This is a genomic window from Rossellomorea aquimaris (genome assembly GCF_008180865.1).
Taxonomy (GTDB): domain Bacteria; phylum Bacillota; class Bacilli; order Bacillales; family Bacillaceae_B; genus Rossellomorea; species Rossellomorea yichunensis.
In genome coordinates this window covers 170,765-401,450 of the sequence record NZ_VTEX01000002.1, presented here as the reverse complement: position 1 = coordinate 401,450, position 230,686 = coordinate 170,765, and the positions used below count along the sequence as shown (strand labels likewise).

Here is a 230,686-nt window from a genome sequence, read left to right as displayed (position 1 = left end):
ATTCGTAGGAGATGACTTAGAAAAAGATATTAGAGGCTGTCAACATGCACATATTAAGGGCATATGGTTCAATCCTAAAAGGATTAAGAATGATACCGATATCAAACCATATGCCGAGATCGATTCTTTTGATAGATTAATAAGCTATATTACTTAATGCCAACACGCCAGAGGTGAAAAAAGATGATTTTTGTATTCGATTTAGATGGGACGATTTGTTTTAAAGGAAAACCCTTAACCCAAGAGATTTGTGATGCGTTAAACGTTTGTAAGCAACAGGGGCACGAAATTGTATTTGCTTCAGCCAGGCCTATTCGCGATTTATTACCCGTTCTGCCTGAAGATTTCCGGCATTATCGGATGGTTGGTGGGAATGGTGCCTTTACGTATGCAGATCAGGAGATTAAGACCCGTACTTTCACAGCAGAAGCAGTAAATCATATAAAACAGATCATAGAAACCAACCAGCTGACTTATCTGATAGACAGTGATTGGGATTACAGCTACACAGGAAATCGTCATCATCCTATATTCCGTAATCTTGATCCTGAAAAGAGTGCTGTAAATCAGCCATTGGCTCAATTATCAAAGATCACGAAAATCGTATTATTTACTAGAGACCAAGCAATCAAACAACAGCTCGAGAAGCTATCTGTACAAGTATACGAACATGGGGATGAAGAACTCATGGATATAAGCCCAATAGGAATACAAAAGGTGGAGGGTTTGAGACAATTAGGCATACTACCAGGCGAGTTCATTGCATTCGGAAATGACCAGAATGATTTAGAACTGTTTCAAAACGCAAAGTACAGCGTCTGTGTTGGAGAGCATCCAATAAAAGAACATGCATCTACTTCCATAAGGATTGAGAATGTTCCTTTCAAAATAAAAGAAATCAGTGAATTATATCAACAAAGAGGACTCATTCTTGAAAGCTGATTTATTCAGCTTGAGCATAATCAATTATCATATGAAGATCTTCATTTAACGTGAGCTTATCCAAATCAGGATAGGCTTATTTTTTTATGAAAACTGTCGTGCCTGGCCCCGTTAACAGTATTCTGGATGCCCATGGATTTATGGAAACGACAAGTTTTTTATACTAATTTTGACACACATATTAGATATTGGTAATATGTTAGTAATGAAGACGTATTAGAAATATCTAATATGAGTGGAAGGGGTTTATAGTGTTGAAAGAGATTGATATGGATACAAAAATAAAGTTTCTGCAAGGCTTTGCCCATAAATTAAGAATACAAATTCTGGAGTGTATAAAAGAAGAAGAAAAAACGGTATCGCAGATTGTTAAAGACTTGGATGGCAGTCAGTCAAGTATTTCTCAACATATTTCCTGTTTAAAGGGATGCGGGCTCATTGTGGGCAGACAGGAAGGGAAGTATATCTATTATAGTTTAAGCAATCAAAAAGTCCGCGATTTGTTAACGATGTTTGATGTAGTGCTGGAGGAAGTACAAAACGATGTAGCTCGTTGTCATAATCATATCATTTAGGGGGTGAAGAAGTGGCCGATAAATGTTGCAGTTCTGAAGCTGCGGAAGATCTTAAAGAAAAAAGCTGTTGCAGCAGTGAAGAAGTAATTGAGAAGAAACAGTCATGTTGCAGAAGCGAGGCGGTCGCAGTAGGAGCTGCTGGCATTGCAAGTGCTGAGATGGTTGAATACAGAGTATTCGGGATGGATTGTCCTTCTTGCGCCGCATCCATTGAAAAAGGATTAGGAAAATTAAAAAACATAGAAGATATAAAAGTAAATTATAATACAGGTAAACTTCGGTTCATGGGGAATAAAGAAACGAATCTTGAACATGTGGAAGATGTGGTGCAAAAGCTTGGATTTAAGGTTGAGCCCTTAGAACAAAATAAAAACGTGAGGATTTACCATGTAGAAGGCATGGATTGCAGCAGCTGTGCCAAAAGTATTGAAAACCACTTAAACACTATCCCCGGTGTAAACAGTGTAAGTGTCCACTTTTCAACGGGCAAATTGAAAGCTGAGCATGAAAACAGTGTGGAAGAAATCATTTCTGAAGTGTCTAAAATCGGCTTTAGGGCGTCATTGTCCTCAAAGAACAATGGTGCTGAACCAGCTAAGCACAATGAAGGTAAAGGGTTGATCATTACATCAGGGATATTGATTGCACTAGGTTTTATCGGATCCTTTACCGGTGTTTCCCCATTCATAACCACCCTTATGTACGCGATGGCGATGGTAATCAGCGGTTATAAGCCGGTGAAAAGTGCCTTTTATTCTATTAAAAGCCGGTCATTGGATATGAATGTCCTCATGTCAGCTGCGGCCATTGGTGCTGCCTTCATCGGGGAGTGGCTGGAAGGTGCAACAGTGGTTTGGTTATTCGCTCTCGGCACGACTCTTCAAAATATGTCACTTGAAAAAACAAGGGACTCTATACGGAATTTAATGAACCTGGCTCCGTCGGAAGCGTGGATTAAAGTGGGCTCTCAATTGATGAAGAAACCTGTTGAAGAAGTGTCCGTCGGTGATATTCTGGTTGTTAAACCCGGTGATAGAATCCCATTAGACGGAGAGATTGTGACCGGTGAATCCAGTGTCAATCAAGCTCCGATAACCGGAGAATCCATACCCGTCGATAAACAAGCCGGTGATACCGTATACGCAGGAACCATCAATGAAAACGGGTCTCTTGAAGTGAAAGTCACCAAGTTAGTGGAGGACACCACTATCTCCAAGATCATTCACCTCGTTGAAGAAGCCCAGGAACAGAAGGCTCCCACCCAGGCGTTTATAGATAAGTTTGCGGGGATCTATACACCGATTGTATTCGTCCTGGCACTAGTCGTCATGGTGATCCCTCCTTTATTAAATTTTGGATCATGGGGAGAATGGTTCTATAAAGGACTTGAATTATTAGTCGTTGCCTGCCCATGTGCCTTGGTTATTTCTACCCCTGTCGCAATTGTTTCTGCCATTGGAAACGCTGCAAAGAACGGTGTGTTAATCAAAGGGGGAACATTCCTGGAAAAGGCAGGGGCCATTAATGCCATCGCCTTTGATAAAACGGGTACCTTGACTGAAGGAAAACCGAACGTTTCTCAAATCAACGCTTTACGTACATCGGAAGACGAGTTGCTGTCTATCGCCTTGACGCTGGAAGAATATTCAACTCATCCGATTGCACGAACCATTGTTCGATACGCGAATGACAAGGGGATTCAAGCTAAACAAGGCGAGTTGTTCAAAAGTATAGTGGGTAAAGGTGTTCAAGCCACCGTTGGCGGGGAAGTATATTATGCCGGAAATGCAAGGCTTTTTGATGAAATGGAGATTCCTCTCGGGGAAGCGAAAGCAAGTGTTGAAGATCTGCATAGTAAAGGAAAAACCGTTGTCATTATCGGTACAAGGAAAGAAATCATCGGCGTCATTTCTGTTGCTGATACCATCAGGACAACAACCGTTAATGCCTTGAACGGATTAAAGAAAGCAGGAGTCAATCAAGTTGTCATGCTGACAGGCGATAATGAAGGCACAGCTAAGATGATTTCAAAGGAAACAAGCGTCAACCGCTATTTTGCTGAACTGTTACCGGAAGATAAAGTGGAAGCGATCAAACAATTACAAAGAGAAGGCCATAACGTAGCAATGGTCGGAGACGGCATTAACGACGCTCCTGCACTTGCAACCGCGGATCTGGGGATTGCCATGGGCGGTGCAGGAACAGACACAGCGATGGAAACGGCCGACATTGTCCTAATGGCGGATAACCTTGAAAAACTGCCGCATACGATAAACTTGAGCAGAAAAGCGCTGAGTATCATCAAGCAGAACATCTGGTTCTCTTTAATCGTAAAATTTGTGGCCCTTGCTTTGATCTTCCCAGGATGGTTAACACTATGGTTAGCGGTGCTAAGTGATACAGGAGCAGCAATCATCGTCATTTTGAATGCGTTGCGCCTAGTAAAAGTCAAATAAACTATTCATAAAAGCTGTTCAGTATTTTCTGCTGAGCGGCTTTTTTTGTGTGAATTCCACCATGAGGTCTTTAAAGAGTAGAAGGCTTATTCAAAACTGGATAGCCTTTTTTTTATGAAAAATCTTCTTGAGTAAGAAGTATTAATTTGAAATAATTGGTATTAAAAGCAACAAAGGTACGGTAATGCCGTCTGAAAAATAGAAAAAGGTGATTGCATACATGTAATAGGATAAGTTATTTCCTTATCGTCAAAAGCACGGTGAAGTTTTAACCTGCCTGGGTTCAGGCCATGTTATTGCAACAATGTTATCAATCGAACCTTAGTGGAGGTAAATACACGATGAGTACGTTTGTTTATATGGTGAGACACGGTGAGTCACCAAAGGAAGGAAATGAACGAACAAGAGGGTTAACTCCAAAAGGTCACTTGGATGCTAAGCGGGTAACTGACCTATTGAAAGATGAGAAGATTGACGCAGTTGTTTCAAGCCCATACATACGTTCCATCTTAACGGTCGAAAAGGTAGCTGAACAAATAGGGCAGGAAGTTATTGTGTATGAAGATTTAAAAGAGAGAATCTTTTCTTCTGATGATAAACGAGTTTCTGATAAGGAATTGGTTCCACTTTTGGAGAAGTCGTTCGGGGAATCAAGTTTCGCTTTAGAAGGAGGAGAATCAAATGCTGATTGTCAACAAAGGGCTGTTAACGTTTTAAAAGAACTATTAGAAACCTTTAGAGATAAACATATTGTAATAGGATCTCACGGGGCTGTTATGACCTTGATGATGGGATATTTCGATAGTACGTATGACTTGGATTTTTTACATAGCACGTCCAAACCTGATATTTATAGGATGAAATTTATAGAAAAGGAGTTGGTGAATGTTCAAAGGCTGTGGGGTGGAAATGAAGGCATTAATCCATTATAGATCATTATATAAAAGGCTCATTATTCAAATAAAGGGGCAAAAGCTGGAGATCAGCCAATTGATCTTCAGCTTTTGCCTTTTTCAACTATTAAACAGCTAAGAATAATTCGAAACTTAAATGACTAGGTTTCCATATTATTGAAGGACGTATGTGTAAGGAGTATCAAGGAGGAAACAAATGCTAATGTTAAACTTTGGACAAGAAATAGGTAAAAAAATAAGTAATTATAATTCTCTATTAGCGAATGTAGATCTATACATTTCCTTCGTATTTCAAACGTATACTCTCTACACTGTTTGTACATGTTAAGAGTAAATCAGGAGGGATTTTAGTTGGAGTGGATTTTTTATCTATATCAATTTAATGCACTCTTTATGTTATTTTTTTAATTGTATAATAATCGTCCTTTTTTACCTGTCATTGGCTTCTGGCTATATCTTAGTAGCATATCAAATCCTAAGCTTATTCAGAAGGTTCACCAATAAAGGCGTATGTGAGTGCCATAGTGATTTGTGCGATTATAAAAAATTTCCATGTTCTAAAATATTGATAAATTGGAACTCGTGCTTACTAAAACTAGCCTCATATATCTAAACTTCAAGATCTTACAACTAAGTAAATTTTAAATTGGAGGAAAAAAATTTTGGAAGAAGTTAATTTTGGTTTACTGACGCTCAAAGTCATAGTAGGTTTTGTCACCTTATTTTTTATTATTATCATAACAGGCAGAACATCCATCTCTCAGTTAACTCCGTTTCACTTAGTTTTTGTATTAGTACTTGGAGATTTTTTAGGAAATACCATTTATGAAGATAATGTAAGGACTTTTCACTTTTTATATGCCATCGGATTGTGGACGCTTCTCATGTTGGGGATAGAGTTTATGACTCTAAAAAATAAATCGACACGTTCTCTCTTATTAGGCGATCCCAATATCATCATTCGGGATGGTGTCATGGATCGAAAGTTACTTAAAAAGAACAAATTGGATGTAAATCAAGTTTTGAGTATACTTCGACAAAATAATGTTTTTTCAGTTCGCGAAGTTAAATACGGCATATTGGAAACTAATGGGCAAATAAGTATATTATTAAAATCGAAGTATCAAAAACCAGACAAGCAAGATCTCAATCTTCCAGAAAGTCCAGTATACCTCCCAACATCGTTAATTCTAGATGGGGAAATTTTATGGGATAATTTACATGAACTTGGATTTGATCAACAGTGGTTAGGTAACCAATTAACCACCAACGGATATGACAATGAAAAGCTTATATACTACGCAGATTGGCGAGAGAGTGAAGGCATACATATAAGTCCCAAATAATATTTGTTAGGATAGGAGCGTGAAGCTATAGAAGAACCTTATAGCAACTTGATTAAAAAATAAATGAGTAAATGGTTAACAATTTTACTAACTCACGAAAAGCTGTTATTCCAGAAAAGGGGCTTATCTGCAATATGATAAGCTTCTTTTTTATGGAAATTAGTTATTGAGTTTAGATCATTCATTTGAAATAATTGGAATACAGTAATATCGTCGACAACCATTATAGTTCCTGAGGGTGAAAACAGTGATAGAGAAAATAAATGACACTGATTATTTTAGTTTATATGTCTTATGTGACGGAGTCTATGCAGCCATTGCAACGCCGGGCCAAGGCGCATGGAGTAATGCTGGTATCGTTGACTTGGGTGAGGAATTACTGATTTTCGATTCATTTGCCACTCCTTCTGCAGGTTATGAGTTGAGGAAGCAGGCTGAAGAGATGACTGGGAAACCAGTGAAGTACCTGATCAACAGTCATTATCACGGAGATCATGTATTTGGAAATCAAGCATTTGCTGATACAACGATTATTTCCACTTCTCTAACAAGGAAATGGTTTGAAGAGAAAAATAAAATAGTAGATTTAAAGACAGAAATAGAAGAAATGGAAGGCTATTTGAATAAGCTGGAAAAACAAATCGAGTTAACTGCAGACAGAGTCATGAAAGCCAGTCAAATCAATCAATACAAGGAAATGGAAGCCATCCTAAAAGACTTACCTACTATTAAGCTCGTGCTCCCAACCTATCTTTTTGAAGAAAAGATGGTGATTGAAGGCTCAAAAAGAAAGGTTGAACTGCACTGTTTTGGAGGAGGCCATACCCCAAGTGACACATTTCTGTACTTACCCCAAGAGAAGATTGGGTTTATGGGTGATTTGGTCACCGTTGATTTACATGTACCCATCTATGATCCTGAAGAATTTTGTGCCATTCTAAAAAAGGTGAAGCTACTGGATATTGAAACTGTCGTGCCTGGTCACGGCTCTCCAGGGGGGAATGAATTGGTGTGTACTCTAGAGAAGTATCTGTCCTTTTTGATTGAAAAAACTAAAGAAGCAGTGAAAAATGGTGTGCCATTGGAAGTCTTTGTTTCTAACTTAGAAATACCTGACGAATATGGCGAATGGAAAGGGGTTAACGGGATTAGAGGTAATCTATCTAAAGTGTATGCGTTTTATGCGGGAGAAAAAGTGATGAAATGAAAATGATCCTGGTTATCCAGGAAGTGGCGGTGCGGATCTATCCCATGCTACTTTTTTCATCACCTTGGAAGCCTCAGAACCTTCACTGGACATCCAGTAAATAGAAAGGAAGTCTATAAATGAGTGAGATTAAACTGCTTATTACTTTCAAAGGTGACCTTTATAATTATTCAATAGAACAGCTAAGGTATATTTCGGAAAAAGGGGTATGGTCGATTGGCCAGATGTATGACCATTTAATTGTTGTTGCCCATGAGTATCTTGATAGTATGGAAGAATGTGCTACATTGAATGAGGAACAACCCTTTGGGAAAACCCAGTTTGGTGAGCAATTATTTGAGAACGGAGGGTTTCCACCTATTAAAATAAGGTTACCAGATGAACTAAATGCTCCACCAAATAATTCAGACAGTAAGGAAGAACTCATTAGCAGGATGGAACAATTAATTCAACGAGTGACTCATTGGGAAACAAAAGTGGATAATATTAACCCAGATAATAAAGTTGAACATGGAGGATTCGGCTGGCTGAATGCAAAGGAATGGTATGATTTGGTCGGAATGCATTTTCGTCATCATATACGTCAAAAAGATGAGCTGGAAAGTTACTTAGTATAGGTGGAAATTACATAGCGCTGCTGAAGATCGGACAACTGATTTATCTTTTCGTTTTTCTACAAACGGGGCAGGTTTGAGGGAGAAGGTTAGAAGGAATATCCTTTGAATTTATAGAATATTTAAAAGGATAGATCTTAAAGATACCGGTTCGTTCTATTAATAAATAGTCGCCTCTATAAAAGAAGGAGGAAATATTCATGCTGTTTATGATGATTGTCAAAGCCTCGAAGAATTAAGAAGCAGGAAATCTTCCGAGCCCTGAGCTCATGGAAGCAATGACAAAGTACAATGAGGAATTAGTGAAGGCAGGCGTACGGGTTATGGCTAAAGGACTTCATCCAAGTTCAAATGGGATTCGCCTTTCGTATCCGGAAGTTGAGGGAAAGCCGGTGGTTACGGAAGGACCATTTACGGATTCGAACGATTTAGTTGCCGGGTTCTTTCTGATTGATGTGAAGTCGAGGGAAGAAGCCATCGAGTGGGCCATGCGGATGCCGGACCCACAAGGACATGGCGAAGGTCAGATTGAATTGCGTCAAGTATTTGAGGCGTAGGAACAAACGAACAAACAGTAAAGAATGTATTTTAATCAAATGAGCAATCTCATTTTTATAACTAACAGAGGCTTATCGCAATAAGGTAAGCTTCTTTTTTATGGAAATTAGCTATTGAGTTTCTATCATTGATTTGAAATAATTGGAATTAAGTGTTAGCTGGTTAATTCAATAATCGGAAGGAAAAAGGTAGGTAGAAAGGCAACTATTTGATAAACCAAATGAAATAAAGGAGAGAAGAGTATGAGTAAATCATTTATTGAACAAGTACACTATATTAGAATTCCTGTAAAAGATTTAGAACTGTCTGCCCAATGGTATAGAGATGTATTAGGGCTCCAGTTAGTAAACATTACTGAGGAACTTGCGGTTATAAAAGTAAATGAAGGACCTTTCTTACTGATCTTAGTTCCTACCGAAGATGAAACATTTGCACATTTTACAATAGATAATAAACAAGAATTTAGCATTGGCTTTACAAGCCCGGAATTATCTAAATTTCATCAACACTTAATGGATAATCAGGTTAAGGTCGAGGATATAAAAGAAGATAATGGTCATGCCTTTTTCCACTTTTATGACCCAAATGGTAATAAACTTCAAGCACACTGGTAAGTTTAGACCTGCTTCATGATTTTGGCCGATTGTGTAGAATACTCATGTGCAACAACTGCATAGTGGAGTGACGTTTGAATCCATTGATGAAAAAGTAAAGGGAGAATAAATTCTATCTAATCAGATAAGTCTCTCGCTTCTTTATTAACTCTGTCAACAAGATACCAATATCTGTAGGGGATCCCTATTCTCGGAAGCAGATTATAGGTAAAAGGAAGCGTGAGACACATGCATCTCCTTTTAAAAAACAAGTAAAAGGAGCAAAAAACAATGAATTTAGGAACTCCTATTGCAATCGGAAATACAGCAAAAGTGTATCTATATAAAAACAAAGTCTTCAAAGTTTTTAATGACTCATTACCTGATAAGGAATCTACTAATGAAGCATATAAGCAGAATTATGCTTATTCGTGTGGACTCTCTGTGCCAGAAATAGTTGATGTAACCAAAATAGATGGTAAACAGGTAATCATAATGGAGCACATAAAAGGGAGAACTATAGGAAATCTTCTAACCGATAACATGGAAAAAGCGGAATATTATATGAACATTTCTGTTGATATACAAATGGAAATTCATAAGGTCAAAGCTGATTCTATTGAACCAATGTATGAAAAGTTAAGTAGACAAATAGAGTCTTCACCACAGCTGGATAATGAACGGAAGTCTGCTTTGAAAAAGAAATTAGATTCAATGACTTTCGAAAATAAACTTTGTCATGGGGATTTTCATTTATTCAACTTAATCCTATCAGATCATAACGTCACCATTATCGACTGGGTTGATTCCAGCACGGGGGATATACGTGCTGACGTTTATCGAACGTATCTTTTGTATTCCCAGTTTTCAGTGGAATTGGCTGATATGTATATGTGTCTTTATTGTGAGAAAAGCGGTTTGTCTAAAGATGAAATTTTTCAATGGGCGCCAATTATAGCTGCTGCAAGATTGTCTGAGAGTGTTTTATCAGAAAAGCCAGAGCGTCTTTTGGAGATTGTTAATCAGTATTGTCCTATTTGACAAACTCTGGATTTTATTTGAGAGCAAATTTCATTATGTTATGACTGCTGAGGGGATCAATAAAAATATATATTCCAGTGCAAGTAAATCGCTGCATTTTGATCTAATGGATATTAAGATCATTCTTATAAGGGGGATTGTTTTATGTTTGTTGTAAATGTAGAGGGTGCTATTCACCGCGATGGCAAATGGCTTCTAATCCTGAGAAGCGAGAAGGAGGAACATGCAGGAGGCTCTCTTTCGCTCGTTGGCGGCAAGTGTGAAATTGAAGGGGTTTCATCCGATATATTAGAAAGGACTTTACAAAGAGAAATATTCGAGGAAGTGGGAAGCGAGGTTACAGGTATTGAATATGTGAACAGCTCTTCCTTTGTTACTGATTCGGGCATCAATGTAGTTGATATTGTTTTTCTGTGTCATCATAAATCGGGTGAACCTTTCGCAAAAAGCACTGAAGAAGTTGATGGTGTATTATGGATGACTACTTCAGAGATTCTTGCCCATCCGGAAATACCGGATTATTTAAAGAAAAACATAAAATTGGCAGAGGAAAAGATATAAGATAGTTATGCATATTCTTCAGAAGGAAGCAACTACGATGAATCGCGTGCTTCTTTTGCTTTCCAGAACCGTCCAGATGCTTCTGGAAAAATAAATACATAAGGACTGAATACTATGATTCAACAATCACTAATTTTATCTGGAAAGCAAAAATTAGAGTGGAAAAGAAATGAAATAAGGGAATTGGAATCCGATGAAATATTAATTCGGACCATTTCTGGAGCAATCAGTATCGGGGCTGAATTGCCCCAATATAACGAATCTGATGTTACTGACCCCCATCCTCATTACCCAAGAGAAACTGGCTATGAAAGCTATGGTCAAGTAATGAAAGCAGGGGATGATGTTACGGATATTAAAATAGGAGATCATGTACTCGCATTCTATGGTCATGCGGATGTAGGTATAGTAAAAGCAAATAAAGTAGTCAAGGTGCCGGATTCTGTTGAATATAGGTATGCTCTGCTTAATACGTTATCTTGTGATGCCGGAAAAGGAGTATTGAAGCTCAAACCCGGATTGAAAGATAAGGTTCTTATCACGGGCGCAGGAACAATGGGGCTATTGACCATCCACTTCTTGAAAAACTATATGAAAATAAAACATATTGATGTGTTGGAACCAGATGAATCGAGAAGAGAACTTGCACATACTTTGGGTGCATCTAATACTTATTCTGCTAAAGAACAAGTTCCCTCTGTCTTTTATGATTTCGGACTGGAATGTTCTGCGAGTATAGATGCGTTTCATACCCAGTTGAAATCATTGAAGTACCAGAAAGAACTTTGTATATTATCAGATGGTAATAAGGATCTTTTTTACCTAAATGAAGATTTTTACGAAAAAGAATTGAAAATTGTTGGTTCAAGTGATGGATGGGATTATCAGCAACACTCGATTTGGTTCTTTAATGAGAGTGTTAAAACCCAACATTTATCAAAGATATTTAACTATGAGATTCATTCAGACCAGTTGATAGATTGTTTTGCGGAGCTCAGTAAGCAAAAGAAAAGACCAATAAAGGTATTAGTGAAATATCTCTAAGCACGAAGCAATTATCTTTAACATTATCGGACGGGATAGTGGGTAAATGGGGTGGGGGTGGGGTGTTAGTTACCTTATAGTGAATCTTAAGTTCCAAGGAGTAATACATTGAAAAACAGGGTGAATGTATTCATTACAATAAGTTTAATAGGACTATCTTTACTAATACTCTTTTTTAATAAGCCGACTAACACTGCTTTTGATGGATAGTTGGCCAGCGAATTCGATATTGAATGTAAAGTTCAAAGGTGTGTACTAAACTCTCAAGAGTTTACGATAGTGAACAGGGAACATACAGACTACATATTTTTCAATCAGAAAAGCATTCAATTAGAAAGAAATGACGGTACATTTATGTTTGTTGAAAGTGTGGGTATATTAGATAATTTTATTCTCCATACATTTAAACCTCTTTATTAAGATCATGGGGCTTATCTGCAATAAGATAAGCTTCTTTTTTATGGAATATAGTTATTGTGTTTATATCACCAATTTGAAATAATTGGTATAAAGGTAAATGCAGGGATTTTAAATAAGTATGTTTTTACAAGGAGAAGGGTCATGAAACATAAACCATCAAATGGATTATTCAGAATCGATTGCTCAGATATATACCTTCAAGAGTTCTCCATTGAAGATGCAGAAGATATATACAAGATATCCAATCAACCAGAAATAGCTCAATATCTGCCAGACTGGAAATCTACAAAGAAACAAAGGATGGACTGGGTTACCAATTACGAAATACCAGGAAATAAAGCATTTCTTGATGCTGCTGATAAAAAAATCAACATCGAAGATCAAACGTTAAAACTCGGGGTATTTAGTAAGCAAACGGAAGAATTGATTGGTTGGTGCAGTACGGGTATTAAGAATGAGCTTCCGGCGCCGAATAGAGAGATTATGTATGCAATTTCAAATGAATATCAAGGGAAGGGCTACGCGACTTTAGCATCTACAGGGCTGATTAACTACTTATTTATCCATACAAATGTAGAAATCTTGAATGCAGTTGCTTTGATTGACAACGTTTCATCAAATAAAGTGATTAAGAAGTGTGAGTTTACCTACCAGGGTCAACAGGCGATTGGAAATGAACTTTACCATCATTATAGATTGAGTAAGTCAGAGTGGAAGAGAAACGTGAAGTAAGGTGCGATGAAAGTTTATGGTTAAGGTGGTGCAAGAACGATGAGTGATCAATGGTTAGAATGGGCAAAAAGGATCCAAGCATTATCTCAATCAGGGCTGGCCTTTTCAAGAGATGTCTACGATATTGAGAGATATGAAGAATTACGAACGATCAGTGCGGAGATCATGGAGGAATATACGGACCTAGAGATGATGAAAATAAGGGGATTATTTACGAACGAAACAGGTTATCAGACACCAAAAGTAGATGTGCGCGGTGTCGTATTCAAGGAAAACAAAATTCTTATGGTAAGAGAGAAGATTGATGATAAGTGGTCTCTGCCAGGTGGATTTTGTGATGTAGGTCTGTCTCCAAGTGAAAACATCGTCAAAGAAATAAGGGAAGAATCCGGATATGATGTAACCCCTGTAAAATTACTCGCACTGCTCGATATGAACAAGCATCCCCACCCCTCGCAACCGTACCATTACTATAAAATATTTATTCAATGCGAGGTGACTGGTGGAGAAGCAAGAAGAGGGATCGAAACAAAAGGAGTCCATTTTTTTGAAGAGGAGAATTTACCGGAGCTATCAATCGGAAGGAATACAGGAACTCAGATTAACATGCTGTTTGAATTTTTGAGAGATCCTTATAAAGAGAGTGTATATGATTAATGGCTATGGAGCTTAAGGAACGTATTATATGAAATCTGGAGCGTATCTTTCGTAGGAGAATGATTTTATTTAGTTTAGGAGATGGATTAGTTGAAAGATGCACAAAAGGGAGTTGGCAAAGGAGACACATTTTTCAAGACAATGGTCATAATATCATTATTTATATCAACAATCGAAATGTTTTTTGCCAATGTCATATCTGAAACAGTAGAAAATGTAATTTGGATATTATTGGTGTTAACCTTAACAATCTACCTCTTTGTAAACAAAAACTACATATATTTTAGTATCATTCTTGTCATTTTTGTTATTGGCTCAGTTATTTTGATTGTCTAAGCTGGTTTGATATAGAGGGAATAGGTTAGCGAACTATATACTTTTTGGGGGTACTAAATGGAAATTTATCAATTTACAAAAGAAACAGGAAAGAAAATTACGAAATTTAATTCCGATTTTATTTTGTCTCGTATTACCAAAATTCAAAAATTAGCTCATATAGGATGTATGCACTTAGATGAAAATGGAATTATTGGGTATCACCAAGCAGTAGTTCCTCAACTTCTGTTAATCGTACAGGGAGAAGGATTTGTTAGAGGTGAATCAGGTGAATTCATTAAAGTTCATAGCGGTGAAGCCGTATTTTGGGAGAAAGACGAGTGGCACGAAACCAAAACCGATACTGGGTTAACGGCCATTGTTATAGAGTGTGAAGAGTTAACCACGTCAGCATTAATGCCTTTATAGAAATGTATATGGAAATAAAACTGTGGCGTTTGATGAAGATCGGACTGCTAATCTCAAGCTTTTTCTTTATTGCATAGAGGAGCAATTATGAAAGACTTATACGATAGACTTAAAACTCAAAGCATAAAGATAATACCAGAAATCTATTTATCTTTATAGTCTTGGTGTTTGTTGTGGTTTTCTTTATTAGTTGAAGAATCTTTTAGCGAAAGGGTTATGAATATGAATGTTCTTTTAACTGTACTTGGAGATATATTCGCTGCTATTGCAGGATCATTTCTGAAGAAAAAAGAAGAGAAAACTAAGAAATGAACATATAGTGGTGAACCATATAAGGTAATAATAACTAAGCTTCACCCAACAACATGTAGTATGTTGAAGATTCTTTGAAAGCATATAGAGATTGATGGGAGGATTATAATAGTGAACAATTACGGGCCAGACCTATTTAAAGGCACTGCAGGATATTATTCAAAATACAGACCGATGTATCCTTCTTCTTTGACACGATTCCTGGTTGAAGCGTTCTCTTTAAATGGAGAGCAGAACCTCCTTGATCTAGGCTGCGGCACAGGCCAGCTCACCATAAGGTTTTCTGATTGGTGTCATAAAATAGTCGGTATAGATGTTGAACCGGAAATGATTGAAGAAGCTGCGCGTATCCATCAGGAAGTAAGGATGGGTCAGATTCAGTGGTTCAATGGAACCTTGGAACAGTACACCCTTGAGAATCATGAGCATTTTTCTCTCGTGACGATAGCCAAGGCTTTTCATTGGATGGACAGACCAAAGGTATTAGAGGAATTATTTGATATGATTTCTCCTGGTGGCGGGGTAGCGATCATTGATAATTATGATCCCAATCAAACGTTGAAACCTTGGCAAGTAAGGTTTAATGAAGTGATCGAAAAATGGTATGGAAAAGATCGAAAGGCTGGAAATTCAACCTATACTCATCCCGTTACCAGTCATGAAGAAGTCATATCCCATTCTCAATTTGACCTTGAAGTTCATACCTTACCAACATACGAAATCACTTGGACCATTGAGTCGTTACTAGGGAATCTGTATTCTACATCCTATGGATCCAAGCGTTTTCTTGGAAGTGACATCTCGCTATTTGAACGTGATGTGAGGGAGGCCATGCTCGATATTGGTGAATCTGGAGAATATAAAGAAGAATCAACGCTATCAGTGAAGATCGGGAGAAAAGGGTTATGAAAAATATGGAAGTTACAGCAGGGGAAACCCATGTGAAAAGAGAATGTTTACTATATCTGATTGCGGGAGGGAATTATTAATGAACGAAAAATTATTAAGGGTTGGTACAACCTATATTCCAGTAACAAATGTGGATCTTTCATCTGAATGGTACATACATAAATTAGATGCAGAATTAAGCTATAAAGATGAAGATAAAGCCATCTTGAATCTTGCAAACCAAAGTATTTTTCTTGTTAAATCAAAAGAAAATCAAAGTGCTAATTTCATAGATGTTTATGGTGAAGAACGATTTTCATTAACTTTTGAAGTGAATGGTTTAGAAGCGTTGGAAACACTGCATAAGGATTTTATAGACAATGGGATTCGGGTTGGCACTATTGAAAACAGAGGCCACTCTGGAAGGAATTTTGTTTTTTATGATTTAGATGGAAATAAGTTTGATGTGTGGAGTGAGCTTAGTCCGGTTTTCCGGGAGAAATATTTCATTTCACAGTGATCAATGTAGATACACGATGCGAATAATTATTAATGCGCAAAAAGGAGCTTAGGCAGCCCCCAGGTAAATTAAATAATCAAGTGTAAAACATATTGAGGCCCTTTAGGTCCCTCATACATTTGTTTTTCATCTACGAAACCACATTTCAGGTAGAGATTTATGGCTGCCCTGTTCCTTTTGTTAACCCCAAGAACCACTTCATTGATATCAGGCAGAACGTTTTTCACAAAAGAAGGAAGTAGTTTTAGACCTTGTTTTGCCAGTCCTTTTCCTTGAAACTTTGAATCGATTGAAAAAGATGTTAAGATTCTGGCTTTTGGATTGTCACTATACTTATGAACCTTTTCCCCATCTTCTAATGCAAAATATCCCACTGGTTCATTATTACTCATGACTAATACATGAATAGAAGTTTTGGAGACTTTGGGGTGATTGATTTTTTCTAAAGGAAGGCTAGTAAACTCTAGTTGATCTTCAGGCAAGGAAAAGTTGGACAATTGATGTGTGTATTGTTCATGAAACTCAACTAGTTTAACTGTAGGGCTTTTAGTATTTGACGTCATAATGATCATCTCCACATAATGTAATATTTTCCATTATAGGATATCTTGAAAGTGTAGACAAGCTATATACTGCGTGCCGCATCACTTCATAAGGGGGAATTACGGAGAATGTTTAAATCTGAGATTACAAATAGAATCATATCGTTAATAGTTTTATAGTAGGGGTTGGAAGTAGAGTCAGCAATGTCTAGTGCTCTCTCAATTGAGGATGAGGTGTTTAATTGAAAAAGCAGATTGTAATTATATTAGGAGTATCAGTACTGTTGATCTCGTTACTGTTCTATATAGGCCCATTTGAACAATCCTTAATGATGCAGATGATATTTTTATTCTCCACAACTGTCATGTCTTATGCGTCGTACAAAAACGGACATGCAAAGCCTTTCGTCGTTTTGTCCATTTGTTCCCTGGTTTCTCTTAGCTCGATATTGTTGATGATCGTTTAGAAGTTACGGAAAAATCCCCTACGTTTACCGGAGGAATTATCGAAAAACTTCGACATTTACTGTATTTAGTTGGCAATATTTGTTATTATATAATGTAGAGATGTAAAGAAAGGGGAATCTATAGTACACATGTGGAATACCTCGAAATGATTAGTTAATTGGATAGAGACAGCGGCGGTCCTTGATCCTTAAGGATGCGTTTATTTGTCTATCTGAAATCATTCAAGGGATACATGGTGTGGACAATTATATTCCCATTGCCAAGCAGATACCTTTGTATATCTGCTATTATTTATGGGCAAAAATACATCTCGATTGACACAATCACAGCGTCCCTAAATTGGGGGAATTTCAATGAAAAGTCAGAATGAAAACGAAGAAATGCTAACAGGAGGGAATGTCTCGGGCGTATATCGTTCGGGAGATACGGTCCGGCGGGAATTGAAGCCTGATAGTGGTAAAATTCATACGTTATTGCAGCATTTGGAGAGTAAAGGTTTTGATTATGCACCGAAGTTTTTGGGAATTGATGAAAAAGATAGAGAGATATTATCATTTATAGCAGGAGAAGCCGGCAATTATCCTTTAAAAGAATACATGTGGTCTAATGATGCTTTAAAAGACATAGCGAAGATGCTCCGGCATTACCATGATGCAGTGAGTGACTTCCCATTAACGGATGAATGGCAGCCCATGGACAATACACCAGCTAACATGGAGGTTGTATGTCACAATGATTTTGCCATATACAATATTATTTTTAACAAGGAAAAACCAGTAGGTATCATTGATTTTGATGTTGCCGGCCCCGGTCCGAGACTTTGGGATATCGCTTATACTCTGTACACCTGCGTTCCTTTAAGCAGACATTATCATACCGAAGCGGGTGAAGCTGTTCACTACGATCCAAAACGTGATGCCGGCCGTATAAAACAAAGAGTAAAATTGTTCTTTGAATCCTACGGTATGGAGGGAATGGAAGAAGATTATTTGGAAATGGTATTGCTGCGCTTGGAAGGATTGTGTATCTACATGAAAAGAAAAGCCGGTGAAGGTGACCTTGCTTTTCAAAAGATGATCGATGAAGGGCACCATGAGCATTATCAAAATGATATAAAGTTTATTCGTGAACATGGTGAAGAGTGGGTTTAAGAGGCAGGTCAGTAAAAAAGTTCTTTTTTGCTGGATGGATTCATTGCTAATTGGTATGTAGTTTAGGCAGGATTCGACCAAAGTTGTACCGAATATATAGGTAAAAAGTGGAATATAGGTGAAAACATGAGTAAGATCATTCAGTATTACAATCAGTTCGATGAGTGGGGAAGACTTGAACGTGAACCAGTTGAATTCCAGGTGAATTGGCATTATATAAGAAAATATATGTCTCAAACAGGCTATGTACTTGATAATGGTGCTGGACCGGGGAAATATTCAATGGAACTTGCCAAAGCTGGTTATAGGGTAATGCTGACCGATTTGACCCCAAGATTAGTTGATATTGCAAAAGACAAAGCAAAAGAACTGGATTTAGCTGAACAATTTGAAGGGTTTTATGCAGCAGATGCCAGAGACCTAAATCTGTTTGAAGATGAACAGTTCGACTCCTCATTAATGCTCGGACCCATGTACCATTTGCAGGAAGAAAATGACCGTGTACTGGCAGTGAAAGAATTAAACAGAGTGACTAAAAAGGGTGGGCTGGTCTTTGTTGCCTTTATGCCTAGAATTAGACACATCCTTACATCGCTCTTATCTCCTGACAATTGGAAACCAAACAATGATATGGATACCATCTTACAATTTTCCCAATCAGGCTGCTTTAATCACGCAGATGAAGGACGTTTTACAGGCGCCTATTATTTTAATATAGAAGACATTAATCCTTTTATGGAAGCAAACGGATTTGAAACAATCGAGTTAATAGGATCCAATGCAGGAGCGGTTTTGAATAATGGCAATTGGGATTACTGGAGAGAAAAAGGTGACGAAGAAGTAAGGAAAATAATCGATTTAATTATAGAAAGTGCAACAGATCCTTATATTCTTGGTATTTCCTCTCACTTGCTTTATATTGGCAGGAAAAAGTAAACTGCTAATCTATTTTTATTATTAAATGGCGTCCGATCTCGTACTTCTTTTTGCATTACATTAGAATCATTGAAACCGTCCCGTCACATACAAAGAAAACCCACCTCTAAAACAGAGGTGGGTTTTCTTATTGAAACTTGAGGTCAATTTCAAGATGCTTTATATAATATCACAGTCAACCCGTTAACACAAAGGATAACGGTAAAGTGAGGATAATTTCCTATTAAAGGAATAAGGATTGTTAAAACATAAATGGTTTGAAATAATTGGAATGTGAACATTGTTCGTATCACAAGGAACTGAAATAACGATCGTGATGTTTTGTTAGGAGGAGTCAACATGTTGATGAAGATTTTCTTTATACTTGCAGCGTTATCCATGCCTGTTTCTATGTTATTTAACCAAGAAGCAATCGGGATGCTTTCGGCGATGTTATTAATGTTACTAGGGGCTTTCTTTAGTAAACCAAGATTCAGTAAATAAGGGGCTCCTAATCCAGTATTTTTGAATAAACCCAATGGAGGAATAGAATGTGAACCAACACCCATACAGGATCATCCCGTATGACTCAAAATATGCACCAGAGACCGTGAAAATGTGGAGGGAAAGCAAGGAGCAGGCTATCGGACAAAAAGAAATCCACAGCTTTGAAGATCATGTTGATTTTATTAATCATAGATTACCCGGGCAGTTCCGAATCGATATAGCGATATTGGATGAAAAAGTAGTTGGCATGATTGCCTATAATAAAAACGAAATCAGCCAACTGTATATTCATGTTGGATATCAGGGGATTGGTATAGGAGAAGCACTGCTTAATAAAGCAAAAGAACATTCAAGTGAAAGGCTGACCCTCTATACATTCGATATAAATCAAAAGGCGCAGCGATTTTATGAAAAGCATGGATTTATCATCATTGGCAGGGGAAATGAGAATGAAGAAAATTTACCGGATATTCAGTATGAGTGGACAACAAAAAAATAAACAACTTGGGTTCGAGTTGAAATATTGGCGTAGTGTCATTAAATGACTAGGGGTGTCTCAATTATATGCGTTGTTTTTGTGAGCAAAAAGAAACCTTTGACTTGAAAATGGAAGCGGATGTTGGAGCAGATCCTATCTGGTGTGTTGAGTGCGGTTGTAATTTGGATTTAGAGGAGACTCCGTTATCAAATGAGTTAAAGAAAGAATTGATAGATTGGGCGAGTATGTACGGGAAATGGATTGACTGGGATTTAGATAAAATCATTTCAAATGGAATCCAAATGGAAGAGGAACATAATAGGCAAGGGGTAATACTAACGGAACAAACCAAGCAGGAGCTTGGTGGTAAATACAGAATTACATTTTCTCCTTCTACAAGGGGACGAAGTTACAATACATTATAAGTTTTATATAATGAGAGGATGAAATAGACTTGGAAATTATAAATGGTAATAAAAGCTTTGATCTGGATGAATTTCTTGAAAAACCTCTATTTGCGCACCTTTCTACATTATCCATGGAAGGTCCGAGAGAGTCACCTGTTTGGTTTTACTGGGAAAATGAACATATCTATATCATCGGCACACCATCTTCAGATAGTTTCCCCGGGAGAATCAAAGAACACCCGGAGTGCGCCATTGGTATCGTAGATCTCGATCATACAACAGGAATAGTATTACATGCAGGGTTCAGAGGAAAAGCTACGGTTGAGCCTTTTGATAAGACGATTGCAACACGGTTACTCGAGCGTTATCTTGGACCAGAAGAAGAGAAGTGGGATCCAAGATTTCAGGGGTTAGGCGATAGCAATATTTTAATAAAGTTTGTACCTGAAACAGTGGTGGTAAGGGATCAATCTTTTGTACCTAGCATTTAGTTAATAAGAGGTTATCTATTTGTTTTTCAAAGCGCCGGAAAGGTTCTATTAAATATCTCGTCAGGTGTGTATCATTGATGACTTCATTCCTTTTAAATATGGTTATGGGGGAATGAAGAGAGTCAAGCCAAGGGCATAAGAACAGGTTTCTTGGCATGATTTAGAAAAAGCCACGGTACCTGTCCCCATGGCTTTTTGGGATTATTGTATAATGTTTTTTTCAATGACAAGTGATAGACTGTCAGCTATTTGCTGATAAGTAGCATCATTAGGGTGGAAGTTGTCACTTGAAAGATCGCGTTTGGCATCCGTTACCAAATTGAAGGTATCCACAACGTGAACTTCGTATTTTAAGCCTAATGTGCGGGCGGATTCATTCCATTTTTGGATGACAGAATCAAAGGAATCCCCGTCCGGCAATTCCTTAAAGGGATTATATAGTCCCATGTAGAGGATGACTGCATCCTTATTTATTTCACGAATGGTTTGAAACGCTTTTTCCAAGTTAGGAATTTCGGTTTCCAGAATGCCAAGAGCTGCAGTTTCCGAATAATTGTTTAAAATCTCACCGGAATTAAAGAGATTGTTTCCCCCAATCGTGATGGAAATGATCTTGGCGTCCTTAAGAGATCTCTTGACATCCTTTTGTTCTAACTGTGCCAGTAAATCTTCAATCCTTGCACCCCGTATGCCTAAGTTTTGGTACCGCTCCACAGTATTAGTTTCTTTAAGTGGATTTCCAACCAGCGGGACAAAACCTTCTCCCTTTGATGATCCTACCCCCCTTGTCAATGAATCGCCAAGTGCAATATACGTTTCTCCAGGAGTGACAGGAGCTTCTTCTGATTCTGCTAATATCTTCTCTTGGGGAGGGTTGGCGACATCCCAATAGGCTCTCACAAATCCATATCCAAATAGGACTGTCAGTGCAAGGGAAAGGGTGATAAATAGTTGCCACATCCATTTTTTCATCTCTTGATCTCTCCTTCTATTATGATTGTACCAACTTTTACTCATGCTGAGTATTTAAAAGAGCAATTGAGAAAAAAGTTCGTTAGAATAGATATAGGGTGATGATATGAGCATAAAGCCAACAGTTCAATTGAAAAATGTAACGAAAGTAATAGGGAAAAAGACGATTATAGATAATATATCATTTGAAATATATCCAGGAGAAGTATTTGGATTCCTTGGTCCAAATGGTGCTGGAAAAACGACTACTATTCGAATGCTCGTTGGTCTAATCAAGCCAACGTCAGGGAAAATTCAAATCTGTGATTTTGATGTAAGAAAGCAATTTGTACAGGCCATGCAGCGCCTTGGTTCTATCGTTGAAAACCCAGAGTTATATAAGTATTTAAGCGGTCGGGAAAATCTGCAAATATTTGCACGGATGCTGCCTAAGGTGGATAGTGAACGAATACAAGAGGTAATTGATCTGGTTGATCTGACTGCACGAATAGATGACCAAGTACAGACCTATTCACTGGGAATGCGTCAGAGGCTCGGGATTGCACAAGCATTGTTAGGCCGGCCGGATGTGCTTATATTGGATGAACCTACGAATGGATTGGATCCAATGGGAATAAAGGATCTTCGTACATTTATCAGGAAACTGGTCGACGAAACGGGTCTTTCAGTTCTTGTATCCAGTCATATATTAAGTGAAATCGAGTTGCTGGCCAATCGAGTGGCTATAATGAGCCATGGGAGAATCGTGAAGGTAGGCACGGTAAGTGATTTAGTGGATGCATTGTCATCAGGTGTGGACTGGAGAGTCAATGATGCTTTTCGTGCACTTGATATCTTTAAAGCATCTCCCTATGTACAAGCTGCAGAACTGTACGATGATCATACTGTCCATACTCTTATGGATGAAAGCAAAACTTCGATCCTGAATGAATCTTTACTAAAGGCGGGAATTGAGGTATGGACAATCGAAAGGAAGGTCCAGACATTGGAGGACTTATTTATTAGTTTGACAGGGGGCGATCATATTGTCTAACCCAAATATGATTGGTCTGATTCATAATGAAGTAATGAAAATTGCTTCAAAAAAACGCTTTGCGGTTGTTATCGCCATATTAATCATTCTAGTCTCCATGTTTACATATGCACAATACCGGGAGATACAAGAGAAGATGGAAAAGCAGGGTACTCTGGACTGGCGAGTGGAGCTGCAGCAGGAGATAGTCGATCGTCAAAACCGGCTTGCATCAAGTGGGATCCAAGATGAGGTCAGACAATTCCTTGAATTTGATTTGAAGCAAAAGCAGTATTACTTGGACAACGACATCAACCCGAACTATCCGGGAGCACCAACATTCATCCGCATCTTCTTCTCACAGGGACTCACACTAGTCCTGCCTTTACTCATCATTATTATTATGGCTGATGTTGTGAGTGGGGAATACAATGATGGGACCATCAAGACATTATTGTCCCGACCGGTAAAACGATGGAAAATCCTGATGGCCAAATGGCTGACGGTTTTGCTGTATACATCGATGCTGATGGCAGCTACGGTGATTGTCTGCTATGGGATTTCAGGGATTGTACTTGGATATGATGGCTGGACGGCACCTATTCTGACGGGCTTTCAAGCTTCTCCATCAGGTGAGTTTTCGACGACATATATCCATACCCTTCCGATGTGGGAATACTTGCTGATGTCAGCGGGTCTTGCCTGGGTAGTTACAGCGACTGTTGGAACTATAAGCCTGATGATTTCAGTACTTGTGAAAAATACAGCTACTGGTATCGGGGCGATGATGGCTGTGTTGATTGCAGGCACCCTCTTATCTTCTATCGGTTCAAGCTGGACGAGCTCAAAGTATTTGGTGAACTTGAATTTTGATCTCATCAACTACATAGAAGGTCAAGCTCCTCCAATCGAAGGGATGTCACTGCCGTTTTCATTAACAGTGCTTGGAGTATGGACTGTCGCTTGCCTTGCAATTGCGTTTTGGAATTTCACTCAGAAGGATATGTATTAAGTGCATCATTTAGCAAAGCTCCTATTCATGTTGATCCTGATTCCTGTCCACATCTGCTTAATAAGGGCCCTGTCTTTATGTAAATCTAGGAAACACTATTATCTTGCCATAGGATTTTTCCATCCATTAAAAGATTTGGTGGGGACATGACCATTTTTCTTAAAGAAAAGCAGCTACATTCATTTCTTGTAGCTGCTCTCTGAATTCATCATTTCAATCATCAACTTTTCTCAGAACATAAACCTATCATTCTTCTAATGAAAGCTATTCGGATTAATGGATATTTAACGCTAGTTAAAGGATTTAATTTCATCAATTAATCTCTTCATTTTACTGCTCGGACCACTGTCCGATAAAGAATTCCTAAATTCAACATAAAATTCCCCTTCAGCCAATAAGTTATCCACCAATTTTTTTTTGGGAAGACAAACGGTGATCATTTCATAAACGGTATTCCAACCTGCATCCCAATGATTCCAAGTGAATAATATAGAGTCGTTACTATCTTCTTTCATTAATTTCATTTCCCAATCCAAGGTCCGCATCGAGAAGCCGCTAATACCATGACCATATTTCAAGCAGTGTTTCAAAGATTCTAGAAGTGAAAGCCATAATTCATCAACATCATCCCAATCATTAAAGGTAGAAAGAGGTTTTTGATAGATGGAAATCTCAACAGCACCAAAGATTGAAATTCCATCTGATTTGATTAATTGATTATTACCATACTCTCTTGACAAAGGTTCGCCAAGAGGTGAAAAATCATGATAGATAGCACCCTTTAAGGTCATCTCTTTGCAGTCTTTTTTTGAAATGTATGTCTGAATTGTAATCATTCAAAAATCACCTTTTATAAAGTATTTAGATTTCTAGAATATATTTAAGGATATCAAATTGGTAATTATTATCATTTTAAACTCGTGTTTTCTTAGGGGGAGTCTTTTGTAATGTTTATACTCTGGAAGATTGCCGTACCGAGTAAGGAGGTTATAAGACCTAGTTCAAAGAAATTTGTGATGGCTCCGCTATCAATCGGTAAACTTACAGCACTTCCGATGATCATTGCAAGGGAACCGGCAAAAAACCACTTCCATTTTTGTTTACTCCAGATGATGATTGAAGCCACAAGCAATACAAGTGATACTATTAGTACCATAACGGGCGGGCCACTTGAAGGTTCGTCAGAGCTATAGCTTAGGACGCCATTTTCCATATTCGCCACTAAATGAAGTCCTGATACCTCAGTAAAAAGTTCAAATAATACCAATGAAAAAGTCAATGCATAGGCAGAAAACTTACTTAAAGGTTTCTTAGCCCACAATACTTCTCCTTGCTCCAATGTTTTCCAAGAAAATAACACGAGAAGAGGCGTGAAAAATGCATGTATCCAGAATCGTGCCAGGTTTAATCGTTTTAATATTTCCCCTTCCCCTATTAACTGACCTATTGCTATGATTCCGTTGTCATAAATAAGGCCGACAATAACTGGCAATAGAAAAACTATACTTTTTAATTTGTAAGTTCTAAGGCAGATTACTCCAATGATCAAAACCCCTATGTAAGCAATTGAGAAGAAGCTAAAAAGAAATGTATCGATTTTGATTCCCTCCGTTCTAGTATTCTTTTAAATAATACGAATTGTTTCTTATAAATTAATCAATGTTAAAGGTAAAAGGCTAACTCACACCACCGTTTAATGTCAGGTTATCTCTGAGCAGGATTAATACTTTAGTTTCTATTGTGATCGTCCTTACTTTATACTTAGTGTCAGCATCACAAACGTAATCGTTTCAGTCGGGTTGAAAATGATCCAATCTTTCTCATAGTTGATTTCATCTTTATTTATGAGGGTGTAGAGTATCTGAGACGGTTCATACGTCTGTTGTGACCATGTATAAAAGGTTTATTTCTACATTTGTTTTTTTTACTAAATTTATTACAATAGATTCAGTCAGTATATCTTCATTAATTATATATACTCGAAGGTTAATTAATCAAATGATTAATAATATATTTTTTTTGAATATCAAGGAGGTACCCATGGATAGCGAGTTTCCTAAAAAACCAGGAAGACCAAAAATAAAAATTGAGAACAATCTAACGAGGGAGAAAATCTTAAAGACATCTGCCCATCTATTTTTAACATATGGATATGAGGGTGTTTCCATGGAGCAAGTGGCTGAGGCGTGTAGTGTGACCAAAGCCAGCGTTTACTATTATTTTAAAAACAAAGCAAACTTATTCGCAGTCGCTGTGTCCAGTATGTTCCTACGAATCACAGTACAAACAGAGAAACTTTTACATAGTTCTAATGGCTTGAAGCACAAATTATATGAAGTCACACTGGATCATTTAATGAGACCCCACATTGATTTTGAAACGTTATTAAAAGAAGCTGCTTTCTCACTAACAGAGAATCATATTCAGGACATTCGAGGTGCCGAGAGGGAAGTTCATAAAGCGCTGGAAGATATATTCAAGCAAGCTATGGAAAAAGGTGAAATAGTGGTAACAAACCCATTATTGCTTGCACATGCATTTTCTACGGTGGCAATGATTCGCAACAAAAAAGATCTAATAGAGGAACTAGGTGGTCCCCAAAAAACAGCACAAGCTTTGGTTGATCTTTTTTGGAGGGGTATTGGTCCAAAGTAATTAATAATATTTAAGTTAGTGATGGGTTTACGTGCGTCCGATTAAATGTGTTGGCTAAAGAGGCTGTATGAGTTTTTGAAAGTGAAACAATGGCAGCAGCTTTGTATTGGTGTGCTAACTTGAAGAAGCTCTAAGCTGAAATTATATCTTTTATTTCTTCATTAAATGGGATGAAGAAATGTAAATTAAATGTCATTATTAAGATAAAAGATTTCTCGGATAATAAGAGTTGGTATATTTGCATTGAAAAATCGTCAGGCAGGGATGGTGTACCGATGATAGATTTATTCGCAAGTATGAAAAAGGGGACGGACAGGCAACAAGAGGCATATGCAGTCATCATGGAACTGGATATTTTGAAAGACATGAATACCTATAATCCTGTTCTATGCGGAACGCTGCCCATTGGTATAGACATTACGGGTTCAGACCTGGACATCATTATGGAAGTACAGGAATTAGACCCATTTGAAGAATTGATCCAAACGTTATACAACAAAAAAGATGGCTTTACAATCAAAAGGAAAACGATTAATGGGAAAGAAGTCGTGAAGGCGAATTTTACCTTTAGTGGTTTTGAGTTTGAGCTATTTGGACAAGCCCAACCGGTACATAAGCAACATGCGTATCTCCATATGATGATTGAACATGAACTGTTGCAAAGATATCCTGGTCTCAAACAGAAAGTGATACATCTCAAAAACCAAGGATATAAGACAGAGCCCGCGTTTTGTAAGCTTTTTGATATTACGGGAGATCCTTATGAAGGTCTGATTCGGTTTGGGGTTGGAGAAGGGATTATCACGGAGTAGGTTTTTTGAGAAGTTTTCATGTGTTTAAAGGCTACAGTTTTATTATAAAGGTTAAAGGAATGAAAAATGGGGTGCATTCGGAAGCAAGGTAGCCGTCCTGGTATTTCCTGTTTATATGGTAAAACACTCGCTTCCTGAAATAAGGAAGCGAGTGTTTTAATTTATCTATGCAACTTCTGTCTCTTCCTTCTCCCCAGTCCCCTTTGACTTAAAGCTGATGAAGAAGAGGATGGCAAGAAGGACGATGATTGACGCGAAAACAATCATATTCGATTCAATCAAGGTGACAAGATTTCCAAGCACGATGCCGACCAATCCAAAGTCCGCATCTCCAAATGTTGTCCCCTGGAATCCTAAATTGCCTAAAACCGGCAATAAGAGGGCTGGCAGGAAGCTGATCATGACGCCGTTCGCCATGGAGCCGATGACTGCACCTCTTCGACCGCCGGTTGCATTACCGAAGACTCCGGCAGCTGCACCTGTGAAGAAGTGGGGGACAAGACCTGGAACGATTACTTTCAATCCTAGTAAAGGCAAGAAAAGCATGCTGACGAGACCGGCAATGAAGCTGAACAAGAAACCGATGATGACGGCATTTCCTGCAAATGGGAAGATGGCCGGGCAATCAAGAGCGGGTTTCGCATTCGGGACGATTTTGTCTGCGATCCCTTTGAAGGCTGGAACGATTTCACCAAGGAGCATACGTACCCCGGCTAAAATGATATACACACCAACGGCAAAGGTGATCCCCTGCATAAAGGCAAACACAAGGAAGTTCTGTCCGCCGCTCAATTCTCCTTCAACGAAAGCCGGACCTGCTGCACCTGCAACGATAAAGAACAGGATGACCATCGTCAGAGATACTGAGACGGAAGTGTCCCGGAGAAAGCCGAGTGACTTTGGAACTTTGATTTCTTCTGTCGATTTAGAACCTTTACCGACTGCTTTACCGACTGTGGCGGACACCAAATACCCGATCGATCCGAAGTGGCCGACGGCAAAGTCATCAGACCCGGTAACTTTGCGTGTGAATGGCTGAAGCATCGCAGGTGACAGGACCATCAATGCACCAAGGATGATCGAGCCTAGAATGATCAATGATACTCCGGTAAATCCACCAGTGGTTAAGATGACAGCGATCAAGCAGGCCATGAACATGGTATGATGTCCGGTTAAGAAGATGTATTTAAAAGGACTGAAACGTGCAATAACAATATTGACAACCATACCGAACAGCATGATCATCGCTGTCTCCGTACCGAAGCTTTCCTGTGCAAGGGCGACGACGGCTTCATTGTTCGGGATCACCCCGTCGACTTCAAAGGCATGATTGAACATGCTGCTAAATTGCCCCAGGGACTGGACGAGTACATTCGCACCAGCCCCGAGAATGACGAAGCCCATGACTGTTTTAAGGGTTCCGGACACGACATCCCCTGAATTCTTGCGCTGGATCAGGAGTCCGATTAAGGCGAATAGACCGACAAGGATCGCGGGTGTACCTAGTATATCCTTCATAATGATATCAACCATTTGTATCGCTCCTTCCTTTTAAAAGTGGACTAAATATTTGCTTCTAATGCTGCGCGGAGTTCGTTTTTATCCATCAAATTCTTTAACTTTACGACATTCTTGCGGCCGTCTTCAAGGCTTTCGACGATATCTTCAGAACCTAGGAAAAGATCCGCCTGTTCCGTTTTGGCTGTTGTCAGGTCCGTGTGGGACACCTCAGCTTCTTTTCCCATATCTTTCAGTGCCGCTTTCACATTCATTTCTACGATCATGCTGCTTCCTAATCCATTTCCACATACGACTAATACTTTTTTCATTTTATTTCCTCCTCTGATTTATACTTCAATTGTTTGTTTGATTAATTCAATTACGGTTTGACGATCACTTGCTGAGATTAATTGTTCCACATTGTCTTCATTGGATAGCAGTTCTGTAAGCTGTGCCAATGCTTTTAAATGGGTTTGATTATCGATTGCTGCCAGCACGATGACCAGCTGAGCGCGATGTTTTTCTTTTTCGGAAAAATGGACGGGTTCCTTGAGTCGCAGGAAACTCATTCCGAGCTGTTCGACACCCGTCTCAGGACGTGCATGGGGGATGGCGATATTAGGTGCGATGACAATATAAGGACCCAACTCTTTCACGCTCATTATCATGGCGTCTACATAATCCGGGCGAATCGATTGCAGGTCGATCAGTGGTTGACTGGCCACCCTGATGGCTTCCTCCCAACTGCTTACCCGGTCTTTGAGTTGTATCGTTTGTTCTGTCAATAATTCATTGAGCATAGGCTTTCTGATCTCCTTTATTCTGGGAGTATTTTGTTCTAAAAGGTGGACCAATTCCTTTTTCAGGTCGTCCTCTTGATGGATGGTTGCATGACGTTTGATGACATCCATCAGGTGATCGGTCACATTCTTTTCCGGTGGCTTCGAATCGAAAAGCTCATTCATCCGTTGTATGACCCGTTCTTTTTCGAGATTCGTCAAGATAGCCGGAAGATGGATGACGGGGATGTCCTTCTCCTTGATATAATTGGTGGAAAAGATGACGTCCGCCTCGTACTCGTTCGTTCGATATTCCCTCATCGAGATCGTGGTGATGACATTCAGCCCGGCAATCAAGTTCTCTAGTTGGGTGCGGAGCATATTGGAAGTCCCAATCCCATTTTCACAAACGATGAGTGCTTTAAATTTCGTCTCGACCTTCTTTTTCTCTTTCGTCAACCAGCCTCCGAAGTGCAGGGTAATGTAGGCCACTTCCTCGTCCGGGACGATCTTCCCGACATACCGTTCCAGGTGCCTCATTACCCGTTTAGTCAAATGAAAGATGTCCTGGTAAGTCTTTTGAATGCTGTCAGCCAGATCATTCGCGATCGAGAGCCCGTACTTAAGCCGGTAATACGTCGGCTTAATATGGGAAATCAGATTCTCTTCCAGTCCATTTTTATCATCGAACACCACACAGGAGTAAAGCTGAAAATCATCAATCATCTGTTGCACGACTTCCTTCAGGCCTGATAATTCCTGTTCCGTATAACGGTTGAAGTTATCATGCTGGACTTTGGATCCCAACAGATTCATCGTAATGAAACAAACCTCATCATCTGGAAAAGAGACTTCCTTTACGTTTCCAAGTTTATTCGTAATATGGAGGGCTGCCTTGTAAGCTTCTGTTTGCTGCAGGACCTGCTTTTCTGCTTCTGGAACAAGAATATACTCTTCCAGCTCGATTCTCTTCATGATCATCAAGATCTGCAGGGAAAGGATCTCCACCATCTCATCTGTCAGCGTCAATCCCAATTCTTTCTCAGCTTCATAAAGTATCTCTCTCACCAGGCGCCTTTGATCCGTTTCATGGGACCACGTGGCAGCTTCCGGCTGAATCATCTTATGGACCTCGTTCCTGACGTTCTGCCAATCCGGGTGTGAGAAGATAGTCGCCAGTATATTCGAAAGCATCGTTCTTTTAGCATCCTCAGGGCCACTCAATCGGTATCCTGAACCTTTCTTGTAATACAACCGCAAACCGGCTTTGCTGAACTCTTGCTTGATCTCTTTAATTTCCTTGGCGATCGTCCCCCGGCTCATGCTTGTCAGGTCCATAAACCGCTGCATCGAGGCATCTTGTTCTTCTAATAATATTTTGGCTTTAATCAGGACTTCGCGTTCCTGCCTCGACAATTGATACTGCCAATCTTCGAAACTTTGATCCTTAGAAACCATCAACTTCGATTTCGATGCAGGAGGCAAAAACAACCCCTTGCCATGCTGGCTTTCAATGGGTTCCAACCCTTGAGTCCGTAACCAACTATTAATCTGATCGAGGTCGTAATAAATGGTCCGTTGAGACAAATTCGTCCTCGCCACCAGATCTTTCGTCGGAATCGGATCAGTAGAATGTTGAATGATGGATAATAAGTGTGCACGCCTTTTATCCAATACCATGAGGATCCCCCTCTGTTATCGTTTTTGCATATTTATATTGTTAGTTAATTAGATGATCATCTTATGAATCTAGTATAGGGGCTATTTAGAGGTTTTGAAAGGGGTTTCAGTGTGCAGAGTTTGTACCGGTTAATTTTGCAAAAATGAACAGATAGGCGAAACGGGCATCAGAGTGGGAAGCTGGGATTGTCAAAGGGGTGGGGGTTTGAAATAATTGGAATTGAAGGATGCTAAATTAGAAAGGGGAAAGTTTTATGAGCTATGAAGAAAATTGTCCATTCTGCAATCCAAAAAAGGACAAAGACCAAAACATCGTATTTGAAAACGAATCCTGCTATTTCCTGCAGCATAACAAGCACCAGGATGTATTAGAAGGATCCGGGGTCATTGTTCCAAAAAACCATCATGCGGACGCATTTGAATTAACGGAAATAGAGTGGAAAGATACATACGAACTATTACAAAAAGCGAAGAAGTACTTAAACGAAGCGTTTTCCCCGGATGGCTTTACACTTGGGTGGAATGTCGGAGAGGTGTCCAATCAGTTTATCTTCCATTGTCATTTACACGTCATCCCGAGATACAATGATGAACCCTTGGCTGGAAAAGGAATCCGTTATTGGTTAAAGCAGCCTGAGAATAAAAGAAAGAGATTAAAATCAAGTAAATAGTTCTGTCCTTCTTTGATGGGGGATATGGATGCAACCGCCACCTTTCGCTCTTCAAGTAATATCTTACATACAATACTTTTTGAATTTTTTAAAGCACTTTCTTTCTTCTCCCATAAACTTTAGAAAGGAGTGATTTTTCATATGCAGTGGTTGAATAATGACCGATTTAGTAAAACCGTCAATATCCCTAACCCTTTGTATCAATCCTTAGAGGGAAGATATTTTCTTGGGCAAACGGAACACATTTGTTTCGGTAAAGGAAAAAATGCGTGGGGAGGCTTGATGAATCCGGGTAAATCCGATGTCAATTTATTTGTCAATGCCTTTACTATCACGAATCATTCCGACCAACCGTTTGAAGCTGAAATTTGGTTTAATCCCATTCCTCCTGGTAAGCCAATGATTTCGAGTAATGTGACGCCCGCAAATACGGCACTTTCTCCACTTCCAAAGCCCAAAGTCAAAATCGCATATGCTGATGAAGTAGAAGGGTTTCCAAGAAAGGGGGTTATGGCCTTTAGGCGGATTGTCTCCCCACAAAGTACGTTAGCCAGTGATGAAGATGGGAAATTCATTTTTCCTCCGGGCGGGTCATTTATCCTTTTCTTAGTAGCACCAGACCATGAGATCATTCAGGCGGAAGTGGCATTTGGCTGGTTTGAAAAAGCTGATTTGGATAGCTGTAAATAAACTGAAGAAAAAGGACGATCCTTCTGCTTTTCCTAGTAAGCAGGAGGGTCGTCCTCTCATGATTTATGTGCAGTATGGCTTACATTCACAGAAGGGAAAGCCTGATTGCAATTACCAATTCTTTTTAAACGATTCCTTCATATCGCCGACTTTCTCTTGCATCTTTCCTTTATCCTTATCGCGTTCGCCTTCCGCAATTTTAGAATCGTCGTTTGTAAGCTTGCCTAATCCTTTCTTTAAATCTCCCTTTGTCTGTTTTCGCTTTCCTTTTATTTGATCATCATTTACTCGCATTTTCATTACCTCATTTCTATGATTTATTGTCTTATTATTCATTATCCAGATGGGAGTAAGATTAAACTAAAAGGTGGTCAAAAAGTAATAGCAATTTATGCTAATTCAGTAACAAGAAAGAAATATCCGGCTTACCTTTCATACGAACGGTGGTTTATCGTGTATTGGGTAAGCTTCTTTTTTTCGAAAATAATCATTGAGTTAAAAGGGGTAATTTGAAATAATTGGTAGTGTGGGATAGTTAAAAAATGGCGATTAGGGGGAAGGGATTCATGATTAACTTATTCCTATCTGGCGGTGGAGATAAGGAACAGACAGACATAATTGATAAGGAATTTGTTATGGCATTAGATCTTGATAAGCCGTTGCTATATATTCCAATCGCGATGCAAGGCGAAATTCCTTATGAAGACTGTTACAAATGGATACATAGTGTGTTTAACCCTCTAGGCATTACTGAAATAGACATGTGGACTGATTTAGAAGCTAAGTCTCCAGAGGATCTAAAGGAATTCTCATCCATTTACATCGGCGGAGGAAACACTTTTTATTTGTTAAACACCTTCCGTGCGACAGGCTTTGATGAAATTTTAAAAGAGTATATAGACAAAAAGGGGATTGTATATGGAGGGAGTGCCGGAGCTATTATTTTTGGCAGAGATGTTTTAACCTCCTCACATATGGATCCAAACCATACAAGTTTGAAGACCTTTGAAGGTTTTAACTACATAGATAACTATTCAGTTTGGTGTCACTATGAAACTAGTAATGATAGCTTAATCAAAGAATACGCAAACAAATATGGATTTTCTGTTCTTGCGTTACCAGAGGAAACGGGCATTGTTATAAGTGAGGGCAAACTTAGAGTAATAGGCTCGTCTCCTGCTCATATCTTTAAAAACGAAGATCAATATGGCGTTAAACCTAATGAGGACATTCAATAAGTGTTCTGTATCGATAAAAAAATAATCGACCAAAGGGGACCAATCATCATGTTAAAAGTTAGACCGCTAGAAGATAGAGACTATGAATTGATCAGGGAAGCAGAAAAGGTCATCGAAAAAAATTACCGATATGGACGACACCACATTGGTTCGGCAGTCAGGTCAGCATCCGGACAAGTATATTCAGCGGTGCACGTAGAAGCAAACGTCGGAAGAATCACAGTATGTGGGGAAGCGATGGCGATCGGGAAGTCCATTTCTGAAGGGGATCACGAATTTGAAACGATTGTAGCCGTGGCTCATCCTCATCCACACGAAGATATAGAGAAATGTTGGGTCGTTGCCCCCTGTGGAATGTGCCGTGAATTAATCAGTGACTATGGGGAAAATACCGATGTCATCATTCCTTATAATGGTGAACTCGTAAAGTGTCATGTGTTGGAGCTGTTGCCAGAGAAATATACGAGTAATATGGAAGGAAAATGATGAGGGTGAGCAAAGTGTCCATCGATGAAGTGATAGAACCATTGCTATCCCGTTATCAGGAAAAGTTCTCGGAAAATCGGCCCTTCATTTCAGGTATCGATGGCTTAGGAGGAGCAGGTAAGACTACAGTCGCAAAAGAGCTTCGACATGCATTGGAGCTTTCAAGTCATGAGGTTTTCATCGTTCATCTTGATGATCATATTGTTGAAGCACATAAGCGATATGGGACCGGGAATGATGAATGGTTCGAATATTATTTTCTCCAATGGGATATTGGATTAATTGAAACAGAGCTGTTCAGAAAGCTGCATGCTAGCGGCTCTATTACCCTCCCGTTCTATCATTCTTCAACGGATTCGGTCATTACGAAACCAATCCACATGCCCCCGTCTGCCATCATCCTTATTGAGGGTGTCTTCTTACAAAGGAAAGAATGGCGACGTTATGTTGATTTTATGATCTATATTGATTGCTCACATGAATTTAGAGCTGAAAGAGTATTGGACCGTGACACCTATCTCGGTGACCATCAAGCAAGGCTTGAAAAGTATAAAAGAAGATACTGGTTGGCTGAAGATTATTACGTTGATGAGGTAGATCCGATAGGGAGTGCGGATTATATATACAGAGTAATTAAATGAAAAGGGGATGCTAAGATGCTGGATATTCTGAGACAAAATAAAAAAAGCTGGGATAAAGTCGCCCGCCATTTTAACGGGAAGGATGCCTTGCCGAGTTACGGGCCGTTTACACAGACGGAAGACGAATTGAGGCTGTTTGATGACATTACCAGCAAAAAGGTGCTTGATATAGGGTGTGGCAGCGGGCACTCCTTACTTTATATGAAGGGAATGGGTGCCAGTGAATTATGGGGCGTTGACCTGTCAGAGACCCAAATCGAGACGGCAAAAGAAACGTTAAAGGGCTTGGATGCCAACTTATCCTGTTCACCTATGGAAGAAGACATCGGATTACAGAAGGATTATTTTGACATCGTATACTCTATCTATGCCATTGGCTGGACAACAGACCTGCCATCTACTTTAACGTTGATTCACTCTTATTTGAAAACAGGCGGTTCACTGATCTTTAGTTGGGATCATCCCTTATACCCCCATATGAAAAGTGAAGATGGTCAAATTTATATGGAAGGTTCTTACCAGAAAGAGGGAGTCACTACGTACCCCAACTTCAAAGGCGAAGATGCACCTGTCGTCATCCCGAAACGTAAATTTAGTACTTATTTAAATGAAGTCATCAAAGCAGGATTTACGATTGAATCGGTTATTGAAAGTGACGTATCAGCAGCTTTTGACTCAGTGGAAGAGGAAGTATCTGATCGCTATTACTCATTATATAAGGCGAGGAAATTTCCTACTACGATGGTGATCAAGGCAAGGAAAGGAGAACCATCATGTTCTATAGAAGAAAGTTCTATCTAGTCAAAAAAGAGTTCGTCGAAACGTTCAATGATCACTTCAATCACACCAATTTGCCGAACCAGCTTAAACACGGCTCGCGACTGGTTGGCCGCTGGATGAAGGATCATGATGAAGAGACCGTTGAGATCTTTGCTATTTGGGAATACGACAGTCAGGACGATTATATGAAGATTGAAACCAGCATCAGGAATGATGAAGATCATCTGAAACGGATCAGGGATTGGTACGAACAGCATGGCGGGAGGGAACATGTCGCTAAGGAATATATCAGAGAAATGAGGAATGAGGCGTTGGAGACGACGGTCCGGTGAATGAGGTGAGAGGTGATCAAGAGGTTTTGATTCACTTTTTTTTGCATGCCGGACGGTTCTACTGCTTTCAAAGCAATAGAACCGCAGCCTCATTCAAATATTACCGTAGTAAGGACCGGCACTCTCCTCCGCATTAATCGATTGTAACTGAGAGACGGTTACAAATTGATACCCTTCCTTTTCAAGTGTTGTTAGTAATGTCGGCAAAGCGTCAGCTGTAGTTGGATGAACATCGTGTAACAGGATGATGGATCCCGGGGTGATTGCATTTTGAACAACCCGGTTGATGCTATCGGCATTCTTGTTTTTCCAATCTAGTGAATCGACGGACCATAGGACGATTGGGGAGCCATAATTACCAGCCACCTCCACCACCTCATGATTGATCGCTCCATAAGGCGGTCGTAAACTTGAGGGGATTTGACCAGTCGCATCCTCGATTTTTCGGCTGGAAATTTGGATCTCTTGTGCCACTTGATTTCTTCCGATTTTCGTCAAATCTTGATGGTGATCTGTATGATTGCCGATTTCATGGCCGGCTTCGGCAACTCGTTTCGCAAGGGAAGGGTATTTTTCAGCCTGACTTCCCAGCATGAAAAAAGTTGCCTGTACGTCATGGGCTTTGAGTATCTTGAGAATTCGTGGCGTTACCTCAACGTTTGGGCCATCATCAAACGTAAGAGCCACATATTTCCCTTCAGGTTCGATGGATACATTTACTGGTGCTCCTTCTGATGTACCTAGTGCATCAGCCATTTTTTTATTGAGATAAGGGCGGATAAGTTTAATGGGAACCTCTACTTGGATTGGGCCAGCCCCTTTAGCAGCGATTTCCGACTCCTCAAAGTACAACGTGAGTGCTCTGGGGGATATGGACCAATTCCACGATGCAGGGTCACTTAATACCTTATCCATCTTGTCATCCACCAGATTGATAGATTCATTTTTTAGGATTTGGTTTCGGATTATATGGATTGGCTTGCCACTGGTTTGCATGATGTCAGATAGGTGTAAAATTCTCTTTTCAGAGGCATCAATAGTATAGATTTTCACCTGTTGTTGACCACGTATATCATTCACCAACTGATACGAGTTAAAGATTATACTATATGTATCATCTGTCGCTTTCTTTACATCGGCTTGGATGATTAAGTGAGCACGGTAACCATCTCCAAGCTCATCCTTGTTTTCCTTTACTGCTGCTAAAAATGCTTCTTTCTCTTGCTTGATCCATCCTTGTATGGGCTTATGAATGGTTGAGTCTCCGATAACCGGAGTCTTAATGGACATGGTATATGTATCCGTCTTCTCAGTTACCGTCTCAAAGTCTATACTCGATAGGGATGCCTGCCCGGAATCCTGGTCGAATCCGATTCCAACTACCAACTGGGCCATCCCATAAACCAAAGAAAATCCTATTACACACAACACAACCCACCCCGGCCAGCGTATCCGCCTAAAGGGTATCTTTTTCAGCATACGTTATCCTCTTTCCTGCAAAAGGCTATCTACCTCAAGTGCTATTAAATTAATTAATTCCAATTATTTCAAATAAATGGAATTAATTCAATGGTTTCGTTCCAGATTTATGAAGTTCTATCATCTTGTATTTCACAGAATTAATTGATCGGAGGTAAGAGTTGATGGAAATGAAATATGACGATAAATATCATCTGCATTTAGGTTATTACGAAAATAACTGTGATTATGAGTCTATTGCTTATAAAAGGTTATCGGAGGATGTGTGGGATATCTTCTTTGACTTTGAACAATATGGGCTTAAAAATACAATCGAAGAAAACGAGTTATCACTAGAGGGATTAGGAACTAGAATTTTTTCAATCATCGGAAACGATCTAACCTATGAAACTGGTGTGAAGAGATTTGAAGAATGGTTGGCGATGCAGAAAATCATCTGATCATTTCGGGGAGAAGGGGAGAAAAAGAAGAAGAGAATTATATTAAAATCAATAATACAGATATGAGTGCAGAAGAGGTAGCCAGGATGATTAAAAATGAATTTCATTTATAGCTTTTAAATTATGGCCTTCAAATGAAAGGAACTCCAAATGTCTGGAGTTCCCTTCTTGTTTATGTAGCCTAACCGAAATCACCGTGGAATCCAAAGCTTTGAAAAATCAAAATGACCGAATGAATGGAACATCACATCCTTGATCATCGGGTGAAACGTCCTCGTCTTAATCGGGTGATGTTGAAAGAGTAATAGATTGTTCTTCCTGATATGATCTTCGATTTCCATCATAATCCGTTCCCTGTTTTCAGCATCTTCCTGCTTAAAAAGCTCGAGTTTCCCATCGATCCATTGGAGGGAATCGACAGGGAACATCCTTCTGAATAGAAGCGTATCGTTGTAGAAGGCTGCGAGAAAGGACAGATGGGGATCCAATGAAGATACCTCGCCCATGAAGATTAAGTCTGCTTTCTCGTCGATGTCCCGTAGATAGAAGTCAGGAAAGGTAAAGGGATGCAGGACGAAGTTGAGTCCGTATTCTTCGCCCTGCTTTTTATACCAATCGGCAACCTCAAAGGCTTTTTGATAGTGCATGTGATAAATCGTAATCGGCTCTCCGGTATATCCCGCTTCTTTTAGAAGGGAGAGGATGGTTTCCGAATCCTTTTTTTGCGGCGAGGACCTGGAATTCACGAAGCTGCTTGCTTCAACCCAATGCTCCCATCCTAAGTCATCAGCCATGCGATTGATATCCATCAGCTGATACAGAGCTTTTCGGATGGACGCATGCTGGATCACGGTTTGCCTTCTCAAATTGCACATGAGAAATCGGAAGCCCGTTTCAATTTCATGCTTGCTCATGACTTCTTCTGTTGGTGGATGTTGTACGGTGAAGTCCACAATGTTTGCGGCATCCTGACTCACTTTGTAAAAATGGAGCTCATCCAGGAGGGGGCGTTCTAGGAAATAGTGGTCAAACGCCTCAAGCACCAATTTGTTTTCCGATCGTTCTTTTAATAAAAAGGGACCGGTGCCGATCCATTCCTCTTCATTGAAAGCCTGATTGGCCGGTAGGATACAAAAGTTAGATGAAGCGATATAGCGAAGGAAAAAGGGGTTTTCCTTCTTCAATGTGATGCTCACTTTATAAGGACCAGGGCATTCCACCGTCTCGATATCTTCTGCAAGCCATTGGTGAGAAGATTCTTCACTATCTTTGATTCGTTCAATGGTATAAGCGACATCCTTGCTTGTCAGTGTTTCCTGGTGATGAAAGAACACCCCTTTCCGCAAGTGGAATGTCCATTTTTTGTCTCCATCCGACTCGAAGTGGTGGGCAATATGGGGAAGGATCGTGTCTTTTTTTTCATCATATTTGACTAACGTATCTCCCAGGTATTCAATTAAGTGGGATTCAAAAGAGATGGATACCTTCAAGGGATCAAGTGTCGTAAAATCCCTTGTTATAAAGGCGTGAAGGACATCCTTAGATTCCGTTCCACGCTTAAGCCCGAACATGTCCCGGATGTCTGAGGTGGCCTTCGCAATCCATGACTTCGGAATCGGGAGTCTAAGAAGCTGGGCTGCTTGATCGAGTTTGCGGTTTTCCATACAGTCTTTCATGAAATCTTCTACTTCTTTCTGAAAAGGGTCTCTAAAGGTCAACTTCGAAGGATTCCCTCTCCCAGCACCGGGTACGTAGGTGAGCCTGCCCGACTCCTCGAACTGGTGAAGGATCCTCTTCACATTTTTTAGCGAACAAAACCATCGTTCTTCAAGCTCCTTTAATTTAAAAAAGCATTCTCCATTCACTTCCCGGTCGAGAAAATGGGCCCTCATGGCAAAATAGCGGTCTTTCATTTCCATTCTCCTCCTAAAAGGGGACATTATTTCTTTCATTGTACCCTTTTTACCCCTTTTCTTCTAGCACATAATGGAAGCATAGAGGAGATGATACGATGTTTTCAACTTTACACCCAAATATCAAAGTGCGAATTTATACGTCATTTTTAAGCCGGGTAGTGGGCTCAGCCGTTTTCCCATTCATGGCCATTTATTTTACTAGGGAGATCAATGCATCCGTTGCAGGGATTCTTCTGCTCATTCAAGTAGCGGTTCAGTTTATCGCTGGACTTTATGGAGGGTATCTCGCTGATATCATTGGCAGGAAACAGTTGATGGTTGCTGGTGAAGTCATGAAGGTCGGGGCATTTGCCGGATTGCTTGCGGTCAACTCACCTATCTTTACATCGCCTTGGATCACCTTTATCATGTTGCTCGTAATCGGCGTCTCAGGCGGGATGGTCAATCCTGCATCCGAAGCCATGCTGATCGATGTCAGCACGAAGGAAACAAGGGCATTTATGTACTCGGTCAATTATTGGGCTGTGAACTTATCCATCATGATCGGGCTGATGATCGGAGGCTGGTTCTTTGAACAGTATTTCTTCGAACTGATTGCGGTTCTTCTCCTGATGGGTATTGTGACCCTCTGGATGACGGCAGCATTAATCATTGATACGTATGAAATCAAGAGTGGAAAAGGACAAGGGACCTATGGAATCAAGCCTCTCTTAAAGAGCTACGGACTGGTCATGAAAGACTGGACGTTTATGGCTTTTACCTTTGGTGGAATCGCGATTCTATCGATTGAGTTTCAACGTAATAATTTCATTTCAGTGAGACTTGAGGAGGAAATCATCCCCCAAACCATACAACTATTCAACTTATTATCATTCGATATGGACGGAATACGATTATTGAGCTTACTGACCGTTGTCAACACACTGATGATCGTTTTATTCACGGCAGCTGCCGGTAAATGGATCACCGGAAAGAAAGAGGAACCTATCATGTACACGGGATTCATCCTCTTCGGAATGGGCTATTTCTTCATGGCCTTCAGTAATGATTTTCTCACCCTTTTCCTTTCTGTTGTCGTCTTGACCATCGGCGAATTGCTTTATGTCCCGACACGCCAGTCGCTCCTCGCCGATATCGTGGATGACAGCAGACGGGGAGCCTATATGGCCATGAATGGATTGGTGTTCCAAGTCGGAAAAATGATCGGCGCAGCAGGTTTGATTGTTGGGAACATCATTGGCGGACTGGCGATGGGAATCGGGTTTTTGGGGCTTGTCGTCCTGGGGATCTTCTTTTCAAAGGTGGCTTTGAGAAATGGAGGGAAGGAAGAGTCTGTCATAAAAAATAAGGTCTGTGATGGATAAATAAAGATTTTATTATATTGGGTCTGGTTCTTCGTACATGGAAGGGGAAGGCCTAGTAGTTGATTGAAAATTTGGTATTTCAAATCAAGAAAATTCGACAAGGAGGATCAATTATTTGAAATTAGGAGCGATATTTCTCAAACAGGATTGATTATTCCCATTCAGGATTTAAAGTGGTTCAAACAGGAGTAATTCTTAATAAGCTCAAATTATTCTGATCATTTCATTCCTGAACCTCGATCAATCCACTACTTTATAAGTAAAATGTCTCAATATCTCATCCCGGTTCAGTAGATTTGTAAAAAATCGTAAGAAAAAAGGTCGAATTTCGTTAACACAATCTATATTAAGCTGTATTGTTATCTACATATCAACTCAACATCCCTTTCCTAAAATAAAGTAGAAATACATATTCAGGATTGGAGATGAAGAAGTTGAATAAGAAATTACTAATCGGTACAGGGGTTGCATTTTCATTGTTATTCAGCCCGTTCAGTCAGGCGTTTGCAGAAGAACCAACAACAGGGGAAAGAAAGCAAGTGGATAATGTAGCACACCGGGGGGCAGCAGGTTATGCACCTGAAAATACGATCGCCGGTTTTGATTTGGCGGTTGATATGAAGGCGGATTACATTGAAATCGATGTACAGAGAAGCAAAGACGGTGAATTGGTCGTCATCCATGATACGACGGTGGATCGTACAACAGATGGAACAGGGAAAGTCGGGGACTTAACCCTTGAACAGCTTCGCATTCTTGATGCCGGTAGTTGGAAGGGAGAAGAGTTTGCAGGAGAACCGATTCCGACCTTTGAGGAGATTCTGGATCGTTACCATGGAAAAGTGGGAATCTTAATCGAATTAAAGGCTCCAGAGCTTTACCCTGGTATTGAGGAACAAGTGGCTGAAGCGTTAAGTGAACGAAATCTCGACAAGCCCCAAAATGAAAAAATCATTCTTCAATCGTTTAACTTTGACTCGATGAAAAAAATGGACGAGCTGCTTCCTCAGGTTCCGGTCGGAGTATTAACTTCTAACCGTGCCCTTACAACAGAGGCAGCGTTAAAAGAAATATCAACCTATGCGGAGTGGTTCAACCCAAGCTATGGAATCGTGACAGAAGATGTCGTGAATGAAGTCCACTCCCAGGGGATGCAGATCGGCTCATGGACGGTACGCAGTCGGGAAGCGGCAGACTTTCTTTTCGACATGAAGGTTGATGCGATCATTACGGATTATCCGGATTATGTAGATCCTGGAAACTAATAGTCTTGTGAAAAGGGAGTGGCTTCTGCTGCTCTTTTTTTAGTTTCCGGACTTACCCTCCACATGATACCCCTTTTTCACTCATTCATCCATTACAGTATAAAGTACTTAGTCCCATATTGCCTCATCAAGTCATCTAACTTGAAAGCCTTGATATAAAAACCGGTTCACTTTATGATGAATGGAGACTTTAGGAATAGAGTCGCAATCATAAGCATGCACTTTTAATGAAAATTATGTTGGAGTTGTACACGATGAAGTGGATCTATATCACATTAATGGTCGTGCTGATGTACTCGGTCTATTCCGTCATCAGCACGTTTTATATACGAAAAAAGAATGACCGTATTACGAGAAGGGTGAATGTTCCGGGTGCGATTGCATTGACGTTTGACGATGGACCGGATCCCCTGTATACCGGTCAACTACTCGATGTCCTCAATAAACACGGGGTTAAGGCTACTTTTTTCGTGGTCGGAAGCAAGGTGGAGAAATATCCTGAACTTTTGAAACGGATGAAAAGGGAGGGGCATACGATCGGGATTCATCATTATACCCATGTGTCCAGCTGGTTCTTAACCCCTTTTCATTTGAAAAAGCAGTTGGAGCAATCACGTATGGTGATCGAGAAGGTCACCCATGAGAAACCGATCTACTATCGTCCACCGTGGGGACATTTTAATCTATCCACCCTGTTTTTATCCAGGGACTATGAGGTGGTATTGTGGTCCCACATTTTTCAGGATTGGAAGGTGAAAAACGGTGGGGACTTACTTGAACGAATGAAAGAGGCGGATCATGACGGTTCCATTTTCGTTCTTCATGACAGTGGGACGACGTTCGGGGCGGATGAGAAAGCTCCCGGTTATATGATAGAGTCATTAGATGCATTCCTTGAAGATGCGTTAGAGAAACAGATCCGATTCGCATTGCTAACAAACACAGTATCGAAGGAGCAGGCAGTACATGGGCAGTGAAGAGATTATCCAGTACATTCAAAGCTACGGTTATTTCATCATTTTCCTGTTTCTATTCTTCGGGATCGTCGGCATACCTGCCCCGGAAGAGTCCCTTTTGTTCTTAGTGGGGCTCTTGGCAGCCAAAGGCCAGTTAATGCTTTCTTTGGCATTGGTCTGTTCATTCCTAGGTGTCTATTCAGGAATGATTACAGGGTTCTATGGTGGAAGATTCATTGGCCAGCCGCTTATTGATCGGTACGGAAGATGGATCGGGTTATCTAAGGAAAAGGTTCTTAAGTATGAACAGCTCTTTACCATGCACTCAACCAAGACTTTACTGTTTGGCCTGTTTATGCCGGGACTGCGACAATTGAGCCCGTACCTAGCAGGTATATTCGGTACACGCTACATGCCCTTTTTCTTCCTTACCATGGCGGGATCGGCGATTTGGACGATTTCGTATATTTTCCTTGGATACTGGCTTGGCAACACTCTTTCCATTAATCCAGCCTATGTTCCATACGTAGGGGTCGGATTACTATTAATTTTTATCCTCACAACGGTGTGGGGATCCGTTAAAAAGAAAAAAGAGAGGTATTTGGAATGAAGATTGTGATTCTATCGATGTTCAGTGTCCCAACCGGACATACGAAAGTAGCCGAGGTTCTACAAGACAGCATAAGACATGACTATCCGGACGCTGAAATCAAGATCATTGATTTCCTGTCTTTCTCGAATCCTCTTCTGGAAAAAATGATATCCGGCGTTTATTTTAAATGGATCAGAACTTCACCGGAAAGCTATAAAGGTTTTTACCAAAAGGTGATGATGAAAGAAAAAGAACAGAGCTTTTTTTTAAGAAGCATTTCCCGGTTTGCCACCTACTTTGAAAAGAAGGTGCTGAAGGTAGTGGAAGAGGAAAAACCTTCACTGGTGATTTGCACCCATTCCTTTCCATCGAGAATGATCGGAAGGCTGAAGTCACGGGAGGGGGACATTCCCTGTAAAACGATGAATGCTTATACCGATTTCTTTGTGAACGGTGTTTGGGAAACAGGCAAGATTGATTATCACCTTGTCCCGACTGCAGAGGTGAAGGAGACATTGATCATGCATCACAACGTTTCTGCGGATCGTGTCTATCAAACCGGGATCCCCGTTTCGGACGTATTTAAGAGTAAGGATTCGTCTCAAAGTCCCCGCTCCAAAAAGGGAAAACATATCCTTGTTGCGGGAGGGAATAGCGGACTATGTGTGTGGAAGAATGGCATTAAGGACTTTTCCCGATACCCGGATGTCCATTTCTCCGTATTATGCGGTCATAATCACAGGCTGTATCGTTCGCTTATCAATCAACCGAATATTACGCCCTACATGTACATTCAGGACCCGGAAGAACTGAATGCTCTATATGACGCAGTGGATGGTATCATTACCAAACCCGGTGGAGTCACGATCAGTGAGGTCCTTCATAAAAAAATACCTGTGTTCATCCTTGATTATCTTCCCGGGCAGGAAGAGTTTAATTTACATTATCTTGTAGAACATGATCTCGTCTTCTACATTAGAGACACAGAGGATTTCTCTTCTTTGAAGGAAATTCTTTATAATTACAAGGAAATTCAACAAAGAGTAGAAAATATGGAAGACTATTTATCCTCCCTTACCGGCGGCTTCTCCGATATTTTGCGAAAGATTCAGGAGGAGACGCGCCAGACGATCAAAGTGAAATCAGTCAAGGGAAAAGCGGATATCGGGGTCTTTCTTTCGAGCTGAAGGGAAGAGAGATTGATCAAAGGAAGTCCTGTTAATTCCGACGAAAGAGGACCTTCCCGGTGCATCCCTTGGTTAAAGTAATTGATTGTATAGTAATGGGATCTGATTTTTACACGTTCAAGTATCAACGTGTTAGGGATCAGGTCCTCTTTTTTTGTGGTATAATTATCCAAATGAATTTTTATGTCAGTAAGTTAATCTAACAGGACATCATTATCTATAAAAATAAGTGAGGTACTACTAAATGACTTCTAATAAAATAAAAATCGTAATCGGTGCAGGAGAGTATGTGAATAATCCTGGCTGGATCCATACACAGGAAGAGGATTTAAATTTATTAGACGAAAGTACATGGGAAAACAAGTTCCATGAAAGTTCTGTAGAGGCTCTTTTGGCTGAACACATCTGGGAACACCTTACATACGAAGAAGGACTAGAGGCTGCAAAATTATGTATGAAATACCTGAAGCCTGCCGGATATATTAGGTGCGCCGTCCCTGATGGCTACTTCCCCGATGAGTCTTATCAACGGGTTGTGCAGGTTGGAGGACCAGGCCCAAAAGATCATCCGGCAGCCAGTCATAAGATCGTTCACAATTATCATACGTTGACGAAAATGTTTGAAACGGTGGGATTTGAAGTGACATTATATGAGTATTTTGATGAAGAAGGAACGTTTCATCAAAATCATTGGGATGGATCTGACGGAGTGATTTTTCGTTCTAAGAAATTTGATCCTAGAAACCAGGGGGAGAGGCTGGCTTTTCCTTCTTTGATTATTGATGCTGTAAAGCTATAAAGCGAATGTCTGATACCGGATTAAGTAATCCGGGTATTTTCATTGAAACTTTACTCTGGGAATTTCGGTTACAGAAAAAGAAAATTCGACATGAAGGATTAATTATTTTAAATCAGGATTGATTTATTAAAAATAAGGATTAATAAGTCGGAAACAGGATTAATTATTCCAACTTCGGATTGAAAGTGGTTGTAAGAGGTCTAATTACTGAAGTTTCCTGATCAGTCAAAAGAAGTCAAGGGATAATAAATGAGGATTTTCCTCGTACTGGCGATGAATATGTTGGTTTTTTTCGTACTTGGCTAGGTTATCGGGGAAAGCCCTATTTTCAAACGAGAAGAGCTAAAAAAGGGTCGTCCCAGCATTCCCCCGGGACAACCTGTTTCTACCTTATTTCGAAAAAGCTTTCGAATATCGCACGACACCCTGTACATTCCTAAGGGAATGCTCCATCAATTCCAAAGCCATAAAAACTTCATCAGGCACTTCAAACGGGGGTTTGATATTCCAAAGTGCCGCTTGCTTAAAGCCAAACCTTGGATAATAGTCTTTGTGACCTAACACAATCACGGAATGATAACCGATCTCTTCAGCCTTTTGCAGGGCTGCACGGATCAATTGGCTTCCAATTCCCTTATTTTGAAAGGCGGGTGCTACAGACACGGGAGCGAGTGCCAGAGAATCTGCCACTTTATCATGTTCGACAATGGTGATTTTAGATAGTAGGATGTGACCGGCCACATCATGGTTTTGATTGATGGCAACCAACGAAAGCTCAGGAATAAATGCATCTGATTTTCTGATGTTATTCACTAGCAGATGCTCTTTCTTATCGCTGTACTCTTCATGTGAAAATGCTTCTTTAATCATTTCTTCCGTCGTGTTATATTCTTCAGGGCGTTCTTGTCTAATAAAGATATCCATTTATAGACTCCTATTCTTTAATAAAAGTTGTTGGGTTCAAATATAAATGGTACTTTCTTAATGAAAAGAGTCATTAAGAAAGTTTTCACCCCAGTAATAAACAATTGTTTAGCAAACAAAAACCTCCAGATTAGTATGTATTTATTTTATTCAGTAATGAATCCGTGGTCAACCTCGGTATAAGGATTGCTTGTCCAGAACCGGAAAGAACTATATAATAAAAAAGAATCTTAAACAATAAGGAGGGAAAATTCATGCATACGTTCACTGTAGACATCAAAGCTGAGAAAAAGTATCTTGTCTTCATGATGTCTATTTTTGGAATTTCAGCTGTCCTCGGGAGAAGTCTGTCCTTTTTTAGCTGACTTTCAATAATGTGAACGTATGTATGATTTCCTGAAAATAGCGAAAGCCACGGGGAATGATTCCCTGTGGTTTTTTTTGATCTAGCTGCGGCGGCTAGAGGCTCGAGGTCATAAGTTAAACATGCCAAAAAGGCAAAAAGCGCCTTTCCGGCATGTTCATCTTATGCTTGTCGCCTCTGAACGAGCCGCCTCCGCTTTTCTATTAACCTTATGTTTATGAGAGGACGAAATTAAATGATTAAGACAAGAAACAATATATATCTGCTTTATTTTTATCTCTTTTTTGCCCAGTTGTTCTTTGACCGGGCTTTGTGGGTCATCTACCTTGGAGATAAGGGGATGACCTTCGGTGAAATCGGCATATTGGAGGCGTTTCTCCATTTGGCCATCGTCCTGTTTGAGGTTCCGACAGGGATGATCGCAGATTTGTATGGGAGGAAGGTCAGCCTGGTGATCGGGAATGTGTTCAGTCTCCTTTATGCCTTTTTCATGCTGATGAGCGGGACGTTTTCGATGTTTACCCTGGCCTTTCTATCCATGGGTCTCATGGTGACCTTTCATTCCGGTGCCGAGCAGGCGTTTGCATATGACACGTTGAAGAATGAAAAGAGTGAGAAGGATTATACGAGGGTAATCGGAAGCATGACGGCCATTTCCCTCCTATCCTTGAGCCTTGCCAAATTCCTCGGGGGATTCATGGCAGAAATCAGCTGGGAATGGGTATATGGTGCAACCATCGTCACCTATGTCCTTGCTGTAATTCCACTGTTTTTCATGAAGGAACCGGAACGTGAAAAGACGGAGGATATCGGCGGACGATGGTATAACCAGTGGGTTCATCAATTTAAATTAGGGGTGGCAGTTTGGAGAAATAACACGGTCATTCACCAGCCTGTTGTGCTATTTATCTTAGCGAGTGCAGTCATGGTGATCATAGTGTTCTACGGACAGGAATACTTCATTCAATTAGGCTATTCGCCTGTCGTCGTGGGAGCTGTGTTTACAATTGAAGGGCTCCTTGGCGTCGTGATGGCGAAGATTGCTTACAGGGTGGAGGCGCGATTTAAGTTCTTCAATATTTTATATTATGGCTTAGGTCTTTTCCTCTTCTTTTTCATCCTGTTCATCTTCGCCACGGACTGGGCGATCCTGATATCGTTTCTGATCCTTGCACAGCTCTTGAGTCTGTTCGAACCAATCTTCAGCTCATTTGTGCAAAACTTTCTGCAGAGCAATATCAGGTCTACTTTCCTTTCGCTGATCGGATTAATGGAAAGCTTCGTCATCATGATCAGCTTTCCGTTATTCGGATTTGCCATTGAACGAACGGGGTTTACCGACGGATTCGCTGGCCTGCTTCTGATTTTCTTCGTGCTGGCAGGCGTGTATTTGGTTGGTCAGAGATTTATTCAACGGATCAGGTAAAGAATGAGCTTCTCACTTTTAGGTGGGGGGCTTTTTATATTATCGCATCAGGAAAATTATGTTAAAATATTGAGAGGTAAAACTATAATAGGGGGTCAAAATGAAATATCTTTTTGATTTTTTTCTGGCAGTATCTTTGAACGGTCTTTCTTATTACATCGCAAGTTTCGTTCTCAAAAATGGATTGCCCTTTTGGCAGGCATTGATCATCGGCTTTTCTGTCGTATCACTTGGGGCATTGACCGTAGCTTTGGGAAGCCCGATGTGGTTGATCGTACTGGTTCCATTTCCAGTGGGGATGTTCTTGCTTTACTCATTCCTACAAGTATCGGTTCCTCAATGGTTTTTGACGTATTTGCTCACTCTTGGCATATACACCGTCATCCATATACCGATGAGTTATTTCTTTGATTTCCATTCGTTAATTCCGGCATGGAAACTATCTTAATCAAAAGGAGAGATTGTTATGAATGCTGAAAAAATGAAAAAGACATTCCGAATAGTTGGGTTAAAAGGAGAAGGAGCCTTCACTGAATTTAACACAGAGGTACCAAAACGGGCCAAGCATTTTCTAGAGAGATTACATGAAATCGAATCCGATCATGGTCCTGAAATCGCCCTCTACGAACCTAAGAGGGATACGGATCATTTGGACGGGATCTATTATGTAGGGATTATGGTGGACGAAACCCTTACAAACGTTCCGGTCGGTATGGAATATATCGAACTGGACGAAGAGTATGTTACGACGAAAGGGAACGTTCGACATATTGGCAAGCTTCATAACGATCTTTTAAAGTGGATGGATGACCAGGGATATAAAAGGAAACCGGATTCTTATATTGTGGAGACCTATCATCCATTGGAAACTGGTGAGGAAGAAGTAGAGATTTACTTACCTATTTATGTATAGGACCCTTCCCATGATACAACTTTCGACAAACGGATTATAAAATGAAAAAAGTGGATCATATATCAAAATTCCGGTTCATAAATGGCTGAAACCGGATCATATATCTGAAAAGTGGATCATAAGTCGTGAAAACCGGTTCATATATAGAATGGGAGGATTCTCATGAAGGGTTTCAATCTCTAAAAACATATAGTTGGTCATAGAACGGAGTATTTTCATAGATTTTGATCAAAACAATTGAAGAGGTGTTAAGTTGAAAGATTTTAAGATTAGTACAGAAACTGAAAGATTGATCATACGACCATTGAAGGTTGCTGATTATCCTAACTGGCTTAAGGAATTCGAAAGTAGATCTGCTTCCTCCAGCAGGCATGATCTGGGGAAGATGGATATGAGTGAATGCACGGAAGAATGGTTCGTTCAGTTGGTGAGGAAGCATCAGGAACTGGCTAGTAATGATGTAGCCCACGTATTTGGCGTGTTTAGAAAAGCGGATCATAAGCACGTAGGGATGCTGGATTTCTCTACGTTATCTAGGAATGATTTTCAATGGGGACGGATCGGTTACACCATACATAACCAGCATTGGAAGAACGGGTACGGCAAAGAGGCAGTGAAAGCGGCATTGAATATAGCTTTTCATGAATTGAATTTTCACCGGATCGAAGCTCATATCAACCTCGATAATACCCCTTCCATAAAGCTTGCTGAAAGCGTCGGGATGGAATATGAATGCATCAGGAAAGGATTTATTCATGAGTTCGGTGAATGGACGGATAATATGATTTATTATTTGAATGCAGGGTAAGGACTTTTTCCACAATACAAATTAGTATAGGGAGGTGAATATTCATGGGAGAAGAAAAACTCATAACTAAAAATCAGATGGTTCATGACTTAGGGGAATTAGGAGTACACCAAGGAATGACCGTCATCGTCCATTCTTCCTTAAAATCACTGGGAAGAGTCATTGGTGGCCCAGTTTCTGTTATCCTGGCACTGGAAGAAACGGTCGGGGAAGAAGGAAACATCGTGATGCCGACACAGACCGAGCAGTTATGTGACCCGACTGAATATGGAAGCGGGCCTACAGACGAAGAGATGAAAATCATCAGAGAGAACTTGCCGACGTATCACCCCGATCTAACTCCTACATGCTATATGGGCTTTATACCTGAAACGTTCAGGAAGCAAAAAGGAGTGGTTCGAAGCGCCCATCCCCACACATCCTTTGCCGCCTGGGGTAAGCATGCTAAATACATAACGGAAGATCATGGTTTTGACTTTGCATTAAATGAAAACTCACCATTGGGAAAAATATACGAATTAAATGGCTACATTCTATTACTTGGAGCACCGACAGATTCCAATACCTCTTTGCATCTGGCTGAATACAGACAAAAAAACACTTTTGTAAAAGAGAAAATCTGGGACGTGAAAGTGGAAGAGAATCATGAAGAAGTATGGACGACGTATCAAGATATTAATAATGACTCGGATGATTTTGATAAGATATTTGCTGATTTTCATAAAGAAACAGACTATGTAAAAGAAGGCATGGTCGGTGAAGCAAGAAGTTATTTAATCCCCATGAGAGAGATGGTTGAGTATGCTGTCGGTTGGATGAATGAAAACAGGGAGGAGACATAAAATGCAATTATTTCATTATCACTGGTGGACGGACAATCCGGAAAAAATGGAAACGTTTTATCAGCAGTCAGGATTCGAAACCACGGTAAGAGTCGGTCGCCACAATGGGGAAATGCACACATTCAATCCTCCTTTGAATTGGGAAGATTTTAGAGGAAAAGACATACGATTTAGAATCATCGAGATGGTCAATGGTCAAACCAATCTAACATTTGGACACGGAAAAAAGGATATGTTCGACCATATCGGATTCTTGGTGACGGAGACTGAGTATTCAGAGGTCCTAGAGAGGGCGGGAGAACTTCAGTGGAATGTGAATGAAGGCGAAAGAAGAACGTTCATATCCACTCCCTGGAAGTTTCGGATCGAACTTCAAAAAAGCGGGGAAGTGGTCACTGAAGAAAAACGTCTATCTATCCAAGCGATGGAGATTCACATGCCCTTCCGTGAAGACCCTGCATTAGTAAGCAGCCTATTAGACTTTGAACTGACCGAACAAACTAGTAGAAAAGTGACAATAGAGAACGGTGAGTGCACCCTTATTTTTTGCAACAGTGAGGGAAAGGAAACGATTCTGTATTCAGTAATGTACCTTGCCGATCATCCTTTCAGTAACGTCGACCCTGTTCAAACGAAATTAATCGGCAGAACATAATCGTGGAGTAGGAATCAGTGAAGCGTAATCTTTTCATTATGGGTGTTTTATCGATGCTCCTTGCAGCTTGCAGCAATCAAGAAGAAATAACCGATCCTCACTTTATGTGGAGCGGTAACAAGTATATCACTACCTATGAACCAGTTGAGGAAGAGCGGTTAGCAGAACGGGTGGGTGTGATAAAGGCTGAGGTGGATGGTCCAATCGACGAGAATGGGGAAGCTATGGGTCTTCCGGAAGACACGCCACTTTATAATATTGACGATCAAAAAGAAAGTACCGCAGACTTGCTGGCTTATCAGGTCGGGAATCGTTTCTATACATCAAGGAAATTGGTGGTTCATCATTAATAACATGCTGGACAGCCTTTTTGAACAAGCGCCTCTCATTAATGACATCTCAATGAATATCCAGGAATATTCTGGAACCTTTTTTGCATGAATCCGTATATGTAGGAAAGGTCTTTTATTCCCATGAAGGAGGCGTCATGATGGATTACGGATTATTTGCCATAGGATTCGCTCTATTACTGATTTCGTATCTCGTCGGTGTGAAAAAACAAACGTGGCTGCTGGCCGGATTCAATGAAAAAATGATTAGAGATAAGTCGAAGTTAGGTACAATAACCGGCTTTCTTTTCTTTCTTCCGTTAGGGTTGCTTGTGATCGTTAACAGTCTGTTCGATTATGCCCATGAGGGAACCGCTTTTGTGGCAGTCATGTTGGTCTTACTTACCGTGGTGTATCTAATTATTAATCGAAAACTCCTGAACTGAAAGGTGCGCTTGTATGGAAGGAAAGCATATAACAATCAATGGGAAATCGATCTATGTTTGTGTAAAAGGGAAAGGGGAGCCGATCATCTTTCTCCACGGCGGTCCGGGCGGGAGTCATGAATATTTTCTTCCCCAAATGGAGCCTCTGGCTGAAGGCTTTCAGATCATTCTCTATGATCAAACGGGTTGTGGAAAATCGGGAGGCGATACCTATTCCATAGAAGAGGAAATCAGCACTCTTGAAGGCATAAGAAAGTCGCTGAAGCTGGAGAAAGTGACCCTGTTCGGCGAATCGTGGGGGAGTATCCTGGCTTTGTCTTATGCAGCAAGGTATCCATCCCATATCCACAAAATCATTCTAACAGCCGCAATCGGTTTATCCTCCAAAGGCTATGGGACCTTTAAAAAAATATTCCTTCAAAAATTGGGACCCTATAAAAAAATGCTGCTCGGTTACTACTCGCTATCTTCTATTTTCCGCGTGGATGCATCCCGCAAACTTAATAATCTGATCGACCCTTCTTATGTATATTCGGTCGATACTTTGAAAAAGAAAAAAGAGATTCGCTACAACAAAGAAGCCCTTGAGAACATAGGCAGAGATATTGAACAGAACTACAACCTATTCCCGTCTCTGTCTAAAATCGATGCTCTGCCTATTTTGATCGCTCAGGGATCGCATGATATTCTACCCCCGGCTTATATTAGGGAAAATGTACTCCCATACTTAAGAAACGCAGAACTCGTGGAAGTGAAGGAAAGCGGGCATTGGACGATCTTGGAACAGCCTGGACAGATTCTGAGATTGATACGATTGTTTATAGGAGGCCACGGGGACAGTGAACTTGACTCTTTTTGAAGGAGAAAACCAAGGGGATGTTCTCAGTGGACTTTTTTAGAATAGGCTGATGACCTATTTAGAAAGGGGGAATTTCGTGTTTTTATTTATCGCATTGGCGCTGCTTTCTCTAAATGTGGCCTTTTTTATATTAAAGCTGGTGGCTCCTTACTCGGAAATGATGAACTCTTTTAAGACAGTGAATGGATTTTGGAAAGCTCAAGGGGCTTGTTTGGCTTGTGTCTTGCTCTTCGTATTTCTGCATTATTCAGGGGAAGAGAGGGTTAAATGGCATACTAGCCCTGACTATGTTTCAGAAGGGAATTTGTATTTGGGTGATGAGAAGGGGAGCATCGAGTACAATTCATTTGTCGTGAAGGAAAAAAACTATGAGACGAATCTGATTCTACCTGATAAGGCCATAGGTGCAGATGAAGTGCGCCTTCTATTCACTCACGATGGAGACGGAAAAAAAGAACCGATAGCGTTACCCCATTCCCGGGAGAAGAAACAGCCAGTGACGCTGTGGTTTCCTGATAGTGGGCAATGGAGAATGGATATTGAAATAAACGGTTCCGTATATTCTTCAGTTGTGTTGCCTGTCAAAGAGAAATAACCAAACCTGTGTTGGCTATCTCTGTTTGTTAAAGACCATTCCTGATAAAAACAGCACGATCATTGTACATCCCCCAAACACCCCGGCATACAGATAAGGCATGACGATATCCCCCAGGTCCCTAATGGGTTCGGGTGGAACTAAACTAATTCCAAAGGAAGCGAATAGGAGATAGAAAAGAGCGGTACTGAGCGAAATCAAAATGATATCTCTCCTACTCCATTTCTTCTTTCTTCTATAGAAAAGAAAAACAGCGGTCGTGATAAAGAGTGACCATGCGAAAGAGGCCCATAACCCAGCTACCGTCCGAATTAGAATGAACGTGATCAACAATAGTAAACTAAGTAACATTCCTGAAAGAAAGTTTTTCATATTGCTCCCCTGTTTTCTTTAAATATGTTCACTACGAAACCGGAAAGAAAGGCTAAACAGGTATACACAAAAACCCATACCATAAAGGAATCATTGAATACAGTAAACGTAGCAACAAGCGTCACTAGGAAAACGACCAATGGGGAGATGATGATGTTTTTAAAGAGGTAATAACCAGCGATACCGACGATCATCGAAAGAAGCGGAAATCCTACTAAAACCATGAACACAATATTCAATGAGAAGTCACCATCCTTATAGTGTAATTTTACACAAAAAGGATATATTTATCAATCTCTTTATTTGAATTAATTTACACGTGAATATCATGAATAACCAACATTTCGACGACCCGGGGGCGATCATCGCATTCTTCCCTTGGACTCGTGATATCAAGGAAATAGGACGGTTTGCTTGCTGATGAGGCATGTAAACCGTCCTTTTGGTTGGTACCTCCAATTCACTTGTTATTCTTTTGGAGATAAAGTATACCTTTTTATGTTTTTGTAAAGAGCGGGGCATTTAGAAGACAGGGATCTGACAAAACAGAGCACAAAATGACAGGTGGGAATTTTTCAGAACGATTATGATGAAAGCGTAGTTCTGTGAGAAAGGCATACGTTATTAAGGAGGAATGGGTGTGTCTAACTTCAATGTAAGTATCTTTCAAATCAGAGGCAGCTCTTTTCAAATTGGCTTGAAAACAGGTGAAGAGCTCCGGAATACTTCAATACTAAAAATCTTTGAAACCATCACTAAGCAGGAGATTGATCTTCATAACATGAAGTCTATCTATTCTACCTATGCTCCACATTTATTGGAAGAGTTAGGGGGTCTGGCACAAGGGTTGGGAATTTCGCCGAACAGGGCAGCTGCTTTATTTAGCGGTTATGATGTTCCGCAGACAGAGGCAATGGGATGTTCGACACTGCTTACAAACGAATATTATGTGAGGAATTACGATTTTTCCCCTGCTCTTTATGATGGGATATTCAGTTTGGTTCAAGCGGATAAAGCTTTTGCTGCAGCTGGGTACAATCTTCAAATTCTGGGAAGGCACGATGGTGTGAACGAAAAAGGGCTTGTTGCAGGATTGCACTTCGTCAGTCATGATGGCTATGCGAAAGGAGTGTCTCCCTGGGCTTCCATAAGGATGGTTTTGGATGGCTGCTCATCTATTGACGACGCAGTTGCCATGCTGAAGGAAATCCCTCACTCTGCCTGTTATAATTTTTCCCTTGGTGATCAAAAAGGAAATATGGCAGAAGTCGAAGCAAGCTCAGAGAAAGTAATTGTCAGGTACGGGGAATCCGCTTTAGCATGCGTGAACCATTTTCAGGATGAACAGCTTACTAGTAAAAATCGGGACTCCATCGAAGGATCGATCCAACGTAATAAGCATCTGCTATGGTTAATGGATAAGAGACTTTCCCATCATTACATGTTCCACCATTTTAAAAGCGTAGAATCACCCATTTTTTTCACAGATTACGAGAATTTATTTGGAACCCTTCACACTTTTTCATATTCCTATCAACATTCAAGGATCCTCACAACCATTGCCCGAAGCGAACAAGTTCTGGACATAAACTTCCTGGATTGGGTGAATGGAGAAGACATTCTTGAGGGGAGTATAAGTGGTTTTATTCAAGAAGGGTAGTCTCTCGGCAAAGTGGCTATGCCAATTTCTCTGCAGAATTAATCAGGAAAAAAACAATGCCCCTGCCATCCTCAGCACGAGCATTGTCTCCTTATCAATTGAAACCAATGGCTCATTTATATCCATTCAATCGTTTATAATGTTACATCCTTTTCCTCGTGATCTTTACGGATCTGATTCAATTCCTCAGTCAACCGCAGGAATTCTTCTTTGTTTCGATCACGTAATGATTGGTCGATTTTCTGTTCGAGTTGCTCTTTCCGGAAAGTTAGAAGGGCCTTGTCCAAAATCATTTCTGCAAAAAGAGAGTCTATGCCTGGTACCTCGGACTGTGGTGAATTTAGCAAATACTTCTTCATGAAAAATCAACTCCTTGACCTTTTTTCTATTATACTAACCATTATCTCAATATTCAAACATTTTAAACGAAAAAGTTAAATTTGTTTAAGAAATGAAAAAACACTGACATTCTTTTTCCATTTCTTTTAACATAATAGATAGAACGTGGAAGGGGGATTTTTAATTGAAGAAGCCAGAGGTCATATTGAATATCTTTTCATCGATTGATGGGAAAATCACAACGGCTCCAAACCGAAATGTGATGGAATGGACAGCTGCAGGAGTGGACGGAGAGGCGAATGACGTCACGCATCAGCTGTATGATGAATTGGATTGTGATGGGTTGGTATCAGGAAGTGAAAGTCTGATTGTGTGGGGAAAAGATTGGGTGGAACTGGAGAAACCGATTTATGAGCCCCGGAAATCAAAGGCATATATTGTGTTTGACGGGAAGGGACGCATTGACTGGTTCCAGACGGAAGGACTATGGGTCGTCACCAGGGAGGATGTTTCGGGTGACTATATTGAACAATTAGAACGTAAGGGAATTACCTACCTGCAAGCGGGCAAAGGTGATTATATCGATCTACCCCTCGCATTACATAAACTCTATGAATCAGACTTCAGGCGATTGGGGCTTAGTGGAGGCGGGGGGATCAATGGGGCGTTTTTAAGACAGGGACTGATTGATGAAGTGAGCCTCGTCATTGCCCCTTTAGCTATAGGTGGAACGGCTACACCATCCCTTTTCGAATCACTGGATTTAACAGACTTGGGAGGCGCAACCCAGTTGGAATTGATAACGATGAATCCTGTCGGTGAGGGTTCTGTGTGGTTGCATTATAAAGTGAAGAAATAGAGGAAATAGTCAGGAGCATACCCCTCCCGGTGAAACGAGGTGAGGGGCATGCTCCAATTTTTATTTAAAGAACCTCATCAATAATCTCTTCAAACACATCACTCACACGGCTTCTCTTAAGCAGGATCTCCTGGTTATCGAGTGTCACGCTTCCTCTATGTTCATCCAGGTTGAACTTTTCTTTCAACACAGCCATCGATCCTTTGCTGCGTTTGTCGATTTCGAAATAGATGGTGGTTTCATGATCGCCCTGAAGAATATAGACTTCTAGTTCGTCGAGCTTCCGGCTATACTTGCCGAAGGATGGAGTGAATTCATATTGCTGCACGAAAGGACGATTCGTTTTCACCCATGCCGGGGTGTTCTGACTTTCCATCTGCTTGAATTTAAACCCGATGACCTTGATGGCATCTATAATATTTTCATGTACGGTTGTCGGGTCGACGGATACATAATCCCTGTCCTTTGGGTCAACAGCATTCTTGATATCGATACCCGTATCAATCCAGACCGGTGGAACATTTTTCTGCGTTTCAGGGTTTATCATCGTGATCGGCGTATCCAGAGGGACCTTGAATGAGAATGGAATGTGCTTCTTTTCCCCCTTGGAAATAGTGAAGGGCTCATTGAGCTGGTGGACTTCCACGACGACAGGTGACAGTCGATCTCCGCCTTCATGACCGAACATCGTCATCAGCTTCAAATCGATCGATTCGATTCGCTGATCCGTATTCCCGCCCTTCACCTCGACGACTCCCTCGAGCAGCTCACCCTGCTGAATATAGGCCCGCTTCACCTTTGTATCAACTGTGGCGGAACCAATCCCAATACTCGCAATCACTTTATTGAACATGGACATGTGCATTCATCCCCCTTCTTATTATCCCTATCGTAGCATAGATTGTCAGGTTGAGAGGAAGGGGAAGTGTTCAAGATATATGAACACTTCCGATAAGCATCTATGATTGTCACGCCGCAGGAATTGCGTTACGCCAATCAGATCCTCCTTTTTAGCCTAATGTATGAAACGCGTTTCATAGCAAGGGGGAAAATTAAATAATGAGTCAAGCAGCTGGGCTTGTCATGTAAACTCCAATCCTCTCATACTCATAAGAAAGGAGCATAAGGGGGTGTGACCATTTTGAATAATGTAATGATATCTGCTTTCATCGTGCTTATTATCCTTATTTTTATTATCTGTTTCTACTTTATGACCAGGTACAAGCAACAGGCTGTTCAAGTCCTTACATTAGAGAGTTTCCTTCATTCGTCTAAACTGGGTGAAGACGAGGGGAAAGATAATAGCTTAATAGAAAAGGTGAATGATTATTTTGATGATGGAGATAGCGATGGGGATGGAGATGGTGGGGATGACGGGGCGTGAAATTCCCCGTCTCTTTTTATTCACGGGAAGCGATTCAGCCACTTGCATGGGGCACCTGGATGGGCAAAGCATGTAAAGGTCTAACGGGAATTCGACACGGATGCTTAATTATTAGAAAAGCGGCACAATAAAACATCGAAAGCTGGATACGTTCTTTCTAACTAGCCAGGCTCATTATCTGCATCTTCTATTGCATTCTCTCCGCCATCTCTAACAACCTGTCCAAACTGGTTGGCATTTTGACCACCTTTATCTGCGATCTGTCCGCCTTGGCTTGCATTCTCCCCATCTTTTCCAGTCAGGTTCTGCGACCCTTCCGATGCGGTTTGTTCTACTCCGGCATTGCCGCCTTCATTTGCAAGATTGTTCGTATTATAAATATTAATATAAATTTTAATTCCGTCTTTATCGTGCTTGAAGGAAACTTCTGAATTTTTTGATCATCTTTCTGTTAACAGTACCTCTTGAGCACATGTAAGAGGTTTTTATATCTACTCTTCTTCCAGTTAATAGAGATAAAAAATAGCAGGATGTTTCACATAAATGTAGAAGCATAAACAAAGGAGTTTGCTGGATATACCAGTTAATAAAGAGACTGAAATAATTTTCGAAAGAGATGATCATGATGCTAAACTTCAACCGTCTTAATCACATAACAAACGCAGATGAATGGAAACAAGCCTATGACGAAGAAATCCATAAACTCGACGAACTTTATCAAGAGGGAGAACGCTTATATTATAAGATGTATGCGGAAGGGATAGAGAGTGGTCGAATCGCTGAAATCCAAAGAATCAAGCATGAGTTGATGACGGACCTGGCAATCATACAGACGTTGTCATCCTGGAAAGATTCGCTCCGTGAGGACCCTATATGGCACAGAAGACTCCATGTTTTCTTATTGAGGATGAGGCAGGAGGCACTTGAAAGCCATCCGGAGCTTACAAAGATTCAACAAAGGCTGCAAGCAAGCCTTATGGATAGTACGTTTATGGTTGATGGAAAAGAATATAATCTCGGCTCGGTCCATTCCAATATTCTGGAAAATCCTGACCGTGTGTTTCGCAGGAAGCTTTTTCTTGAAGCTCAGAAGAGTGGGGAAGAGAATGAGGATCTGTTTCGATCGTTAGTCATCAAACGGAACGAGCTTGCGGTAAGTCTCGGTTACTCCGACTATTATCACTTTAAATGCAGCCTGAAAGAAGTGGACATGGATTCTTATTTGGGAGAAATGAATGCACTGCTTGAAAGAACGAAAACAGTATCAACCCAATGGGAAAAGAGGATAAAAGAAAAATTCGGATGGGATACCCTCCATTATTACGACCAATATTTTTCAACATTCCATTTCCATCAGATCCAAAATGATTCTTTCCATTCAAACCGTATGAAGGAGGTATTGGGTGATGTTGTAGACAGTCTGGGAAAATCGATCGATGAAATGCCTATTTCCATCGAGAGCCTGGATATTCCATATGGTGGCTTTTGCCTCAATATCAATCCTAATGAACTGAAACTGGTCGTCAGTAAACGTAATTCCTATTCTGCTTTCCTGTCGGGCATCCATGAGCTGGGACATGCCATCGACGGCCATTATGCCTCCTACAAATATCCGGAGCTGTATCGATTCTATTCAAGTATCGCAGCCGAAGGGGTGGCAGAGCTTTTTCAAACGATCATCACAGATCAGGCCTTTCTTATGAAAAAATTTGATCTTTATGAAGTTGACTATGTACAAATGAATGAAATCCAACAACTCATGGACTTGAAGATGGTGAGGATCAATCACTATTTTAGTTTAGTGGAATATGAATTATATCAACGTCCTGATCGAAGCTTTCAAGAAATAGCAAATGACTGCTATACGTTTGTCTTTGGCTATGAGGGAGAAGCGGGTCATCCGGCGAACATGATGTTCTATGTGGAGAATCCTGCTTTTTTTCAGGATTATAACATTGCCTTAGCCATGAGGGACATGATTCGCCACAAGTTCAAGATCAAGAGCCCTTACGGAAATAAGGACGTTTTTCATGAGCTTCTGACGAAATTCATTGAGCCGAACCAGCTTTATTCCTGGAAGCAACGTGTAGAAGCGCTTTGCGGGGAATCTCATACCTTTGCATATTTGGCGGAAAGGTTATCGGAAGAATAGGTCATGGGACTGATTGCACGAGGACATAAATAGAAAAAGGTTTGAGGGATCATGATGCTTAAAAGAAAATATGGAAACCGTGCGGATTGGAAACGAGTGATCAAACGAAAATATGTACAGACGTATCTCGATAACGGGGAATATAAGGGCTATATCACTTTATTGAATACAATAAAAGTAACGGAACCATTATCTGTTCGTTATGGGGAAAAGAGTGTGTGTATTGTGGATGATGGTTATATGTGGTTGCAGCAATTTCCAAACAATAAAAATCATTCAGTAACGACGATGTTTGATGCAGGTGGTAATATCGTTCAATCGTATATCGATATTTGCCTTTGCAATGGAATAGATAATGATATTCCCTGGATGGACGATTTATTCCTAGATATTGTCTTATTACCAACGGGAGAAATCATTGAAAAGGATGCGGATGAGCTTGAAGATGCATTATTGAAAGGAAACATTGATAAGCCTCTTTACGATTTGGTATGGAATGAAGTGAAAACCATAAAAGGTCTCATAAGAAAGGGCAACTTTGACTTGATAAAATGGTCACATAGCCATAAGGAAATCTTATCTAACCGTTTGAAGTAGCTTGCATTAAAGCATTTTTTTCTCATAAGGAATGCTTTTTATATTGTCTAATACACTAATAGTAACTTAATATCGATAAGTTTTTATTGCGAAACGATAAATTATGTATTAAGATAAAATTGGATTTTAATAAGCGAGGTGCTTTTGATGAAACGAGAAACACTCTTTTTGAAAATAGCTGTTTTTCTTATAGGAACCCCGGTTCTTGCTTTATGTGTATTCGGGTTGCCCTGGTTAGCGAAGGATGCGGCTGGTTCGGAGCTGGCATATTTGATAAATGGTATCTTAGTTGTGATGTATGTATCTGCGATCCCGTTTTTCGCTGCCTTGTATCAGGCGATCAGGCTATTAAGCTATATTGACAAGAACAACGCGTTCTCGGAATTATCGGTCAAGGCTTTAAAGAATATAAAATATTGTGCAACCACCATCACAACCTTGTATGTGGCCGGGATGCCTCTCTTCTTTCTCATGGGAGAGATAGACGACGCCCCCGGGGTCATCGTGATTGGAATGATGTTTATTTTCGCCCCACTTGTGATTGCGGTGTTTGCGGCAGTTCTTCAAAAGCTATTAAAAAATGCCATTGATATAAAATCAGAAAATGACTTAACGGTCTGAGGTGAAAATATGGCGATTATTATTAATATTGATGTGATGTTGGCAAAAAGGAAAATGAGTGTGACAGAGCTATCGGAGAGGGTTGGAATCACGATGGCGAACCTTTCTATATTGAAAAATGGAAAGGCAAAAGCGGTTCGATTATCCACTTTAGAGGCGATCTGTAAGGCATTGCAGTGTCAGCCTGGAGATCTTTTAGAATACAAAAGTGAGGAAGACATTCAATAAACACAGGGTTTGGAGGCAAAATCATGAGAACATTAAAACAACTCGTTCGTTTTGGTTGGGAGCAGGCCCTGTCCTGTTTGTTCCCTGTCGTCATTTTTGCCTCTTTGGCTTTGACACAAATCATCCCGCTTCCACTACTACCGCGGTATGACTGGCTGCTCATCATCTGCCTCCTGATGCAGTGGGGAATGCTGCGTGCCGGGCTTGAAACACGGGATGAACTCAAGGTAATCACCTTGTTTCACCTGATCGGGCTTGCCCTGGAACTTTTCAAGGTCCATATGGGCTCGTGGTCTTATCCCGGGGAAGGGTATTCCAAAGTGTTCGGGGTGCCTTTGTACAGCGGATTCATGTACGCAAGTGTGGCGAGTTATCTTTGTCAGGCGTGGAGGAGGCTTAAAGTGGAACTGGTGAAGTGGCCACCGTTTTTGGTCGTTTTTCCACTTGCTGCTGCGATATATTTGAATTTTTTCACCCACCATTACTGGATCGATGTTCGCTGGTGGTTATCGGGACTCGTTCTGATCGTCTTTTGGCAAACCAGGGTCCTGTACGAAGTGGGAGGAATCCGTTACCGCATGCCACTTGCCCTTTCATTTGTTCTCATCGGATTTTTCATATGGATTGCCGAAAATATCGCCACGTTCTTTGGCGCCTGGGAATATCCAAATCAAACAGATGCCTGGAGCCTCGTTCATCTGGGCAAGGTGAGCTCCTGGCTCTTATTGGTGATTGTCAGCTTTCTGATCGTGGCGATGTTGAAGCGGGTAAAGGGGAACGGTTCGGTTCAAGTTGGATCGGATCAACTTACCACCGGACATTACGAACGAAGTTAGGAGAGATAGGTTTGAAAAAATCGTCATTCGTTATCATCCTGCTCCATATCATCATCTTTTTTCAGTGGATCATGAACTCAGGGTACTTGTTTTCAATGGTTGGAATGATACTCTGGATTGCGTCGGTAGCTTTAGGTTTTATCATTCAAAGACAGCTGGATAAAGCCACGATAATAAGAAGGGTATTGGTTATATCCAATTGGTGGATGGTGTTTTTAATGGTCATGACCGTGGGAATTTATTTTGCTGTGAGTTCAATGCCTTAACCTTAAAGGGAATTTCTCTAGAAGTGGGGAAGTTTCTTTGTTTTGATAAAAATGATAGTTGACAATTCAAACTGTAAATATTAATATTACAGTGTATCCAGATAAAAAGAATTTTTTTAAGGTAACTGTTACTTTTTTTATTACAATTAAGAAGGAGTGAGTAACTAAATGGTCAATCTATACCTGACACCAAGCTGCACATCCTGTCGTAAAGCAAGAGCATGGCTTGATGAACATTCAATCGAATATGTGGAACGCAATATGCTGACAGAACCGTTGACACCTGACGAGATCAAATCGATTCTTCGCCTGACGGAAAATGGAACAGAAGATATTATTTCCACTCAATCAAAGGCTTACCAGGAACTAAGCGTAGACATTGATTCCTTGCCGCTCCAGGATTTATATACATTAATCAGAGAGAATCCGCAAATGCTGAAGAGACCCATCATCCTGGATGAAAAGAGATTGCAGGTTGGTTATAACGATGAAGAAATCCGCAGCTTCCTTCCGAGAAAGGTTCGTACTTTTTCATACAAAGAATTGCAAAAAATGGCCAACTAGAAGGAAGTAACCTAAGCTGTGTTCTTGACTGCCTAAACTGTAATGTGTAAAATTACAGTAAGGATCACAACGCAGCTTTTGATTTAGGAGGCAGGCCATGAATAGTGACTTTACTTTAGCCATTCACAGTTTAACGTACCTCGCACTGAAGGCAGATCGCATGTCGACAAGCGATGCCATTTCAGAGAGTGCAGGGGTCCATCCAGTCCGCATTCGTAAAGTCCTGAGTTTGTTAAAAAAACAAGGGTTTATTACTTCAAAAGAAGGAACGGGCGGCGGATTTATCTTTGTCCGGGAGTTAAGCGAAATCAACCTTTGGGATATCTATAAAATCACCTCTGAAGGTTCACTTCAGCCGAAATGCACGGACTCTAACGAGGAGTGTGTAGTAGGGGCGAATATGAAGAGCGTTCTCTTTCACATTTTCCTGGGTGCGGAAGAACAACTGGGGGACTATTTAAAGCAATACACCATCAAAGATATTGTCGATATGATCAATAAAGAAAAATAGAGGAAGGCTGGAAAATAGCTTTCTTTTGATTTAAATGTAATAAATAACTTTACAGTTAAGCTGGAATTTTTTATAAGAAGGTGAATATGCATGATGTCAAACGATCAATCGATCTTAAAAACGGGAGATTGGATCAAGGGTAAATCCTATTCAGGTGAATTAGTCATCGGTTACATTGAAAACCTTGATATCCAAGGAGAAACCGTAAAAGCTAAAGTCGTGACAAGTGATAATAAAACCATTGAAGGCAAGAGTATCCCCCTATTGAGCAAACAGGTGAAAAAGATACCTGCTGCGAATGTGAAAAATAAGGAACAAATCCAGTACCTGATTGACCTGGCGCTTGCAACGGGTGATGAAGAGTGGTTCTTGGAACTGACTGCGAAGTTGAATTCCATGCGGGAGCTTGCAGAGGGGATAAAGTGAACATCATGAAAGGAGCTGAAGAGCGTGATTCTTCAGCTTTTTTTTATTGTTGATTGACCATTCAGGGGATTAACCCTCTCCTCCTAAAGTCGTAGAATACATTTGACCATTTGGTGGAAGAGAACTACTAGAAAATGGAATATAATGAAATCAGATAAAGAGACGACAAGAGGAGGAGATTTACGATGAACAAATATGTGTGTACAACATGTGGAACCCAATACCCTAAGAGTCATGAAGAACCTGAAAGATGCCCCATTTGTGAGGAAGAACGGCAGTATGTCAATCCGGATGGTCAAAGCTTTACGACTCTCGATGAAATGACAGAGAGCGGAGTCTATCAAAATACCATTCTGCAAGAAGAACCGGGACTTTACAGCATCACCACCACACCAAAGTTCGGCATCGGGCAGACGGCCTATTTGATTACAACTGGCGGCTATAATGTTTTATGGGACTGTGTGACGTATCTGGATGAGGAGACGATCCAAACCATTGAGGAGTTAGGCGGCATCGATGCGATCGCGGTTTCCCATCCGCATTATTACTCTGCCCAGCTGGAGTGGGCTGAACGGTTTGATGCGGAGGTTTATCTTCATGTGGATGACCAGACCTGGGTCATGGAACCCGGGGAGCGGATCCGGTTTTGGGACGGGGAAGAGTTGACCTTGAACGAAGGGATTTCACTGCACCGTCTTGGAGGGCATTTCAAAGGGGGAGCGGTCCTTCACTGGGGGCAGGGAGGGATTCTGTTGACGGGTGATATCATTCAGGTCGTGGCGGATACGGATTGGGTCAGCTTCATGTACAGCTATCCGAATCTCATTCCCCTGCCGGCAGGTAAAGTGAAGGAAATGGCAGAGAAAGTAAAGCCTTTATCTTTCCATAAGCTTTATAATGCCTTTCATCGCGTGATAGCAAAAGATGCCAATCAAGCGGTCCAACGATCTGCAGAACGATATATGAATGCTTTGGAAGGGAAACTGTTCTCTACATAATAATGGAAGGGTCCCCTCACTCTATTCGAATTATAGTGAATATTATAAAAAATTGGTATAAAATAAAATTTTGTGAGGGGGTCAATCATGAACTTATTAAAAACAACATTAAATCATTTTAAGCCTTATTGGCGGAAGCTATTAGTGGCTCTTGTGTTTGCCATCATAGGCGGTCTCTTTACGATCGTGCCATCGATTCTTGTGAAGCGGTTGGTGGATGATGTGATCGTGGGAGGGGACTTGGATTTCTTAGTCTGGGTCGTAGCCGGGATCCTCGGTGCGTACTTAGGAAAGTCCCTGTTTGAGACGATGCAGGAATATGTTCAGGTGAAGATCGGTCTCGATGTGATTACAGACATGCAGATCCGGGCCTTCAGAAAGTTGCACCGGACTCCGATGTCGTTCTTTTCAAAGACGCCGAGGGGAGATATGCTTTTCCGGCTGACTCATGATGTGGAGTCGATTCAGAATCTGAACAATACGGTTGTTCCACGTATCCTACAGCAGGTTGTAGGTGCAATTGCGGCTTTTTCCGCGGTGTTTGTTTTATTTTGGCCAGCTGCCATCGTGATGTTTGCCGTATTTGCGATATATATCGTTCCCTCTTTTACATTGGGGAAGAAGATGCGAAAGATGAGCGCGGTCCAGCGGGAGATGAGTGCGGATATGTATCAGCATCTGCAGGAAAGCATTGAGAGTGTGAGGTTGGTGCGGACTTACCAGACGCAGGATGTAGAAGTCGGTACCCAGGAGAAGAAGCTCTCTGATTGGAAGCAGTTCTCGATTCGGGCTGCCCTCATAGGGAAGGTGAATTGGCGACTGGGGAACCTGTTCAATATCGCGGCTCCCGGTGTCGTGATGCTGATCGGTGGGTGGGCGATCTGGGATGGGACGATCACGGTCGGAACCCTCGTTGCGTGCCTGAGCTTCATCCCCATCATGTTTCTGCCGGTCAGGTCCATGGCGGAGCATGCCTTGACGATTCAGCAGGCGATTCCTGCCCTGCAACGAATCTACGAATACTTTGATCTGCCAGAAGAACATGGGGAGAAGCTTCCTTCTTTTGGCCAGGTAAAAGGAAAGATTGACTTGGAGAATCTATGGTTCTCGTATCCTGGTAGTGATAAGCAGGTTTTGAAAGGAGTTTCATTGTCTCTGAGTCAGGGGAACCACATTGGAATCGTCGGAACGAGTGGAGGAGGAAAAAGTACTCTGGTCCAACTCTTACTTGGACTGTATGAACCTCAGCAGGGTTCCATACTAATTGATGATAAGAACTTATTTGAATACAACCGGAACAGTTTCAGACAGCAGGTCGGGGTAGTGTCTCAAGAAACGTTTCTTCTAAATAGCACACTCCGGCAAAATCTATTGTACGGAAAACCCGATGCAACCATGGAGGAATTGGAACAGGCTGTGGAAGCGGCGGGCTTGAAAGAATTGATTGATTCCCTCGAGGAGCGGTATGAAACGGTCGTCGGGGAGCGGGGCTTGAAGCTCTCAGGTGGTCAACGGCAGCGCGTTGCCCTTGCCCGGGCGATCTTGAGACAGCCGCCTGTGCTGATCTTCGATGAAGCGACTTCCTCCCTGGACGGGGAAACGGAAGAACGGGTGCAGGCATCCTTAGAGAAGCTGATCCCGGGCCGGACGACGATTACGATCGCCCACCGCCTCGTGACCGTAAGAAATGCCGATGTGATCATCCTCCTCGATCAGGGAGTGGTGGCGGAAAAAGGAACCCATGAAGAGCTGCTCCTCATGCGAGGAAAGTATTATGAATTATACAAAGCCCAATACAGCGAGCTGGAAAAGGAGATGATCGGATGACGGCCACCCAAGTGAAGAATCGTGACGGAAGAAGGGTGCTCAGCTTCCTTCGTCCCTATAAAAAGTGGGTCATCGCAGACTCCATCGTCATTGCGATCAGCCAGGTGTTTTCGGCCCTGATCCCGACCCTTGCCCTCAGCTGGCTGGTGGATACGATCATCCCCAATGAAAACTATAACTGGCTATGGGGGCTCATGTGGCTCTTGATTTTATCAGCCGTACTGGACCTAGTCATGATGGTGATCGACGAATATTTCTGTCATCAGACCGCGAAGACTGTGACGAATTGGCAGAAGCTCAGATTGTTCCGTCATCTGCAGATCGTCCCGTATTCGTTCTATCATCATAATCCCACGGGGGAAATGCTTGCGAGGGTGTCGGATGATCCGGATACGCTCCATAATTTCCTGGCTTGGGAAGGCTCGACGTTCATGGCGAGCGTGCAGGGGGTCTTCATTTACAGCCTGGTGCTGTTCTGGATTCATCCATACTTGATGATTACTAGTGTTGTCCTCGGCGTGATTTTCTATTGGACTTCTAATTATGTTGGGGCAAGGACCCGGTCTGCTTCTGCTGATGCAAGAAAAGAAGCGTCGAGATACCTGGAGAGATTAAGAGAATCGGTGACGGGGATTCACCTGTCACGTGTGATGGGTGTCTCTGAAAGTGAAGTGGACAGTGTCATTTCCATCCGGGACACCTTCGTGCAACACTCTGTAAAGGAACTGAAAGCAAGGATGCAGTCGGTGGTGGTGATTGCGAGCTATAACGGATTTGCTTTAGGTCTTGTGTATTTGATCAGTACGTTACTAATATGGAATCAGGGGCTGACGAGTGGACAGATGCTGACAGCCGGGGGACTCGTGACCATCGCGGCGAATGAAATGCAGAAACTGCTCCGGAACTGGCTTTCAGTCAGACGGACGGGGCCGGCACTGGATCGTTCTGACATCCTGCTTTCTGAGGAAGCTTCTGAAGCTGAAGTGTCAGAAGGCTTGCGTGGCGAACGGGCAGTCGGGAACATCCGCCTCCAGGACGTGGCTTTTGCTTACCCGGATAAAGAAGAAAATGTGTTAAAAGGTGTGTCATTTTCCATCAGTGCCGGGGAGAAATGGGCGTTGGTCGGTCCGAGTGGATCGGGGAAATCCACGATAGTCGATCTGCTATTTAAGCTCTACGATACGGGAGTCGGACGGATTGAAGTCGACGGCCGGGATATCCGGGAATGGGATACAGCATGGCTCCGTTCGCAAATGGCCATCGTGACCCAGGATGTGATGCTCAGAAGCGGGACACTTGCAGAAAACTTGCGCATAGGAAAGCGTGACGCAACGGATGAAGAGCTCTTGAAAGCATTGGAGGATAGCGGCTTGGGCGAGCTCATCGAAACCCTGCCTGAAGGACTCAATACCTCAGTCGGTGAGAGGGGAAGCCTGCTTTCAGGAGGGCAGAAACAGCGGTTATCTCTGGCTAGAGCACTCTTAAAAGACGCTCCGATCCTGATTCTTGACGAAGCGAGTTCGGCACTGGACCCGATCACAGAAATCAAGATCAATGAAGCAGTGATGAGAGCCGGGAAGAATCAAACAATCATCATCGTTTCCCATCGATTATCAACGGTTTTATCTGCTGATACTATTGTGGTGCTGGAGGATGGAAGGATTGTGGAACAAGGAAAACATGCGGATCTGCTTCTGAATCAAACGGGAGTGTATTCGAGACTGTTTGGCAGGGAAGCTGAAATGGGCGGGAAGACGATTGATTATGTGTCGTGAGGAAGTGAAGGGGTGGTTCTATTGTTTGGAACCGTCCCTTTTTATTATAAAAAAAATACCCTTGACCTAAACCAAGGTTTAGGGTGTACCCGATTTCTGGTTGAAGCAGAAGTCGGTTTTTTACTTTGAAAGCTCGAAAGAAGGGCCAACTGGATCACCCCTGGGAGGATTTTTGAGACGTTTTGTCGAACTATTAAACATCGAATAGTAAGAAATATCTATTATTGGAGGATCCCCATGAAACAGTATGAACTCATGCCCAATACAACCCCGACCCTGGAAGAATACGTAACCTTATGTTCAAGTGTCGGATGGGAAGAATATATGAATTTTGACGTTGCCGAGACCTCATTGGCTCATTCGGTGTACTCTGTCATGGTAAAGGATAGGAATGAAGTAATCGGGATGGGAAGGATCGTAGGGGACGGTGCGATATATTTCTACATTCAGGACGTGGTGGTCCATCCCGACTATCAATGTAAGGGAATCGGAAAGGAAATCATGGATGAATTAATGCGCTACATCAAAGAAAAGGCCCCCAGTAAGGCTTTCGTGGGGCTGTTCGCTTCACAAGGAAAGGAAGCTTTCTATGAACAATATGATTTCAAGGATTACTCACCGAATATGACAGGGATGTTTAAAGTGAATCCATAAGAGGGACGGACCTCATCTGCATCCGATTAAAGACCTAAAATTATGAAGGCATACATGATGAACCATTCAGCTTTATTAAACGGATTACTGATCAACCTCCTTGTCATACTGATCACTGTCTCGCTAGTTGATTTTTACCATTTATCAAAACGAAGTATGAAAAAAACGCATACGGGGCCTTTTCAAATTCTTATGACCAATATGTTGCTGATTATACTAAGTGTGTTGCTTTCAATCCAATTGCATATGGGGTTCCTTTATGATTTGCGTTTCATTCCTTTTTTTAATAGGTGGTATACACGGGGGAAGAAAGGTCCTGCTGGGTTTGTCTATTACGATGATTGCCGTCATAATCCGGTTTATGGGAAACGGATTGGTTGTCACGATTATCTTAACCATCTTATCTAGTGTTGCCATATACTATCTGTCTCCAAAGCTATCTGAAATGACCTGGAGGTTTAGAGTATACTGTCTTACCCTCTTTTCTTTCTGCAATTCAATTCTGGGTCTTTTAATTCCTTCGATTTTCTTTGATGTCAAGGATTACCTGGCATTTGCGATTGATTAATTTGTTCTGACGGTATCCACATTCCTTGTTTTTTACCTTTGTGAGATGATCAGGCTCACTGTAATTCTTCAACTGGAATCTATGAAATATGAAAAGATGCAGGTCGTCAGCCACCTGGCAGCAAGCATCAGTCATGAAATTGAATTCCGCTGACAACAGTCAAAGGCTTTCTTCAATTAATTAATTAATTAATTAATGAAGATCAGTCAAATCCCTCGTTCAATACTGAATTATCGAAGGTTGCTGTAAGTGAAATCGACCGGGCCAGAGAGTGATTAAACATTACTTGTCCTTTGCCAAGCCTCATCCGGCGGAAGAAGTAGAACTGGATGTGAGAATGGAAATCTTGCGCACTAAGGATATCATTATGCCTCTTGCCCTCCAAAAAGGGGTGACGATGGATGTTGAATTAATTCATATTCACTCCATCAAGGGAGACTCTAATAAGCTTCAACAAGTTCTGATTAATGTGATGAAAAATGGCATAGAAGCAATAGAATCAGGAGGTTCATTAAGTGTCATCAGCTATGATGAAAAGGAAAAATTGTTCATTGCTTTCCAAGATACGGGAATAGGCATGACCTACAAACAAGTAACGCGACTTGGTGAACCGTACTTTTCCCTGAAAGGAACCAAAGGGACAGGTCTTGGTATGATGACAGTCTATCAAATGGTAGATGCGATGAGTGGTAAGGTTAACGTCCAAAGTAAGAAATGTCATGGCACGACCATCACTTTATCATTCCCTTCAGTAACAGGATGAGGGGCGGACCTCTTAGAGGTTTCCTCTCATCGTTACTCAAATATTTTTCTCATTGTAGATAATTCTTTTTAAGGTCTTATGGTAAAGGTCCATAGAGTGTGTGAAAAGGAAATAGCAGCCCTCATCAGGCTGCTATGTTCAGTTCTAAGGACACCCGATAATGAATGATGTTGGATCTGTAGCAGCGGTAAATGGACTGATGGTTTCGAACGTAGTGGTAGTATTATCAGTAGCGAAAATAGTCCAGGTGATGGTATTATTCATTCTATTAAGGATGGCTGTGATCTTAGCATCAAAAGTTCTGGCTGGACCGTTATTGATTCGTCCATGGATGGTCCCTTCAACTATGGCAGTCGTTAGGTTGTCCTCACAGAATATCTCCGTACGACGTCCTTGAGTAAATTGAAAGTTATCCCCATTCGAGGCGTTAAAGACAAAGTTGAAATTATCAACGGCAGGATTACATATTCCTTGAATACCTGACCCGCATTGCACGACCGTAATGTTTAATGTCCCTAAATAATCTTGAACATGACCGAATCTAACGACACGTATATTTGCACCGGGCTGTGCCCTTCCTTGGGTGTTAAGCCTAAAACGGCATGGGCATTCAGGAGGTGGGACAGGGCAGTTAAGATTGACAGGAAAAGGGCCGGCGGAGATGCCATTTCCACCAAGGGAAGTGGCTGCTGAGATTTCTACTGTCCCTATGGCTCCCTGGTTAGGACTTAGTACCGCTGAGTAGTTTCCATTTGAATCTGTAATGGCAGGGTTTGGTGAGATGAAGGCTATATTTGGATCAACATTGAAGAAAACAGCAATTTTTTGGGCAGGTGTATTTCCACATAAGACCCTGCCTGATATAGGTGCACCATCACAGCCGACTGTTCCTTCAGGCGGGATCAGGGTAAGTGATTCCCCATCACATACAAGGCATTCCACCCTTACAAAGTTCGTGTTGAAGACGGGAATTCCAAAGACGACTGCCTCCGCAGTATAAGGGACACCTTCCTCTACCGGGGTGATAGGTTGAACGGTGGCAACACTAGAAAATGATCCATCTGGTTCTGTGATTGGATTCGGGGTTTCAAAATTTAATATTGGACTGCTTAGATTGACTGTAATACCCGGTACCGGAATGCCTTGGCAAAGGACTCTGCCCGTAATGACTGTACGGCAGCTGATTGGTCCCGGGTTGTCCAACTCGACTACTGGATTCTCGCATCGACAGTTCACTGCAACATTACGAGCCGGTGACCTTACTTCCTCTCCACCTATCATGGCTGAGGCAATGATTGTAATCGTTTCTATCACGTTAAGACCAGGCTTCAATGTAGCTGAATAGATGCCATCAGCATTGGTGATGGCGGGATTTGGATCCACGATTACTTCTCCTGAAGATATAAGAGTCAAGTTTACAGGGGCGTTTGATATCGGTTCTCCATTACAGGTGAACCTGCCTGTAATGGTTCCTCCATCGAATCCAATCTGTAATTCAGGTACATTCAATGTCAATTGTGGTGTTGTGCAACGTACACAATCTACAAACACATTCCCCGTAGCAGTAGTTTCCACTCCGTTAAAAGTGGCTTGGGCTGTATAGTCAGCCTCTTGGCTTGGAGTGTTGAAATTAATCGTTACTACTGAAGAAAATTCTCCATTCTCGTTCGTGACCGGATTAGGAGTGATAATATTCAATATTGGTGAACCTGATAAGGTAATCGGAATATTGGCCACTGGTTCATTGTCACATGTCAGTCGACCTGAAATGGTTCCATTACAGCTGATCTGATTTGGACCATCGAAAGTGATTTCCAGATTTTCGCACCCTGGGCATATGACTTCATAAGATTCCGGTTCTGAGCGAACAGTGGTTCCTCCAATTGTTGCTGTCGTGACAATCGTAACTATTTCACGAGCTCCTGGAAAAGCCAGTATCGTAGCTGAATAGACTCCTTCATTGTTAGAAAGAGTGGGGTTTGGTGTCACAATAACTTTTCCTGAAGCTGAGGTCACTTCAAAACTGACCTCCACGTTCGGAATCGGCAGACCTTCACAAGTTAATCTGCCAGATATCGGGGTCCCGGGACAAGTTACAGTTCTTAACTGACGAGGAGCAGCTTGTACTGCTTGGGTAGGGGTGATGATAGGATCTGGACAATTAATGCATTCCACTCTTGCAGTAATAGAGGATCTGATTGTTTCTTCTATAATGACAGCCGCAGCTGTGATGATGACATTTGGCGTAATGGGGGTGTTCCGGTCAACGATTGCAGTTGTTACGAACTCGCCCCTGCTATCAGTTACAGGATTAGGATTTTCAAAGGTGATGCCGTCAAAGGAAGAGGTCAAGTTCACCGTCACTCCCTTGAGTGGTCTGAGATCGCACCTCACCTTCCCACGGATCGTTCCGCTGCAACTGATGGTCCCCACCCTATTCAATGTTATTGATGGATTTGTACAAACACCGCGAGGGAAAAGACCTGGACAACCAGGCGGGAAAATATTCTTTGTGGAAGAATTAGGAGTGTAAGACTTTTTTTTCCGCAAATCTATCACAAACCTTTCAAAAAATTATATTATCCCTCTATTTTATGTCACTGAAAATTGACAGTTCTCTATAAATCTCCAAATTAAGTGAAAATGATTAAAGTGTCTATGAAATTAGTAGATAAGCAGAATTTTTTACGGGGTCTCTTACAATCTTGCTTGATATATGGAGGTACCTTATTCACCCATCGGAAGTATAATGATGGTAGTAACATTGAAAAAAAGTTTTCTTAACGAATGGAAATGTCCGTTTACGGACTCAATAATTCGAAAGAGAAGCTAACCCCAAGAAAATCCTTGGTTCCATTATAAATAGACGGGGACGGACTTCCTTCTTAACATTTAGAGGTCCGTCCCTCCATCATTTCTCTTCGTTTAAATATTCTTCATTCTTCCAATCCATCACGAACATATGACCAGGGGCATGGGTCATCATGAAGGGGATCTTTGCATGCAGGGCAACTGCTTGAGGCGTCACGCCGCAAGCCCAAAACATTGGGGTTTCTCCTTCCTTGATGCCGACAAAGTCACCAAAATCGGGGCGGGTGATGTCCCCGATGCCGATTTCAGTAGGGTCACCGATATGGACAGGAGCCCCGTGCATTTTAGGGAATAATGAGGTGATGTCGGCTGCTTTTTGTACCAGGTGATTCGGGACCGGTCTCATGGAGACGACCATTGGCCCTTGGAACACACCGGCTTTTTCCGTCTGTATATTCGTCTTATACATGGCAACATTCTTATTCTCCTCGATATGCCGCAAAGGGATCTCTCCCTTGATAAGCTGACTTTCAAATGTAAAGCTGCACCCGATGAGAAAAGTGACGAAATCATCTAGCCAAACATCATCAATCCGCGTTTTCTTTTCCGCCAATTGACCATGTTCATACACGTGATAGAGGGGGATATCGGTTCTGATGTCGGAGCCTTTCCCATATGTTGATTCGAATTCACCTGCTTCCAGCACTTCGACGATCGGGCAGGATTTGGGATTCCGGGTGGTAAATAATAAAAAGTCAAAGGCGTACTCCTTAGGCAGGACGACTAAATTGGTCTGTACATAATCCTGGCACACACCGGATGTATGGGATCGGTGTTCCCCGTTTCGGATGCGGTTTCTTAATTCTGACGGTAACATGGGTTCAGTCCTTTCATTCGGTTGATTGAATTTTCTCTATTTTAACACAGGAAGTCCATCGATAATGAATCCGTTTACTGTAATGGGCTAGTCCTTCCGCTTTCTCCTAAACAAATAAATCACCAAAAAGCCAAGAAATATCCCTGCACTATAGGTAAGGATAAACGATAAATCCTGCTTTCCGATCAGGATCAGTCCGATAAAGACGAAGATTCCGACCAGGAACGGAAAATACCAGCGTTGCATAAAGATCACCTCATTCACTCTTTTTCCAAATGCATCCATTTGTTTACTATACCCGGACGATAGAATGGTAATCTCTTGAACGTAAATCCGTTCGAATGGGTAAAAGCACATTTTTCTGGTACTGACATAAGATATCTTGGTAAAAATCTGAAGGGAATGAGCAGCATGTACAATGTTCCGATGACGTATCCGTATCAGCCTTATGCGAATCCAAACCCTATGGCAAGAACCGGGGAGGAAGCGAATCAGGCGATTGCTGAATTCCTTTTCGACGGGATCAGTAGAAAAGCGGCAACAGCCGATCTGTACAGCCGATTAGCCCATGCAGCCCCGAATCAATACCACCAGCACGAACTTCTTCAACTGATGGAAGACGAACAGCGTCACTGGTGGCAACTGACCAATCTATATACTTCGCTTACGGGAAGTCAGCCGGTTTATCAGGTAGAGAGTGTTCCATTCCATTCTTACCGGGATGGACTGCAGAGAGGATATGAAGCGGAGTTGGCGGATTACGAACAGTTCCGGATAGGATGCCTGAACGCGCAGCATCAGCCGGTGTATGAGGTGTTCGCGAATGCGTGTAAGGATGAATGGGAGCATGCGAGGCGGCTAAGTGTGCTGGGAGGGGATGAGGACAGTCGGATGGCATCGATGGATTATGGTCCTGCCCCTTTTGTCGTGAATATCGACGAGGCAACGGTTCAAAATGACACGTTCCGCACCGCCATTTGGACGGGGGGCCATCTTCAGGTGACCTTGATGAGTATTAATCCGGGAGAGGATATCGGGTTGGAAATCCACCCGGACCTTGATCAATTCCTTCGTCTTGAACAAGGGCAGGGAATCGTCCGGATGGGGGACCAGCAGGATAACTTAACTTTTGAGAGAGAAGTGAAGGAAGATTATGCGATCGTGATTCCGGCTGGGACGTGGCATAATTTGATTAATACGGGTGATACGCCGATTAAACTCTATTCTATTTATGCCCCGCCTCAGCATCCACGTGGGACGGTTCATGTGACGAAGGCGGATGCAGAGGCTGCTGAAGCTGCAGAAACAGGTCGTGGGTATTATTTTAGGGAATAGGGATTCATGTTGAGCAAAAATGGCCGTGCATGATTTGGCAACCAACAGTTCGTAAGACGGGAATATTACGAAAGAGTGGTCGTTGAGGGCACAAAAAACGCATTGAATTCAAGTTGAGTCCAATGCGTTTTTGTTTGGCTAGATTTTTTCTCCATCGGGATAATCACAGTACTCAATGATCGTGCCTTCCGTATCAGCAGGGTTCAAATAGATCAATCTTCTGCCATGCTTGTTGATGCGAAGGCTATCCTCCAATGTGCGGATCCCCTGATGCTTCAGTTCTTCCAGAGCGGCATCGAGGTCATCCACACGATAGGCGATGTGATGGACGCCCTTGCCTTTTTGCTTGATGAACCGTGCGATGGGTGATGTATCATTATTCGTCGGCGCAAGTAATTCTGTTCTGGCACCGTCCACCTCCATGATCGCAATTTCGCTTTCGACACCCTTGGCATCGCTTCGATAGCGGTCGATCAGCTTTGCCCCGAGAACATTCTCGTAAAAGCGGATGGTATCTTCTATGTTTCTGACAGCTACTCCAATATGGTCGATTGTTTTTTTCATGGTCATTCTCCTAAAGTCTGAATCAGTGTAGGTGCTATCTTACCATATCATTTTGATGACGTGAAAGAATCGGTTTGCCTCTGCTTTTTTGTAGAAGTTTCGATCCAGTAAAATTTTTTAACGTTCAATCCTGTCACTCGCCTCGCTTCTCCGACTCACTAAATAGTAAGCCGTGATCCAGGAAGTGACCGGAATCGCGAGGGCGACACCGATCCCTGCTGAACCGATGAAGATCATTTCGGAACTGAATACTTTGGAATTCACGATTTCCCCGATCGAGTAGGATAGGTCCTTGAACCAGATGAGCAGTCCCATATAGCCTCCGAAGAAAGCAAAGAATAGCGTATTCGTGCTGGTTCCAAGGATATCCCTGCCAATGCTCAGCCCCGAGGAGAATAGATCTTTTCTGCTGATAGCAGGATTGTGATAGGCGATTTCACGCATAGGCGAGGAAATCGAGATGGATAGGTCAATGATGGCACCGATCGTACTCATGATGATCATGGAAGCCCCGATTTTAACAAAGTCCACTCCGACAAATAAGGAAAACGCCCCGATTTCCTCGGTTTCCTCTTCACTGAATCCCTGGATCATCGCGTGATCGGTCAACATCAGGATGAAGAAGAGCAGTAAGCCGGTGGTGATGATCGTCGAAAGAAAGGCTGTTACCGTCTTGATGTTGATCTCACTGATGAAAAACAGGGATATGCAGCTGATCAGGGTGCAGGCAATCAGCGTCAGGATGATCGGATTCAGATTCGGATCATTCATTAAGATAATGGTGAAAAGAAGCACGCCGAAGTTAAGAAATAGAGCGACAAAGGACCGGGCACCTTTTTTTCCACCAATCGTGATCATTAAGATGAAAAGGATGGCTGCGAGATACAATTGTACAGTCATGCTCTAGCCTTCTTTCTGCTGACAAAAAAGATGGATATAAAGATGGCGATCGGGATCGCCAGTACAATGCCGATTCCCCCGGTCAGTGCCCTCGCCATTTCCAGTGAAAGATTCATGGAAAGGGTGAATCCAAGTGGGGAAGCATTTTTGAAAAACAAAATGAGCATGGGAATAGCTCCGCTTATATAGACGAAGAACAAAATATTCGTCATCGTTCCCATGATGTCCTGGCCGATATCAAATCCCGACTTCCTTAACGCTTTGATGGAGATGTCCGGATTCTTCTCATAAAGTCCGAAGATGGACGACGATAGAGTGATGGCGACATCCATCACCGCTCCTAAGCACCCCACAAGTATCCCTGCCATGAACACCATTTCATATGGGCGGGTCAGGAACTGCATCTCCTCATAACGAAGACCGTTTCCAGCGGTGAATCCGACCACAACATAGGCGATCAGGAGCGTCATGAACGTTCCAATCAAGGTCGCAACAACCGCTGCGTACGTTTTTTCATTAAAGCCATTGACGAATAAAAGGGATATGCCGGTAAACAAAATCACCCCGATGCTGCATACCACCAACAGGCTTATATCCTCTGAATTCAGGTAAATATCCAGGGCATAGGACAGGATGACGGCATTGACTCCAAGGGTGATCAGGGAGAACAGCCCCTGCTTCTTACCGACCACCAATAAGAGAAGGATAAAAACCCAGCCAATGATCATCATGTATGTATCCCGTTTGACGTCTTCTATGTTCCCTGTCAGCTCTATTTTTCCTGATGGAGATGAATCGATACTTACGAATAATTCATTCCCGGGACGATATTCCTGATCGGTTGCCCCGGAGGAAGAATACTCATTGGTTAGAGTGATCGTCTCACCCCTTTGATCCCCGTTCTTCAGCTCAGCTACGATCTGCTGGGAGTAGAGCTTATCCTTATTTCCGTTCATATCCTCCATCTCCGTCGTTTCCACAATCTTCGTACTGATCACTTCGGCAATCGGCCGATCATACCATTCATGATTGTGGTAGACGAAATAGAGGGAAGCGGCCACGCAAAGTGCGAGGATAAAGTAGATAAAAAGATGTTTGGAACTCATGTACTTGCGTTCAGTTATTTGTGCAAACATCCAATCATACCTCCAAGATTTAAATCAATACTAATATATATATGCGGTGAACTAAAAAAGCTCATCCATCCGGTATTCCATTGGTTACTTGCACTAATGGAACGAGCATTTATTCATTATTCCATAAAAGGTGAGGTTAATCAAAAGAAGGGACGGACCTTGTGCATCAATAAGAAAGCATGAGGTCCGTCCCTTTTTATACCTGCCTAGGCTTATATTATGGGCATGTTTCCAAGATGACCTTGTTTACCCTCTAATTGTGCAATAAATATGCAAATGAAACGAAACTTCTTTCTAATTAAATATATCCAACTTATCCGTTTATTACAGAATGAACGGGATATAGTAAACGTGTATTAAGTATATGAAATACACAATCTTAAAGGAGGAGTTCACATTGTCACACGAAAAATATCAATCGGTCATCAACGCATTACATGAATGTATGGTAGCTTGTAACCATTGTTACGATTCTTGTTTAAAGGAAGAAGATCTCAATATGATGAAAGAATGTATCCGGTACGATCGGGAATGTGCGGATATGTGTGCATACTTAGAACAATCCTTAGTAAGAGGGACACCATTTGCATCTGATCTCGCTGGAGTATGTGCTGCGATTTGTGAAGCATGTGGGGAAGAATGCAAGAAGCATGATCATGATCATTGTCAGGCATGTGCCGATGCTTGCTTCAAATGTGCAGAAGAATGTAAGAAAATCGCCTAATGGAGTGAACAAACAAAAGATCAAAGGATAGGGTTCCTTTGATCTTTTGTTATATTTTCCACTGGTAGCCAATGCCCCATATTGTTTTCAAATGAGGTTCAATGGGGAAACCTGCTTTCTTCAGCTTTTCCCTTAAATTCCTGATATGGGAATCCACAGTTCGGATATCGGTCGTGGAATGGATATCCCATACCATGAGAAGGAGCTGTTCACGGGTGTATACCCGTTCTGTGTTCTTCATCAAGGAGTGCAGGATTTTATATTCTTTTAACGTCAGAGAACTGATTTCATTCTCATATTTTAACGTGTAGGAGTCTCCATCCAACGTAAAAGCCCCTCTGGTCAAGCGTTGATCATCTACTTGGTCATACTGTTTGATCCTTCTGAACTGAGCATTCACGCGTGCGACCAGTTCCCCTTCATCAAAGGGCTTCGTGATATAGTCATCAGCCCCGGCGTTTAAGCCTTTTATGACGTCATCCTTATCCCCCCTGGCCGTTAACATGATGATGGGGACATTTGAAAACTCTCTGATTTTTTCACAGGTCTGAAAGCCACTAAGCTCAGGCATCATGATATCTAATATGACCAGGTCTACAGAATGTTTCTTAACCGCCTGAATCGCGTCATAGCCGTTATTTTTCTTTTTGCATATATACCCGTGAGGCTTCAGATAAAGTTCCAGCAGGTTCAGCATCCTTCTTTCATCATCGATTAATAAAATGGTATTCATCAGACTGACCTCCAAGCTTCACAGTATAATGTTGATCGATGTTCCCTTATTTCGTTCACTTTGGATGGAAATTTGACCGCCATGTGCTTCCACCAGTTCTTTCACAATGGATAGCCCGAGACCGGATCCGCCAAATTCCCTGGAACGTGATTTCTCCACCCGGTACATCCTGTTGAATACTTGTGGAAGTTCCTCCGGTGGGATGCCCATTCCCTGATCGTTAATCACGAGGCTCATATTTCCTGATTCGGTTGGCTCAACCGTCACCTCCGTTGTTGAATGAGGAGGCGAATGGTTTAGGGCGTTATCCAACAGGTTCAGAACGATTTGCTCGAGACGTATTGGATCGGCATGGAAAGGGAAATCCTCCTTCACAGTCAAAATGAGATCGATTCCCTTTCTTTTAAAAACAGGAGTTATCTTGTTGATGACTTTATGAAAAAAAGGGTCCGAATTGATGGCTTCAGTTTGAATGGAGAAATTGTTTTCATCAATTTTTGCCAGCTCAAATAAATTTTCTATTAACGTCAGGATGGTTTTGGATTCTTCCTGGATAATGTTCAGATATTCTTTTCGTTCAGATTCCGGGATGTCCTCTCGAAGAGTCACATTGGCATACCCTTGTACATAGGTCAGGGGGGTCCTGAGCTCATGGGAAATATTAGCTAAGAATTCAGTGCGCTCCCGTTGAATGGTTTCTAAATCTGACGCCAGCCTCTGAATGGAATCCGAGAGATCCCCAAGTTCATCCTGACCGAGTTCCGGAAGTTTCACCTCGAAATTCCCTTTGCTCAATTTTTCCGTCGCCTGCTTCATTTTTAATAAGGGGCGCGTGAGGATTTTCGATAGGAGAAAATGGATTCCGGTTAAGATGATGAGACTCAGTATTCCTGCGAGAAGGAAATGACTGTTCAATTGGCTGATCAGGTTCCGTAACGGTGCGGCGCTTTTGAACATATAGACATATCCTTCGTTCTGTTCACTTTCGAAGGATGTGACGGTAGCTAAATAATTCATATCCTTCCAATTTGATTCGATGACCATTCCTTCACGAGTCAGTGTTTCAGGGGTGACTTGGATTAGTTCACGCATCCCATCTGTTAATTCACTTGAACCAATGATGACGTTATGGCTTCGATCTGTGATCACGACTTCCGTTTCTGTTTTCGATTCCATGAGGGCAATGTGGTGGAGTGTCGTTTCTGAATAGTGATCCTCTAGCACATCACGGTGACTGTTTCCCCGGGATAGAATCGATTCAAACTCCTCATCGACCCGTGTATCAATGATATTGTCATGTAGATAGAGCATCAACAATCCTTCCATCACGAGAACCGCGATCGTAAAGTAGAGGGCTAACTTGGTTGAAATTTTATTCATGGTATAACCTCATTTTGTCATTTCCTTTATTTTAACGAAAAAATATGAAAAAACTATGCACAATGCCTGACATCCGGATAGCACTTGTCATAAATTCTTCATGATTCTATTTCCGTTCTCCATATAAATTGCAATTTTACTGGGTAAACTTGGTTGAGAAGATAAAAAGGAGGATGACCATGACTACAAATAGTAAAAATACGATCCTGTTACTCGTTACAGCACTGTTTCTCCTATTGGGAGCCTGCTCCAACAATGGAGAGGATACGGGACATGAAGGCGGAAATGATCAGGAGATGAAGGAAGAAATGGACGGAATGGATCATGATGACATGAACCACTCCAGTTCAGGAGAAGTACCGGAAGGCTTGAAGGAAGCTGCCAATCCGACATATCCAGTAGGAAGCAAAGCCATCATCCAAGATGACCATATGAAAGGAATGAAGGGAGCAGAAGCCTCGATCTCAGGTGCTTATGAGACCGTCGTCTATACCGTTACCTATACACCGACCACTGGTGGAGAAAAAGTGAAAGACCATAAATGGGTCATCCATGAAGAAATTGCCGGTCATGGGGAGGAACCTTATACCTCCGGTGATGAGGTCGTATTGGACGCAGATCATATGGAAGGGATGAAAGATGCGACTGCCACAGTGGAATCTGCTGAAGAAACTACGGTGTATATGGTGGATTTCACACCCGTGACAGGTGGAGAAGAAGTAAAGAATCATAAATGGGTGACAGAGAGCGAGTTGTCACCAGCTGAATAAAGGATAGTTTATGAAACCATTGACCAAGAGCTTATTCTAAAAGGATAGGCTCTTTTTTATATGAAAAATGAAAAGAACTTCATTCTGTAAAACTTTTGGTAATTTATGTTATTGTAGATGGTGTAAATTAAGAATTCTTGACTCCGGTGTGAGTAGATTCGGTGAAATGGGGATAACGAATATGACAAGCACGTCAGGCTGTTTTAGCGCAAGGATTATCCAATCTGGGATTTGCCTGGGGGAGCAGTGGAACAGGGTGAAAAGCTTATTAAAAGCGGTAAGAAAGATGGGAATCTAACGCAGGCATGTGAAAAGGAGGGTGGAAGAGTGGAGCCTTATGAGTTGAATAAACCTCTGAAAATCGCAATCAATGTTTTCCTGCTTTCCTTTATTATAGCGGCATGGATCATGATGTTTGATGACCAGCCTCAAAATGACTCCATCGGCTGGATGTCTCTAATCGCTTTTTGGGTGTTTAAGGGCTTATATGACGCAGTGATGAATCTGAAGAATGGAAGGAAAAGGACGCCTTTACTAGACTTGCTTTTAACCTTTGTTGCGCTTAGTGTTTTAATATGGGGAATTAAGAGATATTTCAATTGAAGGTGTTGGAAAAAAGGATGAATATCTTAACTTGAGGTATATGGAAAATGACATTTTAAAGAATGGGGTTCCATCGTTCTTCGATGACTGAATGTCCAGACGATGGAACCCTAGTTAATACGCTCAGATCCCGAAATGTCCTTCAAGGGCTTTTGTCACTTCAAACGGTCCCGATTCTCTATTGGACGGAATCGCCAGCTTCAAGTCAAGTTTAGGATAATAAGAGGCACGAAAGCTGACTCCGGGATCATATCCCATCACATGAAACTTGTAGATTTCATCATTCCTTTGGTTCATCCAGATTCCATAACCATAGTGCACTTCTCCGTTCACATGGACATGAGGGGTCAGCAGTTTCCCGGTCGTTTCTTCATTTACTAGTTTATAAGAAAATAAAGCTTCCCAAAGGTTCATCATATCTGATGCTGTAATAAACGCCCCGCCGTCAGCCCCGCCTTTTACAGGAATTGAATAGAGGTTGGTTCTCCATGTATTCTCTTCCTCTATATATCCCACTGCCGTATTTGGAGGAAGGCAGTCCAATGAAAAATAGCCTGAATGGACCATGCCTGCTTTATGGAAAATCTCAGATTCTATGTATTCTGTAAAAGACTGCCCTGTTTGCTGTTCAATGATCAATCCCAATAGGATGAACCCTGCATTATTATAATGAAATCGATCGCCGGGAGTGAATTTCATCTGACTTGATTGAAAGAATGGCAAAAAGTCCTGTAGTGATCTCATATGATATACAGGTGTTTCTTTCCACAGATCTTCAAAATCAGACATCACTTCCTCATCGAAATAATCCGGAATGCCTGATGTATGTGTCAAAAGATGATGGATGCTCACACGTTCATCATAATGAGGAAAGTCGATATCCAAACAATCCTTCAGACGAGTGTCAAAAGAGAGTAACCCTTTTTCAACCAATTGACCTATCCCTATGCTCGTGAATAACTTACTCCCAGAGGCAATCCCGAATCGTGTACCCGGGGTGTTAGGAATCTGGTCCGATCGATTCGCAAAGTCATGTGCGCTTTCTGATAATACTTCTGTCCCTTGTTTGACGAGGACGACACCTGAGAAGTCGAGTTCTTTGCAGCTTTCATGTATTAGATTATGCAGCTCTGTATGTTTGCTCATTGAATTTTCCTCCGTTATAGTCTATGACTTTACTAATTATATTAACATAAATTTCCTGTTCGGTGTGTGATCTATGGGACCAGCATAGATCACTTAGGAAACCCCTCCTTCCTACTGAAAATTTCTGCTATACTACATATAATTACAATTTTTACCTGTATCAAAACACTAAACGAACTGGAGGAATAAGGCATGGACAGCATCATTTTCGACTTGGACGGCACACTATGGGATCCCATTGAATCCGTTCTGGAAGCATGGAACAGCGTCATCAACGAGCATAACCAGTTAAAAGAAGGCATAACAAGGAAGCATCTTGAAGAAACCATGGGGCTTCAAATGAAGGAAATCGGGAAGAGATTGTTCCCTGAATTGAACGAAGAGGAGCGGGAAAAGCTTCTGAAAAATCTGTCCCGCCATGAAATCCCACACTTAAGTAAGCATGGAGGGAGTCTCTATCATCATGTGGAAGAGGTGATTGTAGAGCTGTCAAAGAAGTACAAGCTGTTTATCGTGAGCAACTGTCAGGACGGATACATTGAGGCCTTTTATGAATATCACGGACTGGATAAGCATTTCATCGATTACGAGAACCCTGGCAGGACAGGACTTTCAAAAGGGGAAAATATTAAGCTCATCATCGAGCGCAACCATTTAAATGACCCTGTATACGTTGGAGATACAGTAGGGGACCAAAAGGCGGCAAAGGAAGCGGGGATTCCATTTATCTATGCCCGCTATGGTTTTGGAGAAGCGGAAGAATATACGCAAGCCGTTGATTCATTTGATGAGCTGTTGAATATTTTCTAATCATATTGAAGAGGTATTGAGAAGGGACGGACCTTGTGAAGGTCCGTCCCTCCCATTTTAATTGATTTCCATTATTGACTATTCCCGGTTTTTGTAAGATAGTTACTATGTCCTGTCATAGAATGACAGAAATAGAGTTTTCTAGTGGGAGCATTTTTAATGAAGGAATTTCATGGTCGATTACATAAAAAATACTATTATATGATTGTTTCATTCATCATCGTCCTGATGATAGCGGGTCTACTGGTGGATAATCCGGTGAATTCACGATTTGCGGTGCATGGGGTAATGATCGTGATCATCTCTGGCTGTTTATTGATTTATCCTTGGTATGAGAATGCGTGGATGAGATATATGACGGTCATTTCCTCTACCGGTTATTTTTACGCGTTGTTTTACTTAAACCAACAGGAGTGATGGACTCATGAAAGAGTCGCGCTCCTGTTGGTTTTATTTTTGAGAAAAACGTATTTTATCAAAATCGGTGGAAAAAATAATGATGTAATCCATTTATGATAATTCTTATTAATTGATAATAATTATAAATAAGGATATAATACATTTATAACAAAGACAAAGGAGAGAACATACATGAATCAACAATTAGTCGTGGCACTTAACAAACAACTTGCAAATTGGAACGTCCTTTATACAAAATTACACAATTATCATTGGTATGTAACGGGTCCGGAATTCTTCACCCTGCATGAGAAATTTGAAGAATACTACAATGAAGCGGGTAATTATATTGATGAAGTGGCAGAAAGAATTCTGACGATTAAAGGGAAGCCGATCGCCACACTAAGAGAATACCTCGAAACGGCTACCATTGAAGAATCCAACGGAAAAGAATCGTCTACTGAAATGGTGGATGCCTTAGTGAACGATTTTGAACAAATCGTAAAGGATTCCAAGAAAATCATTGAGACAGCAGAGGATTCTCAAGACCAGCCTACAGCTGATTTATTTATCGGAATTAAAACATCCCTGGAGCAGCATATTTGGATGTTAAATGCGTTTAATAAGCGATAATCTTAAAGCATTGACCTGCGTGGGTCAATGCTTTTTTAATCAAGGACACTCATTCGCCAATTCCATCCTTTTCCTTTAAAATGAAATGTATCACGGTTGAAATGAAAGGATGATTGAAATGAATGGTAGACTCACCATTAAAGAAAGAGCAGTCTCATTCCTGGAACTTGTCGCATCAGGAAACGTCCGGGAAGCATACGAGAGTCACGCAGGTCCTGACTTTCGCCACCACAATCCGTATTTTCCAGGAGATGCAGATTCGCTTATGTCTGCCATGGAGGAGAATGCAGCCGGGAACCCGGACAAGATACTCGATGTCAAACGTGCCATCCAGGACGGTGACACGGTTGCGGTCCATTCACATGTGAGACAGAATCCAGAGGACCTGGGAGGGGCTGTCGTTCATATCTTCCGTTTCGAGGATGAGCGGATCGTTGAATTGTGGGATGTTGGGCAAGCCATTCCGGAGGATTCACCCAATGAGAATGGGGTTTTTTAATTTCTTTAAGTCGATTCCTATGGAGTCGACTTTTTTAAAGGTAGGAGAGGAAAAACGTCGAGATGCTTCATATTTGCTGCCACCCTTGTGCACTATATAAATACAACCAAAAGGGTGGTGAAAGAATGTCTAAACAGAAGAATAAGGACCTTAAAAATAATAAAGCGATGCCGAAGTCAGATGTGGAATTTGCACAAAATGGACTTGAGAAGGTGGCCATTAAAGCGCAGGAAAGAAAGAATAAGTAAATAGAAATCAAAAATGAGAAGTTAGGCAACTTCTCATTTTTGATCTTACTAAATCGTTTAGTGAAATATTATTGAATGCTAATATCATTGATTTCCAAATAACCGGCAGGACTGATTGAAAAATCTTTTACGTTGTTTCGAATCGCCGCCATGTTTTCAATCACCCGAACCGGGATGTAGACCGCGTCTTTCATTTCCAGCTCCTGAGATTTTGCATAAAGCTCCAATCGTTTCTCTTGATCCATTTCAGAACGTGCCTGTTCGATCAATTGATCTACCTCATCATTACTATAGAAAAATGTATTTCCGGCAGGTCCATGGGAATTGCTGTGGAATAGATTGTATTGATTATAATCCGCATCGCCTGTGGCATTTCTCCAACTGATGATGAACATTTCCGAATTTCCACTTGTGGCTTGCTCTACAAAGCTTCCATACTCCTGAATCTGTATTTCTAAGTCGATTCCAATTCCTTTGAGCTGGGATTGCATGACTTCAGCCAGGCTGATCCTTTCCTTACTGTCCATTGTAAGCAATGTGGTTTTGAATCCATCAGGATACCCTGCTTCGGCCAGTAACCTCTTGGCTTCGTTTACATTATATTCATATGATTTCATATCCGGATGATAGCCAAACACTTTAGATCCCAATAAGGAGTTCGCTTTTTTTCCTATATTATTGAATACACCTTTCATGATGGAGTCCATTTCAATCGCATGGGATATAGCTTTCCGGACACGGACATCGTTGAAAGGTTCTTTTTGCACATTGAAACCTACATACTCCGTACCAAAGCCTTCACTTCGGTAGACTTCAACATTATTGGATGCCTTCACTGAATCCATCATCGTGATAGAAAGGGGTTCTGCAATATGGGCTTCGCCCGTTTCAAGCATGGAAATTCTCGTTGTCTCTTCAGGTACGACTTTGAAAACCACTTGGTTTATAGTTGGTTGATCTCCCCAATACTTGTCGTTTCTATTAAACACAATCTCTTTTCCCGTTTCCCAGGACTTGAACACAAATGGACCTGTGCCGACCGGCTCTTGGATAATGTCTTTCCCGTATTTTTCAATGGTCTTTGGACTGATGATTCCGCCTTCATGGCTCGCCAGGATGGATAATAAGGGTGAAAAAGGCTCAGATAAAAGAAATTGAACGGTATGATCATCGACTACTTTTACTTCCTTGACCATTTTGAAAACAACAGCTCGAGGAGAAGCCACCTTTGGGTCTGTTAATCGATCGAACGTTTTCTTGACAGCCTCGGCGTTAAATGCTGACCCATCATGAAACGAGACATCATCTCTTAGCTTGAATTCCCACGTTGTTTCATCCAGCTGCTCCCATTCCTTTGCAAGTAATGGCTTAATTTTGGCGTTTTTATCTCTGCCGACAAGCCCCTCATATATTTTACCGTGTGTTACACTTGCCGCATTGATGGTTGACATAAAATGATGATCGAGATTCTCCACATCGGATAGACGGGCAATGACCAGGCTATTCTCCTTCTTGGAAGCCTGTCCATCAGCCTGATCACCTGAACTTGCCCCCATATTGGTGGAGCAACCGCTAATCGCTACCATCAGTACCATTATTGCAATCATGAAAAACCTGCTCCTGAAACAATTTACCTTCGTCTTCATCTAATCATCCTCCCCTCCGTATTTATTTAATTATAAGAATTTTCAGACATGTAAAATTAAGATATCTTTACTGCTTTTTTTGTTTTGTTGACCTTTTTGTATCGGGAGGATGAGTTTATTCTGAGGTTCATCATGGCAAATGGAGTGTGTTCCCAAGCATCGGGGGGCTCTTGAATAATATAGGTATAAAATGTTCAATTAATAATTGAAACCTTTGTTTTTGAAGGATTTTCATTCATAGAAACGAATAAGGAATATATCCGGAATAAAAAAGGAGCGTGTTACTATGAATAATACATTCCATAATAAAGAAGATATAGCGGATTTTCTTACGGCTAACAGAGAGGATTTTAAGCAAAAACTCTTATCTGAAGCTGTAAATGTTAGTAGCAAAATCAATGATATTCTAGAAAAGGGAAACATCGATCTGGTAAAGAATGCAGAAGTCTTAGCTCATTATATCGTTGAAAACAAAGAAGAAGAGCTGGTTAAATTTGCAAAAGTAGAAGGCATAGCATGGGCGCAGCATTCTCTCACACTTGCATTCAAACTGGAATGGGTACATGCAATTAGAAGAACTCTATGGTATTTCCTTTATCAATATGATAATCAAAATGAGGATAATGAATCTCCGCGAAAGAAATTCTTTGATTTGGAAAAAAGAATCAATGACAGTGTTGATCAGTTCCTGAATAATTTCTTTATCAGTTATTCTGATTACAAAGATGAACAGCTGTTGTCACAGAAAAAGCTGGTGGAAAATCTATCGGTACCTATCATTCCAATCAATAGCTCGATTGCGGTATTGCCTTTAATTGGAAGGATAGATACCTATCGGGTTCATACACTGGAAGAAAAAGTGTTGATGGGAATCAGTTCTATGAAAATTCAAACCCTTATTATAGATTTATCGGGTATTGCGGAAATGGAATTGGATGTCATTTTTCAATTTGGGAAGATCTTAAACGGAGTTAATATGATGGGATGCAAAGCCATCCTTACAGGACTGCGGGTAGAGCTTGTCAGAAAAATAGTTGATACAGGAGTCGCATTTGACGGTCAAATAGAGACAAAGGGGACATTACAGCAAACACTCAAAGAACATCTGGTGTTGGAATCGGGAGTGCAAATTTAATTTATAGAGGCAAAAAGCTGAAGATCAATCATCTGATCTTCAGCTTTGTCTTGATTCAATCATCATGCAGGTTTGTTCTAACTCGATCCAGCTCCAAAGGCAAAAAAGCATAATCTCCGTCATTCAAAATCTCACGTTTTAAAACGGGAACAGGATGTTTGAAAATCGGTCCATCCACTACTGTAGTATGGAATTCTCCACCTTCTCCGCAAGGATCGATCCCTCGGGCTTCTAGTTCCTTTATGTATTCATGGGTTAACGTGCGACCTAAATCTTCAGTGCGCATGCCCAGGGATAAATTAACCGTTACAACGATGGATACAAATCCCAGATTGATGAACTCTTCGACAGCTTCGCGGTGGTTCATTCCCCATAAAGGCATCCCAAGCTTCAGCCTTGCGTTCTTCGCTACTTTTTCATGCCAACAGCCGTGTTCAGGCATATCCAGGTCTCCCGTCACTAACACTTCGGCCCCTTGATCTTTTGCTTTTTCTAAAAGGGTCATGAAGACTTCTTCATAATCTGTCCAACTGGCGGCTGCAGTGAATACGGGCAAGCCGATCGCTTCTGCTTGTGCACGGATAAGCTCCGGAGGCATTCCGTGGGATCTGGACCGCTTTCCTTCTTCCTCCAGCATTACAATCAGCCCGAGCGCATCTCCATCCTTCGATGCTTTGTATAGAGCTAAAACACTATCTTTTCCTCCGCTAAACGAAGTAATGAATGAATGCCCGCGAGCACCATGTTTCCATTCCTTTGATTCTGTCATTCTTATCTTTCCTCCTTAATGGTTTTTCATATTTTCTAACTTGTTTCATCGTTTCTCTCATTCTATCACGATGAGGCTTTATAGATAACATCATACAAACCTGTGATTAGTAGATGTCTTAGTCCATTAAGACAAAAGAGTCGCCTATTTGATGACTCTCTTACTCGGACCATTACGAGTGTGGTCTCATTTTCTATGAATCCGAATCTCATTAACCACCAGGGATATCACCACTAACCCACTCGACACGAAAAAGCTGATCCAGGTCGATTGAATTGAATTATAGCTTAGTAGAGACAGCAACCCGGTCCCTAAACCTATCAATGAGCAATAAGGAAGGAGCATCGGGATCATTCTATTATAAAAGATGACCACTAGCATGGTCGGGATGATGGATGCATACACCTGGGCAAAAAAGAAGATGAGCTCCATCAGACTCGGTGACAGGATCGAGCTGATGAGAAAGAGTGAAAGGGAAAGCACACCGGAGACCAAATAGGTCTTTTTCAATTGCTGGTCTTCACTCCAATCGAACTTGTGGTTCAGCATATTCCGGATGACCATGATCGATGTGGCATGGAGCTCTGCCCCCACGGTGGAGGCGATGGCACTGAAGCAGCAGCCGATAAATAATAGAAGCAGAAACAATGAGTCGATTTTCTCCACCAGCTGACTCAATATGGAGTAAATGTTTTCAAAGCCCTGCCCATAAACCGCAATCAGTACAATCGCGGTGAAGGCAAGGGGAATGGTCGCCCATATGATCCCGGCCATCATAAAGGATGTTCGTACCTTGGATTTTTCAATGATATAAATCCGCTGCCAGCTCGCCCGGTCGATCAATACTTGTCCGAATCCAATCAGAAATGCGGTAAGAATGAACAAGGTGATTTCATTATGTTTCAGAAATAATAAGTAGGGATGATAAAGAAGCAATCCATCGTAAACGGGAAAAATACCTTTTTGGATAAAAAAATAAACGGGAATCAGGATGATGGCTGCGAAAATAAACGAGATATGAATCCCTTCAAATCGATGGATTTGCTTCATGCCTCCTATGGACAACAAGAAGCAATATAAAAAAAATACGAGTAATCCTACATAAATCGGTGTTTTCAATAGAAAGTGGAATAGCACACCTGCTCCCAGTGCTTGTATGAGCAGGGAGTCCAGGCTTGTCAGGAGTAATACCCACATGACGAACCAGTATGACCGGCCCCGGAGTCTTTCTTTCAATACATCCCCTAGAGTCATGGAGTTTGGGAATCGTTCCCTGATATAGGGGGTGATCCACCCGAATAGAAAGAGAGCGGTGGCTCCCATCATGGCGTAGCCAATTCCACCAAGCAGTCCATATTTCACGAGTGTTTCAGGAGAAGACAAAATCGTATTGCCGGTCACCCATCTTGCCAGGAGCGAAACGACTCCATACGCCACACCAAACGTGATGGTTCCTTGTATATATTCACGGTACGTTCGTGGCTTCATTGATTTATACCTTCTCTCTTATCCGATATTCCCTTGGAGTGTATCCTGTTTGCTTCTTGAATAATGAACTGAAATAGTGCTGGCTGCTGAATCCGCATTCTTCAGAAATAGAAGAGATGGACTTTTCGGTGTCCTGCCGAAGTAATCTCTGTGCGGCCTGGACTCTGAAATCATTCAGATATTCAGAGAAGCTGATCCCCATTTCTTCATGAAACTTCCTGCTAAGATACGTACCGTTGATATGGATCTGGCTCGCCAATGATGAAAGGGAGAGCTTATCGCTGTATTGTTCATGGATGATCGTTAATGCTTCCTGGACGATATGGGATTGGATGGATGCGTATTTATATTGGTTGAGAACTTGAAATAATTCTTCTTCAATAATCGGTTTAGTTAAATAATCCTTTGCGCCGAGTCGCAGGGAGGCCTGTGCATAATCGAATGATTGGTAGGCGGTGACCATAATGATGTCGATATGATCATATTTCTTCATTTCAATCCCGAGTTCGATCCCTGATTTACCAGGCAGTTGAATGTCGAGCAGCGTAAGGCGAATCGGATGTTCCGTCAGAATCTTTAAAGCCTGTGACGCATCCGCGGCAGTATGAATCGTCCAATAAGGATATTTTTCGTGAATCATGTAGTTGAGCTGCTCCAGTTCAAGGGGCTCATCGTCAACGAGTAAAATATGCATTACGCTTCCTCCTTCATCAAGTAATGTTGTCTTCTCTGGTCATACGTGGCCAAAAGATTTGGACGCTTGTTCCTTTGGCTTCTTCATTCAGCTGAATGAGGATTTCTTCCTTTGGAAAGAGCATCTGTAATCGCTTCTGGATATTATGTAATCCAATTCCACGGTCTTCCTTTTGAGAATCAAGCGTGTCCAAAGAAGATGATGAGCTGTTCCATACTTCTAAGTACACTTTTTTCCTTTGTTCATTCAGGATGATGATCAGCTTGCCTTGCCCAGGATGCTTTTCAAGACCATGCTTAAATGCGTTTTCAACAAGGGTCTGCAGGAGGTAAGGAGGGACTAGTGAAGACTTGCAGCTCTCTTCCACGTTCCATACTATTTGGAGACGATCTCTGAATCTCAGCCTTTGAATGTCGAGATAATATTGGGTGTATTGAATCTCCTCCTCCATGGTGATCAAAGGGTCAGTCTGTTTGTATTTGAATTTAAAGTATTTGGAAAGGACCTCGATGGCAGAAACCAGTTCTTCCTTGCGATTCAAACGTGCCAGGCTCAGGATGACATTAAGCGTATTGAAAAAAAAGTGGGGCTGGATCTGCTGATTCAGTTGGTTGTATTTAGCTTCCTGAAGTTCCTGTTTCAGAAGCAGTTGGTTCTTTTCTTTCTCCAGTTGATCCAGACGTTTTTCAAATAGGAAGAGAAATAATAAGCTAAAAGCCCCAATGATTGGGGCTAATACGGACAGCATGATATAAAATGAAAAGGATTCTTGTGTAATCATGTGAAGAACTCCTAAAGTGGTGAGTCATACTTTCTATTTTATAAGAAAACTAAGATTCTGAAAATATGTTTAGACATAATGGCACCGTGTGAAATGCTCCCCATGTCCGGTCATAGGAGGCAGTTCTGCTTTACACAAATCCGTTGCCAGAGGGCAGCGGGTGTGAAACTTACATCCTGATGGCGGATTCAATGGGGAAGGTACATCCCCTTTTAAAAGGATTCTTTCTCTTTTCTGAGAAAAATCAGGTACGGGGATGGCTGAAAGCAAGGCTTTGGTATAAGGGTGGGTAGGATTGTCAAACAGCTCATGCTTTGTCCCGATCTCGACCACCTTCCCCAGATACATCACGATCACCCGATCTGATATATGACGTACAACGCTTAAATCATGGGAAATGAAGAGGTACGTTAATTTCAATTCCTTCTGAAGTTTCTTTAACAGGTTCAAGATTTGTGCCTGAATGGATACATCGAGTGCCGATACGGCTTCATCACAAATGATTACTTTGGGATTGACAGCCAACGCCCGTGCGATTCCGATCCTTTGTCGCTGACCACCGCTGAACTCGTGTGGGAGACGGTCCAGTGACGTAATCGGAAGGCCCACATAGTCCAATAATTCCTTCATACGATCTTCGTGTTTGGAAGGAGGCAGTACTTTTTGTATGGTCATGGCTTCTTTCAGGATCTTGCGGACGGTTTGTCTCGGATTCAACGAGGCAAACGGATCCTGGAAGATGACCTGGATATCGCCCCTCATATTTCTTAATCCCTTTTTGGATAGACTGTTCAATTCGATTCCATTGTATTGGATACTGCCTTCCGTCGGCTTATCCAGCTGAAGGATGGCACGGCCGGTTGTCGATTTACCGCAGCCGGACTCACCTACAATACTGAGGGTTTCCCCTTCGTACAGCGTGAAAGTGATATCATCCACGGCTTTCACCACTTGTTTCGGCTGGAACAAGGACTCCCTTTTGATAGGGAAGTACTGTTTCAGGCCCTTCACTTCCAAAATAGGTTTTTTTTCAGTCATCACAGCGGTCATGTCATCTGCACCTCTTTCTCGGCATTATATAGAAAACATCTGATTTGACTGCCATCCTTCGAAGAATTGAGCTGTGGCTCTTCCTCGTGACATCGTGCGGTTGCCAATGCGCAACGGGGAGAAAAACGGCAGCCTTTTGGCATGTCATAGGGGGAAGGGACGCTTCCCGGCATCGTTTCCAGCTCTGCCTGGTCTTCATGCAATTTTGGTAATGAAGACAGCAGCCCATTTGTGTATGGATGCTTCGGATTGGAGAATAATTGTTCCGTCGAACTATATTCCACCACCTGTCCCGCATACATAACCGCAACTTTGTCACATAGCTCGGCTACCACTCCTAAATCGTGTGTGATGAAGATGATTCCCATATTCAGCTTTTTCTGAAGGTCCTTCATCAGCTCAAGGATTTGTGCCTGGATCGTTACATCAAGTGCCGTAGTCGGTTCATCTGCAATCAGGACCTCCGGGTTGCAGGCAAGAGCCATCGCAATCATGACACGTTGCCTCATTCCGCCGCTCAGCTGAAAAGGCTCTTGTTTCGCCCTATGTTCAGGAGAAGGGATGCCTACTAATTCGAGCATTTCGACCGCTTTTTTCCATGCATCCTTTTTACCGAGCTTTTGGTGGATGCGAACAGCTTCTGCAATCTGCTCCCCGACGGGTATGACAGGATTCAATGACGTCATAGGCTCTTGGAATATCATAGAAATTTGGTTTCCGCGCACTTTTCTAAGCTCGGATTCGGACATTTTAAGGATGTCCTTCCCTTTCAATTCAATGGTTCCGTCCACAATCTTTCCGGGAGGGGAGGGGACAAGACGAAGAATCGAAAGGGAGGTCATGCTTTTTCCACAGCCCGATTCTCCTACGATCCCAAGCGTCTCTCCTTCGTGAAGGACAAAATCGATTCCATCCACGGCTTTCGTCACTCCTTTTTTCGAAGTGAAATGGGTTTTTAAGTTTTTTACTTCCAAGACCACATTTTTACTCATTACAACCACTCCTAGTTAAGTTCAATTCGTTTGTTAAAGAATCGGTATAAAACATCTACGAATAGATTGACGATTACGAAGACCAAGGATGCGACCAGTACCCCGCCCTGAACCATCGGTAAGTCACGTGTGCGGATCGAGTCAACGATCATACGGCCGAGTCCATTGATGGCAAAGACGGATTCGATTAATACCGTCCCTCCGAGCAGTGCCCCAAACTGAAGGCCGACCACTGTGATGACGGGAATCAAAGCATTGCGAAGGGCATGCTTATAGATAATGGCAAAGCTTTTCAAACCTTTTGCCTGAGCAGTCCGGATATAATCCTGCCTCACGACCTCAAGCATGCTGGATCGGGTCATCCGGGCAACGATGGCAGCTCCTCCGACCCCGAGCGTAAAGGCCGGTAAAATGATGTGCAACATGCTGTCCCATCCTGCTACAGGTAAAAGCTGAAGTTTGACAGAGAATAAATAGATGGAAAGCAGGCCTAGAAAGAAGCTGGGCAGTGAAATTCCTAATAAAGCGACGATCATCACGGAAATATCGGTAGCAGAGTATGGTCTGACTGCCGATATGATTCCAGCGGTCATTCCAAGGACAATCGTAATGAGAATACTGTAGAAGGCCAGTTCAATCGTGATCGGTAAGCGGGTCATGATTTCCTGGATGACAGGCTGTTGACTCTTCAGAGATTGTCCAAGGTCACCCTGGAAGACATTCATGATGTATTCACCATATTGAACATACAAGGGGCGGTTCAAGCCGAGCTCTGTCCGTAATTGGTTGATCGCTTCTTTCGAGGCCCCTTCCCCTGCAAGAATGATAGCCGGGTCTCCGGGAACCATCTGCATGATGAGAAAGACAACCAGGGTCACACCGAATATGACGGGGATGATTTCTATTAATCTTCTGAAAATGTACAATATCATTTCATATTCCTCCTTATTATGATTTCAGTCTCGGATCAAGCGCGTCCCGAAGGCCGTCCCCGAACAAATTAAAGCCGAGTACGAGAATGGAAATCGCCAACCCCGGGAAGAGGGCGATGTAGGGAGCCGTGAATAAAAAGTCCCTTCCACTGGACAGCATCGTACCCCATTCAGGTGAAGGAGGCTGTGCGCCTAAACCAAGGAAGGATAATCCCGCTGCTGAAAGGATGGCGGTGGCAAGTCGCAAGGAACCTTGAATGATGATGGGAGATAAAATGTTCGGCAGGATGTGCCTGAAGATGATGATGAAATCATTGGCTCCAAGCGACCGAATGGCATCGATATATTCAAGCTTCTTCGTTTCGAGCGTCGATCCCCGGACAACCCTTGCAAATAATGGGATGGAGAACACCCCGACGGCGATCATGACATTCACAAGGCTCGGTCCCAGGGCAGAGATGATAGCAAGAGCCAATAGAATTCCAGGGAAAGCAAGCATGACATCCAGGATTCTGCTGATGAAGGTATCGATCCATCCTCCGTAAAACCCTGAAATCAACCCCATGATGATGCCAAAGAAAGCACCGAAGCCGACTGCGGCAAAACCTACCCCCATTGAAAGACGGGAGCCATAAAGGATCCTTGCAAGGATATCCCGTCCTTTATCATCTGTTCCCATCCAATGTTCTGTACTCGGTGGCTGGAGTTTATTGTCCAGTTGAATGTCATAAGGATCATAAACAGCAAGTAAAGGAGCAAATAGGGCAATGAGAATATAGAAGAGAATGATCCCTCCACCAACCACTGCTGCCTTGTTTTTCGAAAAGGTGTCCCAGAAGGGTTTGATCCTTTTTTCAAAAACGCTCGGTTTTGAATTGAGTATGGGTGATTGAATTTCTTGAACTTTAAGTTCTGTCGACATGACGTTTCCTCCTCATTGAAATGGTTTGTGTAATTCAAAGATAGAGGAAGAGGGGTGGAAAGGGAAGGTGATAAGTTTGAATTGTCAAAATAATTAAAAAGTTGGTAAAGATATTGAAAATCATTCACTGTTTTCTTTTTTATAATGCAGATAGGCACCAACAATACGGAAAAGGGAGAGTGGAGGAATTGAAAGAAAAGAAGAAGTATTTCAGGGGGATCGCAGGATTATTGATCGTGATGGTCATGCTCATCACCCAGGCGTGTTCGACTAGTAATGTAGAAAGTGAAACCGCAAGCAAACAAGGCGGTGAATCAGAAGGCGGAGTACTGAAGGTCGTACGATTATCCGATGCAACCAATTTGGACCCACACTTCATTACAGATATTCCGTCTGCTAATGTCCTTTATCAAAAAGTGTACGAGAGCCTTGTGACGTTTGATAAAGAAATGAACATAGTTCCGTCACTCGCGAAGAGCTGGGAGCAGCCGGACGATACGACATGGGAATTCACATTAAATGAGGGAATCACGTTCCATGACGGTTCTGAATTTAACGCTGAGGCTGTCAAAGTAACGTTCGACCGCTTACTGGACCCTAACACCGGGTCTCCTCAAAAGGATAAGCTCGGGATGATCAAAGAAATAAACGTACTGGATGAATATAAAGTGCAATTCAAGCTGGATGCTCCTTATGCACCTCTCTTATCGATCCTTGCAAGTAACGAAGGAAGCATCATGAGCCCTAAAGCTGTGAAAGAAAATCCTGATAGTCTTGCTAAGCACCCGATCGGAACCGGGCCATTTGCCTTCGAATCCTGGAAGTCAGGTCAGTCCATCAACCTTGAAAAAAATGAAGAGTATTGGGGAGAACTTCCGAATATTGATGGAATCGAGTTTCAGGTTGTACCAGAGGACGCGACACGATTAGCGATGATTGAAACGGGTGAAGCCCATATCAGTGATCAAGTGCCCGTTACTGAAATCGAGCGTATTGAAAGCTCTGACACATTGAATCTGTATCGAACAGAAGGATTAGCCGTCGAGTATGTCGGATTCAATACACAAAAAGAGCCCTTCGATAATGTAAAGGTAAGACAGGCCATTTCCATGGCCATTGAAAGAGAAGCAATCATTAAAGGTGTGTATAACGGAGTGGGAACGTTAGCAAATGCTGCCATGAGTCCACAAGTATTCGGTCATAGTGAAAATGTGAAGCCGTATGAGTATGATCCGAATTCTGCCAAGGAGCTTTTGAAAGAAGCAGGGTTTGAAAAAGGTCTCGAATTAACATTGATTACGAGTGACCGTAAAGAACGGATCAATATGGCAGAAGTCATTCAGTCCCAGTTGAAAGGAATCGGGATCAAAGTGAATATTCAGGTGCTTGAATATGGTGCATATATTGAAGCTGTAGACACAGGAGAACAAGATATGTTCATCGGTGGATGGGGAAATGCAACCGGTGACGGTGACTACAACCAATACAACTTGTTCCACTCTGCTTCACACGGTTCACCAGGAAACCATTTCTATTATACAAATGAAAAAGTTGATGATCTCATCGAGCAGGCAAGAAAAGAAGTGGACCCTGAAGTAAGAAAGACATTATATGAAGAAGCGATGACCATTGAAATGGAAGAAGCGGTATACATTCCAATTCGAAACTACGAGCATTTAGCAGTGTACAACAATGAAGTGAAAGATTTCTGGTTGAGTGCCGCCAACTACTTAATGGTGAATGACGCAACGATCGAATAGGGGATGGCACCATCCGAAATCCCTGTAAATAAAAAGTGGAGGTTGATTTGATGAAAACAGTATGGATGAAAAATGTGAGAATGGAAACGGGATTTGAGAAAGAGAATGAAGTTGTGACAGGAACCCTTACGGAATATGCCCATGTGAAAATAGAAGGGGGAAAGATCACGGCCATCTCAAATGACGAGTCAGAGATTGAAACGGGAGCGGCCGTGTTGGATGCAAAAGGGAAGCTGATCCTGCCTTCCTTACGTGAAATGCATATCCATATCGATAAAACCTACTATAGCGGTCCTTGGAAGGCATGCCGTCCGATCACAAAAGGTATTTTTACAAGAATAGAAGAAGAACAGGAGTTGCTGCCTAAGCAATTGCCATACGCCCAGGAGAGAGCTGAAAAGATGATCGAGCTACTGCTTCAAAATGGCCACACTCACATCCGGACGCATTGCAACATAGAACCGACTTCCGGTTTAAAGCACTTGGAAGTAACCGTTAAAGCATTAGAGAAATATAAACATCACCTCACTTATGACATTGTAGCGTTTCCTCAGCATGGGCTCCTGCGCAGCAATTCAGTGGAACTGATGCGGGAAGCTATGAAAAGTGGTGCCACCCTTGTTGGGGGAGTCGATCCGGCGACAGTGGACCGACATATCGATCAATCGCTCTATACGACGTTTGACATTGCCACTGAGCATAATGCCGGTGTCGACATTCACCTTCATGACCCGGATACACTTGGGGCTTTCACCTTTGAACGTCTTGCTGATTTTACAAGAGAGGCGAACTTGAAGGGGCGTGTCACGATCAGTCATGCCATTGCACTTGGAGATCTTGAGGGGCAATCTCTTACAGACATGATGGCCATTCTGAAAGATCAAGAGATTGATATTACCACGACGATCCCGATTAACCGCCCAACCATTCCGGTTCCGACTCTGGATCAATACGGTTTACAGGTATCCGTCGGTCATGACAGCTTAACCGATCACTGGTCACCTTTTGGAACCGGGGATACGATCGAGAAGCTGAATATCCTTGCTGAACGATTCCGATTGATCGATGAGTACTCCATCAACCGTACATGGAAATATGCTTCTGGCGGAATCACGCCGCTGGATGATGCAGGGAAACAGGTTTGGCCTCAAGTAGGGGACGCAGCAGACTTTGTCCTGGTCGAAGCAAGCTGTTCAGCGGAAGCAGTGGCAAGGAGAGCAAAAATTGATTCTGTTTATAAAAACGGGGAAAAAGTGGTGCTGCCACAATCTGAATCCGTACTGATCAATAAATAATAGATGGGAGACGTTTCGATGATCTGGCTGAAAAATGTGAAGCTTGAAGTAGGAAACATGGAAAATGGAGGAATGACCGAAACGAAAACAGAGCTTTTTCATCTCGGGGTCAAGGAAGGGAAAATTGTTCAACAGCTGTCTCATACACAGTCCATACCCGAGACTGCTGATGTGATCTATGATGTAAAAGGTCAATTGGCCATTCCAACCTTTAAAGAAATGCATAACCATTTGGACAAAACGTATCTAACCCTTGGATGGAAAGCAACGAAGCCCGTTAAAAACCTGAAAGAAAGACTGCAGTTTGAAGCAGAGGAGCTGACAGAACTCGCACCAACCACCAAACAAAGAGCGAAACGGATGATCGACGAAATCCTTTCAAACGGATCAACGCATATCCGCACTCACGTAAACATTGATCCATACATTGGGTTGAAGAACCTTGAAGGTGTCACCGAGGCACTGGACGACTATAAACATGCTGTCACCGCAGATATCATTGCCTTCCCTCAGCATGGATTATTAAGAGATTCCGTACCGACATTGATGAGAGAAGCGATGAGAAATGGTGCCACCATGGTAGGAGGCCTTGACCCTGCAGGAATCGATCGGTCTATTGAAAAATCACTCTATGAAACGATGAATATCGCAACGGAGTTTAATGTGGATGTAGACATCCATCTACACGATAGCGGGCATGTGGGAACCTACACGATCGATAAGTGGATGGATATGGTGGAAGAGTCCAACTGGCAGAACCGGACAGCTATCAGCCATGCCTTCTGTATCGGGGAGGTCCCGGAAGTGAAACAAATTGAATTGGCAGAGCGTTTGAGGGGAAATGGCGTTTCGATTATGTCGACCATTCCTTTGACAAAGTCCCTTCCGCCAATACAGCTCTTGGATGATCATGGCGTGAAAGTCCATCTTGGGTGTGATGGATTCTATGACTCCTGGAGTCCACTGGGGCACGGTGACGTGTTAGAGAAAGTGTATAAATACGGTCAGGTGACAAGAAGAAGTGATGAAGTATCCTTAAGGGACAGTCTGAAGTGGATAACTGGAGGAACAACAGCATTGACGAAAACAGGTGAATACAAGTGGCCGAAAGTGGAAGATGATGCAAGCTTTATCTTCGTCGACGCCGCTTCATCAGCAGAGGTCGTTGCCCGAAGACCGAAACGACTGGCGGTGATGAACAAAGGGAAAGTGGTATATGGGTCTCTCTGGAGTACTCATGAGCTGGTAAAATGAAAGAAAAGGTAAATGGAAAGCCCGTGTATCTCTACATGGGCCTCCTTTTTTGTGTGATATGCTGGGGAAGTAATTTTATATTCGGTGCGATTTTAGTGCAATATTTCAAGCCGATGGAAATCGCTTTTCTACGGCTTATTTTTATTACTCTGTTCCTGCTTATGGTGTTCTTCAAGCCAATTCGTCAATTTCGTTCGTTGAAATCCTTGATCATCCCACTGCTCTTCATCGGTTTCATTGGCGTGACTTTGAATCACTGGAGCTTCTATGCCAGCTTGACCACGGCATCACCCGTAACGGCTGCCTTGATCCTGGCTACGGCACCCATTTGTACATCCCTTATCAATTCGGTTGTATTTAAGGAACGTAAAAGCCCGTTTTTCTGGATGTGGAGCCTCCTCAGCTTTTTCGGCGTGCTTCTGGTCATCATGAAGAAAGGGGCCATCGTGATCGGTATGGGAGAAGGATATATCTTCCTCACGATGCTTACATTTTCTGTCTTCATGGTCCTTGTGGAACGATATGCAAGGCACCTTTCTTCTATTCTATTGACCTTTTATTCGACCATGGTAGGGTTGATCTTCATGACCGTGTTTTTACCATTCTCAGAAGTCTCCATTCTGAAGGCCGTTCCGTTCAGCATATGGATGCTGCTTTTTCTCACAGCGATCATCATGCATGGGATATGCCCGCTAATCTGGAATCACTGCATAACAGAAATCGGCTCTACGAATACATCCCTGCTCCTGAATATAGAACCATTTGTGGCAATGGTGGTCGGATACATTATATTGAAAGAATCGGTAAGCCCTATGCAAATGATTGGGGCAATCACTATACTATTAAGCGTCGCAATGGCTCTCCATTCCAATCGAATGGGACAGGGGGACAGGTACCTTGTACCAACAAATTCAAAAACACTATGATATATTCTTATGGGACGAGGGAGCAGTTGCCTTGTCCTCCAAATTTCTACAACTATTTCCCCGGAAATTGCTGAAAAATAATAGAATTCTACAAACAGTGTCATGCTGTTCCAACACCTCGAAGAAATAGTCAACATTAAACTTCTAAAGGATCCGAAACTTCTGTAAAATGATACGTAAATTAAGGGGGGATGAATGATGGAACAAACATACGGCTTGAAACCGGCATTGCTTTCCGATCTAAAAGCAATGAAAGAGACCTTCTGGTCAAACTCATCACTAAAATCCTGCGGACATTCTGAAACAAACACTGTCGACGGAACTGATATCTTTGACGCAGAAAAGAGGCTTTTGCGATTTGCGCCATACATAAAACAAGCTTTTCCCGAAACAGTAGAGAAGAATGGAATCATTGAGTCACCTATCCAAAGGCTCCCGGTTATGCAGCGAGAATTGGAAACGTATTATCAATCCACTATACCGGGAAAGCTACTGTTGAAATGTGACAATGAGCTGCCCATTGCCGGTTCCATAAAAGCAAGGGGAGGCATCTACGAAGTTCTGAAACTTGCAGAAACACTCTTGCTAAAACACGATATGATTCAATTGACGGATGACTATTCCGTGTTAGCCGATCCCTCGTTTAAGGAGTTCTTTTCACAGTACTCCATTGCTGTAGGCTCGACGGGAAACCTGGCCTTAAGTATCGGAACCATGGGTGCAGCTCTTGGTTTCAATGTGACGGTTCATATGTCCCGTGAAGCGAAAGAGTGGAAAAAGGAGCTTCTCAGAGAAAAAGGTGTGATGGTGATTGAGCATCAGAATGATTTCTCCTATGCCGTTGAAGAGGGGCGAAAGCAATGCTTGAAGGACTCGAATTGTTTGTTCATAGATGATGAAAATTCGAAGGATCTTTTCATGGGCTATGCAGTCGCTGCGCTGCGGTTGCGTCAGCAGTTTGAAGAAAAAGGGGTTGTTGTCGACAATCCATTGATCGTGTATTTGCCATGCGGCGTTGGGGGTGGACCTGGAGGGGTGACGTACGGATTGAAGCATGTTTTTGGTGATCATGTTCATTGTTACTTTGCTGAACCAAACAATTCTCCATGTATGCTTCTTGGACTATCGACTGGAAAACACGAAAATATTTCTGTCCGGGATATAGGATTAAGCAATCGGACAGAAGCCGATGGACTCGCAGTCGGGCGCCCTTCGGCATTAGCAGGAAGGATGGTGCAGGAAATCGTGAACGGTGTGTACACAGTGAGCGATGAGAACTTATTTAAAATGCTTGCTCTTTTACATGAATCAGAGTCCATTTCATTAGAACCTTCCGCGCTTGCAGGGATGTTAGGTCCAACCTTGCCGCCAATACGTAAGCATCTTGAATCACTTTCGTTAACCAGTAATCAATTAAATCATGCGACTCATCTAGTGTGGGCGACAGGTGGGAATTTAGTGCCTTCATCGATTATGGAAAGTTATGTTGCTAAGGGAAATGGTTTACTATAATGCAGAGGGACGGACCTTGTGCTTTCAAATAAAGGCATAAGGTCCGTCCCTCTTTTTCTCACACAAAAAAGACTGCCGAACGAAAATCGATCGTTCAACAGTCTTCATATTTATATTGATTAGAATAGATATTTGTGATAAATTAGAACAGAAACACTTAAATTGAGTAAATAAAAACATATTATCTCAATAATAATTATATAACATAATTTACTCTTTCGTCAACCCTCAATTTTTTAAGGAAAAGGAGTGCTTGGATGAATCTTGAAATTAGGCAGGAGCAGAAACGTGTGGAACGTGTCATTGAGACAATTGTGGAGCAAATCGGACGCCTGGAGGATGAAACCGGACGGCGACAGGATGAAGTGGTGGAGATCCGCAAACACTTCTGGGATGAGGTCAAGGTGAATACGGATACGTTCGATGACTTTCTGGAAACCGTCCTCAGTTTGAGGCAGCAGGCACAAGTGTTGACCGTCAGTCAAAGCACTCACAGGCAGGCAGTAAAAAAATTATCCGCTCTTCAACGCATGAAGGGCAAGCCTTATTTCGGACGCATTGATTTTACCGAAGAAGGAGGAGCGGCGCCTGAAAAGGTCTATATCGGAATTGCCACTCTCACGGATGAAAGTGGTGAGGACTTCCTGATCTATGATTGGCGTGCTCCGATTTCAAGCGTTTACTATGATTATCCGCCAGGTCCCGCAGAATACACCACACCCGGTGGGACAATCGAAGGGACGTTGGAGAAAAAGTGGCAGTATCTCATCCGGGACGGCGTCATCGACTCCATGTTCGATACCAGCCTGACGATCGGGGATGAAATTTTGCAGGAGGTGCTTGGGAAGCGGACCGATACCCATATGAACAGCATCGTGGCGACCATCCAGCAGAAGCAGAATCAAATCATCAGGCACGATCACGGCCGGCTGCTCATTGTTCAAGGTGCAGCGGGAAGCGGGAAAACATCGGCCGCCCTTCAGCGAATTGCGTATTTACTTTATAAATATCGGGGCAGCCTCAAGGCTGATCAAATCATTCTGTTCTCCCCGAACGCCATGTTCAACAGCTACGTATCGAACGTATTACCTGAGCTTGGTGAAGAGAATATGGAACAGGTGACCTTTCAGGAATATTTGGACCATCGATTGAGTGCGGAGTTCGAGTTGGAGGGTCCATACAGTCAATTGGAATATGTCCTGACTGAAACAGGTGCCCCATCGTACCAGACCAGGACAGCGAGTATCTCCTTCAAGGCATCGACGAATTTCTTTGACATCATTAAATTATACAGAACATCACTGGAGGACTCCGGTATGCGATTCAAAGGAATTAAGTTTCGTGGAAAGCCGATCGTCACAGCCAGGCAAATCAATGAACGATTTTATACCAGTGATACGTCACTGCGTTTTCATAACAGGCTGGAAAAATTGACCGAGTGGATCCATAAACAGATCGATGAAGCAGAAAAGCTTGAGCGGAGCAAGCCTTGGGTCGAAGAAGAAATAGAACTGATGAGTAATGAGGACTATCACAAAGCGCATCAGCACCTGCAGAAGAAAAATCCTTCGAATGATTATGAGATTGAGTATGAGGCGCTGGCCCGATTGATCGTTCGCAGGAGATTCAAGGGACTGCGTAAAGTGATCGGGAGATTTCAATATGTGGACGTGAAGGGAATGTATCATCAGCTCTTTGCAGATCCGGCGGACATTTCTACATTATGGGGTGGGGAGATCCCTGAAGAGTGGGAGGATATTTGCCGTTCTACAGTGAACATGCTCGAGGAAGGGGAACTGTCCTACGAGGATGCGACTCCTTTTTTATTGTTAAAAGAGCTGATTCTCGGCTTTCAGACCAATACGTCGATTAAGCATGTGCTCATCGACGAAGCTCAGGACTACTCACCTTTTCAATTCGAGTTCATCAAGCGTCTGTTTCCTTCAGCCAAAATGACCGTCCTCGGAGACTTTAATCAGGCGATTTTTGCCCATGCCCGTAAGCACGTGGATTTCAGCACACTGACAGGACTTTACGGACAGGATGAAACCAACGTGATCAACCTGACTCAGAGCTACCGGTCCACCAAACCGATCATCGAGTTCACACGCCGGCTTGTGCCTGGTGGCGAGCAGATATCCCCATTTGACCGGGACGGAGATAAACCGGTGCTTACCAAGGTCGCTGATCAGGATGAACTTCACTGCCGTATTGCAGCGAAAATTGAAGAATGGCAGGACCGGGACTATCATTCTATTGCCGTCATTTGTAAATCTGCGAAAGAAAGTGAAGCCGCATACGCCTCCTTAACCGGTGTGGAAGGCATCAAGCTAATGAAAAGCGCTTCGCTTGAATACGAACAGGGCGTGATCGTCATCCCGGCCTACCTGGCAAAAGGCATCGAATTTGACGCCGTCATCCTCTATGACGCATCCGCCCAATCATATGGTGACGAAAGCCTCAGCCGTTTGTTCTACACAGCCTGCACAAGAGCCATGCACGAGCTGCAGTTGTTCAGCGTAGGCGAACCGAGTCCGTTCTTTGAACAAATAGATGCAGACCTATATAGTAGCGGACCGGCTTAAATGTTAATACAAAGGGACGGACCTTGTACTTCAAATCTGAAGTTCAAGGTCCGTCCCTCTTTTCTATACAACGTTTCTTTTTTTATAAAAGTCATTGAGTTTGGAGGAGTGTTTTGAAATAATTGGAAGAAATGGATAGTATAGGGTGATTTTTAATGAGGAGGAGTCTGAGTGAAAGAAAATATGAAACTGGCATGGATTGCTTCCTGGTTTGCACTGGTTGGTCAACTGGCATTTTTCATCTGTGTGGCGCTGTTCACAGGGGATTGGCGCTATGTCATGTGGAGTTTTATGGTCAGCATGGCAGCTGGCGTTCCAAGCATGATACGTACCTGGCTGACGCAGAAAAAAATAAATGATCAAAAAGCGAATTCCGTCCAATAAATACGGCTTCCGCTTTTTCAGGATAAAATGTGTTACTCAGAGCAGGAGGCTGAAGGTATTGGGAAATTGAAACAGGATTTACGTTTCCTTTAGATAAGACTGATGATTGATCAAATCATTTTAGGGGGTATTTTATGAGCGACGAGACGTTCAGACCGTTTATTGATGCTTTTTTGGATGCTTGGAATCGGTCATCTTTAATGGAGCTGGCATATTTCATTTCAAAGGAGTATCAAGCAAGAGAAGTGACGGGAGGAGAAATCGCAGACTTTGGTTATGAAGAATCGATTGAAGGGTGGAAGCAAGGGTTTCATTTTGTGAAGGTCAACGATGCAAAGTGGGATGTAAATGAAATGTCCATCATTCCGTTAAGGGAAGATGAAATCATGGCCATCCTATCAGCAACCATCCATATCCAAGGGAAATCAATGGAGACAGCCAATATCTTTTTTAATACATTTAAGAAGAACAAACATAGCGAGTGGAGGCTGGTAAGGAGCTACATTGAGGCAGGGGTTTCGATTGAGAAACTAAAGGATCAATATGAGCAGCAGGTGGAATGAATGGGTATATATTCTGGTCCTATTCAAATGAAAAGCTAGAAAACGTGTATGCTGTCTAAAAAGTGGCTGGCCGAAAAGTTGCATTAACGACTATTTGGCCAACCCTTTATTTATGAATTTCCAACGATTCCATTCTGACCACTGGAACCTTAAAAATTTTTATCCTTCTCTGATTTTCTTTTGAAAAAGAGGATCGTAGCTATAATAAGGACCAAGATAATGGCCATCGGTATGATGACAAATAACGCAACTCCAGATTCTCCAAAGATGGGAATTCCTCCTCTCAGGTGATTGATCATAGCTTCTCTTTTCCCTTTTATTATTTCGGTAAAACTTTATGGAATACATTGAGATGCATCGAGGGACGCACCTTGATCGAATTAAAAAGAAAAGATGCTATTATTAATCAGTTTTTGCTATATTTTTTGGAAAATGAAACTTTTTCCAGTGGTTTACGTATAGAAAAAGTAAAATGGGGTTTTATCCCTTTCCAAACAAGGGGATGAGCATGTTAAGCAGGAAGGTGGGAGAACATGAGCAGGAAATCATTGCTGGAAGTGATTATGTGGAAATTACATCGCACGAAGAATAACCAGAAGGTACAAATAATGGAGGATAAACAATGGATAATACCGACAAAAGAAACCGTTTAGATGAAGCTCCTTTTCGGTATCGGGTCAACAAAGATCAATCCGTCTTTATCGAATATGAAGGGAAACAGGTGAAAATTTTAAAAGGAAAGGACGCCGAAAAGTTTATCAGGAATGTGAACGCGGCTGAAAATGACAAAGCCGTACAACTCATCATGGCGAAGATAACAGGTAATTTTAAAAGGGGAAATGAACGGAAGAAGAGGTGAATTATAGGGGGATGGCATCAGTATCCATCCTGAACAACGTACACTTTACAACTTCAAATACAAACTTTCCTTGGAGGAGGTTAAGATGAATCCCTATTGTAAATCAGCATTACATCAAATTCAGGTTTGTATCGAAACCCTGGTGAAAATGATCGACCAATTGGAAGAGAAAGACTTACATGTAAGACCTGCTCCAGACAAGCTTTCCGTCGGAGAACTTTTAGAGCATATTGCACTCATTTGTGAAGCGGATTGGCGCATATCCAATGAAGCTTCTCAAGACGATATGGAAGCTTATTATTTATCGGTTTCATATCAAGATTTAACCTCGATACGAGAAGGATTGCTGGAACATTTTGAATCACTTTGTTCTAACTATCAAACTTTATCAGAAAAAGCTCTTCTCACGGAAACAACCTCCCATTGGGGAGTGACATACACAAGATATGAATGGCTTTTAGAAATAGTCGCTCATATGTATCATCATAGAGGACAACTACACTCCATGCTGGTGCAATGTGGCAAGGATCCAGGGCTTTTATTGTTTGAATAGAGAGAGGTACTTAAAAACTAACCGCTCCTATTTTATAAATAATGACATCAATGTGGGCTTTTTTCATAAAATGTTTCTGAGGTGAAAAAAATGCCAAGAGTCAAATACACAGATGCAGATGTTGCTTTAATGGCGAGGATGATGCGTGCGGAAGCCGAGGGTGAAGGGAAACAAGGTATGTTATACGTCGGAAACGTCATCGTGAATCGTGCGAAAGCGGATTGTTTAGACTTTAAAAAAGTGAGAAGTATCCGACAAGTCATATTTCACGTACAGGGAGGAAATTATTCCTTTGAAGCCGTCCAAAAGGGGAACCTCTTTTATAACAGGGCGAGGTCGGTTGAAAAAAAATTAGCCAAAAAGAATTTGGATTATTGGGCTCAGCACCCGGCGAAATATGCTCTTTGGTATTTCAACCCCTATGCCCCATGTCCTCCAACCTGGTACGATCAACCTTTTTCCGGTCAATTTAAAAATCATTGTTATTATGAACCGGCAGCGGGATCTTGTGCAAGTGTTTATACGGGTGGGTAAGCATCCTTTTTCCATCTGGCAAATTCTGAAGGGAGCTTCCTGGTTAGCAGGTGTTCCCTTTTTTAATTGAGATATTATGGTAAAATCAGGTTGTGATTTCAATAAGAAAGGAGCATCACATGAACTTTTATGTTGCATCAAGCTTTCATAACATTAAGCAAGTACGTGAAGTAAGTGACCGTTTAAAAAGAAAAGGGTATATCCATACATATGACTGGACTCAGAATAGCAGGGCTTTCACGGTTGAGGAGCTGAAAAAGATTGGTGAAAAGGAAAAACAGGCCATCATCGAATCCGATGTGGTCCTCGTATTATTGCCAGGGGGGAAAGGAAGTCATGTTGAACTTGGGATAGCACTTGGCCTCGATAAACGAGTTATTTTATACTCCCCTCATGACGAAGTAAGTGACTTTGCTCAGACAACGACATTCTATCATTTGCCAGAGGTTGAAGTATGTACCGGAAGCGTTGAGGAATTAGTGGACTATGTGACTGCAGGTAACGTTCTATGAGAAAAGTGCTCCTAGCATTTTTACTTGTGGGTTATCCCGTCATCGGGTGTTCTAATCAAGAAAAGCACATCAATTATACTTCTCCTTCCAGGCAGGAAGTGGACGACTTTATCAGCGAACATAACATCCATCCCTTAACTATCGAAGAAACAGAGGACGTCACCATCCTATTACTTCAAAATGGAATCTATTATCTTTCCAAAAACAACGAGAGTGATAAGTTGGTAGAAGGCTATGTCGGATGGAGTGAGAACGACAATCAAAAAGTGAACCTGGGATTGAGCAATACCGGAATGCCTCATGCCCATGTGATCATAAACGATGAGCGCCTCCTCGACGAAGCGAAGGAAGTGAAGGTTGAGTTTCATGACGGCACAACGGTCATTCAGCCATTAGACGGTAAACGAGGAATGATCTTGTTTTATGATAAAAACAAAAGGGATCTCACCATCCACAACGAACTTCATCTAACGATCTACAATCAAGATGGCACAGTGATATATGAAGACAGCTTTTAATAATAGAGGGACGGACCTTGAATCTGGATAGTGAATATTCGACAAGATGTTCATATATTAAAAATGTGGAACATAAACATTGAAAACCGGTTCATAAATCCTGATTCCGGACCATAAATCTCGAATCCGGATCAAAAGTTGCTCAAACTGGATCATAACTATACTCAAACGACCTACAAACTTCTTTCCGCTCACTCATACATCCCTCTAAGTCCGCTTTTTTGTTATGAGAGGCCATTTCATGTATAAATTGGGGTTTTATGAGCGAAGCCATTGATGCGACATTGCATAGAGACGGATTCTAAAAAAAAGGAGAACATAATGAAAATCCAACTTGATATAAAGGAACTCCTGGCTACCATTCAATCTGATGACAGAACCATCTTAGGAATAGACGGCCTGAGCCGTTCCGGAAAAACAACGTTTGTGGAGCAACTGAGGGAAAGCCTGAAAAAAGAAAAGATTGATCATCATATCTTTCATATCGATGACCACATCGTTGAACGCAACCGACGATATCATACTGGATTTGAAGAGTGGTATGAATATTTTCACCTGCAATGGGACGTTGTTTGGTTAAGAGAAAACTTTTTTAGCAAGCTGTTGCAAGACAATCAAATCACCCTTCCGTTTTATGATCCACATACGGATACCCGTGACAGTAGAACGATTACGCTTCCACAGTCAGGTCTCATCATCGTGGAAGGTGTCTTCCTCCAAAGGAAGGAATGGGCAGACTTCTATCACCACCTCATCTTTTTGGATTGTCCCCGGGAAAAGAGATTTATGCGGGAAGCAGAAACTGCTAAACAGAAACGGGACAAGTTTGAGAATAGATATTGGAAGGCGGAAGATTATTATTTGAATACCTTTCATCCATGGGAAAGTGCTGATATTGTTTTGAAGACTTGATAACGGTTGGATAGCTTAACTAAGTTAAGCTGTACCTTGTACCTTATAAAATAAAACTGGGAATCAGTATTTTGATTTTCCAGTTTTTATTAAAACAACGATTGAGTTCCTTATTGTTTTTTGAAATAATTGGTAGTGGTAAGGAAGAGGAGGAGAAGTTTTTTGATTCCAAATGATCAACGTACACAAACGATTTACTCACCACCCAAACATATCATCTCAGCAGCAACGATCGTACAGAATGAAAAAGGAGAAATCCTGTTAATCAAAGGTCCCAGAAGAGGATGGGAAATGCCGGGGGGACAAGTGGAAGAAGGAGAGTCCCTGAAGGAAGCGGCCATCCGGGAAACGAAGGAAGAATCAGGGATAGATATCGAAGTAGTCAAATTTTGCGGGGTGTTTCAGAATGTAAGCCGTTCGATCTGTAACACACTGTTTTTAGCCAGGGCGATAGGAGGGATGCCAACCACTTCCTCGGAAAGTCTGGAAGTCGGGTTCTTTCCGGTTGAGGAAGCCTTGGATATGGTCAATTGGAAGAACTTCAGGGAAAGAATCGAATACTGTTTGGATGAAACGAAACACCCGTTTTATATCGATTTTTGATACGGGGATGTACCATTAATTTGATATTGATATAAAGGATAAATTCAATGTGCCTTCATACTCTGTATAAGGGGTGATGAATGATGTGGTGGTTTGTGATCCTGATAGCGGGAACTTTACTATTTGCTTTACTCATCGATATCAGGCGAAAGAGAAGGGGAAACGACCGGCATGTACAGGGGATTCACCCTTCTGCTAAACCTGGTGAAGATCGGAATTACACCATGGGAGGTGGCCGTGACTCCGGTGGCGGCTCGGGGCATTGATCTGAAGGCTCAGAAGTATAGGAAGCAAAGGAAGCTTTTTCAAAAACCATAGATTGTCTATTGAAAAAAATTCCATTATACTTCTTAGTGAGAGATGTAGACGAAAGGGGACTTCAATCAGACATGTGGACAATCTTGTAATGATGAACGAGATCAATAGACTATGAACCTATCATTCTGACGGGAGAAGTGTGTCTATTTGACCATCATATACAAGGAGCACCTGGTGTGATTGAATACCCGACACCCTGAGTGGATACTTGTGTATCCGCTTTTTTGTGTGCAGGGATATATACATCTCTTAGTGACATCTATTAGCTTCCTGTAAAAATTGGAGGAATATGAAATGACCAATCTAAAAGATAAAGTGGCAATCGTGACAGGAGCAAGCCGTTCAAAAGGAATAGGAGCAGCGATTTGCCGTTCGCTTGCTGGTGCCGGGGCAGATATCTTTTTTACCCATTGGACCGCGTTTGATGAGGCGAGTGGAAATGGAGTAGAGAATGAGTTTCCGGAAACCTTTTGTGAAGAATTAAAACAAATGGGCGTACGTGCTTTTCATATAGAGGTTGACCTGAGCGAAGAGGGATCGCCTCGTCGAATAATGGATCGGGTAGAGGAAACTCTGGGAACACCAAGCATACTAGTAAACAATGCCACATTCGAGTCACCGGCTAATTTCAGGACTTTGAACAAAGACATTCTGGATAAACATTATCAAGTGAACAATAGCGGTACCCTCATGCTGACGATGGAGTTTGCGAAGAGATATGGAATAGCCTTTCCTGAAAGAAAAGACGGGCGGATCATCAACATGGTGTCAAAGGGTCCGGATCCCAATAACCTGGCCTACATTGCATCAAAAGGCATGTTGATTGCCATCACGGAGCCATTATCCGTCGGCCTCGCACCAATTGGCATCACCGTCAATTCGATTGATCCGGGTCCGACCGATTCAGGGTGGATCAATGAAGAGTTAAGGAATCACTTACTTCCGATGTTTCCAATGGGTCGTCTGGGTCAACCCGAGGATGCAGCAAAGTTGATCCGATTTTTAGCCAGTGATGATTCCGGATGGATTACCGGACAGCTGATCAAATCAGAGGGTGGTTTTTTGGGTAAGTAATTAAGAGGGACGGACCTCCGGCTTACCGGAGGTCCGTCCCTCTTATTGGTAAAAAAATCCTTGACATCAACTTCGTAAGCCAAGTATTATTTAATTAAACACTGGTCAATAAAAGGATGGGAATTGTATGTCACCGAGAAAAGCAGTAGCACAGGAGCTAACGAAAGAAATGGTGATGGCGGCGGCACGGGAGCTTTTTCTAAAGAAGGGCTATCAGCAGGTGTCCATGAGGCAGATTGCGTCTGAGCTTGGATACAGTCACGGCTCCATCTACTACCATTTCAAAAATAAAGCAGAATTGTTCTATGCCATGATTGAAACCGATTTTAAGCTGTTGGATCAGTGGCTGGATGATGTGTTGGATCAGGATATGGATAACGAAGGGAAATTGAGGGGGATTCTTCTCGCCTTCATTCGATTCGGCCTGAGTCATAAAAGCCAGTATGAAATGATGTTTCTGCTTGCTGATGAGGAAGTCAAAAGCTACGTGAACAAAGGACCGAACGAATCCTATGAAAAATTCGCGCAAGCCCTTATCCAGCTAAGCGACCATGAGATCACTATCCAGCAGACATGGTCGATATTCCTGGCACTACACGGGTTTGTCAGTCATTACTGCCGTTGTGATGAAACATATGAAGAAGTGGAGAACCTAGCAAAATCGCACGTGAATTTTGTCCTTAAATCAATAGGATAAAATTTTTTGGATGTATTTGACCAGTGGTTAATTAAAAGGGGGACTTTTAATGAAAAAGGCAATGGTGGTAGGTGCTTCTGGAGGAATGGGGTATGCCCTTGTAATGGAATTGATCAGCAGGGGTGTCGAGGTCGTTGCATTTACCAGAGGAAAAGAGAAGTTGACCAGGTTATTCGGAGGTATGGAACGTGTCACCATCAACCCTGGGGACGCAGAAAATCAAGACCAGCTTATTCATGCGTCAAAGGGCAGAGATATTATCTTTCATGCCATGAACCTGCCTTATGAAGAGTGGAAACAAACATTAATGACCATTACAGGAAATATCATCCTTGCAGCGGAACAAAACAACGCCAGGTTGGCCGTTGTAGACAATATCTATGCCTACGGACGAAGCGGGGGTGAAAAGCTGACAGAAGAAAGTGAAAAACACCCTCATACACGTAAAGGAAAACTGCGCTTACAAATGGAACAGATGATCAAGCAATCTTCTGTTCCGGCACTTATCTGCCATGTCCCCGACTTTTATGGACCCAACGCGACCAACACTTATATTCACTTTACACTAGAGCAATTGTTGACAAAGAAGAAAGCAGGGTTCGTAGGTCCCCGGAATGTCGCCCGGGAATTCATATATACCAAGGATGGGGCTAAAGCGATGGTGGAGCTTGCGCGCCATGAGGAAGCATTCGGGCATAATTGGAATATACCTGGGGTAGCATCGATTAAAGGAAACGAGGTAGAGCAGATTCTAAAAAGGCAGCTTGGGAAAGATAAGGGGCTTTATTATATCTCGAAATCAATGTTTGCTGTGTACGCTCTGTTCGCAGGTAAGGGAATGCGTGAGGCGTTGGAGATGCAGTATATTAACTCGGAACCTACCATTCTATCTGGAGAAAAGATGGATGGATTGTTGGGCAAGCGGCAGCACACATCCTATGAACAGGGGATTGCAGAAACAATTGCCTATATGAGAATGTAATCAGACACCGGACGGACCCCAGCCTGCCTATTTACAAATTTACCAAAAAGTGCAATAATTAAGAAAATGTCGGAGGAGGGAAAGTAAGTTTATGGAACCAACTAATTGCTAATTAATTTATTTTTTAAATTAATACGGATTTTTGTATTGAGTGTGAACAGGTCTACGAAAGATAGGCTTATTTGTTATGCTCTTTATGGAATCAGGGCAATTAGAAGGAAACTTACTTTACTGATATCAGGATGATCATGTTTCGTGAAGCATTCAACTTAGGCTTGCTGTGCCAGGCATTTTTTTGCATATGCCTGATTGGGCAGCTTTATGAACATGATGATACATGGATGCTACAGGACTGTAAGAAGAAACCCTCTTCTTACGGTCTTTTTTATTATACAAATGAATAGAAGTGAAGGTCTTTCTTAACGCCATCCATTAAAAGTGTAACGTCAAATATGGATGAGAGAAGGAACGTGTATGTTGGAACTAAAATTAAATGGGATTAGAAAATATATGGAAGCGACGCTGGTGGTGAAGGATGTAACGTTGGAAGTGTATGAAGGGGATAAGGTCGGAATCGTTGGGGCAAATGGAAGCGGTAAGAGCACAATCTTGAAGTTGATTGCAGGAATCGAGCCGATGAATTACTATCCTGGTTATCCCCAGACATCGAGTCATGGATATGACGAAGGTCTCATTCATATATCGAGGGGAGCGACAACAGCGTATCTGGAACAGTCTCCTTTGTACCCAAAAGGTGTGAAAGTCAGTGATGTTCTGAATCTGGCCTTTAAAGAGATTGACAGAGTGGAGAAACAGATGCGTGAACTGGAAGAGCAGTTGACCTTTTTACAGGAGGATGAGCTCCAGCGGGCACTTACTAAATACAGTGATCTCACTCAGCTGTTTGAAGTAAAGGGAGGGTATGAACGAGAGGAAAAAATGAGCAGGGTTTGCACAGGGCTGCAGCTGACGGAGAGCTTCTTGGAAAGGGAATTCGACTTATTGAGCGGAGGGGAGAAGACAACGGTCATCCTCGGAAAGCTCCTGATTCACGAGCCGGATATCCTGCTTCTTGATGAGCCGACCAATCACCTTGATATGGAATCGATTGAATGGCTGGAGGGGTATCTGAAGAGCTACAAAGGAATGGTTATCATTGTATCCCATGACCGCTATTTTCTGGATAACGTCGTGACAAAGATCATGGAAATCGAGGATATGAGTTCGATTAGCTACAAGGGAAACTACTCGGCTTTTATCAGCCAGAAAGAAGAAAATATGCGCATTCAATACGAGCATTTCAGGGAACAGCAAAAGAAAATCCACCGCATGGAAAAGACCGTATTGAGTCTGCGTGACTGGGCGATGAGGGCTGATAATACCAAGTTCTTTAAAAGAGCCGCAAGCGTTCAAAAGAAGCTGGATAAGATGGATCGCATCGATAAGCCAGTGTTTGATCGAAGGAATATGAGGCTGGATGTGCGAGCTGCAGAGAGATCCGGTAATGAAACCATTAAGGCGGTGGGGCTTTCTAAACGCTATGAGAATAAAAAGATTTTTAACAACACAGACGTCATGATTCGTTTTGGAGAAAGGGTAGGCTTGCTGGGTCCGAATGGAAGCGGGAAAACCACTTTCTTAAAAATGCTTATGGGAGAAGAGCGTCCGGATGAAGGGGTGTTAGAATTTGGTGCCAATGTAAAGGCAGCCTATTTGCCACAAAATATTGCCTTTAATAATGAGGAAGTCACCGTGCTGGACTGTTTCCGGGAGGATCTTTCCATACATGAAGGAAAAGCTCGGGAATACCTGGCGAAGTTCATGTTCTACAAAGGCACCGTCTTCAAGAAAGTGAAGCATCTGTCAGGTGGGGAAAGAATCAGGTTGAAGCTTGCCATGCTGTTATTTCAGGATACCAATTTACTGATACTCGATGAGCCGACGAATCATCTGGATATTGATTCAATCGAAACCCTTGAGGAAGCCCTAGAAGACTTTGGGGGTACGATTTTCTTCATTTCCCACGATCGCTATTTTATCAACCGGATGGCGGAGAGAATCATTGCTGTAGAGGATTATTCTTTGAGAAGCTATCATGGGAATTACGATGAGTATAAGAGTGAAATAGAAAGGATACGGAGCCTGAAGGAGAGGAAAGGGTCTGTGGATGAAAAGAGCAAGAATCCATTGCGAAAATCTGAAGTTATTAATGAGGAAATGATACTGGCCAAAGTGTTGAAGAAAATCGGGAGTCTAGAAAACGAGTTAAGAGAAATTGATCTAGCCATGGAGACAGGTCATATTGAATACGATGAACTGAATAACCTGTATAGCAGGAAGCTTGATGTCGTGAAAGAACTGGATGCTGAGATGGAACTGTGGCTTCGTTATAGTGAGTGATAGTTTAGAGGGACGGACCTTTGCTTCGTGTGGAAGCTAAGGTCCGTCCCTCTTTTCAAAATTATTTAGGGATTTTATCTTGAATGAATTTCTGGTCAATATAGGGCATGATCGGAATGATTTCACTTATTCCCTTTTCAGATATGGCGTCTAAGGTAAGTTCATTCAGGTACTCTTTCTTCAGAAATGGGGCGATTGCGACAATGGATTTAAGTCCGTTATGCTTATACCCTTCTTTTACACAATGAATGAGCATTTCCTCACTGATAAAGGGTGCCATGGAAGACAAAGCTTCCAGCCCCGTCGACTCAAATTCCCTGGCTGCGCAATCATCTATGACTTCTTTGCTGATAAAGGGTGCCATGGAAGTTAAACCTTTCAGGCCATTTGATTCAAGTTCCAATTTGGCACATGAATTTATGATATCCTGACTGATGAAAGGTGCCAAGGGAGTCAAGGCTCCCAACCCATAGGACTCACATTCCCTCTTTGCACATTCGTCAATGATATCCTGGCTGATGTACGTTGCTATTGACGATAGTCCCTCGAGACGCCTTGATTCAAATTCCTTTTTAGCCAATGCATCAATCGAATCTTGATTAATATAAGGTGCTATTAAAAAGAGTTCCTCTGGAGATAATTCACCCTGCACGTTTTGATAGACCATGTCTGCCTGGTCTAATGTAAGAATGGGTGCCGCGTTTATAAATTCTTCCTTTTGGATGGGCCTGGAATCAGCCAGTGTCTCGTTCTCAACCAGTTCTTTGACTAATTGTGTGCCTTTAGTATTCGTTAAAATATCGTCTATGCTGACTTGAAATATCTTTGCAAGTTCAGGCAGTTTAGAGATATCGGGCATTGTCTGCCCCCGCTCCCAGTTACTTACCGCTTGGAAACTGGTCCCTAACAGATCTGCAAGCGCCATCTGTGTAATGTTTTTTTCCTTCCTTAACTGTGCGATTTGTTTCCCTACTTTTTTCATATCAAACAAAACAACCACCTCATTTAATAGTATAAATTAAGTGTAGCTTTAATTATGGAGAAAACCTATCAAGCATTGCTTGAGTTCCCAAAACCAACGGATTCAAGCGTGAGTTGAAAGGGATGTGACAGGTGAAAAAGAGGGACGGACCTTCAGCTTAGCGAAGGTCCGTCCCTATGTTAAGAAGGACTCTCAATCAACCCGACTAATTCCCTTACGATTGAGCCGGATTTTGTATTTTCGGGATATACGGCATAAAATGGCCGGTAAATCACATAAGGATCAATTGGAACAAGCTTTCCTTGAAAAACTTCATCTTTGACCATTGAGGTTGATAGAAATGCAATCCCCAGTCCCCTTACTGCGAGCTGCTTGATTAAGTAATGACTGCTTGCTTCAAGGATTTCTATGGGCACGATTCGTTCGGATCTCAGAAAATCGTCGGCATATTCCCTTGTTCCAGATCCGATTTCCCTGAGTATGAGGGGAGAAGTGTGCAGTTTCATGCGGATACTAGCGAAGAAACGCAGTTCGTCCCGGCTGATTACTTCCAATTGAAAGGGTTCCAGTCCACGCGTTCCCTCCACAAGGGCGAGATCAAGGTCATGGTGATTCAGTGCCTCCACAATGGTTTCATGATTGTGGATCATCAGCTGAAGGCGGACGTGTGGATAAAGGACCTTTATTTTCTTGACAAAGTCGGGAAGAAGTACGTCACTGACGGTGTGAGTGGCCCCTATACGTAATAGAATTTTCTCAGTCTTTTGTGTGACCTGTTCCATCTCCCTCCACAGTTCCAACATCTTTTTTCCTTGTTCAAACACCTCAAGCCCTGCAGGTGTTAATTGAAAAGACTGATTGGTAGAGGAGCGGTAGATGAGTTCAACTCCTAATGAATGTTCCAATTTCTTGATATGGACACTGACGGTCGGTTGGGACATATTCAGGAATTCACTTGTTTTCGTAAAATGCTGAAGCTGGGCGAGAGTGACAAAAGTTCGAATCCAGTCTAATTGCATACGGTCCCTCCATTACAAAACGTAATAGTCTACATTATTATAATTCATTTCTATTATAGCTTAAGGAAATGTATAATGTTAGACGAAGGAAGTGACCAACAAAATGGAATGGTTTTTATTTATCATAGGTGGTGCAGTCATCGGTATCATTTCCGGTTTCTTTGGTATTGGAGGCGGGATTGTCCTGACGCCAACCTTACTTGTACTTGGCTACGAACCGAGCCAGGCGATCGTTCTATCCTTAATGCTGACATTGGGATCGACTGTGACTGGGACAATGTCACACATTCGGTTAAAAAATGTAAATGGGAAATTAGCGGTTATCCTCGGGATGTTCGGGGTGATAGGGTCAGTCATCACCGTGCCATTTGTAAAATGGCTCGATCCAATCAATGGAGCTTCTACTGTCATCTCCATTGTCTATATTGGAATATTAAGCTGGTTTTCTTATCAGTTTTTAAGCAAACGACAAAAGGAAGCGAAAGCGAAAGGAGTATCTGCGGCTCCATTGATCGGACTTTTCACTGGTGTCATCTCGTCTCTTATGGGAGTCAGCGGTGGATTTGTCATGACCCCGCTCCTCTCGAAATGGCTGAAGCTTGATCTCAACAAAGCGATCGGAACCAGCATATCGGCAGCATCCATCATCGTGTTATCGGGAATCGGCTCGTACCTGTATGCGGGGGAAGCACTCGATTTTCGTCACGGAATCATGTTGATCATCGGAGCCTTGATCGGAACCCCGATAGGCTCAATTCAGCTGAAACGATTTTCAGGTGTGTCTGTAAAAAAGATGCTGGCTGTTTTGTACATGGTGGTCGCGGTCAGCGTGATTTTCAAGATGTTATCCATTTCCTCTGTCTCACTCGGACTGATCTTGACATCCGTGCTCGTTTTCTTTGGAATACTGATTTATTCACAGCAGCGAACCAAGAGAGCAGTGAATCAGTGATCTGGTTGAAAGCTGAAAGTCGGTTGAGCAAGTGGTTGAAGCATGTTCGTAGGTTTGACGATGAGATGCATATCGAAGTAGAGAGATCATTCGCATAGCGAGTGGCCTCTCTATTTTTTTGTGCGGTTAATGATGTGTTTTGCAATTTATGTAAATTGGCCGGGTTTTTTTCAAAAACGGCCGGATTTATCAGGATTTTGGCTGGATTAATGCGTATTTCGGCCGGATTATGTTCTCCTTCGCAAGTAATTGACAGCAGGAAAGGGAACTTGTCTTCAAAAGGGAAGCTGTTTTTTTGAAAACCACTGAGTCAATCGCTTCATTTTCAAAAGACTGGCAGGATTAAGTGAAAATGTTCTAGAAACTAGTCTAAATAGGGGAGTGGGTGTCGAAGGGGGGAGAGTGTCCGGTATTCAGGGAATAGAAGTCTCTGATTATTTTTCTGAAATTTCATTCTATTTGACATTCTGTACAAATCGCAAGTTCTTTTATAGACATCGTGTCTAATGATAAACAAGCCTTTTCAAAATAAACTTAAAATAAGCAAATAAAAAATGAAATAAAGGGTGATTCTATGTCAATTAATCGAGAAAGATTAAAGCGTCATCTAGAGGAGTTAGCAGAAATCGGGAAGATCGGGGAGACAGGCGTTTGCCGTTTGGCCCATTCCAAGGAGGATCGCATGGCGGTGGAAGTGGTGAAAGGCTGGATGGAAGAAGCAGGTTTAACGACAAAGATTGACGGCTTCGGGAATTTGATTGGAAGGATAGAAGGTGCCGACAAGGATAAGCCGATTCTTATGCTGGGCTCACACATTGATTCCCAGCCATATGGAGGAAGATTCGACGGGACAGCCGGGGCACTGGGAGCGGTCGAAGTGGTTCACTCAATGAAGGACAATGGAATCGTCCCGGACCGGACCATTGAAGTGATTTGTTTTTCCGATGAAGAGGGCTGCAGGTTTAACAAAGGAGTATTTGGAGTGCGGGCTATAGCCGGGATGCTGGAGGAAGGTGAACTGGACCGCAAAGACAAGCAGGGCGTTACGAGAAGAGAGGCGTTGAAGGAATTCGGTGTAGAGCCGGATGTAACTGCAAGTCCTGTATACCAAAAAGGTGATATCGCAGCGTTTCTGGAGTTACATATTGAACAGGGGCCGGTCCTTGAGGAAAAGGGAAAACCAGTCGGAATTGTTTCAGGCATCTCCGGACCGATCTGGCTGACGGTTACACTCGAAGGATTCGCAGGTCATGCGGGTTCCGTGCCGATGACGATGAGGCAGGATGCCCTTGTCGGGGCGTCGGAAACCATTCGGAAATTCGATGAACTGGTTAAAAAAGAAGGTACCGAAACAACGGTCGGAACGGTTGGCAGCATGCAGGTGTTCCCGAACTCAAGAAATATCATTGCCGAAAAGGTGGAGTTCACCGTAGACCTTCGAGATATAGACGTAGAAGCGCGCACGAAACTCGAGGAAAAACTCTATCAAATCATTGAAGAGACGGCAATCGGTTACAACCTTAAATATGAGATCAAAGAAGATACCCGGAGCGAGCCAAGATATTGTGCAGACTGGATCAAGAACATTATGAGAGAGGAAGATGAAAAGCTTGGACTTGATTCACCGACCTTGATGAGCGGGCCTTTCCATGATGCCTTATTCATGTCTTATATCAGCGATTACGGGATGATCTTCGTCCGCTGCGAAAAAGGTATCAGCCACAATCCCCTGGAGTTTGCGGAAATGGATGATATTGAAAAAGGAGTCGAGCTCCTATATGCAACGGCATTGAGGGTTTGTCAAGGAGATGGGGACAGGCACCTTACCCCAAAAGACGGCTCTGCTGCTGTTCATGAAAAGTAAGAGAATACCGGGACGAGGGACCTGTCCCTCTGTCCCGTTTGGGAGGTGATCGTTTGAGAGCGACGATGCTCTTCATAAACGGAGAAGTGGTCACTGTGAATTCTGAATTTTCCGTGAAAGAAGCGGTTGCCATTCAGGATAATAAAATACTCGCAGTCGGCACGAATGAAGAAATTTTGCGATATGCAGGTGAAGGAACGACGATTGTGAACTTGGAGGGAAGAAGTCTCCTGCCCGGCTTTATTGACGCCCATGCCCACCTCGAACTTTACGGAACCAATAAGCTCGGGGTGAACGGTAAGGAGGCAGGGAGTATAAAAGAACTCCTCGGGAAGTTGAAGGAGAAAGCACGATTGACTCCAAAAGGGGAATGGATACGGGGCTGGGGTTATAACCAAAACACCCTTAAAGAGGGAAGGCACATAACTCGGTGGGATCTAGATCAGGTTTCCACCGAGCACCCGATCATTGTGGTTCGGACATGCGGGCACATATCCTGCGTGAATTCGAAAGCGCTGGAGCTTGCGGGTATTTATCCTGAAACAGAAGATCCGAATGGAGGGAAATACGGCCGTGAAAACGGCAAATTAACCGGACTGCTGTTAGAAGCCGCACATATGAACATGTTTCTTACAGCCAATTATTCTGAAGAGGAAGTGGAGCAGGGATTGACCCTCGCTTCCCAGGATTATTTGGAAAATGGAATTACGAGTGTCCATGATGCCGGGGGATATGGGCCAGAACATATTCGATTCCTTCAAAAAGCAGTAGGAGCAAAGAGAGTAAAGCAGAGGGTCTATGCACTATACGGCTCGCTGCATGATTCTGTAGAAATGGTGGAGAAAGGTCTGGAAAGCGGAATCGGGACAGGCCTTGGGGATGAGTGGATGAAAATCGGGCCTGCCAAAGTGTTTATCGATGGAAGCAGCAGTGGTCCGACAGCCAAGACGAGGGAGGTCTACACGAGCAATCCGGATGACTCAGGCATTTTATATTTGAACCAGGAAGAAATAAATGAGTGCCTCGGAAAAGCGCATGAATCGGGATGGCAAATCACCGCGCATGCCATCGGGGACAAAGCGGTTGAAATGATGATCGGAGCCATTCGTCATGCTCTTGAGCGACATTCCCGTGAAAATCATCGTCACCGCATTGAACATTCCGGCATGACCCCGCCGGACCTCATTCAACAGATAAAAGAGTTGGAGATTGTTCCGATACCAAATCCAGCCTTCATCTATGAATTCGGTGACGGATACTTGAAGGATTATGGAGAACGGGTCGACGTCATGTTCCCCTTAACGAGCTTTTCAGAAGCACAGATTCCTTTTGCCATCGGCTCTGACAGTCCCATCACCATCGTGGATCCGCTCCACGGGATTTACTCAGCTGTCACTCGCATGAGTAAATCAGGTGAAGTGATAGGTGGCCGGCAACGAATCACTATAGAGGAAGCAATTAGGGCCTATACTTGGAATGGTGCATATGCGAGCTTTGAAGAGACCATTAAAGGCAGTATTGAAGCTGGGAAGCTTGCCGATCTGGTTGTGTTGAATGAATCGATTTTACACTGTGAACCTGAAAGATTAAGAGAGTTAAAAGTAGAGTTAACGATCCTTGATGGAAAAGTGGAATATGCAGCAAAAAAGGAGGGTGTCATATGAGTAAAAGCAAGTTTACGAAAATCTATTGCCTGTCTCTGATTTTACCGTTTCTTCTATTGATTTTCCCTTTGTTTTCAATTGGAAACAGGGCAACTCCGATCATCATGGGGATGCCGTTTTCGATATTCTGGGTGATTTTATGGATTATCATTACCTTTTTAATCGTTCTTATACTCTATCGAATAGATCCAGATAAAGATGAAGAGGAGGTCCATTAATGGCAGATTGGCAGATTGCAATGATCATGATGATCGGCTACCTTGTGATTGCACTTGTAGTTGGTGTGATGGCAGGAAGAGGTCATGATAAACATTCATTAGATGAGTTTACCGTTGCTGGCGGAGGTCTCGGTCTGGTTGTAATGTGGTTCCTGATGGGAGGGGCTGTGTTCAGTGCCTTTTCATTTCTTGGCGCACCGGGGTGGGCTTATTCCAAAGGAGCACCCGCACTTTATATTTTAACGTATACCGCTTTTGCGATCCTCCCATGGTACATCATCGGTCCGAAAATCGGGAAAATCGGCCGTAAATTCAATATTTACACGGTTTCCGGCTTTATGAAAAAACGGTACGGAGGAAAGACGCTGCCCATCTTAATCGGGGTGATTGCGTTACTCGCTTCGATTCAATACCTTGCCACGCAGATGAAAGGGATGGCCTACATCTTCAATATCATGACTGAAGGACGTATTCCTCTTTGGCTCGGAGCCCTGCTCGCGTATGGAATCGTAGTCATCTATGTTGCAACAGGTGGATTGAGGGCAGCGGCATGGTCTGACGTGTTCCAGGGGATCTTAATGATCGTCATCTCCTGGGTAGTCGGCCTTGCGATTGTAAATAAGCTCCACGACAGCGTGGGTGGGATGTTTACCAACCTCGTTCAGGACAATCCTGCCTTTTTTGAAATCGGGAATGAAGGGTCTGCCATGTCAGGGACAGCGTATACGACCACGATTCTCGTCTCTCTCATAGGGTTCTTAATGTGGCCACACCTATTTTCAAAGTCATATGCATCCAATGCACGAACGATTAAGAAAACCGTATTGGTGTATCCGATCTTTGCCCTGTTCCTTATCCCGCTATTATTTGTTGGCTTTTCTGCAGTGAATGTAGTCAATCCAGCTGACATTGGAGCACCGGATGAAATCCTTCCTTACCTGATAACCACCGTCCTTAGCCTTCCCGGCTGGGTTTACGGACTTGTAGGCGCAGGAGCGTTAGCGGCTGCCATGTCTACGGCAGATGCCATCACCCATAGTGCCTCGCTGGAATTTACGGACGGGGTCATTAAGAATGTAAAACCGGACATTTCTGATAAAACCACATTGCTACTGATGAGAATCGGTGTGTTTGTGGTCGGGGGACTTGCTTACTTTATCACCGTATTCGGGGGGCAGGGACTCATCGCCTTATTGCTCGGAGCCTATGGTTCCATCGTTCAATTCGCACCCGGGGTATACGGAGCTCTCTATTCGAAAAGAGTAACCGGACCGGCTGTCATCACTGGACTCGTCGTAGGTACATTCGTCAACTACTATTATCAATTAGTCGCAGAATCTACACCGTTCGACATCCATGCAGGTATTCTTGGATTGATCTGCAACATCGTCATCGTCATCGCGGTCAGTGTTTTCACTCAGCAAAAGAGTATCAGGATTGCTGAGGAGTATCGCAATATAGGATCCTAGTGGTACAGGCACCTAGTTCTTCTGGGAAAGATGACGTGCCTATTCTTTCCAAAGAGGGATACAACACAAAATCTTGGAAAAGAAAAGCCAAGGATGCTATTGGGTCAGCATTCTTGGCTTTTTGACTTTGATCATTTTTCAAATTATGCCTTATTAGACAACCTCTTCTTTTATTGCTCGATTTTATTTTTAATGGACTCAATCGATTGATTTAGCTTCGTTAAGTCAACCTCTCCCGTTTGGATATCCTCCAGCTTGTATGCTCTTTTCAATTCAATGATTCGGTTAACGCTGGCGTCAATTCGACCTTCGGATATTTCCCCGTTTTGGACTGCCTTTTTAAGTGCTTCAATTGCAGAGAGTGCTTTATTAAAGTCATGGGCGATTAGGATCAGGTCGCTGCCCGCTTTTACGGCTTGAACGGTCGCTTGGCCCATCCCGTAGTTGTTCGTAATGGCTTTCATGGTCATATCATCAGTGATCACGGTACCGTTGTAGTTCATCTTTTTGCGTAAGAGGTCTGTGATGATGCTCTTGGATAAAGACGATGGATATGTGTCATCGATCTTGGGGAGCAGGATATGAGCAACCATGACGAGATCAGCTCCACTGTTGATGGCTTCCCTGAATGGAATCAGTTCCAGGGATTCGAGTTCTTGAATGCTTTTGTTGACAACAGGAAGCTCCAGGTGTGAATCTACGGAAGTATCCCCGTGGCCAGGGAAGTGCTTGATGGTTGAAAGGATTCCCTCGGATTGAATACCTTTCATTGTTTGGATCCCTAATTCGCTGACGACATCAGGGTTATCACCAAAGGATCGATTGCCGATCACCGGGTTATCAGGGTTACTGTTAACGTCTAGAACGGGAGCAAAGTTCAGGTTGAACCCATACTCTTTTAATTCCTTTCCGAGTATCGTCCCCACTTCAAATGAAATATTCGGATCGTTTAAGGCTCCTATCTTTTTATTTGTAGGAAGGTTCACAAGCCCTCCTGGCAATCTTGTGACCTTACCGCCTTCCTGGTCGACACTTAAGAGGAGTGGTAATGGATTATTGACGTTGTCTGCTTTCATTTTATTAAGGAATTGGACCGTTTGACGGGGTCCTGACAAATTATCTGAGAAGAAGATAAATCCCCCTACTTTGTGCTGCTGGATTAGGGTTTTCGTATTTTCACCATCCTGAGTCCCATTCACACCGGCTATGATCATTTGGCCGACCTTTTCCTCCAGGCTCATAGTAGAAAGGATATCTGAATCTCCAGTATCCCCTTTCTCTTGAGCGATAACCGAAATGTGATCTACTTTGGGATTCTTATTTTCAATCGATGGTTTCGGCAATATCCATTTTAATTGGTAAAAGGAATTCACATCATAGATGAAAATGATCTGATCATGTGAAGCATCCTGGTAATATTTCGTCGCATTGGGATTGCCACTGACTTCTTTAATGTCATTGAGTCGAATCTGCTGCAGGACAGGGTCAAAGGAACGTACATCAAAAATTACGTTATCTTTCGATCCGACTGTCGTAGAATGATTGGAGAAATCTTGGTAAATCCCGGCTTCTGTTTGAACGGAATTGTCTGGTTTCCCCCATTTATCTGTTATTTCATCCATCTGTGTCATCCCTGCTGTGATGGGGATATTCGGCACTTTTCCCTCTTTAGCAGCGGATAGGACTTCTTTTATTGAAGACCCAGATGAAGACTCATCTTCTTCGGTGTGAGCGGAATCTTCTTGGGATGAATGATTCGGATCCATATTTTTTTCGATAAAAAAATAGTTTAGAGTAATCAAAATGAAAGTTAGAGATAAAAGGAGATATATTATTTTTTTATAGGACATAAGATTCTTCCTTTCTTTATGAAAGGTAACTTAACGGTACCAGTACTAAGGAATGATATTTTTTCCCGTTTTCTTCTCCATCCTGTATCTTGTTCTATTTCTGATAATCATAAACGTATATAAATCGTCAATTAATCGGTTGTACAGGCATTCCTTACATAATACTAACCTCCCTTTACATATTCACCTTTGATTCGGGGATAGTATTCAAGAGATATGTATAGAAGGAGCCTATTATTATGGATTCTTTTTTAGTGGAAATCGATGCAGCGATAGGGGACAATGATGATTTTTTTCAAGTTCATCAAGATTTTGGCGGATTCCCCTTTTTATTGATGGGGCTTAAAAGTCTTATAGATGTGCAGAAAACGATCCAAGCGATCGAGGACCAAGTCATTTCAGGGACGATGGGGGAGCTGCTTCATGATGGAGAGGAAGTCATTGAAGCGATTTTGAAAGGGAAGCTGATCATCTCCAGTGTCGGGGAAAATGGGTCTTTCTTCAGTATGGACGCAGTGGCAAAGACGCTGAATCGTTCAATTGAACCTCCTACCAATGAAAATACCCTTCAAGGACCTTTGAGTTCTTTCAATGAGGACATCGATACAAACATTGGGATTATACGCAAAGAGATTGTTTCAAAAGACTTGAATGTGAGATCCTTTTCAGGAGGGAGCGGCCAGAAAAGAACACTTTCAATAGTGTACCGGAAAGAAAGCGCAGATAGGGAATATGTTAGCCGGGTCATCCACCAAATTGAGTCCAATATGGATCAACCACTTCATAATATTCAAGATGTGACGAAGATGTTAGGATTGTCGACCCGCACCCTGATTTCTCCTTTCAACACAACAGAGGCACCACAAGAAGTATACAGGAGCCTGCAAAAAGGAAAACTTGTATTATTTCTGGATCGAATACCTTTTGCTCTTATTCTTCCAAGTGATTTCTGGGATATGTTCTTCCTTGAGAATGATCGGAACTTCTCTTTCCCGATCATGGTATCAATGAGGCTGCTCAGGATTTTAGGTACATTGCTTGCCCTTGTCTTACCAGGACTGTATGTAGCGTTAGTCGCTGTCAATCCTGAGATGCTCCGTATTGAATTAGCATTATCCGTTGCTCAGACCCGTGAAGGTGTCCCTTACCCGGCATTTGTTGAGACCATTTTCATGCTTCTTATTCTTGAATTAATATTGGAGGCGAGTATCAGGCTTCCGAAAAGCATCGGTCCTACCATTACGATGGTAGGAGGGATCATTCTGGGTCAGGCCGTTGTCGAGGCGAGATTAGTAAGTAATCTACTGATCATCATACTAGCGGCCACTACGATCGCCAACTCTACCATAATCGGATTTCAAAATTCCATCTCCATCCGAATCTTTAAATATCTGATCTTGATTCTTTCTTCGATTTTTGGGGTATTCGGCATATTGGCAGGATTATTCGCAGTTTGTGCATACGTAGCTGGGATAAGCACTTTCGGGGTGCCTTATCTCAAGATTAAAGGAGTTAGTAAAAGTGGATAAAAGCTTGTATGTTGTCATCATGTACATTTTAACCCACATTGGCCTAATTTTATTTCTGTATCCTGGCAATATTATTGACAGTTCATCTCAAGGACAATGGATTCCGATCATTATCGGGGTCATCGTACATTTCATCATTTTATTCTTGCTTTTGACTGGACTTGATCGATTCCCGCACCAAGATATCATTACCATTTATTTACGTGCAGGCAAGTTGGTGACATTCATTTTTCTACTTCCCACTTTCCTCTATTTTTTTATGGCTAACATCATAACGGTCCGGGCGTATTCAGAAGTTGTTACCATTGTATTTCTATCAAACACCCCCCTATGGGCAATCATGGCATTGCTGCTTATATTATCAAGTTATTTAGCAATTAAGGGAGTGGAAGCCATTTTTCGTACAGGCATTCTTCTCTTCTTATTTTTATTCCCTTTGATTTGCTTTATATTGGTGGTTGCGTTTCAGAATGTTGATTGGCATTATGTATACCCATTATGGAATGATGACTTCTCTTTTTTGACTGACTCTTCTTATCTCAGAAGCTTCTTCGCCATTGGTGGTGTATTCCTGTTTATAGGGTTTGTAAGACCGGTCATTCCATATAAGAAGAAAAAAGTTTTGCTTGCTGCCGTTGCACTCATTCCCATTTTTATCATATCCGTATATATTCCTGTCCTTACATTTGGTCAGGCAACAGCATCTACATTTTTGTTACCTTTCGTCATGACAGTCGATGCCATCAATTTGACATGGCTTATGTTCGATCGACTGACCATGTTTTTCTTACTAAGTATAGTCATTTTTATATTGTTGTTTATCTCACTCGTATTATGGATGAGTGTAAGGATCATAAATAAATGTTTGCTGCCAACCATGAACCCATCCTATTTAATAATGGCTGTATCATTCATCATCTACTTCATTTGTTTGTGGATTCCGAATTGGAGTGACGTTGAACAGCTCTTTAAATGGAATACTTCCCTAAGATTCTATGTCATCTTTGGAGTCCCCATTTCAATTTGGATTCTTGGTGTCAAAGCAAGGAAGGAGGGTGAAAGTTGAGGTGTAAAAAAGCGGTCATCTGGCTTTTTCTCTTATTATTAGTTTTCATGATGAGCGGCTGTTGGGATACCAGGGATATTAATCATCGGGTCATGCCGGTTGTTTTAGGCATCTCCAAGGATAGTGATCAGTATAAAGTCTTTCTGCAGATACCCCACCCCCAACAGGATGTCATACAAACGAAGGTGGTCATTGGTTTTGGTGAAACGATTAATGAAGTTGTAGATAATATTAGTGCTGACATGGAAAGCAGTGTCGATTTGCTTCACGTAAAGGTAATTGTCATCGATCGGCATCTTGCAGAAGAAGGGGTGAAAGACCTAATATCAGGCATTATGAGGTCGAGGGATGTATCTTCAAAAGCGCTGGTTGCCATTTGTAACGACGATATTAATCAATTTTTCAAAAGTATGGAAAAAAACACCTCGCCAGGTGGGACGACTCTCTTGGATTTCTTCGAAAAGAATGCCGGATGGGACCCTCAGATTGCATTGACCAGAGTCTGGGAGGTATATAGAAGTATCCACTCTTATACCCGGGACGTGGCCATTCCGATGCTCCGTCTTGGAGAGACGACGTTAGTTGACCATGTGGGTTCAGCAGTGATAAAGAACGGAAGAATGGTTGAAGAAATCAATGCTAATGAGACTCTTCTTTACAACGCATTTAACGGAGAAAGCACTCAAGGGAAAATAGAGGTGCTGAATGAAGGGAGTGTCCTGATTTTAGGAAATACGATTGAACATACAAGTGAGGTGCAGAAAGAACCATTTTTATATACCAAAATTAAGTTAGATGTCATGATACTGGAAACAAAAGGGGATCCTACAGAGAAAATGATTGAAAAGGGATTGGAAAAGCTTCTAACAGACCGTTTGAATAAGATGTTCTCGAAGCTCCAGAAAAGCGAGGCGGATATTTTAGGACTTGGCCAATTTTTCAGAAAAGAAATACCGAGGATGGACTTAAAGGAATGGAGATCGAAGTATTATCAAAACTTGTCCACAGACTTTGTAGTTGATGTCGATATCCGGAATTCCGGGAATTTAAAGAACCCCGGTTAAGCACATAATTTTCTTGTGTTTCAGCAAAATAAGGAGACGTATTCTTTTTAACCGATAAAGGGGTTGTTTCAGCTTGATGTTAGTATGGGGACTCATTCTCTTTTTAGTAGTTGCTCTGTTGGTCATGCCAAAGAGGTTGACCGTTAAGGAAAATCTTATCATGTTTCCGTTCGTCGGATATTTTGCAGCAGTGGCACATATTCTGGTAGGCATCATGGTGGATCTTGTAGATTTTGGACCGACCAAAAGTGTGGAATTTACTGATTTTGTACTGGTTGCCTTTGCTCCCTCGTTCATTGCACTTTTATTCTTGAATTTTATGAAACCGGATAAGCCCTTGTTCTATACAATGATCTGGACCGTTTTCTCATTTTTATTAGAAGTATTACTAAGTTTTAACGGTTATATGGAACATTTAGAGTGGAAAATATGGTACTCGATCCCCGTTTATATAGTGGCATTCCTAACACTACATTGGTTTTTTCAATATGTAGTCCGAAATGGTTCTAAGAGTTCAGAAATATTCAAGAAATGATAAAGTAAATAACTTATTAATAAAGAGGAAAGATTGGGATGTTTATTCTATAGCATACATTCTTCTCTCTTTTTTTTTGGCAAATATGCAATCTTTAAAGGACCAATCAATCATTCTTTTGGTGAAATATAGAAATCAAAATGGTCCATGTACACCATTTGTGCAACTTTTTCTTTCTTTTTGTGCAAGGACATAGTACATTACTCTTATAAGCATATGAATAAGTCATTTAGGGTTTAAACCAATTGGGATAGTCTTATACACTCCTGCGGTCATGGCTTATGAACTGATCACAATATCTTGTCTTATAGAAAGTAGGTCGAATATGCACGTATCGGAAAAATTTTATGAATTTATGAATGAACGTACATGGCAACTGACAGACAATTGGTATGAGTCACTTGATAAAAATGATCTGTCAGGTGTGTATGCGTCAACAGATCCTCAGGTCATCCAGACGTTGAAGCGTCAAAATCACGAATTCCATGAACGGTTTTGTGTCCTATTTAAGGATGTAGGACAGGATGCACTATGTAATTTCGCCGAATGGATCGAGGAAATTGCAAAAGATGAAGAGCACTTAAAAACCCCAACTCACTATATACTGAGGGAATTTTTCAGAACCCAGGATCAGTACCTGGAGATCTTGCAGGAATTTTACCGCCTGCATGGAAGTGAGTTTCCATCGGAAAGAATTGAGTCATTTAGGGAATTGATCATTAAAACCTTTGGTCTTGTCATTTCCAAGTTTGCCGAAGAGAATTACGAATATGCCCAGAGACGCTTGAAGGCACAGCAGGAAATGATCAGGGAATTGAGTTCACCTGTCATATTAATTGAAAAGAAGACAGGGGTGCTGCCTCTTGTCGGTGATATCGATACAGGAAGGGCGAGGTATATCTTAGAGAATACACTGGCCGAATGCGTCGATAAAAATGTTGAGCACTTATTCATTGATTTATCCGGTGTCATCATGGTGGATACGATGGTCGCCCATCAATTATTCCAGATCATCGAAAGCCTGAACTTGATTGGTGTGAAGAGTTCGATTTCAGGCATTCGTCCGGAAATTGCCCAAACAGCCATTCAACTTGGTATATCATTTGAAAATATTTCTGTCACTTCGACTCTTGAACGAGCATTGAGTCAGCAACGGTAGAAAGAAGTCATTCAACGAGCGGTTACTCTGTAATCGCTCGTTTCTTTTTACCCTATGGAAACTAATTGTTTAACACCAATCTATATAGGGAATTACCCCCATTATAGAGTGAATTTGGTATGGTATGCCCTTGTGAAATTCACGATAGAAGGAGGGGCAACATGCAATTAGTCAAAATGATCCGATTCGACCGAAATGGATTTACCTGCGGTCCACCTCAAACTGAATCTATCTATAAAAGGAGAGAGCCGATTTTTATCAATCGGGAGATCGACAATCTTTTTCATACAGGTCAATCGATTTATACGTCCGAAATGATCCTGCCGCGATCCACTGATCGCCAATGGTCCGGATGTTTCTGTTATTTAGAGGAGTTCACTCAGGTGGCTACTGAAACTCGTCATATAGGCTTCCTCCCCAGAGAAAGTGTAATTTGGGTGAGAAATAAGAGCCATCTCGGCGGCGGGATTCCCTACTTCAATCGCTTCGTTCATCCATTGGTGGAAGAAGGGACAAATGATGATAATATGATCAAGGATACATGGGTGAAAATGAGCATAGAGGATGCACTGGAACGAACGTATCTGTGGAAAAAAGAGTATGGTTCCCTCCCTGAGTGGATCACGGAATGCTACCTGATGGAGGAACAAGTGAAACGTCTGATCTATCCTTCTACTAATGAAAAGATCTTGGAATTTTGGTTGAGTAAAAATTAAAACATACTGAAAGTCATGAATGTCCCGTCTTTTTGTTATAATACATAGTAATTGATCTTACAATCTAATGAAGGTTGAAGTGTAACGAATTTCGTTCACTTTCTATGTAAAAGGGGAATTCACTTGAAATTTGAAGAGATTAATCCAGAATTAGTGACATTATGCCGGACGGCAGATCCATTTCTTATGGCAGAATCTGTGATTGGAGACCGATTAAGAGGATTGGATACTTTGTCGTTAAAGGGAATCGAGCGAAAAAAGGCCCTTCCGGGAGACGTGGTCAACCTGTTGATCATCTATTTCTTCTCAGAGGTCAAAGGCACGGTCTATCACAGGAACGCACTTTCAAAGTTATATAATCATTGGGTCTCTAACGAAGTATTTACCTTCTCCAAGGCAAAAAAGATGATCGAGCTGGACATGCACGAGCAGCTTGGTGAAATCGACCGTTTATAGATATGCGAAAGGTCTGGATCTATTGGGATTCAGGCCTTTTTTTGCTTTAATAGCTAGATGTGATACTCACACTTAGGCAGGGTATCAGTAAAGAATAAACATATTCCAGATAGGCACACTAACAATATATATCATTTTTTGTAAAGGTGACCTGACCTCCTCATGGACAATCATACAAGCGACAACACAGCTAGGCGTTACACAGCGCATGTCAGTATTCTTGGCACCACCCAGATCCACGTGCGGAATCCGTATATCATCGCATGGTGGAGTGCAGCTTTTCCCGGATTTGGCCATTTACTATTATCGAAATATTTGCGTGGTTTTGTCCTCTTCATATGGGAAGTCATAGTGAATCTGCAAGCGAATGTCAATCTGGCCATGATTTATTCGTTTCAAGGTGAGATCGAGATGGCGAAGGAGATTTTAGATACGAGATGGCTTTTGATTTATATTCCTGTTTATATTTTTGGGATATGGGACAGTTATAGGACCACGGTTGACATGAATAAAGTATACATATTAGCCGACCGGGAAGCCCACCCTTTTAATTCATTCAGCATAGGAGCACTTGAAATCAATTATTTGGATAAACGAAATCCGGTTATGTCCGTATTGTGGTCCTTATTTATCCCTGGTCTCGGACAACTATATGTCCATAGGATTGTAACAGCATTTTTCGTGATCATTTGGACTGTTGTCTTTTTCTACTATTCACACGGTCTTGAGGCCATTTCTCTATTATTCTTAGGAGAAATAAAGGAGGCAACCAGTGTCATCAATCCTGAATGGCTCTTATTTTTCCCTTCACTATATGGTTTTTCCATTTTTGATTCCTATATGAATACGGTGGAGAATAATAAGTTGTTTGAAAAGGAACAGCGGGCGTTTCTTAAGAAAAATTATCAATCACCCACTTTTCAACCTATGAAAAGTAAAAAAAGCGAAGTGATCGAATGAAGATATTCTCAACGTTTGAACATAATGCGTATTTAGAAATGGCCATTGCCATGGTGGAGGAACAAGGGATAAAGAAAGAAGATATATTTGCGATGCCGTTGGATAAGCGAACGGAAAAGCGAAAAGTATTTGATTCCATTCATCGTTCGGATGGAACGTCTCTCATTGATATCGGCATGGCTCTTGCAACAGCCTTATCTGTCATTGGTGCGAGTATCGGTTTTGATCTGGCGTGGGGTCCCATTTACTGGGGTCTGATTGGTGCGGCGGCGGGGTTTATGATAGGATTCATGATTCGGATATTGACAGAAGTGGTATTGAAACCGAGAAGGAGATCGTTAAAAGGGAAATCCTCAGAAGTAATCTTGATTATCGCATGCGAAGAAAATCAGGGTGAAATGATAGAAGGTATTCTTTGGGAACATTATGCCCTGGGAGTAGCGAGATATAGAGGATAGCATACGGAATTCAAAGGGACAAGATATCAGTGGAATGCACTTCCTAAACTGTATAAACACTGGGTGTCTCAGCGAAAAGTTGATCGTGCTGGATATTCATGAACTGCTTGGTGTAATTGACTGGATTTAATCGACTCAAGTTAAAGGTCTGAATCTCAATTCCTGTATGGAATAGGGTTCAGACCTTTTTTTATGCCCTCATATAGAATCCCAAATACACCCTTAATATGGTAAAATTAAATCACATGTTATATTTTTTGAATATTTCGTTTTAAAGGAGGGGAATACAAATATGGTCACACCGCAAACAGCTCCCTTTTTGGTCAGTGGGATGAGGGAAAAGGACCAGCAATCGGTCATGGATTGGTTTGTGCAGCGTAAACAATCGTTCTATGCCCTGGGACGGATTTATGTAAGTAAGCAAGAGGATCTGGAAGAGATATTTTATCGATCGATCATCGTGGTACATAATGAATTACATCGTTTGAAAAAAGAAACTTCTTTTGAATCGTGGGCTGTTTCTCATTTTATACATATTGGCCGGGATCTTTCTAAAAATAAGAGTTTCCTGGATTCAGAGGGTAAGAAATCTGTTCAAACGCTCTTTCATGCCTTATATCAATTAGAGGATCATGAAAAAGAGGCGATTGCTTTAAAGTATTTCAACGAATGCTCTTTTGCAGAAGTTGGACGTATTCTTGATAATTCAATAGAGAAGGTTAAATCCTGGCTATTTTCAGGTGTACGAAAACTTAGGGAAGAGTTGGGTCACGGTTCTTTCGAGGGCTGTCGGGAATTTCATGGGCATTATCTTGAGTACTTAGGTAGAACGATGGATCGGCCTGAAAAGGTAAAGTTTGAGATGCATATCTACCATTGTCAGGGCTGTCAGGAGGATTTGGCTTCTTTTCAGGAAGTGGTTCTGACCTTAGCAGGAATGACAGATTCCATAGAGATCCCTGCTGAATTCATGGAGAGGATCAAGAGCAAGGTGGAGGAAAGAGAAGCGCGCAGGCAAAGGAAGAAAAAGAAACGGAAATCGATCTGGCTTGCCTTCGCAGGTGTTTTGGCGATGGTACTATCGATCGGATTCGTGACAGGTGGATTCTCCAGTTTATACTATGCATGGACGGAAGAGGATGAACAATTGCGTGCGATCCTCCAGCATAACCTGGGGGAACGGCTGAATCTCGAATCGGAAAGCAATGGGGTGAAGATCACCATCAAGAGTGTCGTTGCCGATGATGTACAGACTCTTGTCTTTTATGAAATAGAAGATACCGAGAAAGACAATCGATATATGATGAATGCTCATGAAGGCGTCCATATTGAAAATGAATATGACGTCATGAGACGTGATCGGCAAAACATGTTCTATTCTCCTCCTGTCGATCAGGACGAAATACAAAATGAAGAGAAGAATGTGTATAAAGGTACCATGAGTCTCCTGCCGGTTTCAATGGACAGCGGAACCATTAAATTGAATGTGGCAAGACTCATGCAAGTAGATCAGGACACTCAAAAAGGTGAGTATTTCAGTAGGGAGCTGACATTTGCAGAAGGAGACTGGAGCTTTGACATTCCGTTTACAAAGCAGTCATCCCGGGTGCATGAGCTGGAAAAGGAAATCGCCATTGACGGGATTAAGGTCCGCCTGGATAAGCTCACGATTGCGCCGACCACGACGCTCCTCCAGTACAGCTTTCAGAATCAGGGTGGGGATAGAAGGATCGATGTCATTACCTTTGATTCCCTGGGAACGGACAAGAAGAATGTAAAGGCAGACCTCTTTGGAGGAAATATGTACGTGGAATCCTTTGACCAGGAAGGATGGAGTGCCTTTACATCAAGCTTTGACACCTTATATTTTGAAGATCCAAAAGAAGTTGATATACTGTTTGATTCCATCCATTTATCAGTAGACGATAGGAAAACCATCCCACTTGACGATCTCAAGAACCTGCCCCGGAAATTTGAGTATCAAGGGAATACCATCACCATTGATGAAGTCCAGGCAGGAAATCCGGCGAAGGTGTTTGTTACGCATGAAGTAACGAAGGATCGTGCCTATGAAAGAGTGAACTACGGGTTCTCCAGCGATTATTTGATGAATGAAAATACTTCAATCGGAGTAAGTGATGGCGATGGGGTATTGATGGACAAAAACGGCAAGATCCATGAAATCGATGTATATGAGTATGATAAATTGGATCAACCCCGCTACTTCGAGACGGAGCAAACCATTGAATTTTATAACGATTCGTCCAGGGAAGATGTAAACTTGACCAAGCTTGAAATAGGGGGATACAGCACAACGAAATATGTGGATGACCGGGTGAAGGTGAACTTGGATTAAGAATATAGAAGAGGGACGGACCTCCTGCTCTAAAAGCAGGAGGTCCGTCCCTCTTAAGTGAGAATAACTTCCCACACCAGAGAAACAATAGGTTTGTCGTGACAAGGGTGACAAAGTTAGTTTTCATCGTTGTTGAAACCGTCACCATCCGGAGCCTATGATGAATATAGGAGAAATTATTATTCAATCATGAAAGGATGAGAGAAGTGGCTCAATCAAATATGAAAGTCGCGGTACAAAAGTTTGGTAACTTCCTCAGTTCAATGGTTCTGCCGAATATTGGCGCATTTATCGCTTGGGGTTTAATTACAGCGTTGTTCATACCAACTGGGTTCTTTCCAAATGAAAGCCTTGCCAAACTGGTAGGGCCGATGGTTACGTACCTGTTACCGCTCTTAATCGGGTATACAGGAGGTAAGCTCGTACACGACCAGCGAGGTGGGGTCGTGGGTGCAATCGCGACAATGGGTGTCATTGTCGGTGCACCGGATACACCGATGTTCCTGGGTGCCATGATCATGGGGCCATTGGGTGCTTACGTCATCAAGAAGTTTGACCAGATGATCGAAGGGAAAATCAGAGCAGGATTTGAAATGCTCGTCAATAACTTCTCCGCAGGTATTCTTGGTGGAATCCTTGCAATTCTGGCATTCCTCGGTGTAGGACCTGCCGTGGATGCATTTACGAATCTACTGGTATCAGGTGTTGACTGGCTTGTGGCAGCAGGACTGCTTCCATTAACAAGTATCCTGATCGAACCTGCAAAGATTCTATTCTTAAATAATGCCATCAACCACGGTGTACTATCACCGATCGGATTGGAGCAAGTTCAACAGGGTGGTAAATCGATCCTGTTCCTCTTAGAAGCAAACCCGGGACCGGGTCTTGGAATTCTACTGGCGTTCATGTTCTTTGGAAAAGGAACAGCGAAGCAATCGGCCTCAGGAGCAGGAATCATTCACTTTTTCGGTGGGATTCATGAGATTTACTTCCCGTACGTATTAATGAAACCGATGCTGTTCGTTTCCGTCATCCTTGGTGGAATGAGCGGAGTGTTTACCCTTGTTCTATTAGGGGGAGGATTGGTATCACCGGCATCACCTGGTAGTATCCTTGCGATTACCGCGGTTACCCCTCCAGAAGGATTGGCGTATCTCGCAAACTTTGCAGCCGTCCTTGTGGCAGCAGCCGTTTCCTTCATCGTGTCTGCCATCGTCTTGAAATCAAGCAAGACCACAGATGAAGACATCGAAGGCGCAACGAAGAAAATGCAGGAAATGAAAGGCAAGAAGAGTTCTGTAGCAGGCCAAGTGAGCCAAGGAACAATGCCTGAAGAAGTAAACAAAATCGTCTTTGCCTGTGATGCAGGCATGGGCTCAAGTGCCATGGGGGCTTCACTACTCCGTAAGAAAGTAAAAGCGGCAAGTCTGGATGTCAGCGTGACGAACACGTCCATCAGTAACCTTCCTTCTGACGCTCAAGTCGTCATCACACAGGAAGAACTGACGCCGCGGGCTAAAAATAAACTTCCGAATGCCTATCACATTTCCGTGGATAATTTCCTATCCAGTCCAGAGTACGACAAGCTGATCGCGAGTCTTCAGGACGGGATCACGGATGAGCAGGCAGAGGTTGTGGAGGATGCAGAGGAAGAAGCGGTAAACACTGAACCGAATGCAGATCATGATGATGATCTTCTCCTGGAAGAGAACATCTTCATGAACCAGGAATTTGCCACAAAAGAAGAGGCGATCCGGTTCGCAGGAGAATCCCTCGTCAAAGCAGGATACGTGGAAGAAAGCTATGTAGATGCTATGATTGACAGAGAAGGAATCACATCTACGTATATGGGTAATAATGTAGCCATTCCACACGGTACGGAAGATGCGAAGAAAGCCGTCATCAAGTCCGGATTCACGGTCGTTCAAGTTCCGAAAGGCGTCGACTTCAACGGAGAGAAGGCGAAGATGATCTTCGGTATCGCAGGTAAGGATGGCACACATCTGGAAATCCTATCAGGCATCGCCGTTGTCTGCTCCGAACAGGAAAACGTCAACAAGATGGTTCAGGCCAAGTCAGCCAAAGAACTGAAAGACATCATTAACAGCAACTAGAAAATTCATTCAGAAAGGCGGGGTCCCTGCCTTTCTGTTCTCATTTGTATCGATAAAAGCTAATTCAGGGAAAGAGGGGAAAGCATGTTTATTACATCAAGGGAAAAATCCATCATCGAATTGATCGTAAAAACATCGGGGAAACATACCGTGTACTCTCTTTCTGCATTTCTGAATGTGAGCGGGAGAACCGTTCAGCGCAACCTGAAATCCATCGAAAGCATTTTAAAACAGTATCATTTAGAACTGAAGCGAACGGCCAATGAAGGCCTGTTCATCGACGGGAAGAATGAACACATCTATCGCTTGATCCAGAATCTTGCGGAAGTAAATCCCACCGACGAAACACCAGAAGAGCGAAAGCTGAATTTACTGATCATCCTTCTCCAAGAAGGACCTTCCTTTAAAAAACAGGTACTTGCACAGCAGCTGGGGATCAGCGTCACGACCCTCACTTCGTATCTCGATGAGCTCGCCGATTGGCTTCATAAATACGGCATCACCCTGACAAGGAAACGAGGGGTGGGGGTGGAGCTTGCCGCAGATGAAGCCGACAAGCGTCATGCCCTGGCAAGCTTCTTCCTCGTCTACTTTTATGAAGACATCATCGAGACCTTGTACGGGATGCAAAAGGGGAATCACCTAGATGTGCCGGTGCTGGGGTATTTCAAACCAGACTATTTACTAGCTGTCGACCGGGTGGTGAACCAATACTTGGCAGAAGGTCAGATCACCTTGACGGACAGTGATTATATCGGTCTCGTTGTGTATACATGCCTGACGATACAACGAACCGAAAAGGGCTTCGAAATACAGAAATATGAGCAAGCAGAGGATCATGATTCTACTGAATATCAGCTGATGGACATGATTTACAGGGAACTGAAAGATAAGCTTTCAATTCCGATGACCAAGCGGGACGTCCAATTTTTGACGGTCATTTTAAAAGGATCCAAAGTTCAGGATCCCGACGTCGTTTACTATGACAGTATCCTCCTCGGGCATCTCATCAAGAATGTCATCAAGGATGTATCGGCAGACCTCCATGTGGATCTGTCTGATGACTTTTCCCTTTTCCAGGGCCTGCTTGCCCATATGGGACCGTCCATCTTCCGCCTGCAGCAGGAGCTGGATCTTTTCAATCCATTGACGGATGAAATCAAGAAGAAGTATCCCGTGTTATTTTTAGCGGTGAAAAAGAGCCTTGAAACGGAATTCACGGATATTGCTTTCCCCGATGACGAGGTGGCGTTCATCGTCCTTCATTTCGGATCGGCCATGCTGATGAATGAAGAGAAGGTCAGTATCCATGCCGTGGTCGTCTGTCCCACGGGGATCGGTACGTCCAAGATGCTCGCCAGCAGCATTCAGCGGGAGTTGACGATGATCAATAAGGTGGAAATCCTGTCAATCAAGGATTTTCAGACGGCAAACCTGGATGAATACGATATCGTCATTTCCACAGTAAGGCTCCCCTTTACGGAAGTGGAGTATATTCTGGTAAGCCCGTTATTGAGCGAGAAGGACATCGGATTCATCCAAAGCTATCTGCAGAATAATGTCGAAAAGCTGACCAGAAAGAAATATTTGAAGGCAGCACCGCGATCGGGTGAGAAAACCGAAGTCAGGATGCTCCTCAAGGAAATCAAGGATGTCCATTCCAGCATGGAAGCTATACTCACCAATTTCCGGGTGTACCGAAAGCATTCGGCGGGGAGTCATCTCAGTATTTTGAATGAAATGGTGGAACAAGCGGAACGGGAAGAACTTCTTCATCAGCCGCATGTGGTTATGCATCAGCTGATGGAAAGGGAGAAAAAAGGAGGACTAGGGATTCCGAAAACGATTATGGGTCTCTTCCATTGCCGGGACCGTAACGTGAAGAGGCTGATCTTCCAGGTAGCCCATCTGGATGAACCGTGCAGAATCAAGGGAATGGACGGCGTGGATATGGAGATGAAAAGTCTCCTCCTCATGCTTGCCCCTGAAGAGTTGAGCAGGCGGGAACAGGAAATCCTCAGCCTGATCAGTACAAGCTTAATCGAAGATCATATAAGCATGATGATTTATTCGTCCACGAACGAAGCGATCATCCTGAAAAAATTAGAAGATATATTTCTGGACTACTTACAAACTAATTTGATAAAGGAATGATGATGTTGAAACAAACCGTACATTTTGGAGCAGGAAACATAGGCAGAGGGTTTATCGGAGCATTATTTTCCCAATCAGGTTACCACGTGACCTTTATGGACATCGCCGAGCAGGTGATCAACAAGCTGAATGAAGAAGGTCGCTACCAGGTGAAGCTTGCAACGGAAACGAAGGAAACGGAAACGATCGAGAATGTGTCCGGCCTGAACAACCTTCATCAAGAAGGGGAAGTAATCGACACGATCGGCCAGTCCACCTACCTGACGACGGCGATCGGACCGAATATCCTTCCGAGAATCGCACCCCTGATTGCAAAGGGGATTACTAAGCGTATGGCGTCTACAGATGAGCCGTTATATGTGATCGCGTGTGAAAATCAGATCGGTGCGACGGACATTTTGAAAAAACATATTTTAGAAAATCTTGATGAAGAAACGGTAAGTAAGCTTGAAGGCAAGGTTTTCTTCTTTAATTCAGCGGTGGATCGCATTGTTCCTATGCAGGATCAGAGTTCATTGGATGTCCTTGTTGAACCATACTATGAGTGGGTGGTGGAAACGAAGGAAGCGATCCCACCTGTTGAAGGGATGACGATTGTAGACGACCTTGCACCATTCATCGAGCGTAAGCTGTTCACGGTTAATACAGGACATGCGGTCATTGCTTACCTTGGTTACCTGCAAGGGAAAACAACGATCGATCAAACATTGGCGGATGATGCCATTGCCGATCAGGTCAAAGAGACGTTGAAAGAAACCGGTGCTTATCTAGTAAAACAATACGGACTTGATGAAAAAGAGCATCTTGCTTATATTGAAAAGAACATTGAGCGATTCAAAAATGCCTATCTGAATGATGATGTGACCCGTGTGGGACGCGCACCAATCCGCAAGCTTGGTCCCGAGGACCGTTTGATCCGTCCTACAACAGAGGCTCAAAAAGCGGGGCTCTCTTATTCTTATCTAGCCAAGGCGATTGCAGCAGCGCTATTGTTTGACAATCCTGAGGATGAACAAGCTATCGAAATTCAAGGTATGATCAAAGAGCACGGTCCGGCTCATGTGTTGAAAGAAGTGAGCGGACTGGATGAAGATAGTGAGATTACGAAGGAAGTATTGGTGCAGTATGAAGGGTTGAAGAAATAAAATTCAGGGGCTGTCGAATTCGATTCGGCAGTCTTTTTTCTGAGTTTGACGCATAAAACCTATCCATGTCTTTTCTGTGACGCCCCCGCGCCCCTGCCAATCCTTCAATCAACCTGAATCCCATCATCTCCCTTATTTTTTATCAAAAAAAAGATAGATTTCCCCTCATACCGGGTGTAAAATATATGAAAATACACATGCAGGAGGAAACAGCCAAATACAATCTACAGCTATGCCTATTGTTGCGGTCGTTTTTGCAGATTGGAAGAATACAAGAATGCTTCCACTAACATAAAAATTCAGAATGTTAAAAATACGATAAGAGGTTGATGAAAGTTGACAATGGATACTACTGAAATAGCTGTAAAGGAACAAACGATTTTTCACCATACAGGGAATAAGATCAAGACGGAAGACCGGGATATTCAGATTATCGCAAAAATGGAAGAGCCACTGGTCGTGGTTCTTGGCAATGTGCTGAGCCATGAAGAATGTGATGAACTCATCCAGCTTTCAAAGGATCGGGTGCAGCGTTCGAAGATAGGGAATACCCGTACTGTCGATGAACTTAGAACGAGCAGCAGCGTTTTCCTTCAAGAAGGCGAACATGACGTTGTGACTAGAGTGGAAAAGAGAGTCTCTCAAATTATGAATATACCTGTGGAGCACGGGGAAGGTCTTCAAATCCTTAACTATAAACCGGGTCAGGAATACAAGGCCCACTTCGATTTCTTCTCGGCATCATCGCGGCCGGTGAAGAATCCGAGAATCAGCACCCTTGTCATGTACTTGAATGACGTTGAAGAAGGAGGGGAAACGTACTTCCCTAAATTGAATTTCTCTGTCTCTCCGCAAAAGGGGATGGCCGTCTATTTCGAATATTTCTATGATAACCAGGAGCTGAACGACTTGACGCTTCATGGTGGGGCACCGGTTGTCATCGGAGATAAATGGGCTGCGACCCAGTGGATGAGAAGAAAGGTATTTAAATAAAGTAAAAGAGGAGCATCCCAGATGCCCCTCTTTTTTAACTTGCCGATTTAATTGGTTTAATAATTCCTGAGTTCATTTTTTTTATGTTCAGCGTGTGGATGATCATGCCTGTGATGATCAGAAGGATGCCGATCAGGGCGGATCCTGATGGGAATGGAACGGACAGGATCGCCGCTTCCCCCATGATGACGAACAGGATCTGGGTGGACTGGGTCGCTTCCACTGCCGCAAGCTTCCCAGGATGATGGCGGGACTGATTTGTCGCAATGAAGAATAGGGATGTCGCAATCACTCCTGAGCAGATGGCGACGATAAAAGATTGTGTCACTTGCGACGTGCTTGGTGCCCCCACCTTGAAAAACGCATAGCACCCCAGGACCAACCAGAAGGGAGTACTTGTAATCGTCATCCCCAGCACACGTTGGAAGGTATCAAGCTTCCCGCCGCACACCTCCATCATCTTACGGTTCCCTAGTGGATAAGCAAAGGCTGCGATGATCACAGGTAAGACACCTACGACCATTTCTGAAGGTGACAATCCACTGGCATTTTCCTGCTGGATGAAAAGAACCCCTATTAAAATGACCGAGGAAATGGCCAGTGCTCTTATTTGAATGGAGTGCCTGCGCTTCACCGGTCCCGAAGTATAAAACAAGGGAGCAAGCAAGATGCCCGCGACGATGGTAAACTGCCACGTGCCCGCGACGAGCCAGCCCGGTCCGTACGCAGCCGCATAAGTGATAGGGCCATAAAAGAGCACAAACCCGACAAAACTCCATGTCAGCCACTCAAATGGTCGCTTCCTTATTTCAATCCACACTTGATTTACATTCTTCCTTAAACCTACAATAAGGAATAGGAAGGGGAGCATGAGCAGGAATCGCAGGGATGAACTCCACATCCAGCTTCCACCAGCTAGCTCCATTGAACGGTTCAGAATAAAGGTGACGGCAAAGAACATAGATGAAATGATACCGAGAGCAAGCTCTTTGATGATGAACACTCCTTTCCGTTTTGTATACTATAGTTTATTTTATATATATTATAATATACTTACATACATTGTCTATAGAAAGAGGTAGGAATATGAACAATGACGGTTTGACTTGGCAGGACCCGGAAAAATTGGCGCAACACGTCGGGATGACACTGAGACATATACGACATGAGCGCGGGCTCAACCTGCAGGAGCTCGCCGCCATGACCGAAGTCAGTACTTTGACACTTAGCAAGATCGAAAGGGGAGAAGCGAATCCGTCTTTGACGATCATCTGGAAAATAGCGAATGGTTTAGCTATCCCGATATCCGCCCTCCTCGTGGAAAAACAGGAAGTCCAGATCTCCCGGAAAAATGAAGGGAGCAAAGTGATCAGTGCCAATGAGTCCTTGACCTTGGAACCGATGTTTACTTCCTCTGGCTATGGCTCATTGGAAACCCACAGGGCCTTCCTGAAACCGGACAGTGAGTACAGTGCCGATGCCCACCAGCCCGGGGTGATTGAATTTGTCACGGTCATGGAAGGAAGAGTGCGTGTGAAGTTGCAGGATGAGGAATTCGACCTAGGTCAGTATGACTCGATCAAGTTCCATGGTGATAAAGTACACAGCTACATCAATATGGAATCAACGGAAGCAGTCCTGCATTTTGTGATGATTTACACGGGACGGACAGATTGAAGCTTATCGATGGGATAAGCTTCTTTTTTTAGCAAAAAGCCTAACGGTGGAGGTTAAAAAAGGTTGATTTAATCTTTATTTGACTTTGGGATCATTTTTATTCAAACTTCTTGGCGGCTGACCACATCCGATTTACTTAATTGCGTCGAAATCGGCCATGATTGCGTCATTTTCGAGGGGAATTGCATCATTATCAAAGATAATTGCGTCAATTTTATATTAAATGCGTCTCATTACATCATTTATGCGTATTTTTGAAATATATGGTAGACGCCCCCTTTTTCACCACACAAAAAATTCCTTGAAACTTTTCCCCCCCACCGGACTCTAATGAATGACAGGAGGTTAATCAATGGATGTAAAACTTGTAAAAAAAGCAATAAAGGGGAATGAACAGGCATTCGAAAGGCTGATCCACTCAGAAAGTGAGAAGTTATACCGGACGGCATTTCTATATGTAAGAAATAAAGAGGATGCTCTGGATGTTGTGCAGGAAACGGTTTGTAAAGCATTCACCTCGATATCCCGGTTGAAGAATCCGGAGTATTTCAGCACCTGGCTAATCAAGATCCTGATACATACAGCATACAGCATCCTAAAGAAACAAAACCGGCTCGTGCTGACAGGGGATGAGTTTCTCGATACCGCCATCGTCTCAGAAGAACAGGATGTAGAAGGGCGGATTGACTTGATTACAGCTATGGCGTCTTTGAATCAAAACTATCAAACGGTTATTATCTTATTCTATTTCCAGGGTCAGTCGATCAAGATGATTGCCGATACGATGGGTACGCCTGAAGGGACGGTCAAGACGTATCTTCACCGGGCAAAGCTGGAATTGAGAATGCTATTGGAAGGAGTGAATCAGTATGGACAAAAAATGGTTTGAGGAAGAAATGAACAGCATCGAGGTACCAAAAGAAGAGGTTTTTGAGGCAATCTCAACAGGAATACAAAAAGGTAGAAAACAAAAAGTCCGGAAAAAAACGGCCAAAATAAGTGCCGCCTTTACCACCGCTGCTGCCGCCACGGTACTCGTATCGGGCTTCCTAATCGCACCTGTGAACAATGCACTGGCCAAACTGCCTGTACTGGGCGGCATTTACGAAAAAGTAGGTTCCCAGGTCGGGAAAGAACTCTATTTCAGCGATAAAGTGACGGAAGTTAATCAGGCCGCCACTTCCAACGGTGTCGATGTAACGATTACAAGCACGTATTATGACGGGAACATCATCGGGGTCACCTTCAAGGCGAAGGGTGATGACCTTTCCATTGAACATATGGACGATGGGAATCGTCCGGTGAGCGGTTACAGCTATCACCTCTTCGACGGGAAGGATCAGAATCAATGGGGGTCGGGAAGTTCGGGTCTTAAAAAAGACGGGGATGAGTTCATAGGCTCGATCGAATTTTACCGGGACGGGAAAGAACCGCCGGAAAACTTCACCCTTCCGTTAACTTTCACCCATATGGCAGATGTGAACGGGACTTGGACCTTTGATGTACCGGTTGAGAGGATTCCATCTGAAACGATCCACACAGATGTAAGGACAGAATCGCCCCATGGTGAATTTGAGCTGCAAGTGAAATCCATCACTAAAGGAAAAGCTACGACTACACTGGAGTATACATATTCGGTGAAGTCTGAGAAGGATACGTTAAATCTGGTCGTGTTTGATGACTTAGGGAACCGGTTATCAAAGTCCAGTGCAGAGACACTGAATATCAAAGTAGTTGACGGTGATTATCAAAAGACTGTCAGGGAGCTGTTCACTAGTAAACTCAGTGATAAGGCACAGTCGCTGAAAGTCCAAGCTGATATGGAGCGAGTAGATGAAGACGGCATCATCTCACTGAAGGATTCACCTCCATTCCAGGTGAAGAGCCCTCGTTTTGGCTATCAGGTCACGATACAAGATATCCAAAACGTAAAAGGGAAGGTGACACTGGACTTCACCATCGATGCCATCAAAGAAAAACAATTCAATTATGATATTTTAGAGAATTTTGCTCAATTCGTTCAGGTGATCCCATCAAAAGATATTAAAAGAAATGCCAAGGATGAACTAGATTATAATGAGATGCTGAATCATATGATCAGAAGTGCTACAACGAAAACAGTGGATAAGGATACTCTCCGTTATCAATCCACGTTTACATTGCCTCAGGATGCCAACCTTGAGGACTACTCTCTAATTGTTCCATTCGAGTCATTGAGCAGAAATGATAAGCCCGTCAAAATGAAACCGTTCGAAATCAATCTGAAATAAAATGATCCACGAAATCCCCGGGCTCCATTCCGGGGATTTTGCCTATTTCTCTCTCAAAAACCAATTGACAACTATTTCAAGAGAATGGTATAGTAATTCAAACAAAATAATACGTCACTCTCTGATAATAGAGGCGCGAGTATGATGAGTACCTTCTTTGAGAATAATGGATTCTGAGAAAAGAAGGAAAAGGCAGATCGCCGAAGCAGAAAATAGCCAATTCTATTTTTTGTTGGGCCAGCATTGAAGAAATGCTGGACTGTCACAATGAAGAAGTTGTGGAGAACTATTGAAGAGATGTTAATACATAGTCTTCATCATGTTTCCAAAACTTTTGATGATAAACCGTATGAGCATCGCTTCATACGGTTTTTTTGTGTTTTTTTAGAGAGAGTCAAAAGGAGTATAGGATATGAGTACAGTTGATGTGAATGTTCGTGGAGATCTTGAAATCGGGGGAATGAGCACGGGTGAGTTGGTGGAGACCTATGGGACGCCTTTAATGGTCTACGATGAAAGGATGATCCGTGAAAATGCACGATTGTTCCGAAATGCATTCCTGGAAAGTGGTTTGCAGTACCAGGTGGCTTATGCGAGTAAAGCGTTTCTATGTAAAGAGATGGTGCGCCTGGCAGAGCAGGAGGAACTATCCTTGGATGTCGTGTCCGGAGGGGAATTGTATACGGCATTGGAGGCGGGATTTCCCGCTGAACGCATTCATTTCCACGGGAACAACAAGTCGGAAGAGGAGCTCATCATGGCTCTTGAAGCTGAGATCGGCTGCTTTGTCGTCGATAGTTTCCTTGAACTTGAACTGCTGCACGACCTGGCAAAGGAGCGTGAGCAAAAGGTTCAGATCCTGATCAGGGTCACGCCAGGTGTGGAAGCCCACACCCATGAGTACATCACGACGGGACAGGAGGATTCGAAATTCGGATTCAGCATTTCCAACGGACAGGCGAATACGGCGATTCAGTTAGCTCTCCGCAAGCCGTACTTCTCATTACTCGGGCTGCATTCACATATTGGATCCCAGATTTTCGAACGGGAAGGTTTTGATCAGGCGATTCAAGTACTGGCTGATTTCCTGCAAAAAATCCGGATCGAGTATGATGTGACGATGCCGGTCCTGAATATCGGCGGAGGATTTGGTGTCCGGTATACGGAAGAAGACCAGCCCTTGCCGATTCCAATTTATGTGAAATCTATTACCGATAGTGTGAAGAACTATTTTGCAAAGAATGAATATCCTCTTCCTGAAGTATGGGTGGAGCCGGGCCGAAGTATGGTTGCAGAAGCGGGTACGACGTTGTACAAAGTGGGATCAAAGAAAATCATCCCGGATGTGCGTACGTATGTCGCGATTGACGGAGGGATGACGGATAATATCCGCCCCGCCCTATATCAGGCGAAATACCATGCGGTCCTGGCCAACCGTCCACAAGAGGAATGCACCGAGCTTGTGAGTATTGCAGGGAAATGTTGCGAATCCGGTGACATGCTGATTTGGGACCTGATGCTTCCTCCGACGAATTACGGTGATATACTGGCGGTGTTCAGTACAGGGGCTTACGGGTATTCGATGGCGAGTAATTATAACCGGATCCCCCGCCCTGCCGTTGTGTTTGTGCATGATGGGGAATCACGGGTCGTGATTGAGCGGGAGACATATGCGGATCTCCTACGGAAAGATAGGTAAGAAAAAAGGGTGGAATCCAATGAGGTTCCACTTTTTTAATGGGATTTTATGGTTCTGTTAGTGGATATTTATGGTAAAATAAGGGGGCATGTTATATCGTCTATTCGGAGGAAGGGTCTATGTATATCAAAACAATCGGTTCCATGGCTTTGAAATTTGTATTCGTTGTATTCGGAATCATTCTTCTCACGGGTCTTATCGGGCTTTTTAATGAAGGGATAGACCCGAGCCTGAGACTATATATGGTTAACATTGTGGATATCTCATCGTCACTGTTCCATACCGCTTCATTGACCATCACCAATGAGGCAAACAATACTTATCCGATGTTCCCTGCTTTTTGGGAGCCTTATTTTTACTCCATTTCGATCTTTTTATCTGCTTTTCTTCTATCTGTACTATTGGGCATTCTCCTTGCGTATCTCACACACTTGCTTCCCGCCCGGTGGTCGAAGTTCATCATCAGGGCAACCAATTTGCTGGAGTCCACACCCGATATCTTCATCTTGATCGTTATTCAATACAGCGTCATCTTTATCCTGAAAGAGACTGGTGTGTTATTGTTTCCCATAGTCGGATCGCAGGAAAAGGTGTACTTCCTTCCAATTGTGACGCTGTCCATCTTACCGACGATCATGTTGTTCAGGATCATTTACCTACTGGTGAACGATGAATACAGCAAGCCGTATGTGGAGCTGATCAAAAGCAGAGGGATGACCAAGCACTCAATATTTTTTATCCATATCCTGCGAAATATCTCATTCAGTTTGTTGAATCATGCCAAATCTATCATTCTCTTTCTCTTATCATCTCTTATCGTGTTTGAGAGGTTGTTCAATATTTATGGAATCACACATTTTATCTTGTCTTTCTCTCAAATGGATGTGATTTGTTTCAGTTTAATCATGTTCTATCTTCCGGCCTTCCTTTTACTTATCTTGATCAGGCTCCTCATTGAAAGAAAAACCGGACAGAAGGTGGTGATTTGATGCTGAGAAAATTGATGAAGAATCCGGCATTTTTAATGGGGTTTATTTTTCTGTTCGGTATGTTTGCCTCAAGTCTTGTATATTATGTTGGGTGGGGGGATGAGGTGCCGAAGCTTGACCTTATGAAAAATGAAGAAGGGGATTTTCTAAGCCCACCATACTCTCCAGTAGAGTATCCACCCCTTGGCACCGACAATTTTAATCGGAATATTCTCCTTCTTATCATCGTTGGGGCGAAATATACAATAGGGGCAGCAATGGTCATCACTCTATGCAGGGTATTGCCTTCGGTTTTGCTTGGGTTGGTGCTTCATTTTTATTTGAAACCGTTCAGAAGAATCATTGATAACATTGTGGATGCTGCCAACTATTTTCCTCCGACTTTATTATCGTTTTTATTGTTAAATTGGATGATGCTTGACGGGCCGTTATATGATCCAGAGGGATTCCCTTATGATTTTACGGATAAAACGATTTTTTACCTGGTCATTCTTATCGTTATTTCACTTCCGAGTCTGACTCTGCTGTTTTCGAATGAATATGACCGGATCATGAGTCAGGAGTTTGTTGATAGTGCCAAAGTACTGGGTGCAACGAAGCGTAATTATATCTTGAATCATATTCGTCCTTTTATTCTTCCGCAGATTTTTCTAGTGTCGATTCGGGAATTTATGATTATCATGCTGTTGATTGCGCATCTTGGGGTTTTAAACATTTATATCGGGGGATCATCATTGGAGGTAGACCTTTTTGACAATCCGTTCTTGGTTTCCCTTTCTCATGAATGGTCCGGCCTTCTTGGCAGCTGGTGGCAATTTCTGTGGACGACCTATCCTTGGATTTCATTTATCCCTGTCTTTTTCTTTACCCTGACGATTCTTTCGGCAAAGTTGATGTTGATAGGGGCAACACACGTGATGGAAACCATGGGTTATGACAATCGCCATGCTACTGTTCAAGAAGAAGTGATCAATTCCTTTCAGGGAAAAGAGACATTTGAATTCGTCCATAAAGAATAACAATAGCAAATTATATAACGAAGCTGCCCCGGACCTCCGGGGCAGCTTTTTGGCATGTGACGTATAACTTATCATTATATCTCCATTCCTTCTATGTCATAGGCAGAGAAGACATCAACTTTTGCACTTTACATAAGTAAGCTTTGCTTTAAGATGTCAAGACTATGTTGATCCAGTGTAAATAAATACATTTCCCTTTTTAATAGAGTATCTTGAAGAAGGAGATTATGCTTGTAGTCCTGGTGCTAAAGTTTTGGGTTCAATCGGGCGGGTCCTCTGTCCGGTCTGAAAGTTATAATGAAAGCTGCATTGAAGCATGCAAGCCTCTTTGTTTTGTCAATCTTCCTCTTTTGAGAGCTGCACCAGAAATTGATGAACCTCATTCGGTGTCATCAAACTCGAATCCTCTCCATCCTCTTTTTTTAATATATTGATTTCATGATTGAGCTGTTCCATCTTGCGATCAAGTAAAGCCGCCTGTGTAGCGGCTTCCTTCAACCCATCCTGGATATGGGAGGGAATCTGCTTGTTATATTTGTAGTAAATTTTATGCTCGAGACTTGCCCAGAAATCCATGGCGATTGTGCGGATCTGAATCTCCACATACACGACTTCCACGCGATCTGTCAAAAAAATAGGAATTTGCACGATGAGGTGAAGGCTTTGATACCCATTGGGCTTCGGAGTCTTGATATAGTCCTTCACTTCCACCACTGTAATGTCATGTTGGGATTGAATCAAGTCCGACACCTTATAGATATCCTCGATGAACGAGCAGGTGATGCGTACGCCTGCAATATCCCGGATTTGTTCTTTCATCTGATCAAAGGAAGGTTTCATGTCCTTCTTTGACATTTTCTTCAGGATACTTTCGGGGGACTTTAGGCGGGTCGAAATGTGTTCGATCGGATTGTATTCATGGATGACCTGGAATTCTTCCCTTAAGATATTGATCTTTGTCCGGACTTCTTCAAGGGCGAATTTATATGAAAGCATGAACCGGTTCAGGTTCGTTCTCAGTTCTTTAAGGTTAATCTCATTCACGTTGACTGCTCCCTTAGATTGTAATGGTATCAGTATATCCAATTTGCCCCCTCGACATCTAGTCTGGAAACGTGACAATTTTGTATCTATTTTCATATAAAAGTTGAATGGAATCCAGTGTTCACATGGAGACTAGTTCTCTACTCCCGAAAAATAACCCCAATTGAGTATTGCCTGTGCTGAGACTTACAATTTAATTAACCACAGACATACAAAATGACTCCTAGAGAAACAAGCCTGCATCCCCGTATTAGCATACGACCATGTAAACTGGGAGGTGATCACTGACGAATTCATCCTGGTAGTCTACTTAAATATTTTTAGGACTACATACCTTCTTTATTTTTCCCTCAGCAAGAGTCTACTCATATGAATCAATCAACTGACGAAATGAATAGAATAGGAGAATGTTCATGAAAAAGCTTAACGTGAAACCACTTCTTGTTGGATCGATTGCTGCGACGATGATTTCAGGTTCGATGTTCCAGGTAGATGCACTCGGTATCTCTTCCAAGGGGAAGGAACTCGAGGAGTCTAAGATTGATAAGAATGAAGCAATTAAAGGGGAACATACTATCACCCTCATCACTGGTGATGTGGTAAAGGTGTCGACCCTCCAAAATGGCAAACAGATCATTAATGTGGAGCCTGCTGATAAGAATGGTGAAGGTGTCCGTGTCATGACCATTAAAGAGGAAACATTCGTATTCCCTAACTCCGCCATGCCTTATATGGCCGCAGGAAAAATGGATGAAGACTTATTTAATATTACAAAATTGATCGAGTATGGGTATGATGACAAGAATCAAGCGTCTGTACCTGTCATCGTAGAATACAAAGAAACCAAGGCTAAGACTTTCTCAGCAGCTCCGGCCCCAAAAGGATCGAAGAAAGTGAGAGACTTGGAAAGCATTAATGGAGCGGCCCTTTCTGCAGAGAAAAAGCAGGCAGATACGTTCTGGAAAGACGTCACCGTTCAAAGTGAAAAGAATGAAACGGAAAAAGTACCCCAATTTGAATACGGCGTCGATAAAATATGGCTGGATGGCCGCGTAGAAGCAGCCCTTGATCAAAGTGTGCCGCAAATTGAAGCGGATTCCGCATGGGAGCAAGGTTATACAGGAGAGGGAGTCAAGGTTGCCGTACTTGATACTGGAATCGACTCGGAGCATCCTGATATAGCAGGTCAGATTGATGATGCTGTAAGCTTCGTACCTGGTGAAGAAGTGAAGGACGTCAATGGTCACGGAACCCATGTTGCCTCTACCGTTCTTGGAACCGGTGCAGGCGATGGAAAACATAAAGGTGTCGCTCCCGATGCCCGATTATTAGTTGGAAAGGTATTGAGTGATCAAGGATACGGGCAGGATTCCTGGATCATCGACGGAATGGAGTGGGCCTCAGAAAATGCCAAAATCGTCAATATGAGTCTTGGAAGCGATATGCCAAGTGATGGGACAGACCCAATGGCAGAAGCGGTGAATCGATTGACAGATGAAAATGGAACTTTATTCGTCATCGCTGCCGGTAACAGAGGCGGGGAAGGTACGATCGGATCCCCTGGTGCAGCTGATGCAGCCTTGACTGTTGGAGCAGTGGATAAAGCGGATGAACTGGCGTATTTCTCTTCCAAAGGTCCTCGCTATGGGGATATGGGACTTAAACCGGATCTTTCAGCTCCAGGTGTGGGAATCGTTGCGGCTCGTTCCCAATACTCCAGTGGGACAGGATATTACAAAAGTTTAGATGGTACATCAATGGCGACTCCTCATGTTGCGGGTGCAGCTGCCATTTTAGCAGAAAAATATCCTGAATGGGATGGAACGACATTGAAACAAGCTCTGATGAATACGACAAAGAAGCTTGATGGTTACCAGCCATATCATGTCGGAACAGGACGGGTGGACGTAGCTGCTGCCCTCGATGCACAGGTTAGGGCAACAGGGTCGGTCTCATTCGGATTCTTTAAATGGCCACATGATCAAGCAGCTCCAGTAGAAAAGGTAGTGACCTATACAAATGATAGTGAGGAAGAAATCACTCTTGAACTGGAGTCAACCTTTACAAATGCAGAGGGAGAAGAGGCACCAACAGGTATGCTGACGGTCTCTGATCAAACCGTTACGGTACCGGCAAGAGGAACGGTGGACGTGAATGTAACACTCGATTCCACACTTGGTGAAACAGGGTCCCGCTACCAAGGATTCCTGACAGCCAAAAAGGATGGAACAGAACTCGTACGCACGACGATGGCAATGGTCAAGGAAGAGGAAAGATATCCTCTTACATTGAATGCAACTGATCGTGACGGATCGAAAGGACAGGCTTATGTCGTACTGTTCAGTGAAAAAATGGAGCCTGAAGTTTTCGCTGTCGATGGTTCATTAGAGCTTCGTCTGCCGCCTGGAACCTATTCCGCCATGTCACTTATGGATGTCGATGTGGACACGGATCACGCAGGTGTAGCCCTTGTTGGAAATCCGGAAGTGAAGCTGAACGGTCCAAAAACCGTCGAGTTGGATGCACGAAAAGCGAAGGAAATCAAAGTAGAGGTACCGAAGAAAACAGAAGCGAATTATCAACGGATGGAGTACCATCAAACAATCGGTGATATGCCAATGACAAGTTTATACTTAATGCCGGTGTGGATCGATAAACTATATGCCGTACCAACCAAGGAAGTGAAAAGTGGATACTTCGAGCAGCTGACACGCTGGCGCCTGACCAAGCCACTATTGACGATCAATTTTAACGGAAAAGAATTGGATGATATCCCGTTAGCCGGAAGCACCTTATTGGATGGAAAATATAATCTATCCACCGTGTATGCCGGAAAAGGAAGTGCTGCAGACTTTGATCGATTGAAGGCAAAAGGAAAGGCTGTCGTAGTGGATCGAAATGCAGAGGTGAGCGTTTCACAACAAGCAACAAATGCCGCAGCTGCAGGAGCGAAGCTGGTTATCGTTGTGAATAATGAAGATAAAGAATTCAGCGTATATGCAGGAACTCCGGAATATACAGACAATCCACTAGCTGTTGCTGCCATCAGCAAAAAAGAAGGGGATAAGCTTGTAAAGGCGGTCCGTTCAGGGAATATAAAGCTGAAGGTGGAAGGGAACACTGATTCTCCGTACGTGTATGACCTGATGGATGTCCATGAAGGATCCATCCCGAAGGACTTGACTTATGCACCAAAAGGCAAGGATTTAGCGAAAATAGATACGCGCTACAATTCACATATTGAAACGGATGGGGGAGAATTCAGATATGACCTTCGCCCACATACAATGGGTGCCGTAGGTTTCCTTCAAAAGCTTTCAATGCCGAGTGCCCGTACTGAATATGTATCAGCTGTAGAAGGTACAGGCTGGTATCACCAGGCAAATGTGCTTGATGCAACGTGGGAAATCCGTCAACCACTCGTTACGTATACAAAAGGACAAAAAATCACAGAGAACTGGTTCTCACCGGTCGTCCGACCAAGTCTTGGACAAGGCTACTGGGGTCCTAAAAGACAAGGGGATTCTCTCCAAATCAATGTCCCTGCATGGGCTGACGCAGGTAAAGGGAACACCGGCGGTACGGAATATAATGTATCTGTCCAAAATCAGACATCCCGATTGTACCAGGGGGATACATTAGTGAAAGAAGGAAAAGGCCAGGCGATTTACGCTTTCGGAATCGCTCCGGCGGAACGCACCCAGTTCAGATTCGTTACAGAAGCCAAACGTGATGAAGAACGCTGGAATACATCTACCCGCACGCATACAGAATGGACTTTCTGGACAGAAGCATCAGAAGAATGGCAATATAACCTTCCATTCCTGACACTTGACTACAAAGTGGATACAGACGTCAACGGAGATGCTTTAGCCAACCGTCCGACTAACCTTGAATTATCAGTGGGTAAAGTAGAAAATGCGATCGGCTACGGAAACGTGGAAGGTGCTACCTTAGAGGTGTCATTCAACGAAGGGAAGTCATGGAAGAAAGTGAAGATTAACCGTGACGGAGACACATTCAACGCCACAATCCAGAACCCTAAGAACGCAACGAATGTTTCATTGAAGGCGAGTGCTTGGGATGATGAGGGGAATAAGATCACGCAGGAAATTATTAAGGCTTATGGGTTGAGATAATTAAGAAGGAGAGATGCCTCGATATAGTGGAGGCATCTTTTTTTTATGTCGCAATAGGAGAGGAATAGTCAATGAAAAAGCAGCCTTCATCGATTTAGAAGAACGCGCGGAAATGCAGTGGAAAAGAGGATCCCTTAGGACGGTCATTGAAACTTTTTGAGAATATAAACGTATAGTATAATGATAGATTTTGATGTAATTCGTAACAGGAGGTGTCTCTTTGAAAATAACTACCTTTAGAAGCATGACAGAATCAGGTTTGAATAAAAAAGTGAATAACTTCTTGGAAGATCAGACCATTGAAATAATAGATGTTAAATTTTCAATGACCATATTTGATTACGGAGTTATGATACTGTACAAAAAGAAGGAGCAATAAATGAACAGAGAATTAGAAAGCATTTTCTTCCTGCCCATTTGGATTGGAACATGGATTCAGAAAAGGGTTGGACAAGGAGTAAAAGGGGTCATCAGTTACGTGGTCATTTACTTCATTGTTACAACATTCCTATTCATCATCATGAATGGGATAGAAGTATGGTTCTTTGATCAAATGTTTTCCTTTTTCAATACATATCTTTTGTTAGGAATGCTGTATGTGATTTTTAATTACTGGAAGAGATCAAAGTAGAAGTCCTAACTGAAAAGATATCTCGATTTTCATCAAGAGGGACGGACCTTCATTTGCAAAAATGAAGGTCCGTCCCTCTATAATATTAAGATAATGCATCTGTCACATACTTCTTCGTCGCAGCCTGATAAAACCCTGCCTGAACTGTCAGTACGGATACGATCAGGACATTCAGGACAATGTTGAGGTTTTCTTCCTTGATCCCGTCAAAGGTCGATAACATGGTTTTGCATTCTTCCTTGATGAATCCATCGATATGCTCGTTGACTGAACCATCCGCCTTCTTTATGGAAGGAAGGGTTTGATGATGGATCTGGTCAAAGACCGTCGCATAGGCAAGGTAAAGATCTGTGGGGTTGACGATGTCATCCGTGCGGTCTTCTATGTTGTTGAACACCAGGGTCAAGATCTTCCGGATGGATTCGAAATCCAGGGTAGCTTTGAGGTCTTCGACGATGAATAGCATGGCTGCTTGTTCGATGGTATATTTTTTTCCGAGCTGCGGGGAACCGATCAACCCTTTTACATCCCGCTTCACCCAGTTCTGGACAGTGCTTTGGGGGAAGTTGGTAAATTCAATCAGGTTTCCCAGGGAGACGATCTCATTGAGTGAGAAACCGGTTTCTCCCTTGGCCGGCTTGAGGAGTTTTTGAATGATGGGAGGAAGGTTTTTTTCTTTATGTAAACCCGTCCACGAATCCTGAAGCACCTTAATTGGGGACCTGCTGTTTATGCCGCTCAGAGATAGCAGCAGGTCGGCCATATTTTTACGTGTCAGTATAAACGTTTTCATCATGATTACCCCGTCTCTTTTACAATATCTTCTTCTATACTACTGGTTCGGTCGGGTCTCGTCAATTTCACCTTTTACTTGTATTTTTCCTGAAAAGGACGTATAATCAATTCAGATACAGGTTCTTATGAACTTGAAATAGGAGTGAGGAGACAAGATGGGGAAACGTATATTTTATTTCCTTTTAACAAACGTTTTAGTATTACTGACGATTAGTATCATTTTTTCCGTTACGGGAGCAGGGAACTACATCACTGCCTCAGGCGGAATTGATTTCGGTGCATTATTGATATTCAGTGCGATCATCGGTTTTTCGGGATCATTCATTTCATTGGCCATGTCACGTTGGATGGCGAAGAGAATGATGGGCGTTCAAGTATTGAATCCGAATGGAGCCTTATCTTCTGAGGAACGGGCAGTTGTAGAGAAAGTCCATCGTTTATCAAGAGCGGCTGGATTAGTTCACATGCCTGAAGTGGGAATCTACCATTCGCCTGAAGTGAATGCCTTCGCGACGGGTCCTTCGAAGAAACGCTCACTCGTTGCCGTTTCGACAGGATTACTTCGTGAGATGGATGATGACGCGGTTGAAGGTGTCATTGCCCATGAGGTGGCCCACGTTGCGAATGGGGATATGGTGACGATGACCTTACTGCAAGGTGTGGTCAACACCTTTGTTGTCTTCTTGGCACGAATCGCCGCATGGATTGCATCACGATTTGCAAGGGAAGAGATGGCACCAATCGTGCATTTCATTGCCGTGATTGTATTCCAGATCGTATTCTCTATCTTGGGAAGTTTAGTTGTCTTTGCTTATTCCCGTCACCGTGAGTATCACGCTGACCGTGGTGGAGCGGACCTTGCCGGTAAGGATAAAATGGTCCACGCCCTTCAAATGTTAAAAGCATACTCAAGTCGTATGAAGGGTGAAGATGACACAGCCATCTCCACATTAAAAATCAACGGAAGACGAAAATCAGCAATCTTCTCGACTCACCCTGATCTGGATGATCGGATCAGTCGACTGGAAGCGAAGTAAGTAGGACTGGGACAGTTTAGAAGTCCCTTTTCGTTTTAAATGAAAAAAGGTGCCTGATTCCATCATTGGAGTCAGCGCACCTTTTTTGTTGTATCCGGAATGAAGGAATTCCAGGTTTCTAGCATAAACAGCTATATGATGCTAGAAACATCTCCCTTTCGATCAAGTGAATATCGACAATTTGCCTTCTGGAGTCAGGTACTGGTGCTTTTTTTATCCGGCCGTGCCCATTTGTACAAGCTGTGAATATTTTACTAGTAGAAGGGGTGATAGATTAAATGGTAAAAGCTAGTGATTATTTGATAGCTTTAGATGATGGTCATGGGATCGGGACAGCCGGGAAACGTACGCCTTATATCCAGTCGCTTGGCAGACAGATCCGTGAAAATGAGTTTAATGAGAAAGTGACTTTCTTTTTGAAAGTTGAATTAGAGAGATGTGGATTCAGGACTATACTGACAGCTCCGACTGATGAGGATACCCCATTAAAGTCCCGTACAGACTTAGCCAATTCTATGAGGGCCAATGCCTTGGTTTCCAACCACTTTAATGCCTTTGATGGAAAGTTCGATGGTTCAGGAAAAGATGCTGAAGGACATTCCCTTCATATATATTTCAATGATGTACAGGATAGAAGGCTCGCTGAAAGCATTGCGAAGTACTTGAAACAGGGTACCAGGCAGGTATATCGCGGGATCATCGAGCAGAATCTTCATATTACAAGGGAGTTCAATGGGCCTGCGGTGCTTGTGGAGAACGGATTTATGGACAATGAGAGAGAAGCCTTGCTCATGATCAATGAAGGATTTCAAAGGGAATCGGCAAGGGAGCAGGCTCGTGGGATATGTGATTTTTTCGGCGTTCCATACGTGGCTGCAGGAAACGTTGTTGTACCTCCTGAAGCTGGGACAAGCAAGGATGTTATCGGGAAACGGGTAGAGAGCATATATAGAGGTGTTGAAGGACTGGACTTTTACAGTAAGCCAACCTTCCGGGATAGCTACCGTGCAGGCACTCTGAAGTACGGATATGGGTTTCCAGAGATTATACGGAAGCTTAAGGTGGTAGGTGCTTATATGTATGAGGTCAAAAACTCAAGGGGACACGTGTATTATGTAACAGCAGCCCCGAAGTTTGTGAAGGTGGAAGGGATCGCTCAATCTACCGGAGGATCACCACCGCCGACTTCATCAGGACCTGTCGCCATCGGGGAAATCACAGTCGTGGGGGTGGCGAATGCCGCCATCATCCAGGACCGCCCTGACCGGTTGACATCAAAGGACTTAGGTACCATCGCAAAGGGCAGGACGATTCCAGTCACAGGATCCCTTAAAGGGAGAAATAGCGGCTCCGGCTACTGGGAAGTTATCTACAACGGCAGGAGAGCTTATATAACCGGAGAATTCGGACGTTATAAAGCATATTAATATGTCTGCGATAATGAGGTCCGTCCTTTAGAGCGTTAACGCGTTCGGGGACGGACCTTTATTTGACGATGGGAAGTCAGGTGAGGAGCCCATATCCCTGTTGCATTCCTACACTTTTTTTAATAAAGTATAAAGTTAGACACAAGTTTTCAAGGAGGACCAGAAATTGACGAATATTAAACCAGAAACCATGGTTGTTACAATAGAAGATTTGGATCAAAAGGGTTCAGGGCAGGCTGTGGTCTGGCGGGAGAATGAGCTCGGCAATCCGAAGAAGTTAAGGCTGACGATTCCTCAGACCCTGCCTGGGGAAAAGGTGGAGGTGACGGTGGATCAGCCCGATCGCCGTAGACGAAAAGCAATGCCGGATGAAATCCTCGAAGCCCACTCTGAGAGAATCCCTGCACCTTGTCCGCACTTTGAACGCTGCGGCGGATGTGTGTGGCAGCATTGGGATTATGACGGTCAGTTAAAGCAGAAGACGGATCATGTGAAGCATGCTTTGGAAGAGCAAGGCTTTAATCCTGACCTGGTACGGGATACGATGGGGATGAATAATCCGTGGCGTTACCGCAATAAAATGGAATTTACGTTTTCTCCTGAAGGTGCCCTTGGACTGCATGAGCAAGGGAATTTCCGTAAGGTCATTTCCCTTGAAACCTGTTTGATCGCAAGTGAAGAAATGGTGGAAGCGACGATGGAAGTCGCCGATTGGGTGAAGGACCATGGATTAAAAGGATATAACAAGGACGAGCACGAAGGGTTACTTCGTCACTTAATGGTCCGTCAATCGTTTGTAACGGGTGAACTGATGCTTGGTCTGTTTGCAACGGAGGCGCCTGAAAATCATCAGGAGGCAGTGGACGACTTAGTTGCCCGTGTAGGTGAAAAATTCCCTAAAGTCAAAAGCCTATTATGGCTTGAAAATACAGCATGGGCGGATCGGACGCAAGCAGAAGAAATTCATCTATTAGCTGGTCGTGACTTTATTTATGATGAAATGGATGGATACCGTTTCCGTCTTTGGTTCGATACGTTTTTCCAGACAAATCCGACACAAGCTCAAAAGCTAGTAGATCTGGCAATTGAAATGGGACAACCGAAGAAAACAGAGAAGATGATAGACCTTTTCTGTGGAGTAGGGACATTTTCTCTTCCATTTGCAAGCAGAGTCGGAGAACTTGCCGGCATTGAAATCGTAGAAAGTTCGATTGAGTCGGCGAAACGTAATGCTGCAGATAATGGCATCTCGAACACGACATTCCTTGCCAAGGATGCTCGAAAAGGAATTGACCAAATGCTGGAGAGCTTCGGTCATCCACAGCTATTGATGTTAGACCCTCCACGCTCTGGTGCAGGCGGGAAAGTCATGAGACGAATCGGACGCGCCAAACCGGAACGTATTGTGTACGTATCATGCAATCCGGATACATTCGCTACGGATATCAAGGAGCTTGAACCATTCGGATACACTCTGGATGGTGTTCAACCTGTTGACTTATTCCCTCAAACGGTGCATGTGGAATGTGTCGCGACACTGACATTGAATTCATAATCGTGACGGAGAAATTCTTGTCCGTAAGAAAGGAAATACCTGACCTTGATGAGGGTCAGGTATTTTTTCGTTTATGATTAAGAGGGACGGACCTCTCCTCAGCCTCACTACGCAAAATTCAATTGAGGAATAGAGGTCCGTCCCTCATTTCACTACCCTGGATTTTTTTGGAATGTTCGTCAGGTTCCATTTAGCGGCATCTCCGTTTGGGTCAGAGATGCTCACGATCGGGGCGACTTTGATCATCCCGGAGATGGTGTTTTCGTTGTACTCGAAATCGAAGTAGCCGATGTTCGGGGCTATGTCCTCCCCCTGGAGCCCATAGATTTCCTGAACCTTGGGTTTTTGGATGGCAGGGTTAAAGATGACCTCCAGCTTGTAGCGCGATTCCGGATTGACCCGTTCCACCTTGATCTGGAAATTCCCGTCTTCGTCCACCACCCCGGTACTTTCCGTGACGTATTCCTCACTTTCTTCTCCCTGCCAGTTTATGACCCTTGCGTAGGATTCGAACTCACCGTAATCCTTGAGCCCGGCAAACATGATGCTATCCTCAGGAAGGTTGGATTGGCCTTCTACAATGAGTTCTTTTCCTTGAAGCAGGACCGTTCCGGTTATATCGATTCTGACTCCGGACGGTGCCGCCTGCTTTTGAGGAAGTTCGGTTGCCATTTCAACCCTGCATCCTGTCAGTAAAAACAGACTGACAGCCAGAATATACTTCAGCCAATTCCTCAATGGAATTCCTCCTTTGAGCGGTTTTTGAACGTAAAGGGATCTTCCAGTCGTGACGAGGGTACCGGCTTGTTGGAAGGGGTCTCGTCTTTCCCGACAGGAAGCGTATCCTCAAGAAGAACCTCTTTTAAAAACCTGCTTATCTCATTGATGCAAAAGATCGAAATCGCAAAAAAAGCAAGTGGTGTCAGTACCAGCCACGTATGCAGAAAGACCATTTGAATATTGATGCTCATCGTGGCCGCCCATTCATTGGTATAGGAAAAATATTCAGGTATGTGCTCCATGATCCCGAACTCCTCTGTTTTCAGACCCCCCAAACAGATATGGAGAACCCCAAGTTGAATGAGAAGGTACAGGGTCTGGGAGATTTGCTCAGAAAACATGACAAGGGCATGGCGGCTGAACTGGGGGCGTAAATGGCGTTTGATGATATAAAATCTGGTTGCCCCGATTTGTTTGGATACGGTAACGAAATCATTTTTTAGATACTCCTTCATCTCTTCCCCGATATACATCCCAAGTGAGGGAATCACAATGATGGCGATCACCACTATTTCGATCATCAGAAATCGAAATGAATACATCGCCCCTGCCTCGAAGGCAAGCTGGAGTGGGGTGAGAAGAACAAAGGCAATGATTGCAAGTGGGATGAAGTTGAACGTATCCCCGACCCCCTTGATCATCTGTCTCGCCCAATCAGGAAGAAAAGCATACACAATACCGAACGCGAACCCGCCGACCATGCGGAGCAGCGCAATGACGATAGCCGATAACAGCGTATATTTCGCACCGGAAAGGAGCAAATAGAATAAATTCCGTCCAAGTTTATCACTGCCCAAAGGGGGCATTTCCTCCATTGTATATGGAGGATCCGCGATTACTCTTCCAGAATCATCCTTTAAATACGGCGGCCCAGGTTCAAGCAGCTCTGGATATATGGCCGGTATGATGAAGCTCGCTGAAAGCATGACAAAGAGAAAACCAACGGGCAGCCAGAACCGGAATGATTTCAGAATCCTCATGAACTGACCTCCTCTCCGGACAGCCATTTTTTAAGTGAAATAGCACCTAATGTAAACACGATGAAGAATGGTATGTAAATCATCAGCATCCCGATGAAAAAGGCACTTGGCGTATTGCTGGACACATCGAGGAGCACATTCATAAATCCGTTGATATTAAAAAGAATCTCAATGATCAACAGGTTTGAAAGCATAAGCAGAAAAATCGGTTTGATATGGTAGTAAAAGTGAATCCACACATTTCGGAATAGGTGAACCCATACTGTATAGGCTTTTGAGAAACCCTTCGAATAGGAATATTCGACATATGGTTTTTCCTCTTCTTCCCGAAGCTGGAACAAGAAATGCTTCGTTAAAAAAGCAATCGGCATGATTGCAAGACAAATGATCGGGAGCAGATAGATTTTTTCATCCCCAAGGGTGTAGATGTCAAACAGCAAAATATCCGTTTTTTTGAAAAACCAGACAATGAAAAGTTGGATAAATACGATAATCAGAACATCCGGAAGGGAATCCAGTGAATCCAGCAAGCGGAAGCAGATCTGATATATTTTCTTAGGCAGAAACATAAATAAGTAGCTAACAAGGGAAGACGTGGCGGCAGCGAGAAAAAAGGCCAGGAGCAAGAGCGAGAACGAATAGCCGAACAGCTGAAAAAACAACGGATAAATCGGGTAGCTTTTGTAGTCCATTGGATCCCCGATTTTGATGATGATGGAGCCTGGTTGAAGCATTTCACGTCCCATCTCCTGCAATGTTTGAAGATATTTCCCCAGCATGATGACCAATTCCGTATCATACGCAAGCAGAGAACCGGCACCGCTGAAAAGGAATAATCCGATACATGTGAGCAAGAATTGAATGGGAAGACCGATGATATTGAACTTTCTCAGTAAAAACACCCCCTAAGTCTTTTAGAAACATTATATCTTTAGATTACAAAAATTTCAAAATAATTTTAATTTTTACAATAATGTTAATTTGCTGGATATTATTCTTAGTATAGGAATTCATGCCGATGAAAATCCTATCAGTAGTGATACATACGCAGGTGCCATAAAGGACATTAGCCGAGAAGAACGTTATAATGATGGTGACATAAAAGGGAACTACACAAAAATCATAGACGGTCTATGGTTTTTTGTTTTATTTATGAAAAGGAGGAGATGACGAAAATGGGAAATCAAGCAGGTTGGAATCTCGAGAACAGCTATACAACACTTCCAAGTTCTTTTTTTACTAGACAGGATCCGACTCCTGTTCAAGCACCAAAGTTGATCGTAATGAATGAACGAGTGGCTGAGTCGCTGGGGCTGGACGCGGAGAAACTTGGGGAAGAGGTCTTAGCGGGCAACGAAATCCCGGAAGGTGCCGAACCCCTTGCTCAAAGCTATGCCGGGCATCAGTTTGGCTATTTTAATATGCTGGGAGACGGTCGTGCAGTCCTGATCGGTGAACAGATCACCCCATCAGGTGAGCGTTTTGATATCCAGCTCAAAGGGGGAGGGAGAACCCCTTATTCCCGAGGTGGGGACGGTCGCGCAGGACTTGGACCGATGCTCAGGGAGCATATCATCAGTGAAGCTATGCACGGACTTAGGATACCGACTACCCGAAGCTTGGCAGTGGTGACAACGGGAGAGCCGATTTACCGGGAAACGGAACAGCAGGGTGCGATCCTGACCCGCGTAGCGGCTAGTCATCTTCGCGTCGGTACTTTTCAGTTCGCTTCCAAATTTGGAACGGTTGAAGATCTCCGCTCACTGGCTGATTATGCAGTGGAGCGTCACTACTCCGAAGGTATGAAAGCACCGAACCGTTATCTTTACCTGTTAGAAGAAGTCATCAAGCGTCAGGCTGCACTCATTGCCAAGTGGCAAATGGTTGGGTTCATTCATGGCGTGATGAACACAGATAACATGACGATCAGCGGAGAAACCATTGATTATGGACCATGTGCTTTTATGGATACGTATGACCCGGCAACGGTATTCAGCTCCATTGATACCGGGGGGCGTTACGCCTACGGAAATCAGCCTCAAATTGCCGGTTGGAACCTTGCCCGATTTGCTGAAAGCCTTTTGCCTATTCTTCACAATGAACAAGAAGAGTCGCTGAAGCTTGCCCAGGATGCTGTAATGGAATTTCCAAAGCTGTATGAAGCTCACTGGCTCGACGGAATGAGAGGGAAGCTCGGTATTTTCAATGAAGAAGATGGTGACGAATCCCTTGCACAAGATCTCTTAAGTTTAATGAAAAAGAATCGTACGGACTATACAAATACATTCCGTTCATTAACAAATGAAGAAGAGATCGATCTGTTTAAAAATCCGGAATTTGTTCAATGGAAAGAACGCTGGGAAGAAAGACTTAACAGGCAAGAAGAATCGAAAGAAGCAACTCATCAGTTAATGCGAAAGCACAATCCAGCGGTGATTCCCCGGAATCACCGTGTGGAGGAAGCGTTGGAAGCTGCAGTGGAAAGCAATGATTACAAGGTTATGGAGCGTTTACTTGAGGTTCTGGAAAAACCTTACCAATTATCGACAGAACAGTGCGAGTACACGAAACTCCCGGAACCATCTGCTCGTCCTTACCGAACGTATTGCGGTACATGAAGTATGAACCTGTAACAGGAAGCCAAACGGTTTCCTGTTTTTTTTGAGTATAAGAGGAGTTTCTCACTGATAAGTCGAACCTATTTAAAGATAGATGAGGAGAAAATGGGGATAAAGGGGTTTTTCTATTGAACCAAGCATTGCTCGTAATTGATGCCCAGCAGGAATTAATCGAAGGAAATGAAGGTGAACAAGCTGTATTCCAAAAGGAGGGGCTTATTGAAAACATTAATCGGGTCATCCAAAAGGCAACCGAAGCAGGTGCTCATCTCGTCTTTATACGGGATAAGGATGTCAGTGGCGGGGAAGGTGATGGATTTCAGGTTCACAGGGATATCCATGTTCCGGACAATAGCGCTGTGTATGATAAATTAGCAACCAATTCGTTTTATGGTACGCCATTACTAAGCTTTTTAAAAGACAAAAAGGTCGAACATGTCGTAATCATGGGATGTCAAACGGAATATTGTATCGACACCGCTGTTCGGTATGCAACGGTTAATGGATTTGACGTAACCCTGGTAGCAGATGGTCACTCGACAAAGGATTCACCCGTGTTAAAGGCTGAACAGATTATCAAGCATCACAACAAGGCTTTGAATGGTCATTATAATGTGGATCATTTCTCCGACGTCAGACAATCTGATGAAGAGGTGTTTCAGCCTAAGCATGATTTTTATCGGGAGAAATACGGAATGTAGAATAAGAAAAGCCCATTTTGTCTGGCAGAAAGCAGATGGAATGGGCTTTTTTTGTTCCCGAATTGAAGCGTTTTTCTCATTTGGATTCAACCCTGATATGCTATAGTTGTAGCATATCAGGGCAGGTCCCGTCTTTCTTTCATAATGACAAAGGAGGAACAATGAGAATGTATGATTTAGTTCAGAAAGTACGAGAAGAAAATCCATTAGTACATAATATAACGAACGTAGTGGTCACGAATTTTACGGCCAATGGTTTGCTGGCTATCGGGGCATCCCCGGTGATGGCCTATGCGAAAGAAGAAGTAGGGGATATGGCGAAGTTGGCAGGGGCCCTTGTCCTTAACATTGGGACCTTATCGACAGACATCATCGATAGCATGATCATCGCTGGAAAAGCGGCAAATCAAAAAGGGATACCTGTTATTTTGGACCCGGTTGGGGCAGGGGCAACTTTATTCCGCACCGAGATGGCAAGGAAAATCCTACATGAAGTAAACGTCTCCATCTTAAGAGGGAATGCAGCCGAAGTGGCTCATGTTGCAGGAGAACAATGGTCAATCAAAGGTGTAGACGCCGGTTCGGATGGGGGAGACACGGTGGAATTAGCCCAGAAGGTGGCGGCACAATTGGATTGTACCGTTGTCATAACCGGGAAAACAGATATCATCTCAAACCTGCAAGGGACCTATTCAGTAGCGAATGGTCATCCGATCTTAACGAAGGTCACCGGGACGGGCTGTTTATTATCTTCGGTCATCGGTGCGTTTGCAGCCATTGAGAAAGATCCATTAAAAGCTGCTGTAACGGCAGTCGCCATTTATGGAATAGCTGCAGAAAAAGCAGCACGTGTTACTTCTGAAAAAGGTCCGGGAAGTTTTCAAATTGAATTCATCGATCAACTTTCCTCCATTCGTGAAGAAGATGCTGCACATGCAAAAGTAGAGAGAATCTAAGGGGAAGGGTGTTTGTATCATGACTGTATATAAGGCATTGACGATAGCGGGTTCAGATAGCGGCGGAGGAGCCGGCATTCAGGCAGATATAAAAACATTCCAGGAGCTTGGTTCGTATGGGATGTCGGTCATCACTGCCGTAACCGCCCAAAACACATTAGGCGTGCAAGGCGTGTATCCAGTTTCCATGGAAGGAATCGTTCAGCAATTGGATGCGATTGGTCAAGACCTTGGACCCCATGCGTCAAAAACGGGCATGCTGCATTCCGGAGAAGTCATTGAGGCGGTAAGTGAACGAATCATTCATTATGGCTGGGAGAATGTTGTGGTGGATCCTGTCATGATTGCAAAAGGTGGAGCTGAACTTTTACAAGATGAAGCCATTCGGGCATTAAAGGAACAATTAATACCGCTTTCTGCTGTCATTACTCCTAATTTACCTGAAGCAGAAGTCATCACAGGGATAAAGATTGAAACACTGGACGATCGAAAAGATGCCTCAAAGATGCTGATTGAAATGGGTGCCAAATCAGTCGTCATAAAAGGTGGACATGCCGATGGCGAGCAGGTGATAGACCTCTTTTATGATGGAACTACGTTAGAGGAAATGGTCTCACCAAGAATCGAGACATCTCATACCCATGGTACAGGATGCACCTTCTCCGCTGCGATCACTGCTCAATTGGCTAAAGGAATGGACATCCGGGAAGCGGTCAAGACGGCTAAAGCGTTTATCCGGGCAGCCATTGAAAACCCGCTCGGTATTGGAAATGGTCATGGTCCGACGAATCATTGGGCATACAATAAGAGGACAATAGGTGAAAGTAAATGATGTATAAACGAGAACAATTAGTGGATTTTCTTACTCTTTATTTTATTATGGGGAGTACAAACTGTCTGAAAGATCCGGTCCGTGTGTTAGAAAAGGCAATAGAAGGTGGGATAACCCTCTTTCAATTCCGGGAAAAAGGCTTGGGTGCCTTAGAAGGACAGGGAAAGATGAAACTTGCTGAAAAACTGCAGAAGGTATGTAAGGACGCCGGGATCCCTTTTATCATCAATGACGATGTGGAATTAGCTTTAGCCATTGAGGCTGATGGGGTTCATATCGGTCAGGAAGATGAAAGGGCAAGTATAGTACGGGAAAAAATCGGTCATAAATGGCTTGGGGTTTCCACTCATACACTTGCCGAAGCGCAGCAGGCGATTGCCGATGGGGCGGATTACTTAGGACTTGGTCCCATCTATCCCACCCTTTCAAAAGACGATACAGTCAAAATTCACGGCTTGGACATCATTAAAAGCTTTCGAATAAACGATATTCCTATCCCGATTGTAGGGATTGGAGGCATCAGTTCAATGAATGCCAAAGAAGTCATTGATGCTGGTGCGGACGGAATATCGGTGATCTCAGCCATATCAGGTGCTGAAAACATCACAGAAGCGGCGAGAGAATTGAAGAGAGCCGTTCGTCCCGCCAGATAAATATGAAACCAGGTCTGCCCCAACGCGTTAGCTCAGTGAACGTGTTGGGGCAGGCCTTATTTGACATTCAATAAAATACCAATTAAAATATGAATAGATTCATAAATGAATCCGTTCACTTTTTGGGAGGAACAACAATATGGCAGGATTACGAGAAGATAAAAAACGGCAAACACAGCAGAACATTATGGAAGCGGCGAAACATATTTTTTCTGAGAAGGGATACAAACAGGCATCGATGGCTGAAATTGCAAAGGATGCAGGGGTAGGAACCGGAACCATTTATAATTATTTTCCTTCTAAGGGATCATTGCTGCTCCGCATTTTTTCAGAAGAAGCCGAGGAGATGAAGGGGGCACTCGATGATCCATACGAGGATGAAGGTGATTTAGTGCAGAGTGTGATTGGAGCCATGCACGGGTTTGCGGAGTTTTTCCAGCACTATCCGAAAGCGTTTTGGCGTGAGCTTTTTCACGTGATGACGGAGGAAGTGGAGGAAAGTATTCGACTGAGGCAGGGGTTATTCGGCATCGATGAAGAGATGATGAAATGGATCATGTTTATGATCGAAAGCCATTCTGGTTGTTTTCTCGTCAAGGTTGACCCACAGGAAGCGGCCTATGCCATCTATAGTGCAGCCATGTCGGATACGATGTTTTACATGTATAACGAATCCATGAATCACGAAGAGTACAAGGAACAACTATCGAGGCATATACGATTTTTATTTGAAGGGAAAATAAAATCGGGAAAGAAGGAATGAAGATGAGTATCTTGAGAATCAATGGAGTCCATAAAACCTTTCAGAGCGGCCAAACCACCTTTCAAGCCCTGACGGATATTCACATACAAGTGGAGAAAGGGGAAATTGTCGTCATTCTCGGTCCTTCCGGTTCGGGGAAATCCACCTTGTTGAATGCCATTGGCGGCATTGATGGGATTGATTCCGGGAGTATCAAGATCAATGAGAAGGATATCACCAAGTTAAATGATCGTCATCTCGTGGATTATAGAAGGGAAGACGTTGGATTTGTCTTTCAAATGTATAATCTGATCCCTAATTTAACGGTCTATGAAAATATCGAATTGACGGCGAATATCAGTCGGGAGGCATTGTCTATTCCAGAGGTGATTGATGCCGTTGGATTGTCGGGGATGGAGGATCGCTTTCCACGGGAATTAAGCGGCGGACAGCAGCAGCGTGTATCGATTGCACGTGCTGTCGTTAAAGCTCCGAAACTATTATTATGTGACGAACCGACGGGGGCTTTGGATTCCGGTACATCGAAAGAAATTTTGCATCTGATTGAGAAAGTGAATAAAGAGTTTAACACGACAGTCCTCATCATTACACATAATCAGGCGATTAAAAGCATGGCGAACCGGGTCATCACACTTAAGGATGGTAAAATCGAATCCGACTTTGTCAATGAACATCCAACCTCTGCTGAAGGGGTTGAGTGGTGATGCCTCTTCGAAAAAAACTCTTTCGGACCATTATGGAAAAAAAGGCGCAGTTTTTCTCTGCGTGGTTTCTGATTGTGATCAGCTCCATTGTATTTTACTCGTTTACCGCAGCTGGAGCGAATCTCATTGATAATTTACAGATGTTTTTTAAGGAGAATAAGGTTGAAGATGCTCAATTCATTACACAAGAGCCTTTGAAAGATATCAAAGGGATTGAAAAACAGAATGGGGCAGAAATTGAGGAGAGGTATGTAGCAGATGTTCCATACAGTAAAGATACGACACTCAGGATGTTGGATGCCACTGACGATGTTAATCTCCATTCTGTCGTTGAAGGTGAAAACCTGTCCTCGGAGCGGGATATATTAGTGGATAAAGGTTTTGCCAACGCACATGACATTTCGATTGGGCACGAGGTTGAACTGGAAGGGGAAACGTTCCGAGTTGCAGGATACATGGCGATCCCTGATTACATCTATCCATTAAAGGAAGAATCGGGCTTCCTGAAAAATCCTGATGCATTCGGTGTCGCGGTCGTGAAACAATCTGTTCTATCAAAATGGGAAGACCATCAGGTTTACTATAGTGTCCACCTTTCAGATGCCTCCCCAGAAGAGCTGAAGAAGCAAGTCAATCAAACGAATCAGATCATTAAATGGACAGATAAAAAAGATAATAATCGCATTTCCTTCATCAAAGGGGATATTGCCGGTGTCAAGAAGATGGGACAATTTCTTCCGATAGGCATTTTGTTCATTAGTATGGTGATCATTCTCATATTATTATGGCGTTTAATGAAAAAGGAATATGTTCAAATCGGTACATTGTATGCCCTTGGCTACAGGAAAAGGGAAATTATCCTTCATTATCTCTCCTATGCCGGGATTCTTGCCATATCAGGAAGTGTCGTGGGTACGATCCTTGGCTGGGTATGCTTGCATCCATTGCTATCAACTTTTGCGGCTTATTATAATCTGCCTGTATTGGAAGTGAAACCACATGTGGGTTATTTGCTTACGAGCTTATTGTTACCACTTGTTCTGTTCATCCCGTTAACCTATTATTTGGTTCAACGTGTCTTGATGATCCCACCCGTAAGTTTAATAAAAGGTGGAGAAAGAAAGGTGAAAGTAAGCAGGTTGGAGCGGTTATTTAAACTGAAGAAGCTGCCGTTCCGCCGGAAGTTCGTGATTCGGGAAATCATGCGCAACCTTCCAAGAGCGCTCTTTTTGATCATCGGTGTAATGTTTGCCTCGTTATTATTGTTGTTCGGCTTCGTCACCAAGAATTCGATGGAGTACCTGGTGACCGATAATTTTCAACAAGTGTACGACTATGAGTATAGCTATCTATTCAAAGCTCCACAGACTGACCATCCTGAATCGGGACAGATCGGAGCTGTGGCCCCATTTACCACAGATAAGGAGAGTTTGTCGATTACAGGCCTGAAACCGGATAATACAGCCATTCGATTAGAGGACTCTAGCGGTGAAAAGCTCAAGTTCAATTCAGTCATCATGAATAAGTCCCTCTCAGATAAATTAGGGATTCAAGAAGGTGATTCGATTCATGTGACAAATGAACTGACGGATAAATCCTTTACCCTCACCATTGATCACATCGCAGTATCGTATCTCGGAAGTATGATCTATATGCCTCTAGAGGAATTCAACCAATTAAATGACTATCCTTCAGGAAGTTATACAGAGATTTATTCAAACAAAGAACTCACGCTACCGAAAGAAAAGATCGTTTCGACAACCAAAACATCCGATACGATTGACGGATTCAATGAAATGATCAAGCCGTTGAACTATGGAGTAGCAGCGATTGCCTTTGTTGCTGCCATCATTGCTGTCATCATCATCTATATACTGATTTCATTATTAATTGAGGAAAATTCATTTAAAATTTCACTCATGAAAGTCATCGGTTATCGGGAGAAATCAATCATGAACATGATGATCGGCTACAATATTTGGTTTATCATCCTTGGATTTGTAATAGGAATACCCGTAACGCTCCTATCAATTTCAGCCTTTATGAATTCAATCACCTCAGAGATGAATGTGACGATTCCCGTAAAGTTGGATTGGATGAGTGTCCTCATCAGTTTTATCATCATCATCGCATCATATCATGTATCCCTATGGCTGAATCATCGGAAGTTGAAAGGGATTTCTATGAACGAAGCGATTAACCGGAGTTCGGAATAGAAACTGTAGTTTGACGTTAAACCGATAAAAGGGTACCAGGCATTAAGAATGCCACGTACCCTTTTATCGTTATCATTCGATTCCCTGACAAACCGGACAATAGTACAGCCTTCTTGAAGCCGCCACCGTCTTCTCGATTTCACTTCCACAATTGAAGCAAGATCCACCTTCCCGGTTAAAGACCCAGTGACGATAACGTGAACGCTTCACTCCTTGGCCTTTCATTTTCTGTGCTAGGTCGAGATCATTGGTGATCCCACCAGTCTCATACGATTGTCTCACTAAATCCTTGATGCTATGTGCAGCTTTCTTCAATTGCTTCTCTGTGCAGTCGACTGGCCTGAGAGAAGGATGTATGCCAGCGAAAAACATGATTTCAGATCGCAAATAATTTCCGATTCCGGCTACGAAACCTTGATCCAGCAATAGAATCGACCATTTGCGGTTTCGGAATCGTTTGTCCTTCATCCGTTCCATCAGCTCATCTACTGATACCTCTTCGCTTAAAAGATCAGGTCCTACTTTTGAGACGAATGGGTGCCCGGGCACTTCTTCGTCACGAAGAACCTCTATATCAGATGCACTATAGAGAAGTGCCGATTTATTCTCATTATGTATGGCCAATCGGAGCTGGCGGTTTGTTTTCGGGTAGTTATATGTGTTTCTGATATACCATTTCCCGTAAAGCTGATTGTGGGAGTAGATGGTGTACCCATTGTCAAAGCGGATGAGCATGGCTTTTCCCTTCGTATCGACCCTTGTCACGATCGACCCCATTAGCAGATCCCCGTAGTCTTCTAAATGAAGGAAGGCAAAATAAATATCTTCCACGGTTTTATTTTTTAGAGCACGCTCTACTTCATCTGCAGCTCTTCTGATTTCCGGACCTTCTGGCATGGCAGTTTCTCCTTTTTTAGTATAGTTGTTCCCTTTTTTCTTCCTAAAGTAACATTCGGATAGGCTGGGCTACTCATCTATTTCATGGTCTTGACATTATTCCAATATATTGATAGAGTTTTAAAAAATCTACATATTTCTTATCCAGAGAGGTGGAGGGACTGGCCCTTTGAAGCCTCAGCAACAGGTCTGTGAAGATACTGTGCTAATTCCAGCGGGTGATTCAAACCCTGATAGATAGGAGCAATCTTTTATTTGTCGGTGACGCACTCGTTCAGGGTGCGTTTTTTGTTTGTCTACCCATTCCACAATATATTTAGAAGGAAGGGTGTTTTTGATGGAAAACGCAGGACAGAGTTTTAAAAGAGCGATGAAGACACGTCATTTAGTGATGCTGTCTCTTGGGGGGGTGATCGGAACCGGGCTTTTCTTGAGTTCGGGGTATACGATTCATCAGGCAGGACCATTCGGGACGATCCTTTCTTATTTGGTTGGGGCGCTGGTGGTGTATCTTGTGATGCTTTGTTTAGGTGAACTTTCTGTCCATATGCCGGAAACAGGATCCTTTCATAGTTATGCTGCAAAGTTCATTGGACCTGGGACCGGGTACACGGTGGGCTGGTTATATTGGCTGACATGGACAGTGGCATTGGGGTCGGAGTTTACGGCGGCTGGCTTGATGATGCAGCGTTGGTTTCCTTCGATTAGTGTATGGATCTGGAGCGCGGTCTTTGCTGCGTTGATTTTTGTGCTTAATACGTTGTCTGTGCGGTTTTTTGCTGAATCTGAATTTTGGTTTTCTATAGTAAAAGTGATTGCAATCGTTGCGTTTATTGTGATCGGGGCAGGGGCGATCGTCGGGTTCATCTCTCTCAGTCATTCAGAGCCCGCTCCGTTTTTCTCGAATATCACAAGTTCAGGGTTGTTTCCGAATGGGGCATTTGCCATCTTGATGACCATGCTTGCCGTCAATTTTGCCTTTTCAGGAACAGAATTGATCGGGGTTGCGGCGGGAGAAACAGAGAATCCATCCAAATCGATTCCTAAAGCCATCCGCACCACGCTTGTGAGATTGATCATCTTTTATGTAGGGACGATTATCGTATTATCCGCTTTATTACCGAGCCAGTCAGCCGGTGTATTGGAAAGTCCTTTCGTAGCGGTGCTTGGTCGGATTGGAATCCCGTATGCCGCCGATATCATGAATTTTGTGATCATAACGGCCATTTTATCAGCGGCAAACTCCGGTCTGTATGCTTCCTCCAGAATGCTATGGTCGCTCTCAGATAAGCAAATGATCTCACCGGTTTTTGCCAAATTGACTGATCGGGGAGTCCCTCTCAATGCGATAGTTTGCAGCATGCTGGGAGGGGGGCTGGCATTGCTTTCAAGCATCATTGCACCGGGGACGGTCTACATCGTAATGGTGTCGGTCTCTGGCCTTGCGGTAGTAATCGTGTGGATGAGCATTAGTGCTGCCCAATTTCTATTTCGAAGACAGTACATAAGGGAGGGAAACGATGTGAAAGACTTGACTTATCGGACGCCGCTCTACCCACTCGTTCCCATTGCGTCATTTCTGCTTTGTCTAGCTTCTTGTATCGGCATTGCCTTTGATCCCACTCAGAGGATAGCCCTTTATTGCGGAATCCCATTTATCGCCCTTTGCTATGGAAGCTATTATCTAACACAATACGTAAAGAAAAGAGGAAGAGGTTATGTCGAATCAACTGAAGCTAAATCCCATTGATGCTATTTTACAAATACATTCCCAACTGATTTTAGATGGAGCATTAGCCACAGAGCTGGAATCCCATGGCTTTGATTTAAACGATCCCCTTTGGTCTGCCCGTATACTCCTCGAAAAACCGGAAGCGATTGAGAAGGTTCATGCTGATTATTTCCGTGCAGGAGCCGATTGTGCGATTACAGCCAGCTACCAGGCAACGGTGGATGGTTTTCGAAAGCGAGGAATAGAGAAACCTGAAGCTCTGGAATTAATCAAGAAAACGGTTACTCTTGCCAAAGAAGCCCGGGATGACTTCTGGAAGGAAGAGAAGGGAAATTCGAATCGGCCGAAGCCAATCGTTGCAGGTTCTGTAGGACCTTACGGGGCATACCTTGCCGACGGCTCTGAATACGTGGGGAACTATGGAGTAAGTGATCAACAGTTAGCAGATTTCCATTTTCCGAGAATCCAGGCATTAGTGGAGGCGGGAGCTGATTTGTTGGCGTTTGAGACCATCCCGTCCTTGCAGGAAGCAAAGGTACTAGCTTCACTTCTGAAAGAATTTCCCGATACCTGCGCCTGGCTGTCTTTTTCATTAAAGGATGGAGAGACGATAAGTGATGGAACGGGGATTGAAGAGTGCGCGCGTGTGTTCAATGACGATGAACAAATCGCTGCAATTGGTGTGAATTGTGCACCGATACCTGCGGCCGAGAAGGCGATAAGCGTATTAAGCAGAAACACTGACAAACCAATCATCGCGTACCCGAACTCAGGTGAGACTTACAATGCCGGGACCAAAACGTGGCATGGAAAGAAAGGGTGTTGCGCGTTTGATGAGGAATCAGTAATTTGGTACGAGGCAGGTGCCCGTATCATGGGTGGTTGCTGCCGGACGGATCCGGGTCATATTGAGGCGTTGGCGAAGAGGTGGAGGTAGGCAGTAACACTTAAAATACAAAAAGCCCAAGTAATACATCCACTTGGGCTTTTGTATTATTATCGCTACTATTATTTAATAGAAAACGTCTCTTTAATCAGCAAGTCCTCAGGTGATTCCCCGATCTGATCTTGGTGGAAGTAATCTCTGATGACTCCATCCTTTAAATAGTTGACGATTGAGACCATTGTCATACCTTGATCTAAAGCGAGGTAGGCTTGTGTCACTTCTCCCGTTTCCACATTGACTGAATCAAGGAAGCCATATTTACCATACATATCGAAACGTTTCAACGCATGGATGTTTTTGAATGCTTCCATCGGTGCGTATTCAAGTGCCAGGAATGTGGCATGTGGAGTGACAGTGCCATCTGACTTATAGCCGTCCATACCCAGAGGTGTAGCGGCAAATTCTGAATAATTATCCGGTGTGGCTGCTGGTGACATGCCCCAGGCTGCATACCCTTGCTCTTTAGCATATTGAATCTGGATGTCTACATGACGCTTATTGTTCAAGCCGAGTGCGTTCTTCCCGAGTTCTTTTTCCTTCAGTACAAGCTGTGGCATCAATGCTTCAAACATGCTTCCTCCCCAGCTTGGTACATATTTAGTGCCCTTGTAGCTGTAATGTCCTTCGAAGACATCTACGCCGTCATATGTTTCTGTATATCCTTCAGGAATTTGAGCCTGCCAATCCCAGCTTTCTGGCATGGTGCGGAACATTCTCCACCAGTGCTCTTCAGGTACGTCCTCTTTCCCGATCGCGATGTAGCTTGCCACACGTGGTTCCGTATAAAAGGCACCGTAATGGTGAGAAGTATAGCTCTCGGTTGCTACATCATATCCGCCACGCATTTGTCCTACTTCCGGGGTGTAAAGAGTGGAATAATCCATGTCCTCTACTAATGCGTGAGTTTCTTCATAGAGTTCCGGATACGCTTGTCCAACTACAATGAGACCAGCAGACAGCCATCCATTATCTACAGTTGAGATGAATTGACCCCAATCCGTCATAAGCGTTGCATCTTCTGTATAGTACCAGTTGTAAAATAACCCGTTCCATTTTTCCATGTCTTTTAATGAACTCAACGTCTTTCCGATGTTTGTCACGGCTTCTTCACGTGAGATCAGGCCGACTTCCTCAGCTGAAATCGTACTCATCATATACATCGCAATGTTCGTAGGAGAGGTGAATTGCTGGGCATTGATCTCCCCGTTATCCATACGGACGGCATCATAAGTGAGTCCCGTTTTTTCATCTGTAAAATCCTCGAAGTATCGATAGGTATTCTTTGAAATCGCTTTCAATTGTTTGGATAAAGCAATCTCTTTTCCTTTGGTTGTGTGATTTGCAGAAGCCGAAGCAGGGAGTGTGGCGCTGACGATAAGCAATAAAGCTAAAAGCAATGAAAAATATTTCTTCACATTTGACACTTCCTTTCATTTTGGTGAAACGTTTCGATTAAAAGTATACAAGAGTGATCAATAGACGTATATCACTCAATAGTAACAATTATCTGAAAATAACACGTCCGTATGTGACTTCTTTTTTGAGTCTTTTATACCAGTATCCGTCGGCAGGTAAACTCTAAATACAGACGCTGCCACCAAATCTAATGTGCTACTGCATTGGGTGACTACCTTCTTTTTTTTTGTCATCAGTGTTATTGATTTCTATTAAAAAAAGGATATTTTCCCATTATGTAGAAAGTCATAGAAACATAGTCATTAGGGGTGAGCAGGATGCAGGGGTTTCATTATAAAAACTACGACGGTTTAGGGCTCGCAGAGTTAGTGAAGAAAAAAGAAGTTCATCCTAAAGAATTGGTTGAAGAAGCCATTAAAATAACAGAAGCCCACAATCCGAAGTTGAACGCAGTGATTCACAAAATGTATGAACAGGCGAGGGAGGTTGCAGACAAAGAGCTTACTGGAACATTCGCCGGTGTACCGATGCTATTGAAAAATATCACTCAGGAAATAGAAGGGGAGCCTATGACAGCAGGTTCAAGATCACTTCGAACCTATCGAGCGAAGACAGATGCAGAGTACACCAGGAGATTGCGTGAAACAGGTGTGGTCATTCTGGGGCAAACGAATGTGCCTGAATTTGCTTTAGTGGCTGTTACAGAGCCTTCACATCACGGTGCGACAAGAAATCCGTGGAATTTGGATTATACGCCTGGAGGTTCAAGTGGCGGTTCAGCCGCTGCGGTAGCATCCGGCATTGTTCCGATCGCGGGTGCCAACGATGGTGGGGGATCTATCAGAATCCCGGCTGCTTATTGCGGGTTATTTGGTTTGAAACCAACCAGGGGAAGAACACCTGTTGGTCCAACCTACGGAAGAACATGGCAAGGTGCCTCTGTTGAGCATGTTTTAACCCGGTCGGTCAGGGATAGCGCTGCCATGCTGGATGAATTAACAACATATGAAAAGTCTGCGGCTTTCTATGCCCCGCCATTTGAAGGGAGCTACATGGAAGCATCGCAAACTCCGATAGGCAAGAAATTAAGGATTGCCTATTCCAAAGATTCTCCCATAGGTACTGAAGTTCATCCTGAGTGCGAAAAGGCTGTTGTGAAGGCTGCTAAATTACTAGATTCCATGGGTCACTATGTGGAAGAAAGAGAGGTGCCGGTGGATGGACATAAGATGGCAAGAAGTTTTTTAACCATGTATTTTGGTGAAACAGCTGCATTGTTAACTTCGTTAGAAGAAGTGCTGGGACGAAAAGCTACTTACACTGATGTGGAACCCTCCACCTGGCTCCTGGGTTTGATTGGAAAGGCCACCCCTGCTGAAGAATTCATTCTGAGTATTAGGGAGTGGGATAAAGCAGCTTATCAAATGGAAACATTTCATGAAACGTATGATTTCTACCTTACTCCTACAACGGCTTTTCCCCCAGCCAAGATAGGAGAACTGGAACCGACCTCCTCAGAGAAATTCTTGATCAGTTCAATAGGGAAATTGGGACTCAGGAGACTATTGAAAAAGATTGGGATCGTTGATCAGATAGCGCAGAAGAATCTGATGCGTACCCCTTTTACACAGTTGGCCAATTTAACAGGACAGCCGGCCATGTCACTCCCGATACATCAAACCTCTGGAGGGCTGCCGGTCGGAGTCCAGGTGATGGCAGCAAAAGGAAGAGAGGATTTGCTGTTGCAATTGGCTGGAGAGATTGAGAAGTCTGAGCATTGGTTGAAAATAGAGAAAAACCCTTTGTTTTAAAAAGGGGGAGGGGGACAGGGGCATTCCATGTCCTCTGTCTGTCCTACTATTCAATCATCCCGACAATCCTCTCACAAATCTCATGGGTAACCAGTGAATCCTCAATCGATGGGTCAGGGGTTTTACCGTTTTCCACACAGTCTATGAAATGATCCACTAAATCATAAAACCCACGCTTATATAAAGTAGGCTCCCAATCTCCAAATGAAGAAAGGCTGACTTCTTTATTATGATAATGAGTCGTTTCAACGAGACTGTTGACGACATATTTATGATGGCCTGCCGAGTACTCGATGATTTCTTCCGTCACACCGCCGTCCCGGTTCATGATTCCGACTGAGGTGCACTCCTCGCCGATGAGCTGGACGACTAAGTGATGGAGCATGTCATCTTTTATTAAATACTGAACCTTTACATCCTGGACCTCTGTATCCATTAAGAATCGCAGAGTATCTACAACATGGATGAAATCTTCTACGACGAACCTTCTGGCGTAATCAGGTAAAGCGTATCTGTTTTTTTGGATAAGAAGGAAGCTCGGTTTGCCTTGTTCTTTAAGTTCTCTCACTTTTGGTATGAATCGTCTGTTAAAACCGACCATGGCGATTTTGCCCCTTTCTTTTGCGAGCTGGACGATTCTTTCGGTTTCGTGAATACTCAAGGAAATCGGCTTGTCTATGTAAACGTTGATGCCATTCTGTAGTAGTTTTTCCGTTATTTCAAAGTGGGCTTCGGTAGCTGTACTTACAAATGCTGCGTCAATATTGGTAGCAATCAGTTCTTCCACACTGTGAACCTTTTCCTGGATCCGATATTTAGTTGCAAGAGCATTTAGAGTTTCGGCATTCCTTGTGCAAAGCACGAGTTCGATTCCTTCTTTTTCAGAGAGAACTGGCAGGTAGGCTTTCTTGGAGATATCCCCCAGTCCGATAAGTCCGATCTTCATGTTTTTCACCCCATTGTTTTTTTGAGTAACATTCTTTCATTATATTATTCTCTAATTATATATCAAATCTAAGAGTGATGCTGGTTATGTTGGGAGGGAATCACTAAAACACGAACATTAAATCTAATTGATTGAATAAAATTCGTATTTTAGGTTGATTATTTAAATGGAGTTTGTTATATTAACACTGTACTAATTACATATCGTTACTCGTATATCCTCGGTAATATGGTCTGAGTGTTTCTACCTGGTTCCCATTATAAGAACTGGACTACGAGTTGAAGTATTCGGTTTTTCGGTTTTTTGCCGTTGCCATTTTGTGATGGGCATTCACGTCATATCACGTATACTTTAACTTCGAAGGTCTGGAAAGTAGAAACCACTCTACATGTTCTAGATCTTTTTCTTTTGGGCAAAACAGCGAGATATCACCATCAAGAAAAAACGAAAAAGGAGAGATTTTGATGAAAAAGAAACTGGCTTTATTTGTATCATTATCCGTACTCGCATTATCCTTATTAACTGGATGCAGTTCCACTTCACAGACTGCAGCTAAGGAAGAAAGGGCAGAGAGACCCATTATGATTCAAGGTCCAATGCCGATTGAAGCAGAAAAGTTTGCAGGGAAATTAGAAAATGTGAAAGAAGAAAAATCGGGATCATTTGTTTTTTACATAGGAACGCTTGATGATTATCCTGTCATTGTTGCCAAAACAGGTAAAGGGATGGAAAACACGGCAGCGGCTACTGCGGTAGCCATTGAGAAGTACGATCCGATCGCCATCATCAACCAAGGAACATCAGGTGGACATGACCCTGAACTAAATGTATTTGATATCGTATTAGGAGAAAGAACCGTTAACCTGGGTTCATTGAAAACAGCTGACAAAGCCGATAGCGAAGGAATTGATCCAACCGTCTGGAAGCCGATGGACTTAATGGCTTCTGAAGGCAGTGCAGGTGAAGACCCAAATGCTGAGAAAATCCGATACTACGATGGAGACGAGGACTTACTTGAAGCTGCCAAAGCAGTAAAGGATACTTATACCGATGGAAAGATCGTCGAAGGTACCATCGGTTCTGCCGATGTGTGGAATAATGAAGTGGACCGCATTCAATGGTTCCATGAGAAATACGGTACTTCTGTAGAGGAAATGGAAGGGGCAGCAGCAGCACAGATTGCAGGTGCATATGATGTAGCGTTCCTGGGAATCCGTGTATTGTCGAATAACAAGACTAATGGTGGAGCATACAACCCGGAAACCGCATCAGCGAATCAGGAGTATGTCTATGAAGTAGTGAAAGAATATATTTCCGTGATGGAAGATAAATAATATTGAGGGACCCGACCTTAGGTGCATGAATGCGATGGCATGCCCGGGGTCAGGTCTTTTTTTTATGTTACAATGGTCTAATGCAACACAACATTTTTATCATCACACGGAGTTGATCACAATAGAAATGAAAAAATATATCTATCATTATTCATGGGAACCGAACGAAGAATCCCTATGTGCCTTGGAAAGAAGAGTATTCTTTGGAAAAAGCCCTGAATCTAGCATTCTGGAAAGTTCAGTGAAAATAGATCCCAGCAGAAGTCCTTTTATTCGAGAGAGAATCGAAATTATCTGCGAAGGTAATGGATTTGAAGAATTGCTTGAAGAAATAGAAAAATTAGAAGCACTTGATGGATTCAAAGTCGTTTTTGTTCAAAATCTGGATGCGGAAAGAGTAGGCTTTAAAAAGCTTCGCAGGATTGAAAAAGAAGTTGGAATGCATCTGAAAGGTGAAGCGGAGTTAGTCGATCCAGAGATTTGGTTCGGGGTGATGAAAACCAATGATCGTTGGGTGTTTGGCAAGTATGTGAGAAACGAAGCGGTTTGGCTGCACCATGTGAAAAAGCCACACAGCTATTCGACGGCCCTCAGCACTCGTGTGGCTAGAGCCGTCGCGAATATCGCAGCACCGAATCCTGAAGGAATCAAAATGATCGACCCTTGCTGCGGAATAGGGACGGTCCTTGTGGAGGCACTATCCATGGGAATCGATATCGTCGGGAGTGACCGCAATCCTTTGATCCTCGATGGAGTGAAAGAGAATATCGCTCATTTTGGATACAAAGGGGATGTCTCATTAAAGGATATTAACGACGTAACTGGTCACTATGATGTAGCTGTAATCGACCTTCCCTACAATCTATGTTCGGTGATAACAGATGAAGAACAGCTTGAAATGCTCCGCAGTGCAAGGCGTTTTGCGGAAAAGGCCGTGATTGTCACCTTGGAAGATGTGGACGCCAACATTGAAAAAGCGGGTTTTGAAATTGTGGATCGCTGTGAAGTGAGTAAAGGAAGATTTGTCCGGCAGATCCTGGTCTGCAAATGATAGAGAATGGAGAGTTGTTTCCATGCTCTTTTTTTATGGGAGCTCTAAGAAGCCTCTATTCAGGTACTTTGAAGTGCCTATCCCACAAAAAAGTACCTACTTTTCAAGCTCTCTTCCATCGTCCATACTATATCCATGTTCTTCTCATGAGGACAATTCATTTTATGAAAAAGGAGAGTGTAGGTATGAGCGTCAAATCTATCACTTTAAATAATAATATAAAAATGCCGGAAATGGGATATGGGGTTTTCCGTGTGGATGACGGCCCGAAGCTTGCACGGGCAATACAGACAGCGATCAAAATGGGGTATCGCAGTATCGATACAGCAGCGATTTATGGAAATGAAGAGAGTGTCGGCAAGGGCATCAATAAAGCGATTGAAGCTGGACTTGTGACCCGGGAGGAACTGTTTGTCACTTCAAAAGTTTGGAATGACGGCCTATCATACGATGAAACGATAGCGGCTTACGAAGAAAGCTTAGAGAAAATGGGGCTCGACTATCTGGATCTTTATCTGATTCACTGGCCTGGAAAAGAGAAGTACATGGAGTCCTGGAAAGCTCTTGAATCCCTTTATAAGAATGGAAGGATCAAAGCGATCGGTGTAAGTAACTTCCATGTTCATCACTTGGAACACTTACTCGAAGGTGCTGAAATCACGCCGGTTATTAACCAGATTGAATTCCATCCCAAGCTGATTCAAACGGAAGTGAGAGATTACTGCCGCAAGCACAATATTCAAGTTGAAGCGTGGTCTCCGCTTATGAATGCAGAGCTTCTAAACAATGAAACCATTAAAGGGATTGCTCGGTCCTATGGTAAATCACCCGCTCAAGTGATACTGCGCTGGGACCTCCAACACGGAGTCATCACAATTCCAAAGTCTATGACGGAGTCCAGAATTCAAGAAAACATTTCTATATATGATTTTGAATTAACTTCTGAGCAAATGAACCAATTAGATGCATTAAATGAAGACTTCCGCAGTGGCCCGGATCCTGATGAGTTCGATTTTTAATGAGTGAATTGTACAAAGGAGGAAGACCTGAAGAAAAACTTTGGGCCTTCCTCTTTATTTTATCTGTAGCTGATACAAGAGTATTGAAGACCTTTTTTATAAAACCTCTCTAAAAAATTCCCCAAACAAGAATATTTTTCTAATCAAAAAAAATAATATAACCAATTGGAAACATGGAAAAAATATTGTGAATCCAGCAATATCAACGGTTTGGGCAATTATGGGCTCATGACAAATTCTCCCTTATGACATTTGTCATACCCAGCATATGACACCTACTACTAACACGATGATATCGCTTATCCTATAATGAATCCAACGCCTTAAATGAAGGGAATTATGACATGACAAATATAAAAACGTTGAAAAAAGAAGTTGCTCCTTTTGAAAAGTCTACAACAAAGGAAAGTGTATGGCAGATCATCAACACGCTGGGTCCATTCTTTCTATTATGGTTTCTTGCGTATCAAAGCCTTTCAGTATCTTACTGGCTGGCACTCGTTCCAATCGTGATCGCTGCAGGATTCTTAACACGAATCTTCATTATCTTTCATGATTGTACCCATTTCTCTTTCTTTAAAAGCCGTCGTGTAAACCGAATCGTCGGAACAGCCATGGGTGTGTTGACGCTATTCCCGTTCGATCAGTGGGGACATGATCATGCCGTCCATCACGCGACAAGCGGGAACCTGGATAAGCGTGGAACAGGTGACATCTGGACGCTGACGATTGATGAATATTTAGCAGCACCTCTTAAGATTCGTTTAGCGTATCGCTTTTATCGCAATCCGTTCGTTATGTTTGTATTAGGACCGATTTATGTATTCCTTCTTAAAAATAGATTTAACCGTAAAAATGCACGTAAGAAAGAACGTAATAACACGTATTTAGTGAACGTGATCATCGTGTCTCTTATCGCACTTCTATGTGTAACACTGGGCTGGCAGGAATTCCTGCTTGTACAAGGGTCTATCTTTATGGTTTCAGGATCGATCGGTATTTGGTTGTTCTACGTTCAGCATACGTTCGAAGACTCGTATTTCGAAGAAGACAAAGAATGGCAATATGTGTTGGCGGCTGTTGAAGGAAGCTCATTCTATAAACTTCCAAAAATCATGCAGTTCCTGACAGGTAACATCGGCTATCACCATATTCACCATCTAAGTCCGAGAGTACCGAACTACAAACTGGAAGAAGCACATAAAAACTCAGAGCCATTACAAAAAGTACCAACAATCTCACTTCTGACAAGCTTAAAATCATTGCGATTCAAGCTTTGGGATGAAGAAAACAAAACGTTTGTAAGCTTTAGAGGCATTAAGTCCCTGGATAAGTCAAAATCAAGAATTTCAACTGAAGCCAAACCTGAATTATAACCCTGACCGACTCTCCTTATCAACGCTTCATATAAGGGGAGTCTTTACTTGATAAGGCCTTTAAAAGGAGTGAACCTACATGATTCGAATCGTCATTGCAGAGGATCAGGAATTATTACGTGGAACCCTGACCTCCATCCTCAACCTGGAAGAAGACATGGAAGTAGTCGGCCAGGTAAAGGATGGGCAAGAAGCACTCGCCCTTGTCCACCAATTGAAACCAGACCTCTTTATCATGGATATTGAAATGCTCGAGAGGGACGGACCTCTGGAAGCTGTGAAGACAGTGGGATGTCATCTGCTTGTTTTGACGACATTTCCGAAAAAGGGATATTTAGAGCGGGCTCAACAATTCGATGCAGGCGGATACTTACTAAAGGACAGTCCAAGTGAAGAGCTGACTTCCTCGATTCGCAGCATAGTGGAGGGGAAGCGGGTTTATTCTCCTAAGTTAACCGAAGAGGATGAGGAGTCTCAGGAGTCTGGTTCATTCCACATTCCCCACCCGCCAGGCCCGGTGAAGAACTATTTCACTATGATTATGGATAAGATGAAGTCACCAGCAGGGTGAGTTTGAGGGGTCTGTCTCCCATGCGGTTTACGCAGTGGGGGGCAGACCCCTTTTTCAATTTACATGCTTGAGTTAAATCACAGCTTTTGAAATAATTGGTGTGAGCAATAGGGCTCTCTTTGTTAAAGAAAAGGAGAGCCATACGTTTCTACTAAAGCAAGAGGTAATCCTGTACATAAAAGGTGAGATCTGTGTTATGAAATTTGAGGTCAGAAAGCCTGATAAGAATTTGAGACCGTGGATTGAATGCTACTGGAATGTAGAGTTGCACACGGGGACGGAAGACAAGACTGAATTAATCCTGCCCAACGGAAAGGTTGAAATGATTTTTGCACTTGAAGGAAACTATAAAGTGATGAATCGGAGAACCCGCAGCGTAAACCAATCTTGGTTGTCGGGGTGTCACTATGAACCTTTAGAAATCAATTACCGGGGGAAATCAAACTTAATTGGCATACGTTTTTATCCACACGGGATTTTTCCTTTTTTAGAGATCCCCATTGGTGAAACGGTCAACCAGGTAGATTCCCTCCATTCCATTTGGGGAGTTTTTCAGGAGGAAATGTATGAAGCCCTTTGCATGGTAAAAGAAAACGCAGAGATATATCCCCTTTTAGATCAGTTCTTGATTAGAAAAATATCTGAAAAGAAAACAAAACAATTTAAAGTCATCACAGGTATAGTAAATCAGCTGAAAATGAATCCCAATCAATCGATTCCAACATTGGCGGCTTCCTTAGGTTTTACTCAAAGACACCTTACGAGGATCTTTCATGATCACACAGGTGTGAATCCGAAGCTGCTGGCTCAGGTATACAGGTTTGAGAAAGCCTATTCATCTCTCTATTCCCATTCTCATAACGAAGTGGCAGATTTGATTTCTAAGTTGGGGTATTATGATCAGTCTCACTTCAATAAAGAGTTTAAACGGTTTTCCGGTATGACACCTGGAGAGTATAAAAGAAGGGCATCCGGTTCTGAGAATTTTCTTTCATAAAAACATGTCCATTTTTTACAATACATTTCCTCGCCGTGTACCTATAATGGGTGAAGGTCATACATTATGTGCAGGAAGGAAGAGGAAAAAAGAATATGCTAGCTCAATCAGCTGAATCCATTAACTACTTAGCGGTATTTGTGGCAGCACTATCTTCCTTTGTAATAGGAGGTTTATGGTATTCCCTCCTATTCGGGAAAGCTTGGATGGTGGAAAACAATTTTGACGAAGAAGACATGAAGAACGGTCACATGGGGAAAATCTTCGGTGGTGCATTTATCCTATCACTTATTATTTCGATTGTATTGGTGCTGTTTTTAGGTCCGGACAGAAACGGGATGATCGGAGCTTCTGCAGGGTTCACAGCAGGGCTTTTCTGGGTGGCGACCGCGATGGGTATCACGTATTTATTTGAAAGGAAATCAATTAAACTTTTCTTCATAAATGCCGGGTATCATGTTGTGACCTTTACGTTGATGGGTTTCATATTAGGGATATGGAGATAGGTTTACACAAGTAAAAACCGGACCCACCATACGTAACGTATGGTAGGTCCGGTTGAATGATTACCATTCCTTCGGTTCATAATCCAAATCCTGAAACAATCGCGTCTTCTCTTTCTTAGAAAGGTCGCGCCATTGTCCCACAGGCAGATTCCCCAGTTGAATATTCATGATGCGCGTGCGCTGCAGTCTGTAGACCTCATATCCAAGGGCCTCACACATACGGCGGATCTGCCGATTCAACCCTTGAGTCAACGTGATTTGGAACACGTATTTTGACACCTGCTCCACTTTACAAGGCAGGGTTTTCGTTCCAAGAATCTTAACGCCCTCTGACATCTGCTTTAAGAAATCCTCTGAAATCGGACGGTCAACAGTGACAATGTATTCTTTCTCGTGCTGATTTTCCGCACGGAGGATTTCATTGACGATATCCCCGTCGTTCGTCAGAAGAATCAAGCCATCTGAATCTTTGTCCAGTCGTCCAATATTGAAAATTCGCAGGGGATGATTGACGAGATCCACAATATTCCCCTTGACACCCTTTTCAGTTGTACTTGTAATCCCAACAGGTTTATTTAGTGCAATATACACATTATTTCTTGCTACCCGGACAGGAGCTCCGCTAACTTTCACATCATCCCCGGGATTCACTTGATCGCCAATCTTCGCGATCTTCCCGTTGATGGTCACTCTTCCTTCGGTAATCAATTTATCTGCACCGCGTCTGGATGCCTTTCCAGCCTCGCTTATATACTTATTGATACGCATGCTCAACACAACCTTAAACTGATAATTAATAATCTAAGAATATCGGACTGACACTTTATTTTCAAGGGATTCCCCTAAATAGATCCCGTGCAGGCGGGCTATCCTATGAAAGATAAATAACGCGAACTTTTTTTCAAATTCCCCCTTTACATTTACGCAGCGTCAACCTGTAAAGTAAGAATTGTCAGGAGGTGACATCATGGAATATACCGTCAAGAAACTTGGAGAGATTGCTGGGGTGAGCACGAGGGCCCTGCGCTATTATGATGAAATTGAGCTTCTGAAGCCGGCCAGGACCAATTCGTCAGGATACCGGATTTACGGGCAGAAGGAAGTCGATCGCCTGCAGCAGATCCTCTTTTACAAAGAACTGGGTGTAGGACTGGATGAGATCAAGGATATTCTTGATGATCCTGCCTTTGACGCAACCCATGCCTTACGGGAACACCGGGAAACCTTAATGGCCAGACGCGCGCAGCTTGATCAATTGATTGCAAATGTAGATAAAACATTACGTGTAAAGGAAGGGAGAATCACCATGTCGGATAAAGAAAAGTTTGAAGGGTTCAAGGAGAAAATGGTGGAAGAAAATGAGAAAAAGTACGGGGGAGAAGTGCGGGGGAAATACGGCGACAAGGCAGTGGACGAATCCAACGCCAGAGTCATGAACATGTCTCAGGAAGACCATGAAAAGATCACTGCACTAGAGCAGGAAATTAAACAAACCTTAGGGGAAGCATTTCAAACCGGTAATCCCGCAAGCGACGCTGCCCAGAAAGCGGCTGACCTCCATAGGCAGTGGATTTCGTTCTACTGGGGGCATTACAGTAAAGAAGCCCATGCAGGCCTTGCTCAGATGTATGTGGATGATGATCGGTTCAAGGCTTATTATGACGCTGAGCAAGACGGTGTAGCCGAGTTCTTGCGGGATGCGATTCACATCTATACAGGACAGGAAAAAGAAGTGGAATAAACAAGAAGTACTCTCATCCGCCGATAAGTGTTATGATATGGAGACGAACGTGAAAGAACGAACCTTATCATAACGGAGTGAAAAAATGAGTAAACCAAAGAAAAAGAGCGGAACGGGCCAAGGCACTGGAAAGAAAGGCTGGAATCGCTGGCAGGCCGGAGCGAATAAGAAAAAGAGCAACAAGCCTTATACAAGTAAAGGCGTGAAGCATGGGAGTAAGCAGGAAGATAAGTAGTCATATGTAAGTCCATTTCCTTTTGGGGAAGTGGACTTTTTTTATAGGAGGTTTAAGGAGTTTATGAGTGCGTCTTAAACAAACTTATAAAAAGCATTTGCTATTTTTACGATTTCCTGTTATTCTAAGAAAGAATTATTTTTGTTCGGTCTGTAAGGAATGAAAGTATTTAAACTTTTCGCCTTTGATATCTAATTGAGCAATAATAGTAATAAATCGTGGATTCGAGTCCACACAGGAGGAAACACACATGCAAGAAGGTACAGTAAAATGGTTTAACGCAGAAAAAGGTTTCGGTTTCATCGAAATCGAAGGTGGAGAAGATGTATTCGTACATTTCTCAGCTATCCAAGGCGAAGGATTTAAATCTTTAGACGAAGGTCAAAAAGTTACATTTGACACTGAGCAAGGTCAACGTGGACTTCAAGCGACTAACGTAAACAAAGCGTAATAGCTTTATGATGAAGGACTCTCTCGTAGAGTCCTTTTTTATTGTCAAAAAAAAAGGAGGTGCCTGTCGAACAAGTAGCAGGCAGCCCTCCACAATTATGTTAACGCATACTTGATGATTCCTTGAATGTAAACAGATGTTTCATTCTGAGCACATTCCCTGATTTTGATTTTCCCTTCTTTTTCTAACTCATTTGCCAGATTTTCAATGGTTTGCGCTTCTTCTTTTGACGTCATAGGAATGTCAATTGAAAAGAAGTTTCCGCGGCTGGCTTGATTTAAACTTTTTAATAATCCAATTTTATTCATTGGGTCATCCCCTTTATCTCTTACTTTCGACACAAGGATGGTTTTCTCCTTTACTGATGGAGAGTTTAAGGGTAAATATTCAAAGGTTATTTTAAAGTGAGCCGCCTGAGTTAAATGATGAAGGAAGTGGGAAGATCATTGGTTTGTGAAGAATATAGGAATAGATTTGCTTTTTCTCAGGTTATCTGTTATTCTAAATAAGAATTATTTTTGTTCGGTCTGTAAGGAAAGAAAGTATTTAAACTTTTCGCCTTTGATATCTAATTGAGCAACGATAGTAATAAATCGTGGATTCAAGTCCACACAGGAGGAAACAATTATGCAACAAGGTACAGTAAAATGGTTTAACGCAGAAAAAGGTTTCGGTTTCATCGAAATCGAAGGTGGAGAAGATGTATTCGTACATTTCTCAGCTATCCAAGGCGAAGGATTTAAATCTTTAGACGAAGGTCAAAAAGTTACATTTGACACTGAGCAAGGTCAACGTGGACTTCAAGCGACTAACGTAAACAAAGCGTAATAGCTTTTGATGAAGGGACTCTCTCGGAGGGTCCTTTTTTTATTGTTGGGGAATAGATATTAGTGGGGATTATTAGGGAGGCTGAACGATCCGCCTCCGCTTTAGGTGACATCCAGCTCCGGCGGCTAGAGGCTCGAGGTCATAAGTCAAACATGCCAAAAAGGCAAAGAGCGCCTTTCCGGCATGTTCGCCTTATGCTTGTCGGGGCTGATCAAGTCGCCTCCGCTTTTGGATATAAAAAGGGACCGACAGCGTTCGTCGGTCCCGGAGACAACATGTTACAAGTTAAAAATGGTTAGGTAAAGCATAACACACTATTGGTGGAATACCTAAAGATATTTGAAAAGAATTTGCAGAGGGTATTTTTCCATTGAATAGAATCGACACTATCCTATGAGAATAAGACTATATGAAGGAATGAATGAGGTATTGAAATGAGTATAAAGCAATTTAAGGATTATAAGCTTAGTGATGATATTGTAAGGGCTCTATCCGATTTAGGCTATCAGGCTCCAACCGAGGTTCAGTCCAAAGTGCTCCCATTGGCTCTGGAGAAGGAGGATCTTGTTGTGCGTTCCCAAACAGGAAGCGGTAAGACAGCCTCTTTCGGGATTCCGATTTGTGAGTTGGTAGCATGGGAAGAAAATAAGCCTCAGGCACTTGTGCTGACACCAACCCGTGAACTCGCGGTTCAAGTGAAAGAAGATATCACGAACATCGGACGTTATAAGCGAATCAAAGCGGCTGCAGTGTATGGGAAGTCGCCTTTTCACCGACAAAAGCTTGAGCTTAAGCAGAAAAATCATGTCGTAGTCGGCACTCCCGGTCGTGTTCTCGATCATATTGAAAAAGGAACATTTCCACTGGATAAGCTTGCGTACCTAGTGATCGATGAAGCCGATGAGATGCTGAACATGGGGTTTATTGAACAGGTGGAAGCGATTATTCAGGAGTTGCCGGCAGACCGGGTAACGTTGACATTCTCTGCTACATTACCTGAGGATGTCGAAGCACTCTGCCATAAATATATGAAGAAACCTGTTCATATTGAAATTAAGGCAACCGGCATTACAACAGATAAGATTGACCATTCCATTATCGAAGTGAAAGAGGATGACAAGCTGACTCTTCTGAAAAACGTGACAACCGTTGAGAATCCCGATAGCTGCATCATTTTTTGCCGAACAAAAGAAAATGTGGATACATTATGTGATGAGTTGGACCAATCAGGGTATCCTGTTGATAAAATACATGGCGGTATGATTCAGGAAGCGCGCTTTGAAGTGATGGACGATTTTAAAAGAGGGGAATTCAGGTATCTCATCGCAACCGATGTGGCGGCGCGTGGGATTGATATCGAAAATATTACCCACGTCATCAATTATGATATCCCTATGGAGAAAGAAAGTTATGTTCACCGAACAGGAAGAACAGGGCGCGCCGGTTCTGCAGGAAAGGCGATCACCTTCTGCACACCATATGAAGATAAATTCCTTGCTGAGATTGAAGGCTATATCGGATTTACGATTCCAAAGCTGCAGCCGCCGTCACAGGACACAGTGGCGAAAGCGAAGGCGGATTTTGAACGGAAATTAGAGACGGAACCTGATTTTAAATCAGACAAGAGTGAGCAATTGAATAGAGATATCATGAAACTCTACTTCAATGGCGGCAAGAAAAAGAAAATCAGGGCAGTCGATTTCGTCGGAACAATTGCGAAAATCGAAGGAGTAAGCGCAGATGACATCGGCATCATCACCATTCAGGAAAACCTTTCCTACGTGGAGATTTTGAACGGTAAAGGATCACTGGTATTGCATGCGATGAAGAAAACCACAGTCAAGGGTAAGATGCTGAAGGTTCATGAAGCGAGAAAATAATTAAGTTGGTGGGCCTTCTCTAAAGAGGAGGCCACTTTTATAAAGATCAAATCCTGCAAATTGGTGCACGATAAGTCGGGTTGCTTTAATTCTATCTTGCTATTCTATTGATGAAGGGGGCAGTGGAAATGGATTCATTGAAGAATATGAATGACGCTTTACGGTACATCGAAGAGAACTTGACTGAAGAAATCAATTTTGAAAAAGTGGCTCAGCGTGCGTATTGTTCAGAGTATCACTTTAAACGGATGTTTTCGTTCCTTGCGGGGATTCCCTTATCGGAATACATCAGGCGCCGCCGTTTGACCCTGGCAGCTCTTGAACTGCAAAACAGCGACGTAAAGGTAATCGATATTGCCATGAAATATGGATATTCTTCACCCGATTCCTTTACGAGAGTGTTCCAAAAAAATGCATGGCGTCACTCCGTCACAAGTGAGCGGTCATTCACTCAAAGCATTTCCACCTATGACCTTCCAGTTATCCATCAGAGGAGGCAATGAAATGAATTATCGAATCGTAAAGAAAGAACCGTTTTCCATTGTAGGTATCATGAAACGGGTGCCACTCATTTTTAATGGGGTGAATCCTGAAATTGCAGAAATGTGGCAAAGCTTGGACGAGGACATGATCAAGAGATTTAAGAGCATGTCAAATGTAGAACCACAAGGATTGATTAGTGCATCCGTCAATTTTTCTGAAGGCAGGATGGAGGAAAAGGGGGAGCTCGATCATTATATAGGGGCTGCAACAACAGAGGAGTGTCCAGATGGTTTATCGAAACTTGAAGTTCCCCATCTGACATGGGCTGTATTCGAAGCGGTCGGACCATTTCCGGCCACTTTGCAACATGTGTGGGGGCGGATCTACTCTGAATGGTTCCCGTCTTCAAGCTATGAACAAGCAGAGGGACCGGAGATGTTGTGGAATGAGAGTAAGGACGTTGGATCGAATACGTTTAGAAGTGAAATATGGATACCGGTTAGGAAAAAGTAAGGGAAAAGCAGCGAATTCATTTGGATTCGCTGTTTTTTTAGAATGTAGGAATCATAAAGGGGGGGGATTTTAGAAAAGAATGAATGGATGGTTGAAAAGGTAAGGATTCTTAAAGGAATGAGTGGATTATCAGCGAAATATTGATTTTATCAGCGAAATATTGATTTTATCAGCGATATTTTCAATTTATCAGCGAAATTCAGATTATATCAGCGAAATCCAAAATTTATCAGCGAACCCAGACATTCAAAAATAGGCATAACCATGGTCCTGTTTTCAGTGACCACGTTCCGATTTGATCTGAGGTCTATTTAACGGCGAAACCCAAAATATAACGGCGAATGAAGCATTAAAGAGGAGCGAATACCTAGGATCAACAAGCTATAGGTGAGACACGGTGCCTGTCCCCATGTCCCACCAAGCAACGTTATTGAAAAATAATGTTGTAATCGTTTTCAAGATGTTGTATTATTCAGTTAAAGGAAATCCGAAACGTTTTGGGAGATGTACAAGTGACTACAATTAAAGATATTGCCAGAGTAGCTGGGGTATCCGTTACGACGGTGTCAAGAGCGTTAAATGGATATTCTGATGTCAACGAAGACACGAGAAGGAAGATTGCAGAAGTTGCCAAGGAGTTAAATTATAGTCCGAATTCGATTGCTCGAAGTCTGGTCATGAAGAAGTCGAAAACGATTGGATTACTCGTTTCCGGATTTACGAAGGAAAGTGTAAAGGATAATTTCATTGTGGAAGTGCTGGCGGGGATTAATGAGTTTGTTTCAGGTGCTGACTACGATCTTGTTTTATTCAACACCAATTCTTCGAAGCAGCGTGAAAAGACGTATACTCAACTTTGCAGAGAAAGAAGAGTGGACGGGGTCATTATCCAGGGGATTCGAACCGATGATCCTTATTTACATGAAGTCGTCGAAAGTGATATTCCTTGCGTATTAATTGATATTCCCCTTGAGTCCGGGAATGTGAGTCATGTGACGACGGATAATGTATTAGGGGCTGAAAAAGCCGTTCAGCATTTACTCGACAATGGACACAAGAACATTGGGATGATTAATGGACATGAGTTCGCGTTTGTTAGTCAGCAGAGATTGGAAGGGTATAAAAATGCTTTACAAGGAGCACAGGTGGAACTCAATACCAAATACGTTGTAAATGGAGAGTTCACAGAAGAAAGTGGAATGAGAGCGGCTAACGCATTATTAACCTCACACCCTGAAATAACAGCATTATTTTGTGCAAGTGATTTAATGGCCATCGGTGCGATGAGTGCAGCGAAAGAGTTGAAGTTACAGGTGCCGGAAAAACTTTCGGTTGTCGGATATGATGATATTTTGTTAGCTTCATATGTTAGTCCAAAGCTTACAACCATCCAACAAAATAAGTTTCAGCTCGGGTATGAAGGGGCAAGATTATTGCTGGATTTGTTATCAAATCAGTCCAAGACCCACCGAATGGTGTTGGAGACAAAGTTAATCAAAAGAGAAAGTACGAATCATAGAAATAAATAAACGTTGGTGAAAATCTAAAAGCCAACTTTTATTTAGAGGGTAATCCGAAACGTTTTGGAATATTTTTTACCTATTTTCCAAAACGTTTCGGGAAACAGCAAAACAATTCACAAACAATAGCGTTTTGAAAGTAGGAGGAACCAATATGAACTACAGAGTAATTAAAGAAAACAACTTATTTCTTCTTACAGATGAGCAAGGAGATATCGTATCAGATCATAGTTATGGGCTTGGTTTATACAAGAATGACACGAGGTACCTTAGCAAGTTGAATGTGAAAATAAATAATGAAAAACCGATTCTATTACATTCGGATGGATCCGAAAACTATATGTCTACGATTCTATCGACGAACCCCCACCAAGAGGAGGATGGAAATCTTATTCTCTGGAGGGAATCAGTAGAAATCGAACGTAAGCGCTTTATTTATGATGATGTGTTATATGAAACGATTACGACGAAAAACTATTATCCAAAGCCCGTATCGTTTGAGTTGAATGTTGAAGTAGACGTGGACTTCAACGATATGTTTATCGTACGCGGATTTCAAACTGGAAACGTAGGAAAGAGGACAGGTCAGAACGTTGAGGATCAATCCCTCACCTTCCAATATGAAGGAGCAGACGATATCAATCGAGCCACAAAAATTCAGTGGGATGCCAAAGCGAAAAACGTTAAGGAAAATGGAGAGATTACCTTCCAGGTAGAGCTTCAGCATGAGGAAGAACAGTCCATTACATTTATGATCGTTCCACTGGAAAATGTAGAAACCAGAGATGACATTTTACCTGTCGAAGAGGCTCTTCAAAAATTAATAGTCTCTTATAAAGAATGGTCTGCTCAGTTAACGAAAGTAGAAACGGATTACAAGCCGCTTCAACGCCTTGTGGACAGAGGGTTATCTGATCTTAGAGTGTTATTGACTGACACTGGATACGGAAAGTTTCCTGTAGCTGGCCTGCCTTGGTTCGGGGTTCCATTCGGAAGAGACAGTCTGATTGCGGCCCTTCAAATGATCGCGTTCCAACCCCAGGTTGCAAAAGGCACCCTGTTTACGATGGCCGGTGAGCAAGGGACAAAGGTTGATCCTTGGAGAGACGAACAGCCAGGAAAGATCATGCATGAAATTCGCTACGGAGAGCTTGCGAATACGAACCAAATTCCATTCACGCCTTATTACGGAACGATTGATGCAACACCGTTATTCCTTGTTCTTTTAACAGAGTATGTGAAATGGACGGGTGACTTCGATACATTCCATAAGCTGGAAGGCAATGTGAGGAGTGCGCTTGAGTGGATCGATCAATATGGAGATCGTGATGGAGATTTATTCGTAGAGTACCATCAGGAATCATCCAAGGGAATCGCCAACCAAGGCTGGAAGGATTCCGGGGACTCCATCGTTCATCGAAACGGGGAATACGCTGATACGCCTATCGCCTTAGTAGAGGTTCAAGGTTATGTGTACCAGGCGAAACGGGGATTAGCTGCTGTTTATGAAGCACTTGAGAATAATGAAACGGCTTCTAGATTAAAAGCAGAAGCGAAAAACCTGCAAGAACGATTTGAACACGAGTTTTGGATGGATGACCAGGAATTCTACGCCATCGCCCTTGATCAAAACAAAGAAAAGGTAGGTACGATCACTTCCAATCCAGGACATGTTTTATATTCTGAAATGATGTCAGGGAACCGCGCTGAAAAAGTAAGTCAAACGTTAACGAATGACAAAATGTTTTCAGGGTACGGAATTCGTACCATGGGGAAAGGCGAAGCTGGATATAACCCGATGAGCTATCACGATGGAAGCATTTGGCCCCATGATAACAGCATGACTTTGCTGGGATTAAGTAAATTAGGATTTACTGACGAATCGAAGAAGGTGATGAGTGGACTGATTGATGCATCCCGCCACTTCGAATATGATCGACTGCCGGAGTTGTTCTGCGGATATGAATCTGCATTTGGGAAGGCTGTAAAGTATCCGGTTGCTTGTTCTCCACAAGCGTGGGCAGCAGGGACACCACTTGTATTTATTCAATCACTATTAGGGTTGTTTCCAAACAGCTTAACAAAAGCAATACATCTCAATCCGGTTTTACTTGATGAAATGAACATATTGACGGTTCATGATATTACGATTGGTGATGGAGTGCTGTCTCTTTCCTTAACGCGAAAAGGAGACAAAGTAGAAACCACCATTTTAGAAAATTCAACAGGCTACGACATTGTGAAAGAAAAGCAGACAGTGTAATCACATCCAGGAATAACAATCCTAATTTAAATAAATCAAAAAAGGGGTTATGAAAATGGCGAAGAAGAAATGGATCGCGAGTCTAGGTATTACGACGATGTTAGTGGGGACGGTTCTGGCAGGGTGCAGTGGATCAGACGAGAAGACGAGTTCAAATGGAGCTGATGGTGAGAAAGTCGAAATCACTCTTGCCGGCTGGGGAGGAAATCCTTCTGAACAGAAGCTTTTGACTCAAACGATCTCTGACTTTGAAGAAAAACATCCGAATATTGATGTAAAGCACGAAGTCATTTCTGAGCAGTATATGGATGTATTGAAAACACGTTTGATTGGTGGGGAAGGCCCTGACGTTTTCTATTTGGATGCTCTGGAAGCTCCTGCCCTGATTGAAACAGGGGTTGTTGAGCCGCTGGATGATTACGTAACAGAAGATTTCGATGTGAAAGATTTCGAGAAACCGATGCTTGAAGCGTTCCAGGTTGATGGAAAGACATATGGCTTTCCGAAAGACTATTCGACTCTAGCCTTATTCTATAATAAGAAAATGTTTGAAGAAGCAGGAGTAGAAGTTCCGAAAACATGGGATGAGCTTCGTGAAGTTTCAAAGGCTCTTACAAAAGATGGCGTTTATGGATTTGGAGTAGCTCCGGAACTCGCCCGCCTTTATCACATTGCTCAGGCAACAGGTGGAGAAGTCGTGAAGGACGATCAAGCGAACTTTGCTTCAGATAAAGTGGTCAATGCCCTTCAGCCGATCATCGACCAGCATAACGAAGACAAAACCTCTGCACAGGCTTCAGAAGTTGGAGCGAACTGGGGAGGGGAAATGTTCGGGCAAGGGAAAGCAGCCATGGTCATCGAAGGAAACTGGGCGATCCCATTCTTAGCGGATACGTTCCCGGATGTTGAATACGGAACGGCTGAATTACCGACAATCAATGGAGAAAAAGGGACAATGGCCTACACGGTTGGATATGTGATGAATGCGGCATCGGAAAAGAAGGAAGCTTCATGGGAGCTGATCTCGTATCTTACTGGTAAAGAAGGGATGGAAACATGGACGTCCAAAGGGTTTGCCCTTCCGACACGTAAGTCAGTAGCGGAAAAATTAGGGTATGACAAGGATGAATTACGCGGAGCACTAGTAGCCGGAGCACCATATGCGACGGTTTGGGCAGAAGGAAAGAACCTGCCGATCATCATGAACAACTTTAACAACCAATTTATCGCTGCCTTCCTGGGTGACCGACCTCTGGATGAAGCACTGAAAGAAGCAGAAGAACAAGCGAATAGCGAAATTCAATAATCTTATTAATGGTACCTGACACTCATGATTGTGTCAGGTACAGCTTTACCATTGACTGTATTCTTTCTTTTGAGGTCTTCGATGCTGACCTGGGCGGAAAGAATACAGGTAATAGCTGAAGATTTAAGACAGATAGAAGGTAGGGATGAGAATGAACAAACAATCTTCTAAGAAGAGATTACAGGATGCAGGACAAGGATACTTATTTATGTCTCCCACGCTATTTGTATTAGCGGTGTTTATTATTGGACCGATTCTTTATGCCATCTTTTTATCCTTTCATAAGGTTCAACTCCTGGGAGATATGAGTTTTGAATTTGTTGCTTTTGAAAACTTTGCAAGGATCATGGAAGACAACCGGGCTATTATCGCATTGAAAAACACGGCAAAGTACGTACTGATTGTGGTGCCGACACAGACCTTTCTGGCATTGGTTCTGGCTGCAACGTTAAACGCAGGATTAAAGGGTGAGAAGCTTTTCAGGATTGTCTATTTCTTACCAACCCTAACGTCTTCAGCCGTATTAACACTGATCTTTATGTGGATGTATAACAAAGAAGGGCTGATCAACAACCTTTTAGAAAAAGTGGGCTTGCCGACTTATAACTTCTTAGGTGATCCTGACATTGCCCTGAATGCGATTATGTTAATGAATATCTGGGCAACGGCACCGTTTTTCATGGTCATCTATCTTGCAGCTCTTCAGGATATTCCAGACTCGTTATACGAAGCGGCTGAACTGGACGGAGCGAATGCGATCCAGAAGTTCTTCTATGTGACCGTTCCGTTTCTGCGACCAGTTACGTCATTTGTCGTGATCATGGGGGTTATCGGAACGTTCCAGCTGTTTGATCAATCGTATATTTTCTCAGGTGGATCCGGTGGACCGAATAACTCGACGTTAACGGTTGTCCTCCTCATCTATCAATATGCCTTTAAATCATTGGGAACCATGGGGTATGCTGCAGCACTTGCCTTCGCGCTCGCCATAATCATCCTGGTGGCGACCTTGATTCAACGTAAATTCTCTAAAGAAGAATCACTCTATTAAGGAGGATGGAAGCATGAATTCGAAGAAAAAGACGTTCAGTAAGCGTCTTCTATACATTGTCCTGATAGGCTATGCGATCACAACTCTGATTCCATTCTTATGGGCACTCTCCTCTTCTTTTAAAACATTAGAAGAAATCATTAGCGGAACGATGAATTTCATACCGAAGAATTTCACATTGGATAATTATAAACAGATTTTCATTAAACAGGAGCTATTTCCACGATGGTTATTCAATAGTTTATTCATCGCAGTAGTCGGAACAGCATTGAATATCATCTTTAATTCCATGTCTGGATATGCCTTGGCGCGCTTAAGCTTTCCAGGAAAGAAGGCATTATTCATAATGATTCTCGCAGTACTGATGATTCCGGCTCAAGTCACGATGATCCCGAACTATTTAATTTTAAAAGAAATCGGATGGCTTAACTCGTATCAAGGGATGATCGTACCGGCCATGATCAATGCAACCTTCATTTTCATGATGAGACAGTTCTTCATCAACTTCCCGAAGGAACTGGAAGAGGCTGCTCAAATCGATGGTCTAAGCCGTTTCGGTATCTTCTTCAAGGTGGTTTTACCATTAGCAAAACCAGCCTTGGCCGCACAAGCAATCTTTGTCTTCATGGGATTCTGGAACAACTTCATGACCCCATTGATTGTCATGACCGATACAGAAATGTATACACTGCCATTAGGATTGAACACCTTTAAAGGCCAATACGTCAGCTACTGGAACTACATCATGGCGGCATCCATGGTCTTTACACTGCCGGTACTCCTTCTGTATGCATTCTTTAATCGCTACTTTATTAAAGGAATTTCATTCACAGGCGGGAAATAGGAACAGGAGGGCTTCTCATTTTGGGAGCTCTCTTTTTTTGGAGTAAAGTAGTGAAGGGCAAGTGAAAATAGAGGGGGAAGCAGGAATCCTTATGGGTTTGCTGCGAATTTTTGCTGATTTGGTTGTAGTTTATGGTGATGCGAGTCAGGTTTGTGGGGTGTGCGGGGGCATGTTGTTGTCAGAAGTAAATTTATCAGTGAATGATAGCAGACAAGCCTGTGGGCTCTACCTTATGTGAATAAAGGTGGCCTGTCCCCTCGTCCCGGAGGTGTGAATTTGTATACTTTGGGTATTGTGATAGGAAGAGGAATGTTCACTATTCTCGATCCTGTAGTTTTTGTGAAGAGATGGTTTTTTTATTGAATTTTCCAGTTGTTTTAGATATAGTGGGATAGATTGAAATTTTTGGGAGGAGATACAATGAAATCCATACATGATATTGCCATCATCATTCCTGCCTATAACCCAGATGAAAAATTGACTATTTTAGTGAATGAAATCATTTCAGCTCAATTTTCACGAGTTATTATTGTAAATGATGGAAGTGAAAAAGAGTGTTACGGTATTTTTGAAGAGTTAGAAGGATTGAATGGATGTGTAGTCCTGCACCATGAGGTGAATCAGGGAAAAGGTCGGGCATTAAAAACGGCTTTTACATATTTTAATGAGAATTATAACGATTCTATAGGTCTCATTACGATTGATTCGGATGGTCAACATACATTGGAAGATATGAAAAAAGTAGCAGCTAAATTATTGGAAAGTCCGAATAGTTTAGTACTGGGCTCAAGGAATTTTTCAGAAGAAAATATTCCGTTTAGAAGCAGATTCGGTAATAACCTCACAAAGGTAGTTGTGAAATTTGCCAGCGGTATCAAGGTATCAGATACGCAAACAGGATTGAGAGCAATTCCTGCAGTGTTTGTAGATGATCTGCTAGAGGTGAAGGGTGAACGTTATGAGTACGAGATGAACATGTTGCTGGAATGTAAGAAAAAGAATATTAAAATAGAAGAAGTTAAAATTAAGACAATTTATATAGAAGAAAATAAATCATCTCACTTCAATCCCATTAAAGATTCTATTAAAATCTATTCGGTGTTCCTAAGGTTTATAGCATCCTCTTTTGCATCATTTGGGATAGACATCGTTTTATTCATGATTTTCTCATTGATGTTAAAAGAAGTGTTACCCGATTCATTTATCATCGTCTCGACAGTGCTTTCAAGGGTTTTATCTTCTTTCATTAATTTTATGATTAATAGAAACGTAGTATTTAAGTCCAGTTCATCGAATACGATGGTAAAATATTATGCCCTGAGCATCGTGCAGATGGGGATTTCAGCCCTGGGGGTACACTACATTTATTCGGCTGTAAGTTCTGGAGAGGTAGTCATTAAGATAATCGTGGATTCTTTGTTGTTCCTGGTAAGTTTTGTGATTCAAAGAGAATGGGTTTTTAAAAATGATGTTGGTCGTCGTGAGTTGTTGAATAATGAGTAGCAGCGTTGTTTCATTTTTATTATTATTCGCTTCCTTAAGCGGATGGGGACTTCTCTCCTTTAATAGAGTAAAAGTGCATATCGCTTTTATTCCTATCTTTATCTTTTCATCCATTACTACAGTGGTGTTTTGTGCAGGTTTAATTAATGTTATGCCTCTAGCAGTAAATCTCATTTACTACTCGGGGCTTATTCTTTTTGTTATTTACCTTATTCTTTTCTTTAGAAGGAAACAAGCATTAATGCCGATGCTTCATCCAGGTATCATTGTATTTGCCCTGTCAATACTTGCCATGATGATTTATTTGAAGGGGCTGATCTTAACCCACTATGATAATTTCAGCCACTGGGGATTAATTGTCAGGGAGATGTCGCTGATCAATGGCTTACCTGACAGTTCGACGATTGTGACATTTCAAAACTATCCTCCCGGCAGTGCAGTGTTTATATATTTCATATTGGAAGTATTAGGGGAACATGAAAGTTATGCCTTAATGGCGCAGGCATTTTTAGCTATTTCTTGTGTCGTGACACTATACTTTTTTAGTGAATGGAAAAGACCTGCAGTTATTCTTTTAACGATGGCGGCAGGAATTTCTCTATTACTGGTCAATTGGGGAAGTTTCTATAACCTTTTAGTGGACATCTTATTAGGATTGGTTGCTTTGGCCTCGGTTATTGTAGCGTATTACTATAGAGGTGATTGGAAAAAGCAGCTGATTGTGAATACACCCATCTTGATCCTACTTATGCTGCTAAAAGATAGCGGGAAAATCTTTCTGGCATTCAATGTCATTATTATTCTAAGCTTTATCTATTTCTATTACGTCCATAAGAAACGTTTGACGAAAGATGTAAGAAAGATTGTCTATAATGCTTTGGTGTGGTTGATCGGGATTCCTATGTTCTTGAATTACTTATGGATAAAATACACCATTAAGGCTTACCAAACGGGTTACGGTGCAAACAAGTTCGCTGTTACACCGGATAAAGTCGCGAATAATGAAAAGTCCTCAGAGTTTATGGATCATATCGGCCCACAGTTATGGAGGGCCTCGACTAATTTAGAATCGAATAACTTTAAAGCTGTCGTCATTGTTAATATGATTGCCGTCATCCTATTGGTAGTGATGTATGTGGTCCAAAGAAAACTATCCAGGCTTTTGGTTTTCTCCATTTTTATTTCGAATGGTTTTTATGTTCTATACATGTTCTCTCTCTATTTCATGTATGTATATTTAATGCCTGAATTTGAGGCAGCAAGAATTGCAGGATTCGGCAGGTACCAATCAACGATTATTATCTATGTGATTGGTATATTAATGTGTGCTGTCATCCATGAGTGGAACCGTTATATAAACAATAAGCCTATTTCGAAAATCATTACTTTGTTTCTGCTGGGGAGTCTATTCGTCTATCCATTCAGCGGAAATATGAGAGTGATTACGGAAAAACCGGAAACGATTTCCTCAATGAGATGGGAAGTGAAAAACAAATTTAGCAAGATCGCCTCAACGGGAGGCATTGATCCTGAGGTGACTTACTATAGCCCAAAGAGTAAAAATGATAGAGGATATTTGAAATATATCGTTTCCTATGAGCAGCTATCTATGAACTATTCAATCACGAACGGGTTAAGCTCTGAGGAAGAAAAAGAAAAGTTCTTTACAAGCCTCAAGAAATCAGACTTCTTAGTCGTACTGGACTCTGATAAAAGGTTTAATGAATGGCTATTAAAATATATTGACGTTGATAATCCTGAAGGAGTTTATAAAGTTCTGTACGAAAATGATGAGTGGACAATTACTCCTATTTGATAAAGAAGACTATGATCCTTTTATAGGTTCATAGTCTTCTGTTTTTGTATGAAATTTATTAAAATTTGTAAAAAAATGATAGTAAATGACAATTTTCGAAGTATAATTGTCTTAGATAATTCAGATTAGAATAAAATATGAGTCGATTCGACTGTTTGATCGATCTGGGTTGTTCCTTACATATTAATTTTGAGAGGGTTGAATGGTTTGAACAGTGGAGTAAAAAAGAAGTTAAGTAGTATTGCTCTGTCAACTTTAGCTTTAGGTATGATTGCTTCTCCGGCAGGGGGTACCGTTTCGGCAGAAAATGCGCCAACAAATGTGTTATCGACTGATGCTTATGTAAAATTAAAAATAATGGAAACAACCGATGTGCATGGAAGTTTAATGGACCATGACTATTATTCTGATAAGCCAGTTGAAAACGGACTTGTTCGCCTTTCAACTCTGATCAAAAAAGAACGTGAAGAAAACCCGAATAATTTACTGTTGGATAATGGTGACCTGCTTCAAGGGAATCCGTTTACTGATTTTATCGCTAAGGTTGATCCCTTAACATTTGTGAATCGTTTGTCAGGTGATGATCGATATGAAACGGCTGTAGAGGTATCGAAAAAAGGCTGGGCGAAGTCTGAAACAGTAGTCATCGCCCGTTCTGATAATTTTTCCGATGCGTTAACGGGTGCGCCATTGGCTTATCACTTGGATGCTCCGATCCTATTGACGGGTACGAAGAGCTTAAATGCTAAGACGAAGGAAGAAATAAATCGTCTTGGTGCGAAAAAAGTGATTATTTTAGGCGGGGTAAATGCCGTTTCTGCAGATGTACAAAGTGAATTAAGCAAGATGAAATTATATATTAAGAGAATCCAAGGTTCTGATCGCTATGAGACAGCCTCCATGATAGCAGAGGAAGTTGGCGGGAACACCGACACTGCCATCCTTGCTGATGGGTCAAACTATCCAGATGCCATTGCGATTGCACCATATGCTGCAAAGAATGGGTATCCGATTCTTTTAACAAAAAAGGATAGTGTACCAGGCACAACAACTGAATCTCTTAAAGGGAAAGATAAGACCATCATTGTAGGTGGACCCGGGGTTATTAGTGAGAAAGTTGAAAAACAACTGAAAAACCCATCACGGATTTTCGGTCAAAATCGATTTGAAACGTCACTCAAAATTGCTACTGAGTTGGATACAGTAACGGATAAAGTGTTTGTCACAACAGGAAGAAATTTCGTGGATGGATTAACGGGATCAGTTCTCGCTGCCAAGCACGATGCTCCTGTCCTTTTAGTTGAGAAAAATGCCATGGCTGAAGCTGCCAAGCAATTGATTGATAGCAAGTACGTCTCCATTCTAGGTGGAGAAAATGCCGTATCTGAAGGATTAATCGAAAATGAAACGCACCCGATCTATGAAGCGATGAACTTATTGGATTATGATGCTGCCACTTTAGGAAACCATGAATTCAATTATGGATTAGAGTTCCTGGAAAATAGTATCAAAGGCGCTGACTTCCCATACGTCTCGGGGAACGTGTATAAAGATGATCATGATCAGGACCCTTCAAACGATGAAAACCTTGTAAAACCATATAAAATCGTGGACAAGGAAGTTGTCGACGAAAATGGGAACAAGCAAACGGTCAAGGTCGGTGTCATTGGTTTCGTAGCTCCTCAAATCATGCAATGGGATAAAGCGAACCTGGAAGGTAAAGTTGTGACTGAGGACGTAGTGGCGTCAGCTGAAAAATGGGTTCCAAAAATGAAGAAGGATGGAGCAGAAGTGGTTGTTGTTCTCTCTCATTCAGGTTTTGACAAAGATAAATCCAATAAAGAAAATACCGTGTATCCACTAAGTGAAGTAGACGGAATCGATGCGATATTATTCGGGCACACTCACCTGTCTTTCCCGGGAGATGCTTCCTACAACTCCCTTGAAGGCGTGGATAATAAAAAAGGAACAATCAATGGTGTGGCTGCCGTTCAAGCAAATGTTGACGGGAAAACACTTGGTGTCATTGACTTAACTTTGGAACAGGTAAATGGGAAATGGAAAGTGAAAGATTCTCAATCGGAAGTTATTTCTTCAACAGGAGTAACAGCGGATAAAGAAATGGTTGATGTCTTAAAAGACTCCCATGACAGCACCATTGAATACATCAATGGTGAAGTGGGTCAAACGGAAGCACCAATTCACAGCTTCTTTGCACGGGTACAGGATGATCCATCCGTACAAATTGTCAGCAATGCTCAAAAAGAGTATGTAGAAAATGCGTTAAATGGAACTGAATACGAAGATCTTCCTGTCCTTTCATCTGCAGCTCCATTTAAAGCTGGAAGAAATGGGGCCGGTGAGTACACAAACATTCCTAAAGGAACAGTGACGATTAAAAACGTTTCTGACCTTTACAAGTATCCAAATACGGTTCAAGCGTTACTTTTAACAGGTGCCGAAGTAAAAGAATATATCGAATGGACAACCGGAAACTTTAATCAAATCGACCCGACGAAAACAGAGGAACAATCTCTGATTAATAAGGATTTCCAAGCTTACAACTTTGATACGATCGATGGTGTGACTTATGAAGTGGATGTAACAAAACCTGCTAAATATGATCAGTCCGGTAACGTGATTAATGCAGGAACAAGACGTGTGAAAAACGTAATGTTTAATGGTAAGCCGGTAGAGGAAGATCAGAAGTTTGTCGTGGCTACGAATAACTATCGTGCTTCATTTACAAAGCTTGCGAATCCTGATGGGAAACGAGTCATCTATGTTTCGCCAGACGAGAATCGTCAAGTAGTCATGAACTACATTATTAAAAACAAAACGATTAATCCAACTGCCGATAAGAACTGGACGTTTGCACCGATTTCCGGAAATGTTGATGTCACATTTGAGTCTTCTCCAGAAGCAAAAATGTTTGCTCAGCAAACATCGAACATTCATCATGTCGGAGAAGGTACGAATGGATTCCATAAATACAAGATTGATTTTCCTGCAGAAGAGCCCTTTGAAGTTCAATTGTTAGGCATCAATGATCTTCACGGTCAATTGGACACGTATAACAAAGGTTTGAATGCTGGGGGAATTGAATACTTGGCTGCCCATATAAAAGAACGTGAAGCAACGAATCCCAACACACTAATGGTGCATGCAGGAGATGTCGCCGGGGCAAGTTCTCCCGTATCTGCGTTATTACAGGATGAACCAACCATCAAAATGCTAAATGAAATTGGTTTTGATGTAGGTACTGTAGGAAACCATGAGTTTGACGAAGGTGTAGATGAAATGATGCGCCTGATCGACGGGGGAAGACATTCGAAAACCTACTCTAAATATGGGGTGTTCGAAGGGGCGAATTTCCCTTATGTAGCGGCAAACGTAGTGGATAGCAAAACCAAAGAACCGATTCTTTCTCCATATGTGGTAAAAGAGGTTAACGGAGTTCCGGTTGGATTTATAGGAATTGCTTTCTCCGATACACCAGGAATTGTCACACCGAGTGGAACAGCGGGAGTAACATTTACGGATGAAGCCGAAGCGATTAACAAATATGCAGAAGAACTAAAGGAAAAGGGTGTAGAGGCGATTGTCGTCCTATCCCATAACCCGGTGAAATCAAACACCGATGGATCCAACCCTACAGAAGAACTGGCTGATATCGCAACAAAAGTAGACGATGAAGTGGATATTATGTTTGGTGGACACAATCATCAGTATGCAAATACGATTGTGGATGGAAAGCTACTTGTTCAATCGTATTCTTATGGTACAGCGTTTTCGGATGTGGATTTCGTGATTGATCCAGCTACCAAGGATATCACGTCGAAAAAAGCAGAAATCGTATCTGCCGTCAGAACCATCACGCCAGATGCCGGGATTAAAGAATTACTCGATGAATATCTTGCAGATGTTGCACCTATCCTGAATGTGAAAATTGGGAACACAAAAAAAGGAATCAGCAGGGATCAAAATCCTGATGGTGAGTCTGCCATGGGTAATCTGATTGCAGATGCCATGAGAAGTCATACAGGAACAGATTTTGCCTTTATGAATCCAGGAGGTATCCGTGCAGAAATCGATGCAGGTGAAATCACATGGAAAGAAGCCTTCACTGTTCAGCCATTCGGTAATGATCTTGTAACGATGGATCTGACTGGACAGCAGGTCTATGAACTATTCGAATCTCAATGGGCGAAAGATCCCAATGCACCAAGAATCTTACAGATTTCCGGATTGAAGGTTTCATATGATAGCAGTAAACATGAAGGAAGCAGAATCCAATCCGTTACAACTGGAGACGATCAACCACTTAACCTGGCCAAAACATACTCAATCACGGTGAACAACTTTATGGCAGGCGGCGGTGACGGATATACGGTACTATTAGAAGGTAAGAATCAAGTCATTGATATCGTAGATTTAGAAGCTTTCGTTTCATACATTAAAGCACAAGGGACAGTAGATCCTGTTGAAGAAGGACGTATTACAAAGGTTAATAAGTAAAGATTTGTTTGAAAGCACCGTAATCATCCGGTGCTTTTTTGGTGTGTTGTTTTGTAGTGGGCGCATTTAAGGGTTTAGGAGATAAGTAGCGGGACAGTTTGATAGGATAGGGAAAGTGCCAGGCACCTAAGGAGTCAATAATACCTCTAAATGATCCTGAGAATTCCTGCAGCCCAACAAAAAAGAAGCGAACCCAACAAAGGTCCGCTGCTTCCTTTAAAATTTACGCTCCTGCCCAAACATCCTTGGCATATCGACCATCTTCTTCAAGTGATCCCAGCCATGCGTCAGCTTCTTCTTTCGTTGTTTGATAGAAATGCATATAGCATTCTACTAATGTGCGTTCCACATCCGGTGCCATTTTACCACCGTCTCCACAGATGTATAAGCGGCCTCCATCTTTCAATAAAGGTAGGATGTCTTCAGCGCTTTCCGCCAAACGGTGCTGGACGTATGTCTTTTCTTTACCAGGGCATCTTGAGAAAGCCGTGTGAAGAGTTACGATTCCATCTTGTTCGGCCTTCTCTAATTCCGCTTGATATAAGAAATCGTGTTCAGGATTGCGGCAGCCGAAGTAAAGGTGGGCTGCTCCCAGCGTTTCTCCTTTTTCTTTAAGAATGCGGCGTGCCTGGATAAATCCCCTGAATGGTGCAATTCCAGTACCAGGGCCGATCATGACGATTGGTGTTTCGGTTGCGTCCGGAAGCTGGAAGTTCGATTGAGGTGTAGAGATAAAGCACGCTATCTTATCGCCTTCGGAACGTTCTGCCAGATAGTTTGATGCTATTCCTTTGTATTCTCCATTTCCACTCCATGCTTCTCCGCGAACGACGCTGACCGTGATGCTCGCTTCTCCTTCTTTGTAGAGGGGAGAGCTTGAAATCGAGTAGTATCTTGCTTTTAGTGCTGGGAGTAAAAGCAGGAACCCTTCAAACGGAATTTCACAGGCAAGGTACTTTTCCACCAGATCCAGCATGGTGATCCGTTTACCTAGTATCTCCCTTTTGTACGTTCCAGCCTCCAATAGCTCTTCAAGCTCTAATACATGGGGAGGACATACAGTATGAGACGCAAGTGCCCGGATTTGCGAACGAGTAGCTGGTTCTTGGAATTCCACATAATTAGAGAGTAATTCTTTAAGATTTACTGGGTTCTCTGTTGGAAGGTGGACTGCTTTTCCCGGATCTCCAGTGAGTTGGACATAGTCTTGGCCGTTCAGGTTGAATCGACTGAGCACTCGCTCAACAAGAGAGCTTGGATTGCGGGGAAGCACCCCGATATGGTCTCCTTCCTGATAATCTACAGCCTCTGGAAGAGTCAACTCAAGATGTCTTGTATTCCTTCCACTTTCCACATGCTGCAATTCACTATTTCTACTTACCACCGATGTAAAGGCATGATGGGTGCGGGCAAGTGGTGTGTCACTGACATCACTGACAAAATTCATTGTGATCGAGCTGCTTTCTTCCCCGTTTGGATGAAGCTCAATGTTCAATTCTTTTGCTAGATTCGGCCAAAGTGCTTCCGACCATTTCTCGTAATCTCCTTCAAAATCGTCGCTTGCATCACCATGGCCTGTGTTCGACAGACGATGAGCTCCTTTTTGTTCCATCTGCTCATCAATGAAAGTAGGAATGCGTTGGTACGTAGTCGCCCAGTTGTGGTCGCCACATCCGAATACCGCATAGCGAACATCGTTTAGTGTTCCTTCCTCCGTTTCACTTAGCCAAGAAACGAATGCGTCCGCATTGTCCGGAGGATTTCCGTTATAGGAAGCAGAAACGATGAGAACCGCTCCTTCTGTCGGAAGCCCGCTCGTATAATCATTTAAAGGAGCAACCTCGGCTATAAAGCCTTGTTGACGACCTGTTTCAGCAAGATCGCGGGCGATTCCTTCAGCTGTTCCCATGTTTGATCCAAACAGAATATAGAGTGGAGTACCATGAGACGACTCTAGAGAAGCTTGTGCTGCTTTTTTCTCAGATTTCACTTCTTCCGAAGAAGCAGCGGTAAAGGACACGACCGGTTTCCTTGGTGAAACGCGCATCGTCAAACCATCTGGCTTGAGGGTCAAGGTTTCTTTTACTTCCAATTGATATTCTTTATGATCAATCAGGTCAAAGTGTTGCAAAACCATTCCGAGAACAAGGGTCGCTTCGTGAAGGGCAAACTGCTGTCCGATGCAGGCGCGCTGTCCGTTTCCGAAAGGTTTGTAAGCATGATATGGAATCGAAGACGGGTCCTCAAAACGCTCTGGTATAAACGATTCCACGTCATCTCCCCAAACGGATGGATCACGGTGAAGCTCAGGAATAATAAGGGTGAATACATCATCTTTATTAACTTTGTATTGCCCGTTTAAAGTTGTGTCTTCTTTTGCATAAACGGAAAATGCCGGTGCGGTCGGCCATAGACGAAGTGCTTCATTAAGCACCATGCGAATATATTTCAATTTCTTCACTTGTTTATAATCAGGAACGTCGTCACCCAGCACTTCATCCACTTCTTGCTGCGCTTTCTTCAATTTTTCCGGATTATTCATTAGAAAGTAAAGGGTAAACGATAGAAGCCCACTCGTTGTTTCGTGTCCTGCAATTAAAAAAGTGATGATTTGATAACGGATGTTTTCATCATCCAGCACTTCACCCGTTTCCGGATCGGTTCCTTTTAACATATGAGAGAGCAGGTCATCCTCACCCTGATCACCATTTTGTTTCCGTTTCGCAATCAATTCATCTACTAGATTGAACATGTATTGAATGTCTTCCTTGAATTGTTTTTTAGATTTAACCATCAATTTATCTTGAACACCAAGTCGCTGCGTTTGACTCATGGCTTCGTCCATTGCCCGGACCATACTGTCGACAAATGGGTGGGAGTTTTCCCTGTAAAAGCTGTTAAAGCGGTAATTAAAACCGCAGAGACCGATCGTATCCAAGGTTAAGCGAGTCATATCTTCAGGAACATCGATTTCATCAGCCGGATTTAAGCGGGCCCATTTCTGAATAAGTTGGGTGGCAAGATCGATCATTTTAGCATGATAGCCCTTCATTGCCTGCTGGCTGAAGCTTGGAAGCAGGATATTATGCGCCTTTTTCCAATTGTTTTCCGTCGTTTCACTTGTGAAAAGACCGTCGCCGCCAAATGCTCTTACTTTTTGTAAGGCAGGGCCGACCTTCTTATCAAATCGTGTTTCGTCGCAAATTTCTTCAGCAAGGGAGGCACTCGATACAAACGTACTGATACGTCCCGGAAATTGAAACTGAAAGATCGGGCCGAGCTCTCTTGCAAGCTTCATATAGGATTGAAGAGGTTTGTCTTTATCGATGACCGGCAAACTGCCAAGGGGTCCATACGTCTTTGGCTGCGGAAGTTGGTTTGAGTTTGTCATTTAATAGCACCTCTTAAAAAAGAATTATAACGGAATGAACGTTCATTCCGTTTGGTGTATGAGAAACAAATCATTTCTCATACATGTAACCGTACAGCGTCCCACATACTTTCTTCTACATCTTTTAATAGTTTTGCTTCCGGTTCCAGCTCCCCAATACGAACCAATCGTTGAAGCTCTAGAAACGCTCCGTAAACGATGGCAATCAGAGCGGAGGAAGGAAGCTCCTTAATTTCTTTTTTCTCTTTTCCTGAATCAAAGAAATTCTTTAGGATCTCCAGGAGTCCTTGAAAGCTATCATGACTTACTTTATCTAAAAAATGGGCACTGCTATGTGTTTTAATAAAATAAAGTGCTTGGCTTTGCTTTGTTGTAAATTGAATCATGGCTTGAAATATATGATGAAATTGATCCCGAATGGTTTCATCATAAGGGAATTCATTTTCAAGAGTTTCTGTAAATATCCTTACATACTCTTGAAAAAGCTTGTTGCCAAGCACTTCTTTGTTATCAAAGTAACGATAGATGGTACCGGCTCCAACTCCTGCAGATGTCGCAATCATTGGAATCGTAGTCGCGTCATATCCACGCTCAGCAAAAAGAACCAAAGCGCTTGATATAATGCTGTCTCGTTTATTTACTGCAGTTGCCATAAGGATTCAGCCTTTCATCGGTTAAATACGGAATGAATATTCATTCCTCCTCATTGTATACCCAGTAAAATACCATCTCAATCACACAATGTACCTAATATTTGTGAAGGTTTTGTTAACGTATGTGGAGGAGGTTCTAGTAAGAGTCACTTTAAGAGAGGAGTTGGAATGTGTTTTTGTACAGGTGACATTAGAAGTGTTATTTGCAATAAGAAGGATACATAAGCTTTTAGAGGTGTTTCACGAAGATAAAGAAAAAGCAAACCCATCTTCACGGATTCGCTTCTCTTCAAGTCTACTTATTGTCCTTAACTGATTTCCGTTCCACTAATTCAGTCGTCAACTTATAATAAGGATCGACTTCCTCTTTAGCAAGCTTCTGAAAGATTAGATGAACAGCGAGTGCGCCGGCTTCGTATTTCGGCTGTCTCATTGTGGTCAATGGGGGAGATACGTACTCAGCCAGTTGAATATCATCAAATCCGATAATGGAAAGGTCTTCCGGGATCCGAATATTCTTCTCTGACAGGGCCTGCAAGCCACCGATCGCCATTTCATCGTTGGCATAAAAAATGGCTTGGGGGATATCTTGTTGGGCAATGAGCATTTTCGTTGCTTTATATCCGCCTTCACGTGTAAATCCACCTGATGTTTTCCATTTAGAACGATAAGGAATATCATGTTTCTCCAAGGCTTGCTTAAAGCCCTGGAAGCGGAGTTCATTGTCATGGGAGTTATAAGGTCCGCTAATATAAGCAATATTCCGGTGACCTTTCCTAATCAGATGTTCCGTAGCCTGAAATCCACCTTCGACATTGTCGACTTCCACCTGGAGAACATAGTCATGTTTAATATCCCGGTCCAACACGACGATAGGGAATCCTTCGCGGGTGGATTCCAATATCGTTTCGTCTGTGATGTTATGGGCTAAGATAATCACACCGTCGACTCGTTTTTCTTTCAAAAATTTAATGGCTGTAGATTGGGCACCGCCAATTGAACTGCAGGCTATGAGGTCGTACCCGTTAGTAGATGTCACATCCTGGACGCCTTTAATTAATTCAGAATAATACGGACCTGATAAATCACTCAGAATCAAGGCGATGGTATTCGTGTTGGTACGTTTTAAATCGGATGCGAGTCCGTTCTTTTGATAGTTCAATTGTTTTGCTGCATCCAATACTTTCTTTCTTGTTTCTTCGCTTACTTTGGTACTGTTATTTAAAGCGTAGGAGGCCGTTGAAACGGCTACTCCTGAAAGCTTTGCTACATCTTTGATTGTTGCCATTTATTCACATCCTTGATTGCTATACGAATAGCGGTTGTTCCATCTAAATTGTTAAATCCATTATACCTTTATAGTATAGTCATTCACACTCTCGACTAGTAGAGGTGATGTTTTCCCCTTACTATTTAATCCCCGACATCGTAAAGCCTTCGACGATATATTTTTGGAAGAAAGAGAAGATGATGATAATCGGTACGACCATGAAGGCTGCTCCAGCCATTTGAAGACCAAAGTTATTCGCATACTGCCCTTGAAGGAGGGATAGTCCTACTGAAAGGGTGTAGAGACTCTCATCATTCGCGATGATCAACGGCCATAGGAAGCTGTTCCATGCTCCGATAAACGTCAGAATTCCCTGTACAGCAAAGATCGGCTTCGCGATGGGAACGATTAATTTAAAGAAGATATAGAATTCTCCTGCCCCATCAAGGCGGGCTGCTTCAAGCAGATCAGTTGGAATCGTGGTCATAAACTGTCTGAATAGGAAGATACTGAATGCTGCTGCAAGCCCCGGCAGGATGATCCCGGTCATCGTATTGGTCAATCCCATCTCGTTCAAGATTAAGTAAACGGGAATCATCGTGACTTGTGCAGGAATCATCATGGTTGCAAGCACTATATAAAAGATCTTTTCTTTCCCTTTAAAATGAAACTTTGCAAATCCATAACCAGCCATGGCATTAAAGAATAATCCTAAAAAGGAAAATAGGACGATGACAAGGGTATTTCTCAAATACACACCAAAGTTCATGCTTTCAAATAAGTTAAGGTAGTTCTCCAATGTAGGATTCTCTGGGAACAGGGTAGGTGGGATTTGCAGAACTTCACTTTCAGGTTTGAATGAGCTTGAAATCATCCAGATGAAAGGGATGGATACAAGGACTCCACCAAGAATCATGAGTAAGGCAACCAGCGTTTTTTCAGTTTTTCGTTTCATTGTATTTGCTTTCATTGTTTCAGCCCCGATACTAATAAATTTTCAGACTTAATATTCTGTATCAGATTTTCTAAGCTTGAATTGGAATAGCGTAATCAAAATGATAAAGATAAATAGAATAAACGAACCTGCTGCGGCATAACCAAATTCACTGAATTGGAAGCCTTTTTTGTAGATGAATAATGCCATTGATATCGTACCGTCCAATGGACCACCATTGGTCATGACAAATGGTTCTTCGAAGAATTGCAACCAGCCAATCAGGGTGGTGATCGTCACGAAGAAAGTAGCATACCGGAGTAATGGAATCGTGACATTGAACAGTACCTGTAATCGATTGGCACCATCCATTTCAGCAGCCTCGTAATAGGACTTCGGTATTCCTTGCAAGGCAGCAAGGAAGATGATCATGTTGATTCCGATTCCCTTCCATACGGCTAAAACAATCAACGATAGTTTCGCAATCGTTGGCTCTCCTAACCAAGGAATTTTATCCACATCTAATAGTGATAATAGGTAGTTGAACAACCCGTACTCTGTATTGTAAAGAAATCCCCAAATAACTGCGACGGCAATGATATTTGTGATGGAAGGCATGTAGTATACGCCCCGAAATACTTTGAATAACGAGCTTGTTCCGTAGTTCAGCAATAAGGCGATTCCCAAAGAGAATATAATAACAAGGGGAACGCCGATGACTACATAAAACAACGTATTAATGATCGACTTATGAAATAAATCATCCGTTATCAACTTTGAATAATTCTCAAGTCCGATGAAACTGATGTTGGACCAATCAGCTAAGCCTTTTAAGTCAAGGTCTGTAAAGCTAATAAAGAACGCTACAATGATCGGAATGATACTAAAGACAGTCAATATGATAACCGCAGGAGCTATAAACACATATGGATGTTTATTGTTTTTACTGAATTTGAATCCATTGCCCATGATATCCCACCTAACTAAAACTACGCTTCGTAAAGGTAAGCTTGCTAAAAATGGAGCTCAGGCAAAGGGCTGATCCTTATGCCTGTAACTCCAAATGTACCTTACTATAACTTCATAATAGAAGCGTTTGTTTCATTTATTTTCGTCTTGAATGACTCGATTTACTCTTCTACCATTTCCTGTGCTTTTTTATTAAATTGTTCTAATTCTTTGTCTAAGTCAGCGTCGCCAACGGTTACTCTCTCAATTGTTGAAAGGAATTCTTGTGCGATCTTTTCAAACTCTTTGATTTGTGGAGAAGCTTTAGTAGATTTCAGCTGTTCCCCGAACACGGATAATAGTGGATCGTCTTTTAATTTAGGCTCTTCCCATGCTTCTTTTCTTGATGGAAGAGTATTGGACATTTCCAGCCATTCCATTTGTGTATCCACTTCATTCACATAAGAGATGAATTTAAGGGACTCGTCTACATTCTCTGAATTATGGAAGATAGAGAAGTTTGCTCCACCCATGCTTGATGTATTCTTTTCTTTCTTCGGCATAACGGCCACTGACCATTTATCCTTAAGATCCGGAGCCTGGTCATTAATGATATTGATCATCCATGGACCACTGAAGAACATCGGTTTCACGCCATCTTTAAACGCTTGGACAATATCCATTCCTTCAGTAGTAGGGCTGATTCCTTCCTTAAAGTAGCTTGTATAGTATTCTATCGCTTCTTTAAATTCAGGACTATCGAAATTCATCTTATCTTTACCTTCAAATTCATACCCATTTTGCCAAGCAAAGATAAACGGTGTGATTTGGTCGTTGCGGTCGATATCAAGACCGTAAACATCATCGCCTCTGTCGTTTAACTTCGTCGCTGCATCTTTCATTTCATCCCAAGTAGCAGGTGCTTGATCGTATCCTGCTTCTTTTAACAGGTCAGTTCGGTAGTATAAGACACGAGTATCGATATACCAAGGAATCCCGACCACTTGATCATCATAGGTCATAGAGTCCGCAGAACCTGCGAAATAGTTCTCAGGTTTGAAATCCGGGTAATCTTCTAAATATGGAGTTAAATCAAGCAACGCTCCTGCGTCTGCAAACTCCGGAACCCAGGTTGTACCCAGTTGAAGAACGTCAGGTCCATTTTTTGAAGCAACAGCTGTTAATAGTTTGTCATGAGCTGTTTCCCAAGGAATCGCTTGTACCTTTACTTTCATATCTGTGTTTTCTTTTTCAAATTCTTCAGCAAGCTTACTAAGCTTCTTACCTTCTTCACCCATTGCCCAGACAGTGATGGTTTTCTTCCCATCTTCAGAATCGCTTCCACCGCCGCAGCCTGCTAATACAGTAGATAGCGCAAGTACACAAATCATAAAGAAAGACCAAATTTTCTTATTCATACCTTCATCTCCATTTCTATTAGTTTGAAACCCTATTAAAAAAATTGAATCAGAGGTGGTAAGAGTTAATTTCCTGTTATGGAAAATATCTTACCAGGTGTTATTGAAACGTTTCGATGACTATATTATAATCAAAGGTGTATCCGCTTTCAACACTTTTCTGAAAAATACTAGAATTTTAAGTTTCATTCCATATTATACCTATATATACCTTATGTAATTTGTTGTTATAACAAGGTTTTTAGAAGGGTGGTAGAGTTAGATTATATAGTTGACTGACCAACCATTTACCTTTATACTTTTCTTCAATTGTTAATCGAAACGTTTCAATAATTTGAAAGAACCAAAATGAAAAAACCAATTGGAGGTTCTACTTATGAATGAAAATAAACTGACTGCATTACTTGACAAAATGACATTGGATGAAAAAATTGCACAGCTTACCCAGCTTGCTACTCCTTTTTTTAAAGGGGCAAGCGATCAAGGTGAAATTACCGGCCCGATGGTCGACATGGGGATCGACGAGGAAGTTGTCCGAAATAGTGGATCTGTATTGGGAGCTTCTGGTGCAAGGAACGTTATTAACATTCAGCGCACTCATATGGAAGAAAACAGACTGGGCATTCCTTTATTAGTCATGTCTGATATTGTACACGGTTTCAAAACGATCTTCCCGGTACCTCTTGGGATCGGATGCTCATGGGACCTGGAGTTAGCGGAAAAGAGTGCGGAAATTGCTGCAAAAGAAGCATCAGTATCCGGAGTCCATGTGACGTTTGCCCCGATGGTGGATCTCGTTCGCGATCCTCGCTGGGGAAGAGTGATGGAGTCTACAGGTGAAGATTCCTTTTTAAACAGTCAATTTGCCAGAGCATTTGTGAGAGGGTTTCAAGGGAAGGATCTAACTCACGACCATAACCGTGTGGCAGCTTGTGTCAAACACTTTGCCGCCTATGGTGCAGCTGAAGGCGGACGTGATTATAACACGGTTGATATGTCGGAGCGGGAACTCAGAGAAACCTATTTACCGGCATACAAAGCGGCTCTTGATGAAGGCTGTGAAATGGTCATGACCGCTTTTAATACGGTGTTTGGGATACCGGCTACAGGAAATAAAAAGCTTATGCGATCCATACTTCGAGAAGAAATGGAATTCAAGGGAGTTCTTATATCGGATTGGGGAGCAGTGAAAGAAATGATTCCCCATGGTGTGGCAGAGGATGAGAAGGAAGCTGCCCTTAAAGCAATTACAGCCGGTGTTGATATCGAAATGATGACTTCGACGTATGTGAAATATTTAAAAACGCTGGTGGAAGAAAAAGCAGTAGATGAATCCATCATCGACGAAGGCGTTTTACGCATTTTAGAGCTTAAACAAAAGTTAGGATTATTCGAGAATCCTTACCGCGGTGCAGATGAAAAGCTTGAACAAGAAGTGGTGTTAAACTCTGAACACCGCGTGGCAGCTCGTAAACTAGCAGCAAAGTCTTGCGTTCTACTTAAAAATGAGAGCGTTTTACCTTTAAAACGGAACCAGAAATTTTCACTTATTGGACCTTTTGCTCAAAACAAGGACATCCTTGGACCTTGGTCATGGTTAGGATCAAAAGAAGATGCCGTGACATTAATGGATGGAATGAAGATGAAAGTGGAATCTTCTCACCTAACGATTGCTAAAGGATCTGAAATTGAAACGGTTTCTGAAGAGCAATTGCTTGAGGCAGAGAGAGTGGCGGAAGGAGCAGATATCATCGTTCTGGCACTTGGGGAGGATTCTGAAATGAGTGGGGAGGCAGGGTGTAGAGCGAATATTAAACTACCTGATGCCCAGCTGGAACTTGTTTCGCGATTGAAGAAATTAAATAAACCGATGGTGGCCATTCTATTTAATGGTAGACCACTGGATTTACATGGGGTCATCGACCAGGTAGATGCGGTCCTCGAAGCCTGGTACCCCGGAACGGAAGGCGGGGCAGCGGTGGCAGACCTTTTATACGGAGATGAAAATCCGTCCGGACGACTGACCATGTCCTTCCCATATAGTGTAGGACAGGTACCGGTTTACTATAATCACTTCAATACCGGAAGACCAAAGGGAGCACCGGATGCCCAGGTCCGTTATGTTTCACAATACCTGGATATTCCGAATGATCCGCTTCTACCGTTTGGTTTCGGTTTAAGTTATACCTCATTTTCGTATAGCGACATGACGATTACTGAATCTGTTATGACACCAAATCAGCCGATTACCGTTTCGGTTACCGTAACAAACAGCGGATCCATGAGAGGCGAGGAAGTCGTTCAGCTTTATGTGCGGGATGTAAGCGGGGAAGTGATCCGACCACTAAAGGAACTTAAGGACTTTCAAAAAATCGTCCTGGAACCGGGAGAGCAGAAGCTGGTTACCTTTACCCTATCAGAACCACAGCTACGTTATCATCATTCAGATTTACAGTTTGACAGTGACCCGGGTACATTTATTGCCTATGCAGGTCCAAATAGCAAAGAAGCAATGGAGCAATCCTTTACATTAGTAAAATAGACGAAATGAGGGGAACAGAATGAATACTACACATAAGCTTACATCCGGTGATCTTCAATTCACCTTTTTAAATAGCGGTGATCTTTTTGAAATAAACCATGCATCTACCATGATCAACCAATTATTGACGAATTCCATCGATGGCTCGTTAAACAATCTTTATCTACGAATCTATGAATCATCCCAAATCGAGATTGTCCCATTAATCGGTGTTCAATCAACGAGTGAGGTGCGATTTTCAGAAACACAGGTGAAGTGGTCAGGGAACCATAAGACTCTTCAATACGAAGTAACCTTTACTTTGACACAAACAGGAGTTTGGTTCTGGGATGTGATGGTAGATGGGCAGGACGCGGAGGTCGATGTCATTTATGGACAGGACTTAGGATTGGCAGATAAAGGCGGCGTCCGCTCAAATGAAGCTTATATGTCCCAATACGTGGATCACAAAGTATTTGAAGATGATAAAGGATTTGTCGTCTGCTCTCGTCAAAATCAACCACAATCGAATGGCTTTCCGTATATTCAGCAAGGATCTATCGGAAAGACGGTCGGCTACTCGACGGACGGGTTCCAATTTTTCGACTTATCGTACAAGGAAACAAACCAACCGGAAATCTTGACCAAGCCTTCATTGGCAAACGAAGTCTATCAATATGAATTTGCATATACGGCACTGCAATCAGAGAAGGTCCAATTATCAGGACAAGAACATTTTGTCTTCTACGGTCTATTCAGAGAAAATCATTCTGAGGCGATCACAACATTAGAATATCACCAAGAGGTGGAACATGCATGGAATGAAGTACAGCAGCTTAATGAGAGTTTCAGTGCTCCTCTCGAAAAGGTGATTCTATCACCTGAAATTGGCGAACCCCTTCAAACGGAAGAAATGTCCAAAGAAGAAATTGATGGTCTATTTACTGAGCGTCATACGGAAGAATGGGATGGCGACCGTTTGCTTTCCTTCTTCACAGAAACTCACGAACATGTCGTGTTAAAGGAAAAAGAATTGGTGGTTGAACGCCCTCATGGACACATCCTCATGTCTGGAGGAAATCATGAGCTGAAGGAAGGGACCATCACATCCACATCCTTCATGTACGGAGTATTCAACTCCCAACTCGTGATTGGAAATACATCGTTTAACAAGATGATAACGAATACCCGGAATCATTTGAACGTCATGAAAACGTCCGGTCAGCGCATTTATGTTGAGGTTGAGGGAGTGTATCGTTTATTAACCATGCCTTCCATGTTTGAATTAGGCTTCAACTATGCACGCTGGTATTACAAGACGCAGGATGACACGATCATCATTACAAATTATACGACGGTCGATACGCCTGAAGTCCGACTGAACGTACGATCAGAGAACGGAAAACAGTACCGTTATCTTGTTTCCAATCAGATTACAATGAACAACAATGAGTATGAAGTCCCTTATAAGCTTGAAAAAAATGGTGATATTCTCGCCGTTTCTGCTGATTCTCACTCTGAAAGCAGCCAGACTTACCCTGACCTATGTTACAAGATGAAGGTAGATGGGGCTGACATGAGTGTGGAGAACGAGGAAAGATTGGGTAAGAACCTCCCAGCCGGAAGTGCATCACTTTGTGTACTCGACTTAACCGCGACATCAGAATGGACCATGACCATTCAAGGACTTCTTCACGGGGAAGATAGAGAATTCGAAAAGTCGGATATGACCGTTGAAATTGAGCGCTATCGAGAGTACTATCATCAAGTGATGAATGGGTTCAAGCTTTCTCAACATGGGGAGGTTCCTAGTGAACTGGCCAAAGTCAACTCCTTATCGTGGTGGTACACTCACAATATGCTTGTCCATTTCTCCGTACCACATGGACTGGAGCAATACGGCGGAGCGGCATGGGGAACCCGCGATGTTTGCCAGGGTCCGACGGAGTACTTCATGGCCACTCACAACTACCAAAGTGTGAAAGATATCATCAAAACCGTCTATTCCCATCAATATGAAGACAACGGTAATTGGCCGCAATGGTTCATGTTTGACCGTTACTTCAAGATCCAGCAGGATGATAGTCATGGAGATATCATCGTTTGGCCGTTAAAAGTTGTCGGTGACTATATAGCAGCAACCAATGATTACAGTATTCTGGAGGAAGAAATCCCTTATTCGACCCGGGATGGCTTTGATTTATCGGAAGGAAAGGCGACGCTATTACACCATATTCATAAAGAAATCGCCTACATTAAAGAGCATTTCTTGCATGACACATTCCTTTCGTCATACGGCGATGGGGACTGGGATGATACGCTTCAACCGGCAAACCCCCAGCTGAAACAATTCATGGCGAGCAGCTGGACAGTAGCCCTTACCTATCAGGTCTTGAATCAATTATCTAACGTGCTTGAGGGAGTACGGGATGAAGAAGCTTCGGAATTCAAGGCACTTGCTTCAGGAATACAGAATGATTACAAACGCTATATTTTACAAAATGATGTGATACCAGGCTTCGTGTACATGGAAGATCCGGCACATGCAGAATTAATGCTTCACCCGACGGACACGAAAACGGGCATAGAGTATCGACTGCTGCCGATGAACCGCAGTATCATTTCTGAATTATTCACAAGGGAACAAGCAGAATCCCACTACAAATTGGTGAAGGAACACCTCTACTGTCCAGACGGAGTCCGATTGATGAACCGCCCTGCAAACTATGAAGGTGGAGTAAGCACACATTTCAAACGAGCAGAACAAGCAGCCAATTTCGGCCGGGAAATCGGTCTGCAATATGTTCACGCTCATATTCGCTTTGTTGAAGCGATGGCGAAGCTCGGAAATACGGAGGAAGTGTGGAAGGGACTTGAAATCATCAATCCGGTCGGGTTGACTGAAGTCGTTCCAAACGCTGAAAGAAGACAAAGTAACGCATACTTCAGCAGCTCCGACGGTAAATTCAATACTCGATACGAGGCGCAAGAACGCTTTAACGAGCTGCGCGCAGGGACCGTACCGGTAAAAGGCGGCTGGAGAATCTACTCAAGCGGACCTGGAATCTACATGAATCAATTAATATCCAACTGCCTGGGTATCCGTCAAGAAGCAGAAGATTTGATCATAGATCCCGTTTTACCTGAGAAATTTGACGGATTGACATTTGATTTTAAATTTATGAATCGTCCAGTGACATTCACTTATCATATGGGGCAAGAGAGCGGCCGCGTTGTGGTTAATGGTGAAGAAGTGGAGACAGAAGAGGTATCTAATCGATATCGTATGGGTGGTATGAGGATTAAACGAGAGGTTCTTGAGGGTCTTTTGAGTGAGGAATCCAATGGAATTGAAGTGTTTATGTAAGATGAAATAGTTGGGGAGCAAGCGCATATGGCGTTTGCTCTTTTTTATGACAGGGTCTCTTCTTTGTTCCGGGAAAGCTTTTGATAGAAATACTTAATTAGTAGAATGATGGCTGCGAAACCAATGTAGATGAAGAAAAACACAATGTATCCCCATAAACCAACGATGGCATCAATGAACTCCATCTGCCCCCGGTTTGTGATTGCCTGCTGAATTTCAATTGCGAAGACCAACACAAACATGAAGGTCAATGTATAGAAGAAAGCCAGAGCCGTGATCCCGAACTTAAGCTTCGATAGAATCTTAGACACAATGTATACAAAAAAGAACACGGAGATACCGATGATCCCCATAATCCAAAAGTGCAGATCTTTATCCGTAAGGGTGAAACCGAGCTCACTCGTTATTCTTATTAACATGTCGTGGAGGTTGTTAATGATCTCCACTATTAAGGTAATTCCTTCTTTCATCATATCCACTCCCTTTTTTATGAAGATAAGTACTTTACGAGTATATCAGGAATGTGGATTTCTTGTTAGGTGGTAAATAAGGGTGATTTTCTGGATGGGTGTGGCAGGGGGGATGTGGAGAGATTGATATAAATTGCGATTTTTTTCAATTTTAATCGAGATAAATTGGATAATGTTGCGTTGCTGGATCTTTTTATCGAGAACCAACGAATAACCTACAAAATTCGTATTGCTTCGATTAGTAAGAGGGAGCGAAATTCTGAAACTTGTCATTATATCAGCGAAATCGACCAGTTTATCAGCGGAATTTTCAATATATCAGCGAAATCCGAATTTTATCAGCGAATTTTCAAATATATCAGCGAACGTGCATTCAAGAGGAGATATCGATCCGCTACCCGCTTCTACCCGGTTCATATAATCTCCTGTTGAGTCGATGAGAGAATCATTTAACGGCGAAATTTCAGATATAACGGCGAATCTGATTTTAACGGCGATATTTTCAATATAACGGCGAAATCCAGAATTTAAAGATGAAATCTCAAATCATGAAGTTACGAGCCATGACCAGCTAAGAATCCAATCAAATGTAACGGGCACCATCTCCAACAAAAAAATTTCGAAAAAACTGTAGGGAATCACCATTTTCTTTCGTCTATTACTATGAGACCACAAGAAAGGGGGAGAGAGGTTGGTGGATCCGCTAATTGAAAAGGCGATGAATGGCAGTGAGCATGCGTTTCGGATGTTGATCGAAATGCATAAGCAGTATGTTTTTAAATGCATTTACGGCGTTCTGAGAAATCAGAAAGATGCGGAAGATGCATCACAGGAAGCATGGATGAAGATTTATTCCTCTCTCCCCCAGTACGAGCATCAAGGGTTCAAGACATGGATGACGAGAATCGCTGTGAACCATGCCATTGATTGTAAGCGAAGACAGGCAAGACAGAAGGAGGACCTGGTCGACGACCTCCCTGAGAGAGAGTCCCGGGATGCTGTAGAAAGACGATTATTAAAAAAAGAACAAAAGCAGCTCGTGTTGAGGCATTTAGAAGAAGTTCCCGAATCTTACAGAGAAGTGATTGAAGGATTCTACATAAAAGAAAAGTCCTATCAGCAGCTTGCAAATGAACAGCATGTGCAGGTGAAGACGATTGAAACAAAGCTGTACCGGGCAAGGCTTTGGATGCGGAAGCACTGGAAGGAGGAGGATTTCATATGAGTCATATTGCATTGGAAGAGTGGAAGAATTACGCCAGAGATGAAATGAAAGATAATAAGCGAACCGAATACGAGGAGCATTTATACGGCTGCGATCAATGCATGAGTCTTTATATGGAAGCAATCGAATCGGTTCAAGACGAGCTTCCTTCCATTGAAGGTCCGTCCCTCTATACAGATGAGGTGATGGAGCGAATTCCGTTTAAGCCGGATTCAGTGAAGAAGCCAGTGAAGAAACTCTGGTATGAGGAAAAGGTGTTTCATTACGTGCTGGCTACGGCCATGACGTTGATTTTGATGGCGACTGGTATCTTTGGTGAACTTATGAAGGTCACGACGGAATTTGAAAGAGGTCAGCAGTCGGCATCCTTTACAGAAAATATCTTAAATAAAACAACGGCTTTACTTGATGAAGTAGAAAAAATTGAAGAACAGGAGGCAGAGTAAGATGGATAAAAAGAAGAATCCAATCATTGCGTTTTTGTTGGCTTTTATACCCGGTGTGGGATTGATGTACTTAGGTAAGGTATTAAGAGGGGGCCTGTTTATCCTCGTATTGATGGCGTCATTTCCCGTTGCATTCGTGGGAGCGCAAGTGTTGAACTGGGATGGTTTTGCTTTTATCACCATTGGGTTTGCGTTCTTATTATATCTCATCAGTATCGTTAATACGGCACTTGTGGCATCAAGAATGTTGAAAGCGAATGAAGCTTCAAGAGAACCGGTGGTAGAAAGTGATTCTGGACAGCTGAGCACCGAACGCTTCTATACCATCATTCTATCCATGGTACCAGGGCTCGGTCATTTTCAACTGGGATTGATGAACCGTGGTGTCACATTTTTGGCAACGTTCCTCGGAGTAGCTGCGATGATTCTCTTTGTAACAGCGATGACGGGGAGAGGGGAGTTTATGGTGTTCTTGATCGTTCTACCTGTCGTATGGGTATACAATTTCTTCGATACGATGCAACTTCTGAATAAAAAACAGGCTGGGGAAGTGTTGACGGATCGGTCAGTATTGGAAGACCTGGAAGCCCAGCATGAAGGTGGGAGAAAGAGTAAGGCATTCGCCACATTTTTATCGATGTTTCCGGGGGCGGGGCATTTGTATCTTGGTTATCAGCGACGGGGCATTCAGCTTATGGCAGTGTTCTTATTCTCCATTTATATATTAGACGTACTTCGGTTAGGGATTTTTCTATTCTTAGTTCCGATCATCTGGTTCTACAGCTTCTTTGATGGATTGCAACGTGCTTCTAAACACGGAAAGGAACCTTTAGAAGATACGCCGATTGTGTCTTACTTAATCAATCAGCAGAAGTGGGTAGGAATTGGATTGATGTTGCTTGGAGTTTATTACTTGGCTACGAACATCCTTATGCCCCTATCATTACCGTTTTTAGAGACGTATGGCATTGATTTGTATCATGTGATGTATAGCTATATCCAGCCGGGAATTGTTTGCCTCCTTCTTATAGGGGGGGGAATTAAATTGGTGTCCGGAAGTAAAAAAGCCCATTCAAAAGAGGAGGTATCAGAATGAGAACTTGGCGAGTCGGATCCATCTCAATGGGGGCATCCCTTTTGTTCCTGGGAATTTTCCTCCTGTTTTCACAGCTGTTAAAATGGGATTCAGCCTATGTGCTGGCAGGTTGGTGGCCTGTACTGCTGATTGTGTTAGGGGCAGAAATCCTAGTGTACTTATTCTTATCAAAGCAGGAGAAGCCAATATTAAAATATGATTTCCTTAGTATAATATTTGTGGCTGTCATAGGAACGGTGGGAATCGGATTTACGGTTCTGCAGGCGACAGGATTGACAGGGGAGTTGCAAACGTTCTTTGATTCTGAAATGAGAACAGCAGACCTTCCTTCGTTTAACTATCAGGTAGGTGATGAGGTGAAACGGATCGTCGTTGATTCAAGCCATCATCCGTTAACGGTTGAAACAGTTACGGATAAAGAAGTGAGTGTGTTTGGTACGTATCGTTCTTCCTTTACTGAAGGGAAACCATTACTTGGGAATCCGGAAGATTATCTAATGACGACAAGGAAAGGTGATACACTTTATATCACATTAAAAAGTCTTCCTGACTACAATGGCTGGATGCAATCAGGGCAGGAGATGGATGCGACACTCGTTATCCCGGCATCCAAGTCCCTCGAAATCTCGAGTGACTACAATGAAGTCACATTAAAACCTAGAACCCTTTCGAGCTCCTGGGAAGTATCAACCTCTGCGCGGGTCAACCTGATTCTCGCCTCAAATGAAGACCTGACCATCAATGCCGATAACGTCGGAGACATCCAAGGTGAGGAAGTAGAATGGCAAATGACAGAACCTGTGAGTGCATCCGATAAAGACGTAATCGAAGAAGGAATCCCGAACAAATCCGCCACCCTCAAACTAGGAAGCGGACAACACCCCATCACCATTTCCCATTCCGATCAAGTAAATGTATCGATCAAGAACTGAGGGACGGACCTCCAAATCTTCCATCATTCCGCTTGTAAATCAAGTGGAAAAGAGTTGATTTGGAGTTTTTTTCTTTAGTAGGTTAACGTGATGAGGGACGGACCTCACCTCATCACTTATCTTCCGCCAACTTCTTTCGATCAGCAGATTGAGGTGGTTCTTCCAGCCAGCCGTTATTGATCAAGATGTCCGCACCACTTTTGCCTAATTCCGCCACCTCCAGTATGAGTCTAAAATAATTTGATACAAGGTCAGCTCTCATACTTGCCGCTGCAGCCGTACCATAGTTCCCCATCCCGGCATTACTTATCAGAGTGGTGTGGAACATCATCAGTTTATCGGAGAAAGCAGGGACAGTTGAAGCTTTTACATTGGTATCCCAAGACATGGGAGCCTGCATATCATTATTGATGAGAGCATCACTAAATATATTGAGATGCTTTTGTGCAATTTCCTGCGTCCTGGACATGAATTTTCTTACTTCCTTTGATTGCGCCATTTGTGCGAAGCTTGTCGCAATCATGCTTCCGAGTAAATTGGTTTCCGTGTTAAGGAATAAATGTGATATTTCAATGGCATTCAGTGGCCGTCTATTGACAAAGGGATTCAGGCTGGAACTCATATATGATTTTTCCTTAATAAATTCCACTTTTTCAGGATAATCAATATATGGGGGCCTTATTAAAACTCCTTTTTCCTTTCCTGTCTCCGTTGCTTTTTTGTAGAGGTCACTGGAAAATCGAAGGGCCTGTTGGAAGAAATCAAGGATGTCTTCTCGTACAGTAAGGGATACGGCCCCGCTATAGGTAATCATCCCAACCTTCGCCATTTGCCGGAGATACATTAAGAAAAACGTATCGCCATAAATGGCAGGGGCATCTGGGAACACGTCCTTTTCCTTTGAAAATCCAAAAGGGATAGGGATATGTTCCTCTTTGAAAATGGATGAGATGAAGTCAATATGCTGCTCAGATTTTTCTTGAGATAAACGGAGAATGGATGCCGTATCAGGGTCCTGATTTTTTGCAAGGAAATATTCAAATACACACAGAGCCAAAGTGTCACTTTGATATGTAGACCAAAGAGCGGCCAATTCGGCTGAGGTTAAATTTGTTTTGGGATGATGTGACATGGATAGGTCTCCTTCTGTTCAATAAATGTATCATTAGTATGGATTTTTCTTAAAAGATTTATTTATCGAGATTCTTATATTTATGGTTTTTTAGAGTGTATTCCCATGATTTAAGTGAATAATGAATACATCTAAAGAATGGCTAGGATGATGTATATGCTATTGATGTGGATAACAATTTTTGTCCTGAATGGTTTCGTCTATATGGTAAGAAAAAGGCTTCTGATCATCGAGATGTACGTTACTTCTTTGTTTTCCATATATTTAGCTTTATTTGCAGATTCCATTTTGGGTGGAATGTTCAAGTTATATTCCTATTTCGAAGCAGGGGTGGACTGGATTGATTTTGTAGGTGCGGTTGGGATTTACCCAGCGATTAATATCCTGTTTTTAGCTTTTTTTCCCGCAAAGAAGAATTTAATCATCAAGGGGATGTACATACTGGGGTGGACACTATTTGCATTATGTTACGAGTTTGTGGCCGCTCACTATTCTACCTTCTTTCAGTACAGTGGCTGGAGACTGATATACTCCGTTCCTATTTATCCAATCTTATATATGACCTTGTTATATAACTTTCGATTCGTTGATAAATTACTTGGTATAAAGAAGACGTTCTTTCATTTGACGCCTCTGGAGTGGTATGGAAGCCTATTCTTTATCTTATATATGAATTTGTTTATAGACGCGGTATTGAAAGGGAGATATGAGCTTTATTATTATGTTGTGAAAGACGTACATCCGTTTGATTTCTTTTATCGGTTGATATTATTAAGTGTCCCGCTTTTGATTTTTTTGAGCAGGCAAGCGAATGATCCCACTCTATGGAGATACCTTGTTTGGATTGCGGTCTTGAGTGTGATTCAACAATGCGCAGCAGCGCTCGATCTCTTTCACACCACCAACTGGAACATCTCACTCTCCATTGCCCAATTTGCGCTCATCCTCCTTCTATCCTGTCTGAACCTGCGGCTTCTCAGATATATGAAGCGAGGGACGGA

General features: G+C 42.5%; 225 protein-coding genes, 3 pseudogenes and 3 riboswitches (2 of these 231 cut by a window edge). Of the genes and pseudogenes, 173 read left to right on the top strand and 55 right to left on the bottom strand.

Features of this window, described 5'->3' with window-relative positions:
- The 19 genes and pseudogenes from FZC88_RS09535 to FZC88_RS09445 all read left to right on the top strand — a co-directional run.
- On the top strand, nucleotides 1-157 hold the 3' portion of the coding sequence (locus FZC88_RS09535; protein ID WP_148995144.1) for an HAD family hydrolase. It extends 500 nt beyond the left edge of the window; 157 of the gene's 657 nt are visible here — the last part of the coding sequence; the start codon falls outside the window, past its left edge; the stop codon is at nucleotides 155-157.
- A gap of 26 nt (nucleotides 158-183) precedes the next feature.
- Complete coding sequence (locus FZC88_RS09530; RefSeq protein ID WP_148994616.1) at nucleotides 184-942, top strand: HAD-IIB family hydrolase; 759 nt, start codon at nucleotides 184-186, stop codon at nucleotides 940-942.
- Between the two features lie 269 nt (nucleotides 943-1,211).
- Nucleotides 1,212-1,517, top strand: coding sequence for a metalloregulator ArsR/SmtB family transcription factor (locus tag FZC88_RS09525; RefSeq protein WP_397540992.1), 306 nt, complete (start codon nucleotides 1,212-1,214; stop codon nucleotides 1,515-1,517).
- An 11-nt stretch (nucleotides 1,518-1,528) separates the two neighbouring features.
- The gene (locus tag FZC88_RS09520; RefSeq protein WP_148994615.1) at nucleotides 1,529-3,973 is read left to right on the top strand and encodes a heavy metal translocating P-type ATPase; all 2,445 of its coding nucleotides are present in this window, start codon (nucleotides 1,529-1,531) and stop codon (nucleotides 3,971-3,973) included.
- 341 nt (nucleotides 3,974-4,314) lie between these two features.
- Nucleotides 4,315-4,905, top strand: a complete 591-nt coding sequence (locus tag FZC88_RS09515) for a histidine phosphatase family protein (RefSeq protein WP_148967798.1) — start codon at nucleotides 4,315-4,317, stop codon at nucleotides 4,903-4,905.
- A gap of 644 nt (nucleotides 4,906-5,549) precedes the next feature.
- A complete protein-coding gene (locus FZC88_RS09510; RefSeq protein ID WP_148994614.1) occupies nucleotides 5,550-6,233 on the top strand; it encodes a DUF421 domain-containing protein in 684 nt (227 codons plus the stop codon).
- Between the two features lie 247 nt (nucleotides 6,234-6,480).
- Nucleotides 6,481-7,440: an MBL fold metallo-hydrolase gene (locus FZC88_RS09505; RefSeq protein WP_187443564.1), complete on the top strand. Its 960-nt coding sequence runs from the start codon at nucleotides 6,481-6,483 to the stop codon at nucleotides 7,438-7,440.
- Nucleotides 7,441-7,559: 119 nt separating this feature from the next.
- On the top strand, nucleotides 7,560-8,057 hold the full coding sequence (locus FZC88_RS09500; RefSeq protein WP_148967801.1) for a DinB family protein: 498 nt from the start codon (nucleotides 7,560-7,562) through the stop codon (nucleotides 8,055-8,057).
- A gap of 197 nt (nucleotides 8,058-8,254) precedes the next feature.
- Nucleotides 8,255-8,611 (top strand): annotated as a pseudogene (locus FZC88_RS09495) (YciI family protein).
- Nucleotides 8,612-8,854: 243 nt separating this feature from the next.
- Nucleotides 8,855-9,226, top strand: coding sequence for a VOC family protein (locus FZC88_RS09490; protein ID WP_148967803.1), 372 nt, complete (start codon nucleotides 8,855-8,857; stop codon nucleotides 9,224-9,226).
- A 270-nt stretch (nucleotides 9,227-9,496) separates the two neighbouring features.
- Nucleotides 9,497-10,246: an aminoglycoside phosphotransferase family protein gene (locus tag FZC88_RS09485; RefSeq protein ID WP_148994612.1), complete on the top strand. Its 750-nt coding sequence runs from the start codon at nucleotides 9,497-9,499 to the stop codon at nucleotides 10,244-10,246.
- A gap of 144 nt (nucleotides 10,247-10,390) precedes the next feature.
- Nucleotides 10,391-10,807, top strand: coding sequence for an NUDIX hydrolase (locus FZC88_RS09480; protein WP_148994611.1), 417 nt, complete (start codon nucleotides 10,391-10,393; stop codon nucleotides 10,805-10,807).
- A 114-nt stretch (nucleotides 10,808-10,921) separates the two neighbouring features.
- Nucleotides 10,922-11,851 carry a zinc-dependent alcohol dehydrogenase gene (locus tag FZC88_RS09475; protein ID WP_148994610.1) on the top strand — a complete coding sequence of 310 codons (930 nt, stop codon included), beginning with the start codon at nucleotides 10,922-10,924 and terminating at the stop codon, nucleotides 11,849-11,851.
- A gap of 561 nt (nucleotides 11,852-12,412) precedes the next feature.
- Entirely contained in the window at nucleotides 12,413-13,003 is a 591-nt protein-coding gene (locus FZC88_RS09470) for a GNAT family N-acetyltransferase (RefSeq protein WP_148994609.1), read from the top strand.
- A 39-nt stretch (nucleotides 13,004-13,042) separates the two neighbouring features.
- Complete coding sequence (locus tag FZC88_RS09465) at nucleotides 13,043-13,660, top strand: NUDIX hydrolase (RefSeq protein WP_148994608.1); 618 nt, start codon at nucleotides 13,043-13,045, stop codon at nucleotides 13,658-13,660.
- Nucleotides 13,661-13,750: 90 nt separating this feature from the next.
- The gene (locus FZC88_RS09460; protein WP_148994607.1) at nucleotides 13,751-13,996 is read left to right on the top strand and encodes a hypothetical protein; all 246 of its coding nucleotides are present in this window, start codon (nucleotides 13,751-13,753) and stop codon (nucleotides 13,994-13,996) included.
- A gap of 57 nt (nucleotides 13,997-14,053) precedes the next feature.
- Nucleotides 14,054-14,404, top strand: coding sequence for a cupin (locus FZC88_RS09455; RefSeq protein WP_148994606.1), 351 nt, complete (start codon nucleotides 14,054-14,056; stop codon nucleotides 14,402-14,404).
- 423 nt (nucleotides 14,405-14,827) lie between these two features.
- Nucleotides 14,828-15,625 (top strand): class I SAM-dependent methyltransferase, encoded by a 798-nt coding sequence (locus tag FZC88_RS09450; protein ID WP_148994605.1) that lies wholly within the window; start codon nucleotides 14,828-14,830, stop codon nucleotides 15,623-15,625.
- A 79-nt stretch (nucleotides 15,626-15,704) separates the two neighbouring features.
- Complete coding sequence (locus FZC88_RS09445) at nucleotides 15,705-16,124, top strand: VOC family protein (RefSeq protein WP_148994604.1); 420 nt, start codon at nucleotides 15,705-15,707, stop codon at nucleotides 16,122-16,124.
- 68 nt (nucleotides 16,125-16,192) lie between these two features.
- Here FZC88_RS09445 and FZC88_RS09440 read toward each other — a convergent pair whose 3' ends face one another.
- On the bottom strand, nucleotides 16,193-16,687 hold the full coding sequence (locus tag FZC88_RS09440; protein ID WP_187443563.1) for a GNAT family N-acetyltransferase: 495 nt from the start codon (nucleotides 16,685-16,687) through the stop codon (nucleotides 16,193-16,195).
- 221 nt (nucleotides 16,688-16,908) lie between these two features.
- Here FZC88_RS09440 and FZC88_RS09435 point away from each other — a divergent pair, with 221 nt between their 5' ends.
- The 7 genes from FZC88_RS09435 to FZC88_RS09410 all read left to right on the top strand — a co-directional run bounded on the left by FZC88_RS09435 (nucleotide 16,909) and on the right by FZC88_RS09410 (nucleotide 21,083).
- Nucleotides 16,909-17,133 (top strand): hypothetical protein, encoded by a 225-nt coding sequence (locus FZC88_RS09435; protein ID WP_148994602.1) that lies wholly within the window; start codon nucleotides 16,909-16,911, stop codon nucleotides 17,131-17,133.
- 354 nt (nucleotides 17,134-17,487) lie between these two features.
- Nucleotides 17,488-18,285 carry a phosphotransferase gene (locus FZC88_RS09430; protein WP_148994601.1) on the top strand — a complete coding sequence of 266 codons (798 nt, stop codon included), beginning with the start codon at nucleotides 17,488-17,490 and terminating at the stop codon, nucleotides 18,283-18,285.
- Nucleotides 18,286-18,411: 126 nt separating this feature from the next.
- Nucleotides 18,412-19,221: a class I SAM-dependent methyltransferase gene (locus FZC88_RS09425; RefSeq protein WP_148994600.1), complete on the top strand. Its 810-nt coding sequence runs from the start codon at nucleotides 18,412-18,414 to the stop codon at nucleotides 19,219-19,221.
- Nucleotides 19,222-19,560: 339 nt separating this feature from the next.
- Nucleotides 19,561-19,704, top strand: coding sequence for a hypothetical protein (locus tag FZC88_RS23960; RefSeq protein WP_187443562.1), 144 nt, complete (start codon nucleotides 19,561-19,563; stop codon nucleotides 19,702-19,704).
- 112 nt (nucleotides 19,705-19,816) lie between these two features.
- On the top strand, nucleotides 19,817-20,206 hold the full coding sequence (locus tag FZC88_RS09420; protein ID WP_187443606.1) for a GNAT family N-acetyltransferase: 390 nt from the start codon (nucleotides 19,817-19,819) through the stop codon (nucleotides 20,204-20,206).
- 65 nt (nucleotides 20,207-20,271) lie between these two features.
- Nucleotides 20,272-20,610 (top strand): hypothetical protein, encoded by a 339-nt coding sequence (locus tag FZC88_RS09415; RefSeq protein WP_148994598.1) that lies wholly within the window; start codon nucleotides 20,272-20,274, stop codon nucleotides 20,608-20,610.
- A 29-nt stretch (nucleotides 20,611-20,639) separates the two neighbouring features.
- Nucleotides 20,640-21,083: a pyridoxamine 5'-phosphate oxidase family protein gene (locus FZC88_RS09410; protein ID WP_148994597.1), complete on the top strand. Its 444-nt coding sequence runs from the start codon at nucleotides 20,640-20,642 to the stop codon at nucleotides 21,081-21,083.
- A gap of 201 nt (nucleotides 21,084-21,284) precedes the next feature.
- Here the strand turns inward: FZC88_RS09410 and FZC88_RS09405 are convergent, their stop codons facing one another.
- Nucleotides 21,285-22,055, bottom strand: a complete 771-nt coding sequence (locus FZC88_RS09405) for an SGNH/GDSL hydrolase family protein (RefSeq protein ID WP_148994596.1) — start codon at nucleotides 22,053-22,055, stop codon at nucleotides 21,285-21,287.
- Between the two features lie 106 nt (nucleotides 22,056-22,161).
- Between FZC88_RS09405 and FZC88_RS09400 the strand changes: the two genes are divergently transcribed.
- Nucleotides 22,162-23,088, top strand: coding sequence for an ABC transporter ATP-binding protein (locus FZC88_RS09400; protein ID WP_187443227.1), 927 nt, complete (start codon nucleotides 22,162-22,164; stop codon nucleotides 23,086-23,088).
- Entirely contained in the window at nucleotides 23,081-24,079 is a 999-nt protein-coding gene (locus FZC88_RS09395) for an ABC transporter permease (protein ID WP_148994595.1), read from the top strand. The genes FZC88_RS09400 and FZC88_RS09395 overlap by 8 nt, the downstream gene beginning before the upstream one ends.
- A 290-nt stretch (nucleotides 24,080-24,369) precedes the next feature.
- Here the strand turns inward: FZC88_RS09395 and FZC88_RS09390 are convergent, their stop codons facing one another.
- Together FZC88_RS09390 and FZC88_RS09385 are read right to left on the bottom strand one after the other, a co-directional pair.
- Entirely contained in the window at nucleotides 24,370-24,915 is a 546-nt protein-coding gene (locus tag FZC88_RS09390) for a hypothetical protein (RefSeq protein WP_148994594.1), read from the bottom strand.
- Between the two features lie 92 nt (nucleotides 24,916-25,007).
- Complete coding sequence (locus FZC88_RS09385) at nucleotides 25,008-25,571, bottom strand: hypothetical protein (RefSeq protein WP_262371812.1); 564 nt, start codon at nucleotides 25,569-25,571, stop codon at nucleotides 25,008-25,010.
- A gap of 548 nt (nucleotides 25,572-26,119) precedes the next feature.
- Between FZC88_RS09385 and FZC88_RS09380 the strand changes: the two genes are divergently transcribed.
- Nucleotides 26,120-26,734, top strand: a complete 615-nt coding sequence (locus tag FZC88_RS09380; protein WP_148994592.1) for a TetR/AcrR family transcriptional regulator — start codon at nucleotides 26,120-26,122, stop codon at nucleotides 26,732-26,734.
- 275 nt (nucleotides 26,735-27,009) lie between these two features.
- Nucleotides 27,010-27,546 (top strand): DUF4269 domain-containing protein, encoded by a 537-nt coding sequence (locus FZC88_RS09375; RefSeq protein ID WP_148994591.1) that lies wholly within the window; start codon nucleotides 27,010-27,012, stop codon nucleotides 27,544-27,546.
- Nucleotides 27,547-27,711: 165 nt separating this feature from the next.
- Here FZC88_RS09375 and FZC88_RS09370 read toward each other — a convergent pair whose 3' ends face one another.
- Genes FZC88_RS09370 through FZC88_RS09360 form a run of 3 tightly spaced genes read right to left on the bottom strand, consistent with a single transcriptional unit; the run spans nucleotide 27,712 to nucleotide 31,505 of the window.
- Nucleotides 27,712-29,079 carry a PTS ascorbate transporter subunit IIC gene (locus FZC88_RS09370; RefSeq protein WP_148994590.1) on the bottom strand — a complete coding sequence of 456 codons (1,368 nt, stop codon included), beginning with the start codon at nucleotides 29,077-29,079 and terminating at the stop codon, nucleotides 27,712-27,714.
- Between the two features lie 29 nt (nucleotides 29,080-29,108).
- Nucleotides 29,109-29,375, bottom strand: a complete 267-nt coding sequence (locus FZC88_RS09365; RefSeq protein WP_148994589.1) for a PTS sugar transporter subunit IIB — start codon at nucleotides 29,373-29,375, stop codon at nucleotides 29,109-29,111.
- Nucleotides 29,376-29,393: 18 nt separating this feature from the next.
- Nucleotides 29,394-31,505, bottom strand: a complete 2,112-nt coding sequence (locus tag FZC88_RS09360; RefSeq protein ID WP_148994588.1) for a BglG family transcription antiterminator — start codon at nucleotides 31,503-31,505, stop codon at nucleotides 29,394-29,396.
- A 254-nt stretch (nucleotides 31,506-31,759) separates the two neighbouring features.
- Between FZC88_RS09360 and FZC88_RS09355 the strand changes: the two genes are divergently transcribed.
- Together FZC88_RS09355 and FZC88_RS09350 are read left to right on the top strand one after the other, a co-directional pair.
- Nucleotides 31,760-32,176, top strand: coding sequence for an HIT family protein (locus tag FZC88_RS09355; protein WP_148994587.1), 417 nt, complete (start codon nucleotides 31,760-31,762; stop codon nucleotides 32,174-32,176).
- A gap of 141 nt (nucleotides 32,177-32,317) precedes the next feature.
- On the top strand, nucleotides 32,318-32,866 hold the full coding sequence (locus FZC88_RS09350) for a DUF6143 family protein (RefSeq protein WP_148994586.1): 549 nt from the start codon (nucleotides 32,318-32,320) through the stop codon (nucleotides 32,864-32,866).
- A gap of 111 nt (nucleotides 32,867-32,977) precedes the next feature.
- On the opposite strand, the gene FZC88_RS09345 is transcribed toward FZC88_RS09350, so the two are convergent.
- Nucleotides 32,978-33,160 (bottom strand): CsbD family protein, encoded by a 183-nt coding sequence (locus FZC88_RS09345; RefSeq protein WP_148968188.1) that lies wholly within the window; start codon nucleotides 33,158-33,160, stop codon nucleotides 32,978-32,980.
- A 272-nt stretch (nucleotides 33,161-33,432) separates the two neighbouring features.
- Here FZC88_RS09345 and FZC88_RS09340 point away from each other — a divergent pair, with 272 nt between their 5' ends.
- Genes FZC88_RS09340 through FZC88_RS09320 form a run of 5 tightly spaced genes read left to right on the top strand, consistent with a single transcriptional unit; the run spans nucleotide 33,433 to nucleotide 36,343 of the window.
- Nucleotides 33,433-34,104, top strand: coding sequence for a Type 1 glutamine amidotransferase-like domain-containing protein (locus FZC88_RS09340; RefSeq protein ID WP_148994585.1), 672 nt, complete (start codon nucleotides 33,433-33,435; stop codon nucleotides 34,102-34,104).
- 48 nt (nucleotides 34,105-34,152) lie between these two features.
- Nucleotides 34,153-34,590 (top strand): cytidine deaminase, encoded by a 438-nt coding sequence (locus FZC88_RS09335; RefSeq protein ID WP_148994584.1) that lies wholly within the window; start codon nucleotides 34,153-34,155, stop codon nucleotides 34,588-34,590.
- Nucleotides 34,590-35,231, top strand: coding sequence for a kinase (locus FZC88_RS09330; protein ID WP_148994583.1), 642 nt, complete (start codon nucleotides 34,590-34,592; stop codon nucleotides 35,229-35,231). The genes FZC88_RS09335 and FZC88_RS09330 overlap by 1 nt, the downstream gene beginning before the upstream one ends.
- Nucleotides 35,232-35,246: 15 nt before the next feature.
- The gene (locus FZC88_RS09325; RefSeq protein ID WP_148994582.1) at nucleotides 35,247-36,032 is read left to right on the top strand and encodes a class I SAM-dependent methyltransferase; all 786 of its coding nucleotides are present in this window, start codon (nucleotides 35,247-35,249) and stop codon (nucleotides 36,030-36,032) included.
- Nucleotides 36,005-36,343 (top strand): NIPSNAP family protein, encoded by a 339-nt coding sequence (locus tag FZC88_RS09320; RefSeq protein WP_148994581.1) that lies wholly within the window; start codon nucleotides 36,005-36,007, stop codon nucleotides 36,341-36,343. Before FZC88_RS09325 ends, FZC88_RS09320 begins: the two co-directional genes overlap by 28 nt.
- A 93-nt stretch (nucleotides 36,344-36,436) precedes the next feature.
- On the opposite strand, the gene FZC88_RS09315 is transcribed toward FZC88_RS09320, so the two are convergent.
- Nucleotides 36,437-37,822, bottom strand: a complete 1,386-nt coding sequence (locus tag FZC88_RS09315; protein ID WP_148994580.1) for a polysaccharide deacetylase family protein — start codon at nucleotides 37,820-37,822, stop codon at nucleotides 36,437-36,439.
- Between the two features lie 164 nt (nucleotides 37,823-37,986).
- Between FZC88_RS09315 and FZC88_RS09310 the strand changes: the two genes are divergently transcribed.
- Nucleotides 37,987-38,262 (top strand): DUF3986 family protein, encoded by a 276-nt coding sequence (locus tag FZC88_RS09310; RefSeq protein WP_148994579.1) that lies wholly within the window; start codon nucleotides 37,987-37,989, stop codon nucleotides 38,260-38,262.
- Nucleotides 38,235-38,375: a hypothetical protein gene (locus tag FZC88_RS09305; protein WP_187443561.1), complete on the top strand. Its 141-nt coding sequence runs from the start codon at nucleotides 38,235-38,237 to the stop codon at nucleotides 38,373-38,375. Before FZC88_RS09310 ends, FZC88_RS09305 begins: the two co-directional genes overlap by 28 nt.
- 78 nt (nucleotides 38,376-38,453) lie before the next feature.
- Here FZC88_RS09305 and FZC88_RS09300 read toward each other — a convergent pair whose 3' ends face one another.
- Entirely contained in the window at nucleotides 38,454-40,175 is a 1,722-nt protein-coding gene (locus FZC88_RS09300; RefSeq protein ID WP_187443560.1) for an ABC transporter substrate-binding protein, read from the bottom strand.
- A 98-nt stretch (nucleotides 40,176-40,273) separates the two neighbouring features.
- Between FZC88_RS09300 and FZC88_RS09295 the strand changes: the two genes are divergently transcribed.
- The 6 genes from FZC88_RS09295 to FZC88_RS09270 all read left to right on the top strand — a co-directional run bounded on the left by FZC88_RS09295 (nucleotide 40,274) and on the right by FZC88_RS09270 (nucleotide 46,341).
- Nucleotides 40,274-41,542 (top strand): MDR family MFS transporter, encoded by a 1,269-nt coding sequence (locus FZC88_RS09295; RefSeq protein ID WP_148994577.1) that lies wholly within the window; start codon nucleotides 40,274-40,276, stop codon nucleotides 41,540-41,542.
- 434 nt (nucleotides 41,543-41,976) lie between these two features.
- On the top strand, nucleotides 41,977-42,807 hold the full coding sequence (locus tag FZC88_RS09290; protein WP_148994576.1) for a glycerophosphodiester phosphodiesterase: 831 nt from the start codon (nucleotides 41,977-41,979) through the stop codon (nucleotides 42,805-42,807).
- 254 nt (nucleotides 42,808-43,061) lie between these two features.
- Nucleotides 43,062-43,784 carry a polysaccharide deacetylase family protein gene (locus FZC88_RS09285; RefSeq protein WP_148994575.1) on the top strand — a complete coding sequence of 241 codons (723 nt, stop codon included), beginning with the start codon at nucleotides 43,062-43,064 and terminating at the stop codon, nucleotides 43,782-43,784.
- Nucleotides 43,774-44,373, top strand: coding sequence for a DedA family protein (locus FZC88_RS09280; RefSeq protein ID WP_148994574.1), 600 nt, complete (start codon nucleotides 43,774-43,776; stop codon nucleotides 44,371-44,373). Before FZC88_RS09285 ends, FZC88_RS09280 begins: the two co-directional genes overlap by 11 nt.
- Nucleotides 44,370-45,542 carry an MGDG synthase family glycosyltransferase gene (locus tag FZC88_RS09275; protein ID WP_148994573.1) on the top strand — a complete coding sequence of 391 codons (1,173 nt, stop codon included), beginning with the start codon at nucleotides 44,370-44,372 and terminating at the stop codon, nucleotides 45,540-45,542. Before FZC88_RS09280 ends, FZC88_RS09275 begins: the two co-directional genes overlap by 4 nt.
- A gap of 244 nt (nucleotides 45,543-45,786) precedes the next feature.
- Nucleotides 45,787-46,341, top strand: coding sequence for a class I SAM-dependent methyltransferase (locus FZC88_RS09270; protein ID WP_148994572.1), 555 nt, complete (start codon nucleotides 45,787-45,789; stop codon nucleotides 46,339-46,341).
- A 390-nt stretch (nucleotides 46,342-46,731) separates the two neighbouring features.
- Here FZC88_RS09270 and FZC88_RS09265 read toward each other — a convergent pair whose 3' ends face one another.
- Nucleotides 46,732-47,265 carry a GNAT family N-acetyltransferase gene (locus FZC88_RS09265; RefSeq protein WP_148994571.1) on the bottom strand — a complete coding sequence of 178 codons (534 nt, stop codon included), beginning with the start codon at nucleotides 47,263-47,265 and terminating at the stop codon, nucleotides 46,732-46,734.
- A 599-nt stretch (nucleotides 47,266-47,864) separates the two neighbouring features.
- Between FZC88_RS09265 and FZC88_RS09260 the strand changes: the two genes are divergently transcribed.
- The 10 genes from FZC88_RS09260 (at nucleotide 47,865) to FZC88_RS09215 (ending at nucleotide 54,502) form a co-directional block, all read left to right on the top strand.
- Entirely contained in the window at nucleotides 47,865-49,055 is a 1,191-nt protein-coding gene (locus FZC88_RS09260; protein ID WP_148994570.1) for an MFS transporter, read from the top strand.
- Between the two features lie 100 nt (nucleotides 49,056-49,155).
- The gene (locus FZC88_RS09255; RefSeq protein WP_148994569.1) at nucleotides 49,156-49,503 is read left to right on the top strand and encodes a hypothetical protein; all 348 of its coding nucleotides are present in this window, start codon (nucleotides 49,156-49,158) and stop codon (nucleotides 49,501-49,503) included.
- An 18-nt stretch (nucleotides 49,504-49,521) separates the two neighbouring features.
- Entirely contained in the window at nucleotides 49,522-49,968 is a 447-nt protein-coding gene (locus FZC88_RS09250) for a GyrI-like domain-containing protein (RefSeq protein ID WP_148994568.1), read from the top strand.
- A gap of 253 nt (nucleotides 49,969-50,221) precedes the next feature.
- Entirely contained in the window at nucleotides 50,222-50,776 is a 555-nt protein-coding gene (locus FZC88_RS09245) for a GNAT family N-acetyltransferase (RefSeq protein ID WP_148994567.1), read from the top strand.
- Between the two features lie 44 nt (nucleotides 50,777-50,820).
- A complete protein-coding gene (locus tag FZC88_RS09240) occupies nucleotides 50,821-51,618 on the top strand; it encodes an AAC(3) family N-acetyltransferase (protein ID WP_148994566.1) in 798 nt (265 codons plus the stop codon).
- Nucleotide 51,619: 1 nt separating this feature from the next.
- Nucleotides 51,620-52,273: a hypothetical protein gene (locus tag FZC88_RS09235; RefSeq protein WP_148994565.1), complete on the top strand. Its 654-nt coding sequence runs from the start codon at nucleotides 51,620-51,622 to the stop codon at nucleotides 52,271-52,273.
- A 17-nt stretch (nucleotides 52,274-52,290) separates the two neighbouring features.
- Nucleotides 52,291-52,623 carry a hypothetical protein gene (locus FZC88_RS09230; RefSeq protein WP_148994564.1) on the top strand — a complete coding sequence of 111 codons (333 nt, stop codon included), beginning with the start codon at nucleotides 52,291-52,293 and terminating at the stop codon, nucleotides 52,621-52,623.
- A 140-nt stretch (nucleotides 52,624-52,763) separates the two neighbouring features.
- Nucleotides 52,764-53,048 (top strand): DUF3784 domain-containing protein, encoded by a 285-nt coding sequence (locus tag FZC88_RS09225; RefSeq protein ID WP_148995143.1) that lies wholly within the window; start codon nucleotides 52,764-52,766, stop codon nucleotides 53,046-53,048.
- A gap of 13 nt (nucleotides 53,049-53,061) precedes the next feature.
- Nucleotides 53,062-53,907: an alpha/beta fold hydrolase gene (locus tag FZC88_RS09220; RefSeq protein ID WP_148994563.1), complete on the top strand. Its 846-nt coding sequence runs from the start codon at nucleotides 53,062-53,064 to the stop codon at nucleotides 53,905-53,907.
- Nucleotides 53,908-53,983: 76 nt separating this feature from the next.
- Entirely contained in the window at nucleotides 53,984-54,502 is a 519-nt protein-coding gene (locus FZC88_RS09215) for a hypothetical protein (protein WP_148994562.1), read from the top strand.
- 15 nt (nucleotides 54,503-54,517) lie between these two features.
- Here the strand turns inward: FZC88_RS09215 and FZC88_RS09210 are convergent, their stop codons facing one another.
- Both FZC88_RS09210 and FZC88_RS09205 read right to left on the bottom strand, forming a co-directional pair.
- Nucleotides 54,518-54,874: a hypothetical protein gene (locus tag FZC88_RS09210; protein ID WP_148994561.1), complete on the bottom strand. Its 357-nt coding sequence runs from the start codon at nucleotides 54,872-54,874 to the stop codon at nucleotides 54,518-54,520.
- On the bottom strand, nucleotides 54,871-55,104 hold the full coding sequence (locus tag FZC88_RS09205; protein ID WP_262371852.1) for a DUF2651 family protein: 234 nt from the start codon (nucleotides 55,102-55,104) through the stop codon (nucleotides 54,871-54,873). Before FZC88_RS09205 ends, FZC88_RS09210 begins: the two co-directional genes overlap by 4 nt.
- A gap of 410 nt (nucleotides 55,105-55,514) precedes the next feature.
- Here FZC88_RS09205 and FZC88_RS09200 point away from each other — a divergent pair, with 410 nt between their 5' ends.
- Nucleotides 55,515-56,534, top strand: coding sequence for a C45 family autoproteolytic acyltransferase/hydolase (locus tag FZC88_RS09200; RefSeq protein WP_148994559.1), 1,020 nt, complete (start codon nucleotides 55,515-55,517; stop codon nucleotides 56,532-56,534).
- A gap of 134 nt (nucleotides 56,535-56,668) precedes the next feature.
- Here the strand turns inward: FZC88_RS09200 and FZC88_RS09195 are convergent, their stop codons facing one another.
- The gene (locus FZC88_RS09195; protein ID WP_148994558.1) at nucleotides 56,669-56,893 is read right to left on the bottom strand and encodes an IDEAL domain-containing protein; all 225 of its coding nucleotides are present in this window, start codon (nucleotides 56,891-56,893) and stop codon (nucleotides 56,669-56,671) included.
- Between the two features lie 164 nt (nucleotides 56,894-57,057).
- Between FZC88_RS09195 and FZC88_RS09190 the strand changes: the two genes are divergently transcribed.
- Entirely contained in the window at nucleotides 57,058-57,732 is a 675-nt protein-coding gene (locus tag FZC88_RS09190; RefSeq protein ID WP_148994557.1) for a RibD family protein, read from the top strand.
- A 64-nt stretch (nucleotides 57,733-57,796) separates the two neighbouring features.
- Here the strand turns inward: FZC88_RS09190 and FZC88_RS09185 are convergent, their stop codons facing one another.
- Nucleotides 57,797-58,591: a sporulation protein gene (locus FZC88_RS09185; RefSeq protein WP_187443559.1), complete on the bottom strand. Its 795-nt coding sequence runs from the start codon at nucleotides 58,589-58,591 to the stop codon at nucleotides 57,797-57,799.
- Nucleotides 58,592-58,873: 282 nt separating this feature from the next.
- On the opposite strand from FZC88_RS09185, the gene FZC88_RS09180 reads away from it, so the two are divergent.
- The 16 genes from FZC88_RS09180 to FZC88_RS09105 all read left to right on the top strand — a co-directional run bounded on the left by FZC88_RS09180 (nucleotide 58,874) and on the right by FZC88_RS09105 (nucleotide 71,902).
- Complete coding sequence (locus FZC88_RS09180) at nucleotides 58,874-59,116, top strand: hypothetical protein (RefSeq protein WP_148994555.1); 243 nt, start codon at nucleotides 58,874-58,876, stop codon at nucleotides 59,114-59,116.
- 625 nt (nucleotides 59,117-59,741) lie between these two features.
- Nucleotides 59,742-61,268 (top strand): M3 family metallopeptidase, encoded by a 1,527-nt coding sequence (locus FZC88_RS09175; RefSeq protein WP_187443558.1) that lies wholly within the window; start codon nucleotides 59,742-59,744, stop codon nucleotides 61,266-61,268.
- A gap of 54 nt (nucleotides 61,269-61,322) precedes the next feature.
- On the top strand, nucleotides 61,323-61,865 hold the full coding sequence (locus FZC88_RS09170; protein WP_148995142.1) for a ribonuclease FAU-1 family protein: 543 nt from the start codon (nucleotides 61,323-61,325) through the stop codon (nucleotides 61,863-61,865).
- Between the two features lie 144 nt (nucleotides 61,866-62,009).
- Nucleotides 62,010-62,486 (top strand): DUF2975 domain-containing protein, encoded by a 477-nt coding sequence (locus tag FZC88_RS09165; protein ID WP_148994553.1) that lies wholly within the window; start codon nucleotides 62,010-62,012, stop codon nucleotides 62,484-62,486.
- Between the two features lie 9 nt (nucleotides 62,487-62,495).
- The gene (locus FZC88_RS09160) at nucleotides 62,496-62,714 is read left to right on the top strand and encodes a helix-turn-helix domain-containing protein (RefSeq protein ID WP_148994552.1); all 219 of its coding nucleotides are present in this window, start codon (nucleotides 62,496-62,498) and stop codon (nucleotides 62,712-62,714) included.
- Between the two features lie 23 nt (nucleotides 62,715-62,737).
- Complete coding sequence (locus FZC88_RS09155; protein ID WP_148994551.1) at nucleotides 62,738-63,550, top strand: DUF817 domain-containing protein; 813 nt, start codon at nucleotides 62,738-62,740, stop codon at nucleotides 63,548-63,550.
- Nucleotides 63,551-63,561: 11 nt separating this feature from the next.
- Nucleotides 63,562-63,816: a hypothetical protein gene (locus tag FZC88_RS09150; protein ID WP_148994550.1), complete on the top strand. Its 255-nt coding sequence runs from the start codon at nucleotides 63,562-63,564 to the stop codon at nucleotides 63,814-63,816.
- 168 nt (nucleotides 63,817-63,984) lie between these two features.
- Nucleotides 63,985-64,380 (top strand): transcriptional regulator SpxA, encoded by a 396-nt coding sequence (gene spxA / locus FZC88_RS09145; RefSeq protein WP_148994549.1) that lies wholly within the window; start codon nucleotides 63,985-63,987, stop codon nucleotides 64,378-64,380.
- Nucleotides 64,381-64,477: 97 nt separating this feature from the next.
- Complete coding sequence (locus FZC88_RS09140; protein WP_148994548.1) at nucleotides 64,478-64,891, top strand: RrF2 family transcriptional regulator; 414 nt, start codon at nucleotides 64,478-64,480, stop codon at nucleotides 64,889-64,891.
- 90 nt (nucleotides 64,892-64,981) lie between these two features.
- Complete coding sequence (locus tag FZC88_RS09135) at nucleotides 64,982-65,317, top strand: IDEAL domain-containing protein (protein WP_148967864.1); 336 nt, start codon at nucleotides 64,982-64,984, stop codon at nucleotides 65,315-65,317.
- Between the two features lie 185 nt (nucleotides 65,318-65,502).
- Nucleotides 65,503-66,315 (top strand): MBL fold metallo-hydrolase, encoded by an 813-nt coding sequence (locus FZC88_RS09130; protein ID WP_148994547.1) that lies wholly within the window; start codon nucleotides 65,503-65,505, stop codon nucleotides 66,313-66,315.
- Nucleotides 66,316-66,402: 87 nt separating this feature from the next.
- Entirely contained in the window at nucleotides 66,403-68,142 is a 1,740-nt protein-coding gene (locus FZC88_RS09125; RefSeq protein ID WP_148994546.1) for an ABC transporter ATP-binding protein, read from the top strand.
- Nucleotides 68,139-69,917: an ABC transporter ATP-binding protein gene (locus FZC88_RS09120; protein WP_148994545.1), complete on the top strand. Its 1,779-nt coding sequence runs from the start codon at nucleotides 68,139-68,141 to the stop codon at nucleotides 69,915-69,917. Before FZC88_RS09125 ends, FZC88_RS09120 begins: the two co-directional genes overlap by 4 nt.
- A 237-nt stretch (nucleotides 69,918-70,154) precedes the next feature.
- Nucleotides 70,155-70,571, top strand: a complete 417-nt coding sequence (locus FZC88_RS09115) for a GNAT family N-acetyltransferase (RefSeq protein WP_148994544.1) — start codon at nucleotides 70,155-70,157, stop codon at nucleotides 70,569-70,571.
- A 259-nt stretch (nucleotides 70,572-70,830) separates the two neighbouring features.
- Nucleotides 70,831-71,139 (top strand): hypothetical protein, encoded by a 309-nt coding sequence (locus FZC88_RS09110; protein ID WP_148994543.1) that lies wholly within the window; start codon nucleotides 70,831-70,833, stop codon nucleotides 71,137-71,139.
- Between the two features lie 271 nt (nucleotides 71,140-71,410).
- Entirely contained in the window at nucleotides 71,411-71,902 is a 492-nt protein-coding gene (locus FZC88_RS09105) for a sensor histidine kinase (protein ID WP_148994542.1), read from the top strand.
- 144 nt (nucleotides 71,903-72,046) lie between these two features.
- Here the strand turns inward: FZC88_RS09105 and FZC88_RS09100 are convergent, their stop codons facing one another.
- From FZC88_RS09100 to FZC88_RS23955, 3 genes and pseudogenes are all read right to left on the bottom strand, one after another.
- A complete protein-coding gene (locus FZC88_RS09100; protein ID WP_148994541.1) occupies nucleotides 72,047-74,260 on the bottom strand; it encodes a hypothetical protein in 2,214 nt (737 codons plus the stop codon).
- A gap of 553 nt (nucleotides 74,261-74,813) precedes the next feature.
- Nucleotides 74,814-75,593, bottom strand: a pseudogene (locus FZC88_RS09095) (putative hydro-lyase); the annotation flags it as partial.
- 84 nt (nucleotides 75,594-75,677) lie between these two features.
- On the bottom strand, nucleotides 75,678-75,836 hold the full coding sequence (locus tag FZC88_RS23955; protein ID WP_187443556.1) for a hypothetical protein: 159 nt from the start codon (nucleotides 75,834-75,836) through the stop codon (nucleotides 75,678-75,680).
- Between the two features lie 75 nt (nucleotides 75,837-75,911).
- On the opposite strand from FZC88_RS23955, the gene FZC88_RS09090 reads away from it, so the two are divergent.
- Nucleotides 75,912-76,925 (top strand): cupin domain-containing protein, encoded by a 1,014-nt coding sequence (locus FZC88_RS09090; RefSeq protein WP_262371811.1) that lies wholly within the window; start codon nucleotides 75,912-75,914, stop codon nucleotides 76,923-76,925.
- A 138-nt stretch (nucleotides 76,926-77,063) separates the two neighbouring features.
- Here the strand turns inward: FZC88_RS09090 and mce are convergent, their stop codons facing one another.
- The 3 genes from mce to FZC88_RS09075 all read right to left on the bottom strand — a co-directional run bounded on the left by mce (nucleotide 77,064) and on the right by FZC88_RS09075 (nucleotide 79,525).
- Nucleotides 77,064-77,489: a methylmalonyl-CoA epimerase gene (mce, locus tag FZC88_RS09085; RefSeq protein ID WP_148994539.1), complete on the bottom strand. Its 426-nt coding sequence runs from the start codon at nucleotides 77,487-77,489 to the stop codon at nucleotides 77,064-77,066.
- Between the two features lie 117 nt (nucleotides 77,490-77,606).
- Nucleotides 77,607-78,389 carry a YibE/F family protein gene (locus tag FZC88_RS09080; protein ID WP_148994538.1) on the bottom strand — a complete coding sequence of 261 codons (783 nt, stop codon included), beginning with the start codon at nucleotides 78,387-78,389 and terminating at the stop codon, nucleotides 77,607-77,609.
- Entirely contained in the window at nucleotides 78,386-79,525 is a 1,140-nt protein-coding gene (locus FZC88_RS09075) for a YibE/F family protein (protein WP_148994537.1), read from the bottom strand. The genes FZC88_RS09080 and FZC88_RS09075 overlap by 4 nt, the downstream gene beginning before the upstream one ends.
- A gap of 397 nt (nucleotides 79,526-79,922) precedes the next feature.
- On the opposite strand from FZC88_RS09075, the gene FZC88_RS09070 reads away from it, so the two are divergent.
- On the top strand, nucleotides 79,923-80,249 hold the full coding sequence (locus FZC88_RS09070) for a four-helix bundle copper-binding protein (protein WP_148967873.1): 327 nt from the start codon (nucleotides 79,923-79,925) through the stop codon (nucleotides 80,247-80,249).
- Between the two features lie 49 nt (nucleotides 80,250-80,298).
- Here the strand turns inward: FZC88_RS09070 and FZC88_RS09065 are convergent, their stop codons facing one another.
- The gene (locus tag FZC88_RS09065; RefSeq protein WP_148994536.1) at nucleotides 80,299-80,982 is read right to left on the bottom strand and encodes a response regulator transcription factor; all 684 of its coding nucleotides are present in this window, start codon (nucleotides 80,980-80,982) and stop codon (nucleotides 80,299-80,301) included.
- Between the two features lie 18 nt (nucleotides 80,983-81,000).
- A complete protein-coding gene (locus FZC88_RS09060) occupies nucleotides 81,001-82,362 on the bottom strand; it encodes a sensor histidine kinase (protein WP_148994535.1) in 1,362 nt (453 codons plus the stop codon).
- Nucleotides 82,363-82,535: 173 nt separating this feature from the next.
- On the opposite strand from FZC88_RS09060, the gene FZC88_RS09055 reads away from it, so the two are divergent.
- Both FZC88_RS09055 and FZC88_RS09050 read left to right on the top strand, forming a co-directional pair.
- Complete coding sequence (locus FZC88_RS09055; protein WP_148967876.1) at nucleotides 82,536-83,132, top strand: YdhK family protein; 597 nt, start codon at nucleotides 82,536-82,538, stop codon at nucleotides 83,130-83,132.
- Nucleotides 83,133-83,378: 246 nt separating this feature from the next.
- Nucleotides 83,379-83,735: a hypothetical protein gene (locus FZC88_RS09050; protein WP_148994534.1), complete on the top strand. Its 357-nt coding sequence runs from the start codon at nucleotides 83,379-83,381 to the stop codon at nucleotides 83,733-83,735.
- 123 nt (nucleotides 83,736-83,858) lie between these two features.
- Here FZC88_RS09050 and FZC88_RS09045 read toward each other — a convergent pair whose 3' ends face one another.
- On the bottom strand, nucleotides 83,859-84,881 hold the full coding sequence (locus FZC88_RS09045) for a serine hydrolase domain-containing protein (protein ID WP_148994533.1): 1,023 nt from the start codon (nucleotides 84,879-84,881) through the stop codon (nucleotides 83,859-83,861).
- 192 nt (nucleotides 84,882-85,073) lie between these two features.
- On the opposite strand from FZC88_RS09045, the gene FZC88_RS09040 reads away from it, so the two are divergent.
- The 5 genes from FZC88_RS09040 (at nucleotide 85,074) to FZC88_RS24425 (ending at nucleotide 87,470) form a co-directional block, all read left to right on the top strand.
- On the top strand, nucleotides 85,074-85,691 hold the full coding sequence (locus FZC88_RS09040) for an HAD family hydrolase (RefSeq protein ID WP_148994532.1): 618 nt from the start codon (nucleotides 85,074-85,076) through the stop codon (nucleotides 85,689-85,691).
- A gap of 159 nt (nucleotides 85,692-85,850) precedes the next feature.
- Nucleotides 85,851-86,108 (top strand): hypothetical protein, encoded by a 258-nt coding sequence (locus FZC88_RS09035; protein WP_148994531.1) that lies wholly within the window; start codon nucleotides 85,851-85,853, stop codon nucleotides 86,106-86,108.
- A gap of 174 nt (nucleotides 86,109-86,282) precedes the next feature.
- Entirely contained in the window at nucleotides 86,283-86,723 is a 441-nt protein-coding gene (locus tag FZC88_RS09030; protein WP_148994530.1) for a Dps family protein, read from the top strand.
- A 109-nt stretch (nucleotides 86,724-86,832) separates the two neighbouring features.
- The gene (locus FZC88_RS09025) at nucleotides 86,833-87,222 is read left to right on the top strand and encodes a nuclear transport factor 2 family protein (RefSeq protein ID WP_397541180.1); all 390 of its coding nucleotides are present in this window, start codon (nucleotides 86,833-86,835) and stop codon (nucleotides 87,220-87,222) included.
- 125 nt (nucleotides 87,223-87,347) lie between these two features.
- A complete protein-coding gene (locus FZC88_RS24425) occupies nucleotides 87,348-87,470 on the top strand; it encodes a hypothetical protein (protein WP_262371810.1) in 123 nt (40 codons plus the stop codon).
- A 68-nt stretch (nucleotides 87,471-87,538) separates the two neighbouring features.
- Here the strand turns inward: FZC88_RS24425 and FZC88_RS09020 are convergent, their stop codons facing one another.
- The gene (locus FZC88_RS09020) at nucleotides 87,539-89,077 is read right to left on the bottom strand and encodes a glutathione ABC transporter substrate-binding protein (protein WP_397541179.1); all 1,539 of its coding nucleotides are present in this window, start codon (nucleotides 89,075-89,077) and stop codon (nucleotides 87,539-87,541) included.
- 325 nt (nucleotides 89,078-89,402) lie between these two features.
- Here FZC88_RS09020 and FZC88_RS09015 point away from each other — a divergent pair, with 325 nt between their 5' ends.
- Complete coding sequence (locus FZC88_RS09015) at nucleotides 89,403-90,251, top strand: STAS domain-containing protein (protein ID WP_148994527.1); 849 nt, start codon at nucleotides 89,403-89,405, stop codon at nucleotides 90,249-90,251.
- A gap of 55 nt (nucleotides 90,252-90,306) precedes the next feature.
- On the opposite strand, the gene FZC88_RS09010 is transcribed toward FZC88_RS09015, so the two are convergent.
- The 8 genes from FZC88_RS09010 to FZC88_RS08975 form a co-directional block, all read right to left on the bottom strand.
- The gene (locus FZC88_RS09010) at nucleotides 90,307-91,020 is read right to left on the bottom strand and encodes a Dph6-related ATP pyrophosphatase (RefSeq protein ID WP_148994526.1); all 714 of its coding nucleotides are present in this window, start codon (nucleotides 91,018-91,020) and stop codon (nucleotides 90,307-90,309) included.
- Nucleotides 91,021-91,206: 186 nt separating this feature from the next.
- Nucleotides 91,207-92,508 carry an SLC5/6 family protein gene (locus FZC88_RS09005; protein ID WP_148994525.1) on the bottom strand — a complete coding sequence of 434 codons (1,302 nt, stop codon included), beginning with the start codon at nucleotides 92,506-92,508 and terminating at the stop codon, nucleotides 91,207-91,209.
- A 4-nt stretch (nucleotides 92,509-92,512) separates the two neighbouring features.
- A complete protein-coding gene (locus FZC88_RS09000; protein ID WP_148967892.1) occupies nucleotides 92,513-93,202 on the bottom strand; it encodes a response regulator transcription factor in 690 nt (229 codons plus the stop codon).
- Between the two features lie 16 nt (nucleotides 93,203-93,218).
- Entirely contained in the window at nucleotides 93,219-93,983 is a 765-nt protein-coding gene (locus tag FZC88_RS08995; protein ID WP_148994524.1) for a sensor histidine kinase, read from the bottom strand.
- Between the two features lie 69 nt (nucleotides 93,984-94,052).
- On the bottom strand, nucleotides 94,053-95,033 hold the full coding sequence (locus tag FZC88_RS08990) for an ABC transporter ATP-binding protein (RefSeq protein ID WP_148994523.1): 981 nt from the start codon (nucleotides 95,031-95,033) through the stop codon (nucleotides 94,053-94,055).
- A complete protein-coding gene (locus tag FZC88_RS08985) occupies nucleotides 95,030-96,025 on the bottom strand; it encodes an ABC transporter ATP-binding protein (RefSeq protein WP_148994522.1) in 996 nt (331 codons plus the stop codon). Before FZC88_RS08985 ends, FZC88_RS08990 begins: the two co-directional genes overlap by 4 nt.
- An 11-nt stretch (nucleotides 96,026-96,036) precedes the next feature.
- Nucleotides 96,037-96,957 (bottom strand): ABC transporter permease, encoded by a 921-nt coding sequence (locus tag FZC88_RS08980; RefSeq protein ID WP_113970311.1) that lies wholly within the window; start codon nucleotides 96,955-96,957, stop codon nucleotides 96,037-96,039.
- A gap of 16 nt (nucleotides 96,958-96,973) precedes the next feature.
- A complete protein-coding gene (locus FZC88_RS08975; protein WP_148994521.1) occupies nucleotides 96,974-97,879 on the bottom strand; it encodes an ABC transporter permease in 906 nt (301 codons plus the stop codon).
- 239 nt (nucleotides 97,880-98,118) lie between these two features.
- Here FZC88_RS08975 and FZC88_RS08970 point away from each other — a divergent pair, with 239 nt between their 5' ends.
- The 20 genes from FZC88_RS08970 to abc-f all read left to right on the top strand — a co-directional run bounded on the left by FZC88_RS08970 (nucleotide 98,119) and on the right by abc-f (nucleotide 118,120).
- Nucleotides 98,119-99,639: a glutathione ABC transporter substrate-binding protein gene (locus FZC88_RS08970; RefSeq protein ID WP_187443604.1), complete on the top strand. Its 1,521-nt coding sequence runs from the start codon at nucleotides 98,119-98,121 to the stop codon at nucleotides 99,637-99,639.
- Between the two features lie 50 nt (nucleotides 99,640-99,689).
- Complete coding sequence (locus tag FZC88_RS08965) at nucleotides 99,690-100,934, top strand: amidohydrolase family protein (RefSeq protein ID WP_148994519.1); 1,245 nt, start codon at nucleotides 99,690-99,692, stop codon at nucleotides 100,932-100,934.
- An 18-nt stretch (nucleotides 100,935-100,952) separates the two neighbouring features.
- Nucleotides 100,953-102,188: an amidohydrolase gene (locus tag FZC88_RS08960; protein WP_262371809.1), complete on the top strand. Its 1,236-nt coding sequence runs from the start codon at nucleotides 100,953-100,955 to the stop codon at nucleotides 102,186-102,188.
- Nucleotides 102,185-103,114 (top strand): DMT family transporter, encoded by a 930-nt coding sequence (locus FZC88_RS08955; RefSeq protein ID WP_148994517.1) that lies wholly within the window; start codon nucleotides 102,185-102,187, stop codon nucleotides 103,112-103,114. The genes FZC88_RS08960 and FZC88_RS08955 overlap by 4 nt, the downstream gene beginning before the upstream one ends.
- 195 nt (nucleotides 103,115-103,309) lie before the next feature.
- Complete coding sequence (locus FZC88_RS08950) at nucleotides 103,310-104,626, top strand: D-serine ammonia-lyase (protein ID WP_397541178.1); 1,317 nt, start codon at nucleotides 103,310-103,312, stop codon at nucleotides 104,624-104,626.
- 257 nt (nucleotides 104,627-104,883) lie between these two features.
- Nucleotides 104,884-107,211, top strand: coding sequence for an RNA polymerase recycling motor HelD (gene helD, locus FZC88_RS08945; RefSeq protein ID WP_148994516.1), 2,328 nt, complete (start codon nucleotides 104,884-104,886; stop codon nucleotides 107,209-107,211).
- 171 nt (nucleotides 107,212-107,382) lie between these two features.
- Nucleotides 107,383-107,595, top strand: coding sequence for a hypothetical protein (locus tag FZC88_RS08940; RefSeq protein WP_148994515.1), 213 nt, complete (start codon nucleotides 107,383-107,385; stop codon nucleotides 107,593-107,595).
- Between the two features lie 134 nt (nucleotides 107,596-107,729).
- Nucleotides 107,730-108,158, top strand: a complete 429-nt coding sequence (locus FZC88_RS08935) for a flavoprotein (RefSeq protein ID WP_148994514.1) — start codon at nucleotides 107,730-107,732, stop codon at nucleotides 108,156-108,158.
- A 622-nt stretch (nucleotides 108,159-108,780) separates the two neighbouring features.
- A complete protein-coding gene (locus tag FZC88_RS08930; RefSeq protein ID WP_148994513.1) occupies nucleotides 108,781-109,017 on the top strand; it encodes a hypothetical protein in 237 nt (78 codons plus the stop codon).
- 85 nt (nucleotides 109,018-109,102) lie between these two features.
- Complete coding sequence (locus FZC88_RS08925) at nucleotides 109,103-109,570, top strand: DinB family protein (RefSeq protein ID WP_148994512.1); 468 nt, start codon at nucleotides 109,103-109,105, stop codon at nucleotides 109,568-109,570.
- A 90-nt stretch (nucleotides 109,571-109,660) separates the two neighbouring features.
- Nucleotides 109,661-110,104, top strand: coding sequence for a cell wall hydrolase (locus FZC88_RS08920; protein ID WP_148967906.1), 444 nt, complete (start codon nucleotides 109,661-109,663; stop codon nucleotides 110,102-110,104).
- Nucleotides 110,105-110,223: 119 nt separating this feature from the next.
- Nucleotides 110,224-110,616, top strand: a complete 393-nt coding sequence (locus FZC88_RS08915; protein ID WP_148994511.1) for a nucleoside 2-deoxyribosyltransferase — start codon at nucleotides 110,224-110,226, stop codon at nucleotides 110,614-110,616.
- Nucleotides 110,613-111,134, top strand: coding sequence for a hypothetical protein (locus tag FZC88_RS08910; protein ID WP_148994510.1), 522 nt, complete (start codon nucleotides 110,613-110,615; stop codon nucleotides 111,132-111,134). Before FZC88_RS08915 ends, FZC88_RS08910 begins: the two co-directional genes overlap by 4 nt.
- Before the next feature lie 321 nt (nucleotides 111,135-111,455).
- Entirely contained in the window at nucleotides 111,456-112,046 is a 591-nt protein-coding gene (locus tag FZC88_RS08905) for a kinase (protein WP_148994509.1), read from the top strand.
- A 162-nt stretch (nucleotides 112,047-112,208) separates the two neighbouring features.
- A complete protein-coding gene (locus FZC88_RS08900) occupies nucleotides 112,209-112,649 on the top strand; it encodes an NUDIX hydrolase (protein WP_262371808.1) in 441 nt (146 codons plus the stop codon).
- A gap of 80 nt (nucleotides 112,650-112,729) precedes the next feature.
- Nucleotides 112,730-112,915, top strand: coding sequence for a hypothetical protein (locus tag FZC88_RS08895; protein WP_262371807.1), 186 nt, complete (start codon nucleotides 112,730-112,732; stop codon nucleotides 112,913-112,915).
- A 346-nt stretch (nucleotides 112,916-113,261) separates the two neighbouring features.
- A complete protein-coding gene (locus FZC88_RS08890; protein WP_148994508.1) occupies nucleotides 113,262-114,041 on the top strand; it encodes an SDR family oxidoreductase in 780 nt (259 codons plus the stop codon).
- 127 nt (nucleotides 114,042-114,168) lie between these two features.
- Complete coding sequence (locus FZC88_RS08885; protein WP_148994507.1) at nucleotides 114,169-114,738, top strand: TetR/AcrR family transcriptional regulator; 570 nt, start codon at nucleotides 114,169-114,171, stop codon at nucleotides 114,736-114,738.
- Between the two features lie 49 nt (nucleotides 114,739-114,787).
- Nucleotides 114,788-115,720, top strand: a complete 933-nt coding sequence (locus FZC88_RS08880; RefSeq protein ID WP_148994506.1) for an NAD(P)H-binding protein — start codon at nucleotides 114,788-114,790, stop codon at nucleotides 115,718-115,720.
- Nucleotides 115,721-116,194: 474 nt separating this feature from the next.
- Nucleotides 116,195-118,120 (top strand): ribosomal protection-like ABC-F family protein, encoded by a 1,926-nt coding sequence (gene abc-f, locus FZC88_RS08875; protein WP_148994505.1) that lies wholly within the window; start codon nucleotides 116,195-116,197, stop codon nucleotides 118,118-118,120.
- A 61-nt stretch (nucleotides 118,121-118,181) separates the two neighbouring features.
- Here abc-f and FZC88_RS08870 read toward each other — a convergent pair whose 3' ends face one another.
- Both FZC88_RS08870 and FZC88_RS08865 read right to left on the bottom strand, forming a co-directional pair.
- Nucleotides 118,182-119,102 (bottom strand): helix-turn-helix domain-containing protein, encoded by a 921-nt coding sequence (locus FZC88_RS08870; protein ID WP_262371851.1) that lies wholly within the window; start codon nucleotides 119,100-119,102, stop codon nucleotides 118,182-118,184.
- A 179-nt stretch (nucleotides 119,103-119,281) separates the two neighbouring features.
- Nucleotides 119,282-120,121 (bottom strand): LysR family transcriptional regulator, encoded by an 840-nt coding sequence (locus tag FZC88_RS08865; protein WP_148967915.1) that lies wholly within the window; start codon nucleotides 120,119-120,121, stop codon nucleotides 119,282-119,284.
- A gap of 103 nt (nucleotides 120,122-120,224) precedes the next feature.
- Between FZC88_RS08865 and FZC88_RS08860 the strand changes: the two genes are divergently transcribed.
- The 5 genes from FZC88_RS08860 to FZC88_RS08840 all read left to right on the top strand — a co-directional run bounded on the left by FZC88_RS08860 (nucleotide 120,225) and on the right by FZC88_RS08840 (nucleotide 126,288).
- Nucleotides 120,225-121,073, top strand: a complete 849-nt coding sequence (locus tag FZC88_RS08860; protein WP_148994503.1) for a sulfite exporter TauE/SafE family protein — start codon at nucleotides 120,225-120,227, stop codon at nucleotides 121,071-121,073.
- Nucleotides 121,074-121,647: 574 nt separating this feature from the next.
- Complete coding sequence (locus FZC88_RS08855) at nucleotides 121,648-122,937, top strand: M20 family metallo-hydrolase (RefSeq protein ID WP_148994502.1); 1,290 nt, start codon at nucleotides 121,648-121,650, stop codon at nucleotides 122,935-122,937.
- Nucleotides 122,938-122,990: 53 nt separating this feature from the next.
- Entirely contained in the window at nucleotides 122,991-124,601 is a 1,611-nt protein-coding gene (locus FZC88_RS08850) for an amidohydrolase (RefSeq protein ID WP_187443555.1), read from the top strand.
- Nucleotides 124,598-124,819, top strand: coding sequence for a DUF3311 domain-containing protein (locus FZC88_RS08845; protein WP_148967918.1), 222 nt, complete (start codon nucleotides 124,598-124,600; stop codon nucleotides 124,817-124,819). The genes FZC88_RS08850 and FZC88_RS08845 overlap by 4 nt, the downstream gene beginning before the upstream one ends.
- Entirely contained in the window at nucleotides 124,819-126,288 is a 1,470-nt protein-coding gene (locus FZC88_RS08840; RefSeq protein ID WP_148994501.1) for a sodium:solute symporter family protein, read from the top strand. The genes FZC88_RS08845 and FZC88_RS08840 overlap by 1 nt, the downstream gene beginning before the upstream one ends.
- A gap of 170 nt (nucleotides 126,289-126,458) precedes the next feature.
- On the opposite strand, the gene nagZ is transcribed toward FZC88_RS08840, so the two are convergent.
- Entirely contained in the window at nucleotides 126,459-128,138 is a 1,680-nt protein-coding gene (gene nagZ / locus FZC88_RS08835; protein WP_148994500.1) for a beta-N-acetylhexosaminidase, read from the bottom strand.
- 239 nt (nucleotides 128,139-128,377) lie between these two features.
- On the opposite strand from nagZ, the gene FZC88_RS08830 reads away from it, so the two are divergent.
- The 14 genes from FZC88_RS08830 to FZC88_RS08765 all read left to right on the top strand — a co-directional run bounded on the left by FZC88_RS08830 (nucleotide 128,378) and on the right by FZC88_RS08765 (nucleotide 144,843).
- The gene (locus FZC88_RS08830) at nucleotides 128,378-129,667 is read left to right on the top strand and encodes a spore germination protein (RefSeq protein WP_148994499.1); all 1,290 of its coding nucleotides are present in this window, start codon (nucleotides 128,378-128,380) and stop codon (nucleotides 129,665-129,667) included.
- Complete coding sequence (locus FZC88_RS08825) at nucleotides 129,660-130,733, top strand: GerAB/ArcD/ProY family transporter (protein ID WP_262371806.1); 1,074 nt, start codon at nucleotides 129,660-129,662, stop codon at nucleotides 130,731-130,733. Before FZC88_RS08830 ends, FZC88_RS08825 begins: the two co-directional genes overlap by 8 nt.
- Entirely contained in the window at nucleotides 130,730-131,797 is a 1,068-nt protein-coding gene (locus FZC88_RS08820; RefSeq protein WP_262371805.1) for a Ger(x)C family spore germination protein, read from the top strand. Before FZC88_RS08825 ends, FZC88_RS08820 begins: the two co-directional genes overlap by 4 nt.
- Before the next feature lie 73 nt (nucleotides 131,798-131,870).
- The gene (locus FZC88_RS08815; RefSeq protein ID WP_148994498.1) at nucleotides 131,871-132,332 is read left to right on the top strand and encodes a hypothetical protein; all 462 of its coding nucleotides are present in this window, start codon (nucleotides 131,871-131,873) and stop codon (nucleotides 132,330-132,332) included.
- Nucleotides 132,333-132,657: 325 nt separating this feature from the next.
- Complete coding sequence (locus tag FZC88_RS08810; RefSeq protein WP_148994497.1) at nucleotides 132,658-133,491, top strand: STAS domain-containing protein; 834 nt, start codon at nucleotides 132,658-132,660, stop codon at nucleotides 133,489-133,491.
- 161 nt (nucleotides 133,492-133,652) lie between these two features.
- Complete coding sequence (locus FZC88_RS08805) at nucleotides 133,653-134,207, top strand: hypothetical protein (RefSeq protein WP_148994496.1); 555 nt, start codon at nucleotides 133,653-133,655, stop codon at nucleotides 134,205-134,207.
- 123 nt (nucleotides 134,208-134,330) lie between these two features.
- Entirely contained in the window at nucleotides 134,331-134,663 is a 333-nt protein-coding gene (locus FZC88_RS08800) for a hypothetical protein (protein ID WP_148967925.1), read from the top strand.
- 162 nt (nucleotides 134,664-134,825) lie between these two features.
- On the top strand, nucleotides 134,826-135,623 hold the full coding sequence (locus FZC88_RS08795; RefSeq protein ID WP_148994495.1) for a hypothetical protein: 798 nt from the start codon (nucleotides 134,826-134,828) through the stop codon (nucleotides 135,621-135,623).
- Nucleotides 135,620-136,081, top strand: a complete 462-nt coding sequence (locus FZC88_RS08790; protein ID WP_148994494.1) for a hypothetical protein — start codon at nucleotides 135,620-135,622, stop codon at nucleotides 136,079-136,081. The genes FZC88_RS08795 and FZC88_RS08790 overlap by 4 nt, the downstream gene beginning before the upstream one ends.
- Before the next feature lie 292 nt (nucleotides 136,082-136,373).
- Entirely contained in the window at nucleotides 136,374-138,437 is a 2,064-nt protein-coding gene (locus FZC88_RS08785) for a DUF4179 domain-containing protein (RefSeq protein WP_148994493.1), read from the top strand.
- 206 nt (nucleotides 138,438-138,643) lie between these two features.
- Entirely contained in the window at nucleotides 138,644-140,551 is a 1,908-nt protein-coding gene (locus tag FZC88_RS08780; protein WP_148994492.1) for a PTS mannitol transporter subunit IICBA, read from the top strand.
- An 84-nt stretch (nucleotides 140,552-140,635) separates the two neighbouring features.
- A complete protein-coding gene (locus FZC88_RS08775) occupies nucleotides 140,636-142,705 on the top strand; it encodes a BglG family transcription antiterminator (RefSeq protein ID WP_148994491.1) in 2,070 nt (689 codons plus the stop codon).
- A gap of 5 nt (nucleotides 142,706-142,710) precedes the next feature.
- Nucleotides 142,711-143,850, top strand: a complete 1,140-nt coding sequence (locus FZC88_RS08770; protein ID WP_148994490.1) for a mannitol-1-phosphate 5-dehydrogenase — start codon at nucleotides 142,711-142,713, stop codon at nucleotides 143,848-143,850.
- Between the two features lie 342 nt (nucleotides 143,851-144,192).
- Complete coding sequence (locus tag FZC88_RS08765; RefSeq protein WP_148968201.1) at nucleotides 144,193-144,843, top strand: 2OG-Fe(II) oxygenase; 651 nt, start codon at nucleotides 144,193-144,195, stop codon at nucleotides 144,841-144,843.
- Between the two features lie 34 nt (nucleotides 144,844-144,877).
- Here the strand turns inward: FZC88_RS08765 and FZC88_RS08760 are convergent, their stop codons facing one another.
- Entirely contained in the window at nucleotides 144,878-145,837 is a 960-nt protein-coding gene (locus tag FZC88_RS08760; RefSeq protein WP_148995135.1) for a DMT family transporter, read from the bottom strand.
- Between the two features lie 92 nt (nucleotides 145,838-145,929).
- Here FZC88_RS08760 and FZC88_RS08755 point away from each other — a divergent pair, with 92 nt between their 5' ends.
- The 6 genes from FZC88_RS08755 (at nucleotide 145,930) to FZC88_RS08730 (ending at nucleotide 152,497) form a co-directional block, all read left to right on the top strand.
- On the top strand, nucleotides 145,930-146,520 hold the full coding sequence (locus FZC88_RS08755; RefSeq protein WP_148994489.1) for a helix-turn-helix domain-containing protein: 591 nt from the start codon (nucleotides 145,930-145,932) through the stop codon (nucleotides 146,518-146,520).
- 352 nt (nucleotides 146,521-146,872) lie between these two features.
- The gene (locus FZC88_RS08750; protein WP_148994488.1) at nucleotides 146,873-147,409 is read left to right on the top strand and encodes a sigma-70 family RNA polymerase sigma factor; all 537 of its coding nucleotides are present in this window, start codon (nucleotides 146,873-146,875) and stop codon (nucleotides 147,407-147,409) included.
- Nucleotides 147,390-148,790, top strand: a complete 1,401-nt coding sequence (locus tag FZC88_RS08745; RefSeq protein WP_148994487.1) for a DUF4179 domain-containing protein — start codon at nucleotides 147,390-147,392, stop codon at nucleotides 148,788-148,790. Before FZC88_RS08750 ends, FZC88_RS08745 begins: the two co-directional genes overlap by 20 nt.
- A 120-nt stretch (nucleotides 148,791-148,910) precedes the next feature.
- A riboswitch (Lysine riboswitch) is annotated at nucleotides 148,911-149,087 on the top strand.
- 115 nt (nucleotides 149,088-149,202) lie between these two features.
- Nucleotides 149,203-150,489, top strand: coding sequence for a diaminopimelate decarboxylase (gene lysA / locus FZC88_RS08740; protein WP_148994486.1), 1,287 nt, complete (start codon nucleotides 149,203-149,205; stop codon nucleotides 150,487-150,489).
- A gap of 119 nt (nucleotides 150,490-150,608) precedes the next feature.
- On the top strand, nucleotides 150,609-151,478 hold the full coding sequence (locus FZC88_RS08735) for an ABC transporter permease subunit (protein WP_262371804.1): 870 nt from the start codon (nucleotides 150,609-150,611) through the stop codon (nucleotides 151,476-151,478).
- Entirely contained in the window at nucleotides 151,478-152,497 is a 1,020-nt protein-coding gene (locus tag FZC88_RS08730) for an ABC transporter permease subunit (protein ID WP_262371803.1), read from the top strand. The genes FZC88_RS08735 and FZC88_RS08730 overlap by 1 nt, the downstream gene beginning before the upstream one ends.
- A 336-nt stretch (nucleotides 152,498-152,833) precedes the next feature.
- Here FZC88_RS08730 and FZC88_RS08725 read toward each other — a convergent pair whose 3' ends face one another.
- Nucleotides 152,834-153,493 (bottom strand): GTP pyrophosphokinase, encoded by a 660-nt coding sequence (locus FZC88_RS08725; protein WP_262371850.1) that lies wholly within the window; start codon nucleotides 153,491-153,493, stop codon nucleotides 152,834-152,836.
- Nucleotides 153,494-153,954: 461 nt separating this feature from the next.
- Here FZC88_RS08725 and FZC88_RS08720 point away from each other — a divergent pair, with 461 nt between their 5' ends.
- The 3 genes from FZC88_RS08720 (at nucleotide 153,955) to FZC88_RS08715 (ending at nucleotide 158,311) form a co-directional block, all read left to right on the top strand.
- The gene (locus FZC88_RS08720) at nucleotides 153,955-157,680 is read left to right on the top strand and encodes a S8 family peptidase (RefSeq protein ID WP_148994483.1); all 3,726 of its coding nucleotides are present in this window, start codon (nucleotides 153,955-153,957) and stop codon (nucleotides 157,678-157,680) included.
- A 220-nt stretch (nucleotides 157,681-157,900) separates the two neighbouring features.
- The gene (locus FZC88_RS23950) at nucleotides 157,901-158,059 is read left to right on the top strand and encodes a hypothetical protein (protein ID WP_187443553.1); all 159 of its coding nucleotides are present in this window, start codon (nucleotides 157,901-157,903) and stop codon (nucleotides 158,057-158,059) included.
- The gene (locus FZC88_RS08715; RefSeq protein ID WP_148994482.1) at nucleotides 158,060-158,311 is read left to right on the top strand and encodes a hypothetical protein; all 252 of its coding nucleotides are present in this window, start codon (nucleotides 158,060-158,062) and stop codon (nucleotides 158,309-158,311) included. It abuts the gene before it with no gap.
- Nucleotides 158,312-158,396: 85 nt separating this feature from the next.
- Here the strand turns inward: FZC88_RS08715 and FZC88_RS08710 are convergent, their stop codons facing one another.
- Nucleotides 158,397-159,104, bottom strand: coding sequence for a DUF1836 domain-containing protein (locus FZC88_RS08710; RefSeq protein ID WP_148995133.1), 708 nt, complete (start codon nucleotides 159,102-159,104; stop codon nucleotides 158,397-158,399).
- A 157-nt stretch (nucleotides 159,105-159,261) separates the two neighbouring features.
- Between FZC88_RS08710 and htpX the strand changes: the two genes are divergently transcribed.
- The 3 genes from htpX to rlmD all read left to right on the top strand — a co-directional run bounded on the left by htpX (nucleotide 159,262) and on the right by rlmD (nucleotide 163,125).
- Nucleotides 159,262-160,143, top strand: coding sequence for a protease HtpX (htpX, locus tag FZC88_RS08705; RefSeq protein WP_148994481.1), 882 nt, complete (start codon nucleotides 159,262-159,264; stop codon nucleotides 160,141-160,143).
- Between the two features lie 278 nt (nucleotides 160,144-160,421).
- Complete coding sequence (locus FZC88_RS08700) at nucleotides 160,422-161,570, top strand: N-acetylmuramoyl-L-alanine amidase family protein (RefSeq protein WP_148994480.1); 1,149 nt, start codon at nucleotides 160,422-160,424, stop codon at nucleotides 161,568-161,570.
- 190 nt (nucleotides 161,571-161,760) lie between these two features.
- Nucleotides 161,761-163,125, top strand: coding sequence for a 23S rRNA (uracil(1939)-C(5))-methyltransferase RlmD (gene rlmD, locus FZC88_RS08695; protein ID WP_397541187.1), 1,365 nt, complete (start codon nucleotides 161,761-161,763; stop codon nucleotides 163,123-163,125).
- 144 nt (nucleotides 163,126-163,269) lie between these two features.
- Here rlmD and FZC88_RS08690 read toward each other — a convergent pair whose 3' ends face one another.
- The 3 genes from FZC88_RS08690 to FZC88_RS08680 are packed head-to-tail and all read right to left on the bottom strand — an operon-like array spanning nucleotide 163,270 to nucleotide 165,787.
- A complete protein-coding gene (locus FZC88_RS08690) occupies nucleotides 163,270-163,863 on the bottom strand; it encodes a hypothetical protein (RefSeq protein WP_148994478.1) in 594 nt (197 codons plus the stop codon).
- The gene (locus FZC88_RS08685; protein WP_187443552.1) at nucleotides 163,860-164,885 is read right to left on the bottom strand and encodes an ABC transporter permease subunit; all 1,026 of its coding nucleotides are present in this window, start codon (nucleotides 164,883-164,885) and stop codon (nucleotides 163,860-163,862) included. The genes FZC88_RS08690 and FZC88_RS08685 overlap by 4 nt, the downstream gene beginning before the upstream one ends.
- Nucleotides 164,882-165,787 carry an ABC transporter permease subunit gene (locus FZC88_RS08680; protein WP_148994476.1) on the bottom strand — a complete coding sequence of 302 codons (906 nt, stop codon included), beginning with the start codon at nucleotides 165,785-165,787 and terminating at the stop codon, nucleotides 164,882-164,884. The genes FZC88_RS08685 and FZC88_RS08680 overlap by 4 nt, the downstream gene beginning before the upstream one ends.
- A 264-nt stretch (nucleotides 165,788-166,051) precedes the next feature.
- Here FZC88_RS08680 and FZC88_RS08675 point away from each other — a divergent pair, with 264 nt between their 5' ends.
- The 8 genes from FZC88_RS08675 to FZC88_RS08640 all read left to right on the top strand — a co-directional run bounded on the left by FZC88_RS08675 (nucleotide 166,052) and on the right by FZC88_RS08640 (nucleotide 174,328).
- Nucleotides 166,052-167,503 carry a protein adenylyltransferase SelO gene (locus FZC88_RS08675; RefSeq protein ID WP_148994475.1) on the top strand — a complete coding sequence of 484 codons (1,452 nt, stop codon included), beginning with the start codon at nucleotides 166,052-166,054 and terminating at the stop codon, nucleotides 167,501-167,503.
- A 128-nt stretch (nucleotides 167,504-167,631) separates the two neighbouring features.
- Nucleotides 167,632-168,204: a cysteine hydrolase family protein gene (locus FZC88_RS08670; protein WP_148994474.1), complete on the top strand. Its 573-nt coding sequence runs from the start codon at nucleotides 167,632-167,634 to the stop codon at nucleotides 168,202-168,204.
- A gap of 167 nt (nucleotides 168,205-168,371) precedes the next feature.
- Entirely contained in the window at nucleotides 168,372-169,160 is a 789-nt protein-coding gene (gene thiM, locus FZC88_RS08665; RefSeq protein ID WP_148994473.1) for a hydroxyethylthiazole kinase, read from the top strand.
- Nucleotides 169,161-169,179: 19 nt separating this feature from the next.
- The gene (thiD, locus tag FZC88_RS08660) at nucleotides 169,180-169,992 is read left to right on the top strand and encodes a bifunctional hydroxymethylpyrimidine kinase/phosphomethylpyrimidine kinase (RefSeq protein ID WP_148994472.1); all 813 of its coding nucleotides are present in this window, start codon (nucleotides 169,180-169,182) and stop codon (nucleotides 169,990-169,992) included.
- The gene (thiE, locus tag FZC88_RS08655) at nucleotides 169,989-170,645 is read left to right on the top strand and encodes a thiamine phosphate synthase (protein WP_397541177.1); all 657 of its coding nucleotides are present in this window, start codon (nucleotides 169,989-169,991) and stop codon (nucleotides 170,643-170,645) included. Before thiD ends, thiE begins: the two co-directional genes overlap by 4 nt.
- Nucleotides 170,646-170,784: 139 nt before the next feature.
- The gene (locus FZC88_RS08650) at nucleotides 170,785-171,408 is read left to right on the top strand and encodes a TetR/AcrR family transcriptional regulator (protein ID WP_148994471.1); all 624 of its coding nucleotides are present in this window, start codon (nucleotides 170,785-170,787) and stop codon (nucleotides 171,406-171,408) included.
- 2 nt (nucleotides 171,409-171,410) lie between these two features.
- Nucleotides 171,411-172,112 carry an ABC transporter ATP-binding protein gene (locus tag FZC88_RS08645; RefSeq protein ID WP_148994470.1) on the top strand — a complete coding sequence of 234 codons (702 nt, stop codon included), beginning with the start codon at nucleotides 171,411-171,413 and terminating at the stop codon, nucleotides 172,110-172,112.
- Nucleotides 172,112-174,328, top strand: coding sequence for an ABC transporter permease (locus tag FZC88_RS08640; RefSeq protein WP_148994469.1), 2,217 nt, complete (start codon nucleotides 172,112-172,114; stop codon nucleotides 174,326-174,328). The genes FZC88_RS08645 and FZC88_RS08640 overlap by 1 nt, the downstream gene beginning before the upstream one ends.
- 72 nt (nucleotides 174,329-174,400) lie before the next feature.
- Here FZC88_RS08640 and nei read toward each other — a convergent pair whose 3' ends face one another.
- Nucleotides 174,401-175,225 carry an endonuclease VIII gene (nei, locus tag FZC88_RS08635; RefSeq protein WP_148994468.1) on the bottom strand — a complete coding sequence of 275 codons (825 nt, stop codon included), beginning with the start codon at nucleotides 175,223-175,225 and terminating at the stop codon, nucleotides 174,401-174,403.
- A 137-nt stretch (nucleotides 175,226-175,362) separates the two neighbouring features.
- Nucleotides 175,363-175,469, top strand: a riboswitch (SAM riboswitch).
- Between the two features lie 93 nt (nucleotides 175,470-175,562).
- On the opposite strand from nei, the gene mmuP reads away from it, so the two are divergent.
- Together mmuP and mmuM are read left to right on the top strand one after the other, a co-directional pair.
- The gene (gene mmuP, locus FZC88_RS08630) at nucleotides 175,563-176,975 is read left to right on the top strand and encodes an S-methylmethionine permease (RefSeq protein ID WP_148994467.1); all 1,413 of its coding nucleotides are present in this window, start codon (nucleotides 175,563-175,565) and stop codon (nucleotides 176,973-176,975) included.
- The gene (gene mmuM, locus FZC88_RS08625; protein WP_148994466.1) at nucleotides 176,944-177,894 is read left to right on the top strand and encodes a homocysteine S-methyltransferase; all 951 of its coding nucleotides are present in this window, start codon (nucleotides 176,944-176,946) and stop codon (nucleotides 177,892-177,894) included. The genes mmuP and mmuM overlap by 32 nt, the downstream gene beginning before the upstream one ends.
- Before the next feature lie 71 nt (nucleotides 177,895-177,965).
- On the opposite strand, the gene FZC88_RS08620 is transcribed toward mmuM, so the two are convergent.
- Nucleotides 177,966-179,318, bottom strand: coding sequence for a glucoamylase family protein (locus tag FZC88_RS08620; RefSeq protein WP_148994465.1), 1,353 nt, complete (start codon nucleotides 179,316-179,318; stop codon nucleotides 177,966-177,968).
- A 318-nt stretch (nucleotides 179,319-179,636) separates the two neighbouring features.
- Between FZC88_RS08620 and FZC88_RS08615 the strand changes: the two genes are divergently transcribed.
- Complete coding sequence (locus tag FZC88_RS08615; RefSeq protein WP_148994464.1) at nucleotides 179,637-181,130, top strand: amidase family protein; 1,494 nt, start codon at nucleotides 179,637-179,639, stop codon at nucleotides 181,128-181,130.
- Between the two features lie 46 nt (nucleotides 181,131-181,176).
- Here the strand turns inward: FZC88_RS08615 and FZC88_RS08610 are convergent, their stop codons facing one another.
- Nucleotides 181,177-182,076 (bottom strand): Gfo/Idh/MocA family protein, encoded by a 900-nt coding sequence (locus tag FZC88_RS08610; RefSeq protein WP_148967957.1) that lies wholly within the window; start codon nucleotides 182,074-182,076, stop codon nucleotides 181,177-181,179.
- Nucleotides 182,077-182,266: 190 nt separating this feature from the next.
- A riboswitch (purine riboswitch) is annotated at nucleotides 182,267-182,370 on the top strand.
- Nucleotides 182,371-182,540: 170 nt separating this feature from the next.
- Here FZC88_RS08610 and FZC88_RS08605 point away from each other — a divergent pair.
- The 7 genes from FZC88_RS08605 to FZC88_RS08575 all read left to right on the top strand — a co-directional run bounded on the left by FZC88_RS08605 (nucleotide 182,541) and on the right by FZC88_RS08575 (nucleotide 188,930).
- Entirely contained in the window at nucleotides 182,541-183,410 is an 870-nt protein-coding gene (locus FZC88_RS08605) for a 5'-methylthioadenosine/S-adenosylhomocysteine nucleosidase (protein WP_148967958.1), read from the top strand.
- Between the two features lie 64 nt (nucleotides 183,411-183,474).
- Complete coding sequence (locus tag FZC88_RS08600; protein WP_316247529.1) at nucleotides 183,475-184,461, top strand: TRM11 family SAM-dependent methyltransferase; 987 nt, start codon at nucleotides 183,475-183,477, stop codon at nucleotides 184,459-184,461.
- A 185-nt stretch (nucleotides 184,462-184,646) separates the two neighbouring features.
- On the top strand, nucleotides 184,647-185,480 hold the full coding sequence (locus FZC88_RS08595) for an aldo/keto reductase (protein WP_148994463.1): 834 nt from the start codon (nucleotides 184,647-184,649) through the stop codon (nucleotides 185,478-185,480).
- A gap of 344 nt (nucleotides 185,481-185,824) precedes the next feature.
- Nucleotides 185,825-186,856, top strand: coding sequence for a Delta(5) desaturase DesA (gene desA / locus FZC88_RS08590; protein WP_148994462.1), 1,032 nt, complete (start codon nucleotides 185,825-185,827; stop codon nucleotides 186,854-186,856).
- 79 nt (nucleotides 186,857-186,935) lie between these two features.
- Nucleotides 186,936-187,427 carry a response regulator gene (locus FZC88_RS08585; RefSeq protein WP_148994461.1) on the top strand — a complete coding sequence of 164 codons (492 nt, stop codon included), beginning with the start codon at nucleotides 186,936-186,938 and terminating at the stop codon, nucleotides 187,425-187,427.
- A gap of 196 nt (nucleotides 187,428-187,623) precedes the next feature.
- Entirely contained in the window at nucleotides 187,624-188,424 is an 801-nt protein-coding gene (locus FZC88_RS08580; protein WP_148994460.1) for an AraC family transcriptional regulator, read from the top strand.
- A 95-nt stretch (nucleotides 188,425-188,519) separates the two neighbouring features.
- Nucleotides 188,520-188,930 (top strand): DUF1761 domain-containing protein, encoded by a 411-nt coding sequence (locus FZC88_RS08575; RefSeq protein WP_148994459.1) that lies wholly within the window; start codon nucleotides 188,520-188,522, stop codon nucleotides 188,928-188,930.
- A 60-nt stretch (nucleotides 188,931-188,990) separates the two neighbouring features.
- On the opposite strand, the gene rluF is transcribed toward FZC88_RS08575, so the two are convergent.
- The gene (gene rluF / locus FZC88_RS08570) at nucleotides 188,991-189,698 is read right to left on the bottom strand and encodes a 23S rRNA pseudouridine(2604) synthase RluF (protein ID WP_148994458.1); all 708 of its coding nucleotides are present in this window, start codon (nucleotides 189,696-189,698) and stop codon (nucleotides 188,991-188,993) included.
- 199 nt (nucleotides 189,699-189,897) lie between these two features.
- On the opposite strand from rluF, the gene FZC88_RS08565 reads away from it, so the two are divergent.
- The 3 genes from FZC88_RS08565 to FZC88_RS08555 all read left to right on the top strand — a co-directional run bounded on the left by FZC88_RS08565 (nucleotide 189,898) and on the right by FZC88_RS08555 (nucleotide 191,357).
- Complete coding sequence (locus tag FZC88_RS08565) at nucleotides 189,898-190,671, top strand: MerR family transcriptional regulator (RefSeq protein ID WP_148994457.1); 774 nt, start codon at nucleotides 189,898-189,900, stop codon at nucleotides 190,669-190,671.
- Nucleotides 190,672-190,756: 85 nt separating this feature from the next.
- Entirely contained in the window at nucleotides 190,757-190,906 is a 150-nt protein-coding gene (locus FZC88_RS08560; RefSeq protein WP_082051258.1) for a DUF3934 family protein, read from the top strand.
- 250 nt (nucleotides 190,907-191,156) lie between these two features.
- Nucleotides 191,157-191,357 (top strand): cold-shock protein, encoded by a 201-nt coding sequence (locus FZC88_RS08555; protein WP_060671790.1) that lies wholly within the window; start codon nucleotides 191,157-191,159, stop codon nucleotides 191,355-191,357.
- Nucleotides 191,358-191,452: 95 nt separating this feature from the next.
- Here the strand turns inward: FZC88_RS08555 and FZC88_RS08550 are convergent, their stop codons facing one another.
- Entirely contained in the window at nucleotides 191,453-191,665 is a 213-nt protein-coding gene (locus FZC88_RS08550; RefSeq protein ID WP_148994456.1) for a hypothetical protein, read from the bottom strand.
- Nucleotides 191,666-191,984: 319 nt separating this feature from the next.
- Between FZC88_RS08550 and FZC88_RS08545 the strand changes: the two genes are divergently transcribed.
- From FZC88_RS08545 to FZC88_RS08495, 11 genes and pseudogenes are all read left to right on the top strand, one after another.
- Nucleotides 191,985-192,185, top strand: coding sequence for a cold-shock protein (locus FZC88_RS08545; RefSeq protein WP_064094055.1), 201 nt, complete (start codon nucleotides 191,985-191,987; stop codon nucleotides 192,183-192,185).
- A 434-nt stretch (nucleotides 192,186-192,619) separates the two neighbouring features.
- Nucleotides 192,620-194,065 carry a DEAD/DEAH box helicase gene (locus FZC88_RS08540; protein ID WP_148994455.1) on the top strand — a complete coding sequence of 482 codons (1,446 nt, stop codon included), beginning with the start codon at nucleotides 192,620-192,622 and terminating at the stop codon, nucleotides 194,063-194,065.
- A gap of 128 nt (nucleotides 194,066-194,193) precedes the next feature.
- Nucleotides 194,194-195,061: pseudogene (locus FZC88_RS08535) on the top strand (AraC family transcriptional regulator).
- Between the two features lie 512 nt (nucleotides 195,062-195,573).
- Nucleotides 195,574-196,590, top strand: coding sequence for a LacI family DNA-binding transcriptional regulator (locus tag FZC88_RS08530; RefSeq protein WP_148994454.1), 1,017 nt, complete (start codon nucleotides 195,574-195,576; stop codon nucleotides 196,588-196,590).
- 145 nt (nucleotides 196,591-196,735) lie between these two features.
- Nucleotides 196,736-198,844 (top strand): amylo-alpha-1,6-glucosidase, encoded by a 2,109-nt coding sequence (locus FZC88_RS08525; RefSeq protein ID WP_148994453.1) that lies wholly within the window; start codon nucleotides 196,736-196,738, stop codon nucleotides 198,842-198,844.
- A gap of 55 nt (nucleotides 198,845-198,899) precedes the next feature.
- On the top strand, nucleotides 198,900-200,150 hold the full coding sequence (locus FZC88_RS08520; RefSeq protein WP_148994452.1) for an ABC transporter substrate-binding protein: 1,251 nt from the start codon (nucleotides 198,900-198,902) through the stop codon (nucleotides 200,148-200,150).
- 151 nt (nucleotides 200,151-200,301) lie between these two features.
- Nucleotides 200,302-201,201: a carbohydrate ABC transporter permease gene (locus tag FZC88_RS08515; RefSeq protein WP_148967972.1), complete on the top strand. Its 900-nt coding sequence runs from the start codon at nucleotides 200,302-200,304 to the stop codon at nucleotides 201,199-201,201.
- A gap of 13 nt (nucleotides 201,202-201,214) precedes the next feature.
- On the top strand, nucleotides 201,215-202,045 hold the full coding sequence (locus FZC88_RS08510; protein ID WP_148994451.1) for a carbohydrate ABC transporter permease: 831 nt from the start codon (nucleotides 201,215-201,217) through the stop codon (nucleotides 202,043-202,045).
- Nucleotides 202,046-202,465: 420 nt separating this feature from the next.
- Nucleotides 202,466-203,548, top strand: coding sequence for a glycosyltransferase (locus FZC88_RS08505; protein ID WP_148994450.1), 1,083 nt, complete (start codon nucleotides 202,466-202,468; stop codon nucleotides 203,546-203,548).
- Nucleotides 203,541-205,364, top strand: a complete 1,824-nt coding sequence (locus FZC88_RS08500) for a hypothetical protein (protein WP_148994449.1) — start codon at nucleotides 203,541-203,543, stop codon at nucleotides 205,362-205,364. The genes FZC88_RS08505 and FZC88_RS08500 overlap by 8 nt, the downstream gene beginning before the upstream one ends.
- Nucleotides 205,365-205,571: 207 nt before the next feature.
- The gene (locus FZC88_RS08495) at nucleotides 205,572-209,882 is read left to right on the top strand and encodes a bifunctional 2',3'-cyclic-nucleotide 2'-phosphodiesterase/3'-nucleotidase (protein WP_148994448.1); all 4,311 of its coding nucleotides are present in this window, start codon (nucleotides 205,572-205,574) and stop codon (nucleotides 209,880-209,882) included.
- A gap of 223 nt (nucleotides 209,883-210,105) precedes the next feature.
- On the opposite strand, the gene FZC88_RS08490 is transcribed toward FZC88_RS08495, so the two are convergent.
- From FZC88_RS08490 to FZC88_RS08465, 6 genes are all read right to left on the bottom strand, one after another.
- Entirely contained in the window at nucleotides 210,106-213,273 is a 3,168-nt protein-coding gene (locus FZC88_RS08490) for a bifunctional cytochrome P450/NADPH--P450 reductase (RefSeq protein WP_148994447.1), read from the bottom strand.
- Between the two features lie 77 nt (nucleotides 213,274-213,350).
- The gene (locus FZC88_RS08485; protein WP_148994446.1) at nucleotides 213,351-213,926 is read right to left on the bottom strand and encodes a TetR/AcrR family transcriptional regulator; all 576 of its coding nucleotides are present in this window, start codon (nucleotides 213,924-213,926) and stop codon (nucleotides 213,351-213,353) included.
- 295 nt (nucleotides 213,927-214,221) lie between these two features.
- Entirely contained in the window at nucleotides 214,222-215,214 is a 993-nt protein-coding gene (locus tag FZC88_RS08480; RefSeq protein WP_148994445.1) for a LacI family DNA-binding transcriptional regulator, read from the bottom strand.
- A gap of 121 nt (nucleotides 215,215-215,335) precedes the next feature.
- Nucleotides 215,336-216,166 carry a carbohydrate ABC transporter permease gene (locus FZC88_RS08475; RefSeq protein WP_148994444.1) on the bottom strand — a complete coding sequence of 277 codons (831 nt, stop codon included), beginning with the start codon at nucleotides 216,164-216,166 and terminating at the stop codon, nucleotides 215,336-215,338.
- A 33-nt stretch (nucleotides 216,167-216,199) separates the two neighbouring features.
- Nucleotides 216,200-217,099, bottom strand: coding sequence for a carbohydrate ABC transporter permease (locus FZC88_RS08470; RefSeq protein ID WP_148967978.1), 900 nt, complete (start codon nucleotides 217,097-217,099; stop codon nucleotides 216,200-216,202).
- 161 nt (nucleotides 217,100-217,260) lie between these two features.
- Nucleotides 217,261-218,496 carry a sugar ABC transporter substrate-binding protein gene (locus FZC88_RS08465; protein WP_148994443.1) on the bottom strand — a complete coding sequence of 412 codons (1,236 nt, stop codon included), beginning with the start codon at nucleotides 218,494-218,496 and terminating at the stop codon, nucleotides 217,261-217,263.
- Between the two features lie 376 nt (nucleotides 218,497-218,872).
- Between FZC88_RS08465 and bglX the strand changes: the two genes are divergently transcribed.
- Both bglX and FZC88_RS08455 read left to right on the top strand, forming a co-directional pair.
- Nucleotides 218,873-221,038: a beta-glucosidase BglX gene (bglX, locus tag FZC88_RS08460; protein ID WP_148994442.1), complete on the top strand. Its 2,166-nt coding sequence runs from the start codon at nucleotides 218,873-218,875 to the stop codon at nucleotides 221,036-221,038.
- Nucleotides 221,039-221,057: 19 nt separating this feature from the next.
- Nucleotides 221,058-224,384, top strand: coding sequence for a GH36-type glycosyl hydrolase domain-containing protein (locus tag FZC88_RS08455; RefSeq protein ID WP_148994441.1), 3,327 nt, complete (start codon nucleotides 221,058-221,060; stop codon nucleotides 224,382-224,384).
- Between the two features lie 44 nt (nucleotides 224,385-224,428).
- On the opposite strand, the gene FZC88_RS08450 is transcribed toward FZC88_RS08455, so the two are convergent.
- Complete coding sequence (locus tag FZC88_RS08450) at nucleotides 224,429-224,854, bottom strand: hypothetical protein (RefSeq protein ID WP_148968207.1); 426 nt, start codon at nucleotides 224,852-224,854, stop codon at nucleotides 224,429-224,431.
- Nucleotides 224,855-225,548: 694 nt separating this feature from the next.
- Between FZC88_RS08450 and FZC88_RS08445 the strand changes: the two genes are divergently transcribed.
- Genes FZC88_RS08445 through FZC88_RS08430 form a run of 4 tightly spaced genes read left to right on the top strand, consistent with a single transcriptional unit; the run spans nucleotide 225,549 to nucleotide 228,553 of the window.
- Nucleotides 225,549-226,079, top strand: a complete 531-nt coding sequence (locus FZC88_RS08445; RefSeq protein ID WP_315635832.1) for a sigma-70 family RNA polymerase sigma factor — start codon at nucleotides 225,549-225,551, stop codon at nucleotides 226,077-226,079.
- The gene (locus FZC88_RS08440) at nucleotides 226,076-226,525 is read left to right on the top strand and encodes a hypothetical protein (protein ID WP_148994440.1); all 450 of its coding nucleotides are present in this window, start codon (nucleotides 226,076-226,078) and stop codon (nucleotides 226,523-226,525) included. Before FZC88_RS08445 ends, FZC88_RS08440 begins: the two co-directional genes overlap by 4 nt.
- 1 nt (nucleotide 226,526) lies before the next feature.
- Nucleotides 226,527-227,621 carry an efflux RND transporter permease subunit gene (locus FZC88_RS08435; RefSeq protein ID WP_148994439.1) on the top strand — a complete coding sequence of 365 codons (1,095 nt, stop codon included), beginning with the start codon at nucleotides 226,527-226,529 and terminating at the stop codon, nucleotides 227,619-227,621.
- The gene (locus FZC88_RS08430) at nucleotides 227,618-228,553 is read left to right on the top strand and encodes a hypothetical protein (protein WP_148994438.1); all 936 of its coding nucleotides are present in this window, start codon (nucleotides 227,618-227,620) and stop codon (nucleotides 228,551-228,553) included. The genes FZC88_RS08435 and FZC88_RS08430 overlap by 4 nt, the downstream gene beginning before the upstream one ends.
- Before the next feature lie 112 nt (nucleotides 228,554-228,665).
- Here the strand turns inward: FZC88_RS08430 and FZC88_RS08425 are convergent, their stop codons facing one another.
- Complete coding sequence (locus tag FZC88_RS08425; RefSeq protein ID WP_148994437.1) at nucleotides 228,666-229,685, bottom strand: DUF3231 family protein; 1,020 nt, start codon at nucleotides 229,683-229,685, stop codon at nucleotides 228,666-228,668.
- A gap of 156 nt (nucleotides 229,686-229,841) precedes the next feature.
- On the opposite strand from FZC88_RS08425, the gene FZC88_RS08420 reads away from it, so the two are divergent.
- Nucleotides 229,842-230,686, top strand: the 5' portion of a protein-coding gene (locus FZC88_RS08420) for a CBO0543 family protein (protein WP_187443551.1). It continues 7 nt past the right edge of the window; 845 of the gene's 852 nt are visible here — the first part of the coding sequence; its start codon is at nucleotides 229,842-229,844; its stop codon lies beyond the right edge, outside the window.

Bases quoted from the DNA above. Each gene is read 5' to 3' on its own strand.
- FZC88_RS09530 (WP_148994616.1), top strand. From the start codon at position 184: ATGATTTTTGTATTCGATTTAGATGGGACGATTTGTTTTAAAGGAAAA.
- FZC88_RS09525 (WP_397540992.1), top strand. From the start codon at position 1,212: ATGGATACAAAAATAAAGTTTCTGCAAGGCTTTGCCCATAAATTAAGA.
- FZC88_RS09515 (WP_148967798.1), top strand. From the start codon at position 4,315: ATGAGTACGTTTGTTTATATGGTGAGACACGGTGAGTCACCAAAGGAA.
- FZC88_RS09500 (WP_148967801.1), top strand. From the start codon at position 7,560: ATGAGTGAGATTAAACTGCTTATTACTTTCAAAGGTGACCTTTATAAT.
- FZC88_RS09490 (WP_148967803.1), top strand. From the start codon at position 8,855: ATGAGTAAATCATTTATTGAACAAGTACACTATATTAGAATTCCTGTA.
- FZC88_RS09485 (WP_148994612.1), top strand. From the start codon at position 9,497: ATGAATTTAGGAACTCCTATTGCAATCGGAAATACAGCAAAAGTGTAT.
- FZC88_RS09480 (WP_148994611.1), top strand. From the start codon at position 10,391: ATGTTTGTTGTAAATGTAGAGGGTGCTATTCACCGCGATGGCAAATGG.
- FZC88_RS09475 (WP_148994610.1), top strand. From the start codon at position 10,922: ATGATTCAACAATCACTAATTTTATCTGGAAAGCAAAAATTAGAGTGG.
- FZC88_RS09470 (WP_148994609.1), top strand. From the start codon at position 12,413: ATGAAACATAAACCATCAAATGGATTATTCAGAATCGATTGCTCAGAT.
- FZC88_RS09465 (WP_148994608.1), top strand. From the start codon at position 13,043: ATGAGTGATCAATGGTTAGAATGGGCAAAAAGGATCCAAGCATTATCT.
- FZC88_RS09455 (WP_148994606.1), top strand. From the start codon at position 14,054: ATGGAAATTTATCAATTTACAAAAGAAACAGGAAAGAAAATTACGAAA.
- FZC88_RS09445 (WP_148994604.1), top strand. From the start codon at position 15,705: ATGAACGAAAAATTATTAAGGGTTGGTACAACCTATATTCCAGTAACA.
- FZC88_RS09440 (WP_187443563.1), bottom strand. From the start codon at position 16,687: ATGACGTCAAATACTAAAAGCCCTACAGTTAAACTAGTTGAGTTTCAT.
- FZC88_RS09430 (WP_148994601.1), top strand. From the start codon at position 17,488: ATGAAAAGTCAGAATGAAAACGAAGAAATGCTAACAGGAGGGAATGTC.
- FZC88_RS09425 (WP_148994600.1), top strand. From the start codon at position 18,412: ATGAGTAAGATCATTCAGTATTACAATCAGTTCGATGAGTGGGGAAGA.
- FZC88_RS23960 (WP_187443562.1), top strand. From the start codon at position 19,561: ATGTTGATGAAGATTTTCTTTATACTTGCAGCGTTATCCATGCCTGTT.
- FZC88_RS09420 (WP_187443606.1), top strand. From the start codon at position 19,817: ATGTGGAGGGAAAGCAAGGAGCAGGCTATCGGACAAAAAGAAATCCAC.
- FZC88_RS09415 (WP_148994598.1), top strand. From the start codon at position 20,272: ATGCGTTGTTTTTGTGAGCAAAAAGAAACCTTTGACTTGAAAATGGAA.
- FZC88_RS09405 (WP_148994596.1), bottom strand. From the start codon at position 22,055: ATGAAAAAATGGATGTGGCAACTATTTATCACCCTTTCCCTTGCACTG.
- FZC88_RS09400 (WP_187443227.1), top strand. From the start codon at position 22,162: ATGAGCATAAAGCCAACAGTTCAATTGAAAAATGTAACGAAAGTAATA.
- FZC88_RS09390 (WP_148994594.1), bottom strand. From the start codon at position 24,915: ATGATTACAATTCAGACATACATTTCAAAAAAAGACTGCAAAGAGATG.
- FZC88_RS09380 (WP_148994592.1), top strand. From the start codon at position 26,120: ATGGATAGCGAGTTTCCTAAAAAACCAGGAAGACCAAAAATAAAAATT.
- FZC88_RS09375 (WP_148994591.1), top strand. From the start codon at position 27,010: ATGATAGATTTATTCGCAAGTATGAAAAAGGGGACGGACAGGCAACAA.
- FZC88_RS09370 (WP_148994590.1), bottom strand. From the start codon at position 29,079: ATGGTTGATATCATTATGAAGGATATACTAGGTACACCCGCGATCCTT.
- FZC88_RS09365 (WP_148994589.1), bottom strand. From the start codon at position 29,375: ATGAAAAAAGTATTAGTCGTATGTGGAAATGGATTAGGAAGCAGCATG.
- FZC88_RS09360 (WP_148994588.1), bottom strand. From the start codon at position 31,505: ATGGTATTGGATAAAAGGCGTGCACACTTATTATCCATCATTCAACAT.
- FZC88_RS09355 (WP_148994587.1), top strand. From the start codon at position 31,760: ATGAGCTATGAAGAAAATTGTCCATTCTGCAATCCAAAAAAGGACAAA.
- FZC88_RS09350 (WP_148994586.1), top strand. From the start codon at position 32,318: ATGCAGTGGTTGAATAATGACCGATTTAGTAAAACCGTCAATATCCCT.
- FZC88_RS09345 (WP_148968188.1), bottom strand. From the start codon at position 33,160: ATGCGAGTAAATGATGATCAAATAAAAGGAAAGCGAAAACAGACAAAG.
- FZC88_RS09340 (WP_148994585.1), top strand. From the start codon at position 33,433: ATGATTAACTTATTCCTATCTGGCGGTGGAGATAAGGAACAGACAGAC.
- FZC88_RS09335 (WP_148994584.1), top strand. From the start codon at position 34,153: ATGTTAAAAGTTAGACCGCTAGAAGATAGAGACTATGAATTGATCAGG.
- FZC88_RS09330 (WP_148994583.1), top strand. From the start codon at position 34,590: ATGAGGGTGAGCAAAGTGTCCATCGATGAAGTGATAGAACCATTGCTA.
- FZC88_RS09325 (WP_148994582.1), top strand. From the start codon at position 35,247: ATGCTGGATATTCTGAGACAAAATAAAAAAAGCTGGGATAAAGTCGCC.
- FZC88_RS09320 (WP_148994581.1), top strand. From the start codon at position 36,005: ATGTTCTATAGAAGAAAGTTCTATCTAGTCAAAAAAGAGTTCGTCGAA.
- FZC88_RS09315 (WP_148994580.1), bottom strand. From the start codon at position 37,822: ATGCTGAAAAAGATACCCTTTAGGCGGATACGCTGGCCGGGGTGGGTT.
- FZC88_RS09310 (WP_148994579.1), top strand. From the start codon at position 37,987: ATGGAAATGAAATATGACGATAAATATCATCTGCATTTAGGTTATTAC.
- FZC88_RS09305 (WP_187443561.1), top strand. From the start codon at position 38,235: ATGGTTGGCGATGCAGAAAATCATCTGATCATTTCGGGGAGAAGGGGA.
- FZC88_RS09300 (WP_187443560.1), bottom strand. From the start codon at position 40,175: ATGAAAGACCGCTATTTTGCCATGAGGGCCCATTTTCTCGACCGGGAA.
- FZC88_RS09295 (WP_148994577.1), top strand. From the start codon at position 40,274: ATGTTTTCAACTTTACACCCAAATATCAAAGTGCGAATTTATACGTCA.
- FZC88_RS09285 (WP_148994575.1), top strand. From the start codon at position 43,062: ATGAAGTGGATCTATATCACATTAATGGTCGTGCTGATGTACTCGGTC.
- FZC88_RS09280 (WP_148994574.1), top strand. From the start codon at position 43,774: ATGGGCAGTGAAGAGATTATCCAGTACATTCAAAGCTACGGTTATTTC.
- FZC88_RS09275 (WP_148994573.1), top strand. From the start codon at position 44,370: ATGAAGATTGTGATTCTATCGATGTTCAGTGTCCCAACCGGACATACG.
- FZC88_RS09270 (WP_148994572.1), top strand. From the start codon at position 45,787: ATGACTTCTAATAAAATAAAAATCGTAATCGGTGCAGGAGAGTATGTG.
- FZC88_RS09265 (WP_148994571.1), bottom strand. From the start codon at position 47,265: ATGGATATCTTTATTAGACAAGAACGCCCTGAAGAATATAACACGACG.
- FZC88_RS09260 (WP_148994570.1), top strand. From the start codon at position 47,865: ATGATTAAGACAAGAAACAATATATATCTGCTTTATTTTTATCTCTTT.
- FZC88_RS09255 (WP_148994569.1), top strand. From the start codon at position 49,156: ATGAAATATCTTTTTGATTTTTTTCTGGCAGTATCTTTGAACGGTCTT.
- FZC88_RS09250 (WP_148994568.1), top strand. From the start codon at position 49,522: ATGAATGCTGAAAAAATGAAAAAGACATTCCGAATAGTTGGGTTAAAA.
- FZC88_RS09240 (WP_148994566.1), top strand. From the start codon at position 50,821: ATGGGAGAAGAAAAACTCATAACTAAAAATCAGATGGTTCATGACTTA.
- FZC88_RS09235 (WP_148994565.1), top strand. From the start codon at position 51,620: ATGCAATTATTTCATTATCACTGGTGGACGGACAATCCGGAAAAAATG.
- FZC88_RS09225 (WP_148995143.1), top strand. From the start codon at position 52,764: ATGGATTACGGATTATTTGCCATAGGATTCGCTCTATTACTGATTTCG.
- FZC88_RS09220 (WP_148994563.1), top strand. From the start codon at position 53,062: ATGGAAGGAAAGCATATAACAATCAATGGGAAATCGATCTATGTTTGT.
- FZC88_RS09210 (WP_148994561.1), bottom strand. From the start codon at position 54,874: ATGAAAAACTTTCTTTCAGGAATGTTACTTAGTTTACTATTGTTGATC.
- FZC88_RS09195 (WP_148994558.1), bottom strand. From the start codon at position 56,893: ATGAAGAAGTATTTGCTAAATTCACCACAGTCCGAGGTACCAGGCATA.
- FZC88_RS09185 (WP_187443559.1), bottom strand. From the start codon at position 58,591: ATGTCCATGTTCAATAAAGTGATTGCGAGTATTGGGATTGGTTCCGCC.
- FZC88_RS09175 (WP_187443558.1), top strand. From the start codon at position 59,742: ATGCTAAACTTCAACCGTCTTAATCACATAACAAACGCAGATGAATGG.
- FZC88_RS09170 (WP_148995142.1), top strand. From the start codon at position 61,323: ATGCTTAAAAGAAAATATGGAAACCGTGCGGATTGGAAACGAGTGATC.
- FZC88_RS09160 (WP_148994552.1), top strand. From the start codon at position 62,496: ATGGCGATTATTATTAATATTGATGTGATGTTGGCAAAAAGGAAAATG.
- FZC88_RS09155 (WP_148994551.1), top strand. From the start codon at position 62,738: ATGAGAACATTAAAACAACTCGTTCGTTTTGGTTGGGAGCAGGCCCTG.
- spxA (WP_148994549.1), top strand. From the start codon at position 63,985: ATGGTCAATCTATACCTGACACCAAGCTGCACATCCTGTCGTAAAGCA.
- FZC88_RS09140 (WP_148994548.1), top strand. From the start codon at position 64,478: ATGAATAGTGACTTTACTTTAGCCATTCACAGTTTAACGTACCTCGCA.
- FZC88_RS09135 (WP_148967864.1), top strand. From the start codon at position 64,982: ATGATGTCAAACGATCAATCGATCTTAAAAACGGGAGATTGGATCAAG.
- FZC88_RS09130 (WP_148994547.1), top strand. From the start codon at position 65,503: ATGAACAAATATGTGTGTACAACATGTGGAACCCAATACCCTAAGAGT.
- FZC88_RS09125 (WP_148994546.1), top strand. From the start codon at position 66,403: ATGAACTTATTAAAAACAACATTAAATCATTTTAAGCCTTATTGGCGG.
- FZC88_RS09120 (WP_148994545.1), top strand. From the start codon at position 68,139: ATGACGGCCACCCAAGTGAAGAATCGTGACGGAAGAAGGGTGCTCAGC.
- FZC88_RS09115 (WP_148994544.1), top strand. From the start codon at position 70,155: ATGAAACAGTATGAACTCATGCCCAATACAACCCCGACCCTGGAAGAA.
- FZC88_RS09110 (WP_148994543.1), top strand. From the start codon at position 70,831: ATGATTTGCGTTTCATTCCTTTTTTTAATAGGTGGTATACACGGGGGA.
- FZC88_RS23955 (WP_187443556.1), bottom strand. From the start codon at position 75,836: ATGCAACGCTGGTATTTTCCGTTCCTGGTCGGAATCTTCGTCTTTATC.
- mce (WP_148994539.1), bottom strand. From the start codon at position 77,489: ATGAAAAAAACAATCGACCATATTGGAGTAGCTGTCAGAAACATAGAA.
- FZC88_RS09080 (WP_148994538.1), bottom strand. From the start codon at position 78,389: ATGACTGTACAATTGTATCTCGCAGCCATCCTTTTCATCTTAATGATC.
- FZC88_RS09075 (WP_148994537.1), bottom strand. From the start codon at position 79,525: ATGTTTGCACAAATAACTGAACGCAAGTACATGAGTTCCAAACATCTT.
- FZC88_RS09065 (WP_148994536.1), bottom strand. From the start codon at position 80,982: ATGAATACCATTTTATTAATCGATGATGAAAGAAGGATGCTGAACCTG.
- FZC88_RS09060 (WP_148994535.1), bottom strand. From the start codon at position 82,362: ATGAATAAAATTTCAACCAAGTTAGCCCTCTACTTTACGATCGCGGTT.
- FZC88_RS09055 (WP_148967876.1), top strand. From the start codon at position 82,536: ATGACCATGACTACAAATAGTAAAAATACGATCCTGTTACTCGTTACA.
- FZC88_RS09045 (WP_148994533.1), bottom strand. From the start codon at position 84,881: ATGAGCAAACATACAGAGCTGCATAATCTAATACATGAAAGCTGCAAA.
- FZC88_RS09040 (WP_148994532.1), top strand. From the start codon at position 85,074: ATGGACAGCATCATTTTCGACTTGGACGGCACACTATGGGATCCCATT.
- FZC88_RS09035 (WP_148994531.1), top strand. From the start codon at position 85,851: ATGAAGGAATTTCATGGTCGATTACATAAAAAATACTATTATATGATT.
- FZC88_RS09030 (WP_148994530.1), top strand. From the start codon at position 86,283: ATGAATCAACAATTAGTCGTGGCACTTAACAAACAACTTGCAAATTGG.
- FZC88_RS09025 (WP_397541180.1), top strand. From the start codon at position 86,833: ATGATTGAAATGAATGGTAGACTCACCATTAAAGAAAGAGCAGTCTCA.
- FZC88_RS24425 (WP_262371810.1), top strand. From the start codon at position 87,348: ATGTCTAAACAGAAGAATAAGGACCTTAAAAATAATAAAGCGATGCCG.
- FZC88_RS09020 (WP_397541179.1), bottom strand. From the start codon at position 89,077: ATGATTGCAATAATGGTACTGATGGTAGCGATTAGCGGTTGCTCCACC.
- FZC88_RS09015 (WP_148994527.1), top strand. From the start codon at position 89,403: ATGAATAATACATTCCATAATAAAGAAGATATAGCGGATTTTCTTACG.
- FZC88_RS09010 (WP_148994526.1), bottom strand. From the start codon at position 91,020: ATGACAGAATCAAAGGAATGGAAACATGGTGCTCGCGGGCATTCATTC.
- FZC88_RS09005 (WP_148994525.1), bottom strand. From the start codon at position 92,508: ATGAAGCCACGAACGTACCGTGAATATATACAAGGAACCATCACGTTT.
- FZC88_RS09000 (WP_148967892.1), bottom strand. From the start codon at position 93,202: ATGCATATTTTACTCGTTGACGATGAGCCCCTTGAACTGGAGCAGCTC.
- FZC88_RS08995 (WP_148994524.1), bottom strand. From the start codon at position 93,983: ATGATTACACAAGAATCCTTTTCATTTTATATCATGCTGTCCGTATTA.
- FZC88_RS08990 (WP_148994523.1), bottom strand. From the start codon at position 95,033: ATGACCGCTGTGATGACTGAAAAAAAACCTATTTTGGAAGTGAAGGGC.
- FZC88_RS08985 (WP_148994522.1), bottom strand. From the start codon at position 96,025: ATGAGTAAAAATGTGGTCTTGGAAGTAAAAAACTTAAAAACCCATTTC.
- FZC88_RS08980 (WP_113970311.1), bottom strand. From the start codon at position 96,957: ATGATATTGTACATTTTCAGAAGATTAATAGAAATCATCCCCGTCATA.
- FZC88_RS08975 (WP_148994521.1), bottom strand. From the start codon at position 97,879: ATGTCGACAGAACTTAAAGTTCAAGAAATTCAATCACCCATACTCAAT.
- FZC88_RS08970 (WP_187443604.1), top strand. From the start codon at position 98,119: ATGGTCATGCTCATCACCCAGGCGTGTTCGACTAGTAATGTAGAAAGT.
- FZC88_RS08965 (WP_148994519.1), top strand. From the start codon at position 99,690: ATGAAAACAGTATGGATGAAAAATGTGAGAATGGAAACGGGATTTGAG.
- FZC88_RS08960 (WP_262371809.1), top strand. From the start codon at position 100,953: ATGATCTGGCTGAAAAATGTGAAGCTTGAAGTAGGAAACATGGAAAAT.
- FZC88_RS08955 (WP_148994517.1), top strand. From the start codon at position 102,185: ATGAAAGAAAAGGTAAATGGAAAGCCCGTGTATCTCTACATGGGCCTC.
- FZC88_RS08950 (WP_397541178.1), top strand. From the start codon at position 103,310: ATGATGGAACAAACATACGGCTTGAAACCGGCATTGCTTTCCGATCTA.
- helD (WP_148994516.1), top strand. From the start codon at position 104,884: ATGAATCTTGAAATTAGGCAGGAGCAGAAACGTGTGGAACGTGTCATT.
- FZC88_RS08935 (WP_148994514.1), top strand. From the start codon at position 107,730: ATGAGCGACGAGACGTTCAGACCGTTTATTGATGCTTTTTTGGATGCT.
- FZC88_RS08930 (WP_148994513.1), top strand. From the start codon at position 108,781: ATGGATAATACCGACAAAAGAAACCGTTTAGATGAAGCTCCTTTTCGG.
- FZC88_RS08925 (WP_148994512.1), top strand. From the start codon at position 109,103: ATGAATCCCTATTGTAAATCAGCATTACATCAAATTCAGGTTTGTATC.
- FZC88_RS08920 (WP_148967906.1), top strand. From the start codon at position 109,661: ATGCCAAGAGTCAAATACACAGATGCAGATGTTGCTTTAATGGCGAGG.
- FZC88_RS08915 (WP_148994511.1), top strand. From the start codon at position 110,224: ATGAACTTTTATGTTGCATCAAGCTTTCATAACATTAAGCAAGTACGT.
- FZC88_RS08910 (WP_148994510.1), top strand. From the start codon at position 110,613: ATGAGAAAAGTGCTCCTAGCATTTTTACTTGTGGGTTATCCCGTCATC.
- FZC88_RS08905 (WP_148994509.1), top strand. From the start codon at position 111,456: ATGAAAATCCAACTTGATATAAAGGAACTCCTGGCTACCATTCAATCT.
- FZC88_RS08895 (WP_262371807.1), top strand. From the start codon at position 112,730: ATGATGTGGTGGTTTGTGATCCTGATAGCGGGAACTTTACTATTTGCT.
- FZC88_RS08890 (WP_148994508.1), top strand. From the start codon at position 113,262: ATGACCAATCTAAAAGATAAAGTGGCAATCGTGACAGGAGCAAGCCGT.
- FZC88_RS08885 (WP_148994507.1), top strand. From the start codon at position 114,169: ATGTCACCGAGAAAAGCAGTAGCACAGGAGCTAACGAAAGAAATGGTG.
- FZC88_RS08880 (WP_148994506.1), top strand. From the start codon at position 114,788: ATGAAAAAGGCAATGGTGGTAGGTGCTTCTGGAGGAATGGGGTATGCC.
- abc-f (WP_148994505.1), top strand. From the start codon at position 116,195: ATGTTGGAACTAAAATTAAATGGGATTAGAAAATATATGGAAGCGACG.
- FZC88_RS08870 (WP_262371851.1), bottom strand. From the start codon at position 119,102: ATGAAAAAAGTAGGGAAACAAATCGCACAGTTAAGGAAGGAAAAAAAC.
- FZC88_RS08865 (WP_148967915.1), bottom strand. From the start codon at position 120,121: ATGCAATTAGACTGGATTCGAACTTTTGTCACTCTCGCCCAGCTTCAG.
- FZC88_RS08860 (WP_148994503.1), top strand. From the start codon at position 120,225: ATGGAATGGTTTTTATTTATCATAGGTGGTGCAGTCATCGGTATCATT.
- FZC88_RS08855 (WP_148994502.1), top strand. From the start codon at position 121,648: ATGTCAATTAATCGAGAAAGATTAAAGCGTCATCTAGAGGAGTTAGCA.
- FZC88_RS08845 (WP_148967918.1), top strand. From the start codon at position 124,598: ATGAGTAAAAGCAAGTTTACGAAAATCTATTGCCTGTCTCTGATTTTA.
- FZC88_RS08840 (WP_148994501.1), top strand. From the start codon at position 124,819: ATGGCAGATTGGCAGATTGCAATGATCATGATGATCGGCTACCTTGTG.
- nagZ (WP_148994500.1), bottom strand. From the start codon at position 128,138: ATGTCCTATAAAAAAATAATATATCTCCTTTTATCTCTAACTTTCATT.
- FZC88_RS08830 (WP_148994499.1), top strand. From the start codon at position 128,378: ATGGATTCTTTTTTAGTGGAAATCGATGCAGCGATAGGGGACAATGAT.
- FZC88_RS08810 (WP_148994497.1), top strand. From the start codon at position 132,658: ATGCACGTATCGGAAAAATTTTATGAATTTATGAATGAACGTACATGG.
- FZC88_RS08805 (WP_148994496.1), top strand. From the start codon at position 133,653: ATGCAATTAGTCAAAATGATCCGATTCGACCGAAATGGATTTACCTGC.
- FZC88_RS08795 (WP_148994495.1), top strand. From the start codon at position 134,826: ATGGACAATCATACAAGCGACAACACAGCTAGGCGTTACACAGCGCAT.
- FZC88_RS08790 (WP_148994494.1), top strand. From the start codon at position 135,620: ATGAAGATATTCTCAACGTTTGAACATAATGCGTATTTAGAAATGGCC.
- FZC88_RS08785 (WP_148994493.1), top strand. From the start codon at position 136,374: ATGGTCACACCGCAAACAGCTCCCTTTTTGGTCAGTGGGATGAGGGAA.
- FZC88_RS08775 (WP_148994491.1), top strand. From the start codon at position 140,636: ATGTTTATTACATCAAGGGAAAAATCCATCATCGAATTGATCGTAAAA.
- FZC88_RS08765 (WP_148968201.1), top strand. From the start codon at position 144,193: ATGGATACTACTGAAATAGCTGTAAAGGAACAAACGATTTTTCACCAT.
- FZC88_RS08755 (WP_148994489.1), top strand. From the start codon at position 145,930: ATGAACAATGACGGTTTGACTTGGCAGGACCCGGAAAAATTGGCGCAA.
- FZC88_RS08750 (WP_148994488.1), top strand. From the start codon at position 146,873: ATGGATGTAAAACTTGTAAAAAAAGCAATAAAGGGGAATGAACAGGCA.
- FZC88_RS08745 (WP_148994487.1), top strand. From the start codon at position 147,390: ATGGACAAAAAATGGTTTGAGGAAGAAATGAACAGCATCGAGGTACCA.
- lysA (WP_148994486.1), top strand. From the start codon at position 149,203: ATGAGTACAGTTGATGTGAATGTTCGTGGAGATCTTGAAATCGGGGGA.
- FZC88_RS08735 (WP_262371804.1), top strand. From the start codon at position 150,609: ATGTATATCAAAACAATCGGTTCCATGGCTTTGAAATTTGTATTCGTT.
- FZC88_RS08730 (WP_262371803.1), top strand. From the start codon at position 151,478: ATGCTGAGAAAATTGATGAAGAATCCGGCATTTTTAATGGGGTTTATT.
- FZC88_RS08725 (WP_262371850.1), bottom strand. From the start codon at position 153,493: ATGCTTTCATATAAATTCGCCCTTGAAGAAGTCCGGACAAAGATCAAT.
- FZC88_RS08720 (WP_148994483.1), top strand. From the start codon at position 153,955: ATGAAAAAGCTTAACGTGAAACCACTTCTTGTTGGATCGATTGCTGCG.
- FZC88_RS08715 (WP_148994482.1), top strand. From the start codon at position 158,060: ATGAACAGAGAATTAGAAAGCATTTTCTTCCTGCCCATTTGGATTGGA.
- FZC88_RS08710 (WP_148995133.1), bottom strand. From the start codon at position 159,104: ATGAAAACGTTTATACTGACACGTAAAAATATGGCCGACCTGCTGCTA.
- htpX (WP_148994481.1), top strand. From the start codon at position 159,262: ATGGGGAAACGTATATTTTATTTCCTTTTAACAAACGTTTTAGTATTA.
- FZC88_RS08700 (WP_148994480.1), top strand. From the start codon at position 160,422: ATGGTAAAAGCTAGTGATTATTTGATAGCTTTAGATGATGGTCATGGG.
- rlmD (WP_397541187.1), top strand. From the start codon at position 161,761: ATGGTTGTTACAATAGAAGATTTGGATCAAAAGGGTTCAGGGCAGGCT.
- FZC88_RS08685 (WP_187443552.1), bottom strand. From the start codon at position 164,885: ATGAGGATTCTGAAATCATTCCGGTTCTGGCTGCCCGTTGGTTTTCTC.
- FZC88_RS08675 (WP_148994475.1), top strand. From the start codon at position 166,052: ATGACGAAAATGGGAAATCAAGCAGGTTGGAATCTCGAGAACAGCTAT.
- thiM (WP_148994473.1), top strand. From the start codon at position 168,372: ATGTATGATTTAGTTCAGAAAGTACGAGAAGAAAATCCATTAGTACAT.
- thiD (WP_148994472.1), top strand. From the start codon at position 169,180: ATGACTGTATATAAGGCATTGACGATAGCGGGTTCAGATAGCGGCGGA.
- thiE (WP_397541177.1), top strand. From the start codon at position 169,989: ATGATGTATAAACGAGAACAATTAGTGGATTTTCTTACTCTTTATTTT.
- FZC88_RS08650 (WP_148994471.1), top strand. From the start codon at position 170,785: ATGGCAGGATTACGAGAAGATAAAAAACGGCAAACACAGCAGAACATT.
- FZC88_RS08645 (WP_148994470.1), top strand. From the start codon at position 171,411: ATGAGTATCTTGAGAATCAATGGAGTCCATAAAACCTTTCAGAGCGGC.
- FZC88_RS08640 (WP_148994469.1), top strand. From the start codon at position 172,112: ATGCCTCTTCGAAAAAAACTCTTTCGGACCATTATGGAAAAAAAGGCG.
- nei (WP_148994468.1), bottom strand. From the start codon at position 175,225: ATGCCAGAAGGTCCGGAAATCAGAAGAGCTGCAGATGAAGTAGAGCGT.
- mmuP (WP_148994467.1), top strand. From the start codon at position 175,563: ATGGAAAACGCAGGACAGAGTTTTAAAAGAGCGATGAAGACACGTCAT.
- mmuM (WP_148994466.1), top strand. From the start codon at position 176,944: ATGTCGAATCAACTGAAGCTAAATCCCATTGATGCTATTTTACAAATA.
- FZC88_RS08615 (WP_148994464.1), top strand. From the start codon at position 179,637: ATGCAGGGGTTTCATTATAAAAACTACGACGGTTTAGGGCTCGCAGAG.
- FZC88_RS08610 (WP_148967957.1), bottom strand. From the start codon at position 182,076: ATGAAGATCGGACTTATCGGACTGGGGGATATCTCCAAGAAAGCCTAC.
- FZC88_RS08605 (WP_148967958.1), top strand. From the start codon at position 182,541: ATGAAAAAGAAACTGGCTTTATTTGTATCATTATCCGTACTCGCATTA.
- FZC88_RS08600 (WP_316247529.1), top strand. From the start codon at position 183,475: ATGTTACAATGGTCTAATGCAACACAACATTTTTATCATCACACGGAG.
- FZC88_RS08595 (WP_148994463.1), top strand. From the start codon at position 184,647: ATGAGCGTCAAATCTATCACTTTAAATAATAATATAAAAATGCCGGAA.
- desA (WP_148994462.1), top strand. From the start codon at position 185,825: ATGACAAATATAAAAACGTTGAAAAAAGAAGTTGCTCCTTTTGAAAAG.
- FZC88_RS08585 (WP_148994461.1), top strand. From the start codon at position 186,936: ATGATTCGAATCGTCATTGCAGAGGATCAGGAATTATTACGTGGAACC.
- FZC88_RS08580 (WP_148994460.1), top strand. From the start codon at position 187,624: ATGAAATTTGAGGTCAGAAAGCCTGATAAGAATTTGAGACCGTGGATT.
- FZC88_RS08575 (WP_148994459.1), top strand. From the start codon at position 188,520: ATGCTAGCTCAATCAGCTGAATCCATTAACTACTTAGCGGTATTTGTG.
- rluF (WP_148994458.1), bottom strand. From the start codon at position 189,698: ATGCGTATCAATAAGTATATAAGCGAGGCTGGAAAGGCATCCAGACGC.
- FZC88_RS08565 (WP_148994457.1), top strand. From the start codon at position 189,898: ATGGAATATACCGTCAAGAAACTTGGAGAGATTGCTGGGGTGAGCACG.
- FZC88_RS08560 (WP_082051258.1), top strand. From the start codon at position 190,757: ATGAGTAAACCAAAGAAAAAGAGCGGAACGGGCCAAGGCACTGGAAAG.
- FZC88_RS08555 (WP_060671790.1), top strand. From the start codon at position 191,157: ATGCAAGAAGGTACAGTAAAATGGTTTAACGCAGAAAAAGGTTTCGGT.
- FZC88_RS08550 (WP_148994456.1), bottom strand. From the start codon at position 191,665: ATGAATAAAATTGGATTATTAAAAAGTTTAAATCAAGCCAGCCGCGGA.
- FZC88_RS08545 (WP_064094055.1), top strand. From the start codon at position 191,985: ATGCAACAAGGTACAGTAAAATGGTTTAACGCAGAAAAAGGTTTCGGT.
- FZC88_RS08540 (WP_148994455.1), top strand. From the start codon at position 192,620: ATGAGTATAAAGCAATTTAAGGATTATAAGCTTAGTGATGATATTGTA.
- FZC88_RS08525 (WP_148994453.1), top strand. From the start codon at position 196,736: ATGAACTACAGAGTAATTAAAGAAAACAACTTATTTCTTCTTACAGAT.
- FZC88_RS08520 (WP_148994452.1), top strand. From the start codon at position 198,900: ATGGCGAAGAAGAAATGGATCGCGAGTCTAGGTATTACGACGATGTTA.
- FZC88_RS08515 (WP_148967972.1), top strand. From the start codon at position 200,302: ATGAACAAACAATCTTCTAAGAAGAGATTACAGGATGCAGGACAAGGA.
- FZC88_RS08510 (WP_148994451.1), top strand. From the start codon at position 201,215: ATGAATTCGAAGAAAAAGACGTTCAGTAAGCGTCTTCTATACATTGTC.
- FZC88_RS08505 (WP_148994450.1), top strand. From the start codon at position 202,466: ATGAAATCCATACATGATATTGCCATCATCATTCCTGCCTATAACCCA.
- FZC88_RS08500 (WP_148994449.1), top strand. From the start codon at position 203,541: ATGAGTAGCAGCGTTGTTTCATTTTTATTATTATTCGCTTCCTTAAGC.
- FZC88_RS08490 (WP_148994447.1), bottom strand. From the start codon at position 213,273: ATGACAAACTCAAACCAACTTCCGCAGCCAAAGACGTATGGACCCCTT.
- FZC88_RS08485 (WP_148994446.1), bottom strand. From the start codon at position 213,926: ATGGCAACTGCAGTAAATAAACGAGACAGCATTATATCAAGCGCTTTG.
- FZC88_RS08480 (WP_148994445.1), bottom strand. From the start codon at position 215,214: ATGGCAACAATCAAAGATGTAGCAAAGCTTTCAGGAGTAGCCGTTTCA.
- FZC88_RS08475 (WP_148994444.1), bottom strand. From the start codon at position 216,166: ATGAAAGCAAATACAATGAAACGAAAAACTGAAAAAACGCTGGTTGCC.
- FZC88_RS08470 (WP_148967978.1), bottom strand. From the start codon at position 217,099: ATGGGCAATGGATTCAAATTCAGTAAAAACAATAAACATCCATATGTG.
- FZC88_RS08465 (WP_148994443.1), bottom strand. From the start codon at position 218,496: ATGAATAAGAAAATTTGGTCTTTCTTTATGATTTGTGTACTTGCGCTA.
- bglX (WP_148994442.1), top strand. From the start codon at position 218,873: ATGAATGAAAATAAACTGACTGCATTACTTGACAAAATGACATTGGAT.
- FZC88_RS08455 (WP_148994441.1), top strand. From the start codon at position 221,058: ATGAATACTACACATAAGCTTACATCCGGTGATCTTCAATTCACCTTT.
- FZC88_RS08450 (WP_148968207.1), bottom strand. From the start codon at position 224,854: ATGAAAGAAGGAATTACCTTAATAGTGGAGATCATTAACAACCTCCAC.
- FZC88_RS08440 (WP_148994440.1), top strand. From the start codon at position 226,076: ATGAGTCATATTGCATTGGAAGAGTGGAAGAATTACGCCAGAGATGAA.
- FZC88_RS08435 (WP_148994439.1), top strand. From the start codon at position 226,527: ATGGATAAAAAGAAGAATCCAATCATTGCGTTTTTGTTGGCTTTTATA.
- FZC88_RS08430 (WP_148994438.1), top strand. From the start codon at position 227,618: ATGAGAACTTGGCGAGTCGGATCCATCTCAATGGGGGCATCCCTTTTG.
- FZC88_RS08425 (WP_148994437.1), bottom strand. From the start codon at position 229,685: ATGTCACATCATCCCAAAACAAATTTAACCTCAGCCGAATTGGCCGCT.